The organism is Neisseria mucosa (assembly GCA_003028315.1).
GTDB lineage: Bacteria > Pseudomonadota > Gammaproteobacteria > Burkholderiales > Neisseriaceae > Neisseria > Neisseria mucosa.
This window is the reverse complement of the sequence record CP028150.1, coordinates 1,609,614-1,840,299: the sequence shown is the minus strand read 5'-3', so window position 1 is coordinate 1,840,299 and position 230,686 is coordinate 1,609,614. Positions and strand designations below refer to the sequence as shown.

Annotated in this window: 204 protein-coding genes, 2 tRNA genes and 19 pseudogenes (2 of these 225 only partly in view); 105 read left to right on the top strand and 120 right to left on the bottom strand. The window is 52.5% G+C overall.

Features of this window, described 5'->3' with window-relative positions; all coding sequences use genetic code 11:
* The 4 genes and pseudogenes from NM96_09205 to lpxH all read left to right on the top strand — a co-directional run.
* Nucleotides 1-94, top strand: partial view of an aspartate--tRNA ligase gene (locus tag NM96_09205; GenBank protein ID AVR79488.1) — the final stretch only. Its footprint begins 1,715 nt before the window's first position; 94 of the gene's 1,809 nt are visible here — the last part of the coding sequence; the start codon falls outside the window, past its left edge; it ends in the stop codon at nucleotides 92-94.
* 30 nt (nucleotides 95-124) lie between these two features.
* Nucleotides 125-319: pseudogene (locus NM96_09200) on the top strand (transposase).
* A 447-nt stretch (nucleotides 320-766) separates the two neighbouring features.
* Nucleotides 767-2,182 (top strand): PIG-L family deacetylase, encoded by a 1,416-nt coding sequence (locus NM96_09195; GenBank protein AVR79487.1) that lies wholly within the window; start codon nucleotides 767-769, stop codon nucleotides 2,180-2,182.
* A 91-nt stretch (nucleotides 2,183-2,273) separates the two neighbouring features.
* Complete coding sequence (gene lpxH / locus NM96_09190; protein AVR79486.1) at nucleotides 2,274-2,981, top strand: UDP-2,3-diacylglucosamine diphosphatase; 708 nt, start codon at nucleotides 2,274-2,276, stop codon at nucleotides 2,979-2,981.
* A gap of 102 nt (nucleotides 2,982-3,083) precedes the next feature.
* Here the strand turns inward: lpxH and dacB are convergent, their stop codons facing one another.
* The gene (dacB, locus tag NM96_09185) at nucleotides 3,084-4,493 is read right to left on the bottom strand and encodes a D-alanyl-D-alanine carboxypeptidase/D-alanyl-D-alanine-endopeptidase (protein AVR79485.1); all 1,410 of its coding nucleotides are present in this window, start codon (nucleotides 4,491-4,493) and stop codon (nucleotides 3,084-3,086) included.
* A 512-nt stretch (nucleotides 4,494-5,005) separates the two neighbouring features.
* Here dacB and NM96_09180 point away from each other — a divergent pair.
* Both NM96_09180 and NM96_09175 read left to right on the top strand, forming a co-directional pair.
* A complete protein-coding gene (locus NM96_09180; protein AVR79484.1) occupies nucleotides 5,006-6,085 on the top strand; it encodes a histidinol-phosphate transaminase in 1,080 nt (359 codons plus the stop codon).
* Nucleotides 6,086-6,114: 29 nt separating this feature from the next.
* Entirely contained in the window at nucleotides 6,115-7,095 is a 981-nt protein-coding gene (locus NM96_09175; protein AVR79483.1) for an imidazoleglycerol-phosphate dehydratase HisB, read from the top strand.
* A 299-nt stretch (nucleotides 7,096-7,394) separates the two neighbouring features.
* On the opposite strand, the gene NM96_09170 is transcribed toward NM96_09175, so the two are convergent.
* From NM96_09170 to NM96_09155, 4 genes are all read right to left on the bottom strand, one after another.
* Complete coding sequence (locus NM96_09170) at nucleotides 7,395-8,708, bottom strand: ABC transporter substrate-binding protein (GenBank protein ID AVR80309.1); 1,314 nt, start codon at nucleotides 8,706-8,708, stop codon at nucleotides 7,395-7,397.
* A 316-nt stretch (nucleotides 8,709-9,024) separates the two neighbouring features.
* On the bottom strand, nucleotides 9,025-11,121 hold the full coding sequence (locus tag NM96_09165) for a TonB-dependent receptor (GenBank protein ID AVR79482.1): 2,097 nt from the start codon (nucleotides 11,119-11,121) through the stop codon (nucleotides 9,025-9,027).
* Nucleotides 11,122-11,491: 370 nt separating this feature from the next.
* Complete coding sequence (locus NM96_09160; GenBank protein ID AVR79481.1) at nucleotides 11,492-12,451, bottom strand: iron ABC transporter substrate-binding protein; 960 nt, start codon at nucleotides 12,449-12,451, stop codon at nucleotides 11,492-11,494.
* A gap of 214 nt (nucleotides 12,452-12,665) precedes the next feature.
* On the bottom strand, nucleotides 12,666-14,834 hold the full coding sequence (locus NM96_09155; GenBank protein ID AVR79480.1) for a TonB-dependent receptor: 2,169 nt from the start codon (nucleotides 14,832-14,834) through the stop codon (nucleotides 12,666-12,668).
* A gap of 183 nt (nucleotides 14,835-15,017) precedes the next feature.
* On the opposite strand from NM96_09155, the pseudogene NM96_09150 reads away from it, so the two are divergent.
* The 3 genes and pseudogenes from NM96_09150 to groL all read left to right on the top strand — a co-directional run bounded on the left by NM96_09150 (nucleotide 15,018) and on the right by groL (nucleotide 17,287).
* A pseudogene (locus tag NM96_09150) lies at nucleotides 15,018-15,227 on the top strand (hypothetical protein).
* Between the two features lie 32 nt (nucleotides 15,228-15,259).
* Nucleotides 15,260-15,547: a co-chaperone GroES gene (locus tag NM96_09145; GenBank protein ID AVR79479.1), complete on the top strand. Its 288-nt coding sequence runs from the start codon at nucleotides 15,260-15,262 to the stop codon at nucleotides 15,545-15,547.
* A gap of 105 nt (nucleotides 15,548-15,652) precedes the next feature.
* Complete coding sequence (gene groL, locus NM96_09140; protein AVR79478.1) at nucleotides 15,653-17,287, top strand: chaperonin GroEL; 1,635 nt, start codon at nucleotides 15,653-15,655, stop codon at nucleotides 17,285-17,287.
* Nucleotides 17,288-17,399: 112 nt separating this feature from the next.
* On the opposite strand, the gene NM96_09135 is transcribed toward groL, so the two are convergent.
* Nucleotides 17,400-17,969, bottom strand: a complete 570-nt coding sequence (locus NM96_09135) for a hypothetical protein (GenBank protein ID AVR79477.1) — start codon at nucleotides 17,967-17,969, stop codon at nucleotides 17,400-17,402.
* 154 nt (nucleotides 17,970-18,123) lie between these two features.
* Here NM96_09135 and NM96_09130 point away from each other — a divergent pair, with 154 nt between their 5' ends.
* The 11 genes from NM96_09130 to NM96_09080 all read left to right on the top strand — a co-directional run bounded on the left by NM96_09130 (nucleotide 18,124) and on the right by NM96_09080 (nucleotide 27,274).
* On the top strand, nucleotides 18,124-18,981 hold the full coding sequence (locus NM96_09130) for a ParB/RepB/Spo0J family partition protein (GenBank protein AVR79476.1): 858 nt from the start codon (nucleotides 18,124-18,126) through the stop codon (nucleotides 18,979-18,981).
* 257 nt (nucleotides 18,982-19,238) lie between these two features.
* Nucleotides 19,239-19,592, top strand: a complete 354-nt coding sequence (locus NM96_09125; protein AVR79475.1) for a F0F1 ATP synthase subunit I — start codon at nucleotides 19,239-19,241, stop codon at nucleotides 19,590-19,592.
* A complete protein-coding gene (locus NM96_09120; GenBank protein AVR79474.1) occupies nucleotides 19,582-20,448 on the top strand; it encodes a F0F1 ATP synthase subunit A in 867 nt (288 codons plus the stop codon). Before NM96_09125 ends, NM96_09120 begins: the two co-directional genes overlap by 11 nt.
* 51 nt (nucleotides 20,449-20,499) lie before the next feature.
* Nucleotides 20,500-20,733, top strand: a complete 234-nt coding sequence (locus NM96_09115; protein ID AVR79473.1) for a F0F1 ATP synthase subunit C — start codon at nucleotides 20,500-20,502, stop codon at nucleotides 20,731-20,733.
* Nucleotides 20,734-20,804: 71 nt separating this feature from the next.
* Entirely contained in the window at nucleotides 20,805-21,275 is a 471-nt protein-coding gene (locus tag NM96_09110; GenBank protein AVR79472.1) for a F0F1 ATP synthase subunit B, read from the top strand.
* A 4-nt stretch (nucleotides 21,276-21,279) separates the two neighbouring features.
* Nucleotides 21,280-21,813: a F0F1 ATP synthase subunit delta gene (locus tag NM96_09105; protein ID AVR79471.1), complete on the top strand. Its 534-nt coding sequence runs from the start codon at nucleotides 21,280-21,282 to the stop codon at nucleotides 21,811-21,813.
* Between the two features lie 10 nt (nucleotides 21,814-21,823).
* A complete protein-coding gene (locus NM96_09100; GenBank protein AVR79470.1) occupies nucleotides 21,824-23,371 on the top strand; it encodes a F0F1 ATP synthase subunit alpha in 1,548 nt (515 codons plus the stop codon).
* A gap of 24 nt (nucleotides 23,372-23,395) precedes the next feature.
* Entirely contained in the window at nucleotides 23,396-24,271 is an 876-nt protein-coding gene (locus NM96_09095; protein AVR79469.1) for a F0F1 ATP synthase subunit gamma, read from the top strand.
* A 38-nt stretch (nucleotides 24,272-24,309) separates the two neighbouring features.
* On the top strand, nucleotides 24,310-25,707 hold the full coding sequence (gene atpD, locus NM96_09090; GenBank protein ID AVR79468.1) for a F0F1 ATP synthase subunit beta: 1,398 nt from the start codon (nucleotides 24,310-24,312) through the stop codon (nucleotides 25,705-25,707).
* A gap of 10 nt (nucleotides 25,708-25,717) precedes the next feature.
* A complete protein-coding gene (locus NM96_09085) occupies nucleotides 25,718-26,143 on the top strand; it encodes a F0F1 ATP synthase subunit epsilon (GenBank protein ID AVR79467.1) in 426 nt (141 codons plus the stop codon).
* 507 nt (nucleotides 26,144-26,650) lie between these two features.
* Complete coding sequence (locus tag NM96_09080) at nucleotides 26,651-27,274, top strand: NERD domain-containing protein (protein ID AVR79466.1); 624 nt, start codon at nucleotides 26,651-26,653, stop codon at nucleotides 27,272-27,274.
* A 7-nt stretch (nucleotides 27,275-27,281) separates the two neighbouring features.
* Here NM96_09080 and NM96_09075 read toward each other — a convergent pair.
* The 7 genes and pseudogenes from NM96_09075 to NM96_09045 all read right to left on the bottom strand — a co-directional run bounded on the left by NM96_09075 (nucleotide 27,282) and on the right by NM96_09045 (nucleotide 32,121).
* Nucleotides 27,282-27,494, bottom strand: a pseudogene (locus NM96_09075) (hypothetical protein).
* Nucleotides 27,495-27,499: 5 nt separating this feature from the next.
* A complete protein-coding gene (locus tag NM96_09070) occupies nucleotides 27,500-28,387 on the bottom strand; it encodes a 50S ribosomal protein L11 methyltransferase (protein ID AVR79465.1) in 888 nt (295 codons plus the stop codon).
* A gap of 295 nt (nucleotides 28,388-28,682) precedes the next feature.
* Complete coding sequence (accC, locus tag NM96_09065; GenBank protein ID AVR79464.1) at nucleotides 28,683-30,044, bottom strand: acetyl-CoA carboxylase biotin carboxylase subunit; 1,362 nt, start codon at nucleotides 30,042-30,044, stop codon at nucleotides 28,683-28,685.
* 35 nt (nucleotides 30,045-30,079) lie between these two features.
* Nucleotides 30,080-30,271 (bottom strand): YqaE/Pmp3 family membrane protein, encoded by a 192-nt coding sequence (locus tag NM96_09060; protein ID AVR79463.1) that lies wholly within the window; start codon nucleotides 30,269-30,271, stop codon nucleotides 30,080-30,082.
* Nucleotides 30,272-30,341: 70 nt separating this feature from the next.
* A complete protein-coding gene (locus NM96_09055; GenBank protein ID AVR79462.1) occupies nucleotides 30,342-30,803 on the bottom strand; it encodes an acetyl-CoA carboxylase biotin carboxyl carrier protein in 462 nt (153 codons plus the stop codon).
* Nucleotides 30,785-30,999: pseudogene (locus NM96_09050) on the bottom strand (acetyl-CoA carboxylase). The gene NM96_09055 and the pseudogene NM96_09050 overlap by 19 nt, the downstream one beginning before the upstream one ends.
* Before the next feature lie 366 nt (nucleotides 31,000-31,365).
* Nucleotides 31,366-32,121, bottom strand: coding sequence for a 16S rRNA methyltransferase (locus tag NM96_09045; GenBank protein AVR80308.1), 756 nt, complete (start codon nucleotides 32,119-32,121; stop codon nucleotides 31,366-31,368).
* A 231-nt stretch (nucleotides 32,122-32,352) separates the two neighbouring features.
* On the opposite strand from NM96_09045, the gene NM96_09040 reads away from it, so the two are divergent.
* From NM96_09040 to NM96_09025, 4 genes are all read left to right on the top strand, one after another.
* Nucleotides 32,353-34,029 (top strand): formate--tetrahydrofolate ligase, encoded by a 1,677-nt coding sequence (locus tag NM96_09040; GenBank protein AVR79461.1) that lies wholly within the window; start codon nucleotides 32,353-32,355, stop codon nucleotides 34,027-34,029.
* A 377-nt stretch (nucleotides 34,030-34,406) separates the two neighbouring features.
* Entirely contained in the window at nucleotides 34,407-36,464 is a 2,058-nt protein-coding gene (gene ppk1, locus NM96_09035) for a polyphosphate kinase 1 (GenBank protein ID AVR79460.1), read from the top strand.
* A gap of 528 nt (nucleotides 36,465-36,992) precedes the next feature.
* A complete protein-coding gene (locus tag NM96_09030; protein ID AVR79459.1) occupies nucleotides 36,993-37,406 on the top strand; it encodes a transposase in 414 nt (137 codons plus the stop codon).
* A 170-nt stretch (nucleotides 37,407-37,576) separates the two neighbouring features.
* Nucleotides 37,577-38,206 (top strand): hypothetical protein, encoded by a 630-nt coding sequence (locus NM96_09025; GenBank protein ID AVR79458.1) that lies wholly within the window; start codon nucleotides 37,577-37,579, stop codon nucleotides 38,204-38,206.
* Between the two features lie 87 nt (nucleotides 38,207-38,293).
* On the opposite strand, the gene mgtE is transcribed toward NM96_09025, so the two are convergent.
* Nucleotides 38,294-39,748 carry a magnesium transporter gene (mgtE, locus tag NM96_09020; GenBank protein ID AVR79457.1) on the bottom strand — a complete coding sequence of 485 codons (1,455 nt, stop codon included), beginning with the start codon at nucleotides 39,746-39,748 and terminating at the stop codon, nucleotides 38,294-38,296.
* A gap of 548 nt (nucleotides 39,749-40,296) precedes the next feature.
* On the opposite strand from mgtE, the gene NM96_09015 reads away from it, so the two are divergent.
* The 3 genes from NM96_09015 (at nucleotide 40,297) to pgmB (ending at nucleotide 44,708) form a co-directional block, all read left to right on the top strand.
* Nucleotides 40,297-41,649: an MFS transporter gene (locus NM96_09015; protein AVR79456.1), complete on the top strand. Its 1,353-nt coding sequence runs from the start codon at nucleotides 40,297-40,299 to the stop codon at nucleotides 41,647-41,649.
* Nucleotides 41,650-41,771: 122 nt separating this feature from the next.
* The gene (locus NM96_09010; GenBank protein ID AVR79455.1) at nucleotides 41,772-44,030 is read left to right on the top strand and encodes a glycoside hydrolase family 65 protein; all 2,259 of its coding nucleotides are present in this window, start codon (nucleotides 41,772-41,774) and stop codon (nucleotides 44,028-44,030) included.
* A 12-nt stretch (nucleotides 44,031-44,042) separates the two neighbouring features.
* Nucleotides 44,043-44,708 carry a beta-phosphoglucomutase gene (gene pgmB / locus NM96_09005; GenBank protein ID AVR79454.1) on the top strand — a complete coding sequence of 222 codons (666 nt, stop codon included), beginning with the start codon at nucleotides 44,043-44,045 and terminating at the stop codon, nucleotides 44,706-44,708.
* Nucleotides 44,709-44,801: 93 nt separating this feature from the next.
* Here the strand turns inward: pgmB and NM96_09000 are convergent, their stop codons facing one another.
* From NM96_09000 to NM96_08950, 11 genes and pseudogenes are all read right to left on the bottom strand, one after another.
* Nucleotides 44,802-45,233, bottom strand: coding sequence for an EamA family transporter (locus NM96_09000; GenBank protein ID AVR79453.1), 432 nt, complete (start codon nucleotides 45,231-45,233; stop codon nucleotides 44,802-44,804).
* Between the two features lie 241 nt (nucleotides 45,234-45,474).
* Complete coding sequence (locus NM96_08995; GenBank protein AVR79452.1) at nucleotides 45,475-46,287, bottom strand: fimb protein; 813 nt, start codon at nucleotides 46,285-46,287, stop codon at nucleotides 45,475-45,477.
* Nucleotides 46,288-46,476: 189 nt separating this feature from the next.
* The gene (locus NM96_08990) at nucleotides 46,477-47,115 is read right to left on the bottom strand and encodes an alpha/beta hydrolase (protein ID AVR79451.1); all 639 of its coding nucleotides are present in this window, start codon (nucleotides 47,113-47,115) and stop codon (nucleotides 46,477-46,479) included.
* Nucleotides 47,116-47,229: 114 nt separating this feature from the next.
* Complete coding sequence (locus tag NM96_08985) at nucleotides 47,230-48,231, bottom strand: TraB/GumN family protein (protein AVR79450.1); 1,002 nt, start codon at nucleotides 48,229-48,231, stop codon at nucleotides 47,230-47,232.
* 243 nt (nucleotides 48,232-48,474) lie between these two features.
* Nucleotides 48,475-49,353, bottom strand: a complete 879-nt coding sequence (locus NM96_08980; protein ID AVR79449.1) for a hydroxyacid dehydrogenase — start codon at nucleotides 49,351-49,353, stop codon at nucleotides 48,475-48,477.
* Nucleotides 49,340-49,558 (bottom strand): hypothetical protein, encoded by a 219-nt coding sequence (locus tag NM96_08975; protein AVR79448.1) that lies wholly within the window; start codon nucleotides 49,556-49,558, stop codon nucleotides 49,340-49,342. Before NM96_08975 ends, NM96_08980 begins: the two co-directional genes overlap by 14 nt.
* A 98-nt stretch (nucleotides 49,559-49,656) precedes the next feature.
* Nucleotides 49,657-50,097 (bottom strand): hypothetical protein, encoded by a 441-nt coding sequence (locus tag NM96_08970; GenBank protein AVR79447.1) that lies wholly within the window; start codon nucleotides 50,095-50,097, stop codon nucleotides 49,657-49,659.
* A 305-nt stretch (nucleotides 50,098-50,402) separates the two neighbouring features.
* Complete coding sequence (locus NM96_08965) at nucleotides 50,403-50,774, bottom strand: hypothetical protein (protein AVR79446.1); 372 nt, start codon at nucleotides 50,772-50,774, stop codon at nucleotides 50,403-50,405.
* Nucleotides 50,765-53,181 (bottom strand): annotated as a pseudogene (locus NM96_08960) (fimbrial biogenesis outer membrane usher protein). Before NM96_08960 ends, NM96_08965 begins: the two are co-directional and overlap by 10 nt.
* A gap of 37 nt (nucleotides 53,182-53,218) precedes the next feature.
* A complete protein-coding gene (locus tag NM96_08955; GenBank protein AVR79445.1) occupies nucleotides 53,219-53,944 on the bottom strand; it encodes a molecular chaperone in 726 nt (241 codons plus the stop codon).
* Nucleotides 53,945-53,980: 36 nt separating this feature from the next.
* Nucleotides 53,981-54,637, bottom strand: coding sequence for a spore coat protein SpoU (locus NM96_08950; GenBank protein ID AVR79444.1), 657 nt, complete (start codon nucleotides 54,635-54,637; stop codon nucleotides 53,981-53,983).
* Nucleotides 54,638-55,067: 430 nt separating this feature from the next.
* Between NM96_08950 and NM96_08945 the strand changes: the two genes are divergently transcribed.
* Nucleotides 55,068-55,694 carry a dTMP kinase gene (locus NM96_08945; GenBank protein ID AVR80307.1) on the top strand — a complete coding sequence of 209 codons (627 nt, stop codon included), beginning with the start codon at nucleotides 55,068-55,070 and terminating at the stop codon, nucleotides 55,692-55,694.
* Nucleotides 55,695-55,914: 220 nt separating this feature from the next.
* The gene (locus NM96_08940) at nucleotides 55,915-57,195 is read left to right on the top strand and encodes a malic enzyme (protein ID AVR79443.1); all 1,281 of its coding nucleotides are present in this window, start codon (nucleotides 55,915-55,917) and stop codon (nucleotides 57,193-57,195) included.
* A 67-nt stretch (nucleotides 57,196-57,262) separates the two neighbouring features.
* On the opposite strand, the gene NM96_08935 is transcribed toward NM96_08940, so the two are convergent.
* Genes NM96_08935 through NM96_08925 form a run of 3 tightly spaced genes read right to left on the bottom strand, consistent with a single transcriptional unit; the run spans nucleotide 57,263 to nucleotide 59,803 of the window.
* Complete coding sequence (locus NM96_08935) at nucleotides 57,263-57,910, bottom strand: HAD family hydrolase (protein ID AVR79442.1); 648 nt, start codon at nucleotides 57,908-57,910, stop codon at nucleotides 57,263-57,265.
* 60 nt (nucleotides 57,911-57,970) lie between these two features.
* Entirely contained in the window at nucleotides 57,971-58,930 is a 960-nt protein-coding gene (locus tag NM96_08930) for a cation transporter (protein AVR79441.1), read from the bottom strand.
* Nucleotides 58,931-58,975: 45 nt separating this feature from the next.
* On the bottom strand, nucleotides 58,976-59,803 hold the full coding sequence (locus NM96_08925) for a DUF455 domain-containing protein (GenBank protein ID AVR79440.1): 828 nt from the start codon (nucleotides 59,801-59,803) through the stop codon (nucleotides 58,976-58,978).
* Nucleotides 59,804-60,107: 304 nt separating this feature from the next.
* On the opposite strand from NM96_08925, the gene lolA reads away from it, so the two are divergent.
* On the top strand, nucleotides 60,108-60,731 hold the full coding sequence (lolA, locus tag NM96_08920) for an outer membrane lipoprotein carrier protein LolA (protein AVR79439.1): 624 nt from the start codon (nucleotides 60,108-60,110) through the stop codon (nucleotides 60,729-60,731).
* A 213-nt stretch (nucleotides 60,732-60,944) separates the two neighbouring features.
* Here lolA and NM96_08915 read toward each other — a convergent pair whose 3' ends face one another.
* Entirely contained in the window at nucleotides 60,945-61,802 is an 858-nt protein-coding gene (locus NM96_08915; protein ID AVR79438.1) for an SAM-dependent methyltransferase TehB, read from the bottom strand.
* A 132-nt stretch (nucleotides 61,803-61,934) separates the two neighbouring features.
* On the opposite strand from NM96_08915, the gene NM96_08910 reads away from it, so the two are divergent.
* From NM96_08910 to NM96_08895, 4 genes are all read left to right on the top strand, one after another.
* Nucleotides 61,935-62,384 (top strand): ribonuclease HI, encoded by a 450-nt coding sequence (locus tag NM96_08910; GenBank protein ID AVR79437.1) that lies wholly within the window; start codon nucleotides 61,935-61,937, stop codon nucleotides 62,382-62,384.
* Nucleotides 62,385-62,447: 63 nt separating this feature from the next.
* Nucleotides 62,448-63,794, top strand: a complete 1,347-nt coding sequence (locus NM96_08905; protein AVR80306.1) for a deoxyguanosinetriphosphate triphosphohydrolase — start codon at nucleotides 62,448-62,450, stop codon at nucleotides 63,792-63,794.
* Between the two features lie 132 nt (nucleotides 63,795-63,926).
* Nucleotides 63,927-64,003, top strand: a tRNA-Arg gene (locus NM96_08900).
* 16 nt (nucleotides 64,004-64,019) lie between these two features.
* Nucleotides 64,020-64,094 (top strand) — tRNA-Glu (locus NM96_08895).
* A gap of 607 nt (nucleotides 64,095-64,701) precedes the next feature.
* Here NM96_08895 and NM96_08890 read toward each other — a convergent pair.
* The 22 genes from NM96_08890 to NM96_08785 form a co-directional block, all read right to left on the bottom strand.
* Nucleotides 64,702-65,280 (bottom strand): molybdopterin adenylyltransferase, encoded by a 579-nt coding sequence (locus NM96_08890; GenBank protein AVR79436.1) that lies wholly within the window; start codon nucleotides 65,278-65,280, stop codon nucleotides 64,702-64,704.
* Nucleotides 65,281-65,640: 360 nt separating this feature from the next.
* A complete protein-coding gene (locus NM96_08885; GenBank protein ID AVR79435.1) occupies nucleotides 65,641-69,321 on the bottom strand; it encodes a nitrate reductase subunit alpha in 3,681 nt (1,226 codons plus the stop codon).
* 320 nt (nucleotides 69,322-69,641) lie between these two features.
* On the bottom strand, nucleotides 69,642-70,322 hold the full coding sequence (locus NM96_08880) for a Fe3+/spermidine/putrescine ABC transporter ATP-binding protein (GenBank protein ID AVR79434.1): 681 nt from the start codon (nucleotides 70,320-70,322) through the stop codon (nucleotides 69,642-69,644).
* Entirely contained in the window at nucleotides 70,319-70,990 is a 672-nt protein-coding gene (gene modB, locus NM96_08875; GenBank protein ID AVR79433.1) for a molybdate ABC transporter permease subunit, read from the bottom strand. Before modB ends, NM96_08880 begins: the two co-directional genes overlap by 4 nt.
* A gap of 24 nt (nucleotides 70,991-71,014) precedes the next feature.
* Entirely contained in the window at nucleotides 71,015-71,767 is a 753-nt protein-coding gene (modA, locus tag NM96_08870; GenBank protein AVR79432.1) for a molybdate ABC transporter substrate-binding protein, read from the bottom strand.
* 38 nt (nucleotides 71,768-71,805) lie between these two features.
* Nucleotides 71,806-72,612 carry an IS481 family transposase gene (locus tag NM96_08865; GenBank protein AVR79431.1) on the bottom strand — a complete coding sequence of 269 codons (807 nt, stop codon included), beginning with the start codon at nucleotides 72,610-72,612 and terminating at the stop codon, nucleotides 71,806-71,808.
* 261 nt (nucleotides 72,613-72,873) lie between these two features.
* Nucleotides 72,874-73,311, bottom strand: a complete 438-nt coding sequence (locus tag NM96_08860; protein AVR79430.1) for a molybdopterin-converting factor chain 2 — start codon at nucleotides 73,309-73,311, stop codon at nucleotides 72,874-72,876.
* 1 nt (nucleotide 73,312) lies between these two features.
* Nucleotides 73,313-73,573 carry a molybdopterin converting factor subunit 1 gene (gene moaD / locus NM96_08855; protein AVR79429.1) on the bottom strand — a complete coding sequence of 87 codons (261 nt, stop codon included), beginning with the start codon at nucleotides 73,571-73,573 and terminating at the stop codon, nucleotides 73,313-73,315.
* A complete protein-coding gene (gene moaC / locus NM96_08850) occupies nucleotides 73,557-74,030 on the bottom strand; it encodes a cyclic pyranopterin monophosphate synthase MoaC (protein AVR79428.1) in 474 nt (157 codons plus the stop codon). Before moaC ends, moaD begins: the two co-directional genes overlap by 17 nt.
* 46 nt (nucleotides 74,031-74,076) lie before the next feature.
* On the bottom strand, nucleotides 74,077-74,709 hold the full coding sequence (locus NM96_08845) for a molybdopterin-guanine dinucleotide biosynthesis protein A (protein ID AVR79427.1): 633 nt from the start codon (nucleotides 74,707-74,709) through the stop codon (nucleotides 74,077-74,079).
* A gap of 1 nt (nucleotide 74,710) precedes the next feature.
* The gene (locus NM96_08840; GenBank protein AVR79426.1) at nucleotides 74,711-75,688 is read right to left on the bottom strand and encodes a GTP 3',8-cyclase MoaA; all 978 of its coding nucleotides are present in this window, start codon (nucleotides 75,686-75,688) and stop codon (nucleotides 74,711-74,713) included.
* Nucleotides 75,685-76,911: a molybdopterin molybdenumtransferase MoeA gene (locus tag NM96_08835; protein ID AVR79425.1), complete on the bottom strand. Its 1,227-nt coding sequence runs from the start codon at nucleotides 76,909-76,911 to the stop codon at nucleotides 75,685-75,687. Before NM96_08835 ends, NM96_08840 begins: the two co-directional genes overlap by 4 nt.
* A 239-nt stretch (nucleotides 76,912-77,150) precedes the next feature.
* A complete protein-coding gene (locus NM96_08830) occupies nucleotides 77,151-78,533 on the bottom strand; it encodes a NarK family nitrate/nitrite MFS transporter (GenBank protein AVR79424.1) in 1,383 nt (460 codons plus the stop codon).
* A gap of 60 nt (nucleotides 78,534-78,593) precedes the next feature.
* Nucleotides 78,594-79,853: an MFS transporter gene (locus tag NM96_08825; protein ID AVR79423.1), complete on the bottom strand. Its 1,260-nt coding sequence runs from the start codon at nucleotides 79,851-79,853 to the stop codon at nucleotides 78,594-78,596.
* Between the two features lie 280 nt (nucleotides 79,854-80,133).
* On the bottom strand, nucleotides 80,134-80,562 hold the full coding sequence (locus NM96_08820) for a molybdenum transport protein ModE (GenBank protein ID AVR79422.1): 429 nt from the start codon (nucleotides 80,560-80,562) through the stop codon (nucleotides 80,134-80,136).
* 50 nt (nucleotides 80,563-80,612) lie between these two features.
* Nucleotides 80,613-81,275, bottom strand: a complete 663-nt coding sequence (locus NM96_08815; GenBank protein AVR79421.1) for a DNA-binding response regulator — start codon at nucleotides 81,273-81,275, stop codon at nucleotides 80,613-80,615.
* 488 nt (nucleotides 81,276-81,763) lie between these two features.
* Complete coding sequence (gene narI, locus NM96_08810; GenBank protein AVR79420.1) at nucleotides 81,764-82,453, bottom strand: respiratory nitrate reductase subunit gamma; 690 nt, start codon at nucleotides 82,451-82,453, stop codon at nucleotides 81,764-81,766.
* The gene (gene narJ, locus NM96_08805) at nucleotides 82,450-83,118 is read right to left on the bottom strand and encodes a nitrate reductase molybdenum cofactor assembly chaperone (GenBank protein ID AVR79419.1); all 669 of its coding nucleotides are present in this window, start codon (nucleotides 83,116-83,118) and stop codon (nucleotides 82,450-82,452) included. The genes narI and narJ overlap by 4 nt, the downstream gene beginning before the upstream one ends.
* The gene (gene narH, locus NM96_08800; protein ID AVR79418.1) at nucleotides 83,118-84,677 is read right to left on the bottom strand and encodes a nitrate reductase subunit beta; all 1,560 of its coding nucleotides are present in this window, start codon (nucleotides 84,675-84,677) and stop codon (nucleotides 83,118-83,120) included. Before narH ends, narJ begins: the two co-directional genes overlap by 1 nt.
* A 363-nt stretch (nucleotides 84,678-85,040) precedes the next feature.
* Entirely contained in the window at nucleotides 85,041-85,583 is a 543-nt protein-coding gene (locus NM96_08795; protein AVR79417.1) for a molybdenum ABC transporter ATP-binding protein, read from the bottom strand.
* 235 nt (nucleotides 85,584-85,818) lie between these two features.
* Nucleotides 85,819-86,661, bottom strand: a complete 843-nt coding sequence (locus NM96_08790; GenBank protein ID AVR79416.1) for a basic amino acid ABC transporter substrate-binding protein — start codon at nucleotides 86,659-86,661, stop codon at nucleotides 85,819-85,821.
* 73 nt (nucleotides 86,662-86,734) lie between these two features.
* A complete protein-coding gene (locus NM96_08785) occupies nucleotides 86,735-86,986 on the bottom strand; it encodes a hypothetical protein (protein ID AVR79415.1) in 252 nt (83 codons plus the stop codon).
* A gap of 102 nt (nucleotides 86,987-87,088) precedes the next feature.
* Between NM96_08785 and NM96_08780 the strand changes: the two genes are divergently transcribed.
* Together NM96_08780 and NM96_08775 are read left to right on the top strand one after the other, a co-directional pair.
* Nucleotides 87,089-87,916, top strand: coding sequence for a hypothetical protein (locus NM96_08780; protein AVR79414.1), 828 nt, complete (start codon nucleotides 87,089-87,091; stop codon nucleotides 87,914-87,916).
* 108 nt (nucleotides 87,917-88,024) lie between these two features.
* Nucleotides 88,025-88,615: a hypothetical protein gene (locus tag NM96_08775; GenBank protein AVR79413.1), complete on the top strand. Its 591-nt coding sequence runs from the start codon at nucleotides 88,025-88,027 to the stop codon at nucleotides 88,613-88,615.
* Nucleotides 88,616-88,762: 147 nt separating this feature from the next.
* Here NM96_08775 and NM96_08770 read toward each other — a convergent pair.
* Nucleotides 88,763-88,882: pseudogene (locus tag NM96_08770) on the bottom strand (IS5/IS1182 family transposase).
* A 59-nt stretch (nucleotides 88,883-88,941) separates the two neighbouring features.
* Here NM96_08770 and metZ point away from each other — a divergent pair.
* Both metZ and NM96_08760 read left to right on the top strand, forming a co-directional pair.
* Nucleotides 88,942-90,111 (top strand): O-succinylhomoserine sulfhydrylase, encoded by a 1,170-nt coding sequence (gene metZ / locus NM96_08765; protein AVR79412.1) that lies wholly within the window; start codon nucleotides 88,942-88,944, stop codon nucleotides 90,109-90,111.
* 117 nt (nucleotides 90,112-90,228) lie between these two features.
* Nucleotides 90,229-90,432: a DUF2788 domain-containing protein gene (locus tag NM96_08760; GenBank protein AVR79411.1), complete on the top strand. Its 204-nt coding sequence runs from the start codon at nucleotides 90,229-90,231 to the stop codon at nucleotides 90,430-90,432.
* An 86-nt stretch (nucleotides 90,433-90,518) separates the two neighbouring features.
* On the opposite strand, the gene NM96_08755 is transcribed toward NM96_08760, so the two are convergent.
* Together NM96_08755 and panD are read right to left on the bottom strand one after the other, a co-directional pair.
* Nucleotides 90,519-91,361: a 3-deoxy-8-phosphooctulonate synthase gene (locus NM96_08755; GenBank protein ID AVR79410.1), complete on the bottom strand. Its 843-nt coding sequence runs from the start codon at nucleotides 91,359-91,361 to the stop codon at nucleotides 90,519-90,521.
* An 87-nt stretch (nucleotides 91,362-91,448) separates the two neighbouring features.
* Complete coding sequence (gene panD / locus NM96_08750) at nucleotides 91,449-91,832, bottom strand: aspartate 1-decarboxylase (protein AVR79409.1); 384 nt, start codon at nucleotides 91,830-91,832, stop codon at nucleotides 91,449-91,451.
* Here panD and NM96_08745 point away from each other — a divergent pair.
* Nucleotides 91,800-91,976, top strand: coding sequence for a transposase (locus tag NM96_08745; GenBank protein AVR80305.1), 177 nt, complete (start codon nucleotides 91,800-91,802; stop codon nucleotides 91,974-91,976). The genes panD and NM96_08745 overlap by 33 nt on opposite strands.
* A 111-nt stretch (nucleotides 91,977-92,087) precedes the next feature.
* Here NM96_08745 and NM96_08740 read toward each other — a convergent pair.
* From NM96_08740 to NM96_08720, 5 genes and pseudogenes are all read right to left on the bottom strand, one after another.
* Nucleotides 92,088-92,195 (bottom strand): annotated as a pseudogene (locus NM96_08740) (IS5/IS1182 family transposase).
* Nucleotides 92,196-92,221: 26 nt separating this feature from the next.
* A complete protein-coding gene (locus tag NM96_08735; GenBank protein ID AVR79408.1) occupies nucleotides 92,222-92,545 on the bottom strand; it encodes a divalent-cation tolerance protein CutA in 324 nt (107 codons plus the stop codon).
* A 10-nt stretch (nucleotides 92,546-92,555) separates the two neighbouring features.
* Nucleotides 92,556-92,855: an acyl carrier protein gene (locus tag NM96_08730; GenBank protein AVR79407.1), complete on the bottom strand. Its 300-nt coding sequence runs from the start codon at nucleotides 92,853-92,855 to the stop codon at nucleotides 92,556-92,558.
* Nucleotides 92,856-92,995: 140 nt separating this feature from the next.
* Complete coding sequence (locus tag NM96_08725; GenBank protein ID AVR79406.1) at nucleotides 92,996-93,664, bottom strand: HAD-IB family hydrolase; 669 nt, start codon at nucleotides 93,662-93,664, stop codon at nucleotides 92,996-92,998.
* A complete protein-coding gene (locus NM96_08720) occupies nucleotides 93,661-94,329 on the bottom strand; it encodes a DnaA regulatory inactivator Hda (GenBank protein AVR79405.1) in 669 nt (222 codons plus the stop codon). Before NM96_08720 ends, NM96_08725 begins: the two co-directional genes overlap by 4 nt.
* A gap of 33 nt (nucleotides 94,330-94,362) precedes the next feature.
* Here NM96_08720 and NM96_08715 point away from each other — a divergent pair, with 33 nt between their 5' ends.
* Together NM96_08715 and NM96_08710 are read left to right on the top strand one after the other, a co-directional pair.
* Nucleotides 94,363-94,527: a licheninase gene (locus tag NM96_08715; GenBank protein ID AVR80304.1), complete on the top strand. Its 165-nt coding sequence runs from the start codon at nucleotides 94,363-94,365 to the stop codon at nucleotides 94,525-94,527.
* Nucleotides 94,508-95,146 (top strand): DedA family protein, encoded by a 639-nt coding sequence (locus tag NM96_08710; GenBank protein ID AVR79404.1) that lies wholly within the window; start codon nucleotides 94,508-94,510, stop codon nucleotides 95,144-95,146. The genes NM96_08715 and NM96_08710 overlap by 20 nt, the downstream gene beginning before the upstream one ends.
* 69 nt (nucleotides 95,147-95,215) lie before the next feature.
* On the opposite strand, the gene NM96_08705 is transcribed toward NM96_08710, so the two are convergent.
* Nucleotides 95,216-96,154, bottom strand: coding sequence for a hydroxymethylbilane synthase (locus NM96_08705; protein AVR79403.1), 939 nt, complete (start codon nucleotides 96,152-96,154; stop codon nucleotides 95,216-95,218).
* A gap of 46 nt (nucleotides 96,155-96,200) precedes the next feature.
* Nucleotides 96,201-96,578 carry a hypothetical protein gene (locus NM96_08700; protein AVR79402.1) on the bottom strand — a complete coding sequence of 126 codons (378 nt, stop codon included), beginning with the start codon at nucleotides 96,576-96,578 and terminating at the stop codon, nucleotides 96,201-96,203.
* 228 nt (nucleotides 96,579-96,806) lie between these two features.
* On the opposite strand from NM96_08700, the gene NM96_08695 reads away from it, so the two are divergent.
* The 3 genes from NM96_08695 (at nucleotide 96,807) to NM96_08685 (ending at nucleotide 99,340) form a co-directional block, all read left to right on the top strand.
* Nucleotides 96,807-97,322 carry an rRNA maturation RNase YbeY gene (locus tag NM96_08695; GenBank protein ID AVR79401.1) on the top strand — a complete coding sequence of 172 codons (516 nt, stop codon included), beginning with the start codon at nucleotides 96,807-96,809 and terminating at the stop codon, nucleotides 97,320-97,322.
* A gap of 1 nt (nucleotide 97,323) precedes the next feature.
* Entirely contained in the window at nucleotides 97,324-98,148 is an 825-nt protein-coding gene (locus tag NM96_08690; protein AVR79400.1) for a CBS domain-containing protein, read from the top strand.
* 226 nt (nucleotides 98,149-98,374) lie between these two features.
* Nucleotides 98,375-99,340: an IS30 family transposase gene (locus tag NM96_08685; protein ID AVR79399.1), complete on the top strand. Its 966-nt coding sequence runs from the start codon at nucleotides 98,375-98,377 to the stop codon at nucleotides 99,338-99,340.
* An 87-nt stretch (nucleotides 99,341-99,427) separates the two neighbouring features.
* Here the strand turns inward: NM96_08685 and NM96_08680 are convergent, their stop codons facing one another.
* The gene (locus NM96_08680) at nucleotides 99,428-100,225 is read right to left on the bottom strand and encodes a thiol:disulfide interchange protein (GenBank protein AVR79398.1); all 798 of its coding nucleotides are present in this window, start codon (nucleotides 100,223-100,225) and stop codon (nucleotides 99,428-99,430) included.
* Between the two features lie 138 nt (nucleotides 100,226-100,363).
* On the opposite strand from NM96_08680, the gene NM96_08675 reads away from it, so the two are divergent.
* The gene (locus NM96_08675) at nucleotides 100,364-102,532 is read left to right on the top strand and encodes a primosomal protein N' (GenBank protein ID AVR79397.1); all 2,169 of its coding nucleotides are present in this window, start codon (nucleotides 100,364-100,366) and stop codon (nucleotides 102,530-102,532) included.
* 72 nt (nucleotides 102,533-102,604) lie between these two features.
* Here NM96_08675 and NM96_08670 read toward each other — a convergent pair whose 3' ends face one another.
* The gene (locus NM96_08670) at nucleotides 102,605-103,450 is read right to left on the bottom strand and encodes a DUF817 domain-containing protein (GenBank protein AVR79396.1); all 846 of its coding nucleotides are present in this window, start codon (nucleotides 103,448-103,450) and stop codon (nucleotides 102,605-102,607) included.
* Nucleotides 103,451-103,615: 165 nt separating this feature from the next.
* Here NM96_08670 and nth point away from each other — a divergent pair, with 165 nt between their 5' ends.
* From nth to NM96_08650, 4 genes are all read left to right on the top strand, one after another.
* The gene (gene nth, locus NM96_08665) at nucleotides 103,616-104,248 is read left to right on the top strand and encodes an endonuclease III (GenBank protein ID AVR79395.1); all 633 of its coding nucleotides are present in this window, start codon (nucleotides 103,616-103,618) and stop codon (nucleotides 104,246-104,248) included.
* A 171-nt stretch (nucleotides 104,249-104,419) separates the two neighbouring features.
* Complete coding sequence (locus NM96_08660) at nucleotides 104,420-105,973, top strand: DegQ family serine endoprotease (protein AVR79394.1); 1,554 nt, start codon at nucleotides 104,420-104,422, stop codon at nucleotides 105,971-105,973.
* Nucleotides 105,974-106,162: 189 nt separating this feature from the next.
* The gene (locus NM96_08655) at nucleotides 106,163-107,683 is read left to right on the top strand and encodes a Na+/H+ antiporter (protein ID AVR79393.1); all 1,521 of its coding nucleotides are present in this window, start codon (nucleotides 106,163-106,165) and stop codon (nucleotides 107,681-107,683) included.
* Nucleotides 107,684-107,753: 70 nt separating this feature from the next.
* The gene (locus tag NM96_08650; protein AVR79392.1) at nucleotides 107,754-108,842 is read left to right on the top strand and encodes a beta-N-acetylhexosaminidase; all 1,089 of its coding nucleotides are present in this window, start codon (nucleotides 107,754-107,756) and stop codon (nucleotides 108,840-108,842) included.
* Between the two features lie 238 nt (nucleotides 108,843-109,080).
* Here the strand turns inward: NM96_08650 and NM96_08645 are convergent, their stop codons facing one another.
* The gene (locus NM96_08645; protein ID AVR79391.1) at nucleotides 109,081-110,640 is read right to left on the bottom strand and encodes a TerC family protein; all 1,560 of its coding nucleotides are present in this window, start codon (nucleotides 110,638-110,640) and stop codon (nucleotides 109,081-109,083) included.
* Between NM96_08645 and NM96_08640 the strand changes: the two are divergent.
* Nucleotides 110,639-110,844: pseudogene (locus NM96_08640) on the top strand (hypothetical protein). The gene NM96_08645 and the pseudogene NM96_08640 overlap by 2 nt on opposite strands.
* A 47-nt stretch (nucleotides 110,845-110,891) precedes the next feature.
* Here NM96_08640 and carB read toward each other — a convergent pair.
* The 7 genes and pseudogenes from carB to NM96_08605 all read right to left on the bottom strand — a co-directional run bounded on the left by carB (nucleotide 110,892) and on the right by NM96_08605 (nucleotide 117,859).
* On the bottom strand, nucleotides 110,892-114,107 hold the full coding sequence (carB, locus tag NM96_08635) for a carbamoyl phosphate synthase large subunit (protein ID AVR79390.1): 3,216 nt from the start codon (nucleotides 114,105-114,107) through the stop codon (nucleotides 110,892-110,894).
* A gap of 63 nt (nucleotides 114,108-114,170) precedes the next feature.
* Nucleotides 114,171-114,983: a hypothetical protein gene (locus NM96_08630; GenBank protein AVR79389.1), complete on the bottom strand. Its 813-nt coding sequence runs from the start codon at nucleotides 114,981-114,983 to the stop codon at nucleotides 114,171-114,173.
* Nucleotides 114,984-115,025: 42 nt separating this feature from the next.
* Nucleotides 115,026-115,225, bottom strand: a pseudogene (locus NM96_08625) (hypothetical protein).
* A gap of 152 nt (nucleotides 115,226-115,377) precedes the next feature.
* Nucleotides 115,378-115,602 (bottom strand): hypothetical protein, encoded by a 225-nt coding sequence (locus NM96_08620; protein ID AVR79388.1) that lies wholly within the window; start codon nucleotides 115,600-115,602, stop codon nucleotides 115,378-115,380.
* Nucleotides 115,603-115,831: 229 nt separating this feature from the next.
* Complete coding sequence (locus tag NM96_08615) at nucleotides 115,832-116,221, bottom strand: endonuclease (protein AVR79387.1); 390 nt, start codon at nucleotides 116,219-116,221, stop codon at nucleotides 115,832-115,834.
* 102 nt (nucleotides 116,222-116,323) lie between these two features.
* Nucleotides 116,324-116,581, bottom strand: coding sequence for a hypothetical protein (locus NM96_08610; protein ID AVR79386.1), 258 nt, complete (start codon nucleotides 116,579-116,581; stop codon nucleotides 116,324-116,326).
* Between the two features lie 147 nt (nucleotides 116,582-116,728).
* Nucleotides 116,729-117,859: a carbamoyl-phosphate synthase small subunit gene (locus NM96_08605; protein ID AVR79385.1), complete on the bottom strand. Its 1,131-nt coding sequence runs from the start codon at nucleotides 117,857-117,859 to the stop codon at nucleotides 116,729-116,731.
* A gap of 386 nt (nucleotides 117,860-118,245) precedes the next feature.
* On the opposite strand from NM96_08605, the pseudogene NM96_08600 reads away from it, so the two are divergent.
* Nucleotides 118,246-118,844, top strand: a pseudogene (locus tag NM96_08600) (hypothetical protein).
* A 30-nt stretch (nucleotides 118,845-118,874) separates the two neighbouring features.
* Here the strand turns inward: NM96_08600 and NM96_08595 are convergent.
* The 3 genes from NM96_08595 to NM96_08585 all read right to left on the bottom strand — a co-directional run bounded on the left by NM96_08595 (nucleotide 118,875) and on the right by NM96_08585 (nucleotide 121,446).
* Entirely contained in the window at nucleotides 118,875-119,681 is an 807-nt protein-coding gene (locus tag NM96_08595; protein ID AVR79384.1) for an IS481 family transposase, read from the bottom strand.
* A 115-nt stretch (nucleotides 119,682-119,796) separates the two neighbouring features.
* Nucleotides 119,797-120,954 carry an NnrS protein gene (locus NM96_08590; GenBank protein AVR79383.1) on the bottom strand — a complete coding sequence of 386 codons (1,158 nt, stop codon included), beginning with the start codon at nucleotides 120,952-120,954 and terminating at the stop codon, nucleotides 119,797-119,799.
* A gap of 111 nt (nucleotides 120,955-121,065) precedes the next feature.
* Nucleotides 121,066-121,446, bottom strand: coding sequence for a hypothetical protein (locus tag NM96_08585; protein ID AVR79382.1), 381 nt, complete (start codon nucleotides 121,444-121,446; stop codon nucleotides 121,066-121,068).
* Between the two features lie 168 nt (nucleotides 121,447-121,614).
* Between NM96_08585 and NM96_08580 the strand changes: the two genes are divergently transcribed.
* The 4 genes from NM96_08580 to NM96_08565 all read left to right on the top strand — a co-directional run bounded on the left by NM96_08580 (nucleotide 121,615) and on the right by NM96_08565 (nucleotide 124,673).
* Entirely contained in the window at nucleotides 121,615-122,079 is a 465-nt protein-coding gene (locus NM96_08580) for an Rrf2 family transcriptional regulator (GenBank protein ID AVR79381.1), read from the top strand.
* Between the two features lie 494 nt (nucleotides 122,080-122,573).
* Nucleotides 122,574-123,503 (top strand): energy transducer TonB, encoded by a 930-nt coding sequence (locus tag NM96_08575; protein AVR79380.1) that lies wholly within the window; start codon nucleotides 122,574-122,576, stop codon nucleotides 123,501-123,503.
* A 69-nt stretch (nucleotides 123,504-123,572) separates the two neighbouring features.
* Nucleotides 123,573-124,232, top strand: a complete 660-nt coding sequence (locus tag NM96_08570; protein ID AVR79379.1) for a MotA/TolQ/ExbB proton channel family protein — start codon at nucleotides 123,573-123,575, stop codon at nucleotides 124,230-124,232.
* Between the two features lie 3 nt (nucleotides 124,233-124,235).
* Entirely contained in the window at nucleotides 124,236-124,673 is a 438-nt protein-coding gene (locus NM96_08565) for a biopolymer transporter ExbD (GenBank protein AVR79378.1), read from the top strand.
* Between the two features lie 245 nt (nucleotides 124,674-124,918).
* Here NM96_08565 and NM96_08560 read toward each other — a convergent pair whose 3' ends face one another.
* Complete coding sequence (locus tag NM96_08560) at nucleotides 124,919-125,572, bottom strand: YihA family ribosome biogenesis GTP-binding protein (protein AVR79377.1); 654 nt, start codon at nucleotides 125,570-125,572, stop codon at nucleotides 124,919-124,921.
* 200 nt (nucleotides 125,573-125,772) lie between these two features.
* Here NM96_08560 and NM96_08555 point away from each other — a divergent pair, with 200 nt between their 5' ends.
* The 3 genes from NM96_08555 to ccsB all read left to right on the top strand — a co-directional run bounded on the left by NM96_08555 (nucleotide 125,773) and on the right by ccsB (nucleotide 129,838).
* Nucleotides 125,773-126,399, top strand: coding sequence for a cytochrome c4 (locus NM96_08555; GenBank protein AVR79376.1), 627 nt, complete (start codon nucleotides 125,773-125,775; stop codon nucleotides 126,397-126,399).
* 243 nt (nucleotides 126,400-126,642) lie between these two features.
* Nucleotides 126,643-128,661 (top strand): cytochrome C biogenesis protein, encoded by a 2,019-nt coding sequence (locus NM96_08550; GenBank protein AVR79375.1) that lies wholly within the window; start codon nucleotides 126,643-126,645, stop codon nucleotides 128,659-128,661.
* Nucleotides 128,651-129,838, top strand: coding sequence for a c-type cytochrome biogenesis protein CcsB (gene ccsB / locus NM96_08545; protein ID AVR79374.1), 1,188 nt, complete (start codon nucleotides 128,651-128,653; stop codon nucleotides 129,836-129,838). Before NM96_08550 ends, ccsB begins: the two co-directional genes overlap by 11 nt.
* A 230-nt stretch (nucleotides 129,839-130,068) precedes the next feature.
* Here ccsB and NM96_08540 read toward each other — a convergent pair whose 3' ends face one another.
* The 3 genes from NM96_08540 to NM96_08530 all read right to left on the bottom strand — a co-directional run bounded on the left by NM96_08540 (nucleotide 130,069) and on the right by NM96_08530 (nucleotide 133,958).
* Entirely contained in the window at nucleotides 130,069-130,983 is a 915-nt protein-coding gene (locus tag NM96_08540) for an esterase (protein ID AVR79373.1), read from the bottom strand.
* Nucleotides 130,984-131,119: 136 nt separating this feature from the next.
* Complete coding sequence (locus tag NM96_08535; protein ID AVR79372.1) at nucleotides 131,120-132,481, bottom strand: insulinase family protein; 1,362 nt, start codon at nucleotides 132,479-132,481, stop codon at nucleotides 131,120-131,122.
* Between the two features lie 139 nt (nucleotides 132,482-132,620).
* Nucleotides 132,621-133,958 carry an NADP-specific glutamate dehydrogenase gene (locus NM96_08530; GenBank protein ID AVR79371.1) on the bottom strand — a complete coding sequence of 446 codons (1,338 nt, stop codon included), beginning with the start codon at nucleotides 133,956-133,958 and terminating at the stop codon, nucleotides 132,621-132,623.
* Between the two features lie 519 nt (nucleotides 133,959-134,477).
* On the opposite strand from NM96_08530, the gene glmS reads away from it, so the two are divergent.
* The 6 genes and pseudogenes from glmS to NM96_08500 all read left to right on the top strand — a co-directional run bounded on the left by glmS (nucleotide 134,478) and on the right by NM96_08500 (nucleotide 140,831).
* On the top strand, nucleotides 134,478-136,316 hold the full coding sequence (gene glmS / locus NM96_08525) for a glutamine--fructose-6-phosphate transaminase (isomerizing) (GenBank protein ID AVR79370.1): 1,839 nt from the start codon (nucleotides 134,478-134,480) through the stop codon (nucleotides 136,314-136,316).
* A 547-nt stretch (nucleotides 136,317-136,863) separates the two neighbouring features.
* Nucleotides 136,864-137,427, top strand: coding sequence for a hypoxanthine-guanine phosphoribosyltransferase (locus tag NM96_08520; GenBank protein ID AVR79369.1), 564 nt, complete (start codon nucleotides 136,864-136,866; stop codon nucleotides 137,425-137,427).
* Between the two features lie 130 nt (nucleotides 137,428-137,557).
* A complete protein-coding gene (locus NM96_08515; protein AVR79368.1) occupies nucleotides 137,558-137,995 on the top strand; it encodes a PTS mannose transporter subunit IIA in 438 nt (145 codons plus the stop codon).
* A gap of 47 nt (nucleotides 137,996-138,042) precedes the next feature.
* Nucleotides 138,043-138,312, top strand: coding sequence for an HPr family phosphocarrier protein (locus NM96_08510; protein ID AVR79367.1), 270 nt, complete (start codon nucleotides 138,043-138,045; stop codon nucleotides 138,310-138,312).
* Nucleotides 138,312-140,099: a phosphoenolpyruvate--protein phosphotransferase gene (ptsP, locus tag NM96_08505; GenBank protein ID AVR79366.1), complete on the top strand. Its 1,788-nt coding sequence runs from the start codon at nucleotides 138,312-138,314 to the stop codon at nucleotides 140,097-140,099. The genes NM96_08510 and ptsP overlap by 1 nt, the downstream gene beginning before the upstream one ends.
* A 12-nt stretch (nucleotides 140,100-140,111) precedes the next feature.
* Nucleotides 140,112-140,831 (top strand): annotated as a pseudogene (locus NM96_08500) (IS30 family transposase).
* A gap of 205 nt (nucleotides 140,832-141,036) precedes the next feature.
* On the opposite strand, the gene NM96_08495 reads toward NM96_08500, so the two are convergent.
* From NM96_08495 to NM96_08465, 7 genes are all read right to left on the bottom strand, one after another.
* Nucleotides 141,037-142,551, bottom strand: coding sequence for a catalase (locus tag NM96_08495; protein ID AVR79365.1), 1,515 nt, complete (start codon nucleotides 142,549-142,551; stop codon nucleotides 141,037-141,039).
* Between the two features lie 293 nt (nucleotides 142,552-142,844).
* Nucleotides 142,845-144,812, bottom strand: a complete 1,968-nt coding sequence (locus NM96_08490; protein ID AVR79364.1) for a Fe(3+)-hydroxamate ABC transporter permease FhuB — start codon at nucleotides 144,810-144,812, stop codon at nucleotides 142,845-142,847.
* Nucleotides 144,806-145,765 carry an iron-siderophore ABC transporter substrate-binding protein gene (locus NM96_08485; protein AVR79363.1) on the bottom strand — a complete coding sequence of 320 codons (960 nt, stop codon included), beginning with the start codon at nucleotides 145,763-145,765 and terminating at the stop codon, nucleotides 144,806-144,808. The genes NM96_08490 and NM96_08485 overlap by 7 nt, the downstream gene beginning before the upstream one ends.
* Nucleotides 145,766-145,866: 101 nt before the next feature.
* A complete protein-coding gene (locus NM96_08480) occupies nucleotides 145,867-146,631 on the bottom strand; it encodes an iron-hydroxamate transporter ATP-binding subunit (GenBank protein AVR79362.1) in 765 nt (254 codons plus the stop codon).
* Nucleotides 146,632-146,846: 215 nt separating this feature from the next.
* The gene (locus NM96_08475) at nucleotides 146,847-149,069 is read right to left on the bottom strand and encodes a TonB-dependent receptor (protein AVR79361.1); all 2,223 of its coding nucleotides are present in this window, start codon (nucleotides 149,067-149,069) and stop codon (nucleotides 146,847-146,849) included.
* Nucleotides 149,070-149,209: 140 nt separating this feature from the next.
* Nucleotides 149,210-150,502 (bottom strand): valine--pyruvate transaminase, encoded by a 1,293-nt coding sequence (locus NM96_08470; GenBank protein ID AVR79360.1) that lies wholly within the window; start codon nucleotides 150,500-150,502, stop codon nucleotides 149,210-149,212.
* 100 nt (nucleotides 150,503-150,602) lie between these two features.
* Nucleotides 150,603-151,175 (bottom strand): UbiX family flavin prenyltransferase, encoded by a 573-nt coding sequence (locus NM96_08465; GenBank protein AVR79359.1) that lies wholly within the window; start codon nucleotides 151,173-151,175, stop codon nucleotides 150,603-150,605.
* A 183-nt stretch (nucleotides 151,176-151,358) separates the two neighbouring features.
* On the opposite strand from NM96_08465, the gene NM96_08460 reads away from it, so the two are divergent.
* Nucleotides 151,359-152,042 carry a 2,3-diphosphoglycerate-dependent phosphoglycerate mutase gene (locus NM96_08460; protein ID AVR79358.1) on the top strand — a complete coding sequence of 228 codons (684 nt, stop codon included), beginning with the start codon at nucleotides 151,359-151,361 and terminating at the stop codon, nucleotides 152,040-152,042.
* Nucleotides 152,043-152,125: 83 nt separating this feature from the next.
* On the opposite strand, the gene NM96_08455 is transcribed toward NM96_08460, so the two are convergent.
* The 5 genes from NM96_08455 to NM96_08435 form a co-directional block, all read right to left on the bottom strand.
* Nucleotides 152,126-152,548, bottom strand: coding sequence for a hypothetical protein (locus NM96_08455; GenBank protein ID AVR79357.1), 423 nt, complete (start codon nucleotides 152,546-152,548; stop codon nucleotides 152,126-152,128).
* 1 nt (nucleotide 152,549) lies between these two features.
* Nucleotides 152,550-153,353 carry an NUDIX domain-containing protein gene (locus tag NM96_08450; GenBank protein ID AVR79356.1) on the bottom strand — a complete coding sequence of 268 codons (804 nt, stop codon included), beginning with the start codon at nucleotides 153,351-153,353 and terminating at the stop codon, nucleotides 152,550-152,552.
* Between the two features lie 75 nt (nucleotides 153,354-153,428).
* Nucleotides 153,429-153,806 carry a holo-ACP synthase gene (locus NM96_08445; GenBank protein ID AVR79355.1) on the bottom strand — a complete coding sequence of 126 codons (378 nt, stop codon included), beginning with the start codon at nucleotides 153,804-153,806 and terminating at the stop codon, nucleotides 153,429-153,431.
* A 53-nt stretch (nucleotides 153,807-153,859) separates the two neighbouring features.
* Nucleotides 153,860-154,588 (bottom strand): pyridoxine 5'-phosphate synthase, encoded by a 729-nt coding sequence (locus tag NM96_08440; GenBank protein ID AVR79354.1) that lies wholly within the window; start codon nucleotides 154,586-154,588, stop codon nucleotides 153,860-153,862.
* Between the two features lie 164 nt (nucleotides 154,589-154,752).
* Nucleotides 154,753-155,922, bottom strand: a complete 1,170-nt coding sequence (locus NM96_08435; GenBank protein AVR80303.1) for a methionine adenosyltransferase — start codon at nucleotides 155,920-155,922, stop codon at nucleotides 154,753-154,755.
* A 273-nt stretch (nucleotides 155,923-156,195) separates the two neighbouring features.
* Between NM96_08435 and NM96_08430 the strand changes: the two genes are divergently transcribed.
* Complete coding sequence (locus NM96_08430) at nucleotides 156,196-157,365, top strand: thiamine biosynthesis protein ApbE (GenBank protein AVR79353.1); 1,170 nt, start codon at nucleotides 156,196-156,198, stop codon at nucleotides 157,363-157,365.
* A 38-nt stretch (nucleotides 157,366-157,403) separates the two neighbouring features.
* On the top strand, nucleotides 157,404-157,625 hold the full coding sequence (locus NM96_08425) for a (Na+)-NQR maturation NqrM (GenBank protein ID AVR79352.1): 222 nt from the start codon (nucleotides 157,404-157,406) through the stop codon (nucleotides 157,623-157,625).
* 276 nt (nucleotides 157,626-157,901) lie between these two features.
* Here NM96_08425 and NM96_08420 read toward each other — a convergent pair whose 3' ends face one another.
* Entirely contained in the window at nucleotides 157,902-160,115 is a 2,214-nt protein-coding gene (locus tag NM96_08420) for a GTP pyrophosphokinase (GenBank protein AVR80302.1), read from the bottom strand.
* Between the two features lie 191 nt (nucleotides 160,116-160,306).
* Here NM96_08420 and NM96_08415 point away from each other — a divergent pair, with 191 nt between their 5' ends.
* From NM96_08415 to NM96_08400, 4 genes and pseudogenes are all read left to right on the top strand, one after another.
* A complete protein-coding gene (locus tag NM96_08415; protein AVR79351.1) occupies nucleotides 160,307-161,086 on the top strand; it encodes a hypothetical protein in 780 nt (259 codons plus the stop codon).
* 39 nt (nucleotides 161,087-161,125) lie between these two features.
* A pseudogene (locus tag NM96_08410) lies at nucleotides 161,126-161,635 on the top strand (hypothetical protein).
* A gap of 855 nt (nucleotides 161,636-162,490) precedes the next feature.
* A complete protein-coding gene (locus NM96_08405) occupies nucleotides 162,491-162,952 on the top strand; it encodes a bacteriocin (GenBank protein AVR80301.1) in 462 nt (153 codons plus the stop codon).
* A 106-nt stretch (nucleotides 162,953-163,058) separates the two neighbouring features.
* Nucleotides 163,059-163,700: a glutaredoxin gene (locus NM96_08400; GenBank protein AVR79350.1), complete on the top strand. Its 642-nt coding sequence runs from the start codon at nucleotides 163,059-163,061 to the stop codon at nucleotides 163,698-163,700.
* A 185-nt stretch (nucleotides 163,701-163,885) separates the two neighbouring features.
* Here the strand turns inward: NM96_08400 and NM96_08395 are convergent, their stop codons facing one another.
* Nucleotides 163,886-164,134, bottom strand: coding sequence for a hypothetical protein (locus tag NM96_08395; protein AVR79349.1), 249 nt, complete (start codon nucleotides 164,132-164,134; stop codon nucleotides 163,886-163,888).
* Between the two features lie 293 nt (nucleotides 164,135-164,427).
* Nucleotides 164,428-164,595, bottom strand: a complete 168-nt coding sequence (locus tag NM96_08390) for an ATP-dependent DNA helicase (GenBank protein AVR79348.1) — start codon at nucleotides 164,593-164,595, stop codon at nucleotides 164,428-164,430.
* Between NM96_08390 and NM96_08385 the strand changes: the two genes are divergently transcribed.
* Complete coding sequence (locus NM96_08385; protein ID AVR79347.1) at nucleotides 164,594-166,000, top strand: ATP-dependent helicase; 1,407 nt, start codon at nucleotides 164,594-164,596, stop codon at nucleotides 165,998-166,000. The genes NM96_08390 and NM96_08385 overlap by 2 nt on opposite strands.
* A 69-nt stretch (nucleotides 166,001-166,069) precedes the next feature.
* On the opposite strand, the gene NM96_08380 is transcribed toward NM96_08385, so the two are convergent.
* Nucleotides 166,070-166,705, bottom strand: a complete 636-nt coding sequence (locus NM96_08380) for a TetR family transcriptional regulator (protein ID AVR79346.1) — start codon at nucleotides 166,703-166,705, stop codon at nucleotides 166,070-166,072.
* A gap of 237 nt (nucleotides 166,706-166,942) precedes the next feature.
* Here NM96_08380 and NM96_08375 point away from each other — a divergent pair, with 237 nt between their 5' ends.
* From NM96_08375 to NM96_08365, 3 genes are read left to right on the top strand one after another with little or no spacing between them, the layout of a single operon-like run.
* Nucleotides 166,943-168,226, top strand: coding sequence for an efflux transporter periplasmic adaptor subunit (locus NM96_08375; GenBank protein ID AVR79345.1), 1,284 nt, complete (start codon nucleotides 166,943-166,945; stop codon nucleotides 168,224-168,226).
* 11 nt (nucleotides 168,227-168,237) lie between these two features.
* Nucleotides 168,238-171,453, top strand: a complete 3,216-nt coding sequence (locus tag NM96_08370; protein ID AVR79344.1) for a multidrug efflux RND transporter permease subunit — start codon at nucleotides 168,238-168,240, stop codon at nucleotides 171,451-171,453.
* Between the two features lie 58 nt (nucleotides 171,454-171,511).
* A complete protein-coding gene (locus NM96_08365; protein AVR79343.1) occupies nucleotides 171,512-172,930 on the top strand; it encodes a multidrug transporter in 1,419 nt (472 codons plus the stop codon).
* Between the two features lie 280 nt (nucleotides 172,931-173,210).
* Here NM96_08365 and NM96_08360 read toward each other — a convergent pair whose 3' ends face one another.
* Complete coding sequence (locus tag NM96_08360) at nucleotides 173,211-175,286, bottom strand: lytic transglycosylase (protein ID AVR79342.1); 2,076 nt, start codon at nucleotides 175,284-175,286, stop codon at nucleotides 173,211-173,213.
* Between the two features lie 180 nt (nucleotides 175,287-175,466).
* Here NM96_08360 and NM96_08355 point away from each other — a divergent pair, with 180 nt between their 5' ends.
* From NM96_08355 to NM96_08345, 3 genes are read left to right on the top strand one after another with little or no spacing between them, the layout of a single operon-like run.
* Nucleotides 175,467-176,759, top strand: a complete 1,293-nt coding sequence (locus tag NM96_08355) for an adenosylmethionine--8-amino-7-oxononanoate transaminase (GenBank protein AVR79341.1) — start codon at nucleotides 175,467-175,469, stop codon at nucleotides 176,757-176,759.
* Nucleotides 176,756-177,424, top strand: coding sequence for a dethiobiotin synthase (locus NM96_08350; protein AVR79340.1), 669 nt, complete (start codon nucleotides 176,756-176,758; stop codon nucleotides 177,422-177,424). The genes NM96_08355 and NM96_08350 overlap by 4 nt, the downstream gene beginning before the upstream one ends.
* A 3-nt stretch (nucleotides 177,425-177,427) precedes the next feature.
* Nucleotides 177,428-177,973, top strand: a complete 546-nt coding sequence (locus NM96_08345) for a chorismate lyase (GenBank protein ID AVR79339.1) — start codon at nucleotides 177,428-177,430, stop codon at nucleotides 177,971-177,973.
* Between the two features lie 61 nt (nucleotides 177,974-178,034).
* Here the strand turns inward: NM96_08345 and NM96_08340 are convergent, their stop codons facing one another.
* The 5 genes from NM96_08340 to NM96_08320 form a co-directional block, all read right to left on the bottom strand.
* Nucleotides 178,035-179,630 carry a peptide chain release factor 3 gene (locus tag NM96_08340; GenBank protein AVR79338.1) on the bottom strand — a complete coding sequence of 532 codons (1,596 nt, stop codon included), beginning with the start codon at nucleotides 179,628-179,630 and terminating at the stop codon, nucleotides 178,035-178,037.
* A 163-nt stretch (nucleotides 179,631-179,793) separates the two neighbouring features.
* The gene (locus NM96_08335; GenBank protein AVR79337.1) at nucleotides 179,794-180,984 is read right to left on the bottom strand and encodes an LD-carboxypeptidase; all 1,191 of its coding nucleotides are present in this window, start codon (nucleotides 180,982-180,984) and stop codon (nucleotides 179,794-179,796) included.
* A 102-nt stretch (nucleotides 180,985-181,086) separates the two neighbouring features.
* Entirely contained in the window at nucleotides 181,087-181,485 is a 399-nt protein-coding gene (locus tag NM96_08330) for an HIT domain-containing protein (protein AVR79336.1), read from the bottom strand.
* A 97-nt stretch (nucleotides 181,486-181,582) separates the two neighbouring features.
* Nucleotides 181,583-182,842 (bottom strand): transcription termination factor Rho, encoded by a 1,260-nt coding sequence (gene rho, locus NM96_08325; GenBank protein AVR79335.1) that lies wholly within the window; start codon nucleotides 182,840-182,842, stop codon nucleotides 181,583-181,585.
* Nucleotides 182,843-183,097: 255 nt separating this feature from the next.
* Nucleotides 183,098-184,015, bottom strand: a complete 918-nt coding sequence (locus NM96_08320; protein ID AVR79334.1) for a hypothetical protein — start codon at nucleotides 184,013-184,015, stop codon at nucleotides 183,098-183,100.
* A 765-nt stretch (nucleotides 184,016-184,780) separates the two neighbouring features.
* Here NM96_08320 and NM96_08315 point away from each other — a divergent pair.
* From NM96_08315 to NM96_08280, 8 genes and pseudogenes are all read left to right on the top strand, one after another.
* Complete coding sequence (locus NM96_08315; protein AVR79333.1) at nucleotides 184,781-185,398, top strand: phosphoribosylanthranilate isomerase; 618 nt, start codon at nucleotides 184,781-184,783, stop codon at nucleotides 185,396-185,398.
* 48 nt (nucleotides 185,399-185,446) lie between these two features.
* Nucleotides 185,447-186,349 carry an EamA/RhaT family transporter gene (locus NM96_08310; protein ID AVR79332.1) on the top strand — a complete coding sequence of 301 codons (903 nt, stop codon included), beginning with the start codon at nucleotides 185,447-185,449 and terminating at the stop codon, nucleotides 186,347-186,349.
* Nucleotides 186,350-186,402: 53 nt separating this feature from the next.
* Entirely contained in the window at nucleotides 186,403-186,996 is a 594-nt protein-coding gene (locus NM96_08305) for a DNA glycosylase (protein AVR79331.1), read from the top strand.
* 129 nt (nucleotides 186,997-187,125) lie between these two features.
* Nucleotides 187,126-187,527 (top strand): annotated as a pseudogene (locus NM96_08300) (hypothetical protein).
* A 15-nt stretch (nucleotides 187,528-187,542) separates the two neighbouring features.
* Nucleotides 187,543-187,974, top strand: coding sequence for a hypothetical protein (locus NM96_08295; protein AVR79330.1), 432 nt, complete (start codon nucleotides 187,543-187,545; stop codon nucleotides 187,972-187,974).
* Nucleotides 187,975-187,979: 5 nt separating this feature from the next.
* Nucleotides 187,980-188,087, top strand: a pseudogene (locus NM96_08290) (hemagglutinin).
* Nucleotides 188,088-188,239: 152 nt separating this feature from the next.
* Nucleotides 188,240-188,347: pseudogene (locus NM96_08285) on the top strand (IS5/IS1182 family transposase).
* Nucleotides 188,348-188,423: 76 nt separating this feature from the next.
* The gene (locus tag NM96_08280) at nucleotides 188,424-188,861 is read left to right on the top strand and encodes a hypothetical protein (protein AVR79329.1); all 438 of its coding nucleotides are present in this window, start codon (nucleotides 188,424-188,426) and stop codon (nucleotides 188,859-188,861) included.
* Between the two features lie 51 nt (nucleotides 188,862-188,912).
* Here NM96_08280 and NM96_08275 read toward each other — a convergent pair whose 3' ends face one another.
* The 6 genes from NM96_08275 to zwf all read right to left on the bottom strand — a co-directional run bounded on the left by NM96_08275 (nucleotide 188,913) and on the right by zwf (nucleotide 195,116).
* Complete coding sequence (locus NM96_08275) at nucleotides 188,913-190,556, bottom strand: glucose-6-phosphate isomerase (protein AVR79328.1); 1,644 nt, start codon at nucleotides 190,554-190,556, stop codon at nucleotides 188,913-188,915.
* A 111-nt stretch (nucleotides 190,557-190,667) separates the two neighbouring features.
* The gene (locus NM96_08270) at nucleotides 190,668-190,952 is read right to left on the bottom strand and encodes a transposase (GenBank protein AVR79327.1); all 285 of its coding nucleotides are present in this window, start codon (nucleotides 190,950-190,952) and stop codon (nucleotides 190,668-190,670) included.
* Entirely contained in the window at nucleotides 190,879-191,727 is an 849-nt protein-coding gene (locus NM96_08265; GenBank protein ID AVR79326.1) for an SIS domain-containing protein, read from the bottom strand. Before NM96_08265 ends, NM96_08270 begins: the two co-directional genes overlap by 74 nt.
* Before the next feature lie 49 nt (nucleotides 191,728-191,776).
* The gene (locus NM96_08260) at nucleotides 191,777-192,778 is read right to left on the bottom strand and encodes a glucokinase (protein ID AVR79325.1); all 1,002 of its coding nucleotides are present in this window, start codon (nucleotides 192,776-192,778) and stop codon (nucleotides 191,777-191,779) included.
* On the bottom strand, nucleotides 192,759-193,454 hold the full coding sequence (gene pgl, locus NM96_08255; GenBank protein ID AVR79324.1) for a 6-phosphogluconolactonase: 696 nt from the start codon (nucleotides 193,452-193,454) through the stop codon (nucleotides 192,759-192,761). The genes NM96_08260 and pgl overlap by 20 nt, the downstream gene beginning before the upstream one ends.
* 216 nt (nucleotides 193,455-193,670) lie before the next feature.
* The gene (zwf, locus tag NM96_08250; protein ID AVR79323.1) at nucleotides 193,671-195,116 is read right to left on the bottom strand and encodes a glucose-6-phosphate dehydrogenase; all 1,446 of its coding nucleotides are present in this window, start codon (nucleotides 195,114-195,116) and stop codon (nucleotides 193,671-193,673) included.
* Between the two features lie 463 nt (nucleotides 195,117-195,579).
* On the opposite strand from zwf, the gene edd reads away from it, so the two are divergent.
* The 8 genes from edd to NM96_08210 all read left to right on the top strand — a co-directional run bounded on the left by edd (nucleotide 195,580) and on the right by NM96_08210 (nucleotide 204,114).
* On the top strand, nucleotides 195,580-197,415 hold the full coding sequence (edd, locus tag NM96_08245; GenBank protein ID AVR79322.1) for a phosphogluconate dehydratase: 1,836 nt from the start codon (nucleotides 195,580-195,582) through the stop codon (nucleotides 197,413-197,415).
* Between the two features lie 459 nt (nucleotides 197,416-197,874).
* Nucleotides 197,875-198,513 (top strand): 2-dehydro-3-deoxyphosphogluconate aldolase, encoded by a 639-nt coding sequence (locus tag NM96_08240; protein ID AVR79321.1) that lies wholly within the window; start codon nucleotides 197,875-197,877, stop codon nucleotides 198,511-198,513.
* A gap of 162 nt (nucleotides 198,514-198,675) precedes the next feature.
* The gene (gene queC / locus NM96_08235; GenBank protein AVR79320.1) at nucleotides 198,676-199,335 is read left to right on the top strand and encodes a 7-cyano-7-deazaguanine synthase QueC; all 660 of its coding nucleotides are present in this window, start codon (nucleotides 198,676-198,678) and stop codon (nucleotides 199,333-199,335) included.
* A 32-nt stretch (nucleotides 199,336-199,367) separates the two neighbouring features.
* Nucleotides 199,368-199,883, top strand: coding sequence for a DUF1543 domain-containing protein (locus tag NM96_08230; protein ID AVR79319.1), 516 nt, complete (start codon nucleotides 199,368-199,370; stop codon nucleotides 199,881-199,883).
* A gap of 10 nt (nucleotides 199,884-199,893) precedes the next feature.
* Nucleotides 199,894-200,316 (top strand): 6-carboxytetrahydropterin synthase QueD, encoded by a 423-nt coding sequence (queD, locus tag NM96_08225; protein ID AVR79318.1) that lies wholly within the window; start codon nucleotides 199,894-199,896, stop codon nucleotides 200,314-200,316.
* Between the two features lie 268 nt (nucleotides 200,317-200,584).
* Nucleotides 200,585-200,956, top strand: coding sequence for a DUF1304 domain-containing protein (locus NM96_08220; GenBank protein ID AVR79317.1), 372 nt, complete (start codon nucleotides 200,585-200,587; stop codon nucleotides 200,954-200,956).
* Nucleotides 200,953-201,591 carry a 7-carboxy-7-deazaguanine synthase QueE gene (locus NM96_08215; GenBank protein ID AVR79316.1) on the top strand — a complete coding sequence of 213 codons (639 nt, stop codon included), beginning with the start codon at nucleotides 200,953-200,955 and terminating at the stop codon, nucleotides 201,589-201,591. The genes NM96_08220 and NM96_08215 overlap by 4 nt, the downstream gene beginning before the upstream one ends.
* 351 nt (nucleotides 201,592-201,942) lie before the next feature.
* On the top strand, nucleotides 201,943-204,114 hold the full coding sequence (locus tag NM96_08210; protein ID AVR79315.1) for a TonB-dependent siderophore receptor: 2,172 nt from the start codon (nucleotides 201,943-201,945) through the stop codon (nucleotides 204,112-204,114).
* A gap of 274 nt (nucleotides 204,115-204,388) precedes the next feature.
* Here NM96_08210 and NM96_08205 read toward each other — a convergent pair whose 3' ends face one another.
* From NM96_08205 to glnA, 3 genes and pseudogenes are all read right to left on the bottom strand, one after another.
* The gene (locus tag NM96_08205) at nucleotides 204,389-205,453 is read right to left on the bottom strand and encodes a butanediol dehydrogenase (GenBank protein ID AVR79314.1); all 1,065 of its coding nucleotides are present in this window, start codon (nucleotides 205,451-205,453) and stop codon (nucleotides 204,389-204,391) included.
* Nucleotides 205,428-205,514, bottom strand: a pseudogene (locus tag NM96_08200) (acetylgalactosaminyltransferase). Before NM96_08200 ends, NM96_08205 begins: the two are co-directional and overlap by 26 nt.
* A 195-nt stretch (nucleotides 205,515-205,709) precedes the next feature.
* On the bottom strand, nucleotides 205,710-207,128 hold the full coding sequence (glnA, locus tag NM96_08195) for a type I glutamate--ammonia ligase (GenBank protein AVR79313.1): 1,419 nt from the start codon (nucleotides 207,126-207,128) through the stop codon (nucleotides 205,710-205,712).
* A gap of 244 nt (nucleotides 207,129-207,372) precedes the next feature.
* Here glnA and NM96_08190 point away from each other — a divergent pair, with 244 nt between their 5' ends.
* From NM96_08190 to NM96_08180, 3 genes are all read left to right on the top strand, one after another.
* Nucleotides 207,373-208,182, top strand: coding sequence for a shikimate dehydrogenase (locus tag NM96_08190; GenBank protein AVR79312.1), 810 nt, complete (start codon nucleotides 207,373-207,375; stop codon nucleotides 208,180-208,182).
* A 1-nt stretch (nucleotide 208,183) separates the two neighbouring features.
* On the top strand, nucleotides 208,184-208,885 hold the full coding sequence (gene mtgA / locus NM96_08185; GenBank protein AVR79311.1) for a monofunctional biosynthetic peptidoglycan transglycosylase: 702 nt from the start codon (nucleotides 208,184-208,186) through the stop codon (nucleotides 208,883-208,885).
* 71 nt (nucleotides 208,886-208,956) lie between these two features.
* Entirely contained in the window at nucleotides 208,957-209,097 is a 141-nt protein-coding gene (locus NM96_08180) for a pilS cassette (GenBank protein AVR80300.1), read from the top strand.
* A gap of 205 nt (nucleotides 209,098-209,302) precedes the next feature.
* Here the strand turns inward: NM96_08180 and nadC are convergent, their stop codons facing one another.
* The 3 genes and pseudogenes from nadC to NM96_08165 all read right to left on the bottom strand — a co-directional run bounded on the left by nadC (nucleotide 209,303) and on the right by NM96_08165 (nucleotide 211,368).
* Nucleotides 209,303-210,184 carry a nicotinate-nucleotide diphosphorylase (carboxylating) gene (nadC, locus tag NM96_08175; GenBank protein AVR79310.1) on the bottom strand — a complete coding sequence of 294 codons (882 nt, stop codon included), beginning with the start codon at nucleotides 210,182-210,184 and terminating at the stop codon, nucleotides 209,303-209,305.
* 75 nt (nucleotides 210,185-210,259) lie between these two features.
* Nucleotides 210,260-211,198, bottom strand: a complete 939-nt coding sequence (locus NM96_08170) for a hypothetical protein (protein ID AVR79309.1) — start codon at nucleotides 211,196-211,198, stop codon at nucleotides 210,260-210,262.
* A 29-nt stretch (nucleotides 211,199-211,227) separates the two neighbouring features.
* Nucleotides 211,228-211,368 (bottom strand): annotated as a pseudogene (locus NM96_08165) (cold-shock protein).
* 32 nt (nucleotides 211,369-211,400) lie between these two features.
* Here NM96_08165 and NM96_08160 point away from each other — a divergent pair.
* Nucleotides 211,401-212,513 (top strand): quinolinate synthase NadA, encoded by a 1,113-nt coding sequence (locus NM96_08160; protein ID AVR79308.1) that lies wholly within the window; start codon nucleotides 211,401-211,403, stop codon nucleotides 212,511-212,513.
* A 51-nt stretch (nucleotides 212,514-212,564) separates the two neighbouring features.
* A complete protein-coding gene (nadB, locus tag NM96_08155; GenBank protein AVR79307.1) occupies nucleotides 212,565-214,109 on the top strand; it encodes an L-aspartate oxidase in 1,545 nt (514 codons plus the stop codon).
* A 135-nt stretch (nucleotides 214,110-214,244) separates the two neighbouring features.
* On the opposite strand, the pseudogene NM96_08150 reads toward nadB, so the two are convergent.
* Both NM96_08150 and NM96_08145 read right to left on the bottom strand, forming a co-directional pair.
* A pseudogene (locus NM96_08150) lies at nucleotides 214,245-214,956 on the bottom strand (hypothetical protein).
* Between the two features lie 74 nt (nucleotides 214,957-215,030).
* Complete coding sequence (locus NM96_08145) at nucleotides 215,031-216,155, bottom strand: Fic family protein (protein AVR79306.1); 1,125 nt, start codon at nucleotides 216,153-216,155, stop codon at nucleotides 215,031-215,033.
* Nucleotides 216,156-216,455: 300 nt separating this feature from the next.
* On the opposite strand from NM96_08145, the gene NM96_08140 reads away from it, so the two are divergent.
* Nucleotides 216,456-218,132, top strand: coding sequence for an energy-dependent translational throttle protein EttA (locus tag NM96_08140; GenBank protein AVR79305.1), 1,677 nt, complete (start codon nucleotides 216,456-216,458; stop codon nucleotides 218,130-218,132).
* Nucleotides 218,133-218,205: 73 nt separating this feature from the next.
* On the opposite strand, the gene NM96_08135 is transcribed toward NM96_08140, so the two are convergent.
* From NM96_08135 to NM96_08110, 6 genes are all read right to left on the bottom strand, one after another.
* Complete coding sequence (locus NM96_08135; protein ID AVR79304.1) at nucleotides 218,206-218,928, bottom strand: DUF541 domain-containing protein; 723 nt, start codon at nucleotides 218,926-218,928, stop codon at nucleotides 218,206-218,208.
* 138 nt (nucleotides 218,929-219,066) lie between these two features.
* On the bottom strand, nucleotides 219,067-220,479 hold the full coding sequence (locus NM96_08130) for a Trk system potassium transporter TrkA (GenBank protein ID AVR80299.1): 1,413 nt from the start codon (nucleotides 220,477-220,479) through the stop codon (nucleotides 219,067-219,069).
* A 99-nt stretch (nucleotides 220,480-220,578) separates the two neighbouring features.
* Nucleotides 220,579-222,030 (bottom strand): C4-dicarboxylate ABC transporter, encoded by a 1,452-nt coding sequence (locus NM96_08125; GenBank protein AVR79303.1) that lies wholly within the window; start codon nucleotides 222,028-222,030, stop codon nucleotides 220,579-220,581.
* A gap of 518 nt (nucleotides 222,031-222,548) precedes the next feature.
* Entirely contained in the window at nucleotides 222,549-223,802 is a 1,254-nt protein-coding gene (locus NM96_08120; GenBank protein ID AVR79302.1) for an NADH-quinone oxidoreductase subunit F, read from the bottom strand.
* Nucleotides 223,799-225,427: an FAD-binding protein gene (locus tag NM96_08115; protein AVR79301.1), complete on the bottom strand. Its 1,629-nt coding sequence runs from the start codon at nucleotides 225,425-225,427 to the stop codon at nucleotides 223,799-223,801. Before NM96_08115 ends, NM96_08120 begins: the two co-directional genes overlap by 4 nt.
* Nucleotides 225,427-226,065 (bottom strand): ferredoxin, encoded by a 639-nt coding sequence (locus NM96_08110; protein ID AVR79300.1) that lies wholly within the window; start codon nucleotides 226,063-226,065, stop codon nucleotides 225,427-225,429. Before NM96_08110 ends, NM96_08115 begins: the two co-directional genes overlap by 1 nt.
* A gap of 825 nt (nucleotides 226,066-226,890) precedes the next feature.
* Between NM96_08110 and NM96_08105 the strand changes: the two genes are divergently transcribed.
* The 5 genes and pseudogenes from NM96_08105 to trpB all read left to right on the top strand — a co-directional run.
* Nucleotides 226,891-228,414 (top strand): fumarate hydratase, encoded by a 1,524-nt coding sequence (locus tag NM96_08105; protein AVR79299.1) that lies wholly within the window; start codon nucleotides 226,891-226,893, stop codon nucleotides 228,412-228,414.
* Nucleotides 228,415-228,450: 36 nt separating this feature from the next.
* A pseudogene (locus NM96_08100) lies at nucleotides 228,451-228,858 on the top strand (transposase).
* Between the two features lie 170 nt (nucleotides 228,859-229,028).
* On the top strand, nucleotides 229,029-229,343 hold the full coding sequence (locus NM96_08095) for a hypothetical protein (GenBank protein AVR79298.1): 315 nt from the start codon (nucleotides 229,029-229,031) through the stop codon (nucleotides 229,341-229,343).
* 14 nt (nucleotides 229,344-229,357) lie between these two features.
* A complete protein-coding gene (locus tag NM96_08090; GenBank protein AVR79297.1) occupies nucleotides 229,358-229,657 on the top strand; it encodes a hypothetical protein in 300 nt (99 codons plus the stop codon).
* A gap of 226 nt (nucleotides 229,658-229,883) precedes the next feature.
* A protein-coding gene (trpB, locus tag NM96_08085) for a tryptophan synthase subunit beta (GenBank protein AVR79296.1) crosses the window boundary here: on the top strand, nucleotides 229,884-230,686 show its 5' portion. It continues 400 nt past the right edge of the window; 803 of the gene's 1,203 nt are visible here — the first part of the coding sequence; its start codon is at nucleotides 229,884-229,886; the stop codon falls past the right edge of the window.

Here is a 230,686-nt window from a genome sequence, read left to right as displayed (position 1 = left end):
GCTGACCAACGCGCCAAATTCCGTGGACGACAAACAACTGCGCGAATTGAGCTTGCGCCTGCGTCAAAAAGCGACCGAAAATAAAGAAGCGTAATTTTTAAAAGCAGGTGGGCAACACCTAATGATTGAAAGGTCGTCTGAAACCTAATTACACGGGTTTCAGACGACCTTTTTCATTGTTGGTAGCAAAGTATTGCGGAAAAGAGCTTTTTATAGTGGATTAACTTTAAATCAGGACAAGGCGACGAAGCCGCAGACAGTACAGATAGTACGGCAAGGCGAGGCAACGCCGTACTGGTTTAAAGTTAATCCACTATAATTCGGATTTGCTGCATGGTTCATGCTTTGGGGAGTTTTATCTGTTTGATTTGTATGTATTCGAAAGCCGTTGCTGATTTTTGTAAGCAGGGAAAAAAGGGGAGTGCATCGTGGTAAAAGAGGTTGTCTGATATTGAATCTAGGATTGTTATTATTCTTATGATTATGCGCTATTTGCAGGAAGGACTTATATAAATAGGACGTTTTGCATCATGTAATATTTATTACAGTTAATATTTTTTAACAAATCCAATGTTAAGGTTGTTTATTTTTTTTGTTATTTTGATTTTTAATACTTGTATAACTTCGTAAAATATAAGAAAATTTCGCCATATCGCGTTTGTTTTTGAGTTTTTATGTTATTTGTTTAGCGGAGACTGTGAAGTAATAAATCCAAAGGGATGAAGTTGGAATGTAATATTATGAAAAATAATTTTAGAGGTGAATAATGTTGTTATTTACAATACTTGCGGTGTTGGTTCTTGGGATAATGTGCTTCTTGATGATTATCATGAGGATGCATATTAAACGCTTTGCCTATAACGTTACGCAGGATTATCGCTATGACTGTTTGCCCCAGCATTTTGTAGCGCGATTGGAGGGTGGAGTTATAAAACTACCTCAAGAAGTGGATATTAATGATACGGTCTTGGCTGCGGTCAGTGTTGAAACTTCTTTGTTGGGCAAATGGTTGTTGCCCTATATTAAGATTGAAACCCGCAAAGGTATTTGGAAACATTACATCGAATTTGGCGGTAGAGGCGTGAGATATTTGAACTTCAGCGATATGTTTGATGCTGAAAGTCGGGAAATTTCCTTGTGGGGCAGAAGGGTCTTGTTGAAAAATCAGGAAGTCAGACTGACTGTTTATCCGCGTATGTCTTTGGATGATAAAAAAATCCTAGTGCTTGCGCCGCACGCTGACGATGCGGAGTTGGCAGCTTACGGCCTGTATGAAAAATATGCTGCAAATGCGATGGTGGTAACGGTAACGGCAAGCGAAGCGGGGCGTTTCCATTATGAAAACCTTTTCTGCAAACAATGCCCAACGGAAACTAAGGAGCAATATTTGGAAAAGGGGCGGATGCGGGTCTGGAACAGTCTGACCGTTCCGCTTTTGGCAGGGGTATCGTCTGAAAACATTTTGCAGCTCGGTTTTTTTGATACAACGCTGAAAACTTTATACAACCACCCTGAACGTGAAATTCCTTCTGCGAAGCTGGAAACGGCAGATGTGGGTATTTTCCGGAGAGCCAATAAGTCTGTTATATCAGAGGGTTTGCACGGTGGTTCGAATTGGCATGATTTGGTGGACAATATGGCTTACGTCATCGAATCATTCCGTCCTGATGTTATCGTTACGCCTTCGCCGAATATTGATGTCCATACCGATCATCAATGTACTACCATCGCCGCTGTCGAGGCATTGAGAAAGTTGAATTACACCAACGGTTCGCTGTTTTTATATACGGTTCACTATTTGACCGACGATTATCCTTTGGGGAATGTCGGTGCTGCGTTGAGTCTGCCGCCGTTTTTTAGCGAAGAAGACAGTAGCGATATGTTGTATTTCCATTCAATTTATTCCCATCCCGTTGATAAAAAAACGCAAAACCATAAATTGTTGGCATTGGATGCGATGAACGATATTCGTCCGAATGCACGCAATTACATGGATTGGAAATATGTATTACGCAAGGGTTTGAGCCTGCTGTATCACGATATTACTTCTATCCATGTGGATCTGGTCAACCGATTTGTCCGCAGCAATGAATTTTTTTATGTTGTTCCTGTCAGCGATGTCCACAATCAGGAGACGTACCGAAAAATTATTTCTCGGGGCGGGAAGAATCACCTTCATTGATCCGATCTGAAATGTTTTCAGACGACCTTTAAATATACAAAGGTCGTCTGAAAACCTATAATGGCCTGAGATTCCATATATTGCAGCCGTTATGCCGACTTATTTTATTGCTGATTTACACCTGAGTGAAACCCGTCCTGAGTTGACCGAGCTGTTTTTGCGTTTCATGCGCGAAAAAGCACCGTCTGCGAGGGCGGTTTATATTTTGGGCGACCTATTTGATTTTTGGATAGGGGACGACGAACATTCCGAATTGACGGATACTGTTTCCCGTGCCGTCCGTAACGTTGCAGAGGGCGGGGTGGAATGTTTTTTTGTTCACGGAAACCGTGATTTCCTGATAGGTGGGAAGTTCGCAAGGCAAGCGGGCATGGTACTGCTGCCGGAATATTCTGTCGTCGATTTATACGGTACGCCGGCTTTGATTTGCCACGGTGATACTTTGTGTACCGATGATGTGCGTTATCAGAAATTCAGGAAAACAGTTCATCAAAAATGGTTGCAACGGTTGTTTCTCATGTTGCCCCTCAAGCTGCGTTTAAATATTGCGCGTAAAATCCGCCATACCAGTAAGCACGACAAGCAATATAAGGCTGCTGAAATTATGGATGTCAATCCCAAGTTTACCTCTGATACCATCCAAAATTACGGCGTCAGCTTGCTGATTCACGGACATACGCACCGCGAACATATCCACGAAGAGAACGCATATACGCGTATTGTGCTGGGAGATTGGCGTAGCGACTATGCTTCTATATTGGAAGTTGATGAGTACGGATACAGGTTTGTTGAGTTATAGATGTTTGATTTGCAAATGTTGAAAATATAAAAGGTCGTCTGAAAGTTTTCAGACGACCTTTTTAATGACGGAAAATCAAAGTCGGATTATTTCTGGCAGGGTTTAAACTGCCATCCGCTCTTTGCAGGTCAGTTTTGCATCTATCCAATCGTTTCCTCCGGGTAAGACTATTTGGGAAACCAGCGCATCCAAGTCGTGAAGGTAGGCTGAGGCTTTGGGGCTGTTGATGATTACGACGACAATCATCGGCTTGTCGCCCAGCCAGTAGCCTGCCAGTGCCCGCACGTTTTTGAGCGTGCCGGTTTTCAGACGCAGTCGGCTGCCGGGTTGCTTTAGGCGTTTTTTCAATGTTCCGTCCTGTCCGGCAATCGGCAGCGTGTCGATAAATTCTTGTTTAAACGGGCTGAAATAGGCTTTTTCCAGCATTTGCCCCATCATGTGCGCGGTAACGCGCTCGCTTCTCGATAAGCCCGAACCGTTTTCCAAAACCAAGTTTTCCGTATCTACCCCTGCAGTCGCCAATTCCAGGGAAACCGCTTCCGCTGCTTTTCTGCGTGCGGTTTCGCTGTCGCCGTTGCCGCCAAGTTTTAAGAATACGGACCGTGCAATCAGGTTGTTGGAATGTTTATTCATATCGGTCAGTATGTCTGACAACGGTTTGGAGCGCGAAACTGCCAGCGTTCTTGCGTTACTCGGTGCAGGAGCGGTTTTGAGGTCGTCTGAAATCGTACCGCCGAGTGCGCGCCATTGATTTACAAAGCTTTTGTGTGCAAATTCTACGGAGGAGAGCATATTGATATGCATTTCTTTGCCTAAACAACTCTCCGGAACCTTACCGCCGATATGTAGCTTCCCATCGGAATAGTTGGCACGCATATGATTTTGCAATGCGCCGCATTTTAAAGCGTTTGACAGTACGGTTTTGTTTTCAATAGGAATATCGGGTAGGGGAGGCGAGGTCTCGACGGTAATGCCGCCTGCGCCATCTGACTCCGGCCTGAGCCAGACAACCTTGTAAGCCAGCATATTCGGGTCGGGGGCGGTCATAAACGGTGAACCTGCGTCGGATTCGAAATCCGGCGGGTTGCCGACGGTACCCCAGAGATGGCGGTCGAGTACTAGGCTACCTTTAATATGCCTGATACCTTTGTTTTGCAGTTGTTGCAGGGCATCCTTCAGTCCGTCTTGGTCAAACACAGGATCGCCACTGCCTACCCAATAAATATCGCCTTCCAACGAATCGCCTTCAATATGTCCGTTGGTTTTAAATTCCGTTTTCCAGCGGTAATCCTTACCCAAAGCTTCAAAGGCGGAAAATGCTGTTAGCAGCTTCATTGTCGATGCCGGGTTGACTGAAGCATCTGCTCTGTGTGATTCGATAACTTTGCCGCTGTCCAATTCTTGAGCGTAAACGGCGATTTCGTCCGGCGGGATATTGCCGAGATTCAAGGCGTAGGCAGAGAACGGCATTAAACACAAATACCATGCCGCTACCGTTTTTTTCCAATTCATATTGTTGAGACTTCTGAAAATACATAAAGCATAATTATAAGACAAAGTATCATGATGGTAAAAAATAAATCAGGTGCATCAATGTCTTGAATATACCTATTTTGGATTTATTACCTTCTAAAACAAAAGCTATCTAATGCATCAGCCGGTATTTTTTGAATTCATATAAATAAACAGAATCTTTACCTATTTTAAAAGATAAGTTAGATAAATGGAGGTGTAAGGATAGTTGTATTGAATATTGCATAAAACGGTAAATAGGTCTCTAAAATACGATATTTTTCAATTTCAAATATATATATCGGGTATTTTTTGGGATATAATATTAAAAATTATAATCTATTAAAAATATATGGTTAAGCTGGTATCAAATAAAATAAATAAGGGATATGTCTTTTTTATCGGTGGTGTCAATTATTTATTGATTTCTTCAGTGATTATTTAAAAAAGTTGTGTTATATTGCGGAGGAATCGTTGAATTATTTTGAGATAGTAGAATCTGGAGGGGAATTATGAAAGATATAGCTAATTTCATCCGCGACGACATCAAATCCATGTCCGCCTACCGAATTGCCGACTTGCCCGAAGGCTTCATCAAGCTGGATGCAATGGAAAGTCCGTATCATCCGTTTGCCCGTTTTCCCGAGCTGTCAAACGAATGGCTGCGGCTGATTGCCCGAGCACCGATTCATCTTTACCCCAATCCCGCCGCCAGCGGGCTTCAGGAAACTTTAAGAAAAGCCTTCAACATTCCTGAATCTGCCGCCATCGCTTTAGGAAACGGCTCGGACGAGTTAATCCAATTCATGACCCTGCTCGTTGCCCAATCCGGCGCGACCATGCTCGCGGTTGAACCGAGTTTCGTGATGTATCGGCACAATGCCGAGCTGTACGGCATGAATTATGTCGGCGTGCCGCTCAATGAAGATTTCACGCTTGATTTGCCCGCCGTTTTATCCGCCATTGACAAACATCAGCCCGCGCTGATTTTCATCGCCTATCCGAACAATCCGACAGGCGTATGCTTCCGCCGTGAAGAAGTCGAAGCCATTATCCGCGCGGCGCGCGGCATCGTCGTTGTCGATGAAGCATACGGCGCATTCAGCCGCGACAGTTTTCTGCCGCAGGCGGGCAGCATTGAAAATTTGGTCGTGATGCGCACCATCAGCAAAATCGGTTTTGCCGGACTGCGCATCGGCTATGCGGCAGGAAGCCCCGCCGTAATGGGCGAGCTGGCGAAAATCCTGCCGCCCTACAATATGAACCAATTAAGCTTGGCGACCGCCAAATTCGCCCTGCAACACCACGACGCGATTCAGACGACCATCGATATTTTAAAAGCCGAACGCGAACGCGTTTTCAGCGAATTGTCCGCCATGGGTCGTCTGAAAGCCTTCCCCAGCGAAGCGAATTTCATTACCGTGCGCGTTCCCGATGCAGACGCATTGTTTAACACGCTTAAAGAAAACCGCATCCTGATTAAGAAACTCCACGGCACGCATCCGCTTTTGGCGCAGTGCGTCCGCATTACCATCGGCAGTCCCGAGCAAAACGATGCCGTACTGGATATTATCCGCAAGCTTTATGCCTGATTTTTTAAAACTTCACAGAGAGTAAACCTATGACCATCACTCAACTCCACCTTGCCAATTTCCTGCAGCTTGTTGAAGAAGCAGGCTCGCTGACCAAACTTGCCCGCAAATGCGGTTACGACAACGCGGCATCCCTGTCCCAACTGAAACGCCGCCTTGAAGAGCAGGCAGAAGACGAAAAAGCGCGCGGCATCCGCCCCAGCCTTGCCGCCAAACTCGAAGCCGGCATGCACAAACGCAAAGGCTGGTTAAACCGCGACCACAGCAAAGACAAAGAAAAAGCCGCAGCCGCCGAAGCCGCCCGCCAAGAGCGTGCCGCCCAAGCAGCCGCAGCCGCCGCACCGGCATTCCATATGCCCGCAGAAGGCCGCGCAGTCAGCATCACCCGCAACACCAGCGAAACCCAAATCACCCTCAGCCTCAACCTCGACGGCACCGGACAATACCGTTTCGACACCGGCGTCCCCTTCCTTGAGCATATGCTTGCCCAAGTCGCCCGCCACGGCATGATCGACCTCGATATCACCTGCAAAGGCGATTTGCACATCGACGACCACCACACCGTCGAAGACATCGGCATCGTACTCGGACAAGCCCTGAAACAAGCCTTGGGCAGCAAAGCCGGTATCCGCCGTTACGGCCATGCCTACGTTCCGCTCGACGAAGCCTTGAGCCGCGTTGTCATCGACCTCTCCGGCCGTCCCGGACTCGTGTACAACATCGACTTCACCCGTGCCCTCATCGGACGTTTTGACGTTGACCTGTTTGAAGAATTCTTCCACGGCGTCGTCAACCACAGCATGATGACCCTGCACATCGACAACCTCAGCGGCAGCAACGCCCACCACCAAGCCGAAACCGTATTCAAAGCCTTCGGCCGCGCCCTGCGCATGGCGGCAGAATACGACCCGCGCATGGCAGGACAAACCCCGTCCACCAAAGGCACTTTGAGCGACGAATCCGTTGCCGTTGAAGTTACCGTTGAAGAAGAAGCGCAAAGCGAAGCGTAATCCGCTTTAAAAAAGGTCGTCTGAAAACCGGAGAAACAGGTTTTCAGACGACCTTTGAACATGATAAGGACGCTTAATTATTGGTGTCTTTTGCTGTTTTATGTTTTAAGTAAGGCGAGATTGCGGAAGGTATGGGGAATATACTGAATCTTCGATACCGCCTCAGTCGTCAACCATCATTCCCGCTTGCATAGAAATAACGAAGCGGGAAAGTTCTTTCTAAATGGGGATAAAAGAAAAGGTCGTCTGAAAACCTGTTTCCTGGTTTTCAGACGACCTTTCGGCAGATTGAGGATGGTTTATTGACGTTTCGCGCCGTAACCGCCGATCAAGTGTTCGCTGCCGTCTTTGTTTTGCAGGCCGTAGGTACCGCCGATTTCTGCGGCGGACGGACCGAAGAATTTACCGCTCAAATTACCTTTCAAGCCGGCTGCGGCAGCTTCGACCTTGCCGAGAAAGAGGTTGCCGTTTTCCCATTTTGCCGTACCTTTCATGTCGTATTTCTCATCGGCCTCGGTTACGCGGCGGCCGTTGGTGTCGAGAGAATGGAATTGGGAATTGGCAGTCTCAAAGCGTACGCCTTTCAAGCCGAAATCGACAATGGCTTTGACATTGGCGGTCAGCTGACGGCTTTGATCGTCTTTCACAACGTAGGCTGTGGTCAGGCCGTTGTAAGTTGCTGTGCCGCTGGCAGGGAGGGCGGTAAACTTGGTTTCGTCGCCCAAACTTTGATAGCCGAATGCGACATCGTTTTTGGGATCTTTATAGAATGCAAAGGTTTGGTAAGCCCAGCCTGCTGCCGCAGGGTCGTGCATGACGATTTGCGTACCATCGGTAAATTGGATGACATATACGCCGTCAAAGCGTTTGTCGAAGACGACGTTTTTCCCGTCTCCAGCAGCGAGATTGCCTTTTTTGAAGTATGCTAATTTGCTAATGTCTGAATATACTAGATCTCTATAGTTTGAATTCAAAGGATCATTAGGATTTGAGAAAGTAGGTGGAGTTGCATCTTCAGAGAATGCTTTTACAATTAGAGAAGAAGCTGAAGGCCATTCGGCTTGTGTAGCTTTGCCTTCATTGCGTTGGTTTGCAATTACGACTGCATCCAATTTAAGTTCGTCGGTTTTAACACTTCCATCCTGCTTGAAATTGAGTGAGCTTATCAAACCATGCTGATCATTTTCTTGACTGTCGGTTTGGTAGTATCCGCCTGTATATTCTGTAGTGTCGTTGTTTCTTTTCATGCGAAGTTGTACATTCGGATTACCTTGTTGTGCACTTTCGGAAGAAATGACATGGGTGTGCAGCGGAGTATCTTGGTTTAAGGCTGGAAGCGGGGCTTCGTCTTTCAGTTCTTCAAGCTTATCGGCTTTGTTGCTGAGAGCGGGAGTCTGGGCTGTGCTGTTATCGTTATTGGCATTGCCGGTATTAGCGTTGTTATTGTTGCCGGTACCGCCGTTTTTGGCAGGACTGCCGCTGCCGCCGGTAGATGTCGAGCCGGTGGAAAGTGCGGCGGTATCGCCACCGCCGCCACCGCCGCAGGCTGAAAGGATTGCCGCGCTGACGGCGGTGAGGATGATGGTTTTGATTTTGGTGTTGATTGCAGACATATTGTCCCCCTTTTTTTGGTTGAAATGGTGCGTTTTTATCAAACGGCATAAATCCAATATCATAGATACAATCATGACAAAAACAAAATGTTATTTGTGTTTTGCAGGGAGATGGGTGAGTTGGCGGCGGTTTGTGTTTGATTTTTGCGACAAAAGATTGTTTAAAGATGTTGAACGGTTGATTGTGCCATGTGCGGAAAGGTAATGGGGTGGAAATGGCGGCAGGGGGTAAATTCTGCTCTTACCTTAATACATTAAAAAAGGTCGTCTGAAACCCAAAAATCAGGTTTCAGACGACCTTTTGTCAACGTTTCTATCAGAAGCGGTAATTCACGCCCAAGGCGAACTCGCGGCCGCGTTCGTAGAAGGGAGTGCGACCGTTGCCGTCGGGGAAGCGTTGGCTGTGCGAACGGTATTGCTTGTTGCCGATGTTGTTGACGGCGAAGTTGACGTTCAGGTTGTCTTTTTTCAGCGGCTGCCAGTTGGCGTAGATGTCGTGTACGCCGTAGCCTGATTTCTTGCCGTGTATCGTGCCTTGTCCGCGGGCGACGTCGGTGTATTTCACGCTTTGGGCGTAGCGGCCACGCCAGCCGATTTCGAGTTTGGGGTTTTCAAACTGATAAGACAGGCCGGTCAGCCATTGGCGGCCGGTGTTCCAGAAGGTGAACGAGCTTTCGTGGTCTTCCGCTTGAATCGGGCTTTCGCCGTAGTACATTTCGCCGTTCAGGCGGGGTTTGACGTAGGATACGCCGGCGCGTGCGGTCAGGCCACCCCAGCGGTAGGATGCGTCAAGTTCGTAGCCGTAAGTTTTGAGCGTGCCGCCGTTGTAAATCTTGCCGCGTTCGGTAATGGAGGCGGTGTTGTTGTTGATTTTTGCCCAACGATAGACGATGAGGTCTTTGATGCGTTGGTGGAACACGCTGCCGCTGACGTTGAAGTTGTCGTTGCGCCATTTGAAGCCGAGTTCGGCACGGCGGGCGGTTTCGGCTTTGAGGTTGCTGTCCAAATCGGCGGCGGCGCCTGCGCGTTCGTTAGCCAACAGGGCTTCGTTCAGGCGGGGCGCACGGCTTGCCTGATTGAGGTTTGCCAAGAGCGAGAAGTTGTCGTTGATGTCCCAAATCGCGCCGATGCTGGGGTTGAGCTGACCGTGCGACGCGCTTTGTTTGCTGGCGGCGTTGTATTTGAAATGGTCGTAACGCAGGCCGGTGGTCAGGGTAACGGGGTGCAGGTTCCAGATGCCTTCCGCGTACACGCCGTATTCGGCTTTCTTCTCTTTGTCGCGGTCATACAGGCCGAGAATCTTCAGCCACGCGCCTTTGTCGGACGGCTCGGAGGTTTCGTGGCGGTAGTTGACGCCGTATTTCACCATGTGTCCGTCGCCGAAAGAGCTGGCGAGGTTCAGATTCGCGCCGGTCGCTTTGATTTTGCTCAACTCAAGCTGACCGATGGGAACGCCGCCTTGCGCCGTGCCGGAGGCGTGGGCTTTCGGGGAAGGCGCGCCTTTAGGCGGCTTGGTGTCGTCGGTGTTGATTTGGAAGACGTTGGCGTCGATTTTGTCGAGGAAGCCGACGTTGCGGCCGCGGTATTCCAGATTGTAGGATTGTTCTTTTTGATAAGTGCCGTCCACGCCGACGTAGCTGTCAACGTTTTGGAACTCGGCTTTGTCGGTGCGGTTGCCTTTTTGGTATTCCTGACGGTAGGTCAGGCGGATGCCGTGGTCGTCGTTGAAGTCGTAGCCGAGTTTGGCGAGGTAGCTGTGCTGTTTCAGACGACTGCCGCGGTTGACATTGCCGTTGCCGTCTTTGTAGTCGCGGTTGTTGAGGAAGTTGCCTGCAAACAGGGCATCGAAGCCGTTTTGATAGCCGTAAACCGCCGCGTTGCCGGTTGAGCCTTTATTGCTGCTCAAGCCCGCGCCGAGTTTGAAACCGAAAGGTTTGCCGTCCGTCAGCAGGTCTTTCGCGTCAACCGTCGTTACGCGGATGGTACCGCCAACCGCGCCCAAGCCCGCGCTCGCCGCGCCTGTGCCTTTTTCGACGTTGATGCTTTTCACCAAAGCGGGATCAAGCTGGAAGCGACTTTGGTGGTGGAAGATTTTGGTGGATTGGCTGGTGCCGTCCACTTCCAGATTAATCTTATCTTCGCCGACGCCGCGGATGCTGTAAAACTGCGCCACACCGTTGCCGCCGCCGACATCCATACCGATTTGGTCTTTCATGACTTGTTTCAAATCGGTCGAAGTTTCGCGGTCAAGCTGGTTGCGGGTAACGCGGGTCGGTACGGCAGTACCGGTAACGACGACTTCTTTCAGTTCGGCAGTCGCTTCGGGGCGAACGTTGTCTGCATGGGCAAAACCTGAAGACAGTGCCAGCACCATGATGCTGAAACGGAAGGCGGGGGAATGGGGGGATTTCATGTTCTTCCTCTAGATGGGTGATTAAGGGGTGTTGCGTTAAAGCAAGAGTGTATATTCTAATATTTTTTGATAATGATTTGCAAACAATATACATTACTCCGAGAATATTAATCATATTTTCAGAGGCCTACATTTATTGATGCTCTTTAACCGAATGTGGCAGAAGCCGGATTTTCGGAAGGGCTGGCGATATTTTTGCTGCGACGTCGCGTTGTTTGATGGCTGCGGCAAGGCCAGCGGGGATGGGAAACCTGTGTTTTAGGAAGAGGGGGTGTGATGCGGATATTTGGATGGAGGGATGGCGTATAGAGAAAGGTCGTCTGAAACCCTGATTTGTGGTTTCAGACGACCTTTTTTTAATCAAATCAAATTACTTCGCAGCCTTAAACGCGTCGGTAACCTGTTTGGAAGCGTTCAGCAATTCTTGCGCGCCGCCCGCCGCCAAGTAGGTTTCGGGAACGAGGTAAACCACTTGTCCTTTTTTCCATGCGGTTGTTTCGGCGACCAGCGGATTGTTCAACACGTCTTTCGCCGCCTGTCCTTCTTCGCCGATGGCAGCGCCCCTGTCAAGGACAAACAGCCAGTCGGGATTTTTCTCTTTCAGGTATTCGAAGCTGACGGGCTGACCGTGGCTGCCTTCTTTGATGGCTTCGTCAACGGCCGGAACGCCGATGTCTTTGTGCAGCCAGCCGCCCAGTCGTGAAGACGGGCCGAAGGCGGACATTTTCCCGCCGTTGACCAGAATCACCAAACCTTTGCCTTTACCTTGCGCGGCAGTTTTCGCAGCGTCGAAAGATGCGTCGATTTCCGCCTTCAGCTTGTCGGCTTCCGCCTGTTTGCCGAAGATTTGCGCCAGCGCGTCGATACGCTCTTTGGCACTTTCTTTGAGGTTGGCGGTATCGGCGGTCATTTCGATGGTCGGCGCAATGGCGTTCAACTTGTCAAACGCTTTGGCTGCGCGGCTGCCGATGATGATGAGCTGCGGCTTATAGGCGTTGAGCGCCTCGTAATCCGGCTCGAACAGCGTACCGGCAGGTTTTGTCGTTTTGAAATATTCGTCCAAATAAGGCAGCAGGTTTTTGTCGATGGACAAACCGGTTTTCACACCCAATTTGTTTAAAGTATCGAGCATACCCAAATCGTAAACGGCGATGCGTTCGGGATTTTGCGGTACTTTCGCGTCGCCGCGCGTCGTTTTGACGGTCAAACCCGCGCCTTCGGTTTGGGCTGCGGAAGCGGTTTGGGCGTTTTGGTTTGAAGCGGAATCTTTCGGCGAACACGCACCCAAAGCAAGGGCGCAGCATACGGCTAAAGCAGTTAAACGTAACATGGGATAATTTCTCCGTTGTCGGGTTCGGGGCAGATAATATGGACGGGTCGTCTGAAAATCCGCAAAGCGGATGCACGCATCAAATACCTGTTCCAATCCTGCCGTTGTCAAAAAAAGGTTTGGAAAATGCCAGATTGAGAAATCTGATAGACGGACAGGTCGTCTGAAAACCGAAGCTGATTCAGACGACCTGCCCGTATTTTACCCGCTCTTTTTAGAAGCGGTAGTTAACGCCCAAGCGTACATCACGTCCGGTACCTGGTAGGGTATTGGTCCAGCGTTGACTGTGCGGATAGTAGAACTTGTTGAACACGTTGTTAACTGAAAGATTGATATTGAGCGTGTCTTTGCCCAATGGTTTCCAGTTGGCGAAGACATCGTTCACACCGAAACCTTGGCGTACAACGTTTTCCAGTTTGCCGTCGCGACCTTTTTGACCTGCCACCAATATCGAACCCACGGCTTTTTGAACATAGCGTCCGCGCCAGCCGATTTCCAGATTCGGATTTTGGAAGCGGTAGGCAAGGGAAGCCGTCCAAGTGCGGCCGGTTTGTGCGCCAAACTCGGGGTTCGCGCTTAACAATTTATCTTTGTGTGTATCGTAAAAACGCGGTTTGCTGTGGCTTACGCCGACTTTGGCAGTCAAGCCGCCGGTGCGGTAGGACGCGCCCAATTCGTAACCGTGGTTTTTGATGTAGCCGGCATTGACGGCTTCACGGATGGCGACAGAGTCGTGGCGGTTTTGCGGATTGGCAAGCGCGTCTTTGATGGTCTGCCAGAAGTAGCTGCCGTTTGCGGCAAACGTGCCGTCGTTGTAGTTGAAACCGATTTCGGTATTGCGCGCGCGTTCGGCTTTGGTGCCGTCGGCAATCGAGATGATGCCGCGCTTGCCGTGGGTTTGCAGCGCGTCATACAGGCGCGGGCTGCGGCTGGCGTAGTTGTGGCTTGCGCTGAAGCTCCAGTGTTCGTGCGGCTGCCAAATCACGCCGAAACTCGGGTTAAGGCTGCTGCTTGAAACGGTTTTGCCGTCATGGGTTTTCACCTTGAAGCGGTCGTAACGCAGTCCGCCGGTCAGGGTAAAGCCGTTAATTTCGTGAATGGCTTCGATATACGCGCCGGTATCGGTTTTGGTCGGGTTGGACAGTTTGTAGGAATGGACAAGATCCATAACTTTCTTGTCTTTCGCTTTTTCTTCATCGGTCTTATCTATTTCTTTTTTAGGATCTTTGGGGTCTGGTTTCTTACCGGAGATCTTAAATTCGTTGTTCAAAAACGCTTGCGGCTCGATTTCCTGATGGCGGTAGTTGATACCGTATTTCAACAGGGTTTGTTCGGCAAGGCGGCTGTCGAAGTTGAAGTTCGCACCACGAGTGGCGATTCGGGTATGGTTAGGGCCGACCACATTGCCTGCGTAACCGCTGCCGCTGTCATCGGCGGAATAGCGTTCGTTTTCCAACACATAGGCGTTGGCGTTCAGTTTTTCGACAAAGCCCAGGTTTTTACCCGTGTACTCCAAGTTGGTGTTGGATTGGGTAGTTTCACGGTATGAGGGTTTCTGCCTGTCTTTTGCAGGGTCGGACTCGAAGATTGTAAACTCTTCACGCACAGTACGGATGCCCCGGTGCTGGTCTTTCATGTGGCTCAACACGATGCGGTGGTCGCCGTCGCCGAAGGTTGTTCCGATTTTGGCCAGGTAGCTGCGTTTGTCCAGTGCGCTGTAAGGTACGGTTTTGCCGCCGTTGGGACTTTTGTAGCCTTTACCTGCTTCGTACTCTTTTTCATCGTTGCGGTTGTAGGAGAACAAACCGTCGAAGTTGCCCTCTTTTCCGAATACGCTTGCGCCGTAGTTTACGCCGTCATTAGAGGCATAGCCGCTGCTGAGGCGCACGCCCCAGTTTTTATCCAAGCCTTTGAGCAGGTCTTGGGCATCGACGGTTTTGGCGATGATCGCGCCGTTGGTTGCGCCGATACCGGCAGAGGCGGAACCCGCGCCTTTTTGTACGGAAACGACTTTAACCAAAGCGGGATCGACAATAAATCTGCCTTGGTGGTAAAGGATTTGGCTGTCGGAATAGGCGTTGTCCACCTTGATGTCGACAGAGTTCTGACCCATGCCGCGCAAGGTCATGTGTTGGGATGTGCCGTTACCGCCGCCGAAATCGATGGCAGGTTCTTCTTTTAACAATTCGCGCAAATCGGTTGATGTGCTTTCGTCTTTTTGACGAAGGGTGACGATATTAGTTTTGACCTTGCTACCTTGGCGGTCGCCTTTTACGGTAACGGTATCAAGGGTAACACTTTCTTTCGCTTCGTTTTCCGCGTGGGCAAAACCGGCGGCGAGTGCCATTGAAAGCAGGCTGAAGCGGAACAGGGGTGAAGTCATGGAAATTTCCTTCTGTTGGATAAGTTTCAGTTAATCAATAAATTATTTATTAATAATAATTTTTATTTATTTTAAAGGTGGGATATTATTTTGTAAAGGTGTGCATAGTTTTGCGCCAATAATGTTTGGTTTTTTGTTGATTGAAGCATGTGAAGCCCACCGTCTGTAAAAGGTCGTCTGAAAATGCCTGCCTGCTTGATCAGCATTGAAAGTAGGGCGGGGATGGTGCGCAACTTGTCATGTCTGTTTTCAGACGACCCCGCATAGAAAATTTTTACTTCTTCCCTTGAATTTATCGGGACAAACCCTAATTTGCCGCTGTGTTAAGGTAAGTTTGTTGACAAACTTGCCGCCTTCTTTTTCAAACCGCATCTGCCGGATGAAGGCAGATGATTGTTTTCAAACTATTTATCGGAGCATAAAACATGACCATCCGTCCTTTACACGACCGCGTCGTCGTCAAACGCTTGGAAGCTGAAGAAAAAACCGCATCAGGCATCGTCTTGCCGGGCGCAGCCGCTGAAAAACCCGATATGGGCGAAGTGATCGCCGTGGGCGCAGGCAAAATCGGTAAAGACGGCAACCGCCGTCCGCTGGATGTCAAAGTCGGCGACAAAGTCATTTTCGGCAAATACAGCGGTCAAACCGTAAAAGCCGACGGCGAAGAGCTGTTGGTAATGCGCGAAGAAGACATTTTCGGGATTGTGGAATAAGCATTCCGTGCATTCAAAACGACAGGTCGTCTGAAAAGGCATACAAGGTTTTCAGACGACCTCAGACAGAATCAAATGTATTAAATAAATTAGGAGAATCAAAATATGGCAGCAAAAGACGTACAGTTCGGTAACGAAGTCCGCCAAAAAATGGTCAGCGGCGTGAACACTCTGGCAAACGCCGTCCGCGTAACTTTGGGTCCTAAAGGCCGCAACGTAGTCGTTGACCGCGCATTCGGCGGCCCGCACATCACCAAAGACGGCGTTACCGTCGCTAAAGAAATCGAACTGAAAGACAAATTCGAAAACATGGGCGCGCAAATGGTGAAAGAAGTCGCGTCCAAAACCAACGACGTAGCGGGCGACGGTACGACTACCGCCACCGTACTGGCACAAGCCATCGTAGCCGAAGGCATGAAATACGTTACCGCCGGCATGAACCCGACCGACCTGAAACGCGGTATCGACAAAGCCGTTGCCGCTTTGGTTGAAGAGCTGAAAAACATCGCCAAACCTTGCGACACTTCCAAAGAAATCGCCCAAGTCGGCTCGATTTCCGCCAACTCTGACGAACAAGTCGGCGCGATTATTGCCGAAGCGATGGAAAAAGTCGGCAAAGAAGGCGTGATTACCGTTGAAGACGGCAAATCTTTGGAAAACGAATTGGATGTCGTCGAAGGCATGCAGTTCGACCGCGGCTACCTGTCCCCTTACTTCATCAACGACGCGGAAAAACAAATCGCCGCGCTGGATAATCCGTTTGTTTTGTTGTTTGACAAAAAAATCAGCAACATCCGCGACCTGCTGCCTGTTTTGGAACAAGTGGCAAAAGCCAGCCGTCCGCTGTTGATCATCGCTGAAGACGTAGAAGGCGAAGCCTTGGCGACTTTGGTCGTGAACAACATCCGCGGCATCCTGAAAACCGTTGCCGTGAAAGCCCCGGGCTTCGGCGACCGCCGCAAAGCCATGTTGCAAGACATCGCCATTCTGACCGGCGGCACCGTGATTGCCGAAGAAGTCGGCCTGTCTTTGGAAAAAGCCACTTTGGAAGACTTGGGTCAAGCCAAACGCATCGAAATCGGTAAAGAAAACACCACCATCATCGACGGCTTCGGCGACGCTGCCCAAATCGAAGCGCGTGTTGCCGAAATCCGCCAACAAATCGAAACCGCAACCAGCGATTACGACAAAGAAAAACTGCAAGAGCGCGTTGCCAAATTGGCAGGCGGCGTGGCAGTGATTAAAGTCGGTGCCGCTACCGAAGTCGAAATGAAAGAGAAAAAAGACCGCGTGGAAGACGCGCTGCACGCTACCCGTGCAGCCGTTGAAGAAGGCGTGGTTGCAGGCGGCGGCGTAGCCCTGTTGCGCGCCCGTGCCGCTTTGGAAAACCTGCACACCGGCAATGCCGACCAAGACGCAGGCGTACAAATCGTCTTGCGTGCCGTTGAGTCTCCGCTGCGCCAAATCGTTGCCAACGCAGGCGGCGAGCCTAGCGTAGTGGTGAACAAAGTGCTGGAAGGCAAAGGCAACTACGGTTACAACGCAGGCTCCGGCGAATACGGCGATATGATTGAAATGGGCGTACTCGACCCTGCCAAAGTAACCCGTTCCGCGCTGCAACACGCCGCGTCTATCGCCGGCCTGATGCTGACGACAGACTGCATGATTGCCGAAATCCCTGAAGAAAAACCAGCTATGCCTGACATGGGCGGCATGGGTGGAATGGGCGGCATGATGTAAGGTTGCCCCAACCTGAGCGCAAACAAAAACCTGCACGGACAACCGTGCAGGTTTTTTCTTTGAAAGAAGGTCGTCTGAAAACGAGAAGGGTAGATTTTCAGACGACCCTGGCTTATCTTGCCTGCTCCATAGCAGCCGTTAACGCATTAAAATTTTGCATTAGCGTTGCTTTATCGAACCAGCCAGCCAGTGTAAACAGCTGTATCAAAATCCCTATAATCAGAACCATGCAGCAGAAGTACAAAAGATAGCCTTTGAATATCGTCCAAACTTTAACCTGTCCCATCTTCATCAAGCCGACAGCCTGCGCCCCAAACGCCCAAGTCTTCCAAAACATCAGCAGCGGCGTAATCTGCGGGACGTAAAACACAAGCAGCGCCGGAATCATCAAAGCTTCCGATGCCAAGATGAATCCCCATAAAGGCAGGCGTGGCGCGCCGTTTCTGCTCAAAACATGACGCATCACACGGCTCAAAATCAGCCACTTTATGACGGTAACCAACACGCCAAAGACAACGGTGGCAGTGCTGACGCCGAGCAAGGTCGACATATCTGCCGCATTAATCATGCCCAACAGCAGCAAAATCGCCAAAATGACAGGCAGCATATAGAAATAATCAGCAGGATTTTTATAGCGCAGACGCAGAATATCCCACATATCGGTAAGAAAAGAATAAAGCATTGAATGACGAGTGGTTCGATAAAAAATAGAAGGCTGGATTTTAGCTGAAAATATACGGTCTGATAAATACAGACGATGTGATATGAATTGTCGCCACCTGCGAATATCCGCTAGAATACGCGCTTTATGGAAGGTCGTCTGAAAAGGATTCAATATGGCAAAAGCAAAAGGCGGTTTGGGCCGCGGTTTAGATTCCCTGATTTCCAACGGCGTGGACAACAGCAGCAGCGACCGCCTGACTACCGTCGCCATCAACGACATCCAACCCGGCCGCTATCAGGCGCGGGTACAGATGGACGACGAAGCCTTGCAGGAGCTGGCGGATTCAATTAAAGCGCAAGGCGTTATCCAGCCGGTCATCGTGCGCGAACACGGCCTTTCCCAATACGAACTGATCGCCGGCGAACGCCGCTGGCGCGCATCCCAGCTCGCCGGACTGACCGAGATTCCGGTCGTCATCAAAACCATCAGCGACGAAACCGCGCTGGCAATGGGTTTGATTGAAAACCTGCAACGCGAAAACTTAAACCCGATTGAAGAAGCGCAAGGTTTGAAACGCCTCGCCGACGAGTTCGGACTGACTCATGAAACCATCGCCAAGGCGGTCGGCAAAAGCCGCAGCGCCATTTCCAACAGCCTGCGCCTGTTGAGCCTGCCCGAACCCGTCCAAGAAATGCTCTACCACCGCCATCTTGAAATGGGACACGCCCGCGCCCTGCTGACCCTGCCCGTGGTCGAGCAGCTTGAATTGGCGCAAAAAGCAGTAAAAAACGGTTGGTCGGTGCGCGAAGTCGAACGCCGCAGCCAAATCGCCCATCAAACCAAACAGGAAATCAAAAAAACCATCAGCCCCGATATACGTCGTCTGAACGACGTGTTGACCGAAAGGCTGGGCGTTAACGCGGAAGTCAAAACCACCAATCACAAAAAAGGCAAAATCGTCCTCCACTTTGATACGCCGGAAACATTTGAATATCTGCTGAAACAGTTGGGCATCGATTATCAGATGTGAATTAGGTTGTGCGGAAAATTTAAAATTAAGGCCATCTGAAAACGTCTTCTCCAGTTTTCAGATGACTTTTTTATTGAAATAGAATTACTGGATAATGGCTGTAATTTAATGTAATTTGTGATAGAATAAAAAATTACATACGTTGTTAAATGTGGCTGGTGTTATTTCACAAAGGTTAACTATCTCTTGACGTGTGCAGGCTTCTTCATTATATTCTAGCATCGCTTGACCATTTCCGTTGTACCCCCTAATTTTGCATGAATCAGATTTTAGTTTATCAAATCATTGTTTTATTAATTATTTCTGTATTAAGTGCTGTTTTTGCGGGTGTGGATGGATTTTGGTCTTCTGTCGCAGGGGGAGTTTGTTATTTAGTCCCGTCTTCTATCGCAGTTTTACTTTTAAAATTTTCCAAGCGCAACCCTTTGTATCATGGTAAAGCGTTCATTATCGGGGAAATTTTAAAAGTAGTGCTGTCACTGGTGATGATGCTTGCCGTATTCGCAGTTTGGCATCAGTCTTTGATATTCTTTCCGTTCTTGTTCGGATTGCTCGGTGTCAGCCATTTCGTTTTTTTAGTATTGTTGAGAGTGAAGCATTATGGCAGGTGACAAAATTACTGCTACTGATTACATCACGCACCACTTGCAAAGTTTGACCAGCCTTTCCGATGTCGCTAAGGGACAAGGCTTGGATAATATTGCTGATTTTTCTTTTATTAATATTGATGCAATATTTTTCTCTGTATTGTTGGGTGTAATCGGAAGTTTCCTACTTTTGCGTGGGGCTAAGAAGGCGACGGCGGGTGTGCCGGGGCGTTTTCAGGCTGCCGTCGAGATTTTGTTTGAGTTTGTGGATGATATGTGCAAAAGCATTATTCACAACGAGCAATCTCGAAAAGCCATTGCTCCGTTAGGCTTGACGCTGTTTGTATGGATTTTCCTGATGAATGCCATGGATATGCTGCCGGTCGATTTGTTCCCGTGGCTATGGCAAAACATTACCGGTAACCATCATGCATTGTTGCGTATTGTACCGACCGCAGATTTGAATACCACATTAGCGTTGGCTATCGGTGTCTTGGTGATTTGTATTTATTACAATATCAAAATCAAAGGTATCCGTGGTTGGATTCATGAGTTGTTCAGCGCTCCGTTCGGCGCCAAACTTGCTCCCGCCAACTTCCTTTTGAATCTGGTCGAATTTCTCTCTAAAACAGTTTCTCACGGTATGCGGTTGTTCGGTAACATGTATGCCGGTGAGCTGGTGTTCCTTCTGATTGCTTTGCTGGGTGGCGCTTGGGCGACATCTGGAAGCGTTGAAGTGTTGGATCCGATTCTGTTTGGTTTCCACATCCTTGCCGGATTGGCATGGGCGATTTTCCATATCTTGGTGATTACCCTGCAGGCATTTATCTTTATGGCCTTGGCGTTTGTCTATATCGGACAAGCTCATGATGCACATTAATTTATTAGGTAGTTTTTCATTAACTTTCTTTGTTTTCTCAAGGAGTAAAAAATGGGTTTGGTAGCAATTGCATGTGGTTTGATCGTAGCATTGGGTGCATTGGGTGCCTCTATCGGTATCGCAATGGTCGGTTCCAAATATTTGGAGTCTTCTGCTCGTCAACCTGAATTGATTGGTCCGCTGCAAACTAAATTGTTCCTGATTGCTGGTCTGATTGATGCCGCATTCCTGATTGGTGTGGCTATTGCACTGTTGTTCGCCTTCGTTAAACCATTTGGTGCATAATCAAACGGCGTGATCCGTCTAGGTACAGACTTCGGTCTGTTTGATTAACACTAGTACGAAGGTTAACTAACGTGAATATTAATGCAACCTTATTCGCTCAAATCATCGTCTTTTTCGGTTTGGTTTGGTTTACCATGAAATTCGTGTGGCCGCCAATCGCAAAAGCATTGGATGAGCGTGCCGCAAAAATTGCCGAAGGCTTGGCTGCTGCCGAGCGCGGTAAGAGCGATTTTGAACAGGCAGAGAAGAAAGTTGCAGAACTCTTGGCTGAAGGGCGTAACCAAGTTTCCGAAATGGTAGCAAACGCCGAAAAACGTGCCGCCAAAATCGTAGAAGAAGCGAAAGAGCAAGCTACTGTCGAGGCAGTGCGGATTACAGCACAAGCTAAAGCTGATGCCCAGCAAGAAATGAATCGTGCACGCGAAGTTTTGCGTGAACAGGTTGCTGCATTGGCGGTTAAAGGTGCAGAGTCTATTTTGCGCAGTGAAGTAGATACTTCAAAACATGCGCAGCTGCTCAGCGCTTTAAAACAGGAGCTGTAATCTTATGGCTGAGTTCGCAACGATTGCCAGACCTTATGCGAAAGCATTGTTTAATCTGGCGCAGGAAAAAAACCAAATTGAGTCTTGGTTGGGCGGACTGGAAGAATTAGCCGCGGTTGTTCAAAATCAGAAAGTGATTTCTTTTCTTGAGCAACCTGAAATCAATACTTCTGAAAAGGTAAATGTACTTGCCGAACTCGTTGAATTAAAAAGTGATGAATTGAAGAATTTCATTACTGTTCTGGCAGAGCAAAAACGTTTGCCTGTATTGCCTGAAGTCTATGCTCAATATCAAGCTTTAACCTTGTCATTCAATCATACTAAGTCCGCTGTGATTTACAGTGCTTATCCATTGACTGAAGATCAATTGGCTGAGTTGGCTGAAATATTGAAAAAACGCTTTGATAGTAAGTTGCAGATTACAACTGAAGTCGCGCCTGAATTAATTGGCGGTGTCAAAGTTGAAGTGGGTGACCAGGTCTTGGATTTGTCGGTGCGGGGTAAATTGAATGCCCTGTATGCGACTATGACAAATTAGGAGAGTTTTCATGCAGCTTAATCCTGCTGAAATTAGCGATTTGATTAAAGCTAAAATTGAAAATCTGTCTGGAAATACAGAAGTACGTACCCGTGGTACGGTTATTTCTGTAACAGACGGTATTGTTCGTATTCATGGCTTGTCAGACGCAATGCAAGGTGAGATGCTCGAATTCCCGGGTAACACTTTCGGTTTGGCGATGAACTTGGAGCGCGACTCCGTCGGCGCCGTAGTGTTGGGTGAATACGAACATATTAAAGAAGGCGACACAGTTACTTGTACCGGCCGTATTTTGGAAGTACCTGTCGGTCGTGAGTTGGTTGGTCGCGTTGTAGATGCATTGGGTCGCCCGATTGATGGCAAAGGCCCGATCAACACATCTTCCACAGCGCCAATCGAAAAAATTGCACCGGGTGTAATTGCCCGTAAATCAGTTGACCAGCCTATGCAAACCGGTCTGAAGGCCATTGACTCAATGGTTCCGATTGGTCGCGGTCAACGTGAGTTGATCATTGGTGACCGTCAAACAGGTAAAACAGCCGTAGCATTGGATGCTATTGTCAACCAAAAAGGTACGGGCGTTATCTGTATTTATGTTGCAATCGGTCAAAAAGCATCTTCTATTGCCAACGTAGTACGCAAATTGGAAGAGCATGGCGCAATGGAACACACTATTGTGGTTGCGGCGACTGCTTCTGAAGCTGCGGCTTTGCAATATATCGCACCTTATGCAGGTTGTACGATGGGCGAGTTTTTCCGCGACCGCGGTGAAGACGCATTGATTGTATATGATGACTTGTCCAAACAAGCTGTTGCTTACCGTCAAATTTCCCTGTTGCTGCGCCGTCCTCCCGGTCGTGAAGCATATCCTGGCGACGTTTTCTATCTGCACTCCCGCTTGTTGGAGCGTGCTGCCCGTGTAAATGAACACGAAGTTGAAAAACTGACCAATGGCGAAGTGAAGGGCAAAACAGGCTCTCTGACTGCATTGCCAATTATTGAAACGCAAGCCGGCGACGTCTCTGCATTCGTACCGACAAACGTGATTTCGATTACCGACGGTCAGATTTTCTTGGAAACCGACTTGTTTAACGCCGGTATCCGTCCTGCGATTAATGCCGGTATTTCGGTATCGCGCGTAGGTGGTGCTGCGCAAACCAAAGTAATTAAAAAACTGGGTGGCGGTATCCGTTTGGCACTTGCCCAATATCGTGAGTTGGCAGCCTTCTCGCAATTTGCTTCCGATTTGGATGAAGCTACACGCAAACAGCTGCAACACGGTGAAGTGGTTACTGAATTGATGAAGCAAAAACAATTCAGCACTTTGGATACAGCTGAAATGGCTTTGACCTTGTGGGCCATTAATAATGGTTCTTACGAAGATGTACCGGTATCCAAGGCATTGGCTTTCGAAGCGGAATTTTTGAGCTTTGTACGCACTCAGCATCCTGGTGTTTTAGAAGCAATCAACGCATCAGGTGCGATGTCCGATGAAAGCGAAAAAGCATTGACCGAAGCCATGAATTCTTTCAAATCTTCTTATGCTTACCAAGCCTAAGAGCTGAAATGAAAGGAGTCTGAAATGGCAGTCGGAAAAGAGATTCTCACCAAAATCCGTAGTGTTCAAAATACCCAAAAGATCACTAAAGCGATGCAGATGGTGTCAACCTCTAAAATGCGGAAGACTCAGGAACGGATGCGCTTGGCGCGTCCGTATGCCGAAAAAGTACGGACAGTTATGAGTCATTTGGCGCGAACCCATGAAGATCACGGTATTAAATTATTGGCACCTCATCGTGAAACACGTCGGGTAGGTTTCATTTTAATCACCTCTGATAAAGGTCTTTGCGGTGGTTTGAACGCGAATGTTTTGAAGAAATTCTTAGCGCAAGTCCAAGAATACCAGGAACAAGGCATTGAAGTTGATGTCGTCTGTTTAGGTAGTAAAGGTTTGGCAGCTTGTCAAAACATCGGTTTGAACGTTATTGCCAGTGCGATTAATTTGGGTGATACCCCAAGAATGGAATTGCTGCTTGGTCCATTGACTGAAATCTTCCAACGTTACGAGAAGCATGAGTTAGATAAGATACATCTGGTGTATTCATGTTTTGTGAATACCATGCGTCAAGAACCACGGTTGGAGGTTCTGCTGCCTATCGGCGAAAATGTGATAGAAGACGAGGAGAGTTATTCTTCATTCAGTTGGGAATACCGTTATGAGCCAAGTCCTGTCGCTGTGTTGGAATATCTGGTTCGCCGCTATTTAGAGTCTGTGGTTTACCAAGCATTGAGTGACAATATGGCATCTGAGCAAGCTGCGCGTATGGTGGCAATGAAAGCAGCCACCGACAATGCAGGCAATGCCATTAAAGAGTTGCGTTTGGTATATAACAAATCGCGTCAAGCTGCGATTACCACGGAATTGTCAGAAATTGTAGCAGGTGCGGCGGCAGTTTAATGTCGTCTGAAACCTGAACAGGAAATTAGGATACGATAATGAGCCAAGGCAAAATCGTACAAATTATTGGTGCGGTAGTTGACGTGGAGTTTCCGCGTGATGCCATTCCGCGTGTTTACGACGCCCTGAAATTGGATGCAAACGGCCTGACTTTGGAAGTGCAACAGCTTCTGGGTGACGGCGTAGTTCGTACTATTGCAATGGGTAGTTCGGATGGTTTGAAACGCGGCATGACTGTAAGCAATACAGGTGCGCCGATTACAGTACCGGTAGGTAAAGGTACTTTGGGACGTATTGTCGATGTATTGGGTACGCCTGTTGACGAAGCAGGTCCGATTGATACCGACAAACACCGTGCCATCCATCAGACAGCTCCGAAATTTGATGAACTGTCTGCGACTACTGAGCTGCTGGAAACCGGCATTAAAGTGATTGACTTGCTGTGTCCGTTTGCCAAAGGCGGTAAAGTAGGTCTGTTCGGTGGTGCCGGTGTAGGCAAAACCGTCAACATGATGGAATTAATTAACAACATCGCCAAAGCACATAGCGGTTTGTCCGTGTTTGCAGGTGTGGGTGAGCGTACCCGTGAAGGTAATGACTTCTACCACGAGATGAAAGATTCCAACGTATTGGACAAAGTGGCGATGGTTTACGGTCAGATGAACGAACCTCCGGGTAACCGTCTGCGTGTAGCCTTGACCGGTTTGACGATGGCCGAATACTTCCGTGATGAAAAAGACGAAAGCGGCAAAGGCCGTGACGTATTGTTCTTCGTGGACAATATCTACCGTTACACCCTGGCCGGTACCGAAGTATCCGCATTGTTGGGTCGTATGCCTTCAGCAGTAGGTTACCAACCGACATTGGCTGAAGAAATGGGTCGTTTGCAAGAGCGTATTACCTCTACCCAAACAGGCTCCATTACCTCCATTCAAGCCGTATATGTACCTGCGGATGACTTGACTGACCCGTCTCCTGCAACGACATTTGCCCACTTGGACGCCACTGTCGTATTGAGCCGTGATATCGCCTCTTTGGGTATTTACCCCGCAGTTGACCCGCTCGATTCCACTTCGCGCCAACTGGATCCGATGGTATTGGGTCAAGAACACTATGATGTAGCCCGCGGCGTACAATCTACCCTGCAAAAATACAAAGAATTGCGCGATATTATTGCCATTCTGGGTATGGACGAATTGTCAGACGAAGATAAACTGACCGTGATGCGTGCGCGTAAGATTCAACGCTTCCTGTCGCAACCGTTCCACGTTGCCGAAGTATTTACCGGCTCTCCCGGCAAATATGTATCGCTGCGTGACACCATTGCCGGCTTTAAAGCTATCTTGAGCGGTGAATACGACCATCTGCCTGAGCAAGCTTTCTACATGGTAGGCGGTATCGAAGAAGCGGTCGAGAAAGCGAAAACCTTAAACTAAGGAGGTCGGCATGAGCATCATGCGAGTTGAAGTGGTAAGTAGCGAGCAGAACATCTATTCAGGCGAAGCCAGTTTTGTAGTGGTTCCGACTGTTCAAGGTGAGCTCGGTATTTATCCGCGACACGAGCCGATTATGAGTTTGGTACGTCCCGGTGCATTGCGTTTGACCGTGCCGGGCGAAGCCGAAGAAGTGCTTGTTGCCGTTTCCGGCGGAGTGCTGGAAGTGCAGCCCAACCAACTTACTGTGTTGGCGGATGTTGCCGTACGCAGTTCCGAGATGGATCGGGAGCGCGCGGAAGCTGCCAAGAAAGCGGCGGAAACCGGTATTTCTCAAGCCAAAGACGATAAATCGCTGGCTGAAGCACACAAAGCCTTGGCCGCAGCGATTGCCCAACTCAAGACCTTGGATTATCTTCGTTCGCACAAAAACAAATAAGCAGATTTGCTTTGCAAAAAGCACGGTTGATTACCGTGCTTTTTTATGATAAATGATTTTTAGCAGGGCAGAATCTTAGGTAACGAATGGTATAGAAAAGTTTTAAATGATTCCTTTATTGCGCATAATTTTACTTTTCTGATTCGGCAATAAAGGTTGTTTACTGAATACGGTTTTTATAGGATAAAGCAAATATTTTGGTAAGATCTATCGCATTTTAAAGTTGTTTTAATGTCGTCTGAATGTATTTAAGACGACTTTTTTGTTTTTAAGGACACCTATTGCCTATTCCAATAATGAATAAAGTTTGGCTATTTAGGAGGATTGCTATTTTATTTGGAATCAAAAAACAACAAAATTTATAGATAAGAGGTTTTTATTTTGCATAAACGGTATTTTTATTGTAAAAAATGCTAATTGGGTTATAATTTTAAAATACATTATCATAAATTAATGTGTAACCTATTGCGAAAAAAAATAAATATTTCATATTGCGGATAATTTGTCATGAACTTTGATTTCATATTTGGGGATGGTGTATCAGGTATGGCGGGATATAGCCTGATACTGATTTTGGCTGCGCTTGTCAGTAAGCAAGATTCAGTAAAACGGTTTATCAGCCGTTTTGCTGTTAATGTGCGTGCTCAATGCTACTTGGATGAAAATTCATATCATGTTTTCCGTCATCTTGATATACGTATTTCAGGAACACATGAACAAATTGATTATGTTTACGTTTCACGATTCGGTATTTTTATCGTATCTACACCGAATTACCAAGGCCGTATTTGGGGGGATAACGGAGATGGGATGTGGACGCAGAAATTCCATAGAACCAAGATGCTTTTCCCTAATCCATTGGCACAGAATCAACGCTATATCCAAGCTTTAGTGCGGCAGCTTGATTTAAGCCCGCGTTTGTTTTACTCGGTTGTCGTATTTTCGGGAAATTGCCAATTCCAAACTATGATGCCGGATAATGTCATTGAATCTACAGAATTCAATGAATACATTGCACAATATAGCGAAGTCGTTTTAAATGACGACAAAGTTGCTGAAATCAAAGAAATTTTAGAGAGTAATGAATTTGATAATGTGTTTGGTCAAAATGGTTCTCGATCACACGCTTAATAAAGTATAGTGGATTAACTTTAAACCAGTACGGCGTTGCCTCGCCTTGCCGTACTATCTGTACTGTCTGCGGCTTCGTCGCCTTGTCCTGATTTAAATTTAATCCACTATAGAACAGAAAATTTGTAGGTAATACAGCAGTTTTTGAAATTATAGGTTGAACATAAAAGGTCGTCTGAAACCTGAAGCGGTTTTCAGACGACCTTTTGTTTGAGCGTATCGTTATCAGCGTTTGACGCCGCTGAGCCTTGCCCAGCCTTCGTCGATTTCGGCGGGTTCGATGTTGAACCATTGGCGGTAAATGCCGCTGAGTTCTTCGACTTGTTCGTCCAGCAGACCGGACAACACGATGCGTCCGCCTTGTTTGGTGCGGGCGGCGAGCATTTCGCCGAGCATGCGCAGGGGGTTGGCGAGGATGTTGGCAACGACGATGTCGAATTGTCCTTGCGGTAAACCGTCGGGCAGGTAGAACTGTGCATCGACGTGGTTTTGTCCGGCGTTGTCCTTGCTGGCGCGGATGGCTTGCTCGTCAATATCGACGCCGACGGCAGAACCTGCGCCGAGCTTGAGGGCGGCGATGGTCAGGATGCCGGAGCCGCAGCCGTAGTCGAGGACGCTTTCGCCGCCTTTGAGTTGTGTGTCCAGCCACTTGAGGCAGAGGCGGGTGGTCGGATGGCTGCCGGTACCGAAGGCAAGGCCGGGGTCGAGCTGAAGGTTGACGGCGTTGCTGTTGGGCGCTTCGTGCCAAGAGGGGGTAATCCACAGGCGCTCGGAAATTTGGATGGGGTCGAACTGCGCTTGGGTCAGGCGCACCCAGTCTTGGTCGGCAAGGATTTCGCTGGTGTATGCCAAGTCTTTCAACCCGCATGCTTGGCTGGCGGCTTGAATCATGGCTGCGGCATCGTCGTTTTCGCCGAACAGGGCGATGACTTTGCTTTGCTGCCAAATTTGTTCGGTCGGCATACCGGGTTCGCCGAAGATAGCTTGTTCGTTTTCGGTGCCTGCGTAGGCGTCTTCGATGGCGGCGGATAGTGCGCCGTTTTCCATCAGGGCATCGGCGAGACGTTCGGCGACGGCGTCGTTGACATTGATGGTAATTTGTTGATAGGACATGGTGGGCTTTCTCAGTGGGGTCGTCTGAAATTAGGAAATGGTAGGCAAATTAAGTGATTTGGGTCATTTGCTGTATGTTTGGGGCTGTCTGCTTCGGTTTGAATCGGTTTCTCTATTTGAATACGGATTGCGTCTTGTACGGAAACGGCAGCAGACAGGCGGATAATGATATTTTAAGCTCTATTGGTAATCGCTGATGTATGCCTAATGCTAAGGTTTCAACCTCTTTGAAAAAAGGTCGTCTGAAAGCCATATGGTTTTTCAGACGACCTTCGACTATCCAAGCGGGACGAGTTTATTTGTCCTGTTTGGCTTTGCGTTCTTCCAGCCAGTGTTCCAAATAGTGGATGCTAACGCCGCCTTTTTCAAAACCGGGGTCGCTGAACAAATCGCGGTGCAGCGGGGTATTGGTTTTGATGCCGGTCACGGCAAGCTCGGCGAGGGCGACGCGCATTTTTGCCATTGCCTGCTCGCGGGTTTTGCCGATGACGCAGACTTTACCGATCAGGCTGTCGTAGTACGGCGGGATGCGGTAGCCTTGGTAAATGTGGCTGTCCACGCGGATGCCGAAGCCGCCGGGCAGGTGGCAGCTTTCAATCAGACCCGGGCTGGGGATAAAGTTGTACGGGTCTTCGGCATTGATGCGGCACTCGAAAGCATGGCCTTCGATGTGGATGTCTTTTTGCTTGTATTGCAAAGGCAGGCCGCCGGCAATGCGGATTTGTTCCTGTACGATGTCCACGCCGGTAATCAGCTCGGTAACGGGGTGTTCGACTTGGACGCGGGTGTTCATTTCGATAAAGAAGAATTCGCCGTTTTCATACAGGAATTCAAACGTACCTGCGCCACGGTAGCCGATGCGCTTGCAGGCGTCGGTACAGGCTTTGCCGATTTTTTCGCGGGCTTTTTCGTCGATGAAGGGAGCGGGTGCTTCTTCGATGACTTTTTGGTGGCGGCGCTGCATGGAGCAATCGCGCTCGGCAAGGTAGATGGCGTTGCCGTGTTCGTCGGCAAGCACTTGAATTTCGACGTGGCGCGGGCGTTGCAGGTAGCGTTCCATATAGACCATCGGATTGCCGAACGCCGCGCCTGCTTCGGCTTTGGTCATTTCGACGGACTTGATGAGGTCTTCTTTTTTCTCGACCACGCGCATACCGCGTCCGCCGCCGCCGCCCGATGCTTTGATAATCACGGGATAACCGACTTTATCGGCGGTTTTGAGGATTTCGGCGGGATCGTCGGACAGCGCGCCGTCCGAACCGGGAACGCAGGGCACGCCCGCTTCAATCATCGCGTGTTTGGCGGAAACTTTGTCGCCCATCAGGCGGATGGTTTCGGCTTTGGGGCCGATGAAGATGAAGCCGGACTGTTCGACCTGTTCGGCAAAATTGGCGTTTTCGGCAAGGAAGCCGTAGCCCGGGTGGATGGCATCCGCGCCGGTAACTTCTGCGGCGGCGATGATGGCGGGGATATTGAGATAGCTTTGTGCGGAAGCGGCAGGGCCGATGCACACGGATTCGTCGGCAAGTTTGACGTGCAGACTGTCTTTGTCGGCTTCGGAATGCACGGCGACGGTGGCGATGCCCATTTCACGGCAGGCTCGCAGGACGCGCAGCGCGATTTCGCCTCGGTTGGCGATTAATACTTTTTTCAGCATGATGACCTTTCCTGTGGTTTCAGACGACCTGCTTGTTACCTTTTGCCCAATGCATTGCGGATTTTTTCATCGGTCTTGTATTGGCTCAACGCGTACACCGCCCACATGGCGGCAGGAATCCAGCCGATTAAGGTGAATTGGAGAATCAGGCAGATGATGCCCGCAATCGGACGGCCGATGGTGAAGAATACGGCAAAGGGCAGGAAGATGGCTAACAGCAGGCGCATGGTGGAAATCCTGAGTTGGAAAGCATTTCAGACGACCTCCACGCAATCCGGAAGGTCGTCTGAAAACGAATTATTCGATGATGAAGAGCGGCTCGCCAAATTCCACAGGCGTACCGTTTTCCACCAGAATTTCTTTAACCGTGCCGGATTTTTCGGCTTCGATTTCGTTCATCAACTTCATCGCTTCGATGATACACAATGTATCGCCGGCTTTGACTTGCTGACCAACTTCGACGAAAGCGGCGGCATTCGGGCCGGGCGCGCGGTAGAACGTACCGACCATAGGCGATTTTTGCGCGTTGGACAGGTCGCGGGCGGCTGGGGCTGCAGGAGCGGGGGCTGCTGCGGCGGCAGGCGCGGCGGCGGGTGCAGGGGCAGGCACCGCTACTTGGGCGGGCGCGGCATAAACGGGAGCCGGAGCGGCGGTGGCGCGGGTGATGCGGACTTTTTCCTCGCCTTCGGTAACTTCGATTTCGGCGATACCTGATTCTTCTACTAAATCAATCAGTTTTTTTAACTTGCGCAAATCCATTTTCGTTCCTTTACGATACGGCCAAAATGTTGTGAAGCGGCCGTGTTTGTTGCGGGATATTTCAGAAAACAACCGGCCTGCGGCAACGGCGCAAGCCGGACGGTATTGGGTTGCATAAAGGGCATTCGCAGGAGCAGAAACCCCGTAAATGAATTTGACTATTTTCCCGAACTTGCCGACAAATGTCTAGCAAAATCTCGAAAAAAGGCGGTTTTTGAACAAAACGGGCAGATTCGGAAAATTCGTCCGAATGTGTATTTTTTCAACGAGTGTTTATTCTAATTTGTTGGTTTATGAAGGGAAAAGGTCGTCTGAAAATTCAGGTGGGGATGCCGATAAACCATTTTGCCCGTTTTCAGACGACCTTTTGACATGAATGGGGATTTAAGAGCGAGAATTTTTTATGAAAGGAGCGATGGATTGGGTTGTAACCTGACTGGCCTTCTGGCTTTTGGCTTATGCGGAAATGAATGGCTACAGTTTGTGCGGTCAGAGATTTATGGTCACGTTGGTAAAAGGTCGTCTGAAAACTGATTTTCAGACGACCTTTTCGCGTTTTGAATTATTCCCCGTCTTTAACCGGATGATCGGGCAAATACACATCGAAGCGGGTGCTTTTGCCCGTGTATTGGTAGGCAGGTTTTTCGCCGTTGAGAAATTCACCGAGGCGCGGGCGTTTGACGACGACACGTTTTTTGGCGATGGCGCGGGCGGCGGCAAGCAGCTCGGCTTCTTCTTGGGCGGCACCGACGACGCTGTGGAAATACGCCATTTCCTTTTTGACGGCGGCGGATTTTTGGCGTTCGGGGTACATGGGGTCAAGGTACACGATGTCGGGGCGCGATTGGGCGGCGAGTTCGCGCATCAATTCGACGGCGTTGCCATAATGGAAAGTCATGCGGCGGGCGATGTCTTGAATTTCAGGCACTTGCAGCGCGCGTTCGAGGCCGTCGGCAAGCAGGCAGGCGACGGCGGGATGCTGCTCGAAAGTGTGGACGCTCAAACCAAGCGAGGCGAGGACGAAACTGTCACGCCCGAGTCCGCCGGTGCCGTCCCAGACGGTCGGTTTGGTTGTGTGGTTGACCGCTTTGGCAATCAGCTCGCCGCCGCCTTTGGTGCGCCGGTATTGGGCTGCGCCGCCGCCGAAGTCGACGCGGACGCGCCCCTTTTCCCCCGCGCGGCACAAGCTGACGCCCTCCGCATCGGCAAGCAGGTATTCGCCGTTGTCAGGCAGGCAGGGCAGGGTAGGGAGGTCGAATTTCTGCGCCAAACGGCGGGCGTGTTCAGTAGCGGTGTCAGAGAAATAGACGGCAGGTATGGTGTGGGTGTGCAAATCTTTTGGGACAGACATTTTTCAGACGACCTTTGATTATGAATTGTCAACAATATGAACTGTATTTTTATTGAACTATCGAATTTTTCACTGCGATTCATTCTCAGATAACGCTATAATATGCCTAAAATTCTTTTGAATCCATCAGCGTTTGTCTTTCCGATGGGCTTTCAGACGACCCTCCTCTTTTTCTTCTCCATTCAGTAAAGGAAAATCATGAGCTTCAAAACCGATGCCGAAATCGCCCAATCTTCCGCCATGCGTCCGATTGGCGAAATTGCCGTCAAGCTGGGTTTGAACGTTGACAATATCGAACCCTACGGCCATTACAAAGCCAAAATCAATCCTGCCGAAGCGTTCAAACTGCCGCAAAAACAAGGCCGTCTGATTTTGGTTACCGCCATCAACCCGACTCCGGCGGGCGAAGGCAAAACCACCGTGACCATCGGTTTGGCGGACGCATTGCGCCACATCGGCAAAGACGCCGTTATCGCCCTGCGCGAGCCTTCTTTGGGGCCTGTGTTCGGTGTCAAAGGCGGCGCGGCGGGCGGCGGCTATGCCCAAGTTTTGCCGATGGAAGACATCAACCTGCACTTCACCGGCGACTTCCACGCCATCGGTGCGGCGAATAACTTGCTCGCCGCCATGCTCGACAACCACATCTACCAAGGCAACGAGTTGAACATCGACCCTAAACGCGTGCTGTGGCGGCGCGTGGTCGATATGAACGACCGCCAGTTGCGCAACATCATCGACGGCATGGGCAAACCCGTTGACGGCGTGATTCGTCCCGACGGCTTCGACATCACCGTCGCCTCCGAAGTCATGGCGGTATTCTGCCTCGCCAAAGACATCAGCGATTTGAAAGAGCGTTTGGGCAACATCCTCGTCGCCTACGCCAAAGACGGCGGCCCCGTTTACGCCAAAGATTTGAAAGCCCACGGCGCGATGGCGGCATTGCTCAAAGACGCCATTAAGCCCAACTTAGTGCAAACTATTGAAGGCACGCCCGCCTTCGTACACGGCGGCCCCTTCGCCAACATCGCCCACGGCTGCAACTCCGTTACCGCCACCCGACTGGCGAAACACCTTGCTGATTACGCCGTAACCGAAGCAGGCTTTGGCGCGGATTTGGGTGCGGAAAAATTCTGCGACATCAAATGCCGCCTTGCCGGTTTGAAACCCGACGCAGCCGTCGTCGTCGCCACCGTCCGCGCCTTGAAATACAACGGCGGCGTAGAACGCGCCAACCTCGGCGAAGAAAACCTCGAAGCCTTGGCAAAAGGCCTGCCCAACCTGCTGAAACACATTTCCAACCTGAAAAACGTATTCGGCCTGCCCGTCGTCGTCGCCATCAACCGCTTCGTGTCCGACTCCGATGCCGAATTGGCCATGATTGAAAAAGCCTGCGCCGAACACGGCGTCGAAGTTTCCCTGACCGAAGTGTGGGGCAAAGGCGGCGCGGGCGGCGCGGATTTGGCGCGCAAAGTCGTCAACGCCATCGACAACCAACCCAATGAATTCCGCTTCGCCTACGATGTCGAGTTGAGCATCAAAGACAAAATCCGCGCCATCGCCCAAAAAGTGTACGGCGCGGAAGACGTCGATTTCAGCGCAGAAGCATCCGCCGAAATCGCCTCGCTGGAAAAACTGGGCTTGGACAAAATGCCCGTCTGCATGGCGAAAACCCAATATTCCCTCAGCGACAACGCCAAACTCTTAGGCTGCCCCGAAGGTTTCCGCATCACCGTGCGCGGCATCACCGTTTCCGCCGGCGCAGGCTTCATCGTTGCCCTGTGCGGCAACATGATGAAAATGCCCGGCCTGCCCAAAGTCCCCGCCGCCGAGAAAATCGACGTGGACGCAGACGGCGTGATCCACGGCTTGTTCTGATTTGAATCGGCAGTGAAATAAAACGGCAAAGAGGTCGTCTGAAAACGGGTTTCAGACGACCTTTTATTATTTGAAACGGTTTAAACTCAACCGCGACGACCCGTAGCGTGGGCTTCACCCGCGAATCTTCCTCTGATGAAAATAGTCGTCTGAAACGATAGAGCAAACCCGCCACATTCGTTTTCAGACGACTATTTTTATGGTTTTTCATCTTAGCCCTGCTTTTGTAAATGCGTTTGCTTTTATAGTGAATCTGTCTTTTCAGACGACCTCCCGCCTTGCCAACCGCCCGCCCATCCAGCACCACTGCCCCGCCCGTCCGAAACGCGTTATACTTCCCAATTAACTGTCCGACCCACCCGCTTCAGGAGAACACCATGCCCGAACAAAACCGCATCCTCTGCCGCGAACTGAGCCTGCTCGCTTTCAATCGCCGCGTTTTGGCGCAGGCGCAGGATGAAAACGTGCCGCTTTTGGAACGTTTGCGGTTTTTGTGCATCGTCTCTTCCAACCTCGACGAATTTTTCGAGGTACGCATGGCGTGGCTCAAACGTGCGCAAAAAATGAATCCGCACGAGCGTTTGGACAACGGCACCACGCCGTCCGAAACCATCGCCGCCGTCGCCGCCGAAGCTCACTCTCTAATACAGGAGCAATACCGCCTGTTCAACGAAGTCTTGCAGCCCGAACTGGGCAAACAAGGCATCCACTTCTACCGCCGCCGCAACTGGACGCAAGGACAACAGAAATGGATTGAGCAGTATTTTGACGCCGAACTGTTGCCCATCCTCACCCCCATCGGACTCGACCCGTCGCACCCCTTCCCGCGCCCGCTGAACAAATCGCTCAACTTCGCCGTCGAACTTGAAGGCACGGACGCATTCGGCCGCCCCTCCGGCATGGCGATTGTGCAAGCCCCGCGCATCCTGCCGCGCGTCGTCCCCCTGCCCGCCGAATTGTGCGACGGCGGTAGCGGCTTCGTCTTCCTTTCCTCCATCCTGCACGCCCACGTCGGCAAACTCTTCCCCGGCATGACGGTCAAAGGCTGCCACCAGTTCCGCCTCACCCGCGACAGCGACCTGACCGTCGATGAAGAAGACCTCAAAAACCTGCGCGCCGCCATTCAAAACGAATTGCACGACCGCGAATACGGCGACGGCGTGCGCCTCGAAGTCGCTGACACCTGCCCGCCCCACATCCACGACTTCCTGCTCGCCCAGTTCAAACTCACCTCCGCCGAGCTTTACCAAGTCAAAGGCCCGGTCAACCTCGTGCGCCTCAATGCCGTGCCCGATTTGGTTGACCGTCCCGATCTCAAGTTTCCCGCACGCGGGGCAGGTCGTCTGAAAGCATTGCGCAAGAACGGTTCGATTTTCAAACTGGCGAAACAATCGCCCATCCTGCTGCACCATCCGTATCAGTCCTTTGACCCCGTCGTCCACATGATACGCGAAGCCGCCGCCGACCCCGCCGTCCTCGCCGTCAAAATGACCATCTACCGCACCGGCAGCAATTCCGAACTCGTCCGCGCCCTGATGAAAGCCGCCCTTGCCGGCAAACAAGTCACCGTCGTCGTCGAACTCATGGCGCGTTTTGACGAAGCCAACAACGTCAACTGGGCACAGCAGCTTGAAAACGCAGGCGCGCACGTCGTTTACGGCGTATTCGGCTACAAAATCCACGCCAAAATGGCACTCGTCATCCGCCGCGAAAACGGCGCGCTCAAACGCTACGCCCACCTCGGCACCGGCAACTACCACCAAGGCACATCGCGCATTTACACCGACTTCGGCATCATCACCGCCGACGACCAAATCACCGCCGACGTGAACACCATCTTTATGGAAATCACAGGCTTGGGCAAACCGGGTCGTCTGAACAAGCTCTACCAAAGCCCGTTTACCCTGCACAAAATGGTCATCGACCGCATCGAGCGCGAAATCCAACACGCCAAAGCAGGCAAGCCTGCCCGCATCCGCGCCAAAATGAATTCGCTGATTGAACCGAGCGTCATCGACGCCCTCTACCGCGCCAGCAGCGCAGGTGTACAAATCGACCTCATCGTGCGAGGCATGTGTATCCTGCGCCCCGGCGTCAAAGGCCTGTCCGAAAACATCCGCGTCCGCTCCATTATCGGCAGACAGCTCGAACACTCCCGCGTGTACTGCTTCCACAACAACGGCGCGGACGATACCTTCATCTCCAGCGCAGACTGGATGGGGCGCAACTTCTTCCGCCGCATCGAAGTCGCCACCCCCATCACCACGCCCGAACTCAAAGCCCGCGTCATCCGCGAAGGCATCGAAATGGCGCTGCAAGACAACACCCGCGCCTGGCTGATGCAGCCCGACGGCAGCTACCTCCGCGCCCGCCCCGAAAACGGCGAACCCGCATTCAGCCTGCAAGAAAGCTTGTGGGAAATGTACGGCAGATAAAGCGAGGGCGGTATTAAAATGAAGGCCGTCTTTGAATATTTCATGAAGGCAGAAGGATTCGAACCGTGCCTGCACGGCAATAACGGAATGGGTGATTTTTAGGTTCATACACTATAAAAGGTCGTCTGAAATACTTAAAGATAGGGTTTCAGACGACCTATCCACACCCAGCCGTAGCGTGGGCTTCGCCCACGAAAAAAACAATACTATTTATCGCCCGACTCGGAAACCAAGCCATCGATTTCATGGGCAAAGCCCACGCTACGATCCGCGGCAGGTATCGCAGTGCTCTACCCGCCACCCCGCCGAATTTATAGTGGATTAACTTTAAATCAGGACAAGGCGACGAAGCCGCAGTCAGTACAGATAGTACGGTAAGGCGAGGCAACGCCGTACTGGTTTAAAATTAATCTACTATACCTGTCAAGGAAGTTTTTTGTGGTACTCAGTGAGAAAGTTCTTTGCTTCTCTTAGACTCACGTTACTCCACCATAAAAGTTAAAAAGGTCGTCTGAAACCCGTAATCACATGGGTGAACTGCACCCCAAAAGTTGGACACATCCCCTCCAACTCACAAGGTGCAGTTTTTTTATGACCAAATATACATTACACTTCAAATACCAAGCCGTACTCCACTACCTGCACATACGCAGCCAACAGCGTACCGCAGACCACTACGGCATTTCCCGAACCCACCTGAGACGATGGATACGCGCCTATCAAGAAGGCGGTATCGGCGCACTCGAACATCCCCAATCCAAAACCATGCCCCAACACCGCAAAAACCCCTTCATCGCAGATAAACCCGACCAAGAAAAAACACAGGCAGAGCTTATTGAAGAGTTGTGCTATATGCGCGCAGAGGTCGCCTACCTAAAGGAGTTAAAAGCCCTCAGCCAAAAGCGGACCGAAAAGGACAAAGCCAAACCGTCCAAACACTGAGGGCGCAACACCCGCTCAAATACCTACTGCACATCGCAAACCTGCCCAAAAGCAGCTTTTACTACCATCACCAAGACCGACCCGATCCCGACGAAGCCGACAAAGCCCTCCTTGTCGAAACCTACCGGCGGCATAAAGGACGCTACGGACAAAGGCGCATTGCCGCAGCATTGGGTTGGAACCGCAAAAAAGCGGCGCGGTTGATGAAGCAGTTGGAACTGAAAGCCCTCATACGGGCGAAAAAAGCCTACCGCCATCCCGCCATGGGCGAGATATCGGAACACCTCCTCAAACGCCGGTTCAAAGCCCGAAAGCCCAACGAAAAATGGCTGACCGACGTTACCGAACTCAAAGGGAAGGACGGCAAACTGTACCTATCGCCGATATTGGACCTGTTCAACCGCGAGATCGTCGCCTACGCCATGAGCCGCAGAGCCGACAGCGAAATGGTGAAGGAAATGCTCGAAAAAGCCGCCCCCCGTCTGACTGATAAAGGAACGATGCTTCATTCGGACCAAGGTGTGCTGTACCGTACGGCGGGGTATAGGGAATTGCTTGCGGAGCATTCCATGGTTCAAAGCATGTCGCGAAAGGCGAACTGTTGGGACAATGCGCCGATGGAAAGCTTCTTTGCGGTGTTGAAGACGGAGTGTTTCTATAACGCAGGTGAATTGACGGTAGATGAATTGATGAAGCAGATAGATGACTATATGGATTACTACAACCGGGAGCGTTGCAGTTTGAAATTGAAAAAGCTGAGTCCTGTCGCATACAGAACCCAGCTTGCACAGAGCGCCTGAATAGGCTTTTATGAGTGTCCAAGATTTGGGGGCCAGTTCAGGGTTTCAGACGACCTTTTATCTTTCCCGTCCGCTTTTCAGACGACCTCACAGCAAAAACATCGTTGCCAGCCCCAAGAAAATCAGAAAACCGCCGGAATCCGTTACCGCCGTAATCAGCACCGAGCTGCCCAAGGCGGGGTCGCGTCCGAATTTATCCATGATGACTGGGATGAGTACGCCGACCGAAGCGGCAAGCAAGAGGTTCAGCGTCATTGCGGCGACCATCACCAAGCCGATGCCGATGCTGCCGTACAGCAGCCATGACACCACGCCCATGACCGTTCCCCAGATGATGCCGTTGACCAGAGCGACGCCGACTTCTTTTTTCAACAAGCGTCCCGCCTGCATTCCCGTCAACTGCCCCATCGCCATCGCGCGGACAATCATGGTGATGGTTTGGTTGCCGGAGTTGCCGCCGATGCCGGCAACGATGGGCATCAGCGCGGCGAGTGCGACGATTTTTTCGATACTGCCTTCAAACGCGCCGATAACGCGGCTGGCGAGAAAGGCGGTGCAGAGGTTGACGGCAAGCCACATCCAGCGGTTTTTCACCGAATCCCAGACAGGCGCAAACAAATCTTCCTCTTCCTGCAAACCCGCCATGTTCAACATATCCGCTTCCGATTCTTCGCGGATAACGTCCACCATCTCGTCGATGGTAATCCTGCCGATGAGCTTTTTGTTTTCATCGACCACGGGCGCGGTAACCAAGTCATAACGTTCAAACGCCTGCGCCGCTTCTTCCACGTCGTCTTCGGGCCGGAAGCGCACGACTTCGGTCGCCATCACGTCCGCCACCAAGTCTTCGGGATCGGCAACCAAAAGTTTGCGGATGGGCAGCACGCCTTGCAGGATGTCGTTTTCATCGACCACAAAAATCTTATCAGTATGGTCAGGCAGGCTCTCGAAACGGCGCAGGTAACGCAGCACCACTTCGCAGGCAACGTCGGCGCGGATGCTGACTAACTCGAAGTCCATAATCGCACCGACTTGGTTGTCTTCATACGACATCGCCGCCTTGACTTGGGCGCGCTCTTCCTCATCGCGCGTCTGCAAGGCTTCATAGACCACTTGGTGCGGCAAATCGCCCGCCAGCTCCGCCAGTTCGTCCGCGTCCAAGTCATCGACCGCCGCCAACAGCTCGTCTTTGTCCATCGACTCGATCAGCGTTTCGCGCACCGCATCGGAGACTTCCAGCAACACTTCGCCGTCGTCTTCAGGCGTGACCAACAGCCAAACGATATTACGCTCGCGCGGCGGCAACGACTCCAACACCGCCGCCACGTCGGCAGGGTGCAGCTCGTTCAAAAGGACGGTCAGCTCGGTAAATTTCTCGCGCAACGCCTCGTCCTCAATCGGCACGCCTTCCTCAATCTGCGGGAAGGCGGGCGAGAGGATTTCGCACAGCGCGTGGATACGGTCGAAATCGGCGGAAACGCGCTCTACGTCGCTTTCGATACCGTCGTTTTCAAGGTTCGGAGGGGTTTGTTCGATGCTCATAAATGCTCCGCCCGCCGGATGCGGGAGGGCATTTCGGCGGGATGGTTATCGTGTATTTCGGGATAAACCGGAAGGGAAGTTCAGTAAAAACGAACTGGGAAGGTCCATAATAAAAGCCTGCTGATTCAGGCGTCGTGTTGGAAACGGGGCGTATTTTACCCTGTTTTAGGGCGGTTTACTATTTTAAACGGTGAATTGAAAAAGGTCGTCTGAAAACTGTCTGTGGGGATTTTTCTCTTTTTCGGGCAAAAGGCAGGGAATGTATTCTGTAAATAGGGGAAAAGAAAGTTTGCCGTTATGTTTGATGTAAGACAGGTTTGGGACGTGCAACGGTTGTCTGTTTGCTGCCGTCGTGGATAGAATGGGGAAATTTTGCGTACGGGCAACATGACGCTTTCCCGTGCTTATCAGAACTACGCTTTCAGACGACCCCTTCCTTAATTTTTCGAACGCCCGATTGTAAAGATAAATGAACGAATAGGGCTGGTTTGGGTCAATGCTTAAATGGTTTTATTGCTTTCTTTACAAAAAAACGAAAGGACTACCTCATGTCGGACAATACGCAACCTACGCGGCAGGGCTTGCCCTCGCTGCCGAAAAGCACGATTTGGATGCTCAGTTTCGGTTTTCTCGGCGTTCAGACGGCCTTTACCCTGCAAAGCTCGCAGATGAGCCGCATCTTCCAGACGCTCGGCGCCGACCCGCACAGCCTCGGCTGGTTCTTTATCCTGCCTCCTTTGGCGGGGATGCTGGTACAGCCGATTGTCGGCCATTACTCCGACCGCACTTGGAAGCCGCACTTGGGCGGCCGCCGTCTGCCGTATCTGCTTTACGGCACGCTGATTGCGGTCATTGTGATGATTTTGATGCCGAACTCGGGCAGCTTCGGCTTCGGCTATGCGTCGCTGGCGGCTTTGTCGTTCGGCGCGCTGATGATTGCGCTGTTGGACGTGTCGTCAAATATGGCGATGCAGCCGTTTAAGATGATGGTCGGCGACATGGTCAACGAAGAGCAGAAAAGCTACGCCTACGGGATTCAGAGCTTCTTGGCGAATACGGGCGCGGTTGTGGCGGCGATTCTGCCGTTTGTGTTTGCGTATATCGGTTTGGCGAATACTGCCGAGAAAGGCGTCGTGCCGCAGACCGTGGTCGTGGCGTTTTATGTGGGCGCGGCGTTGTTGGTGATTACCAGCGCGTTCACGATTTTCAAAGTGAAGGAATACGATCCGGAAACCTACGCCCGCTACCACGGCATCGACGTGGCGGCAAATCAGGAAAAAGCCAACTGGTTCGAACTCTTGAAAACCGCGCCTAAAGCGTTTTGGACGGTCACTCTGGTGCAGTTTTTCTGCTGGTTCGCTTTCCAATATATGTGGACTTATTCCGCTGGCGCGATTGCGGAAAACGTCTGGCACACGACCGATGCGTCTTCCGTAGGCTATCAGGAAGCGGGCAACTGGTACGGTGTATTGGCGGCGGTGCAGTCGGTTGCGGCGGTGATTTGTTCGTTTGTATTGGCGAAAATCCCCAACCGATACCTTAAGGCGGGTTATTTCAGCTGCCTGGCTTTGGGCGCGCTCGGCTTTTTCTCCGTATTCTTCATCAGCAACCAATACGCGCTGGTGTTGTCTTACATCTTAATCGGTATTGCTTGGGCGGGCATCATCACTTATCCGCTGACGATTGTAACCAACGCCTTGTCGGGCAAGCATATGGGCACTTATTTGGGCTTGTTCAACGGCTCCATCTGTATGCCTCAGATTGTTGCTTCGCTGTTGAGCTTCATGTTGTTCCCGATGATGGGCGGTTTGCAGGCCAATATGTTCTTGGTAGGGGGCGTCGTCCTGCTGCTGGGCGCGTTTTCCGTGTTCCTGATTAAAGAAACACACGGTGGCGCATAATTTTCTTCATTTATCGGCAGGAGGGTCGTCTGAAACTTCTGCCGACGCTTTATTTGATTTAAGTAAGGCGAACCGTATTTCAAAACGGTTTGCCATAAAACCATCAAAACAGGAGCTTTACGATGTATACAAGAATCATGGAAGTCAGCCCTTGGACGCTGCGTTCGGCAAAACTGGAAAAAGAACACAAACGGCTGCAAGAGAGCCTGACCAGCTTGGGCAACGGCTATATGGGTATGCGCGGCAGCTTTGAGGAAACCTATTCTGCCGACAGCCACTTGGGCACCTACATCGCCGGCGTGTGGTTCCCCGACAAAACCCGCGTCGGCTGGTGGAAAAACGGCTATCCCAAATATTTCGGCAAAGCCATCAACGCGCTCAATTTCAGTAAAGTCAGAATCTTTGTCGACGGGCAGGAAGTGGACTTGGCGAAAAACGACGTTGCCGGCTTCTCCGTCGAACTCGATATGCAGCACGGCGTGTTGCGCCGCTCGTTCACCGTATTCGGCGTGCGTTTCGATGTGTGCAAATTCCTGTCCGTCGCGCAAAAAGAGCTGGCGGTTATCCGCTGGGAAGCTGTGTCCGTCGACGGCAAAACCCACCAAGTCCGCATTGATTCCATCATCGACGCCGATGTGAAAAACGAAGATTCCAACTACGAAGAAAAATTCTGGCAGGTATTGGACAAAGGCGTTTCATACGACCGCTCCTACATTGCCACCCAAACCGTCGCCAATCCCTTCGGCGTGGAACAATTTATCGTCAACGCCGAACAAACCTTTGCCGGCAGCTTCAAAGCCCTCGGCGGCAGCCAAACCGACTGGCAGGTCTCCAATTCTTTCGAAGCCGAAGTCGGCAGTACGCCCGAAACCTTTGAAAAACGCGTGATTGTTACCACCAGTCGCGATTATCAGGGCTTGGAAGCGGTGAAAGCCGCAGGCCGCGCCTTGTCGGAAAAAATCGCAGGCGTTGCGTTTGAAACCTTGCTGGAGGCGCACAAAGCAGGCTGGCTGCACCGTTGGGAAATCGCCGACGTGGTTATTGAAGGCAGCGACGAAGCGCAACAAGGCATCCGCTTCAACCTGTTCCAACTGTTCTCCACCTACTACGGCGAAGACGCGCGCCTGAACATCGGCCCGAAAGGCTTTACCGGCGAAAAATACGGCGGCGCGACCTATTGGGACACCGAAGCCTACGCCGTGCCGCTCTACCTCGCACTGGCGGAACCCGAAGTTACCCGCAACCTGCTGCAATACCGCCGCAACCAACTGCCGCAGGCGCAACACAACGCGCGCGAACAGGGCTTGGCGGGCGCACTCTATCCGATGGTAACGTTTACGGGTATTGAGTGCCACAACGAATGGGAAATCACCTTCGAGGAAATCCACCGCAACGGCGCGATTCCTTACGCCATCTACAACTACACCAACTACACCGGCGACGAAAGCTATCTTGCCAAAGAAGGCTTGGAAGTCTTGGTCGAAGTGTCCCGCTTCTGGGCGGACCGCGTCCACTTCTCCAAACGCAACGGCAAATACATGATTCACGGCGTAACCGGCCCGAACGAATACGAAAACAACATCAACAACAACTGGTACACCAACACCCTCGCCGCATGGGTATTGGACTACACCCGCGAAGCCTTGGCGAAATATCCGCGTCCGGATTTGAATGTGAGTGCCGCCGAGCTGGAAAAATGGGCGGACATCAGCGCCAATATGTACCGTCCGCATGACGAAGAACTCGGCGTATTCGTGCAACACGACGGCTTCCTCGACAAAGACATCCGCCCCGTGTCCGCGCTTTCGCCCGACGATTTGCCGCTCAACCAGAAATGGTCGTGGGACAAAATCCTGCGTTCGCCCTTCATCAAACAGGCGGACGTATTGCAAGGCATCTACTTCTTCGGCGACCGTTTCAACATGGACGAAAAACGCCGCAACTTCGACTTCTACGAACCGATGACCGTGCACGAAAGCTCGCTGTCGCCGTGTATCCACGCCATCCTCGCCGCCGAACTGGGCAAAGAAGAAAAAGCCGTGGAAATGTACCAGCGCACCGCCCGCCTGGACTTGGACAACTACAACAACGACACCGAAGACGGCCTGCACATCACCTCCATGACTGGCTCGTGGCTCGCCATCGTCCAAGGTTTCGCCCAAATGAAAAACTGGGGCGGCAAACTCAGCTTCGCACCGTTCCTGCCGAGTGCGTGGACAGGCTATGCCTTCCACATCAACTACCGCGGCCGTCTAATTAAAGTCGCCGTCGGCAAAGAAAACGTCGTCTTCACCCTGCTCAAAGGCGAACCGCTCGAATTGCAGGTGTACGGTAAAGACATCACGCTCAACGGCAGCCACACCGTCGCGTTGGAAAAATAAGGAGGGCGAAAAATGACTTTTACCGCAGTCCTGTTTGACCTCGACGGCGTCATCACCGACACCGCCGAATACCACTACCGCGCATGGAAAAAACTCGCCGAAGAACTGGGCATCAGCATCGACCGCAAGTTTAACGAGCAGCTCAAAGGCGTGTCGCGCGACGATTCGCTCAAACGCATCCTTGCTCACGGCGGCAAAACCGTCGGCGAAGCCGAGTTCGCCGAACTGACCCGCCGCAAAAACGACAACTACTTGGAGATGATTCAGGCAGTCAAACCCGAAGACGTGTACCCCGGCATTTTGCCGCTGCTGGAAGCATTGAAAGCAAACGGCAAAAAAATCGCCCTCGCGTCCGCCAGTAAAAACGGCCCGTTCCTGCTGGAACGCATGGGGCTGACCCACTTCTTCGACGCCGTCGCCGACCCCGCCGCCGTCGCGCATTCCAAACCCGCCCCCGACATCTTCCTCGCCGCCGCCGAGGGCGTGGGCGCGGACATCCGCCACTGCATCGGCATCGAAGACGCCGCCGCAGGTGTCGCCGCCATCAAAGCTTCCGGAGCCTTGCCCATAGGCGTGGGCAAAGCCGAAGACTTGGGCAGCGACATCGCGCTGGTGTCCGGCACCGCCGAGCTGACCTACGCCTACCTGCAAAACGTGTGGGCACAGTCGGGCAGGTAAAGCGCGTCAGGTAAAGTTGTTAAGGAAGTAAAAAGGTCGTCTGAAAACCTGAATTTTGGTTTTCAGACGACCTTTCTCATTGGAAAAATATTTCTAGCGTTTCAAAGCCAATGTCAATACGCCCGCTGTAACCAGCCCCAGCCCAATCCATTCCTGAGTGCTGGGGCGTTCGTCCAAAAAGACCACCGCCATCAGCGCAACCAATACCAAGCTGAATTTATCGACGGGGGCGACTTGCGAAGCGTTGCCCAGTTGCAGGGCTTTGAAGTAGGCGAGCCAAGATGCGCCGGTGGCGAGGCCGGAGAGAATCAGGAAGGTCCAATTTCTTCCTGTAAACCCGTTCACACCCTGCCATTTGCCGGTATAGGTCAGGAACAAGACCAGCGCGGCAAGGATGACCAGCGTGCGGATGAAAGTGGCAAAATCTGAATCGATGCCCTGCAAACCCATTTTGGCGAAAATTGCCGTCAACGAAGCGAAACCTGCGGAAGCCAATGCCCAAAAAAGCCATGCGTTGCCGCTCATGTTTTTCCTTTCTGAATCAAAATCCGATCTTATGGGGGATGGGAGAGATACTATTTGACGTCCCCATATTATATCCATCCGATGATGCGAATGTTTCCCATCATACCACCGGATAGGATTGCTTTAAACGGAAAAGGCCGAATCCCTGACTTCGGGTTCGGCCATTTTGAAGGTGAGAGATTATCTGAAATTTTATCGGCGGTATTGGGCGGAATCTATTTTCAGACGACCTAATTGTCTATCAGATAACTTTTTCTTTAAATTCTGGCTTTTTGTCGATAAAGCCGTCAATCGGCGCATAGCCGAGGAAGTCGGCGTTTTCATCCATGACGACAATCCAGTTTTTGATTTTCCCGCTGGTAAGCGGCAGGAAAAATAGAGGTTTGTCGGCTTGTTTGACGGAGGTGGCTTTGAGGATGTCCGCTTCGCTCATGTTTCGGGCGATGGCGAGTTCTGCCAAAGGTTTCATCGCACTGCGGATTTTCGCACGTTCGGCAGGACTGTCGGGCTGCCACCAATTCGGGCGCATACTCGGTTCTATGCCTTTGAGGGAAAGGCTGAGGCTTTCGTTGGCTTCTTCGACGGTTGCAGGATCGCGCAGGGCGACGCGTTCGATGCCGAACCACGGCAGTTGACGCATTTTTTCGGGGGCTTTGGCTAAATCCGCTTCGTCGATTTCAGCGGCGGTAACAATGTTGATACGGTCTTTTTCAAAGGCTGCAACGACAGGGCGCGCTAAGGAAACGCTGTGCAAGCCGTAAACCAGCGCGGCGATCTGGATGATGCCGACCAAAGAAAAGTCGGTAATGCGTTCGCGCAGTTTTTTCTTAGGGCTGGCGAGAACCAGTGTCAGTAGAGGGCCGCAGACAATATCGACCGAGACGACGAGTGTGTACAAATTCAATCCGCCCGTCAGTTCTGAGTAGGGGTAGGGATACCAAACGGCGAAGACCAAAAGTGCCGCGAGGCCTGCAAGAATCAGGCTGACGACAAGATGCCAGCCCGCGTTTTTGAGGGCAAAACGCCAACGGGAGGGAGTTTGGGTATTTTCCATTTGTTATTTCCGTAATGTAATTATTGAGGGAATTATTTTTGAAGGTCGGTATTATATATGAATATGACCGACAACATAGAGTTTCATGGTGCAAAACGTGAGGGATGTGGTGTGGCAGCAAAAAAGTTGAATAAAAAGGTCGTCTGAAAACGGATTTAGGTTTTCAGACGACCTTTTTATGTTATCTGCTTAACCCAAAACCGACGGCACGAATCGGGCGATGGTATCGCGCAGGACGATGAGTTTGCCGTGGAAGAAGTGGGATGAGCCGGCAATGGTGATGACGGGCAAACCTTGCGGTTCCGCCCAAGTCAGGGCTTTATTGATTTCGACAACTTCGTCCTCCGCGCCATGAATCATCAGGGTTTTGGATACATCGGGGACGGAGGCAGGCTCAGGACGGTCAGTGTAGTGGTGTACTGCCGCGCCGATGAGCAGCAGCAAATCCGGTTCGCGCTCTTGGGCGGCGAAGGTGGCGACATAGCCGCCGAAGGAGAAACCTGCCAATGCGAACAGTTCGGCTTCGGGGTGTTGCGCGCGGGCATAGTCGATGACGGCGATACAGTCTTGCGTTTCGCCGCGTCCGTAATCGTGTGTGCCTTCGCTGTTGCCTACGCCGCGCAGGTTGGGCAGGTAACAGTGAAAACCGAGCTGAGATAAGGCTTTGGCGGCGGTTTGGATGACTTTGTTGGTGTTCGTGCCGCCTTGCAGCGGGTTGGGATGGTTGATGACTGCCACGCCGCGTGCAGGTGTTTGCACGGCTGGAAGATAGATGGTTTCGAGCAGCCCTGCGGGGCCTGCGATTTGGATGATGTCGGGTTTTTGCATGGGAGGTTTCCTTGGGGGGTGGTGTTTGGGTATGGGCATATGTTGTTGCCCGCAAGAGGTCGTCTGAAAACTGGGAATTCGGGTTTCAGACGACCTCTTGTTGTGTGATTTGTGTTACCACATCAATACTTTGGGCATGGGCGTTACTTCGTAACCGTCTTTGCGCAGCAATTCGATCAAGCCTTGTTCGGACATCAGGTGCATGATGCCGACGGCGAACAGCGTGCTTTTTTCGGCGGATTGGGCTTTGATTTCAGGCAGCCATTTCAAATTGCGGCCGACCAATAAGTCGTTTTGAAACCAGTTCAGCATCAAAGGGGCAATTTCGGGGTATTTTTTCAGGGATTGCTGTTCGTATTTTTCATGGGTATCGGCGTAACTGTCAAAGTTGCCGCTTTCGTAAAGACCGTACATTTCATGGGTTTGTTCGAGAAAGTCTTGGTTGTCGTCCGTTGTTGTTTTCAAAATACGGATGATGGTTTCTTCGGGAAAGGCGGAAAAACTTTCCGCTAATTGAGGCATGGTTTCGAGGAAGCGGCGCGGCTTGCCTGCTTTTTGGGCTGCCTTGGAAAGCAGCATATCCACGCCTGTCGTGGAGCTGTATTCGGCGGGGTAGACGCTTTGGGCAAATAGGAATGCCGCCCAAGGCTTCATACCGTCAACAGCTTCCGCCAAGGGAGCGGTTTCGGGATTTATGCGGAAGGCCTCTTGCAGGGCTTGGAAAGTCTTATCGCCGAGCTTGGCTTTCAGGGATTTGGTGTCGGTGGCTTGGTTGAAAAACTGTTGGTATTGTTGTTGCGTTTCCGGATTTTCTTCCGGCAATACGTCGGTTTCCGTGGTCAGTTGTTCGACGGAGGCAAGCAGGTTTTCGGCTTCTTTCGATAGGACGGCTTCTTTTTTGCCGATGTGGATGGTGCCGGCAAGGTAAGAGTCGGGCTGTCCTGCCTTACTGATTTTCCAAACGTTGCTGGACAGTTGCGGTACCGACCAGTCGACAGACGCAGCGGAAGCGGTTTTGATTTTTTCATCGGAAGCAGTATGTTCTGCCTCGGGTTGGCAGGCGGTCAGGGTAAGGAGGGTAAAGCCTGCGGCAAGGAGGGAAAGGAATGGGCGCATGAAATTTCCTCTGAAAGATACGGGCAACGGGATGATGTGCAATGTATAGTGGATTAACTTTAAACCAGTACGGCGTTGCCTCGCCTTGCCGTACTATCTGTACTGTCTGCGGCTTCGTCGCCTTGTCCTGATTTTTGTTAATCCACTATATTTGAATGGTTGCAATACGCTAATCTGACAAGCAAGGTCGTCTGAAAAGGGATATGGGTTTCAGACGACCTTTATCTGCCGGATTCGGCCACTCTATTTCTGATGTTCCGCCAGTTTCAGGTAAACGCCGGCAACGTCTTGTTCGCCGTAACCTGCTGCGACGGCTTGACGGTAGCTCTCGGCAACGGTTTCAACGGCGGGCAGCGAATTGCCTGCCTGTTTCAATTCGTTGACAGCGAGATTGAGGTCTTTGGAGGCGTGTTTGAGGGCGAAGGCGGGCGGGAATTTACGGTTTGCCCACAGGGATTTTTTGGTTTGGAACATGGGCGAATCCATGGCAGAACCGCCGACGGCTTCGATGATGGTGTCGGTATCGATGCCGAATTGCCGCGCCATCAGCATGGCTTCGCTGTATGCCTCGCCGAAAATGCCCAAGAGCGAATTGAGCACGAGTTTCGCGCCGGAGCCTTTGCCGACGCTGCCGAAGTGGAAGGTTTTTTTGCCGAGGATGCCGAATACTTTTTGCAGCGGATTTAAAACATCCTCTTCGCCGCCGAAGAGAATCAGCAGCGTGCCGTTGGTGGCGGGGACAACCGAGCCGGAGACGGGGGCTTCGGCGAACTGTCCGCCCACCGCCTCGACGATGGCTTTGACGGCGAGGTTTTCTGACGGGGCGATGGTGCTCATGTTGACGATGATTTTGCCGTCAAGCTCTTTGCGGGTGTCTTCGTCGAGGATATCGAGGATGGCGGCGTAGTCGGAAACCATCAGAAAAATAACGGGATAAGCGCGGATAAGTTCGGCGCGGCTTGGGTAAACTTTCGCACCTTTGGTTTGCAAGTCGGCGGTTTTATCGGGTGAGCGGTTGTAAACACCGACTTCGATGCCCGCATCGAGCAGGCGCGTTACCATCGGATTGCCCATCTGCCCCAGGCCGATCCAGCCGATTTGAGTGTATTCATTGTTTGACATGGTGTTTGCTCCCTTGTTGGTTTGATTTGCCATCATATCGGTTTGAAGGTCGTCTGAAAAGTTTTGAAGGTTTACAGACGGTCTTTTTTGGGGAATATAGTGGATTAACTTTAAACCAGTACGGCGTTGCCTCGCCTTGCCGTACTATCTGTACTGTCTGCGACTTCGTCGCCTTATCCTGATTTAAATTTAATCCATTATACAAATGAGAACATCCGCCGCTATTCCTTTGCAAACAGGAATAGCGGCGGATTGGTGTTTTCTATAACTATGCTGTTTTTTCTTTTCAGACGACCTTTCGGATCAGTATCGGATATCGACGGTTACCTTGTCTTTATATTCGCCCGGGGTGTAGTCGGTGTTTTTTACTTCTGCCGAGATGGTGTGAATTTGGCTGTTGCCGTCGCCGGTAGATTTCAACGCGCTGCCTGATCCCGAAGGATTGTTGCCCCATAGGTGGGCGTTTGTATGGGTACCCTTTTTGAGGCGGTAGGGGACTTTGTCAGTATTGGCTGGGTTGGTGGATTTCATCTCGCCGCTGCCTTCCTGATTACCGTTGGAAGGAATCAGACCGACGGTGTAGGGCGTGCCGTTGGTGCAGCGGACGGTAAGGTTGCCCGACTGTTTCAGGTTGGTGCTGCCCGCGGTGTGTGTGCCGAAGTCGATGTCGTCGGCGGAGATGAATTCGCAGACGGGTGCAACATGGGCTTGGACGACAAAAGGGAAGCGTTGTCCTGTATTCAAGTCGTTTCCGCAATCTGAAGGGTCAGGAGTACCATAACGTTCTGCCTTCCAGTTTAATACGGTGGAGTTGCCGGTAAAGTCTGCAATGTAATAATCCGAAGCCGTAGTGGGGATGGTGTTGCTTTGCCCGCTGACTAATCTAGCTCTGATGGGGATACTGCCAGTAAAGGTGCCCTTTAGCCCGATACGCATGACACCTGTTCCGACACTGCTGGGGGTGTTTGGCGTGTTACCCGTTCCCCAGTTGGTATTATCGGATTTAAGTAAGGATAGTTGCAGTGTTTGGGCGTTATTTCTGCTATGAACTATTCTCCGGGGGTATATATGTTTGTAAACCCTCTCCCTCCGTCAATATTGAAGCACAAGCGTACTTTTACAGTATAGATGTCATTATTGGTGCATTGGTAGTGGATGGTGGCTTGAATATCTTCCGGCTGGTTGTTGTTTAGAAGGTTGATCCCATTGCTTTGACTTCCGAATACTAAGGCAGGATGACCTTTGAAAGTTCCGTTGCCTTGTACCGTCGCTGTGCATTGTACAAACCTGCCGGCTACACCGCTGTTTGCCCAAGCTTGCCCTGCGGACAGGGACAGCAGTCCGAATACGGCAGGCAATGTCATTTGTCGGAAAAGACGGTTTGCGGTTTTCAGAGGACCTTTCTTTATATTTATCTGCATATGATGTCTCCCAGTTCCGGGATGGAATCCGGATTGTGTGTTTCAGGGTAGTTCGCCTCAAATGTGCAAGTGCCGCCGTTTTCGGGGAGGATAACGGTGAAGCGGTTTCTGCCTTCTTTCATGTTTTCAATATATGTTTTGCCGTCGAAGCCGGTTACGGCTGCCGGTGTGCCGTCTTCGGCAGTAATGCTGCCGCCGCTCGGGAGTAATTGGTTTTGTGCGTCTTTCAGCGTCATGGTGGCGGCGCGGGTATGCTGGATTTTGAATTCGACGCGCATGCCCGAGCGTTCGGGCGGGGCGATTTCGGCGACGGTGTGTTCAAGCTGGACGTCCAGCGGCAACTCGGCAATATCGACGCTGACGGTGTTTTTTTGGTAGGCGGAGAGGCTGGGGATCAGTGCCAACCCTTTGCGGTTGGTTTTGCCTACGGGCATGCCGCCTGCGCGGATGGGGACGTCCGCCATATCGCCGGTGCTGACGATGGCGAAACTGTCGTTGACTTGGCGGGTGGCGAAGATACTGCCGCCCATGAGGACGAGGCCGCCCCTCCAGCCTGCGTTCCAGTTGCTGTTGCCGCTTTGGCTGTAAACGTTTGCCCAACCGTCGCCGTAGGTATTTTGATGGCGGATGTTGCCGTTGAAGGTATTGCTGCGGCTGCCGTTTGCGTTGTCGTTTTGCTGCCAGCCTATGCCCCAGCTGGTACTGCCCATGCCGCTGCTGGTTTTGTTCAGGGTTGCTTGGTAGCTGTTGTTGTGTTTGTTTTTGCTGATGCCTGCGGAGGTCGAATAGCCGTTGTCGAGGCTAACGGAGAGGCCTGCGTGGAAACTCAGTTCACGTTTGTTGCGGAAGTTTTTATTGGCGCCGGCGTAGAGCGAGGCGCTTTTTTTGAAGCTACGGCTCCAGCCGAATGAGCCTATGCCGTCGGCGGGACTGCCTTCGGTGTGGGAATGGACGTAGGATAGGCTGAATGAGCCGAGTTTGTCGCTGCTCCAGCCTGCGGATGCGGAGGCGGATGTGGCGGGGTGGCGTGTGGCTTTGAAAAAGTCTGCGCCGTATGCGGTATCGCCCAGTTCGGCAAATTGTCCGTTGGTGCGGCTTGCGCCTGCGCTGAGGGAAAGTTTGTCCCATTGGGTGCTGAAAAACGCGCTGCCGCGTCGTCCTGTTTTGCCTGCGAAGCGGCTTTCGGCGTAGGTAAGATTGAGTTGTCCGAGCGAACCCAATACGGTATCGGCGGCAATGCCCGCCTGACGGTAGCCGCGTGCGGCTTCGCCGTGGATTTGGGCGGTCAGGGTATTGCTGACGCCGTAACGCAGCGTGCCGGAGGCGGCGGGGTCGGATTGGTATTTGGCGGAACGGATGCCGTAATCGCGGCGGACGTAGCCTGCTTCAAACGACCATTCGTTCAAGCCTTTTGCCAAAAGTCCGCTGCCGCCGTAAAGCGGCATATCGACGACGACGGTGCGCCCCAGTACGTCGGTGGCGACGACTTGGGCGTTGCTGCGGCCGCTGATGGACGGCGGCAGGATGAGTTCGTATTCGCCCGCTTCGATGTCGCGACTCATTTGTTTGACGCCGTCGAGGTAGAGATCGACCGTGCCGGGCAGGGTGCTTTTGCCTAGGTAGGAGCGCAGCGGGGCGGTTTGTTTCCACGGGCGGGTGTTGTAAGTGCGGGAGATTTTAATGCCGCCGATGCGTGTGCCTCCCCATGAGCCGATTTGTCCGGTCAGGGTATCGCCCACGGTCAGTGATATGCCTTGTTCGGGCCAGACGGTGCGCCAGTAGGTATCCAGGCGGGCGGTGTTGCCGCGGGAGCCGCTTTCTTTGTTGCGGCTACGGTTGGCAAATTGGGTGTGGTTCAGATAGCCCCAAGGTGTGCTCAGGCGCATTTCGCCGAAAACGCCCTGCGTGCCGTTGCCGGAGCGGTTGCGCGAGATATTGGCGTCATAGTTCAGAACGGCGGCAAAGCCGGGTTTGGCGATGGCGTAGCGGTTTTCCTGCGGTGCGCCGATTCGGGCGGTTTTCAGGTCGGGCTGCCATTCGAGGGGGCGGTGAGATCAAGGGTTTGCGCGGCGGCATCGTATTTCGCCTGCAAGCCGGGGATGGCGGAGAGTTCGAACCATACGCCCGCGCCGGGTGTGGACGCGCCGTCCTGAATTTCAGGCACGACACCGTTTTTGCCTGCTTCGGCAGCTTCTGCGTCGGGCAGGGCAATGCCGTAGGCGCGCAGGGATTCGGGACGCGCATACAGCACGCCGTTACGCGACATGAAGGGTTCGATACCGTCGCGTATGCTGCCGTTGACTTTGACCTGAGGGTAAACGGTCAGCCATGCCTGCTCGTAGGCAGCAGGCGCCGCCTGCGTCAGGATGTCTTGAGCAGGGGAGGGCAGGGCGTAGAAACACAGCATCAACGCGGCACTCAGCCGGGTGAGCCGTGTCCTTAGGTCATGGGGCGGCAAACCGTACCTCCGTTTGGATCGGCATACCGTTTACCGTGGCATTCAGACGACCTTGGTTCAGAGAGGCGGGGGAAACTTCCAATTCGCGTTTCCAAGTGTTGCCCGGCAGGACGTAGCCCGCCAGACCGCTTGCCAGCGTCAATGGGTCTTTGGCGGAGGTCGTCTGAAAAGTAATATTGCTCAGTTGTGCATGGGCATTGCCCGTGTTTTCGGCAACCAAAACCGCTTTGCCGTTCGCGGTTTTTTCCGCGCGCCATTGCAGTTTCGGTTCGGCATTGTTTTGAACGTTGACAAACAGCGGCAGCGAATAGCGCATCACCAACTGAATGCCTTTTCGTGGTTTCGCATCGGGAGCGGGCAGCTCGTCCACAATCAGGCGGTAGGCTTCTTCAGCCTGTTTGTCAGACGGTTTGACGCGCATCACGCGGAACTGCTGCTGCGCACCCGCTTCCAGTTTGACCATGGGCGGGCTGGCAATGACGGCATCGGTAGGTTCGAGTACCTCACCGCCGTTTGCGTTCTGCGTCCAGCGGAATACGCGCACCTGAGCCGTCAACGGCTCTGTACCCTTATTTCCCAAAGTAAAAATGCCCGCCCGCTGTTTGGCGGGCAGGGAAAGAGATGTCGGACTGACTTGCAAGCCGGCGGCATGGCTCTGTAAAACCGCTGCCGCCGTCAGCATACCGACAAGTGTGCTGATTGCTTTTTGCATGAGTATTTTTTTAGTTATTTTGTTTTGAGGATGTTATTACCAAGACAAGGTTACTTTTACGCGGTCTTGATAACGGTCGAGATATTTGTCCAGAGAATCTGCAGGAACTCGAGCAAGTACTGGAATGACCATAGGTGAGTCATAACCTTTACCGTACAAGCTCAAAGTATTGCTATTGCTATCATTGCCCCATTTGTTGGCATCTGAATAGTCTGTAGAAGCGGTAACGGTATTTTGCCAAGAGCCTGCAGAGGAAACAGTGGGTTTGTAGAGTTGGTAGCCGATTTCGTCGGTGTTTCCAGTTGTAACACCTTTCATCAGACCTTCGCCGGTGGAACCAGGTTTATTTATTGATTCCAAGGCAATATTAAACGGCATATTTTTACTACAGGTTACTTTAATACCACTTGTGGTTGTACCTCTGCTTGTTCCATCAACAGTAGTGGCTCCGGATTTGGCTACATGTTCGCCAAAATTGATGTCGGCCCCATTAGTGATTGCATCACCATTTTGTTTTGCGGTAGCTTCGGCAAGGGCTGCGCTGCCACCAGCTACTTCAACGGCTTCACATTGCCCTGTCAGGTTGATTGTAACGTTAAAATTACCAGTAGAGGTGGTGACAGCCATTGCAGTATTGCCCATCATCATGAGAGAAGCCAGAGCCAGAGAAGTTAAAGTAAAACGGGTTTTCATCGGAATTTATCCTTATGTGAGTTTAGATGTGTATTGACACAGTCTCCGTAATATTTTCTGTGTAATGCTTATACAGTAGGCTTTTGTGCCTGAACGGTATATATGACATTATTATGATTTGTGATTATTGTTGCAACTGTTATTGTTTTATATTTTATAAGTTCCTGTGTTTTTTGTAAATTTTGTATTATTTTTTGTTGTTTTTTTGCAAAGTGAAAGGCTTGGTCGGTTGATTAAAAAGATAAAAGGTCATCTGAAGGCGGTATTCAAGGTTTGCGGGGTTTTGACATCAGATTGATTTGAAAACCCGGAAATGTCGGAACGGTATGCGGGAAACGCCGCATTGAAAGGCAAGGTCGTCTGAAAGCATTTATAATCCGTCTTTTCAGATGACCTTTTGAACATCCGTTCTCTCAATCAAATTGACCTTATGAAACCCAAATTCATCACTCTGGACGGCATAGACGGCGCGGGCAAATCGACCAATCTTGCCGTTATCCGCCAATGGTTCGAATCCCGCGACCTTCCTGTATTGTTTACCCGCGAGCCGGGCGGTACGCCTGTCGGCGAGGCTTTGCGCGAAATTTTGTTGAACCCTGAAACCAAGGCGGGATTGCGCGCGGAGACGTTGATGATGTTTGCCGCGCGGCAGCAGCATCTTGAAGACGTTATCCTGCCTGCGCTGGCAGACGGCATTCATGTCGTTTCCGACCGTTTTACTGATGCGACTTTCGCGTATCAGGGCGGTGGGCGCGGCGTGCCCCTTCAGGATATTGAAACGCTGGAAAATTGGGTGCAGGGCGGGTTTGGTCCTGATTTGACGTTGCTGCTGGACGTGCCGCTGGAAGTGTCGATGGCGCGTATCGGACAGACGCGCGAGAAGGACCGTTTCGAGCAGGAGCAGGCGGATTTTTTCACCCGCGTGCGTGCTGTTTATCTCGAACGCGCCGCCGCGCATCCCGAACGCTACGCGCTTATCGACGGCAACCGGAGTTTGGAAGAGGTGAGGGCGGATATCGAACATGCATTGGCGCGCAGTTTCGGTATGGATGTTTAAAACCGAATGAAGGTCGTCTGAAAGGATACGTTTTTGCTTTGAGGTTGTTTGTTTCAGATGAAAATAGCGGTATGCGCCGCATTGGGAACATGGTAAAATTACACGCTATTACAAAATAGGTTTATTTGTTAATAAATAAACCCTTTGTGATGCCAAACGTCCCGAAACCAACGTTTCAGACGACCTCGTCTCAACATCTCTCTCGCAACAGGATCGAAAAATGGAAAACTCATTAAAAGAAGCCGCACTGAAATTTCACGAATTCCCCGTGCCGGGTAAAGTCTCCGTTACCCCCACCAAATCGCTGGCCACGTCCAAAGACTTGGCTTTGGCGTACTCGCCGGGCGTCGCGGCTCCTTGTATGGAAATCCATGCCGATCCGCAAAATGCGTACAAATACACCGCCAAAGGCAACTTGGTTGCCGTGATTTCCAACGGTACCGCGGTTTTGGGCTTGGGCGACATCGGCGCATTGGCAGGCAAACCTGTGATGGAAGGCAAAGGCGTATTGTTTAAAAAATTCGCTGGTGTGGACGTATTCGACATCGAAATCGATGAAAAAGACCCGCAAAAACTGGTGGACATCATCGCCGCGTTGGAACCGACTTTCGGCGGCATCAACCTCGAAGACATTAAAGCGCCTGAATGCTTCTACATCGAACGCGAATTGCGCAAACGCTGCAAAATCCCGGTATTCCACGACGACCAACACGGTACCGCCATCATCACCGCTGCTGCCGTATTGAATGCCCTGCGCTATACCGGCCGTAAAATCGAAGAAGCGACCTTGGTTTGCTCCGGCGCGGGTGCGGCTGCGATTGCCTGCTTGAACCAACTGCTCGATTTGGGTTTGAAACGCGAAAACGTTACCGTTTGCGACTCCAAAGGCGTGATTTACAAAACCCGCGAAGACAAAGACCGTATGGACGAGTCCAAACAGTTCTACGCCATTGAAGACAACGGTCAACGCGTGCTTGCCGATGCCGTCAAAGGCAAAGACATCTTCTTGGGCCTCTCCGGCGCGAACCTGCTGACGCCTGAAATGCTGAACACCATGAACGCCAAGCCTATCGTGTTCGCCATGGCAAACCCGAATCCGGAAATCCTGCCGCCGTTGGCAAAAGAAACCCGTCCGGACGTGGTCATCGGTACCGGCCGTTCCGACTTCCCGAACCAAGTGAACAACGTATTGTGCTTCCCGTTCATCTTCCGCGGCGCGTTGGACGTCGGCGCGACGACCATCAATGAAGAAATGAAACGCGCCTGCGTATATGCTTTGGCGGATTTGGCGAAGGAAGAAGTAACTGAAGAAGTGGTTGCCGCTTACGGTAAAAAATTCGAATTCGGCGCGGAATACCTGATTCCGACCCCGTTCGACTCCCGCCTGCTGCCGCGCGTTGCTTCGGCTGCCGCCAAAGCTGCAATGGAAAGCGGCGTGGCAACCCGTCCGATTGCAGACTTGGAAGCCTATGCTGCCAAACTGAGCGAATGGAAACTGTAATCCGGTTTTAATTTGAATGTGATGTAGAAAAGGTCGTCTGAAAACTTTCAGACGACCTTTTTTCGTTTTACAGAATCTTTAGCAATGCCGAAGGCGATGCGATGCGGTGGTCGAACGGCCATGTTTCGGTTTGGTCTTCGGCGGCGATATAGCCCCAGTCGGCAAGTACGGTTTTCATGCCTGCGTTGCGTCCGGCCTGCATGTCGCGTTCGGCGTCGCCGACGTAAACCGTGTGTTGCGGGTCGGCATGGATTTGTTCGCACGCATACAGCATGGGTTTGACGCTGGGTTTGGATTCGCCGCAGGTGTCGCCGCTGACGACGACGGCGGGCGGGATGATGAAGCCGAGTTTGGGGACGAGTTTGTCGGTGAAGCGCATGGGTTTGTTGGTGATGATGCCCCATTTGATGCCGCGTTTGTCGAGTTCGGCAATCATTTCGTTCACGCCGTCAAAGAGGGCGGTGTCTTGGGCGTAGCGGCTGTCGTATTCGTCGAGGTATTCGGTACGCCATTGGGCGTAGTCGGGATGATCGGGGGTGATGCCTGTGCCGAGTTTGAGCAGTCCTGCCGCGCCGTGGCTGGCTTGGGTGCGGATTTCGTTCATGCTTTTTTCGGGCAGTCCGTGGCGGTTGAGCAGGGTATTGAGTGCGCCGCCGAGGTCTAGGGCGGTGTCGGCGAGTGTGCCGTCGAGGTCGAACAATACGGCTTGTATCATGTGTTTTCCTTTGGTTTTTCGATGGGGTCGTCTGAAAAGGGTTTCAGACGACCTTTGGGTTTAGTGGTGGTGATGGTGCGCGCCGTCGGTTTCGTTGGCACACAAGACGCTGTCGGGATGCGGGTGGTGTTCGCTTTCGATTTGGATGGTGCAGTGTCCGATGTTTTTGTGGGACAACTCGTGTTCGATGCGGTAGGCGATTTGTTCGGATTCGGCCACGGTCATGCTGCCGTCCACGACGATGTGGCAGGATAATACGTTGATATTGCTGGTAATCGTCCAGACGTGTAAGTCGTGGACGGATTTGACGCCGTCGGTGTTGCGGATGACGGCGAGCAAGTCGTCGGTGTGGATGTTTTCGGGCGCGCCTTCCATGAGGATGTGCAGCGTCTGTTTGAGCAGGCTCCAGCCGCTGCGTCCGACCAGCGCGGCAACGAACACGCTGGCGAGCGGGTCCGCCCATTTCCAGCCGAACGCCATCATGAGTACGGCGGCGGCAATCGCGCCGACCGAGCCGACAAGGTCGCTTAAAACGTGCAGATACGCGCCGCGCATGTTGACGTTGGCTTCGGTGTCGCTGTTTTTCAGCATGTAAACCGCCACGCCGATGTTGACCAGCAGCCCGATAACGCTGATGACGAGCATCCCCAGCGTGGCGATTTCGGGCGGATAAAGCAGGCGTTTGACGGCTTCGTAGAAAATCAGCACGGCGATAACCACCAGCGACAAGCCGTTGAACATGGCGGTGAGGATTTCGAAACGTTTGTAGCCGAAGGTCTTTTGCAGCGTGGTTTCTTTTTCGCCGAGTTTGAACGCCCACAACGCCACGCCCAAGGAAAATGCGTCGCTGAACATATGCCCTGCGTCGGAAAGCAGCGCGAGCGAGTGGGTCAGCCAGCCGCCGAAAGCCTCCAGCAGCATAAAGGCGGCGATGATGATGAACGACACGCGCAATACTTTTTTGTTGGCGGTATGCGTGTGGGCGTGTGCGTGATGATGGTGTTCGTGATGGTGAGACATAACGTTCCTCAACAGAGGTCGTCTGAAAATCCGGATGCAGGGTTTTCAGACGACCTTTTTGCCTTGTTTCAAACCCTGCTCGAAATTTTCCAACATATCCAATTCGAAGCGGCTGAAGCCGGCTTTTTCACGCGCTTCGATGTTCACATAGCCGCGGAAGATAAACATATCGTAACGGGCAATCAGACTGTGGAACAGGGCGACAGGTTCCAAACCGCGTTCGCGGCAGAGGTGCTGATACCAATGGTTGCCGATAGCGACATGGCCCACTTCGTCGCGGTAAATCACGTCCAATACGCCGCAGGTTTCCGAATCGCCGCGCTGTTCCACCTTTGCGCGTATCCCCGGCGTAACGTCCAGCCCGCGCGCCTCCAATACGCGCGGCACCAACGCCATGCGCAACAGCGGGTCATAGGCGGTTTTATACGCCATGTCCCACAAATGGTTGTGCGCCTCGAAATCGCCGTAATCGAAGCCGAAAGCGCGCAGCCGTTCGCGCATCAGGCGGAAATGGTACACCTCTTCCTTCGCTACCCGCACCCAGTCGCGCACAAACTGAAACGGCAGCGTGCGGAAACGGTATGCCGCGTCCAAAGCCAGATTGATGGCGTTGAACTCGATATGCGCAATCGCGTGCAGCATTGCCGCATAGCCTTCGGTCGTGTTCATCTTACGTGGCGTCAGCTGCGACGGCGCGACCAAAACAGGCTTAGACGGCCGTCCCGCGTGGCGGAAGTCCAGCGGTGCAGCGTTTGCCTCAGCGCCGTCCATGTTCTGAACGGCGGCAAACGCCTCGTCCGTCAGCCGTCCTTTTTCATCGGGGTCGTCTGAAAGCAGGGCAAGTTCCAGCAAAGCATAGATATCAGGTTTCATTCCAAGTCCGCCGTTTTTCAGAAAACAAATATTATAGCGTTTAAAAAAAACAATATAAGGAATATAATCTTTACAATTTGGCGTTGTGCGTCAAAAACCATTAAATACCACAGTTTGCGCAGTCGGCATACATTAAAGAATTGTGAAACCCGATTGTCTTTTCCGCAGGAAAAAATCCCGCAGCTTCAAAAAATTAGCCTTCGGGAAACACTGTTTGCAAAATGTAAACCGCCCATAAGCGGCTTGCATTGTTATTTTGTAACATCGATACTGGGCGCCACACCCCTTCCAACAAGGAAAAATAATGATGAAACAACACAACCTGTTCAAATTCCTCGCCGCTTCCGCCCTGACCGCGACCATCGGTTTCGCACAGGCAGGCGCAGTGGATGCACTCAAGAAATTCAACAACGACGCCGACGGTATCAGCGGCAGCTTCACCCAAACCGTCCAAGGCAAAAAGAAAACCCAAACCGCACACGGTACTTTCAAAATCCTGCGTCCGGGCCTATTCAAATGGGAATACACCAAACCCTACAAACAAACCATCGTAGGCGACGGCCAAACCATTTGGCTCTACGACGTTGATTTGGCACAAGTGACCAAGTCCGCCCAAGACCAAACCATCGGCGACAGCCCCGCCGCCATCCTCTCCAACAAAAACGCCCTTGACAGCAGCTACTCCCTCAAAGAAGACGGCTCGTCCAACGGCATCGACTACGTCTTGGCAACACCCAAGAAAAACAACGCCGGCTACCAATACATCCGTATCGGTTTCAAAGGCGACAACCTCGCCGCCATGCAGCTGAAAGACAGCTTCGGCAACCAAACCTCCATCAGCTTCGGCGGCTTGAATACCAAGCCCAACCTTTCGCGCGGCGCATTCAAGTTCACCCCGCCCAAAGGTGTGGATGTGTTGAGCAACTGATGGTTTGATCATAAAAAGGTCGTCTGAAAGGTTTCAGACGACCTTTTTGTTTTTGAAGTTGTCGGTGATGCGTGTTTGAGTGGAAACCGCTTCTAGCCGACACAATCCGGCTTTTGAGGTTGCCAATTGATGGCAGGTAGGAAAAGTTCAAAGCGCCGTAACAAAGCGGATACCAAAAGGTCGTCTGAAAATATTTCAGACGACCCCGTTCGTTTATACTTCAGGCTTTTTCGCCAACATGGTAACAAACTTAAACTGTATCGGATTGCCCGCCGCATCTTTCGCGTGCATGGCGCCGAGTTCTTCCTTGTATTCGACAATCTCCCAGTCGCGGTAGTATTCGCGCAACTCGCCTTCTTTAAATTTAAACGGAAAAGGCATAGGGCAGGGGAAGTCTTCGGTGTCCATCGCCGAAACGATCAGGTTGTAGCCGCCCGGGTTGGTGTGCGCCTGCATATCGGCAATCACTTGCGGCACGAAACGCGGATGCAGGAACATAAACACAACCGTCGCCACGATATAGTCGAAATGATCTTGAAGGTTGGCGGCATTCAAATCATATTCCACAGCCCGCACGTCCAAGCCTTCCATACGCGCCAACTCGTTGACGTTTTGAACCGCCTGCGGATTGTTGTCCACGGCGGTTACGTCAAATCCCTTCAAACCTAAAAACAGCGCATTGCGCCCCTGACCGCAGCCTATATCCAAAGCCTTGCCCGCAGGAACGATATTTTCAGCCGCCACTACCGCCGAATGGGTCGCGCTCATGCCGTATTTCTTATTGAAATAATCTTTTGCCGCGCAATAAAGCGAGAGCTTGATTTCCGTGTCGTCCGTCAAAGGCTCGACCGTAAACTGTTGCTGCGGCGCGATCATGTGATCTCCGTCTTCGGCAGTCAGCTCGACAGAAGCATTATCAGCTTCCGTCAATTTCAGACGACCTTGCAATACGTTCAGGCAAACCCATTCCCCTTCGTCAAACGCATGACCCGCCCGCAGCGCGTCGGGAATCTCGTCTGCCTGCCAAACCGGCAGTTCCTGATAGCAAAAAAGCGCCATTTGTCCGTCCATCGTCGGTTCCTTCCAATTTGTTTGCGATAAGGTGCATATTATATGCCTGTTTGGGGCAAAGCCGCTTGGCGGATTCAAACCTTGTGATAAGATGAATGCCTTTATTGTGCAAATTGCAAAACAAACCGATATATGGACGATACCGTTTACCTTTATACAGACGGAGCCTGCAAAGGCAATCCGGGGGCAGGGGGGTGGGGAGTATTGATGCGCTACCGAAATCATGAAAAAGAATTGTGCGGCGGCGAGGCCGAAACCACGAACAACCGAATGGAGCTGACCGCCGTCATAGAAGGGCTGAAAGCGCTCAAACGCCCGTGCCGCGTCGTGATTTGTACTGACTCGCAATACGTCAAAAACGGTATGGAAGGCTGGATACACGGCTGGAAGAAAAACGGCTGGAAAACCGCCGCCAAAAAACCGGTGAAAAACGACGATTTGTGGAAAGAACTCGATGCCTTGTCGCATAAACACGAATTACAGTGGACATGGGTGAAAGGCCACGCGGGGCATTCCGAAAACGAAAAGGCGGACGCTTTGGCGAATCAGGGGGCGGCACGGTTCCTTCAACCCTCGTCCTGAAAGGTCGTCTGAAAACGCCTGAAAAATGTTCAATCAACCGCAAACAGGATTACCCCAATGGCAATGACTTGGTCCCAACTGCTTTCCCCGCAACGCTTCCGCGCAAAAAACGGCGAAATTATCCCTACGGTTACGCCGTCCACACAAGAGGGTATCGATGCCCTGCGTACCGATTTCCACATTGATTACGATAGAGTCGTGTTTTCCGGCGCATTCAGGCGGTTGGGCAGGAAAACCCAAGTCCACCCGCTTGCCGAACATGACCTGACGCACAACCGGCTGACACACAGTGTCGAAGTTGCCAGCGTCGGACGCAGTTTGGGTAACCGTGTCGGCGTCATGTTGCAAGCCGGCGGATTCCTGCCCGAAAACAATACTCCGGGCGATATTGGTGCTGTCGTCCAAGTCGCCTGTTTGGCGCATGATTTGGGTAACCCTCCGTTCGGGCATACGGGTGAGGACGCATTGCGCCATTGGTTCAGAAAGGAAACAAATCTCCGCTTTCTGACATCGCTGAGCGAAGCCGAATTGAGCGACGTGCAAACTTACGAAGGCAATGCCCACAGCCTGCGCATTGTCGCCAATTTGGAAATGTATCCCGATGCGGGCGGAATGCGTTTGAGTGCGGCATCAATCGGCGCATTGATAAAATATCCGTGGACAAGCCAAGGTCCGCGCGGGCGTTCCAAATTCAATATTTATCAAACTGAGCTGCCGTTTATCCGCCGAGTTGCAGCGGAGTTGGGATTGCTCGAAGCAGGCTGCGACCAATGGGTACGCCATCCGCTGTCATACCTGATGGAGGCTTCAGACGACATCTGTTACGCATTGCTGGATTTGGAAGATGCGGTGGAGCTTGAGTTGCTGACCGATACCGAAGTCGAAAGCGTCTTGTCTGAGCTGACCTTTGAAGAAAGTACATGGCATGCCCAATCCAGCCGCCAACGTTGCGCCATGCTGCGCGGCATTGCCATAGGCAAAGCCATCGAAGATGCCGCGCAAACCTTCATGAAACACCAATCCGATTTATTAAGCGGCGAATTTAAGGGAAAAGACTTGATTTCCTTGTGCAGCCCGGAAGTCCAAAACACTTTGGAAAAAGCCAAAGAACTCGCACGCACGCGCATCTTTCGCCACCGTACCAAGCTGATGACCGAAATTGCCACTTTCCCGTGCTTAGGGTCGATACTCGATTTGTTTGTCCCTGCTGCCCATGCCTTGCTGGTTGAGCAGAAATTAGATGTCCGCCAATCTTTAATCTTGGATCTTCTGAAAAACCATAATCCCATACTTGAAACGGACAGCCTTTATCAGGCATATATGAAAATTTTAGATTTCGTCGGCGGTATGACAGACAATGCCGCCGCCAAAATGGCTCAGGACTTGTCTGGAACCGGGATTTTAAGGTGATTTAATTTCTTTAATTTTCAAAATGTTAATATTTTATCTGGAAAAATTGAATTTAAAGGCTGGACAATAGGGAAGGGTTTCTATAATATTCGGTCTTCTTGATTCACAGCGCAGAAGCGAAGTGATGAAAATGCACCCGTAGCTCAGTTGGATAGAGTATCTGGCTACGAACCAGAGGGTCGGGCGTTCGAATCGCTCCGGGTGCGCCAAAAAATTTATTTATCCGCGCCCATCGTCTAGCGGTTAGGACATCGCCCTTTCACGGCGGTAACCGGGGTTCGATTCCCCGTGGGCGTGCCAAATTTCAATAAACCCTTACTAAAAAATAGTAAGGGTTTATTTTTATCTTTTAATGCTATGCCCGCGATTTCAGCTTTTTATGCTCTTGCTAACAAAGCTGCTTTTGTCTGCATATTTCAAATGTTGTACCAATTCAGTTTATCCTGACAGTCACTGTGGGGATTATTTTGAAACATGTTTTATATTAGTCTCTAAATAAAACTGATGGAGAAGTTTGCAAAGCTCCCTCAAATCTCCCTAAATTTTTGCCGAGGTATTTAGGGAGATTTGAGGGAATTTTGCAAACATACCAGACTCTGAATTAGATTTTCACTATACATAAAACACTAATGTGAAAATTGGAGGTCGTATGAAAAGGGTTAGGGTTCAGTTTTCTTTTTCAGATGACCTTTATGATTTTGGATTTTTAAAACGGGTTTATTCATATAAACATATGGCTTTGAACATATGTATTGATTATGGTTTATTGCAACAGCTTGATGTTGATAGTTTTTTAATTTATTTGTCCTGCAAATAGGATTTGAGCTGTTATAATCTTCGCATAGGTATAATTCAGCAGTTAGAGAACGGGAGTAGCTATAGACGGTCAGAAGAATATAGAAGGAGTTTATTTTTGTTTGGGGCGGAAGGCGGTGCAAATGGCAGTATCGGTTTCAATGAAGCCACCGCCGATTAAATCCACACAATAAGGAATAGCGCCGAATAGGCCTGGTACGATGATGCTGCCATCTTCCGAGCGTACGCCGCCCAATGTTTCAGCAATGGCTTTCGGTCGGCCGGGGAGATTCACAATCAGGCTGTTGCCACGAACACCTGCTGTTTGGCGTGACAAAATGGCTGTGGGTACATAATGTAGGCTGATACGGCGCATTTGTTCGCCAAAACCGAGCAGTTCCTTGTCTAATACGGCTTGTGTGGCTTCGGGTGTGATGTCGCGTGGTGCAGGCCCTGTGCCGCCGGTGGTAAAAATCACATCGCAATGCTCTTCATCTGCCATATGGATAAGCACGCTTTTGATTTCGTCTTGATCGTCAGGAATAAGGGCTTCTACATAACGGATCGGATTGAGGACGGCTTTGTCAAGCCAGCTTTTGAGTGTAGGAATGCCTTCATCGGCATACACGCCACTGCTGGCGCGGTCACTGGTGGAAATTAGGCCGATGGTGATGGTAGGAAGTGTGTTCATGATAATAGCAGACTCAAAAGATAGAAAATTGCATTGTACCTGATTAGCTGTATCTGTTGTGGGTGTTGGCAATGTGCAAAACGGCGGGACTTTAAAATACATATCTTCAGGTAAAGTCGAGCTTGAGAAGTTGTTCATAAAAATCATTTCTCTATAAATGTACTCAATCTCAAAGAGGATGATATTTTGATTATCACCTCATCATTTTTGGTCAACAGGCAGTCATCCATGAATGAGATCTTGTGCATAAATTGCCTCAGCCGCTTTATTTCCTATTGACGGAAAATTTGATAATAAAAAAAGCCTGTCTGAAAGTTTTCTTTCAGACAGGCTTTCTCGTCACTAAGTTTTCAGACGGCCTTAACCTGCCGGTTCGTCCATCCAATCCACTTTGCTCATTTTACGCACAATCACCCATTCATCACGGTTAGAGCCTACTGTGCCGTAGTAGTTGAAGCTGTACGCCAATTGCGCGTAACCGCCTATCATGTGGGTCGGGTTCAAGACCGCCTTGGTTACCGAGTTGTGGATACCGCCGCGTTTTTTGGTGGTTTCTGCCGCCGGAGTATGTACCAGTTTTTCCTGAGCGTGGTACATCAAAATCATAGTTTCGGGAATACGCTGGCTCACAATCACACGGCAGGCAATCGAACCGTTGGTGTTGAACACTTCCACCCAGTCGTTATCCACCAAACCGGCTTTCTTGGCATCGATTTCGGAAATCCACACGTGCGGGCCGCCGCGTGAGAGCGTGAGCATACGCAGGTTTTCCGAATAGGTACTGTGGATACCCCATTTCTGGTGCGGGGTCAGGAAGTTGAGCGTGATTTCGGGATTGCCGTTGGGCATTTTGCCCAGCAGCTTCTTGGTGGTTTTGGTGTCCACCGCCGGACGGTACACGCAGAAAGCAGCACCGAAATCGCGCATCCACTTGTGGTCTTGGTAGAACTGCTGGCGGCCGGTCAGCGTGCGCCACGGAATCAGCTCGTGCACATTGGTATAGCCGGCGGTGTAGCACACTTCTTCGCTCTCCACGCCCGACCAAATCGGCGAGGTAACAATCTTGCGCGGCTGGGCGACGATGTCGTGGAAGCGGATTTGCGTGTGCTCGCTGGCATTAATCAGATGTGTATGGTCGCGGCCTGTAGCTTTGCCCAAGGCTTGCCAAGCCTTTTTTGCCACATGTCCGTTAGTTTCCGGAGCGAGGGTTAATATCATCTCGCAGGCATCAATGGCAGTTTCGATTTTCGGTTGACCTTTTCCGACCCCTTCGGCTTGTACGCCGTTGAGTTTACGTAGGAATTCAACTTCATGTTTGGTATCCCAAGCCATACCTTTACCGTTATTGTTGACTTTTTCCAGCAGCGGGCCGATAGAAGTGAATTTCTCGTAAATCGCGCCGTAATCACGTTCCACCACGGTCATCGCCGGCATGGTTTTGCCCGGGATGGGTTCGCACTCGCCCAGTTTCCAATCTTTCGGGTCGAACGGCTGACCGAGTTCCTGCGGGCTGTCGTGCATCAGCGGCGTGAGCACGATGTCTTTGCGTACGCCCAAGTAGTCTTTGGCCAGCTCGCTGAATTTTTTGGCCAGGCCTTTGTAGATTTCCCAGTCAGACCTGCTCTGCCACAAAGGCTGCACCGCTTCGGTAAACGGATGGATGAACGGGTGCATGTCGGACGTGTTCAGATCGTATTTCTCGTACCAAGTGGCGGTCGGGAAAATCACGTCGGCGTACAGGCAGGTGGTGTTCATGCGGAAATCCAGGAGCGTGAACAAATCCAGCTTGCCTTCCACGCCTTCCCGCTGCTTCACTTCGGCAGGTTTCAGGCAGTCGTCTTCGTCGCTCATCAGGCCGTTTTGCGTGCCGAGCAGGTATTTCAGGAAATATTCGTGGCCTTTGCCGGACGAACCCAAAATGTTGGAACGCCAAATAAACATATTGCGCGGCCAGTTTTTCGGGTTTTCCGGATCGTTGCAGGACATGTCCAGCGTGCCTTCTTTCAGGCCTTTGACCACATAGTCGGCGGGCGACATACCCGCCGCCTCGGCTGCATCGGTAACGTCCAGCGGGTTGGTTTCCAACTGCGGCGCACTCGGCGTCCAGCCCATGCGTTCGGCTTTGGCGTTGTAGTCGATCATGGTCAGGCGGCGCATATCGTCGCCCGCGTCGGACGTGAGCAGCTCGTCGGCGGACACAGTTTCGTGGCGGTACTGGCCGGTGTGGTTGTAGAAGAAGGACGTGCCGGCCATCTGGCGCGCGGGGCGGTGCCAGTCGAGCGCGAAAGTCAGCGGCGCCCAGCCGGACTGCGGACGCAGTTTTTCCTGGCCTACATAATGGCACCAGCCGCCGCCGGACTTGCCGATGGTGCCGCACATCATCAGCATGTTGATCAGGCCGCGATAGTTCATGTCCAGGTAATACCAGTGGTTCAGGCCGGCGCCGACGATAATCATCGAGCGGCCTTTGGTATCGTGCGCGTTTTTGGCGAACTCGCGGGCTACCTGAATCACGCGTTCGGGCGCAACGCCAGTGTGTTTTTCCTGCCATTTCGGCGTGTAGGGTTTGTCGTCAAAGTAGTCTTTGGCTACGTTCTCGTCGCCCAAGCCGTTGTCCACGCCGTATTGCGCTACCAGGAGGTCGAATACGGTGGCCACCAGCTGGCTGCTGCCGTCGGCCAAGGTGATGCGTTTTACCGGCACTTTGCGGAAGGTTTTTTCTTCGTCGAATTCGCCGCCGAAGTAATCGAAACCAACGCGTACCACGTCATCGGCGCACGCCTTCAGCGACAAGGCTGCCTGAACATCCTGGTCATTCTGAGCCTTGGTTTCCAGATTCCATTTTTGGCTGCCATCCCAACGGAAGCCGATGGAGCCGTTGGGCAGCATCAGGCTGTCGGTTTTCTCGTTCCACGCCAGCACTTTCCAATCGGGATTCTTCTCTTCGCCGAAGTTGTCGCTCAGATGAGAAGCGCGCAGGGTGTATTCGGGGCGGTAGCCTTCGCCGTCTTCCTTCAGGCACACCAGCACCGGCATATCGGTCAGGCGGCGGCAATAGTCTTGGAAATAGTCGGATGGATTGTCGATATGGAATTCTTTGAGGATAACGTGCCCCATCGCCATTGCCAGCGCGGCATCCGTACCTTGGCGCGGTGCCAGCCAGATATCGCTGAACTTGGCCATTTCGCCGAAGTCGGAAGATATGGCAACGGTTTTGGTGCCTTTGTAGCGCACTTCGGTATAGAAGTGGGCATCGGGCGTGCGTGTCATCGGCACGTTGGAACCCCAGACCAGAAGATAATTGGAGTTATACCAATCGGCGGATTCGGCCACGTCGGTTTGCTCACCCCAAGTCTGCGGTGAAGCAGGCGGCAGGTCGCAATACCAATCGTAGAACGACAGCGGTACGCCACCGATCAAGCCGAGATAGCGTGCGCCAGCGGCATAGCTGACCATAGACATGGCGGGAATCGGCGAGAAGCCGATAACACGGTCGGGGCCGTATTTCTTGATGGTGTAGCAGTTGGCTGCGGCCACCATTTCATAAGCTTCGTCCCAGTTGGAACGCACGAAGCCGCCCAAACCGCGCTGGGATTTGTAGGATTTGGAGCGCTCAGGATCTTCCACAATCCATTTCCATGCTTCGATCGGGTCTTTGGTTTTACGCGCTTCGCGCCACAGCTCAGCCAGCGCGCCGCGCATCATCGGATATTTGATGCGCTGGGCAGAGTAAACATACCAACTGTACGACGCGCCGCGTGGGCAGCCGCGTGGTTCATGGTTGGGCAAATCCGGACGGGTGCGCGGATAGTCGGTCTGCTGGGTTTCCCAAGTAATCAGGCCGTTTTTCACATAAACTTTCCAGCTGCACGAACCGGTACAGTTCACACCGTGAGTGGAACGTACCACTTTATCGTGTTGCCAGCGGCTACGGTAGGCATTTTCCCATTTGCGGTCTTCTTCGGTCAGTACACCGTGTCCGTCAGCGAAGGGCTCATGTTTTTGGCTGAAAAACTTCAGTCGGTCTAAAAAGTGGCTCATGGCAGGTTCCTTATGATTGTTATCCTGGTCGGTATGTGCAACCAGAATAGTTTTTTACGTCTGCAATATAAAATAGTTGAAGACTAGATAATATGCTCCGAAAGGGGTTGCCGTAAAGGAAAAAGAAGGAAAAAGATAATACTTTTGATATTGGGGGATTAGTTATTTTGGATTATATGATTAGGCTTGGGTAGGGGGATATGTGATATTGATATTTTCAGTGTCGGAGAACGATATTTTTTACTTCGACCACCAAGGCAAGTCGTCTGAAAAAAGGCCCGCATGCTTTTTGCTGTGGACCTATTTAAAACAACTGCTTTTTAACCTTTCAGACGACCGTTTTCCATATACAGTACTTCATCTGCCAATGCTTGCGTGTCGGCAGAATCGTGGCTGATGATGAGCATGGGTACTGATAGTTCGCTTTGCAGTTCTCCTACCAGTTGGCGCATTTGTTGACGCAGATCGGCATCTAGGGCAGAGAACGGTTCATCCAGTAACAGCCATTTCGGACGGGTAATACAGGCACGGGCTAGGGCGGTACGCTGTTTCTGACCGCCGGAAATTTGGTGCGGATAATGGTCGGATATGTGTTGCAGCTGCATCCGTTCTAGCCACAGGAGTACAGATTCCGCCGGATTACGGTTCGAAGGATTGTGCCAGCCGTGTTGTAGTCCGAACGCGATATTTTGTGCCACAGTCAGATGGGGGAACAGGGCGTAGTCTTGAAACATTAGCCCGACTTGCCGTTGTTGCGGCGGCAACCAGATTTTCTGTGTCGTATCGCCATAGGTTTGCCCGTCGATGCGGACATATCCATGTTCAGGGGTGAGAAGGCCGGCCAGTAGTTGCAGAGTCAGACTTTTGCCGGAGCCGGACGGGCCGATAATGGCTAGCCGGCGGGCTTGGCTTTGACAGTTAACATCTAAATTAAAACGTTTTTTGCCTGCAGCTAATTGTGCTTGTAAGGAGAAATCAAATATCCAGTCCGTACTGTTCATGTGCGCTCCTTAGGTTTGGCTAAACGGGAAGTCGTCCACAACACTGTAATGCAGACGGTAGAGATCAGCAGTACCAGTTGGTTGGCCAAAGAGTCGTTCCCCGCCTGAACAGCTTCATATACGGCAATGGAGAGGGTTTGGGTTTGACCGGGAATGCTGCCGGCAATCATTAGTGTGGCACCGAATTCGCCCAATGCTCGGGCAAATGCCAACAGAAGACCGACTAGCAGGCCTCTCCAGGCCAAAGGTAGGGTAACACGCAGGAAAACGGCACTTTCCGATAACCCCAGTACACGGGCCGCTTGTTCCAATTGCGGGTTGACGCTTTCAAAGGCGGCACGGGCAGGTTTGAAGACCAAGGGGAAGGTAACGACCATGGCAGCTAAGACCGCGCCCTGCCAAGTGAAAATTAAGCGGATGTCAAAGGTGTGGTTTAACCATTGCCCTATGGTGCCGTTACGGCCGAACAAAACCAGCAGGTAGTAACCGAGTACAGTAGGCGGCAGCACCATGGGCAGGGTTAGGGCTGTGTCGAGCAGGTCGCGGCCGGGAAAATTCCGCCTGGCAAGCAGAAAACCGACAGCAATGCCCAGCAGTAAATTGAGGAAAGTGGCCCAGAAGGCCACTTTTAACGATAGGCCGAGGGCCGGCCAAACATCTTGCCACATATTTCAGACTACCTGAAAAAAGGTTTATGGGCGGCTAAAACCGTATTTGTTTAATACTTGGCGGCCTTTGGGAGACAGTACATAGTTGAGGAAACGTTGCGCTTCGGCTTTATCACTGCTGGCAGTGCTGACCGCAATCGGGTAGGAAACCGGAGTATCGAGCGGAATGGTAGCAGTAATACGCACTTTTTGGGGCATCAGCACCGCATCAGTACGATATACGAAGCCTGCATCCACTTCGCCTCGTGCGACATAGTCAAGGGAATGGCGAACGTTTTGAGTGGTAATGATTTTCGGCTGGAGGGTAGTGAATAGGCCGGCTTTTTCCAGTGCAGCTTTGGTGTAGCGTCCTACCGGTACGCTTTCCGGGTTGCTCAACGCGATACGGTTGATGGCAGGGCGCTTGAGGTCTTGCAGTGAGGACGCAGAAGTACGGCTGTTCTTTGGAACGATCAATACCAGGTCATTGCGCACAAAAGTACGGCGGGTAGAGGTATCCACTGCATTTTTTTCAGCGGCCATGTCCATGGTTTTTTGGTCGGCAAAGGCTACCACGTCTACCGGTGCACCTTGCAGCAGTTGTTGCAGCAATGCCCCCGAACCAGCAGTGTTCAGTTTTACATCCACATCGGGATGTTGGCGTTTGTATTGGGCAGCAATTTCCTGAAACGCATCTTTTAGGCTGGCAGCAGCGGAAACGGTTAAGTCTTTGGCTTGCAATGGCAGGGCAGCCAGCATCAAAGTAGCCAGAGCGGTTAAACGGGACAGGTGGTTCATGTTGTGATCCTTTAATCTGTAGAAAATTGTCGCGTTGTTTACACAACAGGTTGAGAAAAATAAGCCTGTAAGACCTCAAACGGCGTATCGCCGTTCAAACTGCGGTGTGGCTTCACAGTGTTATAAAAATTAACAAAGCGGCACAACTCCTTTTGCCGATGTTCCGGACTCTCAAACGACTGTTTCTCATGCCACATCTCCATCAGGGTACGGATAACCCGCTCCGCCTTACCGTTGGTCTGCGGACGGGCAACCCGGGTAAACTTTTGACCAATCCCGTTCTCGTAACAGGCTACACCGAAAGCATGGTTGGCCGAGCCTTTGTATTCCGTACCGTTGTCGGAGTAAACGCACTCAATCAGGTATGGGCAGGGATCAATCAGGTGTTCGGTCAGAAACTTGGCGGCGCTGTCTGCGGTTTTGTCCGGCAAAATGGCGGCGTATAGCTCCCTTGAGAAATCGTCGATGGCGACAAACAGGTAATCCCGCTTATCGGTGGCTTTCTGCCCTTTGAGCAGCGGCAGCCGTTTGGTGTCGAGATGCACCAGCTCTCCGGGGTAGGATTTATTGTAGCGTTTGGCCTGCTTTTTGAGTTTTTCCTGAATGCTGCGTTCTACCTTGGCCAGGCGTTTCATTCCGTACTTTGCCTGTTTGAAACGGTTGTTGGTACTGGTTTGCGGTTTGAGCAGCCTGCCCCTTGCGGCTTTAAGGGCGCGGTAAATGGTGACGCGGCTGACTTGGTAGCGGCGTGCCAGGGAGGTGACGCTTTCCTTCCCCTGCGTGTAGGCCGGCCAAATGGCTTGTCGGTGGTGCGGGGTGAGGCGGGTGTTTTTGTGCATGTTCATGTTTCAGTATTCTCCTGGAAATACTGTAAACAACGCTACTGGTTTCTACATTTAATCAAAAAAGAAAAGCCAGACGAAAATAGCAGGAGCAGGGATGTGTAACCATTAGTATAAGGAATTAAATAGTAAGATACTACTAAAGTATTAGTATGGTGGATGTATGACTAAGTAATTTGAATATTAAAAACCGCCCTTGCCTGTAGGTGGACAGGCAAGGGCGGTAAGGATGGTTGGATGTTGATGTTTGGAGGTTGCTATAAATTATTCTGACGGCAACCCTTCAGGATTGGCCAGCCAGGCAGATTTCTGACCATCACTATAGAATTCCTGTTTCCAAATCGGCACTTCGGCTTTGATGGTATCAATGATGAAACGACAGGCGGCAAAAGCGGCATCGCGATGTCCGGCGGTAACACCTACCCAGACTGCCATATCGCCTACTTCCAGACGGCCGTAACGATGGACGCAAACGGCATCTTCGATAGCAAAACGCTGTTTGGCTTGTGCCAATACAGTTTCTCCTTGTTTGCGTGCCAATGCTTCGTAAGTGCTGTATACCAAATAATCCACCCGGCTGCCGTCGTTTTGGCGGCGTACCCAGCCTTCAAAGCAGGTAAAGGCACCGCATTGTTCGTTGTCAAGCATGCGCCGGCGTAAGGCTGCAGCGTCTATGGCTTGTTCAGTCAAATCAAAAAACATTTCAACCTCCGGCAATAGGGGGAATAAAGGCAACAATATCGCCGGATTGCAGGGGGTGCTGCCAAGGGCAAAAGGTGTGGTTGACTGCGGCGCGCAAGCGGTTTTGCGGTAAGTCCCAACCATACTCGGCAGCCAGCTCGGCATAGAGGGCGGCAACATCGGTGGCATGGGTAAGCCTGATTTCCTGTTCTTTACCGCTTTGTTCGCGTAAGGCGGCAAAGTAGAGGACCGTGATGCGCATCGGCTCAACGGTTGAAGTCATGTTTGCCTCCGGACTTATGAACCAGGCGTATTTGTTCGATGCGGATATCGTGACTGAGTGCCTTGGTCATATCGTAAACGGTGAGTGCTGCCACAGATACTGCGGTTAGTGCTTCCATTTCCACGCCTGTTTTATGAGATACCGCTACTTCGGCTTGGATATGCAGGCGGTGCTCATCATCTTCATAGTTCAAGGTGAGCTGGCAGCGTTCCAACATCATTGGGTGACACAACGGAATGAGCTGGGAGGTGTTTTTAGCAGCCATGATGCCGGCCAGACGAGCTACTTCGCTCACTGTGCCTTTGGCGGTTTGGCCATTGGCCGCTTGGATTTGGGCATACACATCCGGTGGAAAAACCACCCAGCCCTCGGCTACGGCTACGCGGCGGGTGGTTACTTTTTCGCCGACATCTACCATACGGCTTCGGCTGTGTTCGTCTAAATGAGTCAGGGACATTAAATACTCCGGTTTTAGATGGTTTTATTCGGTCAGGCAATTTATTTCAGACGACCTCAGGCAGTGTTTGGGCAGCTGCTACGGCGTGTTCGAAATCGGCAGGCGTGTTGAAATTGGATACCGCTTGCCAGGCATCAGGCATGATGATGGTTTGGCAAAGCTGTGTATCCAGCCAAGCGGTTACTTTGTGTTTGCCTTGTGCCAGATAAGTTTGCAAATCGTGCCGCACGGCTACCGGCCAATGCGACATCAAGGGATGGGGGCGGCCGCTGTCGGCATCTGCCAGCAGGGTAATACCCTGCTGCCAAACAGGTTGATGCGAGCCTTCGGTCAATAGTTTGATTACTACTTCGGGGTGCAGGAGGGTATCGCAGGCCAGTACATAAATTCCGGCTTCACCTTGCCGGTGTACTTGTTGCAGTGCCGGCAGAATGGCGGCCAGCGGGCCCTGTCGCCCGGGGAGGGCGTCATTAAGATAATAAGCACGCCCTGTGTCAGGATAAATCTGACCGGCAGCAGCCAGCCAAACAGGACGGTTAGGATGGGTTTGTTTAATCAGCTTATGTATCAGGGAAACGCCATCGAATGGAAGTAAGGCTTTTGGGGTGCCCATACGGCTGCTGAGGCCACCGCATAGAATCAATAACGGCTCATACTGAACAGTGATTGTTTCGGCCATTTCAACCGCCAATCATGGATAGGTCACGGATCAGGCCGAATTTGCGTTCATGAAGGAAGTGGTGCTCAGGTTTTTCCGCCATCAGTTCGTACAAGTGCTGCTGCAGGCCCGCTTGGTCGCCGCTGCTAAGCCATGGGCGCAAATCATAAGCAATACCGCCGAATAGGCACAAGTGCATTTTACCTTGCGCAGTGACTCTCAGCCGGTTGCAACTTTGGCAGAAATCTTTGCTGTAAGGTGCGATAAAGCCTATGCCGCCGGCGAAATCGCGGTGGCGGTATTCCCGTGCCGGACCGGCATGTGCCGAACGGGGTACCAATTGCCAGCCTTCTGCTTGCAGGCCTGATTCTATGGTAGCGGCAGAAAAATGTTGTTTGCCGAAAAAGGCAGTGTTGTCGCGCGTTTGCATCAGCTCGATAAAGCGCAGGGTAACCGGACGGTGGCGGACGAAATCCAACGCATCGGCCAAGGTGCGGGACATATAGCGGCGCAGTAATAAAGTGTTGACTTTGATATCGTAAAAACCCTGCTCTAAGATGCCGTCCAAGGCGCGCACAATATTATTGCATTCGCGCTTTCCGGTAATTTGATAAAACACTTCCGGATCAAAGCTGTCAATGCTGATGTTCAGTTTGTCGATGCCGGCGGCGCGGTATAGCGGAAACAGTTTTGCCAGTTTAAAGGCATTGGTGGTAAGGGCTACGCTTTCGATTTGCGGTTGGGCACGGCAGATGGCAATAATATCGGCCAAATCACGCCGCAGTGTCGGCTCGCCTCCGGTCAAGCGGATTTTTCGGGTTCCGCTGTGTGCGAAGGTTTGAGCCAGGGTTTCAATTTCAGGTAACGTCAATTCATCGGGTTTGGCTTTGCCGATATAGCCGTCAGGCAGGCAATATGTGCAGCGGTAGTTGCATAAATCGGTTACCGACAGACGCAGGTAGGTTAGCCGACGGTTAAAAGGATCGGTTAACGCGCTCATAGAAAAGCCTCTGCAAATGGTTGGACGGTAACGGTAGCTCCGGCAGGTAGGTTACCTGTCTCGGCAGGTAGGATAATGTAGCCGTTGGCACGGCTGACGCCCCATACACGGTGAGAATCCTGTTCTCCGGCGGGGGAGGCTTCCCATGTGCCGTCGGCATTTTGAGTCAATATGGCACGCTGGATGTCCATGCGACCGGGAGATTTTTTTACTTGCTGGGATAATACGGCCTGCAAACGGAAAGGTTGGGGAATGTCTTGTACCCCACATAATTGCCAGAGCGCGGCTTTCAAAAACAGGTCGAAACCTACATAGCCGGAAACGGGATTGCCGGGCAGGCCGAAATACCAAGTTTTCAGCATTTGACCGAACACAAACGGTTTGCCCGGTTTGATGGCGACTTTATAGTGATGGATGGCCCCCAGGCGATTGACTGCTTCACGCATATAATCGTAATCGCCTACCGATACGCCGCCGGAAGTAATCACTACGTCAGCCATACATGAAGCTTCGTTTAGTGTATGCAGCACGCTTTCCAAATCGTCGGCAGCTTGTCCCAAATCTAAAACTTCCACCGGCATGGCAGCCAAGCGTGCCATTAAGGTGTGGCGATTGCTGTCGTAAACTTGCCCATTGTCGGTGGCAGGCGTGCCGGGTTCGTTAAGTTCGTCGCCCGTAGACAGCACGGCTACTTTGATTTTGCGGTAAACCGGTACTTGTCCGATACCAATAGCAGCCAACAGCATCACGTCTGCAGGGCGGAGGATACGGCCGGCGGTAAGCACTGTATCGCCGGCTGCCACTTCCTCGCCGCCGTAGCGGATATTGGCACCAACGGCTACGTCTTGGGTAAGGATAATGGCGTTGCCTTCGGTTTTAGTGTTTTCTTGCAATACTACGCAGGTACTGCCGGGTGGAACCACAGCCCCGGTCATGATACGGATGCAGCCGTCTTTGGGCAGGTCGCCGGCGAAAGGTTTACCTGCGGCAGATTCACCTACTATCTGCCAACAGCTTCCGGCGGCAGCATCAGACGGTAGGGCGTAGCCGTCCATGGCGGAAATGTTGGTAGCGGGAATGTTTAGGGCAGACACCATGTCCTCGGCCAAAACGCGCCCTATGCTTTGGGCAACAGGAATATGCTCGATTTCAGGCAGACGTGGTGTGCGGGTGATGTGTTCATGAATCAGGGTTTGCAGTTCGCTGACGGATGTAAGTGCCATGGTGTGTGTCTCCTGTGCTGCAAGTTGTCTTCCAGTAATTTAACTGTTTGGAAATTTGTGGGATAGGGGATACTGGTTGAATATCCGTCATGGTAAAGCAGTAAAAATCAGATTTGAATGCATACAAAGCATTTGGCAGTGGTCAAAAGACATAGTTGGATTAATACTTTAGAATTAGTAATGATAAAGACAGGTCGTCTGAAAGCTTTCAGACGGCCTGTGTACTTAGTGTTCGGACATCAGCATTTGGCTTCAGCGCCTTTACGGGTGTAATACCACCAGTTAAGTGCCGCACAAATTGCATAGAATATGATAAAGCCAATCAGGGCGGCATTTACACCACCGGTTAGGTCGATGGATGTGCCGTAGCTTTTCGGAATGAAGAAGCCGCCATAGGCTGCAAAGGCGGCAGTAAAGCCGATTACGGCTGCGCCTTCTTTGGTAGCATCCAAACGGGCTTGCTCTTCACTGACTTTGCCTTCTTCGGCAAATTTTTGGTGCATATTAAGGAAAATTACCGGTACCTGCATAAAGGTAGAACCATTACCAATTCCGGTGAGTGTAAATAGAGCCAGGAAGCAGGCAAAGAAGCCCCAGAAGTTGCCGCCTTCACCATTGTTGGGAAGGAAGAAAATTACGCCGCATACCGCCACAATCATGCCGATGAAAACAAATTGGGTAATCAGTGCGCCGCTTTTGATTTTGTCAGAGATCCAGCCGCCGAATGGGCGGGCCAAAGCACCGACCAAAGGGCCGAGGAAGGCATATTTTACAGGATCAATCCCGGTAAACTGACTCTTGATCAGCAAGGGGAAGCCTGCGGCAAAACCGATGAAGGAGCCGAAAGTGCCCAAATAAAGGATGCACATAATCCAGTTATGCTTGCGGCTGAAAATCACGGCCTGGTCTTTGAAGCTGGCTTTGGCGGAAGCCAAATCGTTCATGCCAAACCAAGCGGCTAGGGTGGAAAGAATAATGAAAGGCACCCAGATAAAGCCGGCGTTTTGTAACCAAATTTGTTTGGTTACATCGCCTTTCGTCCAAGTTTGCGGCTCTCCACCAAGGGCTCCGAAGACACCTGCAGTAATAATGAGCGGTACGACAAACTGTACGGCAGATACCCCCAGATTGCCCAAGCCTGCATTCAGGCCGAGAGCAGTGCCTTTTTCGGCTTTGGGGAAAAAGAAACTGATATTGGACATGCTGGAGGAGAAGTTGCCGCCGCCGAAGCCGCACAGGAGCGCCAGTACCATCATGGTAATGTAGCTGGTGTTAGGATTTTGAACGGCAAAACCCAAGCCGATAGCCGGCAGCAGCAGGCTGGCGGTAGAGATGGCCGTCCATTTGCGGCCGCCGAATATGGGCACCATGAAAGAATAGAAGATACGCAAGGTCGCCCCGGATAAGGCGGGCAGGGCGGCCAGCCAGAAGAGCTGGTTTTCGCTGTATTTGAAGCCGATATTGGGCAGGTTGACTACCGCCACGCTCCATACTTGCCAGATAGCGAAGGCAAGGAGGAGGGCAGGGATAGAAATCCACAAATTGCGGGTGGCAATTTTTTTACCTGTTTGCTGCCAGAAGGTTTTATCTTCCGGCTGCCAATGTTCGATAAGATGAGACATAAAAAGGGCTCCTTCTGATAGGTGTTGGGTCGTCTGAAAATTTTCAGACGAACTACAGATTTAGGATTGACGCTCTTTTAAGGCTTTCATATCACTTTCGCGTTTGGCTTTAAACGAAAAGTGCATCCAAATCAGCGAAACGCAGACTGTACCGTAGAGCAGCATGAAAGAAGTAGAGCGAATGCCAGTCCAGTCTTCCAATGCGCCGAACATAATCGGCAGAAGGAAACCGCCCAGGCCACCGGCCAGGCCGACAATACCGGATACGGCACCGATATTATCGGGATAGTCGTCAGCTACAAACTTGAATACGGAAGCTTTGCCTACCGCAGTGGCTACACCCACTGTGAACATTAGTATCGTGAATACGGTTACATTGAGACCGAGGTGCATGGTTAGCGAACCGCCGTCGGTCGTGCGGATGGAAAGATCGGTTTGCGGGTAGGAGAGTATGAAGAAACATATCCAAATCAACCACATTACCGCCCAAGTTACCTTATATGCACCGAATTTGTCGGAAAGGTAGCCGCCGAAAGCACGCAGTACACCTCCCGGCAGTGAGAAGCAGGCTGCCAAAAATGCCGCCGTTTGCAGTGGCATACCGTATTCGCCCACATAGTATTTGGTCATCCACAATGCCAGTGCCACATAGCCGCCGAAGACTACGGAGTAATATTGGCTGTATCGCAGCACGCCCGGGTTTTTCAAGAGTGCTAATTGTTCTTTCAACGTAACGTTGGAAGAGACCAAGTGTTTGGGATCGTGATAGCTGGTAAACCAAAAGAGTATCGCGGTAGCCAGCATAATGGCTGAGTATACGGTAGGGACAATCTGCCAAGTTCCAAAGGTAACAATCAGCCAGGCGGCAAGGAATTTATTGATTGCACTACCTGCATTGCCCGCGCCGAATATCCCCATTGCCACGCCTTGTTGGTGTTTGGGGAACCAGCGTGCCACATAGGGAGTACCTACCGAGAAAGAACCGCCGGCCAAGCCCATCACCAGACCGATTACCAAGAAATGCCAATATTGATTGGCGTAGCGCATCAGGAAAATGGTTGGTACGGATAGGATCATCAAGGTAAACAGCACGATACGGCCGCCAAATTTATCGGTAAGGATGCCTAACGGTACACGGATCAGCGCACCGGAAAGCACCGGCAGAGCAATCAGAATGCCGTATTGGGTTTGGTTAAACCCCATTTCTTCCTGAACTTTGATGCCGACAACGGCCAGCATCATCCAAATCATAAAACAGACAGTAAAAGATAGAGTGCTGGAGAATAGCACCGAGTAGCGTTTGTAAGTTTCCGAGGCCATCTTGCTGCCCCTTCCTTTCTAGTGGTTTACCATAAGTTAATCGGATTTTTACACAGCTTTAACTTACGCGTTCGCGAGCTATCACGCATTGCTCTGAAGCATGGACATAGCAAAGCATTGGAATAGTAGAAATTAGTCTTAAATAAGCAGAGTACTAGTTATTTAGGCTTAGATACATAGGATGGTACGCTTTGGCTTTGTAAAACGTCAAGCATTGTAGAAAAAGGTCGTCTGAAAACCATTTCAGACGACCTTTTTCATGTGTTAGAAATTTTCTGTTTTAAATTAAAACGCCTAACATGACTTGATTGGCATTGAAAACGGCAGTGGCCGGCAGGTCCGGTTCTAGGGCAAGCGTTTCGCTGCTGTAGAGTGTAATGGTTGCGCATAAGTTGATTTCATTATTAATATCAAGCGTAACGACATTGTTGACCGCCCCTTGTTCCACACGTTTCACTGTGCCGTTCAGGCAGTTTTCTGCCGATAATGTCATGGGTGCGAGGTCAGTCGCCAGTACGACCGATGCTGCTTTAATCATGGCGATAACCGGGCTGCCGACCGATAGTTTTAAACGTTTCAGGCTGAAACTGCTGATTTGTGCATGAATTTCGATACCGCCTGCGCTGGCAAGGGTAACCAGGCATGAGCCGTTGCTGTGTTCGATGTGGGTTACCGTACCGGCCAGTTGATTGCGGGCACTGCTTTTCATGAGTGTTCCTTATACTGAAAGTGTAATTAAAGAAGAGGCTGATTGATGGTTTACAGTGGCTGCGGGACATTGTGCTGTACGGCATAAACGGCTGCCTGTACGCGGCTGGATAATTCAAGTTTGCGTAAAATGCTCTGTACATGCACTTTGATGGTGGATTCCGCCAGATTGAGTTTGCGTGCAATGATTTTGTTGCTGTGTCCGGCAGCCAAGTGGCCGAGAATTTCCAATTCCCGCGTTGTCAGTGCGTCTAATGCACTGGCCGCCGGAGTGGTATTGGGCTGGATTAACGATTGTACCAAGCGGGCAGTCATCTCGGGTGAAAAAACATTGTCGCCTTCGGCTGCTTTGCGGATGGCATCTACAAGAAAATCTGCATGGATATTTTTTAGCAAAAAGCCGCGTGCTCCGAGCCGCATGCATTCAGTTAAATCTTCACTGTCTTCAGAGACAGTCAGCATGACTACTACCTGTTCAGGACGGCTGCTAAGGATTTGTGCCAAAGCTTCGCGACCGTTCATTACCGGCATGTCTAAATCTAGCAGTACAACATCGGGATCGGTTTGCTCAACTAATTTCACACCGCTGAGGCCGTCAGCTGCTTCACCGACTACTTCGTAGTTATCCTGTCTGGTCAGTAGGGCTTTGATACCGCTACGGAACAGGGTATGGTCGTCTATCAAGGCAATGCGGATAGTTTCATTCAAACTCATCTTTTAAAACTCTTTCTGGTTGCGGTAAGGTAAATATGGGGAGTATCGTCTATGCTGTAATCCAATTCGAGGCGGCGTGAATGCGTAATGTCCGATTTCTTATAATATTCAGACCGATATGGCTACCGGATTGCTTGGCGAGGGAGGCTAAAGATGCAGCAAAAGTATATGAGACATTTACTCCCTTTGACGGGTGAAAAGATTCTTGGTGCAAAAGAGGGCAAAACCCCGCTGAATACGTATTCCGATGAGCTAAGTCATATATATCGGATCCGTCGCATTATGGCGTATCTTAATGAAGATGGGAAATAAGTCGGTGTTAAATGAGCCTAGTACTTTATAACTAACCGTATATTTCATCAAGTAGGTTGGCTTGTGTCGTTTGGTGAATTGGATAGATAGGGTATTTAAAATAGCCAACCTGATCGTAATAATAAAACAGGCTATCCGAAAGTTCTTCGGATAGCCTGTTGAAAGATTGAAAGGAATCAGCGGCGGCGAACCAGTTGCCATGCGCGGCCGAGATAAGCAACGCTGGCGAAGCCGCTCCATACGTGCACCAAGCGGGTGAATGGGAAAATGACAAACAAGCCCATGCCCATTACCATATGCAATTTAAACAGAAAGCTTACATCTTTGATATAGCTGGCAGCTTCACCGCGGAAGGTTACGATATGTTGCGCCCAGTTCATCAGTTTCACCATTTCATGACCATCTGTATGGCCCATGCTCACAAAGATAGTCAACAAACCCAAACCCAAGGTGGCGATGAGCCAAATCAATACCAGTTTGTCACGCCAAGTGGTATTTGCAGCCAAGCGGTCGCATTTCAGACGACGTTGCAGCAAGATGATTAAGCCAACCATTGCGGTTGTGCCGAAGATGCCGCCCATTACCATCGCAAAGATTTGTTTGGCACCGTGGGAAACGCCTATTGCATCCCAAAACCATAAAGGTGTGAGCAGTCCAAACAAGTGTCCGAAGAATACGGCTAAAACACCGACGTGAAATAGGATATTACCTAAGCGCAACTGACCTTCGTAAAGGAGTTGGCTGGATTCACTTTTCCATGAATATTGTTCACGCTCGAAGCGGACGAGGCTGCCGAAGAAGAAGATCGCGAGGGCAATATAGGGAAAAATGCCAAAGAAGAATTGGTGCAGGGTGTTCATGTTCATGCTCCTTTTGAGGCCGTCTGAAAAGCGGCTTTAGGATAAAACTGTACGGTTTCGACGCCTGGTTTTAGCAGCGGCTCGGTACCGGAAATATCGGGACCGAATGTTTCCATGGCTTCGTCCATATCGCGCACGGGTGGTTCGATCAAGGGTTGTGGTGCGACCGGGCTGAGCTCGGTAATGCCCTGCAGCAATACGGCGTAAGGCGAGCCGCTTTTCTCAAGCTGGCCTCCGATGTGGGCAATGACATGTACGGCATCACCCAAGAGTTTTTGCGCATGCTCGGACGGCACTTGGCTCAAGTATTCCAGCAGTGCGGGCAGATAGTCGGGCAATTCGTCGTCGCCCAACTCGAAGCCGTGGTTGCGGTATTCTTGCAATAAGTCCACCATTGCGCTGCCGCGGTCTCTGTCTTCGCCGTAAACATGCTCGAAAATATAGAGTGCGTGGTTACGGTTGCGGTCGAAAGTGGCGACGTAGTTTTCCTGCAATTCGCGCAGATTGTGATTGCCTAGATAGTCTAAAAAGTTTTTCAGACGACCTTCCTGCGATTGAAGCTCGGGCCATTCTTTCAAGGCAGCCTGAAATTCAGGTAGGGCTTCGATCAGCTCGGCTTCAGGATAGCACAACAGCGCGGAAAACCATTTGTAAACGGGATTCGCGCTCATCAACGTACTCCTTCTTCACGATTTTTTTCCGCATCTTTGCGCAGACCGTGGAAAATAATCGGTGTGCCTTTGCGTTTGCCAAACAGGCTTTCTTCGCTGCTGCCGCCGGAGCAGCCGTTACCGAAGGTAAAGCCGCAGCTGGCTTTATCGCCGAAACTGTTTTCAACCATTTCTTTGTGTGAAGTCGGGATGACGAAGCGGTCTTCATAATTGGCAATAGCCATGATTTGATACATGTCTTCAACCATTTCGGGCGTAAGGCCGGTACCTTCCAGTGCTTGAGCCGGTGTTTCACCGTGAACCACTTGTCCGCGTTTGAAGCGGCGCATAGCAATCATGCGCTCCAGCGCTTCTTTGATTGGCTCAATTTTGCCGGCGGTGAGTAGGTTTGCCAGATATTTCAGCGGGATACGCATTTCATCTACGCTTGGGATAATACCGTTTTCACCCACCAGGCCGTTTTCGATGGCAGATTGAATCGGAGAGAGCGGCGGGATGTACCAAACCATTGGCAAGGTGCGGTATTCCGGGTGCAGAGGGAATGCCACTTTCCATTCCATTGCCATTTTGTACACGGGTGATTTTTGGGCGGCATCAAGCCAGCTTTGGCTGATACCTTGTTTCAATGCTTCGCGTTGTACTTCGGGGTCATGCGGGTTGAGGAATACGCCCAGTTGCTGTTCGTACAGGTCTTGCGGATTTTCCACTGACGCGGCTTGTTCGATTTTGTCTGCATCGTACAGCAGTACGCCCAAATAGCGGATGCGGCCTACGCAGGTTTCGGAACATACAGTCGGCTGGCCGCCTTCGATACGCGGATAGCAGAATGTACATTTTTCAGCTTTGCCGGAAGTCCAGTTGTAGTAGATTTTTTTGTAGGGGCAACCGGATACGCACATACGCCAGCCGCGGCATTTGTCTTGGTCGATCAGTACGATGCCGTCGTCTTCGCGTTTGTAGATGCTGCCTGACGGGCAGGATGCCACACAGGTTGGGTTCAAACAATGCTCACACAGACGAGGCAGGTACATCATGAAGGTTTGTTCGAACGCAGCGTGCATGTCTTTTTGAATACCTTCAAACAGTACGTCTTTTGCACGTTTTTCAAATTCGCCTGCCAAATCGTCTTCCCAGTTCGGACCCCATTCCACTTTGTCCATTTTTTTGCCGGTGAGCACAGAGACAGGACGGGCGGTCGGCGGCGTTTTCATTTTCGGCGCGTTTTGCAGATGCTCGTAATCGTAGGTGAACGGCTCGTAGTAGTCGTCGATTTGCGGCATGTTTGGGTTGGCAAAAATATTCGCCAAAATCTTCAATTTGCCGCCTTGCTTAGGTACCAGTTTGCCGTTGGGTTTGCGCACCCAGCCGCCATTCCATTTGTTTTGGTCTTCCCAGTTTTTCGGAAAGCCGATGCCTGGCTTGGTTTCGACGTTGTTAAACCACGCATACTCTACGCCGTCACGCGAAGTCCAGACATTCTTGCAGGTAACGGAGCAGGTATGGCAGCCGATACATTTGTCTAAGTTCAGAACCATGCCGACTTGTGCTCTGATTTTCATGGTAGTGTTCCTTTTGGTTTGGTTTCTAGATGGCCTGTCTAGCAAGCCATTTGAACATGGCTGTTAATTATGGGGTGGTAATGGTAGCTTATTTTAAAAAAATTTTGACGCTTAAGAGTTTATAGGAGCGCATACAAGAAAAATATGCATAGAAAGCGTAGCCTGAAACAGCAAAATAAGGGGAAAGGACTAGCTTAAAGATTAAAAGTATATACTACTTTAGTATTATCGAGTAGGGGATGAAAAAAACGTTGTGGCCGGATTACAAAAATAAGGAAGACGGTGAAAACGGCAGACTTCATAGCCATAAAATGGAAAACACGCGTGTGAATAAGGCAGCCTGCCGTGTGGCGGGTTAATATTTTAAGGTAAGTTTCGTTTGACGGATCGCTTTATCCAGTCAAGAACGGTATCGGTATCTGCGGGCAGTTCCCCACTCACTCCGCCTGAAAAGCTTCGCCAATCAGGCAGGTATTTGCTGTGCAAGGTGGTCAAAACCGGAATGCCTGAGCTGATGGCGGTCAGGTATTCCGACAACAAACCGCGGTTATCGATTTCTGCATGGCCAAATTTGTTAATGACTACCAAATCCGTACCTTCCACTATGGCTTCGCGAATCACCGAACCCGCCGCCGCCAGTGCGCCGGCGTCTAGTTTGCAGCCGCTGGAATGGTTGCCGAGATTTTGGAAGATGGAAAAGCGCCGATTGTCTGCGACGGAAGCCAGCTCCGAATTGCTGTGCTTACCTTCGTTGTCTATCGGGTTTAATAGTCCGGCCACGCGCCATCCGTCTTGTTGCAACCGACGCACGGCCTGCCATAATGCAGTTATCGCAGCATTGCCTTCATCAGCATATACTACGGCAGCGATGGCATATTCTGATTGTTGTTCTATCTGATTGGACATAAATTTGCTTTCAAGTGTATTGGAGTTTTGGGCAAAATCTTGCAATGTTGTCACAAATGTTAAAACGTTTGGATCTCTTGGAACTATTGTCCTTAGGTGTTAGTCGGAAAATTGCAGGGACAGTATAGCCGTCATTAGAGATAAAATGGCCGGCTCATTAAACAAAAGGTCGTCTGAAACCCGCGATACAGGCTTTCAGACGACCTTTCTTATTGCTTAAGAACGTTGAAACAGATTATTTGGCTGCTTCAGGTTGGCTGGCTGCTTGGCTGGCGGCTGCCGCTTTATCGCCTTCTTTGGCAAAGTATTTGGCGTGGATTTTGTCGTATTCGCCGCTGTCGCGTACTTTTTTCAGCGCTTCGTTCAGCATTTTGACGGTCGCTTCGTCGCCTTTGCGTGCGGCTATGCCGTAGTTTTCAATCGTGAAATCAGGCAGGGTGATGAAGTCCATGCTTTTGGTCGGGTTGTTTTTCACATAGTTGGCGATGACCGCGCTGTCGCTGACTACGGCATCGACGCCGCCGTTTTCCAGCTCTTTGATGACCAAAGGAACGCTCTCGAAGCGGGCGATTTTAGGATTGTCGTTGCCCAAGAGTTTGGAAACGGAGAAGTCGCCGGTTTGTCCGGTAACGACACCGACTTTCGCCATGTTTTTGAGGTCGTCTGAAGAGGCGACTTTTTTACCTTTGGGAACGAGGACGACTTGGGTGATTTCAAAATAAGGGTCGGTGAAATCCATGGACTGCTTGCGCTCGTCGGTAATGGTTACGCCGGAAATGACGATATCCGTATCGCCGTTTTTGAGTGCGGGGAAGAGGCTGTCCCAAGGCTGGTGTTTGAATTCGACTTTGAATCCGCCGGCTTTTGCCATCGCGTTCATCAAATCGACGTCGAAACCTTCAACGTTGCCGGCGGAATCCAATGATTCGAAAGGGGCGAATTCGGCGTTGGCGGCGACGCGGTACACTTTGTCGGCTTTAGGGGCTGACGAGGAAGCATCTTTGCTTTGGCCGCCGCAGGCGGAGAGTGCCAGCGCGGAGCAGGCGAGGGCGGCTGCAATCCATTTTTTCATGTTCATGGGGAGGTTCCTTCTTTACGGATATTAATAAATAAACGGATAGTTTAACACGGTTTGGTAAAATCGCTACGCGTCAGTGGTCTTTTTCGCGGAAAAAAGCGTAGGTTACGTCATGGAAGAGGTCGGTATGCGGGCTGTCTTCGTAGTTCAATTCGGCGAGCGCGTCTTCGAAGGCAAGCTGGATGGACTCGACGGCTTCGTTTGCCATGTCGGACGGCAGCGAACGGATCAGGCCTTTGAGGGCGGTGGCGAGGACGTGGTTCTGCATACGCAAAACGTCGTTGGCTTCTTCCAAATATTCGAGGCGTTGTTCGATGCTGCTCATGATGTGTTCCTGGGAATCTGTTAAAATACCGCATTATAGCAAATCACGGCATTCGCTATGCGCGTGAAATGAAATGACACAACGGAAGAACGAAAGCAAAAAATGGATACGAATCGTCCCGATACGCCACAACAAACGGATGAAAGCCTGGATTGGGAAAGCCGCTTGGAAAAGCTGCGGCAAACCCGCCAATTGAACGCACCTTACACACACGCGCCTTTGGTGCGCGAATCTCAAGAGCCTGCCTTCGAGCAGAAGCCCAAAGCCAAGTCGGTCAAGCTCGACGATGCCAACCGCGATGCCGTGCTGACGGAATATCTGCGCAAATGGCAGGAGGAACACAACGCCATGCTGGAGGAAGAAGCCGGTGAAACGGCGGAGACCGATGCGATGGTGATTTTGCAGGAAAACTGGCTGAACGCGCAGTCTTCGCTGCAAATGAGCGCGTCCGACAGGCAAATTGAGTCCACGCGCACGGTTTGGCTGAACCCGAAACGTAAAACGGTCGAATTTGACGCGCCTGTAAAAGACGCGCCTGTCAAAGATGAAGCAACGTCGTCTGAAAACGAAAATCCGCAGGCGCAAGAGCAGGTTTCAGACGACCTCAAACAAGAAACGCCGCCGATTACCGTCCATATCAACGTGTTGAACCCGCAGGTTATCAACCGCAGGGAAGTGTTCTGCATTTCCGAGCAAGACCTGAGCGAGCGTTTGATCAAACGCCTGCGCCCGCACGTCGCCGACGCCGTCAACGGCATGATACGCACCGCCGTGCAGAAACAAATGGCGCTGTTTACCTACCAGCTCCAACAAACCCTCAGCGAACAGGCGCCCGATTTGGTGGAACAGCTTTTGGATTACAACGTGAAAAAAATCCTGAATGACATCAAATACGAAATGAAATACAGTCAGGGGAACAAAAAAGCGTGATAACGCAGCCGCCGCTTCAGGTATCGGACTGAAAATGCTGATTTTTCCGCTGGTTTTGTATATAATGGTGGCTCACGTTATCGTGATTTAACTCCTTTCAAATAATTTATGCCCGATGAACCGTCGGGCATTTTTTTGGGCGTGGATTTTATGAACAAAAACAAATGGATTTGGATACTGATTGTTGCCGCCGTGGTAGTCGGTTATCAAAAAATGCAGCAGGGGCGGCAAGGTCAGGCAGCGGATGCCGTACCAACCCAAACGCAGCCTCAAACCCAAGCGGGAAAACGCCAATCTGAGCAGTCTGAATCCAAAAAATCGCAACCGAAGCAGCCGAAATCCGACCGCCAAGCAGGGCAGGGCAGTGCGGAACAAATATTGCAGCAAGCCTTTGAAAACCAACAGAGCGATATTCAGGTGAAAGGTGCGGGTACGGTTCTTAAAACGCTGCCCGACGACAACCAAGGCACGCGCCATCAGCGTTTTATCTTGAAACTGTCCAGCGGGCAAACGCTTTTAGTGGCGCACAACATCGACCTCGCCGAAAAAATCAAAGGCTTGAAAAAAGGCGATAAAGTCGGCTTCTACGGCGAATACGAATGGTCGGAGCAGGGCGGCGTCCTCCATTGGACGCACCACGACCCCGCAGGCCGCCATACCGACGGCTGGCTGGAACACGACGGGCGGGTTTATCAATAAAAGCTTGGAACGATTGCAAAAGGTCGTCTGAAAAACGTTTTCAGACGACCTTTTGCCATTCGCCGCCAAACTTGAAAGACGGCGCAAATAAGCGCAAAATGTTAACAAGTTAACCTATGGCTTCTCTTATTTATAGTGGATTAACTAAATCAGGACAAGGCGACGAAGCCGCAGACAGTACAGATAGTACGGAACCGATTCACTTGGTGCTTCAGCACCTTAGAGAATCGTTCTCTTTGAGCTAAGGCGAGGTAACGCCGTACCGGTTTAAAGTTAATCCACTATTAAGACATCAAACAAACCTGCTGAACAAGATTGGAAAACAAATGAGTAAAAAACTCCACCCGCAGACGCTCGCCATACGCGGCGGCAAAGAGCAAACCGAATACCGCGAACACAATCAGGCATTGTTTCTCACCAGCAGCTTCATGTGGGACAGCGCCCAACATGCCGCTGATTTGTTTTCCAAAAAAATCAAAGGGTTCACTTATACCCGTACTGCCAACCCGACCACAGCCGCCTTTGAAAAACGCATCGCTGCCTTAGAAGGCGCGGAACGCGCGGTCGCCACTTCGACCGGTATGTCCGCGATTCAGGCGGCGTTTTTCACCTTCCTGCAGGCGGGCGACCATGTGATTTCCAGCCGCAGCCTGTTCGGCACGACCGTCGGCTTTATCAATAACATCGTCACCAAATTCGGCATCGAAGTGAGCCATGTGTCGCCGACCGATGTGGACGAATGGAAAGCCGCCGTCAAAGCCAACACCAAAATGCTGTTTTTGGAAACACCGTCCAACCCCTTGGGCGAAGTGGCCGACTTGGAAGCCTTGGCAGAATTGGCGCACAGCATCGGTGCGCTTTTGGTGGTGGACAACAGCCTGCTGTCGCCCGTCGGCTCGCAGCCTTTGAAACACGGCGCGGATATTTCCGTTTCCTCCGCAACCAAAGCCATCGACGGACACGGGCGCGTGATGGGCGGCGTGTTGGCGGGTTCGGAAGAATTGATGACGCAGGTCGCTGTTTACTGCAACTCTTGCGGGCTGGCGATGTCGCCGTTTAACGCATGGCAGTTGTTGAGCGGCGTAGAAACCCTGTCGCTGCGTATGGAAAAACAGTTCGACAACGCCCTGAAAATCGCCCAATGGCTGCAAGCGCAGCCGCAGGTTCAAGCCGTTTACTACACCGGATTGCCTGACCATCCGCAGGCGGAGCTTATCCGCAAACAGCAAAACGGCGGCGGCATCGTCATCGGCTTTGAAGTCGCCGACACTGACGCCGCGTGGAAAATCGTGGACAGCGTTGAACTCTTCTCCCGTACTGCCAACCTCGGCGACGTGCGCTCGACCATTACCCACCCGTGGACAACCACGCACGGTAGAATGCAGCCCGAAGAAAAACTCGCCGCCAATATTCGCCCCGGACTGGTGCGCCTGTCCGTCGGTTTGGAATACGTCGATGATTTGATTGATGATTTGAAACAGGCATTGGCGCGTTAAGCCAAACGCCCGACAGACGGCATTTGCTGAACCATTACATTTCAGACGACCTCTTGGCGTTTCAAAGGTCGTCTGAAAACATTAAAATACACACAACATCAAATAAGGAAATCAATTATGAGTGAAGCGGAATTTTCCGATTGGGCGATGAAAATCTGCCTGACCGGACTGGTTATTTTCTTGGGTTTTATCGTCTGGAACTTGGGCAAGGAATCCAAGGCGGGCAAATTTGGCATCGCGATTTTGTTCCTGGTATTGGGCTTGGGTGTGTTCGGCTTTATTTTCAAAGAAGTGCTGATTAAATTCATCGCCCTGCCTTGAGGTGGCAAACTAAGAAGAATAAGGGAAAGGTCGTCTGAAAAACTTAAATCTGGGTTTTCAGACGACCTTTCGTTTGCCATACTGTGTTAACGGATGTCCATAGGCGCGAAGGATTTGACGGTTTCGTCCACGGCTTTGACGCGGGTCAGGAAGTCTTCCAGTTGGGCAAGCGGCAGGGCGCTGGGGCCGTCGCATTTGGCTTGGTCGGGGTTGGGGTGTGATTCGAGGAAGAGGCCTGCGAGGCGGGTTGCCATGCCGGCGAGCGCCAAATCCAGCACTTGCGCGCGTCGTCCGCCGGATGCAGCGGCACCGGATTCGCGGGTTTGTAGGGAGTGGGTGACGTCGAAGATGACGGGCAGGCCGCCGCAGGTTTGTTTCATGACGCCGAAGCCGAGCATATCGACGACGAGGTTGTCGTAGCCGAAGTTGGCACCGCGTTCGCACAGGATGATTTGTCCGTTGCCTGCTTCTTGGAATTTTTCGACGATGTTTTTCATCTGCGAGGGGCTGAGGAACTGGGGTTTTTTGATGTTGATGACGTTGCCGGTTTTTGCCATGGCGACGACGAGGTCGGTTTGGCGGGCGAGGAAGGCGGGCAGTTGGATGACGTCGCAGACTTTGGCGACGGGGGCGCATTGGTAGGGTTCGTGGACGTCGGTGATGACGGGTACGTCAAACTCGCGTTTGACGGCTTGGAAGATTTTCATGCCTTCGTCCAAGCCGACGCCGCGGAAGGAGTGGATGGAGGAGCGGTTGGCTTTGTCGAAGGAGGCTTTGAAGACGTAGGGGATGCCGAGTTTGTCGGTCACTTTGACGTATTGTTCGCAGGCTTTGAGGGTGGAGTCTAGGTCTTCCAAGACGTTGATTCCGCCGAACAGGGTAAAGGGGAGGTCGTTGCCGACGGTGAGGTTGTTGATGCGGATGTTCATGATGATGGGGCTTTCTCGAAGGTCGTCTGAAAATGGCTGAAAGGTCGTCTGAAAGCGGATTTTGCGGTTTCAGACGACCTTTGTGTTTTATAGGACGGTGTGCGGCGGCTCGTAGGAGAGGATGTCGAGGATTTTGTTGTGTTCGTCCACGAGGACGACTTTGGGTTCGTGCGCGGCGATTTCGGGTTCGGACAGCATGACGTAGGACATGATGATGACGATGTCGCCTTTTTGGACGAGCCGTGCAGCGGCACCGTTGAGGCAGACGACGCCGCTGCCGCGTTCGCCGGGGATGGTGTAGGTTTCGAAGCGTTCGCCGTTGTTGTTGTTGACGATGGCGACTTTTTCGTTAACGAGGATGCCTGCGGCGTCGAGCAGGTCTTGGTCTATGGTGATGCTGCCGACGTAGTTGAGGTCGGCCTCGGTAACGGTGGCGCGGTGTATCTTGCCGCCGAGCATGGTGCGGAACATGGGTTTCCTTTTGGTTTTGGATTGCGGATGCAGACGTATAGTGGATTAAATTTAAATCAGGACAAGGCGACGAAGCCGCAGACAGTACAGATAGTACGGCAAGGCGAGGCAACGCCGTACTGGTTTAAAGTTAATCCACTATAAGGTCGTCTGAAAATCAAAAGCCGTCATTATAGTGGACTTCCCTGTAAATTCATAATGATGCTTGTGCGTTTTTCAGACGACGCGGCTGTTTTATATAGTGGATTAAATTTAAATCAGGACAAGGCGACGAAGCAGCAGACAGTACAGATAGTACGGAACCGATTCACTTGGTGCTTCAGCACCTTAGAGAATCGTTCTCTTTGAGCTAAGGCGAGGCAACGCCGTACTGGGTTAAAGTTAATTCACTATAAACCGAGACACCGCTTCAGCCAACGCAAATAGGGGGCGTATCCGCGCGATACGTTTTGCATCAGGATTTGCGGGCATTCGTAGCTGTGGTTGGCGAGGATGGTTTTTTGGATTTCGCGGTAGCAGTGGCGCGAGGTTTTGATGGTGATGCGGATTTCGTTGTCGCGGCAGATTTCGCCGTTCCAAAGGTATTGGCTGGTGATGGCTTCGTATTGCACGCAGGCGGCGAGTTGCTTTTCCAGAAGCAGGCTGCCGATTTTTTCGGCTTCTTCGCGGGTTGGGGCGGTGGTGGTAACGATGACGGGTTTGAACGCGGACATTTCAGACGACCTATTGGTTTTTAAACTCGATGGTTCCTTTATATCTCACCCAGTATCCGGCGGCATCGTATTTGTCTTTTTTGGCGGTTGCCACGGCTGTTTCGTCAAGCCCTTCATAACCGCTGGATTCGAGGATACTGACTTCTACGGCTTTGCCTTCGGGGGAAACCAAGATGGAAAGTTTGACGGGTTTGATGGGTTGTGCGGGATTTTGGGATGCTGGGGTGTATTCTGCCGGGTTGACGGTTTGCGTGGCTGCGGGTAGGGCAAAGGCAAGCAGCAGGGCGGGGATGATGCCGCGAATGGACATGGGTGTTTTCCTTATTTGTCGATTTGTAGAGATTTAGGGGGAAATTGTTTTTGTTTGTTTTCAGATGACCTTTTGTTTTTCGCGGGTAAAGCCCACGCTACGGGTGTTTGCACCCGTTTGGGCGGCGGGCGCGGTTTTGATTATTTGAAGTTCAATATCGGCCAACCTTTTGCTTTGGCTTCTTGTTCCAACTCGGCATCGGGATTGACGGCGACGGGTTCGTTGACGAGGCGCAGCAGCGGCAGGTCGTTTTTGGAATCGCTGTAAAAATAGGTTTTGCCATAGCTTTCGAGCGTTTCGCCGCGTTTGGCGAGCCATTGGTTCAGGCGGGTGATTTTTCCTTCTTTGAGGCTGGGCGTGCCGATGTAGTTGCCGGTGTAGCGGCCGTCGGCACCGGTTTCGAGTTGGGTGCCGATGATGTTGGTGATGCCGAAAAGGTGGCAGATGGGGGTGATGATGAACTCGTTGGTCGAGGAGATAACTAGGGTTTCGTCGCCCGCCATTTGGTGGCTCTGTACCAGCATACGCTGCATGGGCGAAATGTAGGGCGTGATGAACTCTGCCATAAATTCGCGGTGAAATTCTGCCAGCTCTTCTTTGCTGTAACGGGCGAGCGGGGCGAGGTGGAATTTGAGGAAGGCGTCGATGTCGAGGCAGCCGTTTTGGTAGTCGTGGTAGAATTTTTCGTTTTGCGCTTCGGTTTCGGCAGCGTCAACCAGCCCTTTTTTGATGAGGTATTGCGGCCAAGAGTGGTCGGAATCGGTGTTGATGAGGGTGTTGTCGAGGTCGAAGATGGCAAGGTTTTTCATTGGGTTTCCTGTTGTTTCAGAAGCTGGCGAAGAAGCGGCAGGGTGATGCGTTTGCCCATGGTAACGGCGTAGTTGTCCAGCGTGTCGAGCATCTGCATCAGGCTGTCCATGTCGCGCCGCCAGTGGTTGAGCAGGTATTCGAAGATTTCGGGGTCTATGGTGACTTGGCGCGCCGCCGCCATGCTGACGAGCGCGTCGATTTTTTCTTGGTCGGTCAGGGGTTTGACTTCGTAAACGAGACAGTAGGCCATGCGGGTGCGCAAGTCTTCGCGGATGACGAGCTGTTGGGGCGTGTGTTCGGAGCTTAGCAGCAGAAAGCCTTTGCCGCTGTTGCGGAAACGGTTGAATACGGCAAACAGGAGGGCTTGTTCTTCGTTGCCCAGTTTTTCGATTTGGTCGATGGCGAGGTATTCTGCCTCAAAGGCGGCTTCGGTCAGTGGCGTGGCGGCGGCGTCGATATAAACGGCTTTTTTCCCCGCGTCGAGCGCTTGGGCGACCCATGCGCGCAGCAGGTGGCTTTTGCCCGCGCCTTCTTCGCCCCAGACGTAGATAAACGGGTCGTGTTTATGCTGTAACACATAGACCAGTTCGGCATTTTCCGTTCCGAGGAATTTGTCGAAACCGGGATAGCCGCGTTCGGCGAAGTCGAAAATAAGCTGGTTCACAAAGGCATACCGGATGGGTTGGAATCGGGTTTATTGTACGTTGTTTTGTCAGGGCGTATCAAGGCACGGGGTCGTCTGAAAAAGGGGCGCGCTGCATGGGTTTCATATACAATGGCGGACATTTGGCAACGCGTCTGTTTTCAGACGACCCCTGTCTTTTTTATTTCAGGAAAATCTCGTGATTTCGACCCTTATTGATTTTATCCTCCACATCGACCAGCATTTGGTCGAGATTTCCGCGCAATACGGCGTATGGATTTACGCGGTGTTGTTTTTGATTATTTTCTGCGAAACCGGTTTGGTGGTTACGCCGTTTCTGCCGGGCGATTCGCTGCTGTTTGCCGCGGGCGGGATTGCCACGGTCGGTAGTATGAATATTCATGTCATGATTGCGCTGCTTTTGGCCGCCGCAATTTTGGGCGATGCCGCCAACTTCATGATCGGCAAATTTTTCGGGCGCAAACTCTTTGCCAACCCCGATTCCAAAATCTTCCGCCAGTCGTATCTGGAGAAAACCCACGCGTTCTACGAAAAACACGGCGGTAAAACCATCATCATCGCCCGCTTCGTACCGATTGTGCGGACGTTCGCCCCGTTTGTCGCGGGCATGGGCAGTATGCACTACGGTACCTTCATCCGCTACAACATCATCGGCGCGGTATTGTGGGTCTTGTCGTTTTCCTATGCCGGCTATTTCTTCGCCAATATTCCGGTTGTCAAAAACAATCTGGCATTGGTGATGGTGGCGATTATCGTGATTTCCATCCTTCCGGGCGTGGTCGAAGTCCTCCGCGCGAGAAGGGCGGCGAAGAAATAAAAATTGTTTGAACCATAAGAGAAGGTCGTCTGAAAACGTTTTTCAGACGACCTTTTCTTGCCAACCGATTTATTCGGCTTGTTCTTTCAACACGGCTTCAATCAATTCCTGCGCGCCGTCGTCCGCCAGTTTTTTGGCGACTGCACGTCCGAGTGCGTCGGCGTAGGCGGCGGGGGCTTGCGCGTCTGCCTGCAAGATTACCGAGCCGTCGGGGTGTCCGACCAGTCCGCGCAGGGTGAGCAGGCCGTTTTCTTCGGTGCAATACGCGGCAAGCGGGACTTGGCAGCTTCCGCCCAGAGCGCGGGCGAGGGCGCGTTCGGCGGTCACGCAGGCGTGTGTGACATCGTGGTTTAAGGGTTTCAATACGTCGAGAAGGTCGGTGCGGTGTGCGGCGATTTCGATGCCCAACGCGCCTTGTCCTGCGGCGGGCAGGCTGTCGGCTTCGGAGAGAATCAGGCGGATGCGTTCGTCCAGTTCCAAACGCTGCAATCCGGCGGCAGCGAGGATGATGGCATCGTATTCGCCGTTGTCGAGTTTGGACAGGCGGGTTTGTACGTTGCCGCGCAGGGGCTTGATGACTAAGTGCGGATAGCGGGCGCGTAACTGGGCTTCGCGGCGCAGGCTGGATGTGCCGACGACGGCACCTTTGGGCATTTCTTCCAAACGAGCGTACTGATTGGATACGAACGCGTCAAACGGATTGGCGCGCTCGCTGATGGCGGCAAGGGCGAAGCCTTCGGGCAAATCCATCGGCACGTCTTTAATCGAATGCACTGCCAAATCGGCGCGACCGTCCTGCAAGGCTTGTTCCAACTCTTTGATAAACAGGCCTTTGCCGCCGATTTTCGACAGGGTTTTGTCCAAAATCTGGTCGCCGCGTGTGGTCATGCCCAAGATTTCGACTTCGCAGTCGGGATACAGGGTTTTCAGACGACCTTGGATATGTTTTGCCTGCCACATGGCAAGCAGGCTTTCGCGGCTGGCGATAACGAGTTTTTTCGGGTTCATTTGCAGTTTCTGATTTTCTAATTCATGAGGCGGGAAGTTCGACAGTCTAACACAAACTTTCTACGCTAACCGCCTGACTGTACTTGCCCAAGGGGCCGAATCCGTTGCCTTGGTTTTGCTCTTTGGTCAGCACTTTTCCCTGAATGCAGATATTGTTCAGGGTAACGTTATATGAGCCGGAACTCAGGCGTTTTTTTTCTACTTGGTCCATCAGGCTTTCGCCTCCGTTGATGAAATAGGTCTTCCCGTCGGCGGTAAATTCAGCCTGTTCGAGCGAATAATGGACTGTCCCTGTCATTTTGACCGTGTCGCCGCCACTTTTTTCGACCGGAGTTTCCGTCGGTTTGCCAGCAGACGTTTCGATTTTGTTTTGCGGGGAACAGGCTGTCAGGGCAATCAGTATGGGGAAAAGAAATTTGTTCATTTGCAATTACCGTGGTTGATAAAGGTATTCCGCTGCGAAGCTGTCGGAGAAGCCGTTGCACTATATCTGTTGCAACGAAATAAACTATAATGTGTACCGGCATTGAAATGCCGATTTCAACAGACCGCAAGAAACGGAATACAGGGTCTGTCGGCATGATGTTAGTTCATACTGCCGTAAAATAAAACTTATTCTCTAAAAACATTTTAACTCCAACAGCCTTACAGCATGAAACGCGCCAAAAAATATCCCTTCTTATCGTTGCAGCGGCAACGTTTCTGCCTGAATTTTGAAAACGCCTCAACCGCCGCCAATCTTCCGAGCGAACGCGATTTCTACCGCTGGGCATGGGCGGCGTTGAAAAACGAATACCGCCGCGCCGACATCAGCCTGATTCTTCTGGACGAAGAAGAAGCACGCGCCTACAACCGCGATTACCGCGGCAAAGACTACGCCACCAATGTGTTGAGTTTTGCCTTGAACGAAGGCGAAATCCTGCCCGATCAGTTTTCAGACGAGCTTTGCGGCGATTTGATCATCTGCCCGCAAGTCGTATTGAAAGAAGCTGCCGAGCAGGGAAAAACCGCCGAGCAGCACTTTGCCCACCTGACCATGCACGGCACATTGCACCTGATGGGCTACGACCACATCGAAGAGACCGAGGCCGAAGAAATGGAGGCGCTCGAAATCCGCCTGATGCAGGCGGCAGGTTATCCCAACCCCTACCAAGAGGACGAATACTGAAATGGACGACACCCGGTCGAAACCGACATTTTTCGAACGTTTGATTTCCCGACTTGCCGGCGAACCCGATTCCGCCGAAGACGTACTCAGCCTGCTGCGGCAGGCACACGAACAGGAAGTATTTGACGCGGATACACTTTTGCGGCTGGAAAAAGTCCTCGACTTTGCCGACTTGGAAGTGCGCGATGCCATGATTACCCGCAGCCACATGAACGTTTTGAAAGAAAACGACAGCATCGAGCGCATCACTGCCTACGTCATCGAAACCGCCCATTCCCGTTTCCCCGTCATCGGCGAAGACAAAGACGAAGTCCTCGGCATCCTGCACGCCAAAGACCTGCTCAAATACATGTTCAATCCCGAGCAGTTCAACCTCAAATCCATCCTTCGTCCTGCCGTTTTCGTACCCGAAGGCAAATCGCTGAACGCGCTTTTGAAAGAATTCCGCGAGCAGCGCAACCACATGGCAATCGTCATCGACGAATACGGCGGCACGTCGGGTTTGGTAACTTTTGAAGACATTATCGAACAAATCGTCGGCGACATCGAAGACGAGTTTGACGAAGACGAAAGCGCGGACAATATCCACGCTGTTTCCACCGAGCGCTGGCGTATCAACGCCGTAACCGAAATCGAAGACATCAATGCCTTTTTCGGTACGGATTACAGCAGCGAAGAAGCCGACAGCATCGGCGGGCTGGTTATTCAGGAATTGGGGCACCTGCCCGTGCGCGGAGAAAAAGTCGTGATCGGCGGTTTGCAGTTCACTGTCGCCCGCGCCGACAACCGCCGGTTGCATACGTTGATGGCGACTAAGGTGAAATAAACGGGATTTGTCTGATATAGTGGATTAAAATTGCAATGATACGGCGTTGCCAACGCCCTTATGTACTACCTGTACACGGCGGGCGTTGCCGCCTTGTCTCATTTTTATTTTAATCCACTATAATTAAAGAAAAAGGTCGGCGGATTCGCATTTGAAGTGCAACTTTCCATAACAGAAAAAGGCCAGTATGCGGTAGCATACGGCCTTTCCTGCAAGAAAGATTGCCATGAGCTACACACAACTGACCCAAGACGAACGATACCATATCCAATACCTGTCCCGCCACTGCACCATCGCCGAAATCGCCAAACAACTTAACCGCCACAAAAGCACCATCAGCCGAGAAATCAAGCGGTACTGCATCCAAGGACAGCAATACAGCGCCGAAAAAGCACAGAAGCAAAGCCGGCTGACCAAACAGCACCGGCGAAAACCCTATAAGCTCGATTCGCAGCTGGTTCAACACATCGACACCCTTATCCGCCGCAAACTCAGTCCCGAACAAGTATGCGCTTACTTACGCAAACACCACGGGATCACACTCCATCACAGCACCGTTTACCGCTACCTTCGCCAAGACAAAAGCAACAGCGGCACTTTGTGGCAACATCTCAGAATATGCAGCAAACCCTACCGCAAACGCTACGGCAGCACATGGACCAGAGGCAAAGTGCCCGACCGCGTCAGCATAGAAAACCGACCCGCCATCGTCGACCAAAAAACCCGTATCGGCGATTGGGAGGCCGACACCATCATCGGCAAAGATCAGAAAAGCGCATTATTGACCTTGGTCGAACGCACTACCCGCTACACCATCATCTGCAAATTAAAGAACTTAAAGGCCGAAGACACTGCCCGGGCGGCCATTAGGGTATTAAAGGCATATAAAGCCAGAGTCCACACCATCACCATGGATAACGGCAAAGAGTTCTACCAACACACCAAAATAGCCAAAGCATTGAAGGCGAAAACCTATTTTTGCCGCCCTTACCATTCTTGGGAGAAAGGGCTGAATGAGAACACCAACGGACTCATCCGACAATATTTCCCCAAACAGACCGATTTCCGAAACATCAGCGATCGGGAGATACGCAGGGTTCAAGATGAGTTGAACCACCGGCCGAGAAAAACACTTGGCTACGAAACGCCAAGTGTTTTATTCTTAAATCTGTTCCAACCACTGGTACCCTAGTGTTGCACTTGAAATCCGAATCCAAGGTCGTCTGAAAACCGATATACAAGGTTTTCAGACGACCTTTGCCGTATCTTGAAGCCAATCTTATTTCTGATTGTCTTCGATGATTTTTTTGAGGTGCGGCATAGGGCTGTATCCGCTTTGGCTGCGGCCGTTCGGGAAAACGAGGGTAGGTGTGCCGTTGAAGCCGAATTGTTCGCCCAAAGAAGTGGTTTCGGCAACGGGATTGTCGCAATTGGCTTTGCCGCTCGGGAATTGGCCTTTGCGCATCCAGTCGGTCCAGGCTTGGGTCGGGTTAGGCTGACACCACAGGATTTCGGCTTTACGCGCGGCATCGGGGTGCAGGCTCGGAATCGGCATCATGAAGTTGTAGATCGTGATGTCGGTCATTTTTTCAAACTCGTGTTCCAAGCGTTTGCAGTACGGGCAGTCGGGGTCGGAGAAGACGGCGACTTTCAGCTTGCCGTTGCCGCGCACTTCTTTAATCGCTTTGTCCAAAGGCAGGGAGGCGAAGTCGATTTTGTTCAAATCGGCGGCGCGTTCGTCGGTCAGGCTTTTGCGCGTGTTGACGTCGATGAGGTCGCCGACGAACATATAGTCGCCTTTGGCATCGGTGTAAATGATTTGTTTGCCGCTGACAACGACTTCATAAATGCCTTGAATAGGGGTTTCGCTGACGCTGATGACTTTCAGGCCTTGGGATTCGTAAATTTTTTCGAGGCGGGCTTTCAAGGCTTCGCCGACTTTGCCTTGCACGGGGGCGGCGGGCTTGGCGGCGGCTGAAGAGGGCGCTGCATTTGCCTGTGAAACGGGCGTTTGCCCGCACGCGGTCAGTGAGATCAGAGCGATGGGGGCTAAGATTTTGATTAATTTGGTTTTCATTTTTAAGTATAGGCGTGTGTCAAGAAAACCGCATTGTATCAAACCTCTGTCATGCCTGCATTGTATTGAGGCTCAATTTATCGTCTGAAAATAGCTTTCGGCTGTTAAAATACGCAAAAAAACGATTTGCTTGCTTGTATGATCTATCACCGCATTGCCGTAAACGTGCCGCTTTCAGACGGCCTTTTGACTTATTCCCATTCCGAGCCGCTGCCGCAGGGCGCGCGGGTGCTTGTGCCTTTCCGCAACAAGACCGTGGTCGGGATTGTGTGGGAAACGGATATTGCGCCCGATATGGACGCGGCGCGGATTTTGGGTGTTCAGACGGCCTTTTCGGACGAGCCGCCGCTGCCTGAAAACTGGCGTGATTTGCTCTCGTTTACGTCGCGTTATTACCACTATCCGACAGGGCAGGCGGTGTTTGCCGCGCTGCCGCAGGGTTTGAAGGAAACGCGCGCGGTGGAAATGCCGCAGCCGCCGTTGTTTTACGCGCTGAACGAAGCGGGCAGGGCGCAAACGCCGCCGCCGGCGCGGTTCAACAAAAAAGCGGCTTTGTGGGACGCGCTGCTGTCGGGCGGGATGACGATGGCGGCGTTGAAGCAGGTGAACGCGCAGGCGGTGAAATTAATCGAAGATTGGGCGGAACAGGGCTGGATTGAAACCACGGAAGCGGCAAAGCCTGTATTGAGGCCGTCTGAATTTCAGCTCAACGCCGACCAGCAACAGGCTTCCGATGAAATTCAGACGGCCTTTGGCAGCTTCCAGCCGTTTCTGCTGTACGGCATCACCGGCAGCGGCAAGACCGAAGTGTATTTCGATGCGATGGCGAAAGTGTTGGCGCAGGGGCGGCAGGTGTTGTTTCTGTTGCCAGAAATCAACCTCACGCCGCAGCTTTTGAAGCGGGTGGAAAACCGGTTTGCCGACGTGCCGACTGCCGTGTTGCACAGCCAGATGGCGGCAGGCAGGCGCACGCAGGATTATCTGCGCGCAATGTTGGGGCAGGCGAAGTTGGTCATCGGCACGCGGCTGGCGGTGTTCACGCCGATGGATGATGTCGGGTTGATTGTAGTCGATGAGGAACATGACGGCTCGTTCAAACAGGACAACGAATTGCGCTACCACGCCCGCGATTTGGCGGTGTGGCGGGCGAAGCAGAGCGGCTGCCCCGTCGTGTTGGGCAGTGCCACGCCCAGCTTGGAGAGTTGGCACAAGGCGCAAAGCGGCGCGTACCGCCTGCTGCAACTGACCGAGCGCGCCCATACCGCTGCGCAACTGCCGCAAGTGGAGATCCTCAACGTAGGCCGTCTGAAACTCGACAACGGCTTCTCGCCGCAGGCTTTGCAGCTTTTGAAACAGAACTTTGAAGCGGGCGGCATGTCGCTGGTGTACCTCAACCGGCGCGGTTTTGCGCCCGCGCTGTTTTGCGGTGACTGCGGTCATACCTTCGGTTGCCCGAACTGCTCCGCCAAAATGGTGCTGCACCAACGCGCCCACCAACTGCGCTGCCACCACTGCGACCACCGCGAACCCATCCCGTTCAAATGTCCCGATTGCGGCAACCAAGACCTGACCGCCGTCGGCCACGGCACGCAGCGCGTCGAAGAAACCCTGCGGGCCTTCCTGCCCAAGGCCGCCGTCGTCCGCGTCGATAGGGACAGCACCGCGCACAAAAACGACTGGGCGGATTTGTACCGCCGCATCGCTGACAACGAAATCGACATTCTGGTCGGTACGCAGATGCTCGCCAAAGGCCATGATTTTGCGCGGCTTAACCTCGTTATCGTATTGAACGCCGACGGCAGCCTGTACAGCGCGGACTTCCGCGCGCCGGAAAGGCTGTTCGCCGAGCTGATGCAAGTGTCCGGTAGGGCGGGGCGCGCCGACAAACCCGGCAAGGTGTTGATACAGACCCAACTGCCCGAACATCCCGTCTTCGCCGCCGTCAAAGCGCAGGACTACGCCGTGTTTGCCGAAAACGAATTGAACGAGCGGCAAATGTTCGCCATGCCGCCCTTCGGTTTTCAGACCGCCGTCCGCGCCGATGCGCCGCGCGTTGCCGATGCGATGGAGTTTCTCAACGCCGCCAAAGAAACCCTCGCCCCGCTTTTACCCGAAAGCGTCTCACAGTTCGGCGCCGCCCCCATGCTGATGGTGCGCCTAGCCGAACGCGAACGCGCGCAAATCTTCCTCGAATCGACATCCCGACAGGATTTGCACCGCGCCGTGAGTTTGTGGGTGCAGGTGTTGCAGCAAAACCGCGACGGCAAAATCAGATGGTCGGTGGATGTGGACGCGCAGGAAGCGTAAGTGGAATAGGGAAGGGGTCGTCTGAAAAAGCGGAAGAGGCATTTTCAGACGACCTTTTCGCAGTATCGAACATTAATCTTTAGAAACGCTGATGGTGTGTTTGACGTGTTTTAAATTCGCCACGATGGTAAACGTCATCATCACCAGCAAAGCCCACGAACTCCATTTGCTGATGTGTACCGATGCCCATGCGCCGATTTGGTTGGGATAACGCCAAACGCCGAACAAAGTCCCTAAGTTTTCCGCTAGCCAAATGAAAAAACCGATTAGGACGAAAGACAGCAGGAGCGGCATTTTTCGGGTAGTGTCATAGGGCGTGTATAAAACCGTTGTCCGCGCATACAGCCCGAGTGCGAATGCGGCGAGATACCAGCGGTAGTCGCCGAGATAGTGATGAGTGAAAAAATTGACGTAAATTGCCAGCGCGCACAATGTGCTCAACCAATACGGCGGATGGCTTTTGATTCTGATATTAAAGAGCCGCCAAGCCTGAATGATGTAGCTGCCGACCGCCGCATACATAAAGCCTGCAAACAGCGGCACGCCGCCGATTTTGGTGTATGCCTCGTCCGGATAGCTCCAAGACTGGATGTCGCCCGATGTTTTGAACCACTCCAAAGCAAAGCCCACCAAGTGAAAAAGCGTAATCGATTTCACTTCGTCCCACGTTTCCAGCTTGAAATACAGCATCGCAACCTGTACGGAGACTGCAAAAATCAGCAGCAGGTCATAGCGTGAAATCCCCAGCCAGCCTGTTTTCGGAATCAGAAACATGGCGATGAAAAACAAACCTGCAAACAAACAGGCGCGCGCTTCTTTCAGTCCGAAAAACCAGAATTCGACCGCAAAACGCCGCCAACCGTGCAAATCATCCCGTTTCGGGTGTTCCATCAGCCAAGTATCCAGTTTGCCCAACATATTTTCAGACGACCTTCATTTTTAAAAGGGATGGAATATAACGTAAGAATAGGGATCCGGGAATATTAAGTGGCCGTCTGAAAAAGCGGTTGGCGTTTTCAGACGACCTTTTGCGTTATAATCGGGTAAACGATAAAGACACACACCAATCCTACCCATATCCCCATGAACAAACAGATCCGCCAAGAAATTTTCGAGCGTTTCCGCGCTGCCAATCCCCATCCGACCACCGAGCTTCATTTCAATTCACCCTTCGAGCTTTTGATTGCCGTTTTGCTGTCGGCGCAGGCGACCGACGTGGGCGTGAATAAGGCGACGGCAAAGCTGTTTCCGGTTGCCAATACGCCGCAGGCGATGTTGGATTTGGGTTTGGACGGCGTGATGGAGTACACGAAAACCATCGGGCTTTATAAAACCAAGTCCAAACACATCATGCAGACCTGCCGCATCCTGCTGGAAAAATACAACGGTGAAGTGCCGGAAGACCGCGAGGCTTTGGAATCGTTGCCGGGCGTGGGGCGCAAGACGGCAAACGTGGTGTTGAACACGGCGTTCGGCCATCCCGTCATGGCGGTCGATACGCATATCTTCAGGGTGTCCAACCGTACCAAAATCGCGCCGGGCAAGGATGTGCGCGAGGTGGAAGACAAGCTGATGCGCTTTGTGCCGAAAGAATTTTTGATGGATGCGCACCATTGGCTGATTTTGCACGGACGCTACACCTGCAAAGCGCAGAAGCCGCAATGCTGGAAGTGCATCATTAATGATTTGTGCGAATATGGTGCGAAGTTGATGTAAACATTGATAAATTGTAAACAATCAACAAAACAACCTTTCCATTAGGTTAAAATTTCTGACGGCATTTTTTTATTTAAAATGAAATGCTTGAAAAAATATGGACAAAAGGTAAAATTCGACCTTATCGGGTTGGAAAACGATAAAAGTTTCAGACGACCCCCGGTTTTTAAGATGCAAGAACACAATCCGTTATTCGGAAAAGGAAACGCGGTGCGCGAAAAAATGAACAAATACAGATACTTTGCTTTGGTAACGGCTTCTGCGCTGGCCTTGGGCGGCTGTGACAAAATCAGCAGCTTCTTCGGCGGCGACAGTAAAAGCGAAGAATTCGTACAAAGAATCGAACCTTCCAAAGATAACGGCAGCGTCGGCATGCTGCTGCCCGATTTCGCACAATTGGTGCAAAACGAAGGCCAGGCGGTGGTCAATATCCAAGCTTCTCCCGCGAGACGCCCCGCAGGCAGCGGGCAGTCTGAAGAGCAGGGCATGGATTTGAGCCAGTTCCCTGACAACGACCCGTTTTACGAGTTTTTCAAACGCCTTGTCCCGAATATGCCCGATATGCCGGAAGACCAGTCTGCCGACGAGGATTTGAACTTCGGCTCCGGCTTCATCATCAGTAAAGACGGCTATATCCTGACCAATACCCACGTCGTTGCCGGCATGGGCAATATCAAAGTCCTGCTCAACGACAAACGCGAATACACCGCCAAGCTGATCGGATCGGATACGCAATCCGATGTCGCGTTGCTGAAGATTGACGCTTCGGAAGAGTTGCCCGTCGTCAAAATCGGCAATCCGAAAGATTTGAAACCGGGCGAATGGGTTGCCGCCATCGGTGCGCCGTTTGGCTTTGACAACAGCGTTACTTCAGGCATCGTGTCCGCCAAAGGGCGCAGCCTGCCGAACGAAAGCTACACGCCTTTCATCCAAACCGACGTTGCCATCAATCCGGGCAACTCCGGCGGCCCGCTGTTTAACCTGAAAGGTCAGGTGGTCGGCATCAACTCCCAAATTTACAGCCGCAGCGGCGGATTTATGGGCATTTCCTTCGCGATTCCGATTGATGTGGCGATGAACGTTGCCGAGCAGTTGAAAACCAGCGGTAAGGTTCAGCGCGGTCAGTTGGGCGTGATTATTCAGGAAGTGTCTTACGATCTGGCGAAATCGTTCGGCTTGGACAAAGCCAGCGGCGCGTTGATTGCCAAAGTGATGCCGAACAGCCCTGCAATGCAGGCAGGATTGCAAGTGGGTGACATTGTCCGCAGCGTCAATGGCGAAGAAGTGCGCGTTTCCAGCGATTTGCCGGTCATGGTCGGCTCGATGCTGCCGGGTAAGGAAGTTTCGCTGGAAGTATGGCGCAAAGGCGAGAAAATCAATGTGAAAGTCAAACTCGGCAGCATGGCGGAGCAGAACGAAACGTCTTCACGCGCTACCGAGCAGCCGCAGCAGGCAAATCCGGCAGACGGCTTTACCGTCGATAATACGGGACTGACCCTGCGCGTCGATGAAGGTGCAGGCAAAAGCCGCCTGATTGTTTCCCGCGTCAGCGGCGCGGCGGAACGTGCCGGACTCAAACGCGGCGACGAAATCCTCGCCGTCAGCCAAATCAGCGTCAACGACGAATCGAGCTTCCGCAGCGCGTTGGCAGGTGCGGGCAAAAATGTGCCGCTGCTGGTTCAGCGCGACGGCAATACGCTTTTCCTCGCCCTGACCCTGCAATAAGGTGCAACGCAAGCGCCATTCAATGATAGAATACCCGCCATCCTAAGATGGCGGGTATTTTGTAATTTTAGCAACTGATTGATTTGTTTGTTTTTTGATGGTTTTGCTCTTTTGGCTTTGTCAACAATCGCATTCAAAGGTCGTCTGAAAACGTTCCGCTCCGATTGACTTCCTATTAATAAAAATATTATGCACCTGATTGATTATTCACATTCGTTTTTATCCGTCGTGCCGCCGTTTTTGGCATTGGCGCTTGCCGTCATCACCCGCCGCGTGCTGCTGTCTTTGGGCATCGGTATCTTGGTCGGTGTTGCCTTTTTGGTCGGCGGCAGCCCGATTGACGGACTGACACACCTGAAAGACATGGTGGTCGGACTGGCTTGGGCAGACGGCGATTGGTCGCTGGGAAAACCTAAAATCCTGATTTTCTTATTGTTGCTCGGTATTTTCACTTCTCTTTTAACCTTTTCGGGCAGCAATCAGGCGTTTGCCGATTGGGCGAAGCAACACATCAAAGGGCGGCGCGGCGCAAAAATGCTGACTGCCTGCCTCGTATTCGTTACCTTTATCGACGACTATTTCCACAGTCTCGCCGTCGGTGCGATTGCCCGCCCCGTTACCGACAAATTCAAAGTCTCCCGCGCCAAACTCGCGTATATCCTTGATTCCACCGCTGCGCCGATGTGCGTACTGATGCCGGTTTCAAGCTGGGGCGCATCGATTATCGCCACGCTGGCAGGTCTGCTCGTTACTTACCACATCACCGGATACACGCCGATGGGTGTGTTCGTCGCCATGAGCCTGATGAATTATTACGCCCTGTTCGCCCTGATCATGGTGTTTGTCGTCGCTTGGTTTTCTTTCGACATCGGCTCGATGGCGCGCCTTGAAAAAGCGGCATTGCAGGAAACCCATGACGAATCCGCCGGCTCGGACGGCCCTAAAGGCAGGGTTTACGCGCTGATTATCCCTGTTTTGGTGTTGATCGCATCCACCGTTTCCGCCATGATTTACACAGGCGCGCAGGCAAGCGAAACCTTCAGCATTTTGGGCGCGTTTGAAAATACCGATGTAAATACCTCGCTGGTGTTCGGCGGTACTTGCGGCGTACTCGCCGTCGTCCTCTGCACGCTCGGCACCATCAAGGCCGCCGACTATCCCAAAGCCGGCCGTCAGGGCATATCTTCGATGTTCGGCGCGATTACCATCCTGATTCTTGCCTGGCTCATCAGCACCGTCGTCAGCGAAATGCACACCGGCGACTACCTCTCCACGCTGGTTGCAGACAACATCCATCCCGGCTTCCTGCCCGTCATCCTCTTCCTGCTTGCCAGCGTGATGGCGTTTGCCACAGGCACAAGCTGGGGCACGTTCGGCATTATGCTGCCGATTGCCGCCGCGATGGCGGTTAAAGTCGATGCATCGTTGGTTATCCCGTGTATGTCCGCTGTGATGGCTGGCGCGGTGTGCGGCGACCACTGTTCGCCCATTTCCGACACCACCATCCTGTCTTCCACCGGCGCGCATTGCAACCACATCGACCACGTTACATCGCAACTGCCTTACGCCCTGACCGTCGCAGGCGCGGCAGCAGCAGGCTACCTCGTGTTGGGCATGACGCAATCGGCTTGGCTGGGCTTTTTTGCCACCGGCGTTGTCATGACCGCACTCATCTTCATACTGAAAGACAAAAAAGGCAAAGCTGCCTGACGTGTTTTCCCGTTTTCAGACGACCTTTGATACTTTAAGGTCGTCTGAAAACATTTTAAGGAATCCAAAAATGAACGCTCCCCATTCCATCCCGCGCGGCCCCGTTATGGCAGACGTCGCCGCCTACTGTCTGACCGAAGAAGAAAAACAACGCTTGCTCGACCCGTCTATCGGCGGCGTCATCCTGTTCCGCCGCAACTTCGAAAACGTCGGGCAGCTCAAAGCCCTGGTTCAAGAAATCAAAGCACTGCGCACGCCCGAACTCATCATCGCCGTCGATCACGAAGGCGGCAGGGTGCAACGCTTCATCGAAGGCTTCACCCGACTACCCGCCATGAACACTTTAGGGCAGATTTGGGATACCGAAGGCGAAGCCGCTGCCAAAGAAAAAGCCGAGCAGGTCGGCTGGGTATTGGCGACGGAACTGACCGCCTGCGGCATAGACCTCTCCTTCACGCCCGTCCTCGACCTCGATTGGGGAACATGCCCCGTCATCGGCAACCGCAGCTTCCACCGAAATGCCGATACCGTGACCCAACTTGCCCTTGCCCTGCAAAAAGGTCTGAACCGGGGCGGCATGAAATCCTGCGGCAAACATTTCCCCGGACACGGATTCGTCGAAGGCGACAGCCATTTGGTGCAACCCGAAGACACGCGCAGCCTTGCCGAACTCGAAGCTGCCGACATGATTCCGTTCCGCGCCTTAAGCAGCGCAGGCATGGCGGCGGTCATGCCCGCCCACGTCGTTTATCCGCAAATTGACGGCAAGCCCGCCGGTTTCTCCGAAAAATGGCTCAAACAAATCCTGCGTCAAGATATTGGATTTAAAGGCGTTATCTTTTCAGACGACCTCACGATGGAAGGCGCAGGCGCAGCGGGCGGCATCAAAGAACGTGCAAACGCCTCTTTCACAGCAGGCTGCGACATCGTCCTCGTCTGCAACCGTCCCGACCTCGTGGACGAACTGCGCGACGGCTTCCAAATCCCCGCCAATCCCGATTTGGCAAACCGCTGGCAATACATGGCGAACACACTGGGCAAAGAAGCCGCCCAAGCCGTGATGCAAACCCCAGATTTCCAAGCCGCACAAGCCATGACCGCGCAACTTGCCACGCCTAAAGACACAGCCGGCGGCGTGAAAGTCGGCGAAGCGTTTTAAAGGCGTTTGATTTAGAAAGCATGAAAGAAGGTCGTCTGAAAAGCTGAATTGGGCTTTTTCAGACGACCTTTTGTCCGTTTAAAGAATGTGGTAGGTTTGAAATCACATTAAGGTGCACTTTTATCGCGTGCCTGCCTTTGAATCCTCTATAAAGTAGTTCCGAACACTAAAAAAGGTCGTCTGAAAACCCCGATTTAAGGTTTTCAGACGACCTTTTTATTTCACAATGAGGGCTTGATTATCCTTCTTCGGGCAGCTTGGTAATCTGTACCCGCTCAATGCGTTGCCCGTTTTTTTCAACGACTTGGAAACGCCAGCCGTGGAAGTCGGCAAAGTCGCCGACATCGGGAATGCTTTGCAGCTCTTCCATAATCAGTCCGGCAACGGTGTGGAAGTCGGCATCTTCTTCTTGCGGCGGGAGTTTGAGTTGCGGCGCGAGTTCGACGTATTCGAGCGAACCGTCCACGGTCAGGCTTTCATCGGCATTTTCTTGAACGGCGGGTTCTTCTTGGAGTTCAAACTCTTCGGGGAATTCGCCGGCAATGGTTTCCAGCAGGTCTTTCATGGTAACCATGCCCAAAACTGCGCCGAATTCATCGACTACCAAAGCATAATCCGCGCTGCTTTGGCGGAACAATTCAATCGCGCCTAACGCGGTCGCACTGTCCGGCAGGACAAGCGGCTGGCGCAGGACGGCTTGAATATTGAGTTCGCCGGTTTCGAGCAGTTGGGCGAGCAGGTCTTTTTTGTTGATGTAGCCCAACGGTTCGTCCACACCGGCTTTACCAACGACGAGCAGGCGGCTGTACGGAGTGTTTTGCAGTTGGGCGTTTTGCTCTTCGCGGCTTTGGGAGATGTCCAAACGCTCAATGTCGCGACGCGGAATCATCACGCCGAGGATGGGACGTTCGGCAAGCGTAAGGACGCTGCGTATCATGGATTTTTCGTTTTCTTCGAAATGCCCATCATCCTCTGCTTCATCGCCCGCTTTGGCAAGCACGCTTTCGCGTATGCCCATCATGCCCAAGACGTTCTCGGCGGTTCGTTTGCGCCACGAGCTGCTGATGTAGTCGTTTTTGCGGCTGTTGCGCTGCGAAATTTGGTTGAATGCTTCAATCAGGATGGAGAAGCCGATAGCGGCGTAGAGGTAGCCTTTCGGGATGTGGAAATGGAAGGCTTCGGCAATGAGGCTGAAACCGATCATCAGCAGGAAACCCAAACAGAGCATGACGACGGTAGGATGCCTGTCCACAAACTCGGTTAGCGGTTTGCTGGCGGAAATCATGACGGTCATGGCAACGGCAACGGCGCCCATGGCAACGACGATGTGATCAACCATCGCGACGGCTGTGATCACGGAATCGATGGAAAATACCGCGTCAAGAATCAGGATTTGGGCAACCACGCTCCAAAATCGCGCGTGTTTTTTCTGACTGTCGGCAACGGCAAACTGGTTATGCCCTTCGAGGCGTTCGTGCAGCTCGGTGGTGGCTTTGTAGAGCAAGAAGATGCCGCCCGCGAGCATAATCATGTCTTTGCCGGAAACGTCCAACCCGCTGATATTGAACAGCGGGCGCGTCAGGGTCATGATGTGCGCCATGAAGCCGAGCATGATGATGCGGATAACGACCGCAAGCCCCAAACCGGTAATGCGCGCGCGGTCGCGTTGGGCGGGTTTGACTTTGTTCGCCAAAATGGCGACGAAAACGAGGTTGTCTATCCCCAAGACGACTTCGAGTACCAGAAGCGTGGCAAAGCCTATCCAAGTATGCGGCTCTGCCAACCAACTGAAATCCATGATTTTTGTATTCCTTTGTGTCAAACGCGAAAAGGCAGCCTGAAACGCTCAAGCTGCCTGATTCATATCGATACGCACGAAAAACGGCGGGCGGTCATGCTGCTCTGCTCTGGGTCTTTCATGTGTGCGTATGTCTCAAGTAAAAATAATGTAAATAGTTTAGCAGTTTGGGAGGCGGATGGCAAAAGGTCGTCTGAAAGATAAGCCTTATTTTCAGACGACCTTTTGTTTAAGCTAAACCTGATTCAGATTCAGCCTCTGTTTTTCAACCGTCCATGCAACTCCTGCACGCTGTACACGCCCAAGTGGTCGCGGCTTTTTGCGCCTTCGCTCATGGCTTCGCCGCCGGCGATGGTGGTGTATTGCGGCACGCGCTGGGTGAGGGAGGTGCGGCGGATGCTGTGGCTGTCGGCGATGGATTGCGCCGAGCTGCTGACGGTGTTCACCACCAGCGCGATTTCGCCGTTTTTAATCGCGTCCACGATGTGCGGGCGGCCTTCCTGCACTTTGTTCACCGCCTGCACGATGATGCCGTGCTCTTTCAGGTATTCGGCGGTGCCGCGTGTGGCGCAGACGCCGTAGCCGAGTGCTTGGAAGTTTTGCGCGGTTTTGACGATGAGCGGTTTGTCTTCGTCGCGCACGGCGAGGAAGATTTTGCCGGTCGGGTTCAGGCGTTCGCCTGCGCCGAGTTGGGCTTTGTAGTAGGCTTCGCCAAAGCTTGCGCCTACGCCCATCACTTCGCCGGTGGAGCGCATTTCCGGGCCGAGGATGGTGTCCACGCCGGGGAATTTGATGAAGGGGAACACGGCTTCTTTAACGGCATAGAAATCGGGGACGACTTCTTTTTCCACGCCTTGCTCTTGTAGGGAAATGCCTGCCATGCAGCGTGCGCCGACTTTGGCGAGCGGCACGCCGGTGGCTTTGGAGACGAAGGGAACGGTACGGCTGGCGCGCGGGTTCACTTCCAACACGAACACCACGCCGTCCTGTACGGCAAACTGTACGTTCATCAGGCCGACCACGCCCAGCGCGTAGGCCATGGCTTTGGTTTGGCGGCGGATTTCGTCTTGGATTTCTTCGCTGAGCGAGTAGGGCGGCAGCGAGCAGCCGGAGTCGCCGGAGTGGATGCCTGCCTGTTCGACATGCTGCATGATGCCGCCGATAACGACGTCTTTGCCGTCTGAAACGCAGTCCACATCGACTTCAATCGCGTTGTTTAGGAAGAAATCGAGCAACACGGGGCTGTCTTCGGATACCTGCACGGCTTCGCGCATGTATTTTTGCAGCTCTTCGGCGGAGTGGACGACCTGCATGGCGCGGCCGCCGAGGACGTAAGACGGGCGCACGACCAGCGGATAGCCGATTTCTTCGGCTTTGACGAGCGCTTCTTCTTCGTTGTGGGCGATGCGGTTGGGCGGTTGGCGCAGGCCTAAGTCGTTCAACACTTTTTGGAAGCGTTCGCGGTCTTCGGCGGCGTCGATGCTGTCGGCGGACGTGCCGATGATGTTTACGCCGTTTTCAACCAGCGCGTTGGCGAGTTTGAGCGGGGTTTGGCCCCCGTAATGCACAATCACGCCCCACGGGTTTTCGGTGCGGACGATTTCCAACACGTCTTCCAGCGTCAGCGGCTCGAAATAGAGGCGGTCGCTGGTGTCGAAGTCGGTGGACACGGTTTCGGGGTTGCAGTTCACCATAATCGTTTCAAAGCCCGATTCGCGCAGGGCGAGCGCGGCGTGAACGCAGCAATAGTCAAACTCGATGCCCTGACCGATGCGGTTCGGGCCGCCACCGAGAATCATCACTTTCTTACGGTCGGAAGGACGCGCTTCGCATTCTTCTTCGTAAGTGGAATAGAGGTAGGCGGTTTCGGTGGCGAATTCGGCGGCGCAGGTATCGACCCGTTTATACACAGGATGCAGCTTCAGCGCGTAGCGGTGTTCGCGTACTTCTTTTTCTTTTACGCCCAAAAGTTGCGCGATGCGTTTGTCGGAGAAGCCTTTGCGTTTCAGACGACGTAGGGCGGCGAAATCCAAATCTTGCAGGCAGCCTGCACTTACCTGCTGCTCTTCTTTCACCAAGTCTTCGATTTGCGCCAAGAACCAAGGGTCGATGGCGCAGATTTCGTGGATTTCTTCCAGCGTGAAGCCGGCGCGGAACGCGTCTGCCACAAACAGCATACGCTCGGGGCCTGGGTTCGCCAGTTCGCGGCGGATTTCCGCTTTGTCTTCGCTGCGCGGATTGAAGCCGCACAAGCCCGTTTCCAAGCCGCGCAGGGCTTTTTGGAAGCTTTCCTGAATCGTGCGGCCCATCGCCATCACTTCGCCCACCGATTTCATCTGCGTGGTCAGGCGGTCGTCTGCGGCAGGGAATTTTTCAAACGCAAAACGCGGGATTTTGGTTACCACATAGTCGATGGAAGGCTCGAACGACGCGGGCGTACGGCCGCCGGTGATGTCGTTGCGCAACTCGTCCAGCGTAAAGCCGACCGCCAGTTTTGCCGCCACCTTCGCAATCGGGAAGCCTGTCGCTTTGGAAGCCAGCGCGGACGAACGGCTCACGCGCGGGTTCATCTCGATCACAATCATCTCGCCGTTTTCAGGGTTCACCGCAAACTGCACGTTCGAGCCGCCCGTGTCCACGCCGATTTCGCGCAATACCGCCAAGCTTGCGTTGCGCATGATTTGGTATTCTTTGTCCGTCAGCGTTTGCGCCGGCGCAACCGTAATCGAGTCGCCCGTATGCACACCCATCGGGTCGAAGTTTTCAATCGAGCAGATGATGATGCAGTTGTCAGCCTTATCGCGCACCACCTCCATCTCGTACTCTTTCCAGCCGAGCACGGACTGCTCAATCAACAGCTCATGCGTAGGCGACGCATCGAAACCACGTTCGCAAATCGCCAGAAATTCGTCTTTATTGTAGGCAATGCCGCCGCCCGAACCGCCCATGGTGAAAGACGGACGAATCAGCGTCGGGAAGCCGACCTGTTCCTGCGCCGCCAAGGCTTCGTTCATCGTGTGGCAGACAAAAGATTTCGGGCAGGAGAGGCCGATTTTCTCCATCGCCTCCTTAAAGCGGCCGCGGTCTTCCGCCTTATCGATCGCGTCTTCCGTCGCGCCGATCAGCTCGACATTGTATTTCGCCAGCACGCCGTTGCGCGCCAAATCCAGCGCACAGTTCAGCGCGGTCTGGCCGCCCATCGTGGGCAGAATCGCATCAGGCCGCTCCTTGGCGATAATCTTCTCCACCGTCTGCCACATAATCGGCTCGATGTAGGTAACATCGGCCATTTCAGGGTCGGTCATGATGGTGGCAGGGTTGGAGTTTACCAAAATGACTTTATAGCCTTCTTCACGCAAGGCTTTGCAGGCCTGTGCGCCCGAATAGTCAAATTCGCAGGCCTGACCGATAACGATAGGGCCGGCGCCGATGATAAGGATGGATTTTAGGTCGGTACGTTTGGGCATGGGTGGGTCTTTCTATATATTACTTATGCAAAATCATAAAACAAACCATAGAATATAATTATTCTATTTTTGAAAATACAAGTTCATTATTTCTGCTCCTAAAAATCCACCAAACAAGACATAAAGAGTGGAAAACTCTTTTTTTATTTTTATATATTCCATATCTTGTCGGATGGTTTCATTCATATCTTGAAGGATGGTTTCATTAAAGAAAACAAGTAACAAAACAAGCGCGCAATATAGTATTATAAAAAACAAAAACTTAAAAATAATTTTGTCATATATTTCTCTTTGGACGGGAAAAGTTTTTCCACAATCATCATTGTTACGATCTAGAACTGCTAATTTTCCTGAATTCATCACTTTTTTTATTACAATCTTGTTTAGTACGTAAGGGGCTATTTGATAGTATGCAAGATGGAATAAAATAGCTGTGATTGCGCCACTAAGTAAATGTAGTGAAATTTTGTATATATTTAATTCATTATTTATTCTGCTCATATTACAAACATACAGAATAATAATAGATAAACCCACTAAAATTATGAATGGAAATAAAGAAAGATGTTGGGGTGATTTATCTGAAATGTAAGTATGACCAGATTCATCAGTAATTTTTTCATTAGATACAAGATTTGTTTCATTTATATAAATATTTGAGTACACAATATGCAATATAAGAAAAAGTAAAATAAATAATATTGTCCAAGTAAGAAAATCATGTTTTTGATAAATTACATAAAGTACGCTAAAGAAATGAAGTATTATTGTTAATATTAAGAATAAAATAGTAATGAATATTTTATTACGCTTATCTGAAATAAAGTATTTATCAATGGTTTTTATGAGTTTTTCTATATTTATATGTAAATACATAGATCTAATCTTTCTATTTTTCAAAAAATAAGCCGTAGCTCACATGTAGGGTGTGTGCGGTACACACGCACGCACGCGTTCTCCATTTTCCCTGCAACCCCAACCCACCGCGTGCGTGCCTTGCGGCACACACCCTACCGATGGGTTCAAAGGTCGTCTGAAAAAACGCTCGCGGCGTTTTTTCCATCTGCCTTGCGATAAAAGGCTACCTGAAAAATTCCTGCTGTTGATATTTCGGGCATTCTTTTTCAGACGACCTGTAATACTTGAATCTGCTGCAACCTGCCCCCTCCCCCGTGGGGAGGGCTGGGGAGAGGGCATTCCCAAAATGGCGGCAACCTTTCTCAACACCTAAATCTCCCAAATACAAGCCTTGCGGCTTGTTGCCCTCTCTCTAACTCTCTCCCACGGGAGAGAGGACGGGGCGGCTGTTGGGATTAAGGATTCCACAAGGAAAATAGGTTGTACAGGCTGCTTTTTTATTTTTCAGACGACCTAAAGTCAACGGTTGTAGATCCAAGTTGCTTTTCAAACCGCCAGCAACCGTAAAACCTGCTGCAATCCGCTCCCTCCCCCGTGGGGGAGGGTTGGGGAGAGGGTATTCTCCAAGTTGCGGCAACCTTTCCCAACACCTAAATCTCCCAAATACAAGCCTTGCGGCTTGTTGCCCTTTCTCTAACTCTCTCCCATGGGAGAGAGGACGGGGTATTTGCTGGAGTTAAGGATTCTGCAAACAAAATAGGGGTTGTGCGTGCTGTTTTTTGCTTTTCAGACGACCTTTATAAATGCTCAATTCAGGCAGCCGGTATCCTATTATTTTCAAAAATCCAATCAAAATCAGCCGTCTGCTACCGTGCAGGCTGCTTTTCCAATTTTTGCAACACGCGCAGGATTTCCGCCAGTACGTCGTTTGTCTGCTGCAAAATCTCGTGGTTCCAAAAACGCAGCACGGTAAAGCCCAAGCTGTTGAGATATGCTGTCCGCGCGTGGTCGTATGCGGCTTGTTCTGTGTGCTGCCCGCCGTCTGCTTCGACAATCAGCTTGGGCGTTACGCACATAAAATCAACAATATAATTTCCCATCGGCTGCTGGCGGCGGAATTTATAGCCGTTCAGACGGCCTGCCCGCAGGTACTGCCACAATTTTGCTTCCGCCTCGCTCATTTCTTGACGCATGGCTTTGGCACGTTGATGCAGGGCGGGGTTGTCGGTGGTCAATAGTTTTTCGGACGGGTTCATTTTTTTATTATTAGGTGTGGGAAACCCCTTGATGACAATCTTTTTTCTTTTTTCAGACGACCTTTTACGTTTTTATTTTGCACAAGCCGTCGGAAAACTTCCTTAAAAGCTGGTGATAAAGGTAATCAAGCTCAAAATGATACCGGGGGCGTTTGCCAGCATGACGGGGTAGTCGCGTTTTTCTTTCAAAAAGCCGTAGGCAACCCATAATGTGCAGTTGATGGCGGCGACGAGGGGTTGCAGCGGCGAGCCGGGGTTGCCCGCGAGGTTGTTTTGGATTTGCGGGATGTAGGAAACGTACATGCCCACTGCGGTCAGGGTAGCGACGACGGAGAGTACGCGCATTTGTTTTTCAGTCATGGTTTTCCTTTCTGATTTGAGGGTTGGGGGGATTTTTCAGACGACGTTTTATGCTGAGGGGTCGTCTGAATTTTTGTTTTTATATTTTTGGTTTTATCGGGTTTCAGACGACCTTTGTTGAGTGGAAAAGTCGTCTGAAAAGGCGGCTTATTGTTTTGCCGCTTTCATATTGTCAATGAATTTGTCAAACAGATAGCTGACATCCTGCGGGCCGGGGCTGGCTTCGGGGTGGCCTTGGAAGCAGAACACGGGTTTGTCGGTCAGCTCGATGCCTTGCAAGGTATTGTCGAACAAGGATTTGTGGGTAATTCTTGCGTTGGCGGGCAGGGTGTCGGCATCGACGGCGAAGCCGTGGTTTTGGCTGGTGATAACGACTTTGCCGCTATCTAAGTCTTGCACGGGGTGGTTCGCGCCGTGGTGGCTGAAGTGCATTTTCAAGGTTTTTGCGCCGATGGCGAGGCTGATGAGCTGGTGTCCCAGGCAGATGCCGAAGATGGGTTTGCCACTTGCCATCAGTTTTTGCACGGCTTCGATGGCGTAGGTGCATGGCTCGGGGTCGCCGGGGCCGTTGGAGAGGAACACGCCGTCGGGATTGAGTGCCAACACGTCTTCCGCGCTGGTTTGGCCGGGGACGACGGTCAGGCGGCAGCCTCGTGCGGCGAGCATACGCAGGATGTTGGTTTTCACGCCGAAATCGTAGGCGACGACGTGGAATGGTTGTTCGGCAGGAGTAACGAAACCTTTGCCCAGCGCCCATTCGCCTTCGGTCCATTCGTAGGCTTCTTGGCAGGAAACTTCTTTTGCCAAGTCTTTTCCAACCATGCTGCCGAACGCGGCGATGAGTTCTTGCGCTTTTTCAACCGTGGCGTCCGCGCCGGTCAGAATTGCGCCGCCTTGTGCGCCTTTTTCACGCAGCAGCGTGGTCAGGCGGCGGGTGTCGATTTCGGCAATGGCGACGGTTTTGTTGCGCACCAGATAGTCGTGCAGGCTTTCGGAGGCGCGGAAGTTGCTGTGCAAGAGCGGCAGGTCGCGGATAATCAAGCCTGCGGCATAAACGCTGCGGCTTTCTTCGTCTTCGGCGTTGGTGCCGGTATTACCGATGTGGGGGTAAGTGAGGGTAACGATTTGTTTGCAGTAGGACGGGTCGGTCAGGATTTCCTGATAGCCGGTCATGGAAGTGTTGAACACGACTTCGCCGGAAGTCGAACCTTCGTAACCGATTGATGTGCCGTGAAATACGCTGCCGTCAGCGAGAACGAGAAGAGCCGGAGTGGTCATGATGAATCCTGTTTGCCTGATGATGGTCGGTTTGCAGAAACGGGCAGGGGTCGTCTGAAAATTGTTTACAAAAAAGACCGCCTGAGAAAATATCGGCTAAAAAAAAACACGCCCCGCAGCCTTGATTTTGCTGCGTAACGTGCTTTTTCAGGCATAGCTGCCTATGCCGTAGAAGCAATGCATTCTACGTCAAAAAGACGCATCGTTCAAGTTGTATCCTAAGATAGTTTCTACCTTAATAATCATGCGGTCTGTTTCATTTTCACCATTTGTCCCCTGTATCAGGCAAAAAAATATTCGGAACTGCACATAAATGACATTGTAAATGTTAGAATCGCATTCCGAGAAAATAAAAACAACGTCATCATCCGTCAACCGACAATTTTATGAAAAAAGAACGCATTATGAAAAACAATCCTTCACGTTTCCCCGGTACCGTCCGTCCGATGATTTACAGCATCGCCTCCGCACTCGCTCTGATGGGTGCAGCATCGCAAGCGCAAGCGCAATTTGCCAAAACCCCGCTTTACCTGCAAAACGAATCTCAGATTATCGAGCAGCCAAAAATTAAACATAACATTATGTTTTTTATTGATAACTCCGGGAGTATGGGATGGGGGCAGGAGGTGGTACCAATAAAACGCGGATGGAAGTAACGAAAGAAGCGTTGCATGCCGTTTTGGATGAGCATAAAGATAAATTCAACTGGGGCTTGCGGGCTTTGGTCAATACCGAAAACGATCCAAACAACGCAGATCCCAAAAAGCGTACCAAAAAGAATTACACCAACGGGGATGAAACATTCAATACTTCATGGGAGCAGATGAAAACCCTGGTGGACGGTATGAGTCCGTCTGGCTATACGCCTTCTACCCGCCGTTATTACGAGGTTGTCGCCACAACGGTGATGCCGAATATCAAATACCGCTGTCAGAAGTCTTATGTCGTCATGATGTCTGACGGCGATGCCAACTTGTCGTGCAGTTTTTCTGCATGTAGAAAATCGTCGCGTTGTTTACACCACAGGTTGAGAAAAATAAGCCTGCAAGACCTCAAACGGCGTATCGCCGTTCAAACTGCGGTGTGGCTTCACAGTGTTATAAAAATTAACAAAGCGGCACAACTCCTTTTGCCGATGTTCCGGACTCTCAAACGACTGTTTCTCATGCCACATCTCCATCAGGGTACGGATAACCCGCTCCGCCTTACCGTTGGTCTGCGGACGGGCAACCCGGGTAAACTTTTGACCAATCCCGTTCTCGTAACAGGCTACACCGAAAGCATGGTTGGCCGAGCCTTTGTATTCCGTACCGTTGTCGGAGTAAACGCACTCAATCAGGTATGGGCAGGGATCAATCAGGTGTTCGGTCAGAAACTTGGCGGCGCTGTCTGCGGTTTTGTCCGGCAAAATGGCGGCGTATAGCTCCCTTGAGAAATCGTCGATGGCGACAAACAGGTAATCCCGCTTATCGGTAGCTTTCTGCCCTTTGAGCAGTGGCAGCCGTTTGGTGTCGAGATGTACCATCTCTCCGGGGTAGGATTTATTGTAGCGTTTGGCCTGCTTTTTGAGTTTTTCCTGAATGCTGCGTTCTACCTTGGCCAGGCGTTTCATTCCGTACTTTGCCTGTTTGAAACGGTTGTTGGTACTGGTTTGCGGTTTGAGCAGCTTGGCCCTTGCGGCTTTAAGGGCGCGGTAAATGGTGACGCGGCTGACTTGGTAGCGGCGTGCCAGGGAGGTGACGCTTTCCTTCCCCTGCGTGTAGGCCAGCCAAATGGCTTGTCGGTGGTGCGGGGTGAGGCGGGTGTTTTTGTGCATGTTCATGTTTCAGTATTCTCCTGGAAATACTGTAAACAACGCTACTGATTTCTACACGAAAGGTCGTCTGAAACCTTAAAACAGGTTTCAGACGACCTTTCGTTTAATATGCTTGGTTTAATTAACCCGGTTTACCGTCCAAACGCGGGCGGATGAGCCAAGGGATGTATTTCCATGCGTAAAGCAGCAAGGACAGGGCAAACAAGACTGCGGAAGTGCGGATGCTGTGGGTGTAACCGGTGCCGCTGACGAAGGTTGCAATGATGCGGATGACAGTGGCGGCTATCATCAGCCAAAAGGCGACGGGTACGGATTTGGGCGGTGGATAGATGGAGTTGCCGGTATGCCCGAGCGCGGTGCGCGCCATCATGCCCAATGTCAGGACGCCGATACCGCCAACGCCGATGAGATGTACGCCAAGATTAAGGAAAGAGCCGTGAAAGTAGGAAGCACCGATGGCAATCAATCCCAATCCTGTGAACAAATAGCCTGCGAACAAAATCCACAGCATCGGTTCTTTCAGAACGGCTTTATACCACCAGCGGTAAACCTGTACGGTAAAAATTACGCCCGCTGCAAAGGCAAAAGCAGATGAAAGCCAAGGCAGGGCATGGTGCGCCATCAGCATGGCAGTCAGCATGGGCAGCCAGAGGGACGCGTGCGCGACCCACATCGGACTGGGGATTTGCGGAACATTCAGGCGTTTGGAGGTAAAGAAGGAAATAATCCGCATGCCGATAAGGCCGATAAAGCCTGAGACCATAATCAGACCGGACTGCAGCCCGCTGAGCAGTGCAGATGCGTTTCCGGCATGCAGTTGGAAGTGGAATGCGGCGTGCGTGCAGCCTAGGACGACGATGGCGAATACGGCGACGTAGTTGCGTTTGTTTTTGGAACGGATGACGGGCAATGCCATGCAAACTGCGCCGTACCAAAAAAACAGCGTGCCGAGTATGCCGCTGGCGGTTGCACCCCAGCCCGGAATGAAAACGGCAATTCTTGCTGCCAACCAAAATGCGGTCAATCCTGCCAAAACGCCGCCGCGCGTGGGCGGCTGCCCCGTCCAAGTGGCAACGGCGGTCAATAGGAAGGCAATGACGACGAGTCCGGCATAGCCCCAGATCATCTCATGGGCGTGCCAGTACAAGCCGGACAATTCGGGCGTACCCGTATAGCCGAAGCCCCAAAGCAGGATGGAGAGTGCGCCGTATAGTGCCGCCAGCGAGTAAAACGGGCGGAATGCCATTGCCCAAACAGGGTGTTTGAAAAAGGCGGTCATGGTAGTTCCTTGGTTTGCTTTTTGAATGGTTTGTTTTAGGTTTGAATAAACAGGAGGGTCGTCTGAAAACGCTAAAATCGTGCTTTTGGACTTTTCAGACGACCTTTTTTATCAGATTCCTTCGGGTTCCGGCAAAAACGGCTCGACTGCGGGAAACAGTTCGCGTTCTTCAAAACGGGCATGGTCGCGCAGAGTAACGGCAAAGTCTTTGTTCCATGCTTCGTTAAGATATTCAGGATTTGCCATCATGCTGCGCAGTTTGGCGTGTTCGGCTTCGAAACGTTCGCGCATCGCAACGGGAATATTCTGCCAATGCGGGGCGAACATGGTTTCTTCTTCGACAAAATGCGGTTCCAATTCAAGGAAATGGGCTTCAAGCTCTGTTCGATGGCTTTCAGCGGGCGCGCGCAGGAGGCGGACGCAGAGTGAAAGGGCGTGATGGTGTTCGCGGGAAAGTTCGATAAGTGCTGGGTGGCGTTTTAACGGCTTCATAATATTTGATTATAATGATAATAAATTATCAAACTGCACTGGATTAATTCAAATGTTTCAGATATTATGAAACTTAATCATATATAAAGTCAAACACATAACGGCGACAGTTCTCCTTAGGACACACTGCCGCCGTTCCAAAAATAATATATTCAAACAGAGAAAACCATGTATCTGACGCAACATACGGATTATGGTCTGCGGGTATTGATTTATGCGGCCATAAACGACGATTCGTTAGTCAATATCGGAACCATTGCCGAAGCCTATAACATCTCCAAAAGTCATTTGATGAAAGTCGTTACCGCGCTTGTCAAAGGCGGATTTCTGACCAGTATAAGAGGTAAAGGAGGCGGACTACGTCTTGCCGACACACCCGATAAAATCAATGTCGGCGCGGTCGTGCGCCATCTTGAACCCATGCAGATTGTCGAATGCATGGGAGAAAACAATGAATGTCTGATTACGCCATCCTGCCGTCTTGCCGGTATTTTGGGCGGAGCGATTAAGGCTTTCTTTGCACATTTGGACGGGTTTACTTTGCAGGATTTGCTTAACAAGCCGACTTATGATTTGTTGTATGAGCCGAGAATTGAAATTTTTGTAGAAAAAATGAGTAATAAGTCGGCATGATACGATTTTATGAAATTTAAGTTATCAATAGGTGTTTGCGTCTTAGGCGAAGATGGAGACATTTGATTTATTCTGATGATTGTAACATTTTGAACAGGTAAGGTTTTTATTTCAGGCAGCTTATCACCCAATCTAGGTAAAAAATTTTCTTTCCATTTCCATGGGTTTCCTGTTTGTAGTGACTAAAATAAGCCTGAAAAAAAATAAGCCGCAAGCAGATATATTTGTATATCATTAAATTTGTTTCGTTATTGTGATTTTTTTGTTCGTAATCTGGTTAGATGATGAACTTTTTTCATTAAATACATTCTAATCCAATCAACTGAGGCATTAAGTCCTCTTTTTCTTTTGCCTGCTATGATAATGAATAGCAATATCAAAAAATCATGCGTATGATATTAAAATGAGGAAATATTTTTAAATGGATATTCACTAAAAAACAAATGTAAAAATGGGTTGCAAACACAAATTGTTGCTATTATCATGCGTTGATTATGAATAAAGAACGAATTTTAACTCCTTCTGTCGTCATCTCGGTGGTTTTGATCCACGCGGGTTTGGTCGCGTTGTTATGGCAGGCACACAAGCCGCCTGTGCCGGAAATGATGAATATTGAGTTTGTCGATTTGGCAGATTTGGGCGGCGATGGTGGTGGAGACGGTAGTCCTGAGGGCGAAGGTGCGCCGGCGGCTCCGGAAAAGATCCCTGAGCCTGAAAAGCCAAAACCGAAACCCAAGCCGGTTGAGCCTACAAAGCCTGTTATCAAGCCGGTGGTGACGAAAAAAGAGGATGCTGATATCCAGCAGCCTAAAGAGAAGCCGAAGCCGGTTGAAAAACCGAAACCTGAACCTAAGCCGGAACCCAAACCTGAGCCTAAACCGGAGCCACGCCCAGAGCCTAAGCCTGAACCTAAAACAGAATCCAAGCCTGCACCTCAAGCTTCGGAATACACCGGTACTAAAACCGGTCCGAATACTGCGGAAAACGGAAAAGGCAGTGGAGAAGGTAAGGCCCTTCACGGTGAGGGTAAAGGAAGTGGTGGCGGTACGAAAGGTACCGGCAGCGGACGCGGTGAGGGCAGTGGATCAGGCAGTGGCGGTGCCAAAGGTGAGCATGGATCAGGTACCGGTAGCGGCGGAGGTGCAGGAGGTGGAAGCGGTGGCCCTCCTGCTGTCGTAGATAAAGGTTTCCTGCCTACACCGGCTTACCCGCCCCTCTCTCTAGAAAATGGGGAGGAAGGAGTAGTTCATTTATCTATTCTTGTTCAGCCCGGTGGTAAGGTTGTAAAAGTTACCGTAACTAAAAGTAGCGGATTCCAACGTTTGGATAATGCAGCAAGGAAGGCAGCTACTGCCGCCGGCAGCAGATACCCTACAAACCGTTTGACAGAATACCGGGGTAAAATTAATTTCCAACTTCAGTAAATGAACGCGAATTACCTGTATTTTGACAAAAAAGAAATTTTTTAATTTTATTTTTAATCTGGAAAAATTATGGATTTGAAATTAGTGTTTGAGTCAGGCGATTTCGTCCTGATTAGTGTATTCGTACTGATGCTGGTGATGAGCATTGTTACTTGGTGCCTGATTATCCTGCGCACTATCAAACTGAAAAAAGCCAAAAGTGCCAATGCTGAAGTAAAAACGCAAATGCTAAATGCTTTTACGCTGTCGGAAGCAGTACAAAAAGTGAAAAGCATCGATTCACCGATGAGCCGTGTGGCGGACGAATCCCTGCGTGCCTACCAAAGCTATCGTCAAAGCAATGCGAAAACACTTACTACCGAACTGCCTTTGAACGAATACCTCGTCATTCAAATCCGAAACAGTATGGAGCAAGCCATGCGCCAGTTTGACTACGGTATGACTGCTTTGGCATCCATTGGTGCAACCGCTCCATTTATCGGCTTATTCGGTACGGTTTGGGGAATTTACCATGCTTTAATCAATATCGGTCAAAGCGGACAAATGAGTATTGCTGCCGTTGCCGGTCCGATTGGTGAGGCGTTGGTATCTACTGCTGCCGGTTTGTTTGTCGCCATTCCTGCTGTTTTGGCGTACAACTTCCTTAACCGCGGTAAGAAAACCCTCTCTCAAGATATGGACGCTTTCGCACACGATTTACACGTCCGCCTGTTGAATCAAAAGGACTAAATTATGGCATTCGGCTCAATGAATTCCGGCGATGACGCGCCGATGTCGGACATCAACGTTACGCCTTTGGTCGATGTTATGCTGGTGTTGTTGATCGTTTTCATGATCACCATGCCCGTATTGACCCACTCGATTCCTTTGGAATTGCCGACCGCTTCGGAAAAAGCGGCAAAGCAGAAGGAAAAGCAGCCTAAAGACCCGCTGCGACTGACGATAGATGCCAACGGCAGCTACTATGTCGGTGGTGATTCTGTGACTAAAGTCGATATTGATACGGTGATTTCACGTTTGAAAACCGAGAAGCAGGAAAATGCGGATACGATCGTAGCAATTGCGGCTGATAAAGCAGTCGAGTACGAATACGTCAATAAGGCACTCGAAGCTGCGCGTGAAGCCGGTATCAGTAAAATCGGCTTTGTAACTGAAACTAAGGCGCAATAGGATTATCAGCAGATAAAAGGTCGTCTGAAAGGCTAAAGGCTTTTCAGACGACCTTTTTATAATGGGTTGCCACTCTTTGCTTTGCTATCTTCCTCAACAAGGTAAGCATCGGGCAGGTGGTAGGCTGGGGAAGTGATAAAGGTCGTCTGAATCACTACCAAGCGTTTTCAGACGACCTTTCGTGTTAAATACAACAGGAACAGTACGGATTTGCGTCCCGTCAATGCAGACTATACTACGACCGATTACAATGACTCGGAATTTTCCGGATTTCCGATATTCAAGTTGTCCATTTCTTCTTGATGTGTAGCAAACCATTCTCCGACGACTTGGTTGACTTCTTCTATGCCTTGCTTTTTAAGGCTGGAAAACAGTTGTACGCTGATGCGTTGACGGGTCATATAGGGTTTGAGCGATTTTTTGACTGCGCCTAAAGTTTTGATTTGCTCGTTTTTCGACAGCTTGTCGGCTTTCGACAACAAAATATGCACAGGGCGGCCGGTGATGTGGAAAAAGTCCAGCATCCGCAAATCCAGCTCTTTCAATGGGTGACGCGCATCCATAATCAACACCAAGCCGATGAGCTGGCGCCGTTGTTGAAGGTAGTCGCCCAAGAGTTTGACCCAATGCGTACGGATGGCTTCGGGAACTTGTGCATAGCCGTAGCCTGGCAAATCGACCATGAAGCTGCCGTTGCTCAATTCGAAGAAATTGATGTGTTGGGTCCGTCCCGGCGTTTTGGAAACGTAAGCGAGCCGGACATGGTTGGTCAGGGTATTGATCGCACTGGATTTGCCTGCGTTACTGCGCCCGACAAATGCGATTTCTGCGGGTGTGTCGGGCAGGTCTTTGAGATGGTTGACGGTGGTGAAGAATTTGGCGTTCTGAAAGAGGTTCATCCGTATTTCCTTGTTCCCTGAGACGGAGTGGCGGAATTTGCCGTGTCCATGTTGCGAAACATGGTAGTAATTTAATGTAAATCTAGTATAGAATAGCACGTTTATAGAATTATCGGTTTTTATCGGGTAAAATTTATCCGGCGTTTTGAGTATAAAAAAGGCATTGTCGCGGTATGCAATGCTGTAATCAGGAGCACTCCATGAAACGATTGACTTTAGCGGCCTTGGTTTTGGCTGCCGGCGCGGCTGTCGCTGCCCCGAAAGCGGATATTGCAAAAGGCAAAGAAGTGGCTACTACTATTTGTGCGGCATGTCATGCGGCGGACGGCAACAGCGGCATCGCCATGTATCCAAAGCTCGCCGCGCAACACAGTGCCTATATCTACCGTCAAACCTTGGACATTAAAGAAGGCAAACGTACAAACGGTTCCGCCGCTGTGATGAAACCTATGGTGATGAACCTGTCCGAGCAAGACATCCTGAATGTATCCGCATTCTATGCCAAACAACAGGCCAAATCCGGCGAGGCTAACCCGAAACAAAATGATCCTGTTTTGGGCGGCAAAATCTACCGCGGCGGTTTGGTGGATAAAAAGGTTCCTGCCTGTATGTCCTGCCACGGCCCCAGCGGCGCGGGTATTCCGGGCGGCGGTACCGAAATCGGCGCATATCCGCGCTTAGGCGGCCAACATATGTCTTATGTGGTCGATCAAATGAAGGCTTATAAATCCGGACAACGCAAAAACGCGATTATGGAAGATATTGCCAAACGCCTGACCGAAGAAGAGTTGAATGCGGTTTCCAACTTCATCCAAGGTCTGCATTGATTCCTATCAATCCGTCTGTTTGCGGATGATGTGAATATCAAGGTCGTCTGAAAACGCTTGCCCTCGGGCGGTTGTTTTCAGACGACCTTGTGCGATGGTATGCCGCCGCTTTTGAGGCAATAAGTATTTTCAAATGGCAGCCTTTGGCTTTTTGCCCCATCATGTCTATTTTTCGTGCCGTTCGATAATCGGGTCTCTTCCGAATCCCGACCATCCCCGTATTCTTTATCAAATCAAACCGCTATGAGCAAATCCCCTTCATCCGTCCCCCTTATCCGCAAACCTTGGTTCGCTTTTTTAAGCTCCATGCGTTTTGCCGTTGCCTTGCTCAGTCTTTTGGGTGTCGCTTCGGTTATCGGGACGGTGTTGCAGCAAAACCAGCCGCAGGTCAATTATGTTGTGAAATTCGGTCCATTTTGGTCGCAGATTTTCAACTTTTTAGGCTTGTACGATGTTTATGCGTCCGCTTGGTTTGTAGTCATCATGATGTTTTTGGTGATATCGACCAGCTTGTGCCTGATTCGCAATGTTCCGCCTTTTCTCCGCGAAATCAAATCGTTCCGTGAAAACGCCAAAGAAAAATCATTAGCGGCGATGCGCCATTCGACTGTGTTGGAAGGCAAGATGTCGTCTGAAATTGCCCGGCGTTATCTCGAAGTACAAGGTTTCAGCTGCAAAACCGTAACGCGCGAAGACGGATCGGTTTTGGTTGCCGCCAAAAAAGGCGCGATGAACAAATGGGGCTATATTTTTGCCCATGCCGCGCTGATTGTGATTTGTTTAGGCGGCTTGATAGACAGCAACCTGCTGCTGAAAATCGGTATGCTGACCGGACGAATTGTGCCGGACAACCACTCCGTCTATGCCAAAGACTTCAAGCCTGAAAGCGTCTTGGGTACGTCAAACCTGTCGTTCCGCGGTAATGTAAACATTACCGAAGGGCAAAGTGCAGACGTGGTCTTCCTCAATGCCGACAACGGGATGCTGGTTCAGGATTTGCCGTTTGAAGTGAAGCTGAAGAAGTTCCACATCGACTTTTACAATACCGGGATGCCGCGTGATTTTGCCAGCGATTTGGAAATTACCGACAAGGAAAGCGGCAAAAAATCCGAACACACCATCCGCGTCAACCATCCGCTGACGCTGCACGGCATCACCATCTATCAAGCGAGCTTTGCCGACGGCGGCTCCGATTTGAAGTTCAAAGCCTGGAATTTGGGCAACCCAAGCCGCGAGCCGGTAACGCTCAGGGCGACGTCTATGCGCGATTTCCCGCTCGACATCGGCAATACGTCCTACAAGCTGGAGTTTGACCAATTCACGTCTATGAACGTGGAAGACATGAGCAAGTCGTCTGAAAAAGAGCAAACCCTGCAATCAGCGATTAACGACGTGCGCGCCGTCTCTCAAGAAAACAAAAAATACACCAACATCGGCCCGTCCGTTGTTTACCGAATCCGCGACAAAGCGGGTCAGGCTGTCGAATATAAAAACTACATGCTGCCCGTTAAGCAAGAACAGGATTATTTCTTCATTACCGGCACGCGCACAGGTCTGGAACAGCAATACCGTTGGCTGCGCATTCCTGCCGATAAGACTTTCAAACCCGATACCTTCATGGCGATGCGCGAACTCTTGAAAGACGAAGCCGCACGCAAAGCCGTCATCCGCAACGCGACCTTGAACGCGCCCGACAACATCCGCGAGCAATTCACCCTTGCCGCCGAAAACACCTTGGGCATTTTTGCGAAAGGCGGCTATTTGGCGTTGGACGAATTTATCACCAAAAACATCCCCAAAGCGCAGCAGGAAAAAATGCAGGGATATTTTTACGAAATGCTGTTCGGCGTCATGAACGCCGTATTGGAAGAAACCATCCAAAAATACAAGCTGCCCGCATGGCCTCAAGACGAAGCGCGCAACCGCTTCCTGCTGCACAGCATGGACGCCTATACCGGCCTGACCGAATACCCCGCCCCCATGCTCCTACAACTGGACGGCTTTGAAGAAGTCCGCTCCTCCGGCTTGCAAATGACCCGTTCGCCCGGTGCATTTTTAGTCTATTTAGGCTCTGTTTTGCTGGTTCTCGGCACGATATTTATGTTCTACATCCGCGAGAAACGCGCGTGGGTTCTGTTTTCAGACGACCACATCCGCTTTGCCATGTCTTCCAGCCGCAACGAGCGCGACCTGCAAAAAGAGTTTCCGCAACATACACAAAGCCTGCAACGACTGGCGAAAGATTTGAACCATGACGCATAACCATAACCCCCTACCCGAACACGAGCTGCTGACGCACAAATCGTTCCTCAAGTCCCTGAATACGGTTGACTGCCTATTCGCCCTCTTGACCGCAGCCGGCGCATTCTTCGCCCAAACCCGCATTCAGCACGCCATGGACATCTACGAAATGGTGATTTTGTGGGCAAGCGCGGGCATAACCGTCTTTTTAGGCTGGTTTTTCAAACCCATGCGCTGGTTTGCCCCCTTGTGTGCCGTCCTCGCATACGGCGCCGTCATGCTCTACGATGGCGAAATCACGCATTCCGACGGCTTCCTGCTCAAATACTTCCTCAGCAGCCAGTCCGCGATTATGTGGCAATGCGCCTTCGTCTTCTTCGCACTCTTCGCCTACATCACCGGCGCCGTGCTGGCACAACGCAAAAATGTCGCCACCAACACCCTGCTCGGCATGGGTTCCGTATTCGCATGGGTGTCTGCCGTCGCAGGCTTTACCGGACTTTTAGTGCGCTGGCACGAAAGCTACCTCCTGCGCCCTGACGCAGGACACATCCCCGTTTCCAACCTCTACGAAGTCTTCATCCTCTTCCTCGTCATCACCGCCCTGATGTACCTCTACTACGAAACCCGTTTCGCCGTACAAAAACTCGGCGGCTTCGTCTTCAGCTTCATGGCGATCGTCGTCGGCTTCGTCCTTTGGTACAGCTTTTCCCGCGAAGCACACACCATCCAACCCCTGATTCCCGCCCTGCAATCATGGTGGATGAAAATCCACGTCCCCGCCAACTTCATCGGCTACGGCGCGTTCTGTATCGCCGCCATGCTCGGCATCGCCGAACTTTGGGCATTGAGAAACGAAAACGCCGGCAAAAAATCATCGCTGCCGCCTTCGCAAGTCATCGAAGAAGTCATGTACAAAGCCATCGCCGTCGGCTTTCTGTTCTTCACCATCGCCACCATCCTCGGCGCACTGTGGGCGGCTGACGCATGGGGACGCTACTGGAGCTGGGACCCGAAAGAAACTTGGGCATTCATTGTCTGGCTCAACTACGCCGTCTGGCTGCACCTGCGCCTCGTCGCCGGCTGGCGCGGCAAAATCCTTGCATGGTGGGCAGTCATCGGACTGTTCGTTACCGCCTTTGCCTTCATCGGCGTCAACATGTTCCTGAGCGGCCTGCACTCTTACGGCACCTTGTAAGCGTCAAGGCACAATATCGAAAGGTCGTCTGAAAAGCTTATATGGTTTTCAGACGACCTTTTTTGAAAATACAGGGATGCTTGTATCCCTTTTGCTTTGATAGCTTCGGTTTAAAACAGAGATCGCACCCGTAAGAAAAAAGGGAGTATGCCAGCTCCCTTAAACAGAGGTCGTCTAAAAATAGTTTTATATTTTCAGACGACCTTTTCTTTGCATAAAGCACTAAAGGCTTAGTAGCGGTAAGCTGCCAGTTTGCGCCGTATTTCAGGAATAGCGGCTTTCGCGGCACGCTCCCCCTCGGCGATTGCACGTTGTTTTTGGCTGAAGCCGCCGACCGCGCCTAAGTCCAAAACTTGGGGATGGATGACGACATTTGCTTGGCTTAATTCATGTTGCAGGGCAGATTGCGACATGACGTTGATGGATTGGTCGAGGTAGGAGAAAAAGCCTTGTTTGAGGTTTTTAGACGGCCTGTCGGAAATATCAACGGCGATGATGAAGTTTGCTCCCTGTTTTTTTGCAGCGCTGACGGGTACGGGCTGGGTCAGTCCGCCGTCAACGTATCGACGGCCGCCGATCAGGACGGGTTGGAACACGTTGGGGATGGCGGCGGATGCGCGGACTGCCTGTCCGGCATTGCCGCGGTTGAAGGCGACGGCTTTGGAAGATTCGAAGTCGGTGGCGACGGCGGCGAATTTAATCGGGAAGTCTTGAATCGGGCGATTGCCGACTTTGCGGTTGATGTAGTCTTGCAGTTTTTGTCCTTTGATAAAGCCGCTGGTGGATAGGCTCAGATCGACCAAATCGGTTGAGCCGAGAATTTCGGCTTCCAATTCCAAACGGTCGGGACTTGCGCCGGAGGCATACAGGCTGCCGACGATGGCGCCTGCCGACGTACCGGTAACGATTTTGACGGGGATGCCGTTTTGTTTGAGGGCTTTGATGATGCCGATATGGGCAAACCCTTTGGATGCGCCGCCGCCGAGTGCTAAAGCAACGACTGCCTGCGGTTTGGGGGGAGGGGTGATTTGGGTGTTGTGCCGCGGCGGGTTGACGGGGGAAGTGTTGCTTGGACACGCACTGAGGATCAGAACGGAAGAGACGGTCAGCGCGGTACGGAAAACGGAGGAAAAGGAGGATTTCATTTTCAGACGACCTCTGTGTAAGAAGGATGTTTTGCCAGGGTGATAATGGAACACGGTAAATTTTATCTTAGCAATCACGTTAAGATGTTATCGTTTGGCATTATCGCACAGCAAGAGGTCGTCTGAAAACGGTTTGTCATTGTTTTTCAGGCTTTTTTACTGCCGTATAGTCTGCCGGTGCGGGAGGAGCGGATTCCGGCATGATGATGACGGTACTTGAACGGTCGTCCGTCAGCATTTGTGCGGCTTTTTGTACTTCTTCGGCGGTTACGGCCTGTATGCGGCGGCGGATTGCGGCTTCATCGGAATATTTGAACCCGCGCGCTTCCAAACGACCCATCAGCGAAGCTTGTGAAACCATGGAGTCGCGCGCGTAGATTTCGCCCGCCAATGCCTGTGCTTTGATGCGGTCGAGTTCTTCTTTGCTGATGCCGTTGTCGGCGATGTCTTTGATTTCGGACTTCATCTGCGTAAGCAGGGTCTCGGCGGATACGTTTTCAGCAGGCATTCCAAATACGCCGAAAAGCGGCATTTCGCGGCTGAGCAGGTCGTAATGGGCATTTGCGCTTAATGCGGTCTGTTTACCGCGTACGAGGTTTTTGTCCAAACGGCTGGAGGTGTTGCCCGCCAAAACGTCGGTCAGGACATCCAAGGCGTAAGGCAGCTTGTCGTTAAGGCGGGAGAGGGCGGGAACGCGCCAGCTGGTGGCAACCAACGGTTGACGGGTTACGGGAGAGGAAGCTTGGGCAAAGGAAGGGGCGCGTTTGACCGGTTCGGCTTTCAGGTTGTTCCGTTCAGGCAAAGATTTACGCGGTATTTTGCCGAACAATCCTGCCGCCGTGCGCAGGGTCTGTTTGGCATCGACATCGCCGACGATGACCAAAACGGCATTATTGGGTGCGTAAAATTGTTTGTACCAAGCACGCAAATCGTCGGCACGCAAGGTGTGCAGGTCTTCCATATAGCCGATAACGGAGGCTTTCATGGAGGGTAGGGTGAAGCTGTTCAGGTAGATTTGCTCCCACATCTTCCCGCCGGCATCGTCTTCTGTACGCTGGCGGCGTTCTTCTCGGATAACGTTCATTTCGTTAGCGAACTCTTTATCGCTGAAATTGAGGTTATGCATCCGGTCGGCTTCAAGTTTGAGGACTTCGGGCAAGTTGGCAGAGGCGATATTGGCGTAATATACCGTTTCGCTGCGGTTGGTATAGGCATTGTCATCGCCGCCCAAACGGGCGATGCGGCTGCTGTATTCGCCTGATGGTACGGAAGGCGTACCTTTGAACATCATGTGTTCTAAGGCGTGGCTTAATCCGCTTTTGCCCGGTTTCTCATCCACGCTGCCGACTTTGTACCAAATCTGGGAAACGGCGACAGGTGCGCGGCGATCTTCTTTGACGATGATTTTCAGACCGTTGGGCAGGGTTTGGGACAAGGTTTGTGCGAAGGTGGCGCAAGAGAGGAGGCAGGCAGATAGAAAAACGTAACGGCTCAGCATAATGGCTCCTAATAAATAAATGGCAATGGACAGACTGTAACAATAAATTTGCCCTCAGGCTATAAAAAAGGTCGTCTGAAAACCCCGATTCAAGGTTTTCAGACGACCTTTCCACATCCTAAAGTCAGGACAATGAGACTTACACAATGCCTTGCGCCAGCATCGCATCGGCGACTTTGACGAAACCGGCGATGTTCGCACCGTTGACGTAGTTGGTTTTTCCGTTTTCAGTGCCGTATTTCAGGCAGGATTCGTGGATGCTTTGCATGATGTCGAACAAGCGTTGGTCGACTTCTTCGCGGCTCCAAGCCAGACGGACGGCGTTTTGGCTCATTTCCAAGCCTGAAGTTGCCACGCCGCCGGCGTTGGAGGCTTTGCCCGGCGCATACAGGATGCCCGCTTTGACGAACTGATCGACCGCGCCCAAAGTAGAAGGCATGTTCGCACCTTCGGCAACGACGTAGCAGCCGTTTGCCAGCAGGGTTTTGGCGGCTTCTTCATCCAATTCGTTTTGGGTCGCGCAGGGCAGGGCGACTTCGGCGGCAACGCCCCACGGTTTTTGGTTTTCAAAGTATTTCAAACCTTGTTCTTTGGCATAGGTGGAAACACGTTCGCGGCGGACTTCTTTCAGCTCGATAAGCGCGGCGAGTTGGTCTTCGGTCATGCCGCTATCGGGGAAGAGGACGAAGCCGTTGGAGTCGGAAACGGTCAGCACTTTTGCACCCAGTTGGATGGCTTTTTCGGCGGCGTATTGTGCGACGTTGCCGGAGCCGGAAATCAGCACGCGTTTGCCTTCAATCGAATCGCCGCGCGTTTGCAGCATGGATTGGGCGAAGTACACGGTACCGTAGCCGGTCGCTTCGGGACGGATAAGGCTGCCACCCCATTCAAGGCCTTTGCCAGTCAGGACGGAGGCAAATTCGTTGCGGATTTTTTTGTATTGTCCGAAGAGGAAACCGATTTCGCGGCCGCCTACGCCGATGTCGCCCGCAGGTACGTCGGTGTTCGGACCGATGTGGCGGTAGAGTTCATTCATAAAGGCTTGGCAGAAACGCATCACTTCGGCGTCGGATTTGCCTTTGGGGTCGAAGTCGGAGCCACCTTTGCCGCCGCCCATAGGCAGGGTGGTCAAGGCGTTTTTGAACACTTGTTCAAAGGCGAGGAATTTCAATACGCCCAAATCGACGGTCGGGTGGAAACGCAAGCCGCCTTTGTAAGGGCCGATGGCGGAGCTCATTTGAATACGGTAGCCGCGGTTGACTTGGACTTGTCCTTTGTCGTCCACCCAAGTGACGCGGAACATAATGACGCGCTCAGGTTCGACGATGCGTTCAAGCAGGTTTTGTTGGGTGTATTTCGGATTTTTTGCCAAAAACGGGCCCAAGCTCATGAATACTTCTTCAACCGCTTGGTGAAACGGCTCTTGATTGGGGTTACGTTGTTTGAGGTTGGCAAACAAGGCATTCAAATCGGTCATTTTATGCTCCCTGTGGATTAGATTGGAAAGGATGATGAATTTGTGGAAAGCAATATAAACCTAATTTTTTTGCCTGCCAAGCAGTTTTGATGAAAATTGTTGACATTATTTTTTTGAGAATTTTATTATTTGGCATATATATCCAATAAAATATAAAAATATTTTTGAAAATTCCATCATTTTAAAATAAATTGGTTATATATTCTAAGTAATTAAACTAGAAATTTGAAACGAGAGAGTGTAAAAAATTCGATTCAGTGCAAATTTTCATGTGAAAACGGTCAATATTGTCAACAATTTTACGAAAATTACGCTTGGAAAACAGGGTAAGAAGGAAAATAACATATTGAAAGATGAACCTTGTTATTAAATAGATGTCTAGGTAAAGGATGTAGTCAGCTTTCTAAAGCTACCCCTTATAATTCAGTATGATATATTTCGCTCTGATATAATGTGCGGGCAAGGCGTACGGAAGCCGGCGTCTTGTCTTTTTTCAACTTTAGATACTAAGGAACTTATATGTGCGGTATCGTCGGCGCTATCCGCGCCAATCACAATGTAGTCGATTTTCTGACCGACGGTCTCAAACGCCTTGAATATCGGGGCTACGACTCGTCGGGTATCGCCGTGAATATGGACGGCAAAATCAAACGCGTGCGCCGTGTCGGCCGCGTGCAGCTGATGGAGGACGCCGCGCGCGAAAAAGGCGTGTTCGGCCATATCGGCATCGGCCATACCCGCTGGGCGACCCACGGCGGCGTGACCGAACCCAACGCCCACCCCCACATCTCCGGCGGTATGATTGCCGTCGTCCACAACGGCATTATCGAAAACTTCGAAGCCGAACGCGAACGCCTCAAAGCCTTGGGTTACACCTTCGAATCGCAAACCGACACCGAAGTCATCGCCCACAGCGTCAATCACGAATACACCCAAAACGGCGGCAAACTGTTTGAAGCCGTCCGCGCCGCCACCGCCCGTTTCCACGGCGCATATGCCATCGCCGTGATGGCGCAGGACAAACCCGAAGAAATGGTCGTTGCACGCATGGGCTGCCCGCTCTTGGTGGCATTGGGCGACCAAGAAACCTTCATCGCCTCCGACGTGTCCGCCGTCATCGCCTTTACCCGCCGCATCGCCTATTTGGAAGACGGCGACATCGCCGTATTGAGTGCGAACGGTATCGACAAATTGATCGACAAGACTGGTGCCGAAACCCAACGCACCGTCAAAGTATCCGAACTGTCGCTCGCTTCGCTGGAATTGGGTCCATACAGCCACTTCATGCAGAAAGAAATCCACGAACAACCGCGCGCCATCGCCGATACCGCCGAAGTTTTCCTTGACGGCGGCTTCGAGCCCGAAAACTTCGGCGCGAACGCACGCGAAGTGTTCGATGACATCCACAGCATCAAAATCCTCGCCTGCGGCACGTCCTACTACGCCGCGCTGACCGCCAAATACTGGCTCGAATCCATCGCCAAAATCCCGACCGACGTCGAAATCGCCAGCGAATACCGCTACCGCGACGTGATTGCCGATCCGAAACAACTGATCATCACCATTTCCCAATCCGGTGAAACCTTGGACACGATGGAAGCCCTGAAATACGCGAAATCCTTAGGGCACAAACACAGCCTGTCCATCTGCAACGTCATGGAATCCGCCCTGCCGCGCGAAAGCGAATTGGTGCTGTACACCCGCGCCGGTGCAGAAATCGGCGTCGCCTCTACCAAAGCGTTCACCACGCAACTGGTTGTATTGTTCGGCTTGGCGGTGACGCTGGGCAAACAGCGCGGCTTGGTTTCCGCCGAAAAAGCGAGCGAATACGTCGAAGAACTGCGCCAACTGCCCGGCAGCATCCAACACGTTCTCAACCTTGAGCCGCAAATCGCCGCATGGGCGCAAAAATTCGCCAAGAAAAACAGCGCACTGTTTTTAGGCCGCGGCATCCACTTCCCGATTGCCCTCGAAGGCGCGTTGAAGCTGAAAGAAATCACCTACATCCACGCCGAAGCCTATCCCGCAGGCGAATTGAAACACGGCCCGCTGGCATTGGTGGACGAAAACATGCCCGTCGTCGTCATCGCGCCGAACGACGGCTTGTTGGACAAAGTCAAAGCCAATATGCAGGAAGTCGGCGCACGCGGCGGCGAACTCTTCGTCTTCGCCGACTTGGACAGCAATTTCAACGCCACCGACGGCGTGCACGTCATCCGCGCCCCGCGCCACGTCGGCGTACTCTCGCCAATCGTGCACACCATCCCCGTGCAGCTCCTCTCCTACCACGCTGCCCTCGCACGCGGCACGGACGTAGACAAACCGCGCAACCTGGCGAAATCGGTTACGGTTGAATAAAGCCCGATTTGAACGGTAAAAGGTCGTCTGAAAACTGGATTCCCAAGTTTTCAGACGACCTTTTTTAAATCGACGCGCGCTTTGGATAAACCGAACCCGTAGCGTGGGCTTTGCCCGCGAGATTTGCCGCCTGCCAGTCTAAATCGGACAGTTGTCCTCGCATCTGTTTCGTAGGTATAGCTGAATTACTTTATTTTCGCTATGCAACTTACCTACTTTCGTCATTCCCGCGCAGGCGGGAATCCATTTTTGAAATTTAGAAACTGTTTTTTTAAATCAAAGTTTCTCAGGTTTTACGATGGATTCCCGCCTGCGCGGGAATGACGGAATTTGATGATATGCTGTATTTAAGGTTAAGTATGCTTGCTATAGAACCCGCGCTACGGTTTGCTTTGACGGTATCTCATTCATTTCCTAATCTGATTAAGAAAGGGTGGGTTTGAGATTGAAAGATGTTGTCTGAAAACTTAGGTTTCCGAGTTTTCAGACGACCTCAGCCCGATTTGGGTTTATAATTTCCTTTTTCCAACTGATTTCCCCGTTTACCATGATCGATTTAGAAACCAAACGCCTTGAAACCCAAGCCATGCTTGATAATGCCGAGCTTTTGTTCGACCAAGACCAATGCCGTGCCGCGCTGCAAAAAGTGGCGGACGAAATTACGCGCGACTTGGGGGACAAATATCCGCTCCTGCTGCCTGTGATGGGTGGGGCGGTGGTGTTTACTGGGCAGTTGCTGCCGCTGTTGCGCTTTCCGTTGGACTTTGATTATGTTCATGTTTCCCGTTACGGCGACAAGCTGGCGGGCGGAGCGTTCAACTGGAAACGGATGCCCGACCCAGAGCAGATTCGGGGCCGTCATGTGGTCGTGTTGGACGATATTTTGGACGAGGGACACACGATGTCGGCGATTCAGTCCAAGCTCTTGGAAATGGGCGCGGCAAGCTGCCGTGCGGCTGTGTTTGCCAACAAGTTGATCGACAAGGAAAAACCGACCAAAGCGGATTATGTCGGGCTGGATGTTCCCAACCGCTACGTCTTCGGCTACGGTATGGACGCGGCGGGCTGCTGGCGCAATTTGGGCGAGATTTACGCGCTCAACCAAGGCTGAGACAAGATTAAAAAAGGTCGTCTGAAAACCTTTTCAGACGACCTTTGTGCCACCATATCGTGCTATGTGGCGGGTGAACGGACGATACCTTCGCCCACACCGGCCGAATAAAATCATCAGAGAACACATCATGATCAACCTTTTAATCATTACCCACGAGGCAGTAGGCGAAGCCTACCGCAGCCTGACCCATCATTTCTTCCCCACAGGAATGCCGGAAAACATCCGCATCCTCGGCGTGGAGCCTGATGAAGACCAAAACGACATTATCAACAATGCCATCGCCGCGCTGCAAGAGTTTCCTGAAAACCACGGTGTATTGATTATGACCGACATCTTCGGCGCGACGCCGTGCAACGCCGCCCGCAGGCTGGTTCGCGCGGGCAAATCCGCCATCCTGACCGGACTGAACGCGCCGATGATGATTAAAGCGACCCAATACTCGCCCATGGCGGAAGACCTCGCCGCCTTTACTGAAACGGTCAGGGAAGCCGCCGTCAAAGGCATTTTCGCCATCACCGCCGAACCGGAAGATTTGGTGTGCAAACAGCACGCCGAAGCCGTCTAACCCGACCGACACGTTTTCAGACGACCCCGCACACCCGAAAGCCGAACATGCAAAAACAACAAATCGAAATCATCAACAAACTCGGACTCCACGCCCGCGCTTCCAGCAAATTCACCCAAACCGCCTCTCAGTTTCAAAGCGAAGTCTGGGTAACGAAAAACGGAAGCCGCGTTAATGGCAAAAGCATCATGGGCTTAATGATGCTCGCCGCCGCCAAAGGCACAATCATCGAGCTGGAAACCGACGGCTTGGACGAAGTCGCCGCCATGAAGGCATTGACCGACTTAATCAACGACTACTTCGGCGAGGGCGAATAATGAGTATCGTGCTGCACGGTGTCGCCGCGGGCAAAGGCATTGCCATCGGACAAGCCCACCTGATTACGCGCGGCACGGCGGAAGTGCCGCAATACGACGTTTCAGACGACCTCATCGACGCCGAAACCGCCCGCTTCGACGCCGCCATCAAAGCCACGCGCAAAGAGTTGGAACAGTTGCGCAGCGCGATTCCCGAAAACGCCCCGACCGAATTGGGCGCGTTTATTTCGCTGCACCTCATGCTGCTGACCGACGTTACCCTCTCGCGCGAACCCGTCGATATTTTGAAAGAACAAAAAATCAACGCCGAATGGGCGTTGAAACAACAAAGCGACAAGCTCGCCGCCCAGTTCGACAGCATCGAAGACGACTACCTGCGCGAACGCAAACAAGACATGCTGCAAGTCGTCCGCCGCATCCACAACAACCTCGTCGGACAAAGCAACGACTTAAACCTCAACGAAGGCTTGTTTGAAGACACCATCCTGATTGCCCACGACCTCTCGCCCGCCGACACCGTCCTCTTCAAAGAGCAGCGCATCACCGCTTTCGTTACCGACGTCGGCGGCCCGACCAGCCACACCGCCATCTTAGGCCGCAGCCTCGACATCCCTTCCGTCATCGGGCTGCACAACGCCCGTAGGCTCATTACCGAAAACGAAACCGTTATCGTCGACGGCATCAACGGCGTCCTTATCATCGATCCGGACGAAGTCGTCCTCAACGAATACCGCCGCCTCGCCCGCGAATACCGCCTCCACAAGCGCGAACTCAACAAGCTCAAAAAAACCGCCGCCACCACCGCCGACGGCATCAACATCGAGCTGCTCGCCAACATCGAATCCGCCGAAGACATCAAAGCCCTGCACAATTTCGGCGCAGACGGCGTCGGACTCTTCCGCAGCGAATTCCTCTATCTCAACCGCGACACCATGCCGTCTGAAGACGAGCAGTACGAAGTGTACAGCGCGATTGTGAAAAAAATGAAAGGCAAAAGCATCACCATCCGCACCGTCGATTTGGGCGTGGACAAAAATCCCCGCTGGTTCGGTCAAAATTCCACCCCCAACGGCAGCCTCAACCCCGCGCTCGGACTCACCGGCATCCGCCTGTGCCTCGCCGAACCCGTCATGTTCCGCACCCAAATGCGCGCCATCCTCCGTGCCGCTGTTCACGGCCCCGTGCGCATGATGTGGCCGATGATTACCTCCCTATCCGAAGTGCGCCAATGCCTGATCCACCTCGACACCGCCCAACGCCAGCTCGCCGAACGCGGCGAAACCTTCGGCACGGTCAGCGTCGGCTGCATGATTGAAATCCCGTCCGCCGCCATGACCGTCGGCAGCATCCTAAAACTGACCGACTTCATCTCCATCGGCACCAACGACCTGATTCAATACATCTTGTCGGTTGACCGCGGCGACGACAGCGTCAGCCACCTCTACCAGCCAGGCCACCCCGCCGTGTTGAAAACCATCCAGCACATCATCCGCACCGCCAACCGCATGGAAAAAAGCGTCTCCATATGCGGCGAAATGGCAGGCGACACCGCCTACACGCGGATGCTGCTGGGCATGGGGCTGCGCCGATTCTCCATGAACCCCAACAACCTGCTGCCCGTCAAAAACATCATCCTGCACAGCAACACCGCCCTGCTCGAAACCGAAACCGCTAAAATCCTCCGCAGCGAAGATTCGGAAAAAACCGAAAAACTGCTGAAATTGCTCAACAGCGCGGAACACGAAGAAGAGCGGCAGGAAGAAGACAGCCCGATAGCGCAGGCGTAAACAGGTTTCCAAACCCTTATCCGCCGCAAACTCAGTCCCAAACAAGTATGCGCCTACCTGCATAAACACCACGGGATCACACTCCATCACAGCACCGTTTACCGCTACCTCCGCCAAGACAAAAGCAACGGCGGCACTTTGTGGCAACATCTCAGAATATGCAGCAAACCCTACCGCAAACGCTACGGCAGCACATGGACCAGAGGCAAAGTGCCCGACCGCGTCGGCATAGAAAACCGACCCGCCATCGTCGACCGGAAAACCCGCATCGGCGATTGGGAGGCCGACACCATCGTCGGCAAAAATCAGAAAAGCGCGTTATTGACCTTGGTCGAACGCGTTACCCGCTACACCATCATCTGCAAATTGGATAACTTAAAGGCCGAAGACACTGCCCGGGCGGCCATTAGGGTATTAAAGGCATATAAAGCCAGAGTCCACACCATCACCATGGATAACGGCAAAGAGTTCTACCAACACACCAAAATAGCCAAAGCATTGAAGGCGAAAACCTATTTTTGCCGCCCTTACCATTCGTGGGAGAAAGGGCTGAATGAAAACACCAACGGACTCATCCGGCAATATTTCCCCAAACAAACCGATTTCCGAAACATCAGCGATCGGGAGATACGCAGGGTTCAAGATGAGTTGAACCACCGGCCGAGAAAAACACTTGGCTACGAAACGCCAAGTGTTTTATTCTTAAATCTGTTCCAACCATTGGTACCCTAGTGTTGCACTTGAAATCCGAATCCAAGGTCGTCTGAAAACTAGATTCCCAAGTTTTCAGACGACCTTATATATTGCTCCCCAAAAAGAGATGCTTAACAATACTTCTCTATCTGCGTATCACGCCCAAGTCGGCGGTTTACGGTTTACGGTATCGGATTGCGTGGGATAACCATTCTTCAATCTCTATCCACATGGCTCCTCCTATTTACAGCAAACCTGGCTGACCCAATGCCGGATCGGTCGCGCGGGCGGCTTGTGCGTCTTCAACGGTCAGCCCCAAGGCTTTTGCCACGCCTTCACCGTAGGCGGGGTCGCAACGGTGGCAGTTGCGGATGTGGCGGTATTTGATGAAGTCGGGTGCGTCGCCCATGGCTACGGCGGTGTTGTCGAACAAAGCCTGTTTCTGCGCGTCGCTCATCAGATTGAACAAAGCGCGCGGTTGGCTGAAATAGTCGTCATCGTCTTGGCGGTAGTCCCAGTGCGCCGCGTCGCCGTTGATTTTCAGAGGCGGTTCGGCGAAGTCGGGCTGTTGCTGCCATTGGCCGAAGCTGTTGGGTTCGTAGTGCGGCAGGCTGCCGTAGTTGCCGTCGACGCGGCCTTGGCCATCGCGCTGGTTGCTGTGAACGGGACAACGCGGACGGTTGACGGGGATTTGGCGGAAGTTCACCCCCAGACGGTAGCGTTGCGCGTCGGCGTAATTGAACAAACGGGCTTGCAGCATTTTGTCGGGGCTGGCGCCGATACCGGGAACAAGGTTGCTCGGGGCGAAGGCGGATTGTTCCACATCGGCGAAGAAGTTTTCGGGATTGCGGTTCAACTCGAATTCGCCCACTTCAATCAGCGGATAGTCTTTTTTCGGCCAAACTTTGGTCAGGTCGAAAGGATGATACGGCACTTTTTCCGCATCGGCTTCAGGCATGACTTGGATGTACATCGTCCATTTCGGAAACTCGCCGCGTTCGATGGCTTCGTACAGGTCGCGCTGGTGGCTTTCGCGGTCGTCGGCGATGATTTTTGCGGCTTCTTCGTTGGTCAGGTTTTTAATGCCTTGCTGGCTGCGGAAATGGAATTTCACCCAAAAACGCTCGCCCGCTTCGTTCCAGAAGCTGTATGTATGCGAACCGAAGCCGTGCATATGGCGGTAGCTGGCGGGGATGCCGCGGTCGCTCATGACGATGGTGACTTGGTGCAGGGCTTCGGGCAGCAGCGTCCAGAAGTCCCAGTTGTTCGTAGCGGAGCGCATATTGGTGCGCGGGTCGCGTTTGACAGCCTTGTTCAGGTCGGGGAATTTGCGCGGGTCGCGCAGGAAGAATACGGGCGTGTTGTTGCCGACCATATCCCAGTTGCCTTCTTCGGTATAGAACTTCAGCGCAAAGCCGCGGATGTCGCGTTCCGCATCGGCTGCGCCGCGCTCGCCTGCCACGGTGGTGAAACGGGCGAACATCTCGGTTTGCTTGCCGACTTCGCTGAAGATTTTAGCGCGGGTGTATTTCGTGATGTCGTGCGTCACAGTGAATGTACCGAACGCGCCCGAACCTTTGGCGTGCATACGGCGTTCGGGGATGACTTCGCGCACGAAGTCGGCAAGTTTTTCATTCAGCCACAAATCCTGCGCCAGCAACGGGCCGCGCGGACCAGCGGTCAGGCTGTTTTGATTGTCGGCAACTGGGGCGCCGTTGTTCATGGTCAGGTAGGTTACGGGACATTTAGAGACAGTCATAATAATTTCCTTTGTGAAATGGTCAGTGGTTTATAAAACGATTTGCCGAAAAGCATATTCGTAGCCTGTTTCTTGGCATTCATAAATTTCTTGTATCGACATTTATTTTCCTTTTAATTAAACTATGAATAGGACTATACAGAAAGATTTTGCCTATTGGAACTATGACTTCAATTTAATATTGTTATTATTAATTGAGATTTTATTTTTGTTAGATTTTTATTATCGAATAAATTAAACAAAAAGGTCGTCTGAAACTGTTTTCAGACGACCTTTTTGTATCTCCGTTCGCATTAAAGCTTGCGCATCATCATCATGAAATATGCGCCGCCTATGAGCGTGGCCATCATTCCGGCGGGGACTTCGTAAGGGAACATTACCTGCCTGCCCAGCCAGTCGGCCGTCATCATAACCGATGCACCGATGAGTGCGGCGGCGGCAAGTTGCTGTTTGGGCAGGCGTGCGCCGAGCATACGGGCCAGATGCGGCGCAAGCAGTCCGACGAAGCTCAAGGGGCCGATAAGCAGGGTAGATAAGGCGGTTAACGCTGCGCTTGAGACGATCAGCACCAGCCGTGCAAGGGAGACGTTGATGCCGACAGAGCGGGCGATTGTCGCGTTCAGACTGAGCAGTCCGAGCCAGCGTTGCAGCGGGAGGATGAGGAGGAGCGAGGCGACGGCGAGGAGGCCGACGGTAAGGGCGGATTCGGGCGTTGCCTGATAGGTCGAACCTGACATCCACAATAAAAGCAGTTGTACGCGGAAATCGCCGCTTGCCGTCCAAATGCGGATGGCGGCATCGGCGAGTGCGGCCAGTGCCATGCCGGTAAGCAGGATTTTTTCGGGGGTAAATCCGTTTTTGCGGTTGAACAGCATCAACAGCCCCAAGGATACGAGAGCGGAAACGATGCCTGTCAGCCAAAACCAGCTGCTGCCCGAGGTAATGCCGAACAGCATCACTACCGCCATCGCGCCGAATGCCGTTCCGGAGCTGATGCCCAAGAGTTCGGGTCCCGCCATCGGGTTTTGCGTCAGCCTTTGCAGTATGACGCCGGTCAACGCGAGCATGGTGCCGGTGGCGGCGGCGAGCAGCACGCGCGGGTAGCGGAATACGAAATATTCCGGGTCTATGGTCAGGCGCAGGGTTTCGTCATAGCGTCCGACCGTAAACGCCAATACCGATACGGCGACGGCGATAAGCGGCAGAAAACGCAAGAGGCGCGGGACGTGCGGCGCGGCGGTTGAAATATCGGAGGTCGTCTGAAACGAAGGACGCGGAGGTGCTTTCGCCGTCAGCCACAACAAAAGCGGCGCGCCGACGAGGGCAGTTACAGCGCCGGCGGGCAGATCGGTGCCGCGGTAGTGTTTCAGCAGTATCAGGCCGTTGTCCGTCAGCATCAAAAGCAGTGCGCCGATGATGAAGGAACAGATCAGGCGCATGGGCAGTGTGCGCACGCCCGTCTGCCGTACCAGCGTCGCCGCCGCCAATCCGACAAAGCCCATCATGCCGACAAAGCCGACCACGCCCGCACTCAAAAATGCAGCAACCGCCAAAGACAGCAGGCGGATTTTCTTCACCGGTATGCCTGCCGATTCCGCCTGCGTGTCGCCCAGGCTCATGATGTTTAACGGTTTGATTAAAAAGGCGGTAAGTATGGCAGCAACGGCAATCCACCACAAAAGCCCCAACGTATCGCGCCAACTGTCCTGCACCAGGGAGCCGCTGCCCCACTGCATCACGCCGCGCGTCTCTTCGCTGAAAAACAGCATCACGATACCGGTGAGGGAACCCAGATACAGGCTGACCACCAAACCCGCCAGCACGACGCTGAGCGGTTGCAGGGCGCGCCGTGCCGACAGCCGCAATACCGCGCCCAAAGCCGCCGCTGCGCCGGCAAACGCCACGGCGGACGTGCCGTAGGAGAGGAAGGAGGGGGCGAATACGGTTGCCGCCACCAGTGCCGTCTGTGCGCCGCTGCTGACTGCCAGCGTGCCGTCAGAGGCGAGCGGATTGCGCATCAGCTGCTGCATCAGCATGGTTGCCGCCGCCGTACTGCCGCCGGCGAGCAGCGCCATCGCCATACGCGGCAGGGTATTGTTCTGCACCATCAGTGCGTCCAGGGGTAGGGTGTCGGGGCGGTCGAAAATCCGCAGCCACGGCAGCGTCCATTCCAGCTTCAAGATCCAAAACGCCGTCAGCGCGCACGATATTGCCAACGCGGCGGCAAGGATAGGCAGGGGTCGTCTGAAAATCTTTACCATGCGACTTCCTTTTGTGCGGACGGGTTTTCAGACGACATCGAACGCATCAGTTGCAAAGTGAAACGCTGCATGGACGGCAGCGCGCCGTAGCTCCACGACGGCTCGAAGATGCGGCGGTTTGCAGGGCGGCTGAACGGCAGGCGTTGCCAAAGCGCGCTTTTTTCGAGCGTTGCACGTGTATTTTGAGGATGCGGTTTGACGATGATCAGCAGCGTGTCCGGCGGCAGCTTTGCTAAATCTAAAAGCGTGATGTTTTCGAAACCCCATTCGTTGCTTTTGCCCGTCCAGGCATTGTTCAGCTCCAATTTGTCGAACACGGCCTGAAACAGCGAAGTCTTGCCGTAAATCCGCAAATGCCGCCCGTCGGCAAACTGCACCACCGCAAACGGGCGGCCGCGATATGCCGAAAGCGCGGGTTTGGCGCGGGCAAACAGGTTTTCCGTACCGGCAATCAGCTTTTCGGCAGCGGCAGGGTCGCCGATGATTTTACCCAGCCTGCGCGTGGCTTCGACCGTGTGGGCATATTCGATGCCTTTTGCCGTGCCGAAATCCACTTCGCGTACCGGGGCGATTTTTTCAAACTGGGACTTGGCGGCGGCATACCAGGAAGATTGCACGAAAAAATCAGGCTTTATCTGATACAGCCGCTCCAAATTCGGCTGGAAGCGCAGCCCCGCTTCCTTGACGGCAGCGGGCAGCGGCGGATGGTTCACCCAGGTATCGTACACGCGGCGGTCGGCGACGCTGACGGGCGGATGCCCCATTGCCGTCAGTGTTTCGGCGACCGTCCAGTCCGAAGTCGCCACGCGCGGTGCGGCGGGTGCAGGCAGGGAAAACAGGAGGGCGGCGGTAAAAAACAGCCGTGCGGCAAGGCGGGGAATGTCGTCTGAAAAGCGGTGGGACATCGGCTTGGAAGGTCTTTCGGTTTTTGAATAAAGGGTCGTCTGAAACATATCGGAACAGGTATTCCACAATGGTCTGCAATGTCATCCGGTTTGGATTCGGGCGGCGGATTTTATGGTCGGAGCTTATGCGGCGGGACGGCTTGCCTGCGTCAAGGCAATGCCACGGGGCGGCCGTTTTCAGGATGGGCGATGATGTTCATATCGACGCTGTAAATGTCTTTCAACACTTCTGCGGTCATGATGTCGGCGGGTTTGCCCGTTTTTAATAGCCGTCCCTGTTTGAGCGCGACCAGTTCATCGCAATACTGCGCCGCCAGATTAATGTCGTGGATGACGATGATGACGCCCAAACCCAAATCGCGAGACAGCTTGCGCACCAGTGCCATCACGTCGATTTGGTGGGCGATGTCCAAAGCGGCAAGCGGTTCGTCCAGCAGCAAAAAGCGGCTTTGCTGCGCCAGGCACATCGCCAGCCAGACGCGCGAACGTTCGCCACCCGAAAGCGTATCGACGATTTGATCGGCAAATTTTTCCGTATGCGTCAGCCGCAACGCCTGTTCCACCGCCTGTCTGTCCGCATCGTTCGTGCGCCCTAAAAGCCCGCTCCAGGCATAACGCCCCATCATAACCAGCTCGCGCGCGGTCAGCGCGGTGGCGGCGGGCAGGTGCTGCGGAAGATAGGCGACTTCTTTGGCGTATGCGCGGGCGGAATAGGCGCGTATTTCTTTGTCGTTCAGCAATATCCTGCCGCCTGCGGGTTCATGCTGGCGGGTGAGCAGTTTCAACAACGTGGACTTGCCCGAGCCGTTATGACCGATGAGGCCGTACACGCGGTTAGGGGAAAAGTTGACGCTGATGTCGTGCAGCAGCGAGCGGCCGGGTATGGCGAAGGTGGCGTTTTGGATTTGGAACACGTTTCAGACGACCTTTTGGTGGGTTTGACGTTATTCGGAGAAAGCGGCGGCGCGGCAAAACCCATTGCCCGTTGTCGGTGCCGATGCCGCAAAGGCAGAGTTTTACGGCGGTTGTCCGAAAGCGTAGGACAAAGTCGGACGCCCCAGGCTCCAAGGTCGTCTGAAAACGTTTCAGACGACCTTTGGACCGTTGGAGGCCGTTTGCCGCCCGTCCCTTAAAAATCGACCGAAGCCGACAGGGTGAAGCTGCGCGGTGCGCCGGCGTTCAGGTAGCCGCTGCCGGGATAGCCGCCGACGGATGCCCAGTATTTCTTGTTGGCAACATTATCGAGGCGGGCGCGGAAGGTGGCTTCGTGCCTGCCGATTTGGGTGCGGTAGCGCGCACCGATGTCGAAGCGCGTCCAGCCGCCGACTTTAAGCGTATTGGCCGCATCGGCGTAGGAAGAACCGGTGTAAACCATGCGTCCGTCAAATGCCAAACCCTGCACTTTCGGCACTTCCCATTCCAAGCCGATGTTGGCTTGGGTTTTAGCCGCGCCGATGGTGCGTTTGCCGTCAGTTGAAGATGAGCCGGTAGATTTCTGCTTGGCATCGAGCAGGGTAATGCCGCCCAAGAGCCTCACACCTTGTGCGACTTCCCCGTAAACGGTGATTTCCGCGCCCCGGTGGCGGTCTTTGCCTTCGGAGGTGAAGCGGGCGGTGTTGCCGCTTTCGACAACGTAAAGCGAACGCGGTTTGTCGGTGTGGAACAGGGCCAATCCCGCGCCGAAGCCGTTGGCTTCAAATTTCGTGCCGATTTCTTTTTGTTTGGAAACATAGGGTTTGAGCGATTCGCCGGCATTGCTGACGGCGTAGGCCCGGCCGTTGATGGAGGCAGTCGAGCCGGCGGTCGCGCCTTGTCCCAGGCTTTCGATGTAGTTGCCGTACACCGACCAATTCGGCGTGATGCGGTACACCGCGCCGACGGCGGGACTGAGGCGCGATTTTTTGTAATTTTCGGTTTGAGCGCCCGTATTATAGGCGTAAGCCTTGTTATGCACCTGCTGCCAGCGCGCCCCGAGCATGAATTGCAGGCGTTTGTCCCAAAGGCTGAAGGTGTCGCCCAGGGCGAAGCTGGTCAGGCGTGTTTTGCCGGTAACGGCAGGATTGCCCATGTCGTTGCCCGAATACAGCGGGTCGGCGGCTGCGGGTTGCGGATAGCGGGACGGGTTGTAGAGGTTGGTCGTATATTGGTTGCCCCAATCCATGATGTAAGCGTTTTTGCGCGAGGATTGGAAACGGTTGGCGGCGGCGGTCCATTCGTGCCCTACCGCGCCCGTATTGAATTTGCCGCGCAAACCGATTTCGCCCGTGTCGATTTTATCCTTACGTGCGTTGTCGAAGCGGTAAATCGATCCGTCGCCATTGACATTGCGGACAGTCAGGTTTGCCAGAGAATTGTTTTCCTTGCTGCGGCGGAAGCCATAGGCGGCGTAGGCAGTCAGGTTGTCGTTGAAATCGTATTCGCCGCGCATTGTGCCGAACCAGTCGCGCTCGTTGGAATACGTCCACGGCTGCGCCCAGTTGGACGAGGCATCAGGCGCGGCCGGCACGGCGGTCAGGCCTGACAGGGTAACATTGGTACGCGTGGATTTGAGCTTGTTGTCCTGCCAGCCCAAATCGGCGGACAGGCGGGCATTTTCATTGCGCCAGTCTAGGCCGACATTGACTAGGCTGAGTTTGGACTTTTCGTCGTCTATTGCGGTTTTGCCGTTATGGTGCGCCGCATTGACGCGCACGCCGAATTCCTGATTTTGTCCGAAACGGCGCGCCACGTCCGCCGCCAAACCACCGCGTTTTCCCGCGCCGTAATTGGCAGTCAGCCGGTTCAATCCTTCATTGGACGCGCGTTTGGGCAATACGGATACCGTGCCGCCGATATTGTTGCCGCCCGGCGCCATACCGTTTAAGAAGGCGGATGCGCCGCGCTGGACTTCCACGCGTTCGAAAAGCTCAGTGGCGATGTATTGGCGCGGCAGGATGCCGTAAAGGCCGTTGTACATGGTATCGTCCGATTCGGCGGCAAAGCCGCGTATGAAATAGGCTTCCTGAAAATTGCCGTAACCGCGCGCAACGCGGACGGTCGGGTCGTTTTGCAGTACGTCGCCGACGCTGCGCGCATGTTTGTCTTGAATCAGCCTATTGGTGTAAGCAGTATTGGAGAACGGCGATTCTAGGTTTTTTTTATTGCCCAAAATACCCACGCGGCTGCCGCGCGCCACCTGTCCGCCCTTAAATGCAGGAATCAAACCGCCCTTGGATGCGTCCGCGCTGGCGGTTACGGTGATGGTTTCAAGTTCGGCGGTTTCTCGGACTTGGGGTTCGTCTGAGGCAAATGCCGCCGAAACGGCAAGGAGGGAGAGGCTGAGGATGCTGAGTCTGGAAGCGGGCTTAATCATTTGTATTTTCTTTCAAAAGTCGATCGTAACGGTTAATTCTAAAAGAAAATTAATTTCATTTCAAAAAAAATAAATGATAAAAGGTCGTCTGAAACTGTTTTCAGACGACCTTTTGACTGAATGGCTGTCAACTTTACCGTTTACGCCGCATCGTACAAACCGCGCACCACCCTGCCGATGGCGGCGATGCCTTTTTCCAGCGTTTCCGCGTCCTGCGCGATGCTCATGCGGATGCACTCGCGGGCGTGCGGGTAATCCTGCGTGTCGATGCCGACGAAGAAATGTTCGCCCGGAATAATCAGCGTGCCTTCGGCTTTGAGCATTTCGTACAGGGTTTGCGACGAAACGGGCAGGTTTTCAAACCAGAGCCACAGAAAAATCGCGCCTTCGGGCTTGTGGATTTTCAGCGGATACGCGCCCAGCTCACGCTTGAGCAGCGAGACGGCGGTTTGCGCCTGATTGCGGTAAAACGGCCGGATGACGTCGTCTGAAAGCTGTTTCAGACGACCGTCCTGCAACAGCGGCGTTACGATGGCTGCGCCGAAGCGGGTGGGCGACAGGTTCACAATCGCGTTCAGGCTGCTGACGGCTTTGACGACTTCGGGCGCAGCGACGATGATGCCGGTGCGCACGCCCGGCAGGCCGACTTTGGAAAGGCTGAAGCAAAGGATGATGTTTTCGTGCCAATTCAGCGTCACGTCGCTGTAAATGATGTTGGGGAACGGCATTCCGTAGGCGTTGTCGATAATCAGCGGAATGCCGTGTTCTTGCGCCAAAGCGTCCAGCCGCGCCATTTCGCCGTCGGTCAACACATTGCCGGTCGGGTTAGTCGGGCGCGAACAGCAAATCGCGCCGATTTTGCCCGCTTTGAGTTCAGGCAGGCTTTCCAGCGCGTCAAAGTCCACGTGGTATTTGAAGAAGCCTTCTTCGCCTTCGTGTTCGACAGCTTCGATTTTCGGTTTGACGGAAACGAAGTGCTGCCCTTCGACATGCACGTCGGCATAGCCGATGTATTCGGGCGCGAGTGGCAGCAGGATGGCTTTCTCTACGGAAAGGTCGTCTGAAACCTTAAATTTGCCGCCGAAGAGGTTGAAAAGATAGAAAAACGCGTTCTGTGAACCGTTAGTCAACGCGATATTGTCAGCGGTCAGGTGCCAGCCGTATTCGCGGTTGAGGAAGGCGGTCAACGCGTCAATCAGCGCGGCATCGCCTTGGGGATTGGAGTAGTTGCCGATGTTCTCGACGGCGTGTTCCGCCGCCAGCTTTGAAAATACGTCGGCGAACACGGAGTTGACTTCGGAGATCCGCGCCGGATTGCCGCCGCCGAGCATGTTGACGGGCTTGTCGCTTTTGAGCGCGTCGCCGAGGTCGTCCATAAGTTGCAGGATGCCGCTGTGTTGCGTGAATTTTTCGCCGAATGCCGAGAACTGCATGATGACTCCGTGTAAATATGATTGGCGGGGATTATATCAGCTTGATATGGAGGGAGGCTTTCTGCCAGCCTGAAAACGGGTTTCAGACGACCTTTGATATTTAGGAAGATGTTCCGCCCGTCCATTCGGGTACGGCGCCGGTGTCGAAACCTAAAAGTGAAAGCGCGTGGGCGGTGCTGTGGGTGATGATGTCGTCTATGGTTTGCGGCTGCTGGTAGAGGGCGGGGGTAGGCGGGAAGACGATGCCGCCCATTTCGGTAACGCGGCGCATATTGTCCAGATGGGCAAGGTTGAGCGGGGCTTCGCGCACCATCAGCACAAGGCGGCGGCGCTCTTTCAGGACCACGTCCGCCGCGCGTGTCAGCAGGTTGTCGCCGAAGCCGTTTGCAACCGCAGCCAGCGTGCGCATCGAACAAGGGGCAATCAGCATCCCGTCGGTTTTAAACGAACCGCTGGCGATGGCGGAACCTATATGGTTTATCGGATGGACGACATCGGCAAGGCGGTAGAGTTCGTCTTTTTCATACGGCGTTTCCAGCGCGCGCGTCATTTCCGCGCTTTTGGATACCACCAGATGCGTTTCGACATCGTGTGCGCGCAAAAGCGCCAAGGCCTTGATGCCGTATTGGAAACCGCTGGCTCCGCTGATGCCGATAATCAAACGTCGGGTCATGAAAGTCTCTCGTAAAAACGTATTTGGGTAACATTATAAAGCAGGTCGTCTTGACAGGCAGGTTTCATATTTTGAACAGCGGCTGTTTGACTGAAAGCAAGGGTAGGGGAGGCGGTTCGGCAGAAGCAGCCGAAATATGTTATAAATAAGCCCTTCTACCGACCTCAAATTGGAGCATACGACATGGAATTGGTATTTATCCGCCACGGACAAAGCGAATGGAACGCGAAAAACCTGTTTACAGGCTGGCGCGACGTGAAACTGAGCGAGCAGGGGCTTGCCGAAGCTGCCGCCGCCGGTAAAAAACTGAAGGAAAAAGGCTACGAGTTTGACATCGCCTTCACTTCCGTTCTGACCCGCGCGATTAAAACCTGCAACATCGTTTTGGAAGAATCCGACCAACTGTTCGTGCCGCAAATCAAAAGCTGGAGGCTGAACGAACGCCACTACGGCCAACTGCAAGGTTTGGACAAAAAACAAACCGCCGAAAAATACGGCGACGAGCAAGTCCACATCTGGCGCCGCAGCTACGACACCCTGCCGCCGCTGCTCGATCCGAAAGACCCGTTCTCCGCGCACAACGACCGCCGCTATGCCAACCTGCCCGCCGATGTTATCCCCGACGGCGAAAACCTGAAAGTTACTTTGGAGCGCGTATTGCCGTTCTGGGAAGACCAAATCGCCCCCGCGCTTCTGAGCGGCAAACGCGCCCTGGTCGCCGCCCACGGCAACTCCCTGCGCGCATTGGCCAAACACATCGAAGGCATTTCCGACGAAGACATCATGGGCTTGGAAATCCCGACCGGTCAGCCGCTGGTGTACAAATTGGACGACAATTTGAAAGTGGTTGAAAAATTCTATCTGTAAGCTTTGCGGATAATAAAAAGGTCGTCTGAAACCCTGATTTGTGGTTTCAGACGGCCTTTCTTGTCTGAATACGCGTAGAAAGCCTATTGGGCGGTAAAGGTCGTCTGAAAAGTCTGTCCGCCTATGGTGATGTCGGCGATGTAGTCGCGTCTGCCTTCGACGCAGACGGGCAGGTGGATTTGGTGCGCTTGCCAAGTGCGCGGGGATTGTTGTTGGAGCATATAGCGGTTGAAGCCCATGTCCATGTCTTTCATGCTGAAGCTGATGCTGACTTGTTGTGTTTCGGCTGGGGCGTTTTCGACGGTGATGTCGAAGGCGGAGCGGTGGCTGATGGGGGTGGAGCGGACGTGCGAGCCGTCGGGCAGGATGCAGCCTTTGATGAGGTTGCACTCGGCGGCGCGGGCTTGGGGTTGTTGTTTCTGCCACCAGTTCAGCAGCAGGAGTTTGGCGGCGGCGAAGAGGATGAGGAGGACGCCTGCGAGGAGGAGTTTGCGGTTTTTGTCCATTTCAGACGACCTCGGTGTCATTGTCGGACAGGACGGCGTGTGCGCCTGTCGAGAGCCAGCGGTCGCGGTAGCTTGAAACCAGTGTTTCGGGCGCGGCGACAACCAGCGGAACAGATACGCCTTGTTCCAATATTTCAAGCACTTGCCGTGCGCTTGCGTCGTCGTTGACTTGCCAAACGACGACGTCGGCATCTTGTACGCGCTGCCATTGTTCGCGGGTGTGTATCGATACCCAAACGCTTTGGGCTTGGGGCAGTTTGCCGAGCTTGTGCAGTTCGGTTTCTGAGATGAGGATGTTGGCGTGGTGCGGTTCGGCTAGGGAGTAGGGGGCGACGCGGTATTCGCCGGTACTGTTTTGTCCGTGCAAACCGGTTTTCAGACGACCTTTAAGTTGGCGCGGGACGGAGAGGGCGCGCAGTAGCGGACCGTTGGCGGGCAGCATGGGGGCGACGTTGAAATCGCCCGCTTTTTGCCACGACCATGCCTGTCCTTCGCGGGATTGGGGTTCGCCCGTCCATTGGTCGGGGTTTACCCATAGAAATTTCAGGCAGACGCGGGCGTGTTCGTAGGAATGGATTTTGGTCAGCCAAGGTGTGGCGGCTAGGATGCGGATGCCGAGTTCTTCTTCAAACTCGCGTTGCAGGGCTTGGAAGTCGGTTTCGCCCGCTTCGACTTTGCCGCCGGCAAATTCCCAATATCCGGCATAGGGCTTGCCTTCGGGGCGGGAACTGAGCAGGTAGTCGCCGTCTTGGTTGAGCAGGATGCCGGCAACGACGCGGATAAGGGGGCGGGTGTCTTGGGTCATGGGAATAGGGAGAAGGGTCGTCTGAAAATTCGGAAAGGTCGGATTTGGGAATCCGACCTGCCAATGGGGGCTGTCTTATTTTTCGGCAACGACAAATGCCAACACGGTATCTTCTTCGTCGCTCATGCTGAGGCTGACGCGGCTGATGCCTTGTTCTTCCAGCCATTTGGATAGGGCGGGGGCGTAGAAGAATTCGGGTTTGCCCAATGCGTCATGCCCGATGCCGATGTTGCGGAAGGAAACCGCGCCGCGTATGCCCGTGCCGACGGCTTTGGCGAAGGCTTCTTTGGCGGCAAAGCGTTTGGCGAGGTAGTTGACGGGCTTGCCCGCTTGCGGGAATTCGAGCAGTTCTTCGGGGGTGAGGATGCGCTCGGCAAACGCCTGTCCGAACTTTTTGCTCAGGCGGATGATGCGTTTGAGGGAAACGATGTCTGTGCCTATGCCGTAAATCATGCGGTGGTCTCCTTGTTGAGAGAAGGTCGTCTGAAAAGGTGGGTGTTGCCGCATCAAGGCAGCAGTCTTGCCCTGAACATGGTTTCCTTCATCTGGCGGACGGCTTCGGGCAGGCCGAGGAAGAGGGCTTGGGCAATCAGCGAATGCCCGATATTCAACTCGCGGATGGCGAGGATTTGGGCGATGGGGGTAACGTTGTGTATGGTCAGGCCGTGTCCGGCGTTGACGACCAAGCCCAAATCGCTGGCAAAATGCGCGCCATTTTGCAGACGCTCGAATTGCTTGATTTGTTCGGCGTGGCTGTGTGCATCGGCGTATGCGCCGGTGTGCAGCTCGATAACGGGTGCGCCGACATCATGGGCGGCTTGGATTTGCTCGTTGTCGGCATCAATAAAGAGCGAAACGCGGATGCCTGCGTTGGTCAGGATTTTGGTGAACTCGGCGATTTTTTCCTGTTGCGCCAATACGTCCAAACCGCCTTCGGTCGTGATTTCCTGACGTTTTTCAGGCACGATGCACACGTCTTCCGGCATGACTTTAAGCGCGTTTTCCAGCATTTCTTCAGTCAGCGCCATTTCAAGGTTCAGGCGCGTGCGGATGGTATTTTTGACGGCGAACACGTCCGCGTCTTTGATGTGGCGGCGGTCTTCGCGCAGGTGCATGGTAATCAAATCCGCACCGTGCGTTTCCGCGACCAATGCCGCTTCCACGGGGCTGGGATAGGTCGTACCGCGGGCGTTGCGGACGGTGGCGATGTGGTCGATGTTTACACCTAAGAGCATGATGTGTCCTTTCTTTGTGTTTTCAGACGACCCGCTAATTGTAATCTTTCTGGTCGAAAAAGGCAGCATACCGACGCATGCTGCCTTGCTGATTGGGAAAAATTGCAGTTGCCATAAGGATGGAAAGTCGTCTGAAACTCCCTTTCAGACGACCTTTATGCTTTTTATACGCCTGCGGCTGCTTTCAATGCGGCAGCTTTGTCGGTGCGCTCCCAAGTAAACTCAGGCTCTTCGCGGCCGAAATGGCCGTAGGCGGCGGATTTGCCATAAATCGGGCGCAAGAGGTCGAGCATTTGGACGATGCCTTTGGGGCGCAGGTCGAAATGTTCGCGAACTAAGGCAATCAGTTTGTCTTCGCTGATTTTGCCTGTGCCGAAAGTATCGATGGAAATCGAGGTTGGTTCGGCAACGCCGATGGCGTAGGAAACCTGAATCTGACATTGGGTTGCCAAACCGGCGGCAACGATGTTTTTCGCGACATAACGGCAGGCGTAAGCGGCGGAACGGTCCACTTTGGACGGGTCTTTGCCGGAGAATGCGCCGCCGCCGTGCGGAGCCGCGCCGCCGTAGGTATCGACGATGATTTTACGTCCGGTCAAACCGCAGTCGCCTTGCGGGCCGCCGATGACGAAGCGGCCGGTCGGGTTGATCAGGTATTTGGTTTCGGCAGTCAGCATTTCGGGCGGCAGAACGGGCTTGATAATCTGCTCGATCACGGCTTTGCTCAGTTCTTCATGGCTGATTGCAGGGTCGTGCTGGGTGGACAGGACGACGGTGTCGATGCGTTTTACTTTGCCGGTTTCGCTGTCGTAAACTACGGTCAGCTGCGCTTTTGCGTCGGGACGCAGCCACGGCAGGCGGCCGTCTTTACGCAATTCGCTTTGACGCTGCATCAGGCGGTGGCTGTAATAGATGGCAAACGGCATCAGGGTCGGGGTTTCGTCGCAGGCGTAGCCGAACATCAGGCCTTGGTCGCCCGCGCCTTGGTTCAGGTCGATGCCTTCGCCTTCGTTCACGCCTTGGGCGATGTCGGGGGATTGCTGGTCGTAGTACACGCCGACCGCGCAGCCGTTGGCATCAAAGCCCAGCTCGGACGAGTTGTAGCCGATGCGTTTGATGGTTTCGCGTGCGACTTTGATGTAGTCCACATGGGCGGTGGTGGTGATTTCGCCCGCCAACACGCACAAACCGGTGTTTACCAGAGTTTCCGCCGCGACGCGCGCTTTGGGGTCTTGCGCCAAAACCGCATCCAAAATCGCATCGGACACTTGGTCGGCCACTTTGTCCGGATGGCCTTCGGAAACCGATTCGGAAGTAAACAGATATTCGCTCATTTCAATATTTTCCTTCAAAAACAAGCCGTCTGCTTTCAGACGACCTGTTGTTTCATCATATATCCCACAACGGAAATCATAACAAAATTTCCACCTGCGCTCCATCCAAATGATAAATATTCCCACTTGGATAAAACGGTTTGGAATCCTGCCAGCACAGAACATACGGGCAAAAAAATTCCCGCATCAAGCGGGGGGATTTGAATTGCCCTCTCGGACCACATCGGCTTTGCAGCCGTCCACCTTACCTTTCCATCTGAAAAGCAGGTTGGCATGGAATTCCCAACTCTTAATGCAGCGCGGATGTTAGCAGAAAAGCCCCGCCCCCGCAAGCCGCGCGCCCTTGCGTTTTACGTTACAATACGTCGTCTGAAAACACCCGAACACCCTATCATGCACCTGCCCTCCGCCATTCCCGCCCTTGCCGCCGCCCTCGCCCTTACCCTGCCCTTGGGCGCATGCGGCAAAAAAACATCCGAACAAACCGTGCTTCAGGGTGAAACGATGGGCACGACCTATACCGTCAAATACCTTTCAGACGACCTCCCCAACCCGCCCGCGCCCGAAGCCGTGAAAAAGCAGATTGACGGCGCGCTCGAAGAAGTCAACCGTCAAATGTCCACCTACCGCGAAGACTCCGAAATCAGCCGCTTCAACCAAATGCGCGAGACCCGCAAACCCATGCCCGTTTCCGCCGATTTCGCCGCCGTAACCGCCGAAGCCTTACGCCTCAACCGCCTCACACAAGGCGCGCTCGACGTAACCGTCGGCCCGCTCGTCAACCTTTGGGGCTTCGGACCGAACAAAGAAATTACCCGCGAACCCACCCAAGCCGAAATCGACAAAGCCGCCGCCCAAACCGGTACGGACAAAATCATCCTCACGCAAAACGGCAAACAAGCCACGCTCGCCAAAACCCAACCCGAAGCCTATCTCGACCTCTCCTCCATCGCCAAAGGCTTCGGCGTAGACAAAGTGGCAGGCGAACTTGAAAAACTCGGCATCCAAAACTACCTTGTCGAAATCGGCGGCGAATTGCACGGCAAAGGCCGCAACGCCCAAGGCGAACCTTGGCGCATCGGCATCGAACAGCCCAACATCGTCCAAGGCGGCAACACCCAAATCGTCGTCCCCCTCGACAACCGCTCCCTCGCCACCTCCGGCGACTACCGCATTTTCCACGTTGACCCGCAAGGCAGGCGGCTGTCCCACATCATCGACCCCAAAACCCGCCGCCCGCTGTCGCACCGCCTCGCCTCCATCAGCGTCGTCGCCGACAATGCCACCACCGCCGACGGCCTGTCCACCGGACTTTTCGTACTTGGCGAAACCGAAGCCCTCAAACTCGCCGAACAGCAAAACCTCGCCGTTTTCCTGATTATCCGCGACCAAAACGGCTACCATACCGAAATGTCCGGCGCGTTTAAAAAACTACTCCATTAATATCTACACACTCATATCCATCCCACAGGAACACCATCATGAAAACCCTACTTCTCACCTTCGGCCTCTTCCTCCTCGTCATCCTCGGCATGGCAGTCGGCTACATTTTCTCCAAGCGCACCATCAAAGGCAGTTGCGGCGGCATCTCTTCGCTGGGCATGAAAAAAGTCTGCGACTGCGACACCCCGTGCGACACGCTGCAAAAGAAACTGGACGAACAGAAACAGCAGGAAAGCAAAGGCATTACCGTCGATCACTGACCTTACCCGAATCAGGTTCAGCCTGACTTTGAGCTTGGCAACACAAAAGGTCGTCTGAAACCGCATATTGCAGTTTTCAGACGACCTTTGATTTGCAAGTTTGGCTGTTTTTAAAAGGCAGACAGCGATTTAGCAAAGCTGCTCAAATTGCCGTCATTTCCGTACAAGCAGGAAGGACAGGACAGATATTTCCAATGTCGATTACGATACCAATCTCGCCAAAAAGGTCGTCTGAAAAACCTGAAATCCGTTTTTCAGACGACCTTTTGCTTCTCCTTACAAGCGCGTAACGCTCAACACGCCTTTGACGTCGCCGAGGCTGGCGAGGACGCGCGGGAGGTCGTTGACTTGTTTGACTTCGAGCGTGAACCTCATGCTGGCTTCCAAGTCGCGGGACTGGGTTTGCACGGCGGTAACGTTGAGTTTGTGGCGGGCAAGCGCGTCGGATACGTCGCGCAAAAGCCCTGAGCGGTCTTGGGCGCGGATTTCGACATCGACGGCGAACACTTGCCCTTCCTGCAACGCCGCCCAGCTTGCGTTCAACACTTTCTCGGGTGCTTGTTCGGCGAGGTGTTGGAAAGAGGGGCAGGTTTTGCGGTGGACGGAAATGCCGCGTTCGCGGGTAACGAAGCCGACAATATCGTCGGGCGGCGCGGGTTTGCAGCATTTGGCAAGCGTGGTCATCAAACCGTCTTCGCCATCGATGAGCACACCGGTTTTGCCGCCTTTTTTGATTTTGGACTGTTTGACGATGGTGGTTTCGCTGACGGGCACGGGCGGCGGTTCGTTCAGCGTGCCGCAGGCTTTCTGGATGGCGCGGTTGGAAATTTCGCCTTGTCCGACGGCGGTGTAGAGGTCGTCGAGTTTTTTGTAGCCGAGGTTTTCGGCAAGCTCTTGCAGGTTAGGTTTGGGCGTGAGTTTGGCAAGCTGTTTGTCGAGTTGGACGCGGCCTTCTTCGCGCACGGTGTCGGCGTTTTGCTGGCGGATGTAGGCGCGGATTTTGCTGATTGCCTTGCTGGATTTGACCCAGCCTTCGTAGAGCCAGTTGACGGAAGGATGCCCTTCTTTGGCGGTAATGATTTCAACGCGCTGTCCGTTTTCGAGCGGGGTGGACAGCGGTACGATTTGCCCTTCGACTTTCGCGCCGCGGCAACGGTCGCCGATGCTGCTGTGCAGGGCGTAGGCAAAGTCGATGGGGGTCGCGCCCGTAGGCAGGGAGAGGACTTTGCCGTGCGGGGTCAGGACGTAAATCGTGTCGTTGAAAAGCTCGGTTTTGAAGGCGGCGGCGAGGTCTTCCTTGCCGCTTTCCGCCATGTTCTCGCGCCAGTCCAAGAGTTGGCGCAACCAAGCGATTTTTTGTTCGTAGGCGGAGTCGCCCTTACCGCCCTCTTTATAACGCCAGTGGGCGGCGACACCGAATTCGTTGAATTGGTGCATATCGAAGGTGCGGATTTGCACTTCCACGCCTTTGTCTTCCGGGCCGACGATGACGGTGTGCAAACTTTTATAGCCGTTGCCTTTGGGGTTGGCGATGTAGTCGTCGAACTCGCCGGGGATGGGCTGCCAGAGGCTGTGGACGATACCCAGCGTGGTGTAACACTCGGGGACGGTATCGACCAGAATCCGCACGGCGCGGATGTCAAAGAGCCCGTCGAAGCTGAGTTTTTTCTTCACCATTTTTTTGTAAATGGAGTAGATGTGTTTCGGGCGGCCGGCTACTTCGAAGTGAACGTTGTATTTTTTAAGTTCGCCACGCAGGATGTTGAGGAAGTTTTCGATGTATTCGAGGCGTTCGGTGCGTTTTTCGTCCAAAAGCAGCGCGATTTCGCGGTATTTTTCGGGTTCTTGATGGCGGAAGCCGAGGTCTTCGAGCTGCCATTTGAGCTGCCAAACGCCCAAACGGTTGGCGAGCGGGGCGAAGATGTCGAGGGTTTCTTTGGCGACGGCGCGTTTTTCGGGGCTGTCGGGGATATTGCTGAGAAACTGCATGGTGCGGGTACGCATGGCGAGCTTGATCAACACGACGCGGATGTCAGTTACCATCGCCAGCAGCATTTTACGCATGGTTTCGGCTTGCTGGGCGCGCTCTTCAGGCGTGGCAAGGCTGTCCACGCGGGCGAAGTGTGTAAGCTTCTGCACTTCGTCCACACCTTTGACCAGCTCGGCGACGGTGCTGTTGCAGCGTTCCGTGAGCAGCTCGCGCCAGTCGGGCACAAAACGCACAATGTCGGCCAAAAGCGTGGCGGCCACCGCATCGGGCAGCAAATCCAATTCGTTCACCATACGCGCCGCACCCAAAAGGTGCGCCAAAAGCGGCTCGCCCGCAGGCGTGGCCGCATCGGCAGGATAATGCGTCTCGGCCAGCGACAAGGCCGTCTGAAGCAGCTTTTGCGCAGGTTCGGGCAAACCGGCGGTGTGCGCGTCAAACCACGCGCGGGATTCTTGCATCGGTGCGGCGGGGATTTCCGGTGTTTGTCGTGTGTTGCTCATGGCGTGCCGTTTCTCCGTTTGTTTTGTTTCGACATAGCGGCTGTATTGTAGCAGCTTGCCCGTATTTTGCGACAAAGCATGTTTCAGACGGCCTGGGCTACCCAACTTGCAATAACATATAAACATCAAAATAAAACAAACAATTAGCGTGTAAATGTGCTTGCAGTGAAAAAATATTGGGAATAATATCAATGCAAGTAATAATTTTTATCAAGAAGGAGATGAGTGTGAAATTTTTAGCTGCTTTGCTGTGGCCGGCCATGTTGCTGCCCATTTTGTCTCATGCCGATAGCGGCATTCAGACGGTCTCTGTTTCTCAAGCATATGCGGATGACGCAACGGGCTGCGAGCAGCTTTATCCTGTAAATAGCTTCGAGAGTTTGTTCAGGCAGATGGCAGGCACGCTGCGCAGCGCCTGTCTGCTTAATATGCCGCCCGAAGATTTAGCGAAAAAGTGGCAGATTCCCGTGTACCGGCGCTATGTGCGGCTTTCCGGCCGTTTGCGGCCTGACGGAGAAAAACAGGCGGTACTCAGATGGAAAGACAAGGCAGAGCGGCAGAAATGGCTCAAACACAGGCGGCGTAAGCTAAAACGGCCGACCGACGGCTTTACGGTAGTGCATCAGACCAACTACAACGGCAGTACTTTTTTAGAAATCGAAGCAACGCCTGATTATTTAAAGCATTACCGTTCGCTGTTTCCTGACAACCGTTATCCCGAGGATTTGCCCCTGCCAAGAATTGCTTTGCATCCAATGTTTAGGCCTATACTTTGTTCTGATTCTGCTGTAAGTTTTGAAAAATCATTAGAGGCTATTGACAACAACGGTCATATTAAGGATTTTCATGCAAGATTGTCTATTAAAGATAGTGTATCTCTATACTTTATGCATGATAACCAAGAAAATATGAGATGTAGCAAGGAAATATCTTATATTCAATATGAAAAAAATTATTTTATCACCAATTAAAATTAAAAATTTACTCTAACAATTAATAGGAGAATTATTATGGCAACAGTTCAAAATGCACAAATCCGGCAGCATTTTATTCGCATGGGCATGCCTAAAAAGGAGATTGATAGCATCATGCGGGATAATGTTATTATGCAAAAGACTCATATTTTTATCAATAAATGGGGGCTATCAAGTATTCGTGTCGATCATCATGTTCCAGCCACTTATACAACGAGAAAATTAAAAGGAGACATTGAATACCGTGAGATGGTATTTGGAAAAGATTATCTTACGGCTTCTGATTATGCCCATGAAATCGAGCATGGTATTTCTGATACTCTTTATAGACTAGATCTTGCTGATGAGAGAAATCCAACAAAAAACCTTACTGCAAATGAGTATGCCCGCCGTTTTTTGTATGAAGAAGGAAAAGCCGAATACAACCGTTTTCAGTTTGATTTGCGGAACAATCCCAAAGAAACCAAATACGGATCGGATACGGCAGCAATCAAGGCGATGAACCAGCAACAGGCTGTTGATTATTTTGCCCATAAAATGAAAACCCAAAACCCCAGCGGCCAGCCCAGCCATACTTATTGGACATGGGCGAAATCTATATTCCTTGAGGAAACCAATCCAAACCTGCTAAACGGTAAAACTCCGGCCGAAAAGCAAAAAATTCTGCAATCAGGAATGGATGAAGCAGCGCCTGACCATCCCAACAGACTGTTTGGCGTAGGTGACGAGCGGGTTCGCTTTCAGAAAACCGATCCAAATATGCCGCTTAGTCTGATGCCGATGATGGCGCGTGGAAATCCTACGCTGATGGTGGTATTTGTACCTGCCAACAGCCGTTTGGCAGACGGTACGGTAACGACGGCTGCAAGAACAGCGTTATATTATTCTTCAGGCGGAAAGCAGGGGGCGATTGAATTCGGTATCGGCAGCGCGGGCAAGAGTGTCAGCTTCAACGATAATTTAGTAAATTACTCAAAAAGTGCGTATGCGGCACTGATTACTTCAGCCAGTAGGCTTCATTCCAATGCAGTGAACCGCTTGGCTACTTTGGTCGAACAGCAAAAATCTGAACAGGCATCAGGAAAAGGCAAAGAAATTCATAATGAAAACGAAGCTTTGAAAGCTTTGCAGGATTTACTGAACAAAGCCAATATTTCACTTGATTTGCAGGGCGGAGTGGATAATCTTCAGCAGAATTTTGACCAAATTGCCAAAAATTACCATACTCCTCTTGCTATCGAGCTGTATGGAGAAGAGTTGCTCACGACTTCGGTGGAGGATGGAGTGAGTTTTGATATGGATGGCGACGGGATGGCCGAACAGACGGCTTGGCTCAAAAAAGGCAGCGGTTTTTTGGTTTGGGATAAAAATGGAGACGGCATGGTAAACGACGGAACGGAGATGTTTGGTGAGGCAACAGTTATGTCTGACGGCAAGCGCGCAGAAAACGGCGTAGAAGCTTTGAAAGATTTGGACAGCGACAATAATAATATCATTAATCAATATGATGAATTGTGGGGCGAGCTAAGAATCTGGCATGACGAAAACGGTAACGGGAAAACGGAGGAAGGAGAGCTTTCTCTATTGTCCGACTGGGATATCCAGTCGATCTCTTTGGATTTTGCAGAAATCAATCTGAAAGATGAAGCCGATAATAAAATATTATTTGAATCAGAAGTGGTTTTGGAAAACGGGGAAAGGCGCAAGGTTGCCGATATTGATTTCCAAAACGACAAAGGAATTTACAATGAGTTGGCAGGTGAAATTTCAGCAGAGACAGCCGCTGATGTCGTGTATCCGACGGAAATTTCAACATCGGTTATACTGCCCGGAGAAAATACTGCATATATCCCGGCCGTATAAACACGTTATCAGATATGGCTTCCAAAGATATTTGGCAGGATAATCCTTTTGCGTGAGGCATTCAGACGGCCTTTGCCCAATCAAACCCATTTTCGGAGGATTTTTAATGAAACTGTATTACTACGACCATTGCCCGTTTTGCGTGCGGGCTCGGATGGCGGCGGTGCTGTTGGCCGCGGACGTTGAAGAAGTCGTGCTGGCAAATGACGACGAGGCGACGCCCATCAGCATGATCGGCGCGAAACAAGTGCCTATCCTGCAAAAAGAAGACGGTTCGTTTATGGGCGAGAGTTTGGACGTTGTCCGCTATCTTGACCGCGAGGGTCGTCTGAAAAATGAAATCCGCCCGGAAATACAGGCGTGGTTTGACAAAGTGGGCGAATACAACCTGAAACTCGTCCAGCCGCGCGTGATCAAACTCGAGCTGCCCGAATTTGAAACGCCGGAAGCGGTAAAATATTTCACGGACAAAAAAGAGAAAAGCATCGGTAGCTTCGCCGCCAATTTGGAGAAAACCGGTCAGTATGTGCAACGTCTGAACGGGGATTTGGCGGAACTGGAAACGCTGATGGCCGAAGGCGGCGCAGGTTTGAACGGCGAAATCGGCATGGAAGACATATTGGTGTTCCCGATATTGCGCAACCTGACCGTCGTACGCGGTGTCGAGTGGCCGCAGAAGGTTATGGACTACCTGCTGCGCATGAGCGAAGCATCGGGCGTGCCGCTGTATTTCGACCGCGCCTTGTAATAACCGAATCCGCCGGATAAAACAAACGGAAAGGTCGTCTGAAAACAGTTTTCAGACGACCTTTCCGTTTGCGCCCGCCCTACCTTCCGGGAGTGAATGGAATCAGGCGGAACAAGCATGGCGAGAAATTGTTGATGTATGACCCCGAACAGATCGGGTGATACATCAATAATTCCTAGCTGTGCTTATTGTGCGGCAGGTGCAGAAGCAGCTGCTGCGGCTGCGCCTTCAGCGGCGCTGCGTTGGTAGCCTTTGTCTTTCATACATGCATCGAACACGGCGCGGTCTTGGTTTGCACCGGAAGCTTGTTGACATTGAGCGATTGCCTCTTCAACGCTTACGCTAGGGGTTTTAGCTTCTTCAGTAGTTTTGCTGCTGGAGCAGGCACCCAGCATCAGGCTTGCAGCGGCAACGGCGATCAATAAAGTTTTCATGTCGTATATTCCTATTGTGATTGATGGTTTACAGCGCAAATTTGCGTCTGTCTCAAAACAGAGTCCCATTAGTACGATTTAGTTTCATTTACATATGAAAGGTTTCGATAAGTTTGAACTATGACAGTAAATGCCGTCAGGAAATGATAAGCGGTTTCAAAAATTTAAGGGACATAAACGCCGTCGGCATGGCAATGTAAAAAATCCCCTTTCCACTCCGGCAACACCGCCCAATCCCAACGCCCCGACCGCCTGCCGTTGGGCGGCGCAAGGGTTTTATGGCATAATCGCGCTTACCTTTCCATACCGCAGAGACCATATCCCCACTTCTGCGGTTTGCCGTAAACCGGCCGCATACTTTGCCGGCGGCATCCTATCAAACACACAATCAAAACATCCTCCCGTTTCAGACGACCCCATGCGGCATTCCGCATCCCGTCCGGACAGAAAGATACCGCCATGAATCCATTCGCCTCACTCGGGCTTGGCAGCGAAATCGTTTCCGCGCTGACCGAACAAGGTTACGAAAACCCGACGCCCATCCAAGCCGCCGCCATCCCCAAAGCACTCGCCGGCCACGACTTGCTCGCCGCCGCCCAAACCGGCACAGGCAAAACCGCCGCCTTTATGCTGCCCAGCCTGGAACGCCTCAAACGCTACGCCACTTCCAGCACCTCGCCCGCGATGCACCCCGTGCGTATGCTCGTATTGACCCCGACGCGCGAACTTGCCGACCAAATCGACCAAAACGTGCAGGGCTACATCAAAAACCTGCCGCTGCGGCATACCGTCCTCTTCGGCGGCGTCAACATGGACAAACAAACCGCCGACCTGCGCGCCGGCTGCGAAATCGTCGTCGCCACCGTCGGCAGGCTGCTTGACCACGTCAAACAGAAAAATATCAACCTAAACAAAGTCGAAATCGTCGTCCTCGACGAAGCCGACCGTATGCTGGATATGGGTTTCATCGACGACATCCGCAAAATCATGCAGATGCTGCCCAAACCACGCCAAACCCTGCTCTTTTCCGCAACCTTTGCCCCTCCCATCCGCAAACTTGCCAAAGATTTCATGAACGCGCCCGAAATCGTCGAAGTCGCCGCGCAAAACACCACCAGCGCCAATGTCGAGCAGCACATCATCGCCGTTGACGCGCTCAAAAAACGCAATCTTTTAGAGCGGCTGATTGTCGATTTGCAGATGAACCAAGTCATCGTATTCTGCAAAACCAAACAAAGCGTTGACCAAGTCACCCGCGACCTCGTACGCCGCAACCTTGCCGCCCAATCCATCCACGGCGACAAATCCCAGCAAAGCCGCCTCGAAACCCTCAACGCCTTCAAAGAAGGCAGCCTGCGCGTCCTCGTCGCCACCGACGTCGCCGCACGCGGTCTGGATATCGCCGAGCTGCCCTTTGTCATCAACTACGAACTGCCGACCCAGCCCGAAGACTACGTCCACCGCATCGGGCGCACCGGCAGGGCGGGCGCGGACGGCGTCGCCATTTCCCTGATGGACAAAACCGAGCAAAAAATGTTTGAAGCCATCAAAGAGCTGACCGGCAATAACTTGGCAGTCGAACGCATCGAAGGCTTCGAACCGAACTGGTGGGGCGCAGATGCCGACGGCGATACCGCCGCAGACACCCAAGCCGCCCCAACCCGCAGCCGCGGCAGCGACAGAAACCGTTCCGAACGGAACAACCGCAGCGAACGCAATGAACGTAACGAGCGCGGCGACAAATCCCAAAAAGCCGACAAAACCGATCCCGGCGTAGCCTGCGGCACCATCGCCGGACGCAGTCGCCGCAGCCGCAGGGAACGCCAACCCTGCGCCCTGCTGCAACCCAATTACGGCGCAAAATAAAGCCGGCTCCCCATAAAACCCGAAAGGTCGTCTGAAAAAGATTTCAGACGACCTTTTGTGTACGGTCCGTTATTTTTGCTTACGCAGTTGCGGGTGGTTTTTCAGATTGTCCAAGAGGATGTCAATCATGCGCGGTGCGGTTTGGGCGAGGTCGAAACTTTTGTCGGACGAGAGCCAACGCCAAATCAGACCGTCCAGCATCGATTTGATGAAGATGACCGCCATGTCGGTATCCAAATCTTCGGATAAGGCATGTTGGGCAATGGATTTGGTCAGGACTTCGGTAATTTTCTCGCGCCAAATCGATTGATGTTTATCCGCAATGTCGATGACGGCAGCGTTCTGCTCGGTGTGTTCGCATTTTAAAAACAGGATGCTGTGGAATTTATAGTGGATGTCGTTGGTTTGCAGGCGTGTGAAAAAGTGCATCAAGGTGCGGCGGAAAAGCGACCACTCTTGTTCATCGCTATCGGCCGCGTCCTGATGCATACAGTTTTCGATGTCGTCGCAAATGCGCTGGAAGAGGGCGTCGAACAAGTCTTCTTTGTTTTTGAAATGCCAATACAACGCGCCACGCGTCACGCCGGCAGCTTGGGCGATTTCGTTGAGCGAAGTGCGCGCGATGCCTTTTTGGTAGAAGGTTTCCAGCGCGGCGAGCATGAGATGCTCTTTGGTTTTAAGGGCTTCGGTTTTGGTTTTCCGCATGATGCCTGTTTCAAGTTAAGTGGAATATTGGGGATTATAAAAAATACTTTGTATCCATGCAAGCATGTATGTATAATGGCGCCTGTAATTGAGATTGGCTCTCAAATATAAACTCTTTTTTCAGACGACCTGCTTCAGATATTGAAGCAGGCGATTGTTGTTTTCGGAACCAAAAATCGGCTCTGATAACAAAGTATATAGTGAAACTTCATAACAATTATCTAGATAGGAAAATCAATGATTTTTGATGCTTCTAAGGTGATGCGCATTGCGGCAATCGCTGCCGCTACCGCGTTGGCTCTTTCGGCGTGTAACAAAGGCTCCGATGCGGCGCAAGGTGCAAAAGATGAAAAAGGGCAGCAGCAGGCGGCTGCGAAAAAAGAGATGCCACCACCGGTAGTTGGTGTCGTTACCGTCCATCCTGAAACCGTTGCGCTGACGACCGAATTGCCGGGTCGTTTGGAGTCGCTGCGTACGGCGGATGTCCGCGCGCAAGTCGGCGGCATCATCCAAAAACGTCTGTTCCAAGAAGGAAGCTATGTCCGCGCCGGACAGCCGCTTTACCAAATCGACAGTTCCACCTATGAAGCAAATCTGGAAAGCTCGCGCGCCCAGTTGGCAAGCGCGCAGGCGACCCTCGCCAAAGCCAATGCCGACTTGGCGCGTTACAAACCGCTGGTTGCCGCCGATGCCATCAGTAAACAGGACTACGATGCGGCGGTAACGGCGAAACGTTCTGCCGAAGCAAGCGTCAAAGCGGCTCAGGCGGCGATTAAATCTGCCGGTATCAATCTGAACAGGGCGCGCATTACCGCGCCGATTTCAGGTTTCATCGGCCAGTCCAAAGTATCCGAAGGTACGCTGCTGAACGCAGGCGATACGACCGTACTGGCGACCATCCGCCAAACCAATCCTATGTATGTGAACATCACTCAATCCGCGACCGAAGTGATGAAGCTGCGCCAACAGGTTGCCGAGGGCAAATTGTCGAGCGTGGACGGCGCGATTGAAGTGGGCATCAAGTTCGACAACGGCGAAGTTTATCCGCACAAAGGCCGTTTGCTGTTCTCTGATCCGTCTGTGAACGAAACAACCGGACAAATCACGCTGCGCGCGTCAGTGCCGAACGACAAAAACATTTTGATGTCAGGTCTTTATGTGCGCGTTCTGATGGAACAAGTGGCTGCTGACAACGCTTTTGTCGTACCGCAGCAGGCAGTAACGCGCGGTACGAAAGATACCGTGATGATTGTGAACGCCAAAGGCGAAATGGAGCCGCGCGAGGTAACAGTCGCCCAGCAGCAGGGAACCAACTGGGTGATCACTGCGGGTCTGAACGACGGCGACAAAGTCGTTGTGGACGGCACCAGCATCGCCGCCATGATGGGTGCGAAAAAGGTTACGCCTAAAGAATGGACGCCTGCCGGAAGTGCTGCAGAAGCCGTGCCCAAAGCTGCTTCCGAAGTGAAGAAAGACGTTCAGACGACCTCTGAAGCCAAACCGGCATCCGCAGCTAAATAAGGAAGGCATCAATGGCTAAGTTTTTTATCGACCGCCCCATCTTTGCATGGGTCATTGCGATTTTTATTATCGCAGCGGGTGTTATCGGCATTAGGAGTTTGCCGGTTTCCCAATATCCGTCCGTTGCCGCTCCGACCATTACGCTGACCGCTACTTATCCGGGCGCGTCCGCGCAGGTGATGGAAGACAGCGTGCTTGCCGTTATTGAACGCAATATGAACGGTGTGGAAGGTTTGGACTACATGAGCACTTCCGCCGACTCCAGCGGCAGAGGCAGCGTAAGTTTGACGTTTACGCCTGAAACCGACGAAGATTTGGCGCAGGTGGATGTGCAGAACAAACTCTCCGAAGTATTGAGCAATCTGCCTGCTACCGTGCAGCAATATGGTGTTACCGTATCGAAAGCGCGTTCCAACTTCCTGATGATTGTAATGCTTTCGTCAGACGTACAGTCCACCGAGGAAATGAACGACTACGCACAGCGCAATATCGTTCCCGAGTTGCAGCGTATCGACGGTGTAGGTTCGGTACGGTTGTTTGGTGCGCAACGCGCCATGCGCATTTGGATTGATCCGAAAAAACTGCAAAACTACAACCTGTCGTTTTCTGCGGTAACCAACGCGCTTGCAACACAAAACATCCAAATTTCAGCAGGTTCTATCGGTTCTCTGCCTGCTGCGCCGGGACAGACCATTTCGGCGACAGTTACGGCGCAAGGTCAATTGAGTACGGCTGAAGAGTTCGGCAACATCATTTTGGTATCCAATACCGACGGCTCGAATGTCTATCTGAAAGATGTGGCGAAAGTCAGCTTGGGTATGGAAGACTATTCTTCTTCCACCCGCCTGAACGGTGTGAACACCACCGGTATGGCGGTGATGTTGTCCAACAGCGGTAATGCTTTGGCAACCGCCACCGCAGTGAAGGAAAAAATGGCGACCCTGCAAAAATACTTCCCGCAGGGTATGAGCTGGAAAACGCCTTACGATACTTCCAAATTCGTCGATATTTCGATTGAGAAAGTGATCCATACGCTTTTGGAAGCCATTGTATTGGTATTTTTGGTGATGTTCCTATTCCTGCAAAACATCCGCTATACGCTGATTCCGACTATTGTCGTGCCGATTTCGCTGTTGGGCGGTTTTGCCTTCATCTCTTATATGGGCATGTCGATTAACGTATTGACCATGTTTGCGATGGTATTGGTCATCGGTATCGTGGTCGACGATGCGATTGTGGTCGTTGAAAACGTCGAGCGTATTATGGCGACGGAAGGTTTGCCGCCTAAAGCCGCGACCAAAAAAGCGATGGGTCAGATTTCCGGCGCGGTGGTCGGTATTACCGCCGTCCTGATTTCCGTATTTGTGCCTTTGGCAATGTTCAGCGGTGCAACCGGTAATATTTATAAACAGTTCGCTTTAACCATGGCGGCATCGATTGCATTCTCCGCATTCCTTGCACTGACGCTGACGCCGGCATTGTGCGCCACCATGCTCAAGCCGATTCAGAAGGGGCATCACGAAGAGAAAAAAGGTTTCTTCGGCTGGTTCAATAAAAAATTTGATAGCTGGACACACGGTTATGAAGGCTGGGTTGCCAAAGTGTTGCGTAAGACTTTGCGCATGATGGTTGTTTACATCGGTTTGGCGGCTGTCGGCGTATTCCTGTTTATGCGCTTGCCGACTTCTTTCTTGCCGACCGAAGACCAAGGCTTCGTCATGGTCAGCGTGCAACTGCCCGCGGGTGCGACCAAAGAGCGTACCGATGCGACATTGGCGCAAGTTACCCAGTTGGCGAAAAGCATTCCTGAAATTGAAAATATCATTACTGTTTCCGGTTTCAGCTTTTCGGGCAGCGGTCAAAATATGGCTATGGGTTTTGCCATACTTAAAGACTGGAATGAGCGTAAAACTCCGGGCAGCGATGCAACGTCTATTTCAAACAAGCTGACTGGTATGATGATGGGTACGCTTAAAGACGGTTTCGGTATCGCTATTACGCCTCCTCCAATTATGGAGTTGGGTAACGGCTCGGGTCTGACCATCAACCTGCAAGACCGCAACAATACCGGTCATGCCGCATTGCTGGCGAAGCGCAACGAATTGATCGGCAAAATGCGCGAAAGCGGTCTGTTTGACCCGAGCACCGTCCGTGCCAGCGGTCTGGAGGATGCGCCGCAATTGAAAATCGACATCGACCGGGCCGCTGCTGCCGCACAGGGCATTTCGTTCTCAGACATCCGAACGACCCTGGCTTCCTCTTTGGGTTCGTCTTATGTCAACGACTTCCCGAACCAGGGTCGTCTGCAACGCGTGATGGTTCAGGCTGATGCTTCTGCTCGTATGCAGCCGTCCGACATCCTGAATTTGACTGTGCCCAACAGTTCCGGTGTCGCTGTCCCGCTTTCTACCATTGCTACTGTTTCCTGGCAGACAGGTACGGAACAAAGCGTCCGCTTCAACGGCTATCCCTCTATGGAACTTTCCGGCTCTCCGGCTACCGGTGTTTCATCCGGCCAAGCAATGGCTGCGGTACAGCAAATGGTTGACGAAATGGGCGGCGGTTACAGCCTAGAATGGGGCGGTCAGTCGCGCGAAGAAGCCAAAGGCAGTTCGCAAACCTTGATTTTGTACGGCTTGGCGATTGCTTCTGTATTCTTGGTGCTTGCCGCGCTTTATGAAAGCTGGTCTATCCCGCTGGCAGTTATCCTCGTGATTCCGTTGGGTTTGATTGGCGCGGCATTGGGTGTTACCGGGCGTAATACGTTTGAAGCTCTGTTGGGCAGTATCCCCTCGTTTACCAATGATATTTACTTCCAAGTCGGCTTTGTAACCGTAATGGGCTTGAGTGCGAAAAACGCGATTTTGATTATCGAGTTTGCCAAAGACCTGCAAGCGCAAGGCAAGAGCGCACTGGAAGCCGCGCTGGAAGCCGCACGCCTGCGTTTCCGTCCGATTATTATGACTTCGTTTGCCTTCATTTTGGGCGTGGTTCCGCTGTATATTGCCAGCGGTGCCAGCTCAGCCAGCCAGCGTGCCATCGGTACGACTGTGTTCTGGGGTATGTTGATCGGTACGATTTTGTCCGTGTTCCTTGTGCCGCTCTTTTATGTCATCGTGCGCAAATTCTTTAAGGAAAGCGCGCACGAACATGAAATGGCCGTGAAACACGCTGCTGAAGCAGGCATGATTTCCCTCGAAGATCAAAATACGGACAACAAGCACTAAGCAAAAAGGTCGTCTGAAAACCTGAAACACGGATTTCAGACGACCTCCAGGAATCCTTATGAACAAAAAGACATTCAAAACGGTATTGAGTACCGTCGCCGCAGCCGTCGCGCTGTCCGCCTGTACCATGATCCCGAAATACGAACAACCGCAGGTTGAAGTTGCCGAAACCTTCAAATACGACACCTTCGACGACGGTATCCGCGCCGCCGACTTGGGCTGGCAGGACTTCTTTGCCGACCCGCGCCTGCACCGCCTTATCGACATCGCGTTGGAGCGCAATACCGACTTGCGCACCGCCGCATTGAACGCCGAAATCTACCGCAAACAATACATGATTGCCCGCAACGACCTGCTGCCGAGTATCAACGCCAGCGGTACCGGAACTCGGGTAGGCAGTTTGAGCGGCGGCGTTACCCGCAGCGAATACACCGTCGGTTTGGGCGCAGCAGCCTACGAGCTGGACCTTTTCGGACGCGTCCGCAGCAACAGCCAAGCCGCATTGCAAGGTTATTTCAGCGTAGCCGCGAACCGTGATGCCGCCCACCTTGCCCTGATTGCCGCCGTTGCCAAAGCCCATTTCAACGAACTGTACGCCCAAGAATCGATGGCATTGGCGCAGCGCGTGCTTAAAACCCGCGAAACCACTTACAAACTTTCCCAAATGCGCCACAAAGCAGGCGTGATTTCCGCTGTCGATTTGCGCCAACAGGAAGCCCTGATTGAATCCGCCAAAGCCGATTACGCGAACGCCGTCAAAAACCGCGAACAAGCCCGCAATGCCTTGGCGACCCTGATTAACCAACCCCTGCCGGAAGACCTGCCTGCCGCGCTGCCTTTGAGCAAACAGTTCAAAATCACCCGACTGCCTGCCGGCTTGAGTTCCGAAGTCCTGCTGAACCGTCCCGACATCCGCGCCGCAGAACACTCGCTCAAACAAGCCAATGCCAACATCGGCGCAGCGCGTGCCGCCTTCTTCCCCACCATCAGCCTGACCGGATCGGTCGGCACCGCGTCCGGCGAGTTGAGCGGCCTCTTCAAAAGCGGTACGGGCATCTGGTCGTTCGCTCCTTCCATTACCCTGCCGATTTTCAACTGGGGTACCAACAAAGCGAATCTCGACGTAGCCAAGCTGCGTAAAGAGGCGCAAATCGTCGCTTACGAAGCCGCCGTCCAAGCCGCCTTCCAAGACGTATCCAACGCATTGGTCGCACGCGAGCAACTCGACAAGAGCTACGCCGCGCTAAACAAACAAAGCCGCGCTTACAACGACTCCCTGCGCCTTATCAATCTGCGCTACAAACACGGCGTATCCAACGCCCTCGACCTGCTTGACGCAGAACGCAGCAGCTATGGAGCAGAAACCGCGTTGCTTGCCAACCAGCTTACCCGTCTGGAAAACCTTGCCGACCTCTATAAAGCACTCGGCGGCGGTTTGAAACGCGAAACCGTTAGCCAACCAGCCGCGCAGCAGTAAGTCTGTTTGAAATAAACGGCATCAAAACGTCGTCTGAAAACCGGCAATCGGGTTTCAGACGACGTTTTATATTTTGGCATGGATACAATATGGATGGATTGGGCTAGCAGGCAGGTATCTAAGAGTTTGAGCTTACGGCAATTCTAAAGTATGACTGACAATCTGAGGTCGGGATTCCTGCTTGCGCAGAATGACGATGATTAATTATTTCCTATTATGATTTACTATACAAAAAGGTCGTCTGAAAACTTCAGACGACCTTTGCTGTTTGATTACACGGTTAGCTGCCCATCAATTTCAAACGCTGACCCGGGGTAACGGTTCGGGTATTTTTATTCCAGCGGCGGATATCGTTGACATCTACGTTAAAGCGGTTGGCAATTGTATTGAGCGTATCGCCTCTGCGGACTGTATAAGAAACATTTTGAATGTTATTTTTACGGGTTTTGACCGGAGCCGCGCTAACGCGTAACAGCTGACCCTTGCGGATATTGCTGCCTTTGATGTTGTTGGCCACAATCAAATCGGCAACGCTTAAGTTGTAGCGTTTAGAGATATTGAACAAAGTATCTCCATCAGCTACGCGGTGCATACCTGCCATAGTTGTCGGCTGTGCAGGTGATTGATTATTTGCTCTTGCCAGTCGTGCTTCAGTACGGCTTTGATGCTTGGCAATATTTTCGGCAATGCGTTCGCTGCGCGCTTTGGTTGCGTCAACCTCTTGATGATGCGTGATATTTTGAGCAACAGTTGTTTGATCCTCTTCTGCTTTTTGCAGATGTGAATCAACATTGGCAAGCAATGCTATCATTTGGTCAGGTTCTTCGACTGCAGAAGGAGTGGAAGGGGTAGCTGATTTTGCCGATGCCACGACCTGAGGTTCTGTTAAGGTTAAGGCAGGTTGTGCAGGCTCGGCCGCCGCAATGACAGTTGTGTCCGTAGCAGGTTTGGCTTCCGTGGATTGTACGGTTTGAACGCGTTCTACACGGGGTTGGGCGGTTGTAACGGCATCGGCGGCGATAGGGGCAGTTGCAGCTTTGGTATTGGCAACAAAATCAAAGGTTGTTGGAGCAGGTTCTTGTGCAACCGTATTGGCAGGGGCGACGACTTTTTTGACTGTATCGGTTTTGAGTTCTGCCGTTTGAATCGGAGCCATTGTCGGCATATTCGAACGGTAGGTATCCGGAGTATTGTCAGTATCGATGAAATTAATCATATCCTGTTTGGTAGCAGTATCGGTTTGTGCAACCAAAATGGTACGTCCTTCAGACAGCGAATTGCCGTTTAAGCCGTTCAGTCGTTTGATTTCGGCAACGCTCATCCCGGTTTCTGTCGCAATCGTGTTTAGATTGGTATTGCGGGCCGAGGTATAAGCATTGAAAGAGAGCAGTGTCTCGGGGTTTGCATTGCGGTAATTTTTTTCGAATGCGGATACGGCGGAAACGGGCAGCAATAATTTGCGGTTGTTTTTCGGGATGAAGACAGGTGCGTTGAAGGCAGGGTTCAATGTCAGCAGCTCGCTCTCGCTGATATTGGCAAGGCGGGCGATGGTGCTGTTGTCGATGGGTTTGTCAATACTGACTGTTTGGAAATAAGGCTGATTAGTGATTTCGCTGATATTCATGCCGAAAGTTTGGGGGCTGGCGACGATATTGCGGACAGCCAGCAATTTTGGAACGTAATTGCGTGTCTCGTTCGGCATGCGCAGGTTTTCGTAAGTTGGTTCCAGGCCTTGTGCGCGGGCACGGTTGACGGCGCGGCCTACATTGCCTTCGCCCCAGTTGTATGCAGCCAAAGCCAAAGACCAGTCGTTAAATAGCCCGTGCAGATATTGCAGGTAGTTCAGCGCGGCGTCGGTCGCGGCATATACGTCGTGGCGGCCGTCATACAAAGGTGTTTTTTCCAAGCCGAAATGACGGCCGGTTGCCGGCATGAATTGCCACAGGCCGGATGCGCCGACGTGGGATTTGGCTTTGGTGACGAATGCGCTTTCAATGAAGGGGAGGAGTGCGATTTCGGCGGGCATATTGCGTTTTTTTACTTCGGTTGCAATATGGTACATATAAGGTTTGCTGCGCGTGATGGTGCGGTCGAAATAGGCACCGTTTGCGGCGAATTTGCTTTCGTGGCGGCGAACCAGCTCGGAATTGACTTCGCTCATGCGGAAGTCTTTTTTCAATGAAGCCCACAGGCTGCCGGAACCGAAAGTCTTGGCTTTGGCTTGGTCGAGAAGGGCAGAATTGAGCCGCATCATTGCCATACCTGTTTGGTTGGGAGTGGCGTTTTGTGCGGCGGCCGCGCCGGAAACGGCGGATAAACCGGACAGCGTCAGGGCGATGGTTTTCAGTTTTGCCATAGTAGTCAATTATCAATATATATTATTCAGTCTTGGCGATGTTACTGTCTGATTCATGTGAACGTCAAGGATATGAGGGTAATTTACATATGACCGGGGCTTAATGATAAAATTTGTCGCGAAAATACGGCGGTTTGCGTATATATGCCGTCAAAATCAGATTAAGCAAAAGAACATCCTATGATTTCCGAAAATTCCTCCCTGCTCGATTTCGACCGCGCCCATCTGCTCCATCCCTATACGTCCATGACCGATCCGTTGCCTGTTTATCCGGTGCGCCGTGCGGAGGGCGTGCATATCGAATTGGCGGACGGTACGCGGCTGATCGACGGGATGTCGTCTTGGTGGTGTGCGATACACGGCTACAATCATCCTGTTTTGAATCAGGCGGTTGAGGCGCAGATTAAACAAATGTCGCATGTGATGTTCGGCGGTTTGACGCACGAGCCGGCGGTGGAACTGGGCAAGTTGTTGGTCGGGATTTTGCCGCAGGGGCTGAACCGTATTTTTTATGCGGATTCGGGTTCGGTTTCGGTGGAAGTTGCGTTGAAAATGGCGGTGCAATACCAGCAGGCGCGGGGTTTGACCGCGAAGCAGAATATTGCGACGGTGCGGCGCGGGTATCACGGCGATACTTGGAACGCGATGTCCGTCTGCGATCCGGAAACGGGGATGCACCATATTTTCGGCAGCGCTCTGCCGCAGCGTTATTTTGTCGATAATCCGAAAAGCCGTTTCGATGATGAGTGGGACGAAGCGGATTTGCAGCCTGTCCGCGCCTTGTTTGAAGCGCATCATGGGGATATCGCCGCCTTTATTTTAGAGCCGGTCGTGCAGGGTGCGGGCGGCATGTATTTTTATCATCCGCAGTATCTTCGCGGATTGCGCGATTTGTGCGACGAATTTGATATCGTGTTGATTTTTGACGAAATCGCCACCGGATTCGGGCGCACGGGCAAGATGTTTGCCTGCGAACACGCGGAGGTCGTGCCGGATATTATGTGTATCGGCAAGGGCTTGAGCGGCGGCTATATGACGCTGGCGGCGGCAATCACTTCGCAAAAAGTCACCGAAACGATTTCGCGCGGCGAAGCGGGCGTGTTTATGCACGGCCCGACATTTATGGCGAACCCGCTGGCGTGTGCCGTTGCCTGCGCTTCGGTCAAGCTGCTTTTGTCCCAAGATTGGCAGGCAAATATCCGCCGCATCGAAAGCATCTTAAAAGGTCGTCTGAAAACCGCATGGGACATCCGCGGTGTGAAAGACGTGCGCGTTTTGGGTGCCATCGGCGTGCTCGAGCTGGAAAAAGGCGTGGATATGGCGCGTTTTCAAGCGGACTGCGTGGCGCAGGGCATTTGGGTGCGCCCATTCGGCAGGCTGGTGTACCTCATGCCGCCTTACATCATTTCAGACGACCTCTTGACCGAACTTGCTGACAAAACCGTACAAATCTTGAAGGAACACAACAAATGAAAGGCGTTTACTTCGTCAGCGGCATAGACACGGATATCGGCAAAACCGTCGCCACCGGCATGTTGGCAAAACAATTGTTGCAGCAGGGCAAAAGCGTGATCACGCAAAAGCCCGTGCAAACCGGTTGCCAAAACATCGCCGACGACATCGCCGTCCACCGCAACATCATGGGCATACCCATGCAGGAAGCCGACAAACAGCGGCTGACCATGCCCGAAATCTTCAGCTATCCCGCCTCGCCCCATCTCGCCGCCCGTCTGGACGGCAGGGCTTTGGACTTGAACAAAATCCGCGCCGCCACGCAGCAGCTGGCGGCACAATACGAAATCGTATTGGTCGAAGGCGCGGGCGGATTGATGGTTCCTCTGATGGAAAACCTGTTAACCATTGATTATATTCAGCAACAGGCTTATCCCGTCATTCTCGTTACCAGCGGGCGGCTCGGCAGCATCAACCATACCCTGCTCAGCTTCGCCACACTCAAGCAATACGGCATCAGCCTGCACAGCCTGATTTTCAACCACATCCACGACAGCCGCGACGAACACATCGCCCAAGACAGCTTGGCGTATCTAAAAGGTCGTCTGAAAACAGATTTTCCCGATGCGGAGTGGATGGAGTTAGATAAGGTGGAGACGGACGAAAGGTCGTCTGAAAACGATTAACACATGAAACACATCAATCTAAACCCCATGAATCTCCCTTTAAATTGGCAAGACAAACTTCCTGACGAGCTGCCGCAAGGCTGGAACGAACGCGCCGCCGCCTTGTGCCAAGCGCAATCGCTGACCGCCGCCTTACGCGCCTTGGGCGGCAGTTTTACGGTAAAAGTACTGTATATGGGTGAACTGGACGGGCTGGGTAATTCATCTGGCGAAAACCATGCCGAAACCGCCGCCCCGCAATTTGTCCGCGATGTTTTGCTGCGTTTGGACGGCGTTCCCGTCGTACAGGCGCGCAGCGCGTGCAGCCTGCAATCCCAAGCCTGGCGCGGCGTGTTGGATTGCGGCACGCAGCCTTTGGGCGAGCGGCTGTTTGACGGCACGCTGCCCCTGAAGCGTTCGGCGTTCGAGTTTTGTCTGATGGAAAACGCAGGCGGTCAGGATGATTTCAGACGACCTGTCGCCGCCCGCAGGTCTTATTTTGATTGGGATGGCGAGGTGTTGGAACTGACGGAATATTTTTTGCCGGGGTTGGCGCGGATTATGCGCTAAACGTCGCAGCAATATAAGGAAAGGTCGTCTGAAACGGTTTTCAGACGACCTTTTTAATCTATTACAGTTTCACCGAATGCTCGCGCGTTTCGTGGAACACAATATCCGGCCAGCGTTCTTGCGTGAGTCCCAAATTCACGCGGTTGGGGGCGAGGTAGGCGAGGTTGCCACCTGCGTCGATGGCGAGGTTGCCCGCATTGGCTTTTTCAAACTCTGCCAGCTTTTTCTTGTCGTCGCACGATACCCAGCGTGCCGACCAGATGGATGCGTTGTCGAACACGGCTTCTACGCCGTATTCGTTGGCGAGGCGCGAGGTAACGACTTCAAATTGCAGCACGCCGACTGCGCCCAAAATCAAATCCGCGCCGCTCATGGGTTTGAACACCTGCACCGCGCCTTCTTCGCCGAGCTGTTGCAAACCTTTTTGCAGTTGCTTGATTTTCAGCGGGTTTTTGATGCGGACGCTGCGGAACAGTTCGGGCGCGAAGAAGGGGATGCCGGTGAACGCCAGTTGTTCGCCTTCGGAAAAGCTGTCGCCGATTTGGATGTTGCCGTGGTTCGGGATGCCGATGATGTCGCCTGCGTAGGCTTCTTCCACCAGCTCGCGGTCGTGCGACATGAACGTTACCACGCTGGACGCGGCGATTTCGCGGTTGATGCGCAGGTGTTTCATCTTCATGCCGCGCTCGAATTTGCCGGAGCAGACGCGCAAGAAGGCGATGCGGTCGCGGTGTTTCGGATCCATATTGGCTTGGATTTTAAAGATAAATCCAGAAAATTTCGGCTCGTCAGGCTCGACCATGCGTATGGTCGCGTCGCGCGGTTTCGGTGCGGGCGCCCAGTCAATCAATGAATTGAGGATTTCCTGAATACCGAAGTTGTTAATCGCCGAGCCGAAGAACACGGGCGTGAGTTCGCCGGCGAGAAATTCGTCGAGATTAAACTCGTTGGAAGCAGCCTGCACCAATTCGATTTCGTCGCGTAACTGCTGAATTTCCAGCGGAAAGCGTTGTTCCAATTCGGGATTATTGATGCCTTTGATGATGTCGAACTCGTGCGGCAGACGTTCGCCGCCGGCTTCAAAGAGATAGATTTCGTCGTTCAGGATGTGGTACACGCCCTTGAAGTTTTTGCCCATGCCGATTGGCCAAGTGACGGGCGCGCAGCGGATTTTTAAAATATTTTCCACTTCGTCCAGCAATTCCAAAGAATCGCGCACTTCGCGGTCGTATTTGTTCATGAACGTCACAATCGGCGTATTACGCAGGCGGCAGACGTTCAAGAGTTTGATGGTTTGCGCTTCCACGCCTTTTGCCGCGTCGATGACCATTAATGCGCTGTCCACGGCGGTTAAAACGCGGTAGGTGTCCTCGGAGAAGTCTTGGTGTCCCGGCGTGTCCAAGAGGTTGACGGTGTGGTCTTTGTAGTCGAACTGCATCACGCTTGATGCCACGGAAATGCCGCGCTGCTTCTCGATTTCCATCCAGTCAGAGGTGGCGAATTTGCCGGTTTTCTTGCCTTTTACCGTACCCGCGCTCTGAATCGCGCCTGAAAACAACAACAGTTTTTCGGTCAGCGTGGTTTTACCCGCGTCGGGGTGGGAGATGATGGCAAACGTGCGGCGGCGGCGCACTTGGTCAAGGATTTCTTGGGACATGGGCTTTCTTTGCAAAAAGGTTCAGGCCGCTTTTCCGACGGCCTGAGGAATGGTTAAGATGGCGGGGATTGTACAAAAAAACATTAATCGGTTCAATGATTAGGGGATAAAAAAGGTCGTCTGAAAACTTTTCAGACGACCTTCTCTTGGATCGGCATCTTGTTTATTCGGTAATTTCTTCGACTATGGGGCTGTAAGTAGCACCGTCAAAGGTGGGCATGGGTGGGGGCAGCAGGTTGTTGAGGGTTAGGGCGGCGGGGTTCAGGGTAGGGTAGCCGCTAAAGGTTACGGTGTAGCCGCCGTTGGCAGTGCTGTGGATTTTGGCATGTGCACCCAAGGGGAAGGTGCTTTTATTGGTAATGTGTCCGAAGGGGAAGCCTGTCAGGACGGGGACTTTGGCGGTGCGTGAGACGTGGTTGACGACAGCGGAGAAGTCGTAGCTTGAGTCGTATACGTCGCGGATGGTGCCCATGCGGAAGTCGCCGAAGATGATGGCGCGTTGTTTTTGCAGGATGCCTGCAAGATAAAGCGTGTTCAACATGCGTTCGATGCGGTAGGGTTGTTCGCTGACGTCTTCGACGAACAGGATGCCGCCTTGGATGTCGGGCATATAGGGCGAGCCTGCGAGGGAGGCGAGAACGCTGAGGTTGCCGCCCCATAAGGTACCTTCGACGTTGACGTTGGCGCGTTGGATGGCGGGAACGTCGATAATGTTGACGTTGTTGGTGGTGCCGCGGATGAACGAATCCATGGTGAAGACACTGGGTTCGGGTTTGCCGAATTCGCTGTAAACCATAGGGCCGGCGAAGCTTGCCATATTGCCTTTGGCGAGCAGGGCGAGTTGGACGGCGCAAACGTCGCTGAAGCCGAAGAACAAGGTGCCGCGTTCGCGCATTCTGGCGCCGAGTGAAGCGAAGTCGATTTGCGGCAGGATGCGTGCCGCGCCGTAGCCGCCGCGCAAGCCCATGAGGACTTTGGGTGTTTCAACGCGGCCGGTGGCGACCTCTTGGAAGTCGGCGGCACGTTGGGCGTCGGAGCCAGCGAAGCGTTGATAGCGTCGGCTGCCTGCTTGTTGGTTGGTCACAGTAAAACCTGCGTTATAGAGGCGGGTCAAGCCTGCGTTGACGCGGTTGGGGTCTTCGGCAAAGCCGGAAGGGGCGACGACGCGGAGGAGGTTGTCGCCGGAGCGTGGGGGATGGCTGGTTTTGGGCTGCACGGGTTGGGCTTTCGCTGTGTTGCCGGTTTGAGTGGACGGGGTAACGGTCGTGCCGGTGCCGCAGGCTTGCAGCAGTCCGGCTCCGGCTGCGGCGGAGCAGGCGCGGAGGAAATGGCGGCGGGAGGTTTGCCAGGTCATATGGTTTCCTTTGCTTGGGTTTCAGACGACCTTTTCGGCAGGGGTCGTCTGAAAATCGGTTGATATGCGGTATCCGATACGCCTATTGAGGTCGTCTGAACGTTACGCCAGCAGGGCTTTGACTTGTTCCGTCCAGTGGTCCGGCAGGGTCATGCCGTGTTCGCGGACGGGGGCTGCCCAAATCGGGGCGGGAAAGTTGGCATCGTTTTCGAAGCGGGCGATGACGTGCCAATGCAGATGGGGGACGACGTTGCCCAGGCTGGCAAGGTTGATTTTGGCGGGACGGAACACTTGGCGCATGGCGGCTTCGACTTTATACACCATTTCCATGATTTCGGCGCGTTCGGCGGCTGAAAGGTCGGTCATCTCGGCGATGTGGTCGTTCCAGATGACGCGGCAGAATGCCGGGGCTGAGGCTTCGTTGTGGACGGCGATAACGCGCAGGTTTGGGGTTTGCAGCAAAATGTCTTCGTTGTCGGCAGTGCAGATGGGGCAGGTCATGGGGTTTTCTCGTTTGGATATGAGGGGACAGGTTGTCGGAAATGAGAAAGGTCGTCTGAAAACTTAATCCATCGTTTTCAGACGACCTTCGATGATTTTATTTTCCGCGCATCAGCTCGAAGAAATCGTCGTTGTTTTTGGAATCTTTGAGTTTGCCCACCAAAAATTCGGTGGCCTCGATTTCGTCCATCGGATGCAAGAATTTGCGTAAGAGCCACATGCGCTGCAACTGGTCGTTCGGTACCAGCAGCTCTTCGCGGCGCGTGCCGGATTTGTTGATGTTGATGGCGGGGAACAGGCGTTTTTCCGCCATGCGGCGGTCGAGGTGCAGCTCCATATTGCCTGTGCCTTTAAATTCTTCATAAATCACATCATCCATGCGACTGCCGGTTTCTACCAAAGCGGTCGCAATAATGGTGAGCGAGCCACCTTCTTCAACGTTGCGCGCCGCGCCGAAGAAGCGTTTGGGGCGGTGGAGGGCATTGGCATCTACGCCGCCGGTGAGGATTTTGCCGGAGGTCGGCACGACGGTGTTATAGGCGCGGGCGAGGCGGGTAATCGAGTCAAGCAGGATGACCACGTCTTTTTTGTGTTCCACCATACGCTTGGCTTTTTCAATCACCATTTCGGCCACTTGAACATGGCGCTGCGCCGGTTCGTCGAAGGTAGAAGACACGACTTCGCCGCGTACGGAACGGCTCATTTCGGTAACCTCTTCGGGGCGTTCGTCAATCAAAAGGACGATGAGTTCGACGTCGGGATAATTGGCGGTAATCGCGTGGGCGATGTTTTGCAGCATCACGGTCTTACCGGTTTTCGGCGGCGCAACCAAAAGGGCGCGTTGTCCGCGGCCGATGGGGGAAACTAAATCAATGGCGCGGCCGGTAAGGTTTTCTTCGGCTTTAATGTCGCGCTCGAGTTTGAATTGCTTGGTGGGGAAAAGCGGGGTGAGGTTTTCGAAGAGGATTTTGTGCTTGCAGACTTCGGGATGATCGCCGTTGATGCTGTCGAGACGGACGAGGGCGAAATAGCGTTCGTTGTCTTTGGGTACGCGTACGCTGCCTTCGATGGTGTCGCCCGTATGCAGGTTGAAGCGGCGAATTTGCGTGGGTGAGACGTAGATGTCGTCGGGACCCGCGAGGTAGGAAGTGTCTGCGCTGCGTAAAAAGCCGAAGCCGTCGGGCAGGATTTCGAGCGTGCCGGAGCAGGTGAAGCTTTCGCCCTGCTTCATCATTTGGCGGACGATGGCGAATACGAGGTCTTGTTTGCGGAAACGGTTGGCGTTTTCAATGCCGTGTTCTTCTGCCATTTCCAAGAGTTTGGAAATGTGTAGGGTTTGTAGTTCTGAAACGTGCATGATTTTTGACAGTTGTATTGGAAAAGAATGGGATTCGGAAGACAGAGGTCGTCTGAAAAGAATGGTGTACGGAATGTACGGTGATTTTTGAGAAACCTGAATTGTAGGCAGTCGGAGGGCGGGTGTCAAATTTAGGTGGGGCAAGGTTTGTATGGCATAGGTTTTGTTGCATGGCTGGTAACATCGAATTGAAAAAGTCGTCTGAAATAGGTTTCAGACGACTTTGAGAAGAAATAACCATCTTCTACTGAAAGATTAGTATTTGTTCAGACGACCTTGGGGGAAAATACTGCGATAGGCGGTGTATATGCCGATCATTGCTACAGGGTAGAGAACCAGGTAAGTAATCAATAAGAAGATGAAGAACAAAATAAGGAAAGGGCCGGAGAGCGCGGTTGATTGCTGTATTGATGCTTCTGTTGCAAATGCGGAAATCATGACTATCATAAATATGAACCAAAACGCGATACCGATACCCAGCCAAATTAAGCCGTATACCAGCAGGGCTGGGATATTGCGGCGGCAGGCATTGAAGCTGGCCTTAATGGCGGCAACAGGGTTCATATCCTCCAACATGACAAAGGCGGGAGCCAGCCAAAACATCATGGAGTAAATGGCGATAATAACCAACAGGATAATAAATAAAATCGGAAAGGCCGGCATAAAGTCTGCCCTTAAGAAATTTCCGTTGGCGAATATGCTGAAAGGAATAACAACGGCCAAAGCTAAAAGCAGGCATACGACGATACTCAGCAGTAAAAGAATCAGGAATGCTCCGCTTTTTTTAATCGAAAATCCGGCAAACAGAGAGCCGAAGTTGAAATTCTTACCTTGCGCGGTTTGGGCTGCAAGCAGCACGATACCGCCGAGGAAACAAAAGCCCACCCAATAGAAAAACAGATTGAAGAGCAATTCTCGGATTATTATGGTTGAGGTGAAATCATTGAAATCAGCGGGCGGGCTTTCAATGCCTAGCAAACCGAATAGAAAACCTACAAAGAGCGGAATAAGGCTGACTAAAATAATTGCGCCCATCCATTTGAATTTGTTTTTACTGAAAATACGCCATGAGTCGGTAAACCAGCTTACTCCTTCGCCTGCGCGTAGACGTTTGGGTTCGTTGACGGAGTTTTGGGGGGTGATAGGGTGCTGGGAAGGTTGCAGTGTTTCCATAAAAATAATTTCCAAGTTTACAGATGAGAAAGGCTATCATTATATCATAAGCGTATATGGTTATTTGTTGAGAGTTTGACAAAAGGTCGTCTGAAAATTTTTCAGACGACCTTTGTGTTTGGCATGAGGCAGTTTATAGCGTACCAAGATAAATTGCAGATGGGTTATTGGGCGATATGTTTCGAAATCTATCGGCAGACGGTTTTCTGTTTTGGGAAGGATACGCTTAAAGAAACGATGGCAGCTTGCTGTCTGTCAGCTGAACCAAAAGCGGAAAACCAAATAAAAAACCAATGCCAACACGCCAGCCCAGACGACCAGCATAAATCCTGCAACGGCCTGCCCTAATCGGTAAACGGGATTTTTACGTTCGTCTTCGGGCAGGGAAGGTTGGGTGTTTTTAGGTTCGGTCATGTTGTCGGCTCCCGTCGGTAATCGGATAAAGGCGTAAGGTTACGCCGTGGCGGGGAAAGATTCAAGTTTGCTGCATTTTTACAGTGAGACCTTTGCAAAAATAGTCTGTTAACAAAATTTGACGCATAAAAATGTGCTAAAAAATTTTCAATTGGCTAAAACCTTTCTGATATTGAGAAAAAAGTAGAAGAAATCAGGGAGGTTCTTCATTTTAAAAATGGTATTGAGCATAAAATTTTAATAACTCATGTTATTGCAAAGGTCTCACAGTGGGATTTCTTTAAGAAGCCTGTTGCCGTCATGGCGGGCTGTTCCGCTATAATCCTTGTTTTCCGAATAAGAGAGGGGGATATGAAAATCCGTACCAAAATCTGCGGTATCACCCGCCCCGAGGATGCCCTTGCCGCCGCCGAAGCGGGCGCGGATGCCGTCGGGCTGGTGTTTTACGCAAAAAGCAAACGCGCGGTAACGTCGGCGCAGGCGAAGGAAATCGTGGCGGTGCTGCCGCCCTTTGTGTCGGCGGTTGCTTTATTTGTTAATGAAACGGCGGAAAATATCCGCGAAATTTTGCGCCAAGTGCCGATAGACGTGATTCAGTTTCACGGCGATGAAGACGATGACTTCTGCCGCCAATTTGACCGTCCGTATCTCAAAGCCGTGCGCGTGCAGTCTGCCGCCGATATTCAGACGGCCTGCGCCAAGTTTCCCAACGCGCGCGCGCTGTTGTTCGACGCTTACCATCCGACCGAATACGGCGGTACGGGGCAGAGTTTCGATTGGACGCTGTTGCGCGGCAATATCGGCAAACCGTGGATTTTGGCGGGTGGGTTGACGCCCGAAAACGTCGCCGATGCGGTGAAAACTAGCGGCGCGGCGGCGGTGGATGTGTCCGGCGGCGTGGAAAGCTCGGCAGGGATTAAAGACAAGAAAAAAATAGCGGCGTTTGTGGCGGCTGCAAAGGTCGTCTGAAAACTGAAAATCTGATTTTCAGACGGCCTTCGTTGATAAAGGAATGAGATGGAACGTTATTCTGTACATTTGAAACTGCTGGGGATGGCGGTGTTGTGGGGTGCGTCTTGGCCGATGGGGCGGATGTTGGGGCAGTCGCTGCCGCCGCTGACGGGAGGGGCGGTTCGGTTTGTGTTGGCTTCGGTTTTGTTGTTGGGTTGGCTGTTTGCACGCAGCAGGTTTGCGACTTTGGCGGCTTTGTCGGCGCGGCAATGGCTGGGCTTGACGGCAGCCGCTTCCGTCGGGGTATGCGGCTATGCGGTGTTTTTCATGCTGGGTTTGCAGGCGATGCCGGCGGGTAAGGCGGCGGTGGTGGTGGCGGTGAATCCCGTGCTGACGCTGCTGCTGGCGGCTTGGCTTTTCGGCGAACGTTTAAATGCGAAGATTTTGGTGGGTATGCTGCTGGCGGTTTGTGGTGCGATAACGGCGGTAACGCAAGGACAGCCGTTGACGGTATTGTCGGGCGGCATCAAGGCGGGGGAGTGGCTGATTTTCGGCTGCGTGGTCTGCTGGGCGGCTTATACCTTAATCGGACGTGCGGTCTTGCGCGGGATAGACGCGCTGACGGTAACGGCGGCAACGTCGTTCATCGGCGCGCTGATGTTGTCGGTGGTGGCGTTGTGGACGGACGGACTGCCGTTTGATGCAATGGCGGCGATGGATGCACGCGGTTGGACGGCATTGGCGTGGCTGGTCATCGGCGCGACGGTATTGGCCTACGCGTGGTATTTCGAAGGCGTGAAGACTTTGGGTGCAGGCAGCGCGGCGGCTTATATTACGCTCGTGCCGATTTTCGGTATGCTGTCTTCGGCGTGGGTTTTGGGCGAACCGCTGCATATTTCGCTGGTTGCGGGCTGCGCGGCGGCAGTCGGCGGCATGACGCTGATGCGGTACGGGCAGAAGGTCGTCTGAAAAGGCGGCAACCGGCTGCTTTGTGTTCAATATTTTTTATTAAGGAAATCATGATGTCTGCCCCGCTTGAAATCGAAACTCACCCTTTTCCTGCCTTGCTGCCGCCGCAGGCGACGGTAATGATGATGGGGACGTTTCCGCCCAAGGAAGACAAACGCGCGATGCAGTTTCATTATCCGAATTTCCAAAACGATATGTGGCGCGTCTACGGGCTGGTGTTTTTTAATGATGCGGCGCATTTCCAAAGGTCGTCTGAAAAAGCGTTTGATGAGGAGAAAATCAAGGCGTTTTTGCGCGAACGGGGGATTGCGTCCTGCCCGACCGTGTTGAAGGCGGTGCGGGAACACGGCAATGCGTCCGACAAGTTTTTGCAAGTGGTCGAAACCGTCGATTTGGCGGCGGTGTTGGCGCAGATGCCCGACTGCCGACATATCTACACTACCGGCGGCAAGGCGACGGAAGTCCTGCTCGATATTCAGGGCGGCGGTATCAAAATGCCGAAAACGGGCGAAACCGTGCCGTTTCCGTTTGCCGGACGGGATTTGACCCTAACCCGCCTGCCGTCCACTTCGCGCGCTTATCCTTTGAGTTTGGCGAAAAAGGCGGCGGCGTATCGGGCATTTTTCGAAATGGCGGGCTTGGTGTAAGATTGACTGAAAACAGATTGGAAAGAACGGAGGGTATGTATGTTTATGACATCGGGTCTGTTGTTGTGTCTGTTATGGTGTGCAGTAGATATAGTCGCCGTCAATCGAGGATTCGGATTAAACACGAAACAAGGAGCCCATAACCGCACCAATTTTATGGCAGAACTAAATTCACGAGGAGGACGCGTAAAATCTGAAACCCAAACTGATATTGAAGGCATTACCCGAATTAAATATGAGATTCCTACACTAGACAGGACAGGTAAACCTGATGGTGGATTTAAGGAAATTTCAAGTATAAAAACTGTTTATGATCCTAAAAAATTTTCTGATGATAAAATACTTCAAATGGCTCAAAAAGCTGCTTCACAAGGATATTCAAAAGCCTCTAAAATTGCTCAAAATGAAAGAACTAAATCAATATCGGAAAGAAAAAATGTCATTCAATTCTCAGAAACCTTTGACGGAATCAAATTTAGATCATATTTTGATGTAAATACAGGAAGAATTACAAACATTCACCTAGAATAATTTAAAGAAAAAATTATGAAAAATAATATTTTTCTAAACTTAAAGAAAAAATCTATAAATAACAACCATTTTGTTATTTCGATTTTTTTTGAAACAATTTACCAATTTGAAACTAAAGATACGCTTTTAGAGTGTTTTAAAAATATTACAACTACCGGACATTTTGGAGTAATAGGTGCTCAATATGAAAAAATAGATGCTACCAGATGGATTGGAGATTATGAAGAGGTAAATGGATTTGAGTATATTGATAAAGCTCCTTCTATTTATTTTTCAGTTGGAGATGATTTCAATCCTGAAGAATTAATTATACCTATTAATTTAGCATATCATTACTTTAATATTGCAATATCTGATTTCTTAATAGCTCACCCTGAATATCAAAAAAAGTGTAAAGAAATACAAAAAACATATTCTCAAACAAACTGTAGCCTGCATGAAACCTAAAATCCATGCGTAAGGTGTGTGCTTCAGCACGCACGCGTTCCATGATTTACGGCTCAATGCCGTCTGAAAAGCTCACAATTTTTCAGACGGCATTTGTTATGCAAGTAAATATAGCCAAAAACCTTAACTTCCTCCATACTATCCACCATGACCTACTCAACAGACTTCCGCCAACTGGCCTTAAGCAAAATCAAACAAGGCCAATCTATCTACAAAGTTGCCAAAGAAATGGGCAATAGTGGATTAACTTTAAACCAGTACGGCATTGCCTCGCCTTGGCTCAAAGAGAACGATTCTCTAAGGTGCTGAAGCACCAAGTGAATCGGTTCCGTACTATCTGTACTGTCTGCGGCTTCGTCGCCTTGTCCTGATTTAAATTTAATCCACTATAACGGCGAAATAAGCGCAAAGGTCGTCTGAAAATAGCTTAGAAAACAGGGAGAATATGTATGTTTATGATATCGGGTCTGTTGTTGTGTCTGTTATGGTGTGCAGTTGATATCGTTGCCGTCAATCGAGGATTCGGATTAAACACAAAACAAAGCATTATCGCCGGTATGAGCCTGTTTGCAGTTCAAATGATCGGGGCATTGTGTGTGGGTGTGGCGGTTGCTCTGATTGCCGAACCGATTGTCCGCCATTTTTTCGGGAACAGTGAGGCTACCATTGGCATCAGTCTTTTGACGGGTTATGCGTCCGTACCGGTTTCTACTTATCTGGTGGGGTTGTGGTGGCTGAAACAATATCAGCTTCCGAGGATGGAAAAGCCTGATCGTTTGTTTGTCAAAACGGTTGCAGCCGCTCTGCCTTTGGTGCAGTTATTTTGTTTGTTGTTTCGCTGTCTAACGGTTGATAAACGTTATACAGGGAGTGAAAAGGTCGTCTGAAAACCTTAAATCTGGGTTTTCAGACGACCTTTTGTCCTGATGGGGCTGTCTTTATTTGTTGGCGTTCAGATAAAGGTTGATCAGGCGGGTGGTGGAGCTGTCGTGTTTTTGTACGCCGGTTTCGCCGGTCAGCTCGGCGAGGATGGTTTTGGCGAGCTGTTTGCCGAGTTCGACGCCCCATTGGTCGAAGCTGTTGATGCCCCAAATGATGCCTTGGACGAAGGTTTTGTGTTCGTACATGGCGATCAGGCTGCCCATGTTGCGGGGGTTGATTTTGTCCATGAGGATGAGGTTGGTCGGGCGGTTGCCTGAGAAGGTTTTGTGCGGAACCAGCTCTTCAATGCGCTCTGCTTCCATGCCTTGGGCTTTGAGTTCGGCGCGGACTTCGTCGGGGGTTTTGCCGCGCATGAAGGCTTCGGCTTGGGCGAAGACGTTGGCGAGTAGGATTTCGTGGTGGCCGCGCAGGTTGCTGCGTTTTTCAAGCGAGGCGATGAGGTCGATCGGGGTGATGTGGGTACCTTGGTGCAGCAGTTGGAAGAAGGCGTGCTGACCGTTGATGCCGGTTTCGCCCCAAATAATCGGGGAGGTTTCGTAGCCGACTGCTTTGCCGTCGAGGGTAACTTGTTTGCCGTTGCTCTCCATGTCGAGCTGCTGGATGAATTTGGGCAGGCGGTGGAGGTGTTGGTCGTAGGGGGCAATGACGTGGCTGCCGCCGCCGTAGTAGTTGATGTACCAGATGCCGATGAGGGCGAGGATGACGGGCATGTTGCGCTCAAGCGGGGTGTTGATGAAGTGTTGGTCCATCAGGTGCGCGCCGTTGAGCATTTCGATGAAGTTTTCTTCGCCCAAATAGAGCATGATGGGCAGGCCGATGGCTGACCAGAGGCTGTATCGTCCGCCGACCCAGTCCCAAAATTCGAACATGTTGGCGGTGTCGATGCCGAATTCGGCAACGGCTTTTTGGTTGGTGGAGACGGCGACGAAGTGTTTGGCGACGGCGGCTTCGTCGCCTGCATGGTCAAGGAACCATTTGCGCGCGGTCAGGGCGTTGGTGAGGGTTTCTTGGGTGGTGAAGGTTTTGGAGGCGATGATGAAGAGGGTGGTCTCGGGGTGGACTTTGGACAATACGTCGCGCAGTTGGGAGCCGTCCACGTTGGAGACGAAGTGCATGTTGAGGCGGGGGTGTCCGAAGGGTTTGAGCGCGGTACACATCATCAGCGGGCCGAGGTCGGAGCCGCCGATGCCGATGTTGACGATGTCGGTGATGACTTGGTTGGTATAGCCCAGCCAGTTGCCGCTGCGGACTTCGTGTGCGAATTCGCCCATGCGTTGGAGGACGTGGTTGACTTTGGGCATGACGTCTTCGCCGTTAACGACGATGGGGGAGTTGGTGCGGTTGCGTAGGGCGACGTGGAGGACGGCGCGGTTTTCGGTGGTGTTGATTTTTTCGCCGCGGAACATCTGCTGCATGCGTTCGGGTACGCCGGCTTCACGGGCAAGCTCGAACAACAGTGCCATGGTTTCGTCGTTGATGCGGTTTTTGGAGTAATCCAGCGTCAGTCCGCCGACTTGCAGCCAGTAGCGTTCGGCACGCTGCGGATCTTGATCGAACATTTCGCGCATGTGTTGTTCTTTGGTTTCGTCAAAATGTATCCATAATTTTGACCAAGCCGGTAAGTCGTGAAGGTGTTTCATCGGATGCTCCTGAGGTTGGACGGTTTTGTGGGAAAACGGCCGCGAGGTCGTCTGAAACGGGAACGGGTGGGTTTCCGTTTTTAGGGTTGGGTGTGAATGCGGGGTCTGCCGTTATTTGGGTTGGGTATCAACATTGAGGGAAAACGGCGGCACTGATTTTTTGGCCGGTATTTTCAGACGACCTTGGAATATGTCGGGTCGTCTGAAAATGTATAGTGGCTTAACTTTAAACCAGTACGGCGTTGCCTCGCCTTGTCGTACTATCTGTACTGTCTGCGGCTTCGTCGCCTTGTCCTGATTTAAATTTAATCCACTATATTGTTTAGTCTTTATCGTAATCGATGTGTTTGTTGTGTATGCTTTTTTTGCTTTTTTGCAGTTGCAGGCTGGCGGCATCGCCCAGGCGCAGGGCGAGTCCGATGGCGAGGATGTCGATGACGGCGAGTTGCAGCAGGCGGGACACCATGGGGGTGTAGAGTTCGGCGTTTTCCTGCGTGGCGATACTCAATACACAGTCGGCAAGCTGTGCCAGCGGGGAGTCGTTGCGGGTCAGGGCGATGACGGACGCGCCGTTTTCTTTGGCGATGCTGACGGCGTCTAAAAGCTCGATGGACGAGCCGGTGTTGGAAATGGCGACGACGACGTCTTGGTCGGACAGGACGGAGGCTGCCATCAGTTGGGTGTGGGTATCGACGTAGGCGACGGTGGAAATGCCGAAGCGGAAGAATTTGTGTTGCGCGTCTTGGGCGACGATACCGGAATTGCCGACGCCGTAGAACTCGACACGGCGGGCGTGCATCAGGGTGGCGATGGCGTTTTCCAGTTCGGATTCTTTCAGGAAGCGGCGTTCGCCCAAAATGGAGGCGGCGGCGTTGCCCAATACTTTTTCGACAACGATGCTCATGTCGTCGTCGGCGTTGAGCTCTTCATGGACGTAGGGCATACCTTCGTGGCCTATGCTGGCGGACAGGGCGAGTTTGAACTCGGGCAGTCCTTTGTAGCCCAGGCTGCGGCAAAAACGGATGACGGTCGGCTGGCTGACGGATGCGCGCTCGGCGATTTCGGCGACGGCGGCATGGACAAACCATTTGGGTTCCGCCAAGGCGCATTCGGCGACTTTGCGTTCTGCGCCCGACAGGTTTGACAGTGATTCGCTGATTTTGCTTAACATAAATATGCCCTTCGGTGTGTGCCGCCCCTTGTCGGGGCGGCTTGTGTGATTAAACGTTTTTCAAGTGGTTGTCGAGTGCCGCCGCTGCGCCGGTGATGCCCGGGAATTCGCTTAAGACGACATAGACGGGAATCGCGGCGAGATAGGCTTCGAAACGGCCTTTGTTTTCAAAGCGGCTGCGGAAAGGTGAGGTTTTAAAATATTCCAAAACGCGGGGGATGATGCCGCCGCACAAATATACGCCGCCGCGCGCGCCCAGCGTCAGGGCGAGGTTGGAGGCGACCGTGCCGAGCATGGCGCAGAAGATGTCCAAAGTCTGACGGCAGAGCGGGGACGTGCCGCTTAAGGCTTTTTCGGTGATTTCGGACGGTTTGAGGCGGTAGTTTTTCAGTTTGTCGCGTTTGGCGAGTGCTTCGTAAATCAGGCTCAAACCTGCGCCGCTGAGGAAGCGTTCGGCGGAGACATGGCCGTATTTGTTTTTCGCATACTGCCAAATCAAAACTTCCATGTCGTCAAACGGCGGAAAGCTGGAATGGCCGCCTTCGCCGGCAAGCGCGACCCAGCCTGCGGGGCTGTGCACCAGTCCGCTCACGCCCAAACCGGTTCCCGGCCCGATGACGGCTTTGGGGGCGAATTCGATGGGTTTATGCCCGCCTACCTGCATCAGGTCTTTGCTTGAAGTCTGCGTTACCGCCAATGCCTGCGCGGTAAAGTCGTTCAAGAGGATGAGGGTGTCCAGCTCCAATGCCTGACGGGTGGTTTCGATGGAAAACGCCCAATGGTGGTTGGTCATTTGCACCCAGTCGCCCAAAATCGGGTTGGCGATGGCGAAGGCGGCGTGCCGGACTTCGGCTCCGCCTGCCTGTTCCAAATAGGCTTTGGCGGCATCGACGATGGTGTCGTAGTCTTTGCACGGCAAGACTTGGGCTTTTTCAATCTGCTGCGGGGCGGTTTCGAGCGCGAAGCGGGCGTTGGTGCCGCCAATGTCAGCGACCAGGCGCGGATAGTTTTTGCCGACGGGTTGTTGAATATCAGTTTGAGTAGAAGACATGGCAGTTTACTCCTTGATGGTTCAATACCAGGCTGGTCGGATATTCCAAATCGGCGCGCGCGGCGGCTTTGTCGAACACGGCTTTTTTCTCCGCACCCTGAATCGCCAAAAAGACGTTTTCCGTTTTGGCGATGGCGCCCAAGGTCATGCTGACGCGCTCGTGCGGCGCGGTAACGGGCGTGGTGTGGATAAGGGTCGGGTCGTCTGATTCGTTGATGGCTGCCTTCAGCTGCGGCGCTTGCGGGAAAAGGGAGGCGGTATGTCCGTCGCCGCCCATGCCCAAAATCAGTACGTCAGGTTGTTTGTAATGTTTCAGCGCGTAGGCAACGACGCTGTCGGGTTGTAATTCAGTTTCAGTTTTACCCGCTTCGACAACGGGAATCCAGGTCGCTGCGGCGGCTTTGTTTTGCAGCAGGTATTCGTGTGCCAAGGCGGTATTGCTGTCGGCGTGGGTCGTCGGCACGATGCGCTCGTCAACCAAAGTAATGCCGACTTTTTGCCAGTCCAAATCTTTTTGCGACAGGGCTTGGAAGAAGGGAATCGGCGAGCGGCCGCCGGAAACTGCCAACACTGCGCTGCCTTTGTTATCCAGCGCGTTTTGCAGCGCGGCGGCGACTGCGTCTGCCAAAGCCTCTGAAGCGGCTGCTGCGTTTTCGTATTTATGCCAAACGAACATAAAAGTGTCCTTTCTCTGTTTTCAGACGACCCTTTTGTTAAAAAGGAGGCAGGAGGTCGTCTGAAAGGCAGTGTTTGTGAGCGGGAAAGTAAGTGAGAGCCTGTATTGTCGATGGCAGCGCGAATGTCGGCGGAAACGCCTAATCTGCCGCCTTATGGTTTTCAGACGACCTTTTTGAACCGTGAACGCTTCAAGCAAAGGTCGTCTGAAAAGGCTTTACTGGTCTTCGTGCCACTTGTGTCCGTCGCGCGCCAAGAGTTCGCGGGCGGCTTCCGGCCCCCATGAATGCGCGTCGTAGCCATGCGGCGGGGTGGTGTTGCTTGCCCAGTTTTCCAAAATCGGCATCACATATTCCCAAGCGGCTTCGAGTTCGTCGCGGCGGTTGAAGAGGGCGAGCTTGCCGTTGATGACGTCCAGCAGCAGGCGTTCGTAAGCTTCGGCGCGGCGGCCTTCGAGGACTTTTTCCAAGTCGGCTGCCAGCGGCACGATTTCGACTTTGTTGCCTGCGCCCGGCGCTTTCATCTGCGTATAGAGGCGTACGGATTCGGTCGGCTGCAATTCGATAACCAAACGGTTTGGCGCGGCTTGGCTGTTTTCAAAAATATGGTTTTGCAGCGGACGGAAGTTCAATACGATTTCCGCCACTTTGCCCGCCATGCGTTTGCCGGTACGCAGATAGAAGGGAACGCCTTTCCAGCGGTCGTTTTCGATTTCGGCTTTGATGGCGACGTAGGTTTCGGTGAAGCTGTCTTGCGGAACGTTGATTTCTTGCAGATAGCCGTTCATGCCTTTGGCGGCGGTGTATTGTCCGCGCACGACGTTTTCGTTGACGGATTCGATGGTCAGCGGTTTCAAGGACTTGATGACTTTGACTTTTTCATCGCGCACTGCGTCGGCATCCAAGCTGGCGGGTGCTTCCATCGCAGTCATGCACAGCATTTGCATCAGGTGGTTTTGCACCATGTCGCGCAGCGCGCCGGTAATGTCGTAGAACTCGCCGCGCTCTTCCACACCGAGTTGTTCGGCGATGGTCAGTTGTACGCTTTCGATGTATTTGTTGTTCCACAACGGCTCGAACATCACGTTGGCAAAACGCAGCGCCAGCAGGTTTTGCAGGCTTTCTTTGCCTAAGTAGTGGTCGATGCGGTAGATTTGGCTTTCTTTGAAGTAGCGGGCGACATCGGTATTGATTTGTTGGGAAGAGGCGAGGTCGGTACCCAGCGGTTTTTCCAAAACGACACGCGCGTTGTCGGCGTTCAGTCCGACTTTGGCAAGGTTTTCGCAGGCTTGCGCGAAGAATTTCGGCGCGGTGGAAAGATAGATGATGACGTTGTCGGTCTCTTTGCGGGCTTTGACTTTTTCGCCCAAAGCGGCAAAATCGGCTTCTTGGGTAACGTCGACTTTCAAATATTCGATGCGTTTGACGAACGATGCCCAAGCGTCGTCTGAAAAGTTTTGTTTGACATGGATTTTGGAGTTGGTTTCCACTTTTGCCAAAAAGCCCGCCGTATCCAAATCGCTGCGGCTGACACCTAAAATACGACCCTGAGGATTGAGCAACCCTGCAACGTGCGCCTGATACAGACAAGGCAGCAGCTTACGCATTGCCAAATCGCCGGTCGCGCCGAACAACACCAAATCAAAATTTGTTTGTGTACTCATCGTTTTATCTCTCGTTGAGGAAGGCCTTGTGCCGGCGCCGCCGGATGCCGTGAAAGACGGGCGGTTTCGGCAGAAAAGCAATGGAAACCAATCGCCTGCATCAAAATTTCAAAACAGGCGGGCTAATGAGTAGTAATACTACACATGGCTACACATTTTGTCTATTCTCATTTTTACAAATTATTTGACTTAGTTTAAAAGTTTGATGAGTTTGGTCTGGTAGATTTTCACAAATGACGCATATCACGATTTAAATCAAATTTCTTACATTTAGCAGATTATTTTGTAACTAAATTACAGGTTTTGTATTATAATAGCCTGCATAGATAGAGTGAGGCTTTCAGACGACCCCTTGCATGGTTTGAAAGGTCGTCTGAAACGCTGAACGCCCCACACCCAATACAAAAAATCAGAAACGCGCAAACAAAAATCCCATACCACCCCTTCCGACAGGAGACCGAACATGAATCCCACTCCTATCCACCCCAAGCTCGCCGAAATCACCGAGCGCATCATCGAGCGCAGCCGTCCGACCCGCGAAAAATATCTGGCGAAAATCCGCAGCGCCAAACAAATGGGACGGCTGGAGCGCAACCAGCTCGGTTGCAGCAACCTGGCGCACGGCTACGCCTCCATGCCCAAAAGCATCAAAATCGAAATGCTTCAGGACACCGTTCCCAACTTAGGCATTATCACCGCCTACAACGACATGGTTTCCGCACACCAGCCGTTTAAAGACTTCCCCGACCAAATTAAAGACGAAGCGCAGAAAAACGGCGCGACCGCACAAGTCGCCGGCGGTACGCCCGCCATGTGCGACGGCATCACGCAAGGCTACGCCGGTATGGAATTGTCGCTGTTCTCCCGCGACGTCATCGCCATGAGTACCGCCATCGGCCTGTCGCACCAAATGTTCGACGGCAGCCTGTTTATGGGCGTGTGCGACAAAATCGTACCGGGTTTGATGATAGGCGCGCTTTCGTTCGGTCATATTCCTGGCATCTTCGTTCCCGCAGGCCCGATGTCCAGCGGCATAGGCAATAAAGAAAAAGCCCGCACCCGTCAACTTTTCGCCGAAGGCAAAGTTGGGCGTGATGCCTTGCTCGAAAGCGAAATGGGCTCCTACCACAGCCCCGGCACCTGCACCTTCTACGGCACGGCAAACTCCAACCAAATGATGATGGAAATGATGGGCGTACACCTGCCCGCCGCCGCTTTCGTTCATCCCTATACCGATTTGCGCGAAGCCCTGACCCGCTACGCCGCCGGACACCTCGCGCGCGGCATCAAAAACGGCACCATCAAACCCTTGGGCGAAATGTTGACCGAAAAATCCTTCATCAACGCCCTGATCGGCCTGATGGCGACCGGCGGATCGACCAACCACACCATGCACCTCGTCGCCATGGCACGCGCCGCCGGCGTGATTTTGAATTGGGACGACTTCGACGAAATTTCCTCCATCATCCCGCTGCTTATCCGCGTGTACCCCAACGGCAAAGCCGACGTGAACCACTTTACCGCAGCAGGCGGCCTGCCTTTCGTTATCCGCGAATTACTGGACGCAGGTCTGTTGCACGACGATGTCGATACCGTCGTCGGACACGGTATGCGCCACTACACCAAAGAACCTTTCCTCATCGACAGCAAACTCGAATGGCGCGAAGCCCCCGAAACCAGCGGCAACGACGACATCCTGCGCAAAGCCGACAACCCGTTCTCCCCAGACGGCGGCCTGCGCCTGATGAAAGGCAATATCGGACGCGGCGTGATTAAAGTGTCCGCCGTGCGCGAAGGCTGCCGCATCATCGAAGCGCCCGCCATCGTGTTTAACGACCAACGCGAAGTGTTGGCAGCGTTTGAACGCGGCGAGTTGGAACGCGATTTTGTGTGCGTCGTCCGCTACCAAGGCCCGCGCGCCAACGGTATGCCCGAGTTGCACAAACTGACCCCGCCTTTGGGCATCCTGCAAGACCGCGGCTTCAAAGTGGCGCTACTGACCGACGGCCGTATGTCCGGCGCGTCCGGCAAAGTGCCCGCGTCCATCCACATGACGCCCGAAGCCCTGATGGGTGGTAACATCGCCAAAATCCGTACCGGCGACCTGATCCGCTTCGACTCCGTTACCGGCGAACTCAACGTCCTGATTAACGAGGCCGAATGGAACGCCCGCGAAGTCGAACACATCGACTTGAGCGCGAACCAACAAGGCTGTGGCCGCGAACTCTTCGCCAACTTCCGCAGCATGACCAGCAGCGCAGAAACCGGTGCCATGAGCTTCGGCGGTGAATTTGCCTGATGTACGTTTCAGACGACCTTTTCAAACGGAAGGTCGTCTGAAAAATTATTGAAGCCGTTTAAAACAGACGTAGCAACTGTCGGATTCTCGAATCCGACACAGCCGTTTAAGATGTCGGATTCAAGAATCCGACCTACAGCCCCCAAAGGTCATCTGAAACTTAAACCACCATTCCGTTTGAACGCAGCAGACGTAGCGTGGGCTTTGCCCGCGAACAAAACCAAAGACGTAGGTCGGATTTTCGAATCCGACGTTATCAGGGCATTTGTCGGATACGGATATCCGAATACAGCCCCAAAGGTCGTCTGAAAACTTAAACCTCCGTTCCGTTTGAACGCAGCAGACGTAGCGTGGGCTTAGCCCGCGAAAAAAACAAAGACGTAGGTCGTCTGAAAACTTAAACCCCGTCCCATTTGACCTCAACAAAAACGACAACCCCATCCCACCTGGAGAATCGAAATGTCCAAACTGACCCCACGCGAAATCCTGACTGCCGGCGCAGTCGTGCCCGTCATGGCGATTGACGACTTAAGCACCGCCGTCGATTTGTCCCACGCCCTTGTCGAAGGCGGCATCCCCACCCTCGAAATTACCCTGCGCACTCCCGTCGGCCTCGACGCCATCCGCCTGATTGCCAAAGAAGTGCCCAACGCCATCGTCGGCGCGGGTACGGTTACCAACCCTGAACAGCTCAAAGCCGTCGAAGACGCAGGCGCGGTTTTCGCCATCAGCCCGGGTTTGCACGAATCCCTCGCCAAAGCCAGCCACAACAGCGGCATCCCCCTGATTCCGGGCGTTGCTACTCCGGGCGAAGTCCAACTGGCTTTGGAACACGGCATCGATACCCTCAAACTCTTCCCCGCTGAAGTCGTCGGCGGCAAAGCCATGCTCAAAGCACTCTACGGTCCTTATGCCGACGTGCGTTTCTGCCCGACCGGCGGCATCAGCCTCGCCACCGCGCCCGATTACTTGGCACTGCCCAACGTCTTGTGCGTCGGCGGCTCATGGCTGACCCCGAAAGAAGCCGTTAAAAACAAAGACTGGGACATCATCACCCGCCTTGCTAAAGAAGCGGCAGCGTTGAAACCCAAAGCCTGATTTGCAACACCCCAAAGGTCGTCTGAAACCGTTTTCTAGGGTTTCAGACGACCTTGTTCTTTCAGGCGGCGTATATTCGGACGAAATCCGCTATAATCCGTACGATTTTTTTCCATTTTCGCGGTTCGCAAACCTCCCGCGTTACCAAAACTAGGATTCACCATGCAAAACCAACAAGCCTTGGTCATCTTCTCCGGCGGCCAGGACTCCACCACCTGCCTGATTCAGGCGATTCAAACCTACGGGCGCGAAAACGTCCAAGCCATCACTTTCCAATACGGGCAACGCCACGCCGTCGAGCTGGAACGCGCCCGCTGGATCGCGCAGGATTTAGGCGTCAAACAAACCGTACTCGACTTGAGCCTGATGCAGCAGATTACGCACAACGCCCTGATGGACGACACCGCCGCCATCGAAACCGCTTCAGACGGCCTGCCCAATACCTTCGTAGACGGACGCAACGCCCTGTTTCTACTCTACGCCGCCATCTACGCCAAAGGACAGGGCATCAGGCACATCATCGCTGGCGTGTGCGAAACCGACTTCTCCGGCTATCCCGACTGCCGCGACGTATTCGTCAAATCCATGAATGTTACCCTCAATCTGGCGATGGACTACGCCTTCCAAATCCATACCCCGCTGATGTACCTGACCAAAGCGCAAACTTGGGCGCTGGCGGACGAAATGGGCGCGCTGGACTACATCCGCGAACAGACCCATACCTGCTACAACGGCATCGTTGGCGGCTGCCACGAATGCCCAAGCTGCGTGTTGCGCGAGCGCGGGCTGGCGGAATATTTGGAAAGTAAAAGGGTCGTCTGAAAATACAACCATCATCCGATACAAGCCTTATCATGACCAAACTTTATATGTTCTATCTCGGCGGTAACGCAGGCCGCTCCAATATCGAAGTGCACGACATCCAATTTGCCGTGTGCGACGATTACCGCGAAGCCATCCCCACGCTCAAAGCTGCATGGTTCGGCGATGCGGACAAAATCCACATCGACGGCTGGCAGATTGTCGAATGGGTGGATGGTTACGATGTTGACGTATCCGATATCGCCGAGCCACAGGGGTCGTCTGAAAACGCCCCGCACCTGTATTTCGTCAATGTCGGCGGTTATCGCGCGGGACAGCTTGCCGAGGCGCACGCTTTCGGACTGTTCGTTGCCGCCACGCCCACCGAAGTCAAACACAAAGCCCTGCAAACCCTGTTGACCGACCATGTTCAACAGCATAAAGACAACCTGAAAGACGTGGACAACCTGCTCCTGCTCGACCGCATCGGCAATCATACCATCCGCCTGACCCCGAATCCGAACAGCAAGCCTGCCGAAATGGGCTTTCAGGGCTATTTACCGATTTAAAGTACCCACCATGAAAATTACCAAGATATTTACCTTCGACTCCTCGCACATGCTCGACGGGCATGACGGCAAATGCCAAAATCTGCACGGGCATACCTACAAACTCGAAATCACCGTTTCAGACGACCCCATACGGGGCGGGCCGAAAGACGGTATGGTGATGGATTTCACCGACCTCAAAGCCGCCGTCAAAAAACACATTACCGACCCTTTCGACCACGCGTTTATCTACAACGGCGGGAACGAGCGCGAATGCCAAATCTCCGCGCTCTTGGAGGGCTGGAACATGAAAACCCTGTGCCTTCCTTGCCGCACCACTGCCGAAAATATGGCGGTCGAAATGTATGACCGTTTGCAAAACGCGGGGCTGAAAGTGTGCAGCGTGAAATTGTGGGAAACGCCGACATCGTGTGCAGAGTATGAAGGGGAGTAGGGAATATCTTGCACGTATCCGTAGAGTAAATTCAAATAAGGTATGCCCAACCGCGTCATTCCCGCGCAGGCGGGAATCCAGAGATTTGGAATTACTGCAATTTTTAAATATTTCTGAAAAACCAAGGTCTGGATTCCCGCCTGCGCGGGAATGACGGTGTGGGGCGTCCTTATTTGAATCTACTGTAAAACTGTCTTTTTTTCAGTAAGGATTCCCCGTTTTTTCAGACGGCCTTCCATATCAAATACACCCATTAAAAGGTACACCCATGAAACTCCTTTCCACCCTCTTAGTCCTCCTCGTCGCCGCCGAACATTTCTACATCGCCTGGCTTGAAATGACGCAGATTCCCAGCGAAAAGGCGGCGGAAATGTTCAAGCTGCCTTATGAATTTATGGAACAAAAACAAGTGCAGACCCTGTTCAGCAACCAAGGGCTGTATAACGGTTTTCTCGGCATCGGGCTGGTGTGGTCGCGGTTTGCCGCGCCGGACAACGCCGTTTACGGCGCGACGATTCTGTTTCTCGGCTTCGTGTTGATTGCCGCCGCATGGGGCGCGTTCTCTTCCGGCAACAAAGGCATACTCGTCAAACAAGGTCTGCCTGCGATGCTGGCGGCGGCAGCGGTGTTGGCGGTATGAAGAAAATCAGCGTCTCCCCCGAAAATCCGCAATACCGCATCGTTGAAATTTTCGAGAGCCTGCAAGGCGAGGGCTGGAACACGGGCATGCCTGCCGTTTTCGTCCGTTTGGGCAAATGCAATCTGGCGTGCGGCTGGTGTGATACCGATTATTTGAAATTCGGCATGATGAGCCTGTCCGACATCTTAGGTCGTCTGAAAACCTACACTGCGCGCAATATCATCATCACCGGCGGCGAGCCGACCATCCAGCCGCATCTCGATACGCTGCTGGATGCGCTCAAGGCAGAAGGTTATTTCCTCTGCATCGAAACCAACGGACTCAAGCCCGCGCCGCCGCAAATCGACTACGTCGCCACCAGCCCCAAAGCCTGCTACGCCGCCAAATATGAAACCAACTGCATCGCCGAGGCCAACGAAGTACGCATCGTGGCGGACGGCGATGTCGTTGTGTTCTGCGAAAACATGGAACGCAAAATCCGCGCGCGCCATTACTACCTTTCGCCCTGCGAACAAAACGGCGTGATGAACATTTACGACACCATCCGCCAAATCGGTCTCTTAAACAGCCGCCCCGACGCGCCCGTGCATTGGCAGTTGAGCGTGCAGACACACAAATGGGCGGGGATAGAGTAGGGGAATGGTGAAGAATCAAATGCCAACCTAATACGCAAATATCATTCTTCTAAATCCTTATATTATTGAAAAGGTCGTCTGAAAATTTTCAGACGACCTTTTTTACAACTGTCGGATTTGTTTGATTGAGAATGAAAGATGGTCATGCAGATGAAAATGATGTATCGGGGACTGTGTAAATTATTTGATTCATGCCCGTCAGTTCCCTATACTCCGACCGTTTATTTCATCCTATTACAGAAATTTGATAAAAATTCTTATTTAATGCATAAAAAGCCGTTTGCTGCCGAATGGTGCAAGGAGGTTTGGAACTCCGCTGCTGTTCGGACGGCTAAATAATTAGGAGACACCATGCCATTATCTAAATTTCGTCCGGCACGTTTGCCGGTTGCTGTTGCTGCGGCACTTTTATCCGCCTATTCCTTCGGGGCAGGGGATGGGGTTGAGCAGGTTGATTTGCCTACCGTCCAAGTAAAGGGCATCGGCAAACAGACGACCAACAACTACACCATTCCCGCTTCCTCTGCTGCTACCGGCATCCGCCTGACCCAGCGCGAAACGCCGCAGTCTTTGTCTGTCGTTACCGAAAAACAAATGGACGACCAAGGTTTGGATACCTTGCAGGACGTGTTGAAACAAACACCGGGCGTGTTCCACAGCAAAATGGGCAACAACGTCTCCGGCCACAGCGAGTTTATTTCGCGCAGTCAGGCGATTGACAGCATTTCCGTGGACGGCGCACCCAAATTCCTTTACGACGGTAAAGCCATCCGCCGTGGCACCAACAATCTGGACAGCGCATTGTACGAACAAGTCGTCGTTGTGCGCGGCGCAAGCGGTTTGTCTAACGGCGGTATGGGCGAACCGGGCGGTACGGTTGCTTTGGAACGTAAAAAACCAACTGCCAAACCTGCCGTCAGCGTGGAAGCCGGAGTCGGTTCGTGGAAACACTACCGCTTCGTCCTTGATGCCAATCAGCCTTTGAATGCAGACAATACCTTGCGTGGGCGCGCTATTTTGGTCAGCGACCACGGCGGCGATTACCTGCCGAACACTTCGCGCCACAATCATACGTTCTACGGTATTCTGTCCTACGACATTGCCCCTCAGACCCAATGGAATATCGGTACGGAAATACACCGTTTCCGCAATACCGGCAGCTCGCCTTTCAGCTATCTGACCGTGGCGGGAAACCCTAGAAAAAATCAACCTTTCAAACCATTTGCAGCCTCTCCGCGCAGCAATGCCTCGGCAAAATGGGCTTACGGTAAAGAAAACAGTGCGGAAATCTTCACCTCTGTCAATCATGAGTTTGAAAACGGTTGGGCTCTGAACGGCAACTACAGCCATACTTATGGAAAAAGTGATGCAGTTTCCGGTATAGCCGGTCCTTTTGTCATTTATCCGAACTATTCCGCTAAATTCGTTGCCGAGCGCGATCAAGCCAAGTACACCGACCAAGATTTTTCTCTGAGTTTGGACGGCGATTACCCACTTTTGGGACGCAAACATGAATTCAATGCCGGCATCAGCTATCAGCACAATAAGGAAACTCTTTCATATTACGAAAAAGATAAAGATAGGGTTGTCCCTGATTTGCGCCTTTTCGACGGAAATTTCACAAAACTGGCCATGCCCTACCTTCGTGACGGCTTTGCCCATATGAAAAACCTCTCTGTTTACGGTTCGACCCGTTTCAAACTAACCGACAGGCTGGCATTGATAGGCGGCGGACGGTTTGTCGATTGGCAATACCACTACAGTTCCGATCGCAACGATTTTGCCGACAGCAGGCATAAAAACAAGGTATTTATCCCCTATTTGGGCGCAAGTTATGATTTAAATGACAATCTGACAGCCTACACCTCCTATACCACCATATTCCGCCCGCAAGTGCGCTATTTGGATCAAAACGGCAAACCGCTCGAACCGCAACGCGGCAAAACATATGAAGTCGGCTTAAAAGCCTCAGGGTTTGAAGGCCGTTTGAACGCTTCTGCGGCTGCGTTTATCAATAAACGCGACCATTTAGGGAAAGAAATTGAAGATGAGGAAAATCAACGGTATTACTATGAATCTGTTAATAACACAACGACCAAAGGCGTGGAATTGTCCGTCGGCGGACGCTTGAGCGACAGATGGCTGCTGAATGCTTCTTATGCGTACTCCAAACTCAAAGATGATTCGGGCAATGTGGTCAACCCTTCTTATCCTGCCCACCTTTTTAAACTCTTTACTGCGTATGATGTTACCGACCGCCTAAACTTGGGTGCAAACGTCAACTGGCAAAGCGGTACAAACGCCTATGATGAATACCAGCCCCTCACCGCTGCCGGTAAAGAAGCCTTGACCCAACGCCCATACGCTACGCTGGACTTGACCGCGCATTACAAAATCGGCAAATCCACCCGCATCGGCTTGGACTTTGAAAACGTGTTCAACAAACGCTACCGCCCCATGCCTGACATCCACGTTTACGGCACACCGCGCAGCCTGACCGCTACGTTGAAACACACGTTCTAAAGCAGGCAGAAGAAAAGGTCGTCTGAAAAAACCGATTTGAGGTTTTCAGACGACCTTTGTGTTTTTATAGCGAGCATACTTAACTTTAAATACGGTATGTCATCAAATTCCGTCATTCCCGCGTAGGCGGGAATCCATTGTAAAACTTGAGAAACCTTGATTTGAAAAACAGTTTCTGAATTTCAAAAATGGATTCATGCCTGCGCAGGAATAACGACAACCGATAAGTTGCGTATCGAAAAAAGCCATTTAGCTATATCAATCCGTCAGTCGTTTACAGGTTGGGATTGACGATGATTTTAACGGCAGATTCGTTGTTGTGAATCAGACGCTCGAAGCCTTCGGAAATCAGCTCGTCCAGCTTGATGCGCTGGGTGATGAAAGGTTCAAGGTTGATTTTGCCTTCTTCCACCAGTTTGATGGTTTCGGCGTGGTCGTTGCAGTAGGCGATGGTGCCGCGCACGTCCAGCTCTTTCATCACGACGCTGTGGACGTTGATGGTGGCGGGGTGGCTCCATATGGATACGATAACGACTTTCGCGGTCGGGCGGCAGGCTTCGACCATGGTGTCCAGTACTTTGTTCACGCTGGTGCATTCGAATGCGACGTCCACGCCTTCGCCGTTGGTCAGTTTTTTCACTTCTTCGACGACATCGACTTCAGACGGGTCGAGGATATAGTCGGCAACGCCGGATTCGCGGGCTTTGTCTTTGCGCGCTTTGCTCAATTCGGTGATGATGACTTTGATGCCTTTGGCTTTCAATACGGCGGCAAGCAGCAAACCGATCGGGCCTGCGCCGCCGACCAATGCCACGTCGCCTGCTTTCGCGCCGCTGCGGACGTAGGCGTGATGGCCGACGGACAGGGGTTCAATCAAAGCGGCTTGGTCTAACGGGATTTTGTCGGAAATCGGATGCACCCAGCGGCGTTTGACGGCGATTTTTTCGGCAAGGCCGCCGCCGCAGCCGCCCAAGCCGATGAAGTTCATGTCTTTGGAGAGGTGGTAGTTGCTGCCTTCGCCTGTCGGTACGTCATCGCGGATGATGTAGGGTTCGACCACGACGTGTTGTCCGACTTTGAGGTCGTCCACGCCTTCGCCGACGGCATAAACCACGCCGGAGAACTCGTGTCCCATCGTTACGGGCGCGGACTCACCGGAAATCGGATGCGGATGGCCGCAGGGCGGGATGAAAATCGGACCTTCCATAAATTCGTGCAGGTCGGTACCGCAGATGCCGCACCAGGCGACGTTGATGCCGACGGTGCCGGGGGCGACGGTCGGTTCGGGGATGTCTTCGATGCGGATGTCGCCTTTATCGTAAAAACGTGCTGCTTTCATTGTAACGCTCCTTGTTTTGAGGTTGGAAAGAAAGGTCGTCTGAAAGGTAGGACGGCTTTTCAGGGAAGGGTAGGTGTGCGCTTGAATGACGACAGTTTTTATTATCGGCAGGGTTTGTGTCGTTTGATTGCTGTTATTTTAATACTTTTTGCTTTGGCCGGCAGGCCGTATTTTGAATAAACAAAAAGAGGTCGTCTGAAAACCTTGTTTCTAGGTTTTCAGACGACCTTTCGTTTAGCCTGACTGGAAATGCGGATTACAGGCTGTAATACATTTCAAATTCCAACGGATGCGGCGCCATGCGGATTCGGCGTACGTCTTCTTCTTTGAAGGTGATGTAGCTGTCGATCCAGTCTTTGCTGAACACGCCGCCGCGCAGCAGAAATTCGTGGTCGGCTTTGAGGGCGGCGAGGGCTTCTTCCAAAGAGGCGCAGACGGTTGGGACGAGTGCGTCTTCTTCCGGCGGCAGGTCGTAGAGGTTTTTATCGGCTGGGTCGCCCGGGTGGATTTTGTTTTGAATGCCGTCCAAACCCGCCATCAGCAGGGCGGCGAACGCCAAGTATGGGTTGGCGGTCGGGTCGGGGAAACGCGCTTCGATGCGGCGTGCCTTGCTGCTGTTCACGGACGGGATGCGGATGGACGCGGAACGGTTTTTGGCAGAGTAGGCGAGTTTGGTCGGCGCTTCGAAGTGCGGCACGAGGCGTTTGTAGGAGTTGGTGGACGGATTGGTAATCGCGTTCAGGGCTTTGGCGTGTTTGATGATGCCGCCGATGTAGTAGAGCGCGGTGTCGCTCAAGCCGGCATAGCCGTCGCCTGCGAACAGGTTTTGACCGTCTTTCCAGATGGATTGGTGGACGTGCATGCCGCTGCCGTTGTCGCCCATGATAGGTTTGGGCATGAAGGTGGCGGTTTTGCCGAAGTTGTGGGCGACGTTTTGGATAACGTATTTCATGTCTTGGGTTTGGTCGGCGCGTTTGACTAAGGTGGCGAAGCGCGTGCCGATTTCCATTTGGCTGCCGGTGCCGACTTCGGCGTGGTGGACTTCGACTTCAATGCCGAGTTCTTCCAAAATGTTCACCATGGCGGAACGCAGGTCTTGTCCGGCGTCAATCGGGGCGACGGGGGCGTAGCCGCCTTTGACGGTAGGGCGGTGGCCGGTGTTTTGACCGTCCATGTGCAGGCCGCTTGCCCATGCGCCGCTTTCGGACGTGATTTCGTAACGGGTTTTGTGCATATCGGTTTCAAACTCTACGCCGTCGAAGACGAAGAATTCGGGTTCGGGGCCGAAGTATGCCGTGTCGCCGATGCCGGTGGATTTGAGGTAGGCTTCGGCGCGGCGGGCGATGGAGCGCGGGTCGCGGTCGTAACCTTGACCGTCGGCGGGGTCGATGACGTCGCAGGTGAGGACGACGGTGGTGTCGTCGTAGAAGGGGTCGATGAAGGCAGTCGCGGGGTCGGGGCGCAACTGCATATCGGATGCCTGAATGCCTTTCCAGCCGCCGATGGACGAGCCGTCAAACGCTTGACCGTTTTCAAACCACTCTTCAGGGTCGTCGAGGACGATGCGGGCGGGGATGGTGAAGTGGTGCTGCTTGCCTTTGGTATCGGTAAAGCGCAAATCTACGAAGCGGGCTTCGCTTTCTTCAATCAGTTTTACTGCGTCTTTGATAGACATTTTCGGCTCCTAAATGGGAAGTAACGGATACGGAATCTCGCGGAAAATCTGCTGCATTTTATCACGCCGAAGGTCGTCTGAAACCGCAAATCCGTTAAATTTCTGACTTGCGGAATATAGTTTCAGACGACCTGATTGTCAACAATCTGATACATATTCCAAATTATTGGAAAACAGCGGTATCAGGCGGCAAAGGCGGTTATAATGGACGGTCTTTGCATTTGTCCTGCCGGATAGGATTTTTATGAACACTGTTCCCCGTTATGCCGTTTTCGGCAACCCCGTCGCGCACAGCAAATCGCCGCAAATCCATCGGCAGTTTGCCTTGCAGGAAGGCGTCGAAATCGAATATGAGCGCATTTGCGCCGACACCGGCGGTTTCGCGCAGGCGGTCGAAGCGTTTTTTGCCGACGGCGGGCGCGGGGCGAATGTTACCGTACCGTTCAAGCAGGAAGCGTTTGCCTTGTCGGACGAACATTCCGAACGCGCGTTGGCAGCGGGTGCGGTCAATACGCTGATTTTGCTGGAAAACGGTAAAATACGCGGCGACAATACCGACGGAATCGGACTGACGGACGATATTTCAAAGAGGCTGGGCGTGGAACTGTCAGGTAAAACCGTCTTGCTGCTCGGCGCGGGCGGCGCGGTGCGCGGCGTGATTCCCGTATTGAAAGAATACCGCCCCGCGCGCATCGTTATCGCCAACCGGACCCACACCAAAGCGGCGGAAATGGCGGCGCATTTCGGTATTGAAGCCATACCTTTGGATGAACTGGAAGGCGGCTTCGACATCATCATCAACGGCACATCCGGCGGCTTAAGCGGACAGCTTCCCGCCGTATCGCCCAAAGTCTTTGAACATTGCACTTTGGCTTACGATATGGTTTACGGCGAAGCGGCAGAGCCGTTTTTAGCGTTCGCCCGCCAATCAGGCGCAAAACAAACCGCCGACGGATTGGGCATGCTGGTCGGACAGGCGGCAGCTTCCTACCGGCTTTGGCGCGGTTTCGCGCCCGATGTCCTGCCCGTCGTCCAATATATGAGAGAGTTATAAAATGTTCCGCATCATCAAATGGCTGATTGCCCTGCCTTTGGGCGCATTTATCTTTTTCAACGCTTATGTGTACGGCAACATCATCACTTACCGCGCCGTCGCGCCGAATAAAACCGCCTTCATGGCGATGCGGATGCGGCAGTTTCAAAGCGAAGGCAAAGATGTCGCGCTCGATTACCGCTGGGTACCTTACGACCGCATTTCGGTCAACCTGAAAAAAGCCCTGATTGCCTCCGAAGACGCCAAATTCGCCGAACACGGCGGCTTCGACTGGGGCGGCATCCAATACGCCATCAAACGCAACAAACAAAGCGGCGAAGTCAAAGCAGGCGGCTCGACCATCAGCCAACAGCTTGCCAAAAACCTGTTTTTGAACGAAAGCCGCAGCTATATCCGCAAAGGCGAAGAAGCCGCGATTACCGCGATGATGGAAGCCGTTACCGACAAAGACCGCATTTTCGAGCTGTATCTGAACGCCATCGAATGGCACTACGGCGTATTCGGCGCAGAAGCCGCGTCCCAGTATTTCTATAAAAGACCCGCCGCCAATCTGACCAAACAGCAGGCCGCCAAACTCGCCGCCCGCGTCCCCGCGCCGCTGTTTTACGCCGACAACCCCAAAAGCAAACGCCTGCGCAACAAAACCAACATCATCCTGCGCCGCATGGGTTCGGCAGAGCTGCCCGAAAGTGATCTGGATTGAGGTCGTCTGAAAATCAGGTGATGGGGTTTCAGACGACCTTTGTGCAACTGTAACCCTGTTTGCCATATCACATATATCGCCTATCTTCCCAGTTTCGATACGTTCTTCCGTCATTCCCGCGCAGGCGGGAATCCATTGTAAAACTTGAGAAATCTTGGTTTAAAAAAAGGTTTCTGAATTTCAAAAATGGATTCTCGCCTGCGCGGGAATGACGACAAGCGGTAAGTTGCGTGTCGAAAATAAAGTAATTTAGCTAAAGTCCATAAGGGCGTTGCCGCCTTGTCTCATTTTTATTTTAATCCACTATAATCCACTCCAGAAAACGCCCGTTTCGTCATCTTTACCCCGCCTGTGCGGGAATGACGAAACGGGCGTTTTTGAATGGTTTTCTTTCTGCGCCGCTGTCTTCGGCAAAATTTACGCCACGAAATCCAAGCCTATGTCCAACGAGCGGCTGCTGTGGGTCAGATAGCCGAGGGCGATGCCGTCTACGCCGGTTTGTGCCACGCGCTTCAGGCGGTCGAAGCCGATGCCGCCCGATGCTTCGCAATAGACGGTGTGGGGGTGGGCGGTTTGCGTGTGGCAGCGGTTTGCCGCTTCTTTCAAAGTTTCGTCGTCCATGTTGTCCAGCAAAATCCGTTCCGCGCCCGCCGCGATGGCTTCGTCCAGTTGTGCCAGCGTGTCCACTTCGATTTCCACGCAGGTCAACGGTCCGACTGCCTGCTTCGCCTGTCGCACGGCTTGGGCGATGCTGCCGCAATAGGCGAGGTGGTTGTCTTTGATGAGCACGGCATCGTCCAAACCCATGCGGTGGTTCACGCCGCCGCCTGCCCTGACGGCGTATTTTTGCAGGACGCGCAGCAGGGGGATGGTTTTGCGGCTGCACACGATGTCTGTGCCGTATTCGGCGACTTCGGCAACGGCACGCGCGGTGGCGGTGGCGATGCCGCTTAAGTGTGTGAGGTAGTTGAGCGCGGTGCGTTCGGCGGCGAGCAGGGCGCGGGCGTTGCCTTCGACGGCGGCCAGCGTCTGACCTGCGCGGACGGCTTGCCCGTCGTAGATTTCGGCTTGGAAGCGGACGGACGGATCCATCGTCTGAAAGGCAAGACGTGCCAAGTCCATGCCGGCGATGACGCCGTTTTCGCGGCTGACGAGGAAGAGTTTGGCGGTTTTATCGGGGGCGATGACGGCGGCGGACGTAATGTCGCCGCGCCTGCCCAAGTCTTCGCTCAGGGCTTGTTCGACCATGGGGCGCAACAGGGTGTCGGGCAGGGGGAAGAGGGTGTTTTCAGACGACATGGGGTTTCCTTTGTTGAAAAAGATTGATGTTGCACCGATGGGGCAAAACTTCGTTTGAGGTCGTCTGAAAACGGGTTAACGGCTGCCCAGCGGCAGTCCGATGTCCGAAATCAGCCTGTCGGGCAGGACGTCGTCGCGGAAGCGGTAAAGCTGCGCGGGACGGCCTTTGCTGCCCGATACTCCGGTATCCGACGGCTCGATGAGGTTTTGCTGCTGAATCTGGCGGCGGAAGTTTTGCTTGTGCAGCAATCTGCCGCTGATGGCTTCGACGCTGTTTTGCAGTTGCAGCAGCGTGAATTCGGGCGGCATCAGTTCGAAAATCACGGGGCGGTATTTGATTTTGGCACGCAGGCGGGACAGGGCGGTCGCCAACACGCGGCGGTGGTCGTGGCGCATGGGCTGCCCCGTGAGTGCGAAGTCGAAGTTTGCCTGCGGCTCGGCGGCTTCCGCTATCAGGCCGCTTTCATACAGCATTTCATAGCGTTGCAAAACGTATTCTTCCGACCAGTTTTCCGGTTCGACCCCCCAACACAAATGAATGCGCTTGAGCCGCTTTTGGCGCACTTCCTCCGTGTCCGCCGAGTTTGCCCAAATGCGCAGGCGGCTGACGACGGCGTCGCGCTGCCCGCCATCGGTGCGCAAGTCTTCCCACGGGAAATAACCGTAGCAGTCCTGCCATTTCGCATCCGGGTGCAGGATGCTGTCGGCTGCCTCGCGCACCAGCCCCAAATAGCTGACGTACAAGACGGGCATGCCGTGTTCGTTGCGGCGGTGGGTATCGACAAAGGTGTAAAGCTGTTCCACATAGCCCATAGGCTGCGAAGTCTGCTTGGCGACCCACAGCTTCACGCCCGCCTGCAATGAATTGCGCAGGGGGGAGAGCGGGCCGTTGGGCAGGAGCGTGCCTTGGGCGACGGTCAATACCCGCAGGCCGCCGTCGGTAACAGCAATCAATACGGGAACCAGTTCGACGATGCTTTGCGGCGGGGCTTCGGCTTCGGGGTAGGCGTCCATGCTCGGCTTTCTGTGGGTGGGAAAGGCTTTATTGTAAACCAAAGCGGTTTGTCGGAACGAAGCGGGTCGGTTTTGCGGTATCTCAAACCTGTTTTCAGACGACCTTGCATATTATACTCAAGTTGAGCATAATATAAAAACAGTTTGAAAAACAGACGGCAAACCTTCATGCCGCCTCAAAAACCAGCTACAAGGAAACATCATGCAAACCGCCGCCCGCCGCTCGTTCGACTACGATATGCCCCTCATCCAAACGCCGACTTCCGCCTGCCAAATCCGTCAGGCGTGGGCGAAGGTTGCCGACACGCCCGACCGCGAGACGGCAGGTCGTCTGAAAGACGAAATCAAGGCTTTGCTGAAGGAGAAAAACGCGGTCTTGGTGGCGCATTATTACGTCGATCCGCTGATTCAGGATTTGGCTTTGGAGACGGGCGGATGCGTGGGCGATTCGCTGGAGATGGCGCGCTTCGGCGCGGAACACGAGGCCGGTACGCTGGTGGTGGCGGGCGTGCGCTTCATGGGCGAGAGCGCGAAAATCCTCTGCCCTGAAAAAACGGTGCTGATGCCTGATTTGGAGGCGGAATGTTCTTTGGATTTGGGTTGTCCCGAAGAAGCGTTTTCAGCGTTTTGCGACCAACACCCCGACCGCACGGTGGTGGTGTACGCCAACACTTCCGCCGCCGTGAAAGCGCGTGCCGACTGGGTGGTAACGTCTTCGGTGGCGTTGGAAATCGTGTCGTATCTGAAATCGCGCGGCGAGAAGCTGATTTGGGGGCCCGACCGCCACCTCGGCGACTACATCCGCCGCGAAACGGGCGCGGATATGCTGTTGTGGCAGGGTTCGTGCATCGTCCACAACGAATTTAAAGGGCAGGAGCTGGCGGCGTTGAAGGCGGAACACCCCGACGCAGTGGTGCTGGTTCATCCCGAATCGCCGCAAAGCGTCATCGAACTGGGCGACGTGGTCGGCTCGACCAGCAAGCTGCTGAAAGCCGCCGTATCGCGCCCTGAAAAGAAATTCATCGTGGCGACCGACTTGGGCATCCTGCACGAAATGCAAAAGCAGGCGCCCGACAAAGAATTTATCGCCGCACCGACGGCGGGCAACGGCGGAAGCTGCAAAAGCTGCGCGTTCTGCCCGTGGATGGCGATGAATTCGCTGGGTGGTATCAAACACGCCCTGACAAGCGGGTGTAACGAAATCCTGTTGGACAGAAAGCTGGGCGAAGCTGCCAAACTGCCTTTGCAGCGTATGCTCGATTTCGCGGCAGGGCTGAAGAAAAAAGATGTGTTCAACGGCATGGGACCCGCCTGATTTGCCGTCCGTATTACCGTTTCAGACGACCTCACAAACAAGGACAACACCATGCAAACCGATTGCGACGTATTGATTGCCGGAAACGGGCTGGCGGCACTGACGCTCGCCCTGTCGCTGCCTGAATCGTTCCGCATCGTCATTTTGTGCAAAAACCGGCTGGACGACACCGCCAGCCGCCATGCGCAAGGCGGAATTGCGGCGGCGTGGTCGGGAGAGGACGACATCGAAAAACACGTTGCCGATACCTTGGAAGCGGGCGCGGGCTTGTGCGACGAAGCCGCCGTCCGCACCATCCTGTCGCAGGGCAAACCGGCAATCGAATGGCTGCTGGCGCAGGGCGTGGCGTTCGACCAAAATAATAACGGCCTGCACCTGACGCGCGAAGGCGGGCACACCTGCCGCCGAATCGCCCACGTCGCCGACTACACGGGCGAAGCCGTCATGCAGAGCCTGATTGCCCAAATACGCCGCCGCCCGAACATCCGCGTTTGCGAGCGGCAGATGGCGTTGGACATCCAAATCGAATCAGGCGCGGCGTGTGGGCTGACCGTCCTCGACTGCCGAACGCAAGAAACCTACCGCATCTGCGCCCGCCATACCGTACTCGCAGGCGGCGGCTTGGGACAGATTTACGCCGCCACCACCACGCCGCCCGAATGCACGGGCGACGTCATCGCCATGGCGATACGCGCAGGCTGCGCAGTCGAAAACCTCGAATTTATCCAATTCCACCCCACAGGCTTGGCAAGGTCGTCTGAAAACGGCCGCACCTTCCTGATTTCCGAAGCCGTGCGCGGCGAAGGCGGCATCCTGACCAACCAATCGGGTGAACGGTTTATGCCGCATTACGACCGCCGCGCCGAACTCGCGCCGCGCGACATCGTTGCCCGCGCCATCGCCGCCGAAATCGCCAAGCAAACGCAAGACTTCGTCTCGCTCGACATCAGCCATCAACCCGCAGCGTTCGTCCGTCAGCATTTCCCTTCCATCCACCGGCACTGCCTGTCCCAATGCGGCTTGGACATCACGCGCCAAGCCATCCCCGTCCGCCCTGTGCAACACTACACCTGCGGCGGCATCCAAACCGACCCCTGCGGCAGAACCTCCCTGCCGCAGCTCTACGCCTTAGGTGAAACCGCCTGCACGGGATTGCACGGAGCCAACCGCCTCGCCAGCAACTCCCTGCTTGAATGCGTCGTTACCGCCAGACTTGCCGCCCAAACCATCGCGGACGGACAAGCATTCCAAACCGTACCGTCTAAAAGGTCGTCTGAAAACCCCACCGCCGAAGCAGGCATCTTTTCAGACGACCTCCAAAACACATTCAGCCGCCACGTCCTGCAAGCCTTCAACCAACGCCATCTCGGCATCCTCCGCAACGATACCGGCCTGCGCCACGCCATCGCCCAACTGCGGCTTTGGAAGCAAAACCAAGCCGAGCCGCACACCGCGTCCGAATACGAAAACCGCAACCTGATCGAATGCAGCCTCGCTGTCGCCCAAGCCGCATACGCAAGGCGGCAAAACATTGGTGCGCATTTCAATGCCGACTTGACAGAGCGTGTCGAGTGGAAAAAACAGGCGGCAGGTTGAAGGGTAGGGCTGCACGGGGGTTGGGGATATTCCTGTGGAGAATGAAGAAAGGTCGTCTGAAAGGGGATTTCAGACGACCTTTTGGCTGATTTGAAGCGATGTACACCGTTTATATGGACAGACGGCTTCCAATGCTTAACTGCCCCACATTTTCAATACACGTTGCGCGGCAGTTTGCCCGTTTGGAAGAGCCGTCGTTTGCAGTTCGTGCAATTTGTCGCGTGCGGCTTGATAGTTGTGTTTGCCGATAAGTTCTATGGTGCGTTCCTGCACATACATATCCTCATCATCGAGATAGGGCAGCAGCCATTGCTCGATTTCGTTTTTAGCAATGAGATTAAACCAAGCGAAATGCAGACATTGGCGGATTTCGTCATCGTCGCTTTGTTCTGCCGCCTGCTGAAGCTGTTGTATGGCGGCTTGGCGTGAGGCGGTATCCAGCGGCGGTATGGGATTGGGAAATTGGTAGGCGCACTTATTCATGCAGCAGTTCGTAGCCGTCTTGTGCTTCAGGATGTGCCGCAATGGCAGCCAGGAAGTCAGGGATGGTAGCGAAGCTGGGTACCAAATCGGGATCATCATGTTGGAAGTGTCCGACCATACCAAGTAGCGGCTCGGTAAGGTAGACAAACCATTCGTTGCTTTCCTCGTCCTGTAAAATGGGTGCAACCGGCAAAGCCTGCCAGCATTCGTCAAAATAATCTTTGCTGTTTTGCCAATCCGTATCGTCATGGTGAAAGCAAAATCCATCTCTGGGAGTAAAGTGCTGCAAGGCGGTAATGTGTTCGGCGGGGATTTGGTGCTGTTGCAGACAGGAAATTAGCGCGGCGGAGGGATGTTGGGACATGGGATGCTCCTTTTATGTTTTAACTTTGGTTTCGTTTTGGGGTCGTCTGAAAAGGTTTCAGACGACCTTTTTCATTAAACCCTCACCAATTCCATCATCCTTTCAAACGAATACAATGCCGATTTTCTTCCGCTTGCTTCTTCTTTTAATGTCAAGATACCTTTTTCCAACAATGCTTTGGTGAAACGGTTTGCAGTTGCAGGCGGGATGTTGGCCAGTTCTGATAATCGGCTGTTTCGGAAAACGGGATAAGTAAAAACAAAATCTAACACAGCAAGCGAATGTTTGGAGGAAAGTGTTTGGGTAAAAATGAACTTCATTTCTTCATAAAGTGCATGAATGCTTTGGGCAATTTCAAGGTTATGCACTGCTTGCCAATAGATGGCTTCAAAGAAGAATTGGCACCATTCGTTCCAATCTCCGGTTTGAGAAACTTGGCGCATCAATTCTGTGTAGCGTTCTTTGTGTTCCTCAAAATATCCGCTGATATAAAAATGCGGTGCGCTAATGGCTTTTGCCTGCCAAAGCATTAAGGTAATCAACATCCGACCAATCCGCCCGTTGCCGTCTTGAAATGGGTGAAGTGCTTCAAATTCAAGATGGGATACAGCGGTTTTCGCCAAAATCGGGGTTGAATCGCCATTGATGTAATCAAATAGCCTGTCCAAACCTTCTTCCAATTTCTCAGGGCTTATCGGTATGAAAAGAATAGATTTTTTCCCTTTGTCTGCCAAATAGTTCTGCTCATGCTTGAATGTGCCGGGGGATTTGTTGGCACCACGTCCATAAGATAAAAGCTGTTGGTGCATGGTTTTCAATAAAAACTTGTTGAATAGATAACCATCTTCTATTGCGCCTTGAGCATTTTTCAACGCCCGTTGATACAACACGGTTTCTACAATGTCCGAGCGGACTTCGGTGGAATCATTCCCTTCACCAAAATCTGCCTCATATTGCATAATTTCGTCCATAGTGCTGATTGTGCCTTCCATACGCGAAGAAATAACCGCTTCTTGGTTTCGTAATGGGGCAAGTAAAATCTCACTGTTGTGCATGTTTTTCAACATTTGATCGTAGCGCGCCAAGGCATCGGTCGCTGTGAGCAGGCTAGGCATCAGTAGGGTGTAATTGAGTGATTTCGGAGGAAACTGATTGTAGTGATACTGAACAGCATCATCAAAATTGAGTAATTTATTCATATAAATTTTTTTGAGAATCAAAAAATTCGATTTTTAATCAATAATAAAAAGTATTGTCGCTCATTTATGATGGGTAAGCAAGTTTGTCAATCAAATTTAATAAAAAATGATTCATAAAGGGTTTTGGTATTCATTTGTGAATAACAAACAAATTTATGAATCAAAATAAGTAGAAAATGATTAACAAGCCTTTTAATTATCCCATCTGTTTCCCCTCTAAATATCATCCGTGCAAGCAACAATCGGTGCAATCGGTTAAAATGGGTCGTCTGAAATTTGTTTGACCGAATTGAGAAAACCATGTCCCAACAATACGTCTATTCTATGTTGCGTGTGAGCAAGGTTGTGCCGCCGCAGAAAACCATCATTAAAGATATTTCCCTTTCTTTCTTCCCCGGCGCGAAAATCGGTTTGCTCGGTTTGAACGGCGCGGGCAAGTCCACCGTGCTGCGGATTATGGCGGGTGTGGATAAGGAATTTGAGGGCGAAGCCGTGCCGATGGGCGGCATCAAAATCGGCTATCTGCCGCAAGAGCCGGAGCTTGATCCTGAAAAAACCGTGCGCGAGGAAGTGGAAAGCGGTTTGGGCGAAGTGGCTGCCGCGCAGAAACGTTTGGAAGAAGTGTATGCCGAGTATGCCAATCCTGATGCGGATTTTGACGCGCTGGCGGAAGAGCAGGGCCGCTTGGAAGCGATTATTGCAGCGGGTTCGTCCACGGGCGGCGGTGCGGAACACGAATTGGAAATCGCCGCCGATGCGCTGCGCCTGCCGGAATGGGATGCCAAAATCGGCAATTTGTCCGGCGGTGAAAAACGCCGCGTCGCTTTGTGCAAACTCTTGTTGAGCAAGCCCGACATGCTGCTGCTGGACGAGCCGACCAACCACTTGGATGCGGAATCGGTCGAATGGCTGGAGCAATTCTTGGTGCGCTTCCCCGGCACAGTCGTTGCCGTAACACACGACCGCTACTTCCTCGACAACGCCGCCGAATGGATTTTGGAACTCGACCGCGGCCACGGTATTCCGTGGAAAGGCAATTACTCGTCTTGGCTGGAGCAGAAAGAAAAACGCTTGGAAAACGAGGCAAAATCCGAAGCTGCGCGTGTGAAAGCGATGAAGCAGGAGTTGGAATGGGTGCGCCAAAATGCCAAAGGCCGCCAAGCCAAGTCCAAAGCGCGTCTGGCGCGTTTTGAAGAAATGAGCAACTACGAATACCAAAAACGCAATGAAACGCAGGAAATCTTCATTCCCGTCGCCGAGCGTTTGGGTAACGAAGTGATTGAATTTGTGAATGTTTCCAAATCGTTTGGCGACAAAGTGCTGATTGACGATTTGAGCTTCAAAGTGCCTGCGGGCGCGATTGTCGGCATCATCGGTCCGAACGGCGCGGGTAAATCGACGCTGTTCAAAATGATTGCGGGCAAGGAGCAGCCCGATTCGGGCGAAGTGAAAATCGGGCAAACCGTGAAAATGAGCCTGATTGACCAAAGCCGCGAAGGTTTGCAAAACGACAAAACCGTGTTCGACAACATCGCCGAAGGCCGCGACATTTTGCAGGTCGGACAGTTTGAAATCCCCGCCCGCCAATATTTGGGTCGTTTCAACTTTAAAGGCAGCGACCAAAGCAAAATCGCAGGGCAGCTTTCCGGCGGCGAACGCGGACGTTTGCACTTGGCAAAAACCTTGTTGAGCGGCGGCAACGTCTTGCTGCTGGACGAACCGTCCAATGACCTCGACGTGGAAACCCTGCGCGCGCTGGAAGACGCATTGCTGGAATTTGCCGGCAGCGTGATGGTCATTTCGCACGACCGCTGGTTCCTCGACCGCATCGCCACGCATATCTTGGCTTGCGAAGGCGATTCGAAATGGGTGTTCTTCGACGGCAACTATCAGGAATACGAGGCCGATAAGAAACGCCGTTTGGGCGAAGAGGGCGCAAAACCGAAACGGATTAAATATAAACCGGTAACGCGTTGATAGGAAAATAAGAAAACGTCGTCTGAAAACTTGAAAAAGGGTTTTCAGACGACGTTTTTGTTTGGAGAGCGTTTTACATCTGCACCAAGCCGTTGACTGTGATGCTGATTTCTTCTGAACCGGGAGAGGGAGCTTGGATGGCGTTGTTTTCGTCGCTTGCCGAACGCTTGAACATGGCAGCTTCGGCATTCATCATTTTGGCGCGGGCGAAACCGTTGTCTATGGAACGGTTGCCGATGTGGCCTAAATTGAGTTTGACGATTTTGTAGTTGGAAAAACCGAGCGTTTTCGCCAAGTCTTGCGCGCGGTCTTTGAAGCGCAGGATGGCGGCTTTGCTGACTTGATCGACGGCGGCTTCGCGTTTTTCTTTGGATATGCTGAAGCCGATGCGGTTGAGCGTGGCAGTTTGCAGCGTTTCGTCAATCAGGCGGTTGATTGCGTCAAAGTCTTTGCTTTCGACTTTGAACACGGCTTCTTCTTCCCAGCCTGTTTGGATGCGTTTGCCGTTGTTGTATTCATAGCGCGGGCTGGCGCTGCGGTTGAGGATTTCGGTTTGGAGTTTGTTGTTTTGTACGGCTTTGTTGAAGTCGTTGAATTTTTTCTGAAACGCTTTGTTCACCGTAGCGCGGTCTTTGCCTTCGGAAGCAATGCTGAAGTAGGCGGTCATGGTGTCGCGGGTTATTTCGAGATTGGCAGATTCGGCAAATTCGACGATGTTGTAATGAAGGGTGTCGGTTTCGGCTGCGGCGGGCAGGGCGGTTGCGAGCACGAGGGCGGCAAGAATCGGGCGTAACATGGATTTTCCTTTGGGTATCGGATGTGGAAACGGATGATATTGGATGATTTGTGTCAGGTCGTCTGAAAGCGCGGCTTCAATGAAGTTGAAAAAGGTTCTGACTTTGCTGCAACAGGTTTCAGACGACCTTTGACGGTGTCAGCCGAAAAAGCCCATTTTGACTTGGATGAGTTTTTCAAGTTCGGGCAGGACGCGGCGGCGGGAGACGAAGAAGATGATGTGGTCGCCGTCTTGGACAATGGTGTCGGTGTGGTGCCCCATGATGACTTCGCCCGTTTCGGCACGGACGATGGCGGCGATGTAGCAGTCGCCCGGCCATTTGATGCCGCTGATGCGCCTGCCGACGATGGCGGAAGTGTTTTTGTCGCCGTGGACGACAACTTCGATGGCTTCGGCGGTGCCGCGTCTGAGGGGGTGGACGGCAACGATGTCGCCTCGGCGGATATGGGCGAGGATGGAGCCGATGGTGATGAGGTGCGGCGACACGACGATGTCGATTTTGTTGCCTTCGAGCAAATCGACGTAGCTGGAGCGGTTGACGATGGTGACGACGCGTTTTGCACCGAGGTTTTTCGCCAACAGGCTGGACATGATGTTGTTTTCGTCGTCGTTGGTCAGGGCGCAGAATACGTCGATTTCGTCGATGTATTCTTCGTCCAGCAGCGTTTCGTCGGTGGCGCTGCCTTGCAGGACGAGGGTGTTGTCGAGGTTTTCGGCGAGCCACTCGGCGCGGCGGGGGTTATGTTCGACGATTTTGATGTCGTATTTGGATTCGAGCTGCTTGGCAAGGCGGTAGCCGATGTTGCCGCCGCCGGCAATCATGATGCGGCGGGTGCGCGCTTCTTTGGGGCGCAGTTCGCGCATGATGATGTTGACGCTGCTGATGTCGGCGGCAAAAAGTACCTCGTCGCCTTCGATGATGACGGTTTGCGGCGTGGGGACGATGAGGCGGTTGTTGCGGTATATGGCGCAGATTTGGCAGTCCGCGCCTTCGGGGAGGTGTTGGTTGATGTCGGCGATTTCGCGGTTGACGAGCAGCCCGCCTTTACGCGCCTGTACGATGACCATGCGGACTTTGTCGCCGGCAAACCTCAATACCTGCAATGCGCTGGTGTAGCTGAGCAGTCCGACGAGCTGTTCGGTAACGAGCTGTTCGGGACTGATGGTTTCGGTGATGTCGAAGACGGTAAGGCTGCCGTTTTCCGTATCGTCGTTTTCGGGGTAGGGGTATTCCAGATATTCGCTGGAACGCACGCGAGCGATGCGGCTGGGGATATTAAAGAGATCGGCGGCGATTTTGCAGGCGACGATGTTGGTTTCGTCGCTGCGGGTCAGGGCGAGCAGGAGGTCGGAATCTGCTGCGCCCGCCTGTTCGAGGATAAACGGGGATGCGCCGTTGCCGAGTATGGTTTGGACGTCGAGGCGGCTGCCGATGTGTTGCAGGGCTTTTTCGTCGATGTCGATAACGGTAACGTCGTTGCTGGAAACGGAGGCGAGGTTTTGCGCGACGGTCGAGCCGACCTGTCCGCTGCCGAGGATGAGGATTTTCACGGTTTGGGCGGGTGTTTGGGTAAGGATGATGGGATTGTATAACAAAAGGTCGTCTGAAAACCTATTTTCAGACGACCTTTTGTTGATTTCAGGCAGGGTTTACCAGTAGCCCAGCACTTTCCACCAGATGATGCCGATGGTGCCGAAAATCAGGATTTCGACCACGCTCATGATGAAGCCGGCTTTCCACCATTCGGTCATGCTGACATAGTTCGAGCCGTAGATGACGGGGGACGAACCTGAAGCGTAGTGGGTCAGCGACATCATGATGCCGGTGGCGGACGCCATAATCAGGGCGAACAGCATCGGCGGTGCGCCCAAGGCGAGGCCTGCGCCGTAGAACGCGCCGAACATGGCGGTAACGTGTGCCGTGCCGCTGGCGAAAACGTAGTGGGCGTAGAGGTAGGCGAGTACCAGAAGGGCGCAACCGGCTTCCCAGCCCAAGCCGAGATGGGAGATGCCGCCCTGCATGGATTCGGACAGCCATGCAATCAGCCCCAATTTGTTGAGGAAGTTCGCCATCATGACCAAGGCGGCAAACCAGACGATGGTGTCCCACGCGCCTTTTTCTTTCAGCGCGTCGTCCCAAGTCAGCACGCCGGTGAGCAGGCACAGGCTCAGGCCGAGGAAGGTGGTGGCAGTGGCATCGACTTTTACGCCGAACAGCATTTCGGGAACGCCCGCCCACAGAAGCAGCAGAATCACGAAAATGCCGAGCATGATTTTTTCGTCGCGCTTCATCGCGCCCATTTCTTTCAGTTTTTCTTTGGCAAGGGCGGTCGCGTTAGGCGTTTGTTTGATTTCGGGCGGATACAGGAAATACAGTACCAGCGGCATCAGGAGCATGGCGATCAGGCCGGGTACGACCATGGCGGCGAACCATGTGCCCCAAGAGAGGTGGATTTGCGAATCGGTGGCTTTGGCGACCAATTCGACGACCAGTGGGTTGGGTGCGGTCGCGGTAACGAAGATGCAGCAGGTGATGATGTTGGCGTGGTAGTTGACCAGTGCAAGGTATTTACCGATTTTGCCTTCTGTGCCTTTTTCGGGGTCGGAATCGAAACTCAGGGCGATGGAACGCATAATCGGATGCACAATCGCACCGCCACGCGCGGTGTTGCTTGGTGTGACCGGACCGATGACCAAGTCGGCCAAAGCCAAGCTGTAACCTACGCCCAGCGTGCGTTTGCCGAAAAGGGAAATCAGAAGGTAGCCGATACGCATCCCTAAGCCGGTTTTCAACAAACCGCGCGAGATGATGATGGCGATACCGATCATCCAGATTAACGAGTTGTTGAGGCTGCTCAGTGCGTCTTTGGTCGCGTCGGCGGATTTTTCGTTGGTCACGCCGGTCAGCGCGACCAAGGTAATGCCCAAAATCGCCATTGCGCCGATGGGCATGGCTTTGCCGATGATGCCGGCGATGATGCCGACGAACAACGCCAAAAGGTGCCATGCGTCGGGCGATACGCCCTGCGGCACGGGTATGACGAACCAGATAATCAGCGTCAGCGCGAGCGAAACCGCAGCAGGAATTGGCTTGAAGCCCATGTTGAGTCTCCTAGTTTGAGGTATCGGGGAAATCGGATTTCAGACGACGTGTGCCTGATTTTGGTGGGAACAGGTCGTCTGAAACGTATTTGGCAGCAGTTGTTTTTATGTTTTTCTTTTGAGTGTTTGTGTCATGCGTATTTTTGTGTTGCCATCTTTTTCAGACGACGTTTTTTTAGGTTATTGGGTTTTGCCCTCTCCCTAGCCCTCTCCCATGGGGAGAGGGGATAATGGCGCTGAAAATCAACCTTTATCAAATTTTCTGCAATCTGTCCCCTCTCCCTGCGGGAGAGGGAATAATGGTGCTGAAATCAACCGTTATCAGATTTCCTGTAATCCGTCCCCTCTCCCCGTGGGAGAGGGCTAGGGAGAGGGTAAAACCTCAGATTTAGCAGTTCAGTTGTGAAACCCAACAAATACTTAAACCCTAATCATTATGTTGGGTCATAACCCAACCTAAAGGTATTTTTCAGACGACCTCCCATAATAGAAAAGGTCGTCTGAAATCCCGTATCGAATTAATCCTGCTCCGCCGGCAGGCCGTACTCTTCGGGGAAGGTGCGCAGTGAGCTTTGCAACACGGTAACCGCGCCGTCAATCAGGCCGCAGCGGCCGCTTCGGGGCAGCAGTTGGCACAGGCTTTGCAGGGCGCGGAGGTCGTCTGAAGTACCGATGCCGGTATCCACGCGGTTGAGCAGGCGTGAAAGTTGGAACGTGCCGCCTTTGCATGGCGGGCATTGTCCGCACGAGTTGGACGCAAAAAATTCCACATACTCGGCCACTTTGCGCACGACACTGGTGCCTTCGGAAATCACAATCATCGCGCCCGTACCGAGGCTGGATTTACGTTCGCGCACGGACACGAAGTCCAAAGGCACGTCCAAATCTTTCGCAGTCAGAAGCGTGTTTGACGGGCCGCCGGTAAAGACGGCTTTAAACGTGCGTCCTTCGAGCATACCGCCGCCGTGGTCGAAAATCAGCGATTGCAGGGTCGTACCCATCGGCAGTTCGTATAGGCCCGGATTCAATACGTCGCCGGAAAGCGAGTAGAGTTTCGTGCCTGCGGCATCGCCCAAACCCAGCGATTTGTACCATTCCGCGCCTTTGGCAAGGATTTGCGGGATGTTGGCGAAGGTTTCGGTGTTGTTGATAAGGGTCGGTTCGCCCTCTACGCCGCTTTCGGCAGGGAACGGCGGCTTGCGGCGCGGGAACGGAAAACCGCCTTCCAACCATGAAATCACGGCGGTTTCTTCGCCGCCGATGTAGCGGCCTGAAGTTTCGACCAATTTCAGGTCTAAAGGTTTGCCCAGATAGTTTTCGATGCGGATGAACAAATCGCTTTTTTTCCATTGCTCGATGGCGGGCACGATGGCGGCGACAGATTCGGTCTGGTGCGGGTTGACATACATAATCGCTTTGTTGGCGCGGCAGGCGACGGCGGCGATTAGGACGCCTTCGATGACTTGGTGCGGTGTTTTTGCCAGCAACACGCGGTCTTTGAACGTACCCGGTTCGTCTTCGTTGGCGTTACAGACGACGTATTTGTCGCCATGTTTGCTTTGTGCGGCAACGGCAGCCTCCCATTTGCGCCAGGTCGGGAAACCCGCGCCGCCCATGCCGCAAAGGTTGGCGTCTTGCAGCTTGGAAACGATGCTTTGAGGATCGGCAAGTGCTGCCAGCAGGCCTTCGCCGCCGCCGACTTTGCGCCACGCTGCCAAATCCGCGCCGACTTGGCGGGACGGGTGCAGTAAGTTTTGATTGGCTTGGTTCATGATTGTTGCTCCTGCAAACCGGCGTGTTCGCGCAAATCGAATTTGCCGTAGTCGGGATATAAAACGGGGGCTTTGATGTCGCTGGTCAGTCCGGCGCGGGTCATTTCGCGTTGCAGATCGTGGACGTGTCCGACACCGCCGCGCACTTTTTTCAGCGGTAGGCCGCAACCGGCGGCGGCTTTACCCGCGCGGCGGCCGAAGCTGATGATGTCCAAAAGCGCGTTGCCCATCAGGCGGTTGCGGCCGTGGATGCCGCCGGTCACTTCACCGGCGCAATAGAGGCCTTCGACGCAGGTCGCGCCGTCGCCGTTGATTTCGACGCCGCCGTTTTGGTAGTGCAGGGTCGGATGAATCATCACGGGTTCGACGGCGGGGTCGATGCCGCATTTATGGGCGACGTGGCCGAGCGTAACCAAACGGTTCAACACATCAGGATCGTTTTCAATCAGGCGCGGCGTATCGAGGAAAACGCCGACCTGTCCGTCGCGCACCACGCCGCGGCCTTCGCGGCACTCGCGCAAAATGGCGGCGGCAACGACGTCGCGCGGCTGCAATTCGTCAACGAAACGCTCGCCCAAACCGTTGACCAGTTTGGTGCCTGCGGAACGCACGGCTTCGGAAATCAGTGCGCCTGCCAAGTGCGGCGGATGGGCGACGCCGGTCGGATGGTATTGGAAGGAATCGATGTCGCGCAGTTTCGCGCCGATGCGGTATGCCATCACCAAACCGTCGGCGGTTGCGCCGTAGTGGTTGGAAGTGGCGAAACCCTGCAAATGCAGCCGACCGCTGCCGCCGGTTGCCAATACCACGGCTTTGGCGTGAACCAATACCAAGGAGCGTTTTTCCAAATCGTACAAAATCGCGCCGACGCAGCGGCCGTGTTCGTCCGACAATAATTCGATGGCGGGGTGGCGGTTGAGCTGGGTGATGTTTTCGTCGAGTTCGACCGCCTCGCGCAGTACGCGCATCATTTCAAGGCCGGTAAAGTCGCGGTAGCTCAGGATGCGCGGCACGGTCGTACCGCCTGCACGTTTGCGGCTCAACATGCCGTTGCTGTCCGCGCCTTTGGCAAGGTCGAAAGTCATGCCCAAGCCAATCAGCCAGCGGATGGCGGACGGCGCGTCGGTAACCATTTGCGCCACCAATTCTTTTTTGCCTGCGTTGTGGCCGCCTTTGATGGTGTCGTCAAAGTGCTGCTGCAAGCTGTCTTCCGCGCCGACCGCCGCCTGAATGCCGCCTTCGGCCATCACGGTATTGCTGTCGCCGATACGCAGCTTGTTCGCCATAATCACGCGCGCGCCTGCTTCGGTCGCAGACAATGCCGCTGCTGCGCCCGCACCGCCGCCGCCGATCACCAATACGTCGGTGTTCAAGTGTTCCGCGCCCGACAAATCATAGTCGTCAATCAGCGGATGACTGATCAGCAGTTTCGCCAAATCAGGATGGCAGTAATCGCCCGTGTTCGGACCGATGGGCAGTTTGACGCGCGCATTGGCCTGATAGTCGGGGTGGAACTGACTCAACAATTCGTTTTTTTCCGGCAAGTCGCCGCGCAGTTCCAATGAGGAAGCGCGCAGGTTGGCAAGGGCGGTTTCGTAGTCTATGCCTTGGATTTTGTTCGCCATCACATTGCCTCCTCTTCAAATTCGACTTTCATTTTGCCGCTGTCGATTTCGCGCAGGCGGCGCATCAAATCCACCGGACGCAGCGTGCGCGCCGCTTTCATGCGGCGGGCGAACAGGCCTAAGTGGTTCGGACGGATGTGTTCGGGGCAGGAAAGGGTGCAGAGGTTGCACATCACGCATTGGTCGAAGGTCAGCGCAGCCGCGCCGAAATCGCCCGATACCACCTGCGCCACGCCGTTTTCCACTTCCAAACCTTTGGGGCAGGCGCGGTTGCAGCCGCCGCAATGACGGCAGTGTTGCGCTTCGGGGAAGGCTTTGGCGGTGTCGTCCAGCCAGTTCCAGCCGTCGCCGACCTCGCTCACGTCGTAATATTGGATATGCTCGGGAATGAAGTAGTCCAAGAAGCTGACCTGCATCCCTTCTTCGACTTTGGTTTCACACGCCAACGCAGTCGTTACCTCGCGCTCGCCTTCCTTGCGGATCATGCAGCGGCAGGAACCGCACACGCCTTGCCCCATGCAGCCGACGTTGGCGGTAATCGCGCTGCCGGCACGGGCATAGGCCTGAATGATTGACGAGTCGGCGGATGCTTTGACCTCGTGGCCGTCTATGGTCAGGGTTAACAAGTTTTCACTCATGGTAGTGTCCTGTGGAATGGGATAGGGGAAATCGGATGTGTGTATTTTTATTACAAATTTTTAAAATGCAGATATTTTTCAGGAAACGTCTTATAAATCAACGTCTGAATGTCTTTTATTAGTGTATCAGAATTTGGGTTTTTTGATGATGGCGGAGTCGTAAAGGCAGGGTGGGGGCGGATTGTGAACAAAAAACAGCGGTTTTCAGACGACCTTTGTGCCATCTTGTTATTTTGTAAGATAAAATAAACTTACGATAAAGGAATAACTGCTAAAAACCGTTTTGAAATACGAGTAAATATCATTATTAAGTGTTTGATATAAAAGTATATATCTATGTATTTATTGAATAAATCTGCGAAGTGTAAGCAAATGCAAATTGTGTTATAAAATTTCAGAAAAATGGCTAAGTTTGACTTCCGTCAAAAATCATCGTGGGTAGAATGACACGGCTTTTACATTTGTGTATGGTTGAAAAAAGAAAGACAGGTCGTCTGAAAAATAATTGTTTCTTTTTAAATTCATGTTATTAGTAAGGTTCATTGCGGCGGTGAATCCAGCCTTTTCAGACGACCCTTTGGAATTTTAGTGGACAGATTAATTGTAGTTTTATTTCTATCGGATAAATATTGCCGACAATATCCGTTATCATCATCCGAGTGAAATGATAGGTTATTAAGTTTTATGAAAATCAATAAATTATAAAAATCATATTGTCGCCTCATATCGATTGACAGCACTATTACACTGATTAAGGCCGTCTGAAAAACGGCCTCTATAAAAAAGCTAACAAACCCTCCCTACCATATGAAAAGGAACACAATCATGACCGTCATCAAGCAAGAAGACTTTATCCAAAGTATCTGCGATGCCTTCCAATTCATCAGCTATTACCATCCGAAAGACTACATCGACGCGCTTTATAAGGCGTGGCAGAAGGAAGAAAATCCCGCTGCCAAAGACGCGATGACGCAGATTTTGGTCAACAGCCGCATGTGTGCCGAAAACAACCGCCCCATCTGTCAAGACACCGGTATCGCAACCGTCTTCCTCAAAGTCGGTATGAACGTCCAATGGGATGCGGACATGAGCGTGGAAGAGATGGTTAACGAAGGCGTACGCCGCGCCTACACTTGGGAAGGCAACACCTTGCGCGCGTCCGTCCTCGCCGACCCTGCCGGCAAACGACAAAACACCAAAGACAACACCCCCGCCGTCATCCACATGAGCATCGTACCGGGCGACAAAGTCGAAGTAACCTGCGCGGCAAAAGGCGGCGGCTCTGAAAACAAATCCAAGCTCGCCATGCTCAATCCTTCCGACAACATCGTCGATTGGGTATTGAAAACCATCCCGACCATGGGCGCGGGCTGGTGTCCTCCCGGCATTTTGGGCATCGGTATCGGCGGTACGCCCGAAAAAGCCGTGTTGATGGCGAAAGAATCCCTGATGAGCCACATCGACATTCAAGAGTTGCAGGAAAAAGCCGCGTCAGGTGCGGAATTGTCCACCACCGAAGCCCTACGCCTCGAACTCTTTGAAAAAGTCAACGCGTTGGGCATCGGCGCACAAGGTTTGGGCGGGCTGACCACCGTGTTGGACGTCAAAATCCTCGATTACCCGACCCATGCCGCTTCCAAACCGATTGCCATGATTCCCAACTGCGCCGCCACCCGCCACGTCGAGTTCGAATTGGACGGCTCAGGCCCGGTCGAACTGACCCCGCCGCGCGTTGAAGACTGGCCCGATTTGACTTACAGCCCCGACAACGGCAAACGCATCGATGTCGATAAGCTGACCAAAGAAGAAGTTGCCAGCTGGAAAACCGGCGACGTATTGCTGCTGAACGGTAAAATCCTCACCGGCCGCGATGCCGCGCATAAACGCCTCGTCGATATGCTCGACAAAGGCGAAGAGTTGCCCGTCGATTTCACCAACCGCCTGATTTACTACGTCGGCCCCGTCGATCCGGTCGGCGACGAAGTAGTCGGTCCGGCAGGCCCGACCACCGCCACCCGCATGGACAAATTCACCCGCCAAATGCTCGAACAAACCGGCCTCTTGGGCATGATCGGCAAATCCGAGCGCGGTGCAGCCACCTGCGAAGCCATCGCCGACAACAAAGCCGTGTATCTCATGGCAGTCGGCGGTGCGGCATACCTCGTGGCAAAAGCCATCAAATCCTCCAAAGTCTTGGCGTTCCCCGAATTGGGCATGGAGGCAGTTTACGAGTTTGATGTCAAAGACATGCCCGTAACCGTCGCCGTGGACAGCAAAGGCGAATCCATCCATGCCACCGCTCCGCGCAAATGGCAGGCAAAAATCGGCATCATCCCCGTCGAGTCCTAATGCCTTGATGCCAGGTTGAAAAAGGTCGTCTGAAAACTGAACTGCACCCCAAAAGTTGGACATCCCCTCCAACTCACAAGGTGCAGTTTTTTTATGAGCAAATATACATTACACTTCAAATACCAAGCCGTACTCCACTACCTGCATATACGCAGCCAACAGCGTACCGCAGACCACTACGGCATTTCCCGAACCCACCTGCGACGATGGATACGCGCCTATCAAGAAGGCGGTATCGGCGCACTCGAACATCCCCAATCCAAAACCATGACACAACACCGCAAAAACCCCTTCATCGCAGATAAACCCGACCAAGAAAAAACGCAGGCAGAGCTTATTGAAGAGTTGTGCTATATGCGTGCAGAGGTTGCCTACCTAAAGGAGTTAAAAGCCCTCAGCCAAAAGCAGACCGCAAAGGACAAAGCCAAACCGTCCAAACACTGAGGGCGCAACACCCGCTCAAATACCTGCTGCACATCGCAAACCTGCCCAAAAGCAGCTTTTACTACCATCACCAAGACCGACCCGACCCCGACGCAGCCGACAAAGCCCTCCTAGTCGAAACCTACCGGCGGCATAAAGGACGCTACGGACAAAGGCGCATTGCCGCCGCATTGGGTTGGAACCGCAAAAAAGCGGCGCGGCTGATGAAGCAGTTGGAACTGAAAGCCCTCATACGGGCGAAAAAAGCCTACCGCCATCCCGCCATGGGCGAGATATCGGAACACCTCCTCAAACGCCGGTTCAAAGCCCGAAAGCCCAATGAAAAATGGCTGACCGACGTTACCGAACTCAAAGGGAAGGACGGCAAACTGTACCTCTCGCCAATCTTGGACTTGTTCAACCGCGAGATCGTCGCCTACGCCATGAGCCGCAGAGCCGACAGCGAAATGGTGAAGGAAATGCTCGAAAAAGCCGCCCCCGTCTGACTGATAAAGGAACGATGCTTCATTCGGACCAAGGTGTGCTGTACCGTACGGCGGGGTATAGGGAATTGCTTGCGGAGCATTCCATGGTTCAAAGCATGTCGCGAAAGGCGAACTGTTGGGACTATGCGCCGATGGAAAGCTTCTTTGCGGTGTTGAAGACGGAGTGTTTCTATGACGCAGGTGAATTGACAGTAGATGAATTGATGAAGCAGATAGATGACTATATGGATTACTACAACCGGGAGCGTTGCAGTTTGAAATTGAAAAAGCTGAGTCCTGTCGCATACAGAACCCAGCTTGCACAGAGCGCCTGAATAGGCTTTTATGAGTGTCCAAGATTTGGGGGCCAGTTCAAACTTGAAACAGGGTTTTCAGACGACCTTTTGGCTAATGCGGTTTCAATGGCGTAAAACCGGCATTCGTATTCCTGCAAAACTCTGCGACAAAGCATAAAAAACCGCTATAATTGCCGACAATTTCCCTTTCAGACGACCTTCTTAAACCGAGGTCGTCTGAAAAAACAAACAAGGAAGAAATCCGATGAAAAACTACCAAGCGCCCGACGAGAAGGGCTTTTTCGGCGAACACGGCGGACTTTATGTCTCCGAAACCCTGATTCCCGCCTTGCAAGAGCTGGCGGATGCCTATAAAGCAGCGAAAAACGACCCGTCGTTTTGGGAAGAGTTCCACCGCGATTTGAAACACTACGTCGGCCGCCCCAGTCCCGTTTACCATGCCGCGCGATTGTCCGAGCATTTGGGCGGCGCGCAAATCTGGTTGAAGCGCGAAGACTTGAACCACACCGGCGCGCACAAGGTAAACAACACCATCGGTCAGGCACTGCTTGCCCGCCGTATGGGCAAAAAACGCGTCATCGCCGAAACCGGCGCGGGTCAGCACGGCGTGGCCTCCGCCACTGTTGCCGCCCGCTTCGGCATGACTTGCGACGTGTACATGGGCGCGGACGACATCCAGCGTCAAATGCCCAACGTGTTCCGCATGAAATTATTGGGCGCGAACGTGGTCAGTGTCGACAGCGGCAGCCGCACGCTGAAAGACGCGATGAACGAAGCCATGCGCGAATGGGTCGCCCGCGTGGACGACACGTTCTACATCATCGGCACCGCCGCCGGCCCCGCGCCGTATCCCGAAATGGTGCGCGATTTCCAATGCGTCATCGGCAACGAGGCCAAAACTCAGATGCAGGAAGCCATCGGCAGACAGCCCGACGTCGCCGTTGCCTGCGTCGGCGGCGGCTCGAACGCCATCGGGCTGTTCCACCCGTATATCGGCGAAGAAAACGTGCGCCTCGTCGGCGTGGAAGCCGGCGGTTTGGGCGTGGA

Bases quoted from the DNA above. Each gene is read 5' to 3' on its own strand.
- NM96_08965 (AVR79446.1), bottom strand. From the start codon at position 50,774: ATGCAGATAAATATAAAGAAAGGTCCTCTGAAAACCGCAAACCGTCTT.
- NM96_08310 (AVR79332.1), top strand. From the start codon at position 185,447: ATGGAACGTTATTCTGTACATTTGAAACTGCTGGGGATGGCGGTGTTG.
- NM96_08540 (AVR79373.1), bottom strand. From the start codon at position 130,983: ATGAAATCCTCCTTTTCCTCCGTTTTCCGTACCGCGCTGACCGTCTCT.
- NM96_08385 (AVR79347.1), top strand. From the start codon at position 164,594: ATGAATCCATTCGCCTCACTCGGGCTTGGCAGCGAAATCGTTTCCGCG.
- glmS (AVR79370.1), top strand. From the start codon at position 134,478: ATGTGCGGTATCGTCGGCGCTATCCGCGCCAATCACAATGTAGTCGAT.
- NM96_08865 (AVR79431.1), bottom strand. From the start codon at position 72,612: ATGAACATGCACAAAAACACCCGCCTCACCCCGCACCACCGACAAGCC.
- narI (AVR79420.1), bottom strand. From the start codon at position 82,453: ATGAACATGAACACCCTGCACCAATTCTTCTTTGGCATTTTTCCCTAT.
- NM96_08925 (AVR79440.1), bottom strand. From the start codon at position 59,803: ATGAAACCTGATATCTATGCTTTGCTGGAACTTGCCCTGCTTTCAGAC.
- NM96_08360 (AVR79342.1), bottom strand. From the start codon at position 175,286: ATGGCAAAACTGAAAACCATCGCCCTGACGCTGTCCGGTTTATCCGCC.
- NM96_08105 (AVR79299.1), top strand. From the start codon at position 226,891: ATGACCGTCATCAAGCAAGAAGACTTTATCCAAAGTATCTGCGATGCC.
- moaC (AVR79428.1), bottom strand. From the start codon at position 74,030: ATGTCCCTGACTCATTTAGACGAACACAGCCGAAGCCGTATGGTAGAT.
- NM96_09080 (AVR79466.1), top strand. From the start codon at position 26,651: ATGAACTTTGATTTCATATTTGGGGATGGTGTATCAGGTATGGCGGGA.
- NM96_08735 (AVR79408.1), bottom strand. From the start codon at position 92,545: ATGTCCGCGTTCAAACCCGTCATCGTTACCACCACCGCCCCAACCCGC.
- NM96_08465 (AVR79359.1), bottom strand. From the start codon at position 151,175: ATGACCCGACGTTTGATTATCGGCATCAGCGGAGCCAGCGGTTTCCAA.
- NM96_08630 (AVR79389.1), bottom strand. From the start codon at position 114,983: ATGTATTTACATATAAATATAGAAAAACTCATAAAAACCATTGATAAA.
- NM96_09180 (AVR79484.1), top strand. From the start codon at position 5,006: ATGAAAGATATAGCTAATTTCATCCGCGACGACATCAAATCCATGTCC.
- NM96_09000 (AVR79453.1), bottom strand. From the start codon at position 45,233: ATGAGCGGCAACGCATGGCTTTTTTGGGCATTGGCTTCCGCAGGTTTC.
- NM96_08690 (AVR79400.1), top strand. From the start codon at position 97,324: ATGGACGACACCCGGTCGAAACCGACATTTTTCGAACGTTTGATTTCC.
- NM96_08275 (AVR79328.1), bottom strand. From the start codon at position 190,556: ATGAAACACCTTCACGACTTACCGGCTTGGTCAAAATTATGGATACAT.
- NM96_08705 (AVR79403.1), bottom strand. From the start codon at position 96,154: ATGAACCCGAAAAAACTCGTTATCGCCAGCCGCGAAAGCCTGCTTGCC.
- NM96_08645 (AVR79391.1), bottom strand. From the start codon at position 110,640: ATGGATTTCAGTTGGTTGGCAGAGCCGCATACTTGGATAGGCTTTGCC.
- NM96_08730 (AVR79407.1), bottom strand. From the start codon at position 92,855: ATGTCCATTCGCGGCATCATCCCCGCCCTGCTGCTTGCCTTTGCCCTA.
- NM96_09105 (AVR79471.1), top strand. From the start codon at position 21,280: ATGGCTGAGTTCGCAACGATTGCCAGACCTTATGCGAAAGCATTGTTT.
- NM96_08585 (AVR79382.1), bottom strand. From the start codon at position 121,446: ATGAAGCCGTTAAAACGCCACCCAGCACTTATCGAACTTTCCCGCGAA.
- NM96_08160 (AVR79308.1), top strand. From the start codon at position 211,401: ATGCAAACCGCCGCCCGCCGCTCGTTCGACTACGATATGCCCCTCATC.
- pgl (AVR79324.1), bottom strand. From the start codon at position 193,454: ATGTTCGTTTGGCATAAATACGAAAACGCAGCAGCCGCTTCAGAGGCT.
- NM96_08295 (AVR79330.1), top strand. From the start codon at position 187,543: ATGAAAAATAATATTTTTCTAAACTTAAAGAAAAAATCTATAAATAAC.
- narJ (AVR79419.1), bottom strand. From the start codon at position 83,118: ATGAGCGCGAATCCCGTTTACAAATGGTTTTCCGCGCTGTTGTGCTAT.
- NM96_08315 (AVR79333.1), top strand. From the start codon at position 184,781: ATGAAAATCCGTACCAAAATCTGCGGTATCACCCGCCCCGAGGATGCC.
- rho (AVR79335.1), bottom strand. From the start codon at position 182,842: ATGCACGTTTCAGAACTACAAACCCTACACATTTCCAAACTCTTGGAA.
- NM96_08795 (AVR79417.1), bottom strand. From the start codon at position 85,583: ATGTCCAATCAGATAGAACAACAATCAGAATATGCCATCGCTGCCGTA.
- NM96_09165 (AVR79482.1), bottom strand. From the start codon at position 11,121: ATGAAATCCCCCCATTCCCCCGCCTTCCGTTTCAGCATCATGGTGCTG.
- modB (AVR79433.1), bottom strand. From the start codon at position 70,990: ATGTGGCAAGATGTTTGGCCGGCCCTCGGCCTATCGTTAAAAGTGGCC.
- lolA (AVR79439.1), top strand. From the start codon at position 60,108: ATGATGAAACAACACAACCTGTTCAAATTCCTCGCCGCTTCCGCCCTG.
- NM96_08135 (AVR79304.1), bottom strand. From the start codon at position 218,928: ATGTTACGCCCGATTCTTGCCGCCCTCGTGCTCGCAACCGCCCTGCCC.
- NM96_09125 (AVR79475.1), top strand. From the start codon at position 19,239: ATGAATCAGATTTTAGTTTATCAAATCATTGTTTTATTAATTATTTCT.
- NM96_08940 (AVR79443.1), top strand. From the start codon at position 55,915: ATGGAAAACTCATTAAAAGAAGCCGCACTGAAATTTCACGAATTCCCC.
- ppk1 (AVR79460.1), top strand. From the start codon at position 34,407: ATGCCCGAACAAAACCGCATCCTCTGCCGCGAACTGAGCCTGCTCGCT.
- NM96_08930 (AVR79441.1), bottom strand. From the start codon at position 58,930: ATGTCTCACCATCACGAACACCATCATCACGCACACGCCCACACGCAT.
- NM96_09115 (AVR79473.1), top strand. From the start codon at position 20,500: ATGGGTTTGGTAGCAATTGCATGTGGTTTGATCGTAGCATTGGGTGCA.
- NM96_08605 (AVR79385.1), bottom strand. From the start codon at position 117,859: ATGACCACTCCGGCTCTTCTCGTTCTCGCTGACGGCAGCGTATTTCAC.
- NM96_09175 (AVR79483.1), top strand. From the start codon at position 6,115: ATGACCATCACTCAACTCCACCTTGCCAATTTCCTGCAGCTTGTTGAA.
- accC (AVR79464.1), bottom strand. From the start codon at position 30,044: ATGCTGAAAAAAGTATTAATCGCCAACCGAGGCGAAATCGCGCTGCGC.
- NM96_08980 (AVR79449.1), bottom strand. From the start codon at position 49,353: ATGTCAAACAATGAATACACTCAAATCGGCTGGATCGGCCTGGGGCAG.
- NM96_08580 (AVR79381.1), top strand. From the start codon at position 121,615: ATGTATCTGACGCAACATACGGATTATGGTCTGCGGGTATTGATTTAT.
- NM96_08485 (AVR79363.1), bottom strand. From the start codon at position 145,765: ATGTTTCAGACGACCCTTTATTCAAAAACCGAAAGACCTTCCAAGCCG.
- NM96_09085 (AVR79467.1), top strand. From the start codon at position 25,718: ATGAGCATCATGCGAGTTGAAGTGGTAAGTAGCGAGCAGAACATCTAT.
- mgtE (AVR79457.1), bottom strand. From the start codon at position 39,748: ATGAGCATCGAACAAACCCCTCCGAACCTTGAAAACGACGGTATCGAA.
- NM96_08210 (AVR79315.1), top strand. From the start codon at position 201,943: ATGCCATTATCTAAATTTCGTCCGGCACGTTTGCCGGTTGCTGTTGCT.
- NM96_08820 (AVR79422.1), bottom strand. From the start codon at position 80,562: ATGAAAAGCAGTGCCCGCAATCAACTGGCCGGTACGGTAACCCACATC.
- NM96_08830 (AVR79424.1), bottom strand. From the start codon at position 78,533: ATGTCTCATCTTATCGAACATTGGCAGCCGGAAGATAAAACCTTCTGG.
- ccsB (AVR79374.1), top strand. From the start codon at position 128,651: ATGACGCATAACCATAACCCCCTACCCGAACACGAGCTGCTGACGCAC.
- NM96_08230 (AVR79319.1), top strand. From the start codon at position 199,368: ATGACCAAACTTTATATGTTCTATCTCGGCGGTAACGCAGGCCGCTCC.
- NM96_09145 (AVR79479.1), top strand. From the start codon at position 15,260: ATGACCATCCGTCCTTTACACGACCGCGTCGTCGTCAAACGCTTGGAA.
- NM96_08420 (AVR80302.1), bottom strand. From the start codon at position 160,115: ATGAGCAACACACGACAAACACCGGAAATCCCCGCCGCACCGATGCAA.
- queC (AVR79320.1), top strand. From the start codon at position 198,676: ATGCAAAACCAACAAGCCTTGGTCATCTTCTCCGGCGGCCAGGACTCC.
- NM96_09040 (AVR79461.1), top strand. From the start codon at position 32,353: ATGAGCTTCAAAACCGATGCCGAAATCGCCCAATCTTCCGCCATGCGT.
- NM96_08760 (AVR79411.1), top strand. From the start codon at position 90,229: ATGAGTGAAGCGGAATTTTCCGATTGGGCGATGAAAATCTGCCTGACC.
- NM96_08435 (AVR80303.1), bottom strand. From the start codon at position 155,922: ATGAGCGAATATCTGTTTACTTCCGAATCGGTTTCCGAAGGCCATCCG.
- NM96_08335 (AVR79337.1), bottom strand. From the start codon at position 180,984: ATGACCTGGCAAACCTCCCGCCGCCATTTCCTCCGCGCCTGCTCCGCC.
- NM96_09160 (AVR79481.1), bottom strand. From the start codon at position 12,451: ATGTTACGTTTAACTGCTTTAGCCGTATGCTGCGCCCTTGCTTTGGGT.
- NM96_09120 (AVR79474.1), top strand. From the start codon at position 19,582: ATGGCAGGTGACAAAATTACTGCTACTGATTACATCACGCACCACTTG.
- NM96_08590 (AVR79383.1), bottom strand. From the start codon at position 120,954: ATGACCGCCTTTTTCAAACACCCTGTTTGGGCAATGGCATTCCGCCCG.
- NM96_08125 (AVR79303.1), bottom strand. From the start codon at position 222,030: ATGGGCTTCAAGCCAATTCCTGCTGCGGTTTCGCTCGCGCTGACGCTG.
- NM96_08670 (AVR79396.1), bottom strand. From the start codon at position 103,450: ATGTTGGGCAAACTGGATACTTGGCTGATGGAACACCCGAAACGGGAT.
- NM96_09135 (AVR79477.1), bottom strand. From the start codon at position 17,969: ATGCTTTATTCTTTTCTTACCGATATGTGGGATATTCTGCGTCTGCGC.
- NM96_08120 (AVR79302.1), bottom strand. From the start codon at position 223,802: ATGAACCAAGCCAATCAAAACTTACTGCACCCGTCCCGCCAAGTCGGC.
- NM96_08330 (AVR79336.1), bottom strand. From the start codon at position 181,485: ATGACCTGCCCCATCTGCACTGCCGACAACGAAGACATTTTGCTGCAA.
- NM96_08570 (AVR79379.1), top strand. From the start codon at position 123,573: ATGGATTTGAAATTAGTGTTTGAGTCAGGCGATTTCGTCCTGATTAGT.
- NM96_08790 (AVR79416.1), bottom strand. From the start codon at position 86,661: ATGAACATGAAAAAATGGATTGCAGCCGCCCTCGCCTGCTCCGCGCTG.
- NM96_08945 (AVR80307.1), top strand. From the start codon at position 55,068: ATGAAACCCAAATTCATCACTCTGGACGGCATAGACGGCGCGGGCAAA.
- NM96_09130 (AVR79476.1), top strand. From the start codon at position 18,124: ATGGCAAAAGCAAAAGGCGGTTTGGGCCGCGGTTTAGATTCCCTGATT.
- NM96_08565 (AVR79378.1), top strand. From the start codon at position 124,236: ATGGCATTCGGCTCAATGAATTCCGGCGATGACGCGCCGATGTCGGAC.
- NM96_08470 (AVR79360.1), bottom strand. From the start codon at position 150,502: ATGCAGTTCTCGGCATTCGGCGAAAAATTCACGCAACACAGCGGCATC.
- NM96_08845 (AVR79427.1), bottom strand. From the start codon at position 74,709: ATGGCCGAAACAATCACTGTTCAGTATGAGCCGTTATTGATTCTATGC.
- NM96_08220 (AVR79317.1), top strand. From the start codon at position 200,585: ATGAAACTCCTTTCCACCCTCTTAGTCCTCCTCGTCGCCGCCGAACAT.
- NM96_08680 (AVR79398.1), bottom strand. From the start codon at position 100,225: ATGAAAACCAAATTAATCAAAATCTTAGCCCCCATCGCTCTGATCTCA.
- nadC (AVR79310.1), bottom strand. From the start codon at position 210,184: ATGTCGTCTGAAAACACCCTCTTCCCCCTGCCCGACACCCTGTTGCGC.
- NM96_08595 (AVR79384.1), bottom strand. From the start codon at position 119,681: ATGAACATGCACAAAAACACCCGCCTCACCCCGCACCACCGACAAGCC.
- NM96_08515 (AVR79368.1), top strand. From the start codon at position 137,558: ATGATCAACCTTTTAATCATTACCCACGAGGCAGTAGGCGAAGCCTAC.
- NM96_08530 (AVR79371.1), bottom strand. From the start codon at position 133,958: ATGACCGATTTGAATGCCTTGTTTGCCAACCTCAAACAACGTAACCCC.
- NM96_08460 (AVR79358.1), top strand. From the start codon at position 151,359: ATGGAATTGGTATTTATCCGCCACGGACAAAGCGAATGGAACGCGAAA.
- NM96_08700 (AVR79402.1), bottom strand. From the start codon at position 96,578: ATGAACAAATTTCTTTTCCCCATACTGATTGCCCTGACAGCCTGTTCC.
- NM96_09060 (AVR79463.1), bottom strand. From the start codon at position 30,271: ATGCGCCTGCTGTTAGCCATCTTCCTGCCCTTTGCCGTATTCTTCACC.
- NM96_08880 (AVR79434.1), bottom strand. From the start codon at position 70,322: ATGAACAGTACGGACTGGATATTTGATTTCTCCTTACAAGCACAATTA.
- NM96_08825 (AVR79423.1), bottom strand. From the start codon at position 79,853: ATGGCCTCGGAAACTTACAAACGCTACTCGGTGCTATTCTCCAGCACT.
- mtgA (AVR79311.1), top strand. From the start codon at position 208,184: ATGTTCCGCATCATCAAATGGCTGATTGCCCTGCCTTTGGGCGCATTT.
- NM96_08550 (AVR79375.1), top strand. From the start codon at position 126,643: ATGAGCAAATCCCCTTCATCCGTCCCCCTTATCCGCAAACCTTGGTTC.
- NM96_09095 (AVR79469.1), top strand. From the start codon at position 23,396: ATGGCAGTCGGAAAAGAGATTCTCACCAAAATCCGTAGTGTTCAAAAT.
- panD (AVR79409.1), bottom strand. From the start codon at position 91,832: ATGTTCCGCACCATGCTCGGCGGCAAGATACACCGCGCCACCGTTACC.
- NM96_08910 (AVR79437.1), top strand. From the start codon at position 61,935: ATGGACGATACCGTTTACCTTTATACAGACGGAGCCTGCAAAGGCAAT.
- NM96_08140 (AVR79305.1), top strand. From the start codon at position 216,456: ATGTCCCAACAATACGTCTATTCTATGTTGCGTGTGAGCAAGGTTGTG.
- NM96_08520 (AVR79369.1), top strand. From the start codon at position 136,864: ATGATCGATTTAGAAACCAAACGCCTTGAAACCCAAGCCATGCTTGAT.
- NM96_08440 (AVR79354.1), bottom strand. From the start codon at position 154,588: ATGCTCTTAGGTGTAAACATCGACCACATCGCCACCGTCCGCAACGCC.
- NM96_08615 (AVR79387.1), bottom strand. From the start codon at position 116,221: ATGAACCCGTCCGAAAAACTATTGACCACCGACAACCCCGCCCTGCAT.
- NM96_08755 (AVR79410.1), bottom strand. From the start codon at position 91,361: ATGAACATCCGCATCAACAACCTCACCGTCGGCAACGACCTCCCCTTT.
- NM96_08935 (AVR79442.1), bottom strand. From the start codon at position 57,910: ATGATACAAGCCGTATTGTTCGACCTCGACGGCACACTCGCCGACACC.
- NM96_08240 (AVR79321.1), top strand. From the start codon at position 197,875: ATGTCCAAACTGACCCCACGCGAAATCCTGACTGCCGGCGCAGTCGTG.
- NM96_08905 (AVR80306.1), top strand. From the start codon at position 62,448: ATGACTTGGTCCCAACTGCTTTCCCCGCAACGCTTCCGCGCAAAAAAC.
- NM96_08430 (AVR79353.1), top strand. From the start codon at position 156,196: ATGGAATTCCCAACTCTTAATGCAGCGCGGATGTTAGCAGAAAAGCCC.
- lpxH (AVR79486.1), top strand. From the start codon at position 2,274: ATGCCGACTTATTTTATTGCTGATTTACACCTGAGTGAAACCCGTCCT.
- NM96_08365 (AVR79343.1), top strand. From the start codon at position 171,512: ATGAACAAAAAGACATTCAAAACGGTATTGAGTACCGTCGCCGCAGCC.
- NM96_08675 (AVR79397.1), top strand. From the start codon at position 100,364: ATGATCTATCACCGCATTGCCGTAAACGTGCCGCTTTCAGACGGCCTT.
- NM96_08495 (AVR79365.1), bottom strand. From the start codon at position 142,551: ATGACTGTCTCTAAATGTCCCGTAACCTACCTGACCATGAACAACGGC.
- NM96_08375 (AVR79345.1), top strand. From the start codon at position 166,943: ATGATTTTTGATGCTTCTAAGGTGATGCGCATTGCGGCAATCGCTGCC.
- NM96_08785 (AVR79415.1), bottom strand. From the start codon at position 86,986: ATGAGCAGCATCGAACAACGCCTCGAATATTTGGAAGAAGCCAACGAC.
- nadB (AVR79307.1), top strand. From the start codon at position 212,565: ATGCAAACCGATTGCGACGTATTGATTGCCGGAAACGGGCTGGCGGCA.
- NM96_08215 (AVR79316.1), top strand. From the start codon at position 200,953: ATGAAGAAAATCAGCGTCTCCCCCGAAAATCCGCAATACCGCATCGTT.
- NM96_08270 (AVR79327.1), bottom strand. From the start codon at position 190,952: ATGCCGCCAGCCTGCAACTGCAAAAAAGCAAAAAAAGCATACACAACA.
- NM96_08840 (AVR79426.1), bottom strand. From the start codon at position 75,688: ATGAGCGCGTTAACCGATCCTTTTAACCGTCGGCTAACCTACCTGCGT.
- NM96_08555 (AVR79376.1), top strand. From the start codon at position 125,773: ATGAAACGATTGACTTTAGCGGCCTTGGTTTTGGCTGCCGGCGCGGCT.
- NM96_08355 (AVR79341.1), top strand. From the start codon at position 175,467: ATGATTTCCGAAAATTCCTCCCTGCTCGATTTCGACCGCGCCCATCTG.
- NM96_08320 (AVR79334.1), bottom strand. From the start codon at position 184,015: ATGGAAACACTGCAACCTTCCCAGCACCCTATCACCCCCCAAAACTCC.
- glnA (AVR79313.1), bottom strand. From the start codon at position 207,128: ATGTCTATCAAAGACGCAGTAAAACTGATTGAAGAAAGCGAAGCCCGC.
- NM96_08405 (AVR80301.1), top strand. From the start codon at position 162,491: ATGTTTGGTGAGGCAACAGTTATGTCTGACGGCAAGCGCGCAGAAAAC.
- NM96_08090 (AVR79297.1), top strand. From the start codon at position 229,358: ATGCTTCATTCGGACCAAGGTGTGCTGTACCGTACGGCGGGGTATAGG.
- zwf (AVR79323.1), bottom strand. From the start codon at position 195,116: ATGAGTACACAAACAAATTTTGATTTGGTGTTGTTCGGCGCGACCGGC.
- NM96_08835 (AVR79425.1), bottom strand. From the start codon at position 76,911: ATGGCACTTACATCCGTCAGCGAACTGCAAACCCTGATTCATGAACAC.
- ptsP (AVR79366.1), top strand. From the start codon at position 138,312: ATGAGTATCGTGCTGCACGGTGTCGCCGCGGGCAAAGGCATTGCCATC.
- NM96_08890 (AVR79436.1), bottom strand. From the start codon at position 65,280: ATGAACACACTTCCTACCATCACCATCGGCCTAATTTCCACCAGTGAC.
- NM96_08380 (AVR79346.1), bottom strand. From the start codon at position 166,705: ATGCGGAAAACCAAAACCGAAGCCCTTAAAACCAAAGAGCATCTCATG.
- NM96_09030 (AVR79459.1), top strand. From the start codon at position 36,993: ATGGGTGAACTGCACCCCAAAAGTTGGACACATCCCCTCCAACTCACA.
- NM96_08560 (AVR79377.1), bottom strand. From the start codon at position 125,572: ATGAACCTCTTTCAGAACGCCAAATTCTTCACCACCGTCAACCATCTC.
- NM96_09100 (AVR79470.1), top strand. From the start codon at position 21,824: ATGCAGCTTAATCCTGCTGAAATTAGCGATTTGATTAAAGCTAAAATT.
- NM96_08995 (AVR79452.1), bottom strand. From the start codon at position 46,287: ATGGAAAATACCCAAACTCCCTCCCGTTGGCGTTTTGCCCTCAAAAAC.
- NM96_09055 (AVR79462.1), bottom strand. From the start codon at position 30,803: ATGGATTTGCGCAAGTTAAAAAAACTGATTGATTTAGTAGAAGAATCA.
- nth (AVR79395.1), top strand. From the start codon at position 103,616: ATGAACAAACAGATCCGCCAAGAAATTTTCGAGCGTTTCCGCGCTGCC.
- NM96_08110 (AVR79300.1), bottom strand. From the start codon at position 226,065: ATGAGTGAAAACTTGTTAACCCTGACCATAGACGGCCACGAGGTCAAA.
- NM96_08490 (AVR79364.1), bottom strand. From the start codon at position 144,812: ATGGTAAAGATTTTCAGACGACCCCTGCCTATCCTTGCCGCCGCGTTG.
- NM96_08445 (AVR79355.1), bottom strand. From the start codon at position 153,806: ATGATTTACGGCATAGGCACAGACATCGTTTCCCTCAAACGCATCATC.
- NM96_08370 (AVR79344.1), top strand. From the start codon at position 168,238: ATGGCTAAGTTTTTTATCGACCGCCCCATCTTTGCATGGGTCATTGCG.
- NM96_09170 (AVR80309.1), bottom strand. From the start codon at position 8,708: ATGTCTGCAATCAACACCAAAATCAAAACCATCATCCTCACCGCCGTC.
- NM96_09070 (AVR79465.1), bottom strand. From the start codon at position 28,387: ATGTCCTATCAACAAATTACCATCAATGTCAACGACGCCGTCGCCGAA.
- NM96_08660 (AVR79394.1), top strand. From the start codon at position 104,420: ATGCAAGAACACAATCCGTTATTCGGAAAAGGAAACGCGGTGCGCGAA.
- NM96_08955 (AVR79445.1), bottom strand. From the start codon at position 53,944: ATGCAAAAAGCAATCAGCACACTTGTCGGTATGCTGACGGCGGCAGCG.
- groL (AVR79478.1), top strand. From the start codon at position 15,653: ATGGCAGCAAAAGACGTACAGTTCGGTAACGAAGTCCGCCAAAAAATG.
- NM96_08535 (AVR79372.1), bottom strand. From the start codon at position 132,481: ATGCTGAGCCGTTACGTTTTTCTATCTGCCTGCCTCCTCTCTTGCGCC.
- NM96_08775 (AVR79413.1), top strand. From the start codon at position 88,025: ATGCCCGATGAACCGTCGGGCATTTTTTTGGGCGTGGATTTTATGAAC.
- narH (AVR79418.1), bottom strand. From the start codon at position 84,677: ATGAAAATCAGAGCACAAGTCGGCATGGTTCTGAACTTAGACAAATGT.
- NM96_08815 (AVR79421.1), bottom strand. From the start codon at position 81,275: ATGAGTTTGAATGAAACTATCCGCATTGCCTTGATAGACGACCATACC.
- NM96_09195 (AVR79487.1), top strand. From the start codon at position 767: ATGTTGTTATTTACAATACTTGCGGTGTTGGTTCTTGGGATAATGTGC.
- NM96_08510 (AVR79367.1), top strand. From the start codon at position 138,043: ATGCAAAAACAACAAATCGAAATCATCAACAAACTCGGACTCCACGCC.
- NM96_09010 (AVR79455.1), top strand. From the start codon at position 41,772: ATGTATACAAGAATCATGGAAGTCAGCCCTTGGACGCTGCGTTCGGCA.
- NM96_08305 (AVR79331.1), top strand. From the start codon at position 186,403: ATGTCTGCCCCGCTTGAAATCGAAACTCACCCTTTTCCTGCCTTGCTG.
- NM96_08170 (AVR79309.1), bottom strand. From the start codon at position 211,198: ATGGACGCCTACCCCGAAGCCGAAGCCCCGCCGCAAAGCATCGTCGAA.
- NM96_08650 (AVR79392.1), top strand. From the start codon at position 107,754: ATGAACGCTCCCCATTCCATCCCGCGCGGCCCCGTTATGGCAGACGTC.
- NM96_08885 (AVR79435.1), bottom strand. From the start codon at position 69,321: ATGAGCCACTTTTTAGACCGACTGAAGTTTTTCAGCCAAAAACATGAG.
- NM96_08345 (AVR79339.1), top strand. From the start codon at position 177,428: ATGAAACACATCAATCTAAACCCCATGAATCTCCCTTTAAATTGGCAA.
- NM96_08145 (AVR79306.1), bottom strand. From the start codon at position 216,155: ATGAATAAATTACTCAATTTTGATGATGCTGTTCAGTATCACTACAAT.
- moaD (AVR79429.1), bottom strand. From the start codon at position 73,573: ATGACTTCAACCGTTGAGCCGATGCGCATCACGGTCCTCTACTTTGCC.
- edd (AVR79322.1), top strand. From the start codon at position 195,580: ATGAATCCCACTCCTATCCACCCCAAGCTCGCCGAAATCACCGAGCGC.
- NM96_08575 (AVR79380.1), top strand. From the start codon at position 122,574: ATGAATAAAGAACGAATTTTAACTCCTTCTGTCGTCATCTCGGTGGTT.
- NM96_08390 (AVR79348.1), bottom strand. From the start codon at position 164,595: ATGGCGGTATCTTTCTGTCCGGACGGGATGCGGAATGCCGCATGGGGT.
- NM96_08115 (AVR79301.1), bottom strand. From the start codon at position 225,427: ATGGCGAACAAAATCCAAGGCATAGACTACGAAACCGCCCTTGCCAAC.
- NM96_08985 (AVR79450.1), bottom strand. From the start codon at position 48,231: ATGCGCCCATTCCTTTCCCTCCTTGCCGCAGGCTTTACCCTCCTTACC.
- NM96_08655 (AVR79393.1), top strand. From the start codon at position 106,163: ATGCACCTGATTGATTATTCACATTCGTTTTTATCCGTCGTGCCGCCG.
- queD (AVR79318.1), top strand. From the start codon at position 199,894: ATGAAAATTACCAAGATATTTACCTTCGACTCCTCGCACATGCTCGAC.
- NM96_08260 (AVR79325.1), bottom strand. From the start codon at position 192,778: ATGTCTTCTACTCAAACTGATATTCAACAACCCGTCGGCAAAAACTAT.
- NM96_08415 (AVR79351.1), top strand. From the start codon at position 160,307: ATGCAAGTAATAATTTTTATCAAGAAGGAGATGAGTGTGAAATTTTTA.
- NM96_08205 (AVR79314.1), bottom strand. From the start codon at position 205,453: ATGAAAGCAGCACGTTTTTACGATAAAGGCGACATCCGCATCGAAGAC.
- NM96_08350 (AVR79340.1), top strand. From the start codon at position 176,756: ATGAAAGGCGTTTACTTCGTCAGCGGCATAGACACGGATATCGGCAAA.
- NM96_08450 (AVR79356.1), bottom strand. From the start codon at position 153,353: ATGACCCAAGACACCCGCCCCCTTATCCGCGTCGTTGCCGGCATCCTG.
- NM96_08340 (AVR79338.1), bottom strand. From the start codon at position 179,630: ATGTCCCAAGAAATCCTTGACCAAGTGCGCCGCCGCCGCACGTTTGCC.
- NM96_08860 (AVR79430.1), bottom strand. From the start codon at position 73,311: ATGTTTTTTGATTTGACTGAACAAGCCATAGACGCTGCAGCCTTACGC.
- NM96_08455 (AVR79357.1), bottom strand. From the start codon at position 152,548: ATGGACAAAAACCGCAAACTCCTCCTCGCAGGCGTCCTCCTCATCCTC.
- pgmB (AVR79454.1), top strand. From the start codon at position 44,043: ATGACTTTTACCGCAGTCCTGTTTGACCTCGACGGCGTCATCACCGAC.
- NM96_08990 (AVR79451.1), bottom strand. From the start codon at position 47,115: ATGCAAAAACCCGACATCATCCAAATCGCAGGCCCCGCAGGGCTGCTC.
- dacB (AVR79485.1), bottom strand. From the start codon at position 4,493: ATGAATTGGAAAAAAACGGTAGCGGCATGGTATTTGTGTTTAATGCCG.
- NM96_08780 (AVR79414.1), top strand. From the start codon at position 87,089: ATGGATACGAATCGTCCCGATACGCCACAACAAACGGATGAAAGCCTG.
- NM96_08685 (AVR79399.1), top strand. From the start codon at position 98,375: ATGAGCTACACACAACTGACCCAAGACGAACGATACCATATCCAATAC.
- atpD (AVR79468.1), top strand. From the start codon at position 24,310: ATGAGCCAAGGCAAAATCGTACAAATTATTGGTGCGGTAGTTGACGTG.
- carB (AVR79390.1), bottom strand. From the start codon at position 114,107: ATGCCCAAACGTACCGACCTAAAATCCATCCTTATCATCGGCGCCGGC.
- NM96_09155 (AVR79480.1), bottom strand. From the start codon at position 14,834: ATGACTTCACCCCTGTTCCGCTTCAGCCTGCTTTCAATGGCACTCGCC.
- NM96_09015 (AVR79456.1), top strand. From the start codon at position 40,297: ATGTCGGACAATACGCAACCTACGCGGCAGGGCTTGCCCTCGCTGCCG.
- NM96_08395 (AVR79349.1), bottom strand. From the start codon at position 164,134: ATGAAAACTTTATTGATCGCCGTTGCCGCTGCAAGCCTGATGCTGGGT.
- modA (AVR79432.1), bottom strand. From the start codon at position 71,767: ATGAACCACCTGTCCCGTTTAACCGCTCTGGCTACTTTGATGCTGGCT.
- metZ (AVR79412.1), top strand. From the start codon at position 88,942: ATGAGTAAAAAACTCCACCCGCAGACGCTCGCCATACGCGGCGGCAAA.
- NM96_08280 (AVR79329.1), top strand. From the start codon at position 188,424: ATGTTTATGATATCGGGTCTGTTGTTGTGTCTGTTATGGTGTGCAGTT.
- NM96_08610 (AVR79386.1), bottom strand. From the start codon at position 116,581: ATGACTGAAAAACAAATGCGCGTACTCTCCGTCGTCGCTACCCTGACC.
- NM96_08950 (AVR79444.1), bottom strand. From the start codon at position 54,637: ATGAAAACCCGTTTTACTTTAACTTCTCTGGCTCTGGCTTCTCTCATG.
- NM96_08190 (AVR79312.1), top strand. From the start codon at position 207,373: ATGAACACTGTTCCCCGTTATGCCGTTTTCGGCAACCCCGTCGCGCAC.
- NM96_08400 (AVR79350.1), top strand. From the start codon at position 163,059: ATGAAACTGTATTACTACGACCATTGCCCGTTTTGCGTGCGGGCTCGG.
- NM96_08265 (AVR79326.1), bottom strand. From the start codon at position 191,727: ATGTTAAGCAAAATCAGCGAATCACTGTCAAACCTGTCGGGCGCAGAA.
- NM96_08695 (AVR79401.1), top strand. From the start codon at position 96,807: ATGAAACGCGCCAAAAAATATCCCTTCTTATCGTTGCAGCGGCAACGT.
- NM96_08725 (AVR79406.1), bottom strand. From the start codon at position 93,664: ATGAAAAACCTTGCCATCTTCGACCTCGACAACACCCTCATCAACACC.
- NM96_08475 (AVR79361.1), bottom strand. From the start codon at position 149,069: ATGATTAAGCCCGCTTCCAGACTCAGCATCCTCAGCCTCTCCCTCCTT.
- NM96_08915 (AVR79438.1), bottom strand. From the start codon at position 61,802: ATGGACGGACAAATGGCGCTTTTTTGCTATCAGGAACTGCCGGTTTGG.
- NM96_08425 (AVR79352.1), top strand. From the start codon at position 157,404: ATGAAAACCCTACTTCTCACCTTCGGCCTCTTCCTCCTCGTCATCCTC.